Annotated in this window: 210 protein-coding genes, 8 tRNA genes and 1 pseudogene (1 of these 219 cut by a window edge); 70 read left to right on the top strand and 149 right to left on the bottom strand. The window is 27.8% G+C overall.

Going from position 1 to position 230,686, the window contains the following annotated elements; translation table 11 throughout:
• From ACKU4C_RS03085 to ACKU4C_RS03005, 17 genes are all read right to left on the bottom strand, one after another.
• Positions 1-2,004: the 5' portion of a valine--tRNA ligase gene (locus ACKU4C_RS03085; protein ID WP_321314385.1), read on the bottom strand. It extends 612 nt beyond the left edge of the window; 2,004 of the gene's 2,616 nt are visible here — the first part of the coding sequence; its start codon is at positions 2,002-2,004; its stop codon lies off the left edge, out of view.
• A gap of 106 nt (positions 2,005-2,110) precedes the next feature.
• On the bottom strand, positions 2,111-2,854 hold the full coding sequence (locus tag ACKU4C_RS03080) for an SEL1-like repeat protein (protein ID WP_321314384.1): 744 nt from the start codon (positions 2,852-2,854) through the stop codon (positions 2,111-2,113).
• Positions 2,851-3,741, bottom strand: coding sequence for a Hint domain-containing protein (locus ACKU4C_RS03075; RefSeq protein ID WP_321314383.1), 891 nt, complete (start codon positions 3,739-3,741; stop codon positions 2,851-2,853). Before ACKU4C_RS03075 ends, ACKU4C_RS03080 begins: the two co-directional genes overlap by 4 nt.
• Before the next feature lie 83 nt (positions 3,742-3,824).
• On the bottom strand, positions 3,825-5,870 hold the full coding sequence (locus tag ACKU4C_RS03070) for an ATP-dependent helicase (protein ID WP_321314382.1): 2,046 nt from the start codon (positions 5,868-5,870) through the stop codon (positions 3,825-3,827).
• Positions 5,871-6,127: 257 nt separating this feature from the next.
• Complete coding sequence (locus ACKU4C_RS03065) at positions 6,128-8,821, bottom strand: methyl-accepting chemotaxis protein (protein ID WP_321314381.1); 2,694 nt, start codon at positions 8,819-8,821, stop codon at positions 6,128-6,130.
• 100 nt (positions 8,822-8,921) lie between these two features.
• Positions 8,922-9,476: a ferric reductase-like transmembrane domain-containing protein gene (locus ACKU4C_RS03060; RefSeq protein WP_321314380.1), complete on the bottom strand. Its 555-nt coding sequence runs from the start codon at positions 9,474-9,476 to the stop codon at positions 8,922-8,924.
• A gap of 10 nt (positions 9,477-9,486) precedes the next feature.
• Positions 9,487-10,446: a protein-methionine-sulfoxide reductase catalytic subunit MsrP gene (msrP, locus tag ACKU4C_RS03055; RefSeq protein ID WP_321314379.1), complete on the bottom strand. Its 960-nt coding sequence runs from the start codon at positions 10,444-10,446 to the stop codon at positions 9,487-9,489.
• 115 nt (positions 10,447-10,561) lie between these two features.
• Positions 10,562-11,050 (bottom strand): thiol peroxidase, encoded by a 489-nt coding sequence (gene tpx, locus ACKU4C_RS03050; RefSeq protein WP_321314378.1) that lies wholly within the window; start codon positions 11,048-11,050, stop codon positions 10,562-10,564.
• A gap of 144 nt (positions 11,051-11,194) precedes the next feature.
• On the bottom strand, positions 11,195-12,028 hold the full coding sequence (locus ACKU4C_RS03045) for a S1-like domain-containing RNA-binding protein (protein WP_321314377.1): 834 nt from the start codon (positions 12,026-12,028) through the stop codon (positions 11,195-11,197).
• Entirely contained in the window at positions 12,025-12,822 is a 798-nt protein-coding gene (locus tag ACKU4C_RS03040; RefSeq protein WP_321314376.1) for an iron chelate uptake ABC transporter family permease subunit, read from the bottom strand. Before ACKU4C_RS03040 ends, ACKU4C_RS03045 begins: the two co-directional genes overlap by 4 nt.
• A 7-nt stretch (positions 12,823-12,829) precedes the next feature.
• Positions 12,830-13,579 carry an ABC transporter ATP-binding protein gene (locus tag ACKU4C_RS03035; protein ID WP_321314375.1) on the bottom strand — a complete coding sequence of 250 codons (750 nt, stop codon included), beginning with the start codon at positions 13,577-13,579 and terminating at the stop codon, positions 12,830-12,832.
• 47 nt (positions 13,580-13,626) lie between these two features.
• Positions 13,627-14,394, bottom strand: coding sequence for an ElyC/SanA/YdcF family protein (locus ACKU4C_RS03030; RefSeq protein ID WP_321314374.1), 768 nt, complete (start codon positions 14,392-14,394; stop codon positions 13,627-13,629).
• Entirely contained in the window at positions 14,395-15,195 is an 801-nt protein-coding gene (gene amrB, locus ACKU4C_RS03025) for an AmmeMemoRadiSam system protein B (RefSeq protein ID WP_321314373.1), read from the bottom strand.
• Positions 15,196-16,197, bottom strand: coding sequence for an AmmeMemoRadiSam system radical SAM enzyme (amrS, locus tag ACKU4C_RS03020; RefSeq protein ID WP_321314372.1), 1,002 nt, complete (start codon positions 16,195-16,197; stop codon positions 15,196-15,198).
• A gap of 1 nt (position 16,198) precedes the next feature.
• Positions 16,199-16,756 carry an AmmeMemoRadiSam system protein A gene (gene amrA / locus ACKU4C_RS03015; protein WP_321314371.1) on the bottom strand — a complete coding sequence of 186 codons (558 nt, stop codon included), beginning with the start codon at positions 16,754-16,756 and terminating at the stop codon, positions 16,199-16,201.
• Between the two features lie 8 nt (positions 16,757-16,764).
• On the bottom strand, positions 16,765-17,700 hold the full coding sequence (gene hemH / locus ACKU4C_RS03010) for a ferrochelatase (protein WP_321315909.1): 936 nt from the start codon (positions 17,698-17,700) through the stop codon (positions 16,765-16,767).
• A 3-nt stretch (positions 17,701-17,703) separates the two neighbouring features.
• Positions 17,704-18,318, bottom strand: coding sequence for an ATP-binding cassette domain-containing protein (locus ACKU4C_RS03005; RefSeq protein WP_321314370.1), 615 nt, complete (start codon positions 18,316-18,318; stop codon positions 17,704-17,706).
• Between the two features lie 169 nt (positions 18,319-18,487).
• Between ACKU4C_RS03005 and ACKU4C_RS03000 the strand changes: the two genes are divergently transcribed.
• Positions 18,488-18,769: a c-type cytochrome gene (locus ACKU4C_RS03000; RefSeq protein ID WP_321314369.1), complete on the top strand. Its 282-nt coding sequence runs from the start codon at positions 18,488-18,490 to the stop codon at positions 18,767-18,769.
• 27 nt (positions 18,770-18,796) lie between these two features.
• Here the strand turns inward: ACKU4C_RS03000 and ccoS are convergent, their stop codons facing one another.
• Entirely contained in the window at positions 18,797-19,036 is a 240-nt protein-coding gene (gene ccoS, locus ACKU4C_RS02995) for a cbb3-type cytochrome oxidase assembly protein CcoS (protein ID WP_321314368.1), read from the bottom strand.
• 8 nt (positions 19,037-19,044) lie between these two features.
• Complete coding sequence (locus ACKU4C_RS02990; RefSeq protein ID WP_321314367.1) at positions 19,045-21,486, bottom strand: heavy metal translocating P-type ATPase; 2,442 nt, start codon at positions 21,484-21,486, stop codon at positions 19,045-19,047.
• Between the two features lie 116 nt (positions 21,487-21,602).
• Between ACKU4C_RS02990 and ACKU4C_RS02985 the strand changes: the two genes are divergently transcribed.
• Complete coding sequence (locus ACKU4C_RS02985) at positions 21,603-23,225, top strand: EAL domain-containing protein (RefSeq protein ID WP_321314366.1); 1,623 nt, start codon at positions 21,603-21,605, stop codon at positions 23,223-23,225.
• On the opposite strand, the gene gmk is transcribed toward ACKU4C_RS02985, so the two are convergent.
• From gmk to rpsB, 5 genes are read right to left on the bottom strand one after another with little or no spacing between them, the layout of a single operon-like run.
• On the bottom strand, positions 23,218-23,835 hold the full coding sequence (gene gmk / locus ACKU4C_RS02980; protein WP_321314365.1) for a guanylate kinase: 618 nt from the start codon (positions 23,833-23,835) through the stop codon (positions 23,218-23,220). The two genes, ACKU4C_RS02985 and gmk, sit on opposite strands and share 8 nt — an antisense overlap.
• Positions 23,835-24,635, bottom strand: a complete 801-nt coding sequence (locus ACKU4C_RS02975; RefSeq protein ID WP_321314364.1) for a hypothetical protein — start codon at positions 24,633-24,635, stop codon at positions 23,835-23,837. The genes gmk and ACKU4C_RS02975 overlap by 1 nt, the downstream gene beginning before the upstream one ends.
• A complete protein-coding gene (locus ACKU4C_RS02970) occupies positions 24,635-25,324 on the bottom strand; it encodes an ABC transporter ATP-binding protein (protein WP_321314363.1) in 690 nt (229 codons plus the stop codon). Before ACKU4C_RS02970 ends, ACKU4C_RS02975 begins: the two co-directional genes overlap by 1 nt.
• A 25-nt stretch (positions 25,325-25,349) precedes the next feature.
• Complete coding sequence (tsf, locus tag ACKU4C_RS02965; RefSeq protein WP_321314362.1) at positions 25,350-26,393, bottom strand: translation elongation factor Ts; 1,044 nt, start codon at positions 26,391-26,393, stop codon at positions 25,350-25,352.
• Position 26,394: 1 nt separating this feature from the next.
• Positions 26,395-27,195, bottom strand: a complete 801-nt coding sequence (gene rpsB / locus ACKU4C_RS02960) for a 30S ribosomal protein S2 (protein WP_321314361.1) — start codon at positions 27,193-27,195, stop codon at positions 26,395-26,397.
• A 230-nt stretch (positions 27,196-27,425) separates the two neighbouring features.
• On the opposite strand from rpsB, the gene ACKU4C_RS02955 reads away from it, so the two are divergent.
• Complete coding sequence (locus ACKU4C_RS02955; RefSeq protein WP_321314360.1) at positions 27,426-28,310, top strand: alpha/beta hydrolase; 885 nt, start codon at positions 27,426-27,428, stop codon at positions 28,308-28,310.
• Between the two features lie 152 nt (positions 28,311-28,462).
• Here the strand turns inward: ACKU4C_RS02955 and ACKU4C_RS02950 are convergent.
• The 3 genes and pseudogenes from ACKU4C_RS02950 to ACKU4C_RS02940 all read right to left on the bottom strand — a co-directional run.
• Positions 28,463-29,290 (bottom strand): annotated as a pseudogene (locus ACKU4C_RS02950) (methyl-accepting chemotaxis protein); the annotation flags it as partial.
• Between the two features lie 991 nt (positions 29,291-30,281).
• The gene (locus tag ACKU4C_RS02945) at positions 30,282-30,857 is read right to left on the bottom strand and encodes an SCO family protein (RefSeq protein ID WP_321314358.1); all 576 of its coding nucleotides are present in this window, start codon (positions 30,855-30,857) and stop codon (positions 30,282-30,284) included.
• Positions 30,858-31,297: 440 nt separating this feature from the next.
• Positions 31,298-32,272 (bottom strand): NAD(P)-binding domain-containing protein, encoded by a 975-nt coding sequence (locus ACKU4C_RS02940; protein WP_321314357.1) that lies wholly within the window; start codon positions 32,270-32,272, stop codon positions 31,298-31,300.
• 226 nt (positions 32,273-32,498) lie between these two features.
• On the opposite strand from ACKU4C_RS02940, the gene ACKU4C_RS02935 reads away from it, so the two are divergent.
• The 5 genes from ACKU4C_RS02935 to ACKU4C_RS02915 are packed head-to-tail and all read left to right on the top strand — an operon-like array spanning position 32,499 to position 36,307.
• Positions 32,499-33,449 (top strand): AAA family ATPase, encoded by a 951-nt coding sequence (locus ACKU4C_RS02935; RefSeq protein WP_321314356.1) that lies wholly within the window; start codon positions 32,499-32,501, stop codon positions 33,447-33,449.
• A gap of 3 nt (positions 33,450-33,452) precedes the next feature.
• Positions 33,453-34,286 (top strand): DUF58 domain-containing protein, encoded by an 834-nt coding sequence (locus tag ACKU4C_RS02930; protein WP_321314355.1) that lies wholly within the window; start codon positions 33,453-33,455, stop codon positions 34,284-34,286.
• Positions 34,286-34,672 (top strand): hypothetical protein, encoded by a 387-nt coding sequence (locus ACKU4C_RS02925; RefSeq protein ID WP_321314354.1) that lies wholly within the window; start codon positions 34,286-34,288, stop codon positions 34,670-34,672. Before ACKU4C_RS02930 ends, ACKU4C_RS02925 begins: the two co-directional genes overlap by 1 nt.
• On the top strand, positions 34,665-35,579 hold the full coding sequence (locus ACKU4C_RS02920) for a VWA domain-containing protein (protein ID WP_321314353.1): 915 nt from the start codon (positions 34,665-34,667) through the stop codon (positions 35,577-35,579). The genes ACKU4C_RS02925 and ACKU4C_RS02920 overlap by 8 nt, the downstream gene beginning before the upstream one ends.
• A gap of 11 nt (positions 35,580-35,590) precedes the next feature.
• Positions 35,591-36,307, top strand: coding sequence for a hypothetical protein (locus ACKU4C_RS02915; RefSeq protein WP_321314352.1), 717 nt, complete (start codon positions 35,591-35,593; stop codon positions 36,305-36,307).
• Here ACKU4C_RS02915 and ACKU4C_RS02910 read toward each other — a convergent pair.
• Genes ACKU4C_RS02910 through ileS form a run of 5 tightly spaced genes read right to left on the bottom strand, consistent with a single transcriptional unit; the run spans position 36,304 to position 41,286 of the window.
• Positions 36,304-37,587: a UDP-N-acetylmuramoyl-L-alanyl-D-glutamate--2,6-diaminopimelate ligase gene (locus ACKU4C_RS02910; RefSeq protein ID WP_321314351.1), complete on the bottom strand. Its 1,284-nt coding sequence runs from the start codon at positions 37,585-37,587 to the stop codon at positions 36,304-36,306. The two genes, ACKU4C_RS02915 and ACKU4C_RS02910, sit on opposite strands and share 4 nt — an antisense overlap.
• Positions 37,568-38,161 (bottom strand): hypothetical protein, encoded by a 594-nt coding sequence (locus ACKU4C_RS02905; protein ID WP_321314350.1) that lies wholly within the window; start codon positions 38,159-38,161, stop codon positions 37,568-37,570. The genes ACKU4C_RS02910 and ACKU4C_RS02905 overlap by 20 nt, the downstream gene beginning before the upstream one ends.
• Positions 38,161-38,439, bottom strand: coding sequence for a NifU family protein (locus ACKU4C_RS02900; RefSeq protein ID WP_321314349.1), 279 nt, complete (start codon positions 38,437-38,439; stop codon positions 38,161-38,163). The genes ACKU4C_RS02905 and ACKU4C_RS02900 overlap by 1 nt, the downstream gene beginning before the upstream one ends.
• Positions 38,436-38,558: a hypothetical protein gene (locus ACKU4C_RS02895; RefSeq protein ID WP_321314348.1), complete on the bottom strand. Its 123-nt coding sequence runs from the start codon at positions 38,556-38,558 to the stop codon at positions 38,436-38,438. The genes ACKU4C_RS02900 and ACKU4C_RS02895 overlap by 4 nt, the downstream gene beginning before the upstream one ends.
• 1 nt (position 38,559) lies before the next feature.
• Positions 38,560-41,286, bottom strand: coding sequence for an isoleucine--tRNA ligase (gene ileS / locus ACKU4C_RS02890; protein ID WP_321314347.1), 2,727 nt, complete (start codon positions 41,284-41,286; stop codon positions 38,560-38,562).
• A gap of 368 nt (positions 41,287-41,654) precedes the next feature.
• Between ileS and ACKU4C_RS02885 the strand changes: the two genes are divergently transcribed.
• The 23 genes from ACKU4C_RS02885 to ACKU4C_RS02775 all read left to right on the top strand — a co-directional run bounded on the left by ACKU4C_RS02885 (position 41,655) and on the right by ACKU4C_RS02775 (position 59,787).
• Positions 41,655-43,007, top strand: coding sequence for an FAD-dependent oxidoreductase (locus ACKU4C_RS02885; protein ID WP_321314346.1), 1,353 nt, complete (start codon positions 41,655-41,657; stop codon positions 43,005-43,007).
• Between the two features lie 43 nt (positions 43,008-43,050).
• Entirely contained in the window at positions 43,051-43,566 is a 516-nt protein-coding gene (locus ACKU4C_RS02880; RefSeq protein ID WP_321314345.1) for a CinA family protein, read from the top strand.
• Positions 43,567-43,618: 52 nt separating this feature from the next.
• Positions 43,619-43,694, top strand: a tRNA-Lys gene (locus ACKU4C_RS02875).
• A 49-nt stretch (positions 43,695-43,743) separates the two neighbouring features.
• A tRNA-Glu gene (locus ACKU4C_RS02870) sits at positions 43,744-43,818 on the top strand.
• Positions 43,819-43,828: 10 nt separating this feature from the next.
• Positions 43,829-43,904: transfer RNA gene (locus tag ACKU4C_RS02865), tRNA-Val, on the top strand.
• Positions 43,905-43,911: 7 nt separating this feature from the next.
• Positions 43,912-43,986 (top strand) — tRNA-Glu (locus ACKU4C_RS02860).
• 17 nt (positions 43,987-44,003) lie between these two features.
• Positions 44,004-44,080 (top strand) — tRNA-Asp (locus tag ACKU4C_RS02855).
• A gap of 20 nt (positions 44,081-44,100) precedes the next feature.
• Positions 44,101-44,176 (top strand) — tRNA-Lys (locus tag ACKU4C_RS02850).
• 2 nt (positions 44,177-44,178) lie between these two features.
• Positions 44,179-44,254, top strand: a tRNA-Val gene (locus tag ACKU4C_RS02845).
• A 34-nt stretch (positions 44,255-44,288) separates the two neighbouring features.
• Positions 44,289-44,365: transfer RNA gene (locus ACKU4C_RS02840), tRNA-Asp, on the top strand.
• Between the two features lie 85 nt (positions 44,366-44,450).
• On the top strand, positions 44,451-46,034 hold the full coding sequence (locus tag ACKU4C_RS02835) for a cache domain-containing protein (RefSeq protein WP_321314344.1): 1,584 nt from the start codon (positions 44,451-44,453) through the stop codon (positions 46,032-46,034).
• Positions 46,015-46,677, top strand: a complete 663-nt coding sequence (locus ACKU4C_RS02830) for a response regulator transcription factor (protein WP_321314343.1) — start codon at positions 46,015-46,017, stop codon at positions 46,675-46,677. Before ACKU4C_RS02835 ends, ACKU4C_RS02830 begins: the two co-directional genes overlap by 20 nt.
• 163 nt (positions 46,678-46,840) lie before the next feature.
• Positions 46,841-47,095 (top strand): DUF4212 domain-containing protein, encoded by a 255-nt coding sequence (locus ACKU4C_RS02825; protein WP_321314342.1) that lies wholly within the window; start codon positions 46,841-46,843, stop codon positions 47,093-47,095.
• An 11-nt stretch (positions 47,096-47,106) separates the two neighbouring features.
• A complete protein-coding gene (locus ACKU4C_RS02820; protein ID WP_321314341.1) occupies positions 47,107-48,984 on the top strand; it encodes a sodium:solute symporter family protein in 1,878 nt (625 codons plus the stop codon).
• An 84-nt stretch (positions 48,985-49,068) separates the two neighbouring features.
• On the top strand, positions 49,069-50,883 hold the full coding sequence (locus tag ACKU4C_RS02815; RefSeq protein WP_321314340.1) for a DUF294 nucleotidyltransferase-like domain-containing protein: 1,815 nt from the start codon (positions 49,069-49,071) through the stop codon (positions 50,881-50,883).
• The gene (locus tag ACKU4C_RS02810; RefSeq protein WP_321314339.1) at positions 50,883-51,515 is read left to right on the top strand and encodes a 3'-5' exonuclease; all 633 of its coding nucleotides are present in this window, start codon (positions 50,883-50,885) and stop codon (positions 51,513-51,515) included. The genes ACKU4C_RS02815 and ACKU4C_RS02810 overlap by 1 nt, the downstream gene beginning before the upstream one ends.
• A 218-nt stretch (positions 51,516-51,733) precedes the next feature.
• Positions 51,734-52,048, top strand: coding sequence for a DUF485 domain-containing protein (locus ACKU4C_RS02805; RefSeq protein ID WP_320036276.1), 315 nt, complete (start codon positions 51,734-51,736; stop codon positions 52,046-52,048).
• Positions 52,048-53,697: a cation acetate symporter gene (locus ACKU4C_RS02800; protein ID WP_321314338.1), complete on the top strand. Its 1,650-nt coding sequence runs from the start codon at positions 52,048-52,050 to the stop codon at positions 53,695-53,697. The genes ACKU4C_RS02805 and ACKU4C_RS02800 overlap by 1 nt, the downstream gene beginning before the upstream one ends.
• A 295-nt stretch (positions 53,698-53,992) precedes the next feature.
• Positions 53,993-54,307 carry a DUF485 domain-containing protein gene (locus ACKU4C_RS02795; protein ID WP_321314337.1) on the top strand — a complete coding sequence of 105 codons (315 nt, stop codon included), beginning with the start codon at positions 53,993-53,995 and terminating at the stop codon, positions 54,305-54,307.
• Entirely contained in the window at positions 54,307-55,956 is a 1,650-nt protein-coding gene (locus ACKU4C_RS02790) for a cation acetate symporter (RefSeq protein WP_321314336.1), read from the top strand. The genes ACKU4C_RS02795 and ACKU4C_RS02790 overlap by 1 nt, the downstream gene beginning before the upstream one ends.
• Positions 55,957-56,065: 109 nt before the next feature.
• Complete coding sequence (locus ACKU4C_RS02785; protein WP_321314335.1) at positions 56,066-57,907, top strand: putative nucleotidyltransferase substrate binding domain-containing protein; 1,842 nt, start codon at positions 56,066-56,068, stop codon at positions 57,905-57,907.
• Positions 57,900-58,520: a 3'-5' exonuclease gene (locus ACKU4C_RS02780; RefSeq protein ID WP_321314334.1), complete on the top strand. Its 621-nt coding sequence runs from the start codon at positions 57,900-57,902 to the stop codon at positions 58,518-58,520. Before ACKU4C_RS02785 ends, ACKU4C_RS02780 begins: the two co-directional genes overlap by 8 nt.
• A gap of 76 nt (positions 58,521-58,596) precedes the next feature.
• Positions 58,597-59,787, top strand: coding sequence for an acetate kinase (locus ACKU4C_RS02775; RefSeq protein WP_321314333.1), 1,191 nt, complete (start codon positions 58,597-58,599; stop codon positions 59,785-59,787).
• Between the two features lie 9 nt (positions 59,788-59,796).
• On the opposite strand, the gene ACKU4C_RS02770 is transcribed toward ACKU4C_RS02775, so the two are convergent.
• On the bottom strand, positions 59,797-60,789 hold the full coding sequence (locus ACKU4C_RS02770; RefSeq protein ID WP_321314332.1) for an AraC family transcriptional regulator ligand-binding domain-containing protein: 993 nt from the start codon (positions 60,787-60,789) through the stop codon (positions 59,797-59,799).
• Positions 60,790-60,907: 118 nt separating this feature from the next.
• Here ACKU4C_RS02770 and cowN point away from each other — a divergent pair, with 118 nt between their 5' ends.
• The 5 genes from cowN (at position 60,908) to ACKU4C_RS02745 (ending at position 66,011) form a co-directional block, all read left to right on the top strand.
• Positions 60,908-61,222 (top strand): N(2)-fixation sustaining protein CowN, encoded by a 315-nt coding sequence (gene cowN / locus ACKU4C_RS02765; protein ID WP_320036268.1) that lies wholly within the window; start codon positions 60,908-60,910, stop codon positions 61,220-61,222.
• A 162-nt stretch (positions 61,223-61,384) separates the two neighbouring features.
• Complete coding sequence (pta, locus tag ACKU4C_RS02760; RefSeq protein ID WP_321314330.1) at positions 61,385-62,377, top strand: phosphate acetyltransferase; 993 nt, start codon at positions 61,385-61,387, stop codon at positions 62,375-62,377.
• Positions 62,378-62,409: 32 nt separating this feature from the next.
• The gene (locus ACKU4C_RS02755) at positions 62,410-63,603 is read left to right on the top strand and encodes an acetate kinase (RefSeq protein ID WP_321314331.1); all 1,194 of its coding nucleotides are present in this window, start codon (positions 62,410-62,412) and stop codon (positions 63,601-63,603) included.
• Positions 63,604-63,783: 180 nt separating this feature from the next.
• The gene (gene pta, locus ACKU4C_RS02750) at positions 63,784-64,776 is read left to right on the top strand and encodes a phosphate acetyltransferase (RefSeq protein ID WP_321314330.1); all 993 of its coding nucleotides are present in this window, start codon (positions 63,784-63,786) and stop codon (positions 64,774-64,776) included.
• Between the two features lie 32 nt (positions 64,777-64,808).
• Entirely contained in the window at positions 64,809-66,011 is a 1,203-nt protein-coding gene (locus ACKU4C_RS02745) for an acetate kinase (protein WP_321314329.1), read from the top strand.
• 33 nt (positions 66,012-66,044) lie between these two features.
• On the opposite strand, the gene ACKU4C_RS02740 is transcribed toward ACKU4C_RS02745, so the two are convergent.
• From ACKU4C_RS02740 to aroQ, 5 genes are all read right to left on the bottom strand, one after another.
• The gene (locus ACKU4C_RS02740) at positions 66,045-67,328 is read right to left on the bottom strand and encodes a DEAD/DEAH box helicase (RefSeq protein WP_321314328.1); all 1,284 of its coding nucleotides are present in this window, start codon (positions 67,326-67,328) and stop codon (positions 66,045-66,047) included.
• Positions 67,329-67,539: 211 nt separating this feature from the next.
• Positions 67,540-68,214, bottom strand: a complete 675-nt coding sequence (locus tag ACKU4C_RS02735; protein ID WP_321314327.1) for a hypothetical protein — start codon at positions 68,212-68,214, stop codon at positions 67,540-67,542.
• A gap of 123 nt (positions 68,215-68,337) precedes the next feature.
• Positions 68,338-69,228, bottom strand: coding sequence for a signal peptide peptidase SppA (gene sppA, locus ACKU4C_RS02730; RefSeq protein WP_321314326.1), 891 nt, complete (start codon positions 69,226-69,228; stop codon positions 68,338-68,340).
• Complete coding sequence (locus ACKU4C_RS02725; RefSeq protein ID WP_321314325.1) at positions 69,221-70,450, bottom strand: metal-dependent hydrolase; 1,230 nt, start codon at positions 70,448-70,450, stop codon at positions 69,221-69,223. Before ACKU4C_RS02725 ends, sppA begins: the two co-directional genes overlap by 8 nt.
• A 2-nt stretch (positions 70,451-70,452) precedes the next feature.
• Positions 70,453-70,938, bottom strand: coding sequence for a type II 3-dehydroquinate dehydratase (gene aroQ / locus ACKU4C_RS02720; protein ID WP_321314324.1), 486 nt, complete (start codon positions 70,936-70,938; stop codon positions 70,453-70,455).
• A 67-nt stretch (positions 70,939-71,005) separates the two neighbouring features.
• Here aroQ and ACKU4C_RS02715 point away from each other — a divergent pair, with 67 nt between their 5' ends.
• The 7 genes from ACKU4C_RS02715 to lepA all read left to right on the top strand — a co-directional run bounded on the left by ACKU4C_RS02715 (position 71,006) and on the right by lepA (position 79,099).
• Entirely contained in the window at positions 71,006-72,031 is a 1,026-nt protein-coding gene (locus ACKU4C_RS02715; RefSeq protein ID WP_321314323.1) for a M24 family metallopeptidase, read from the top strand.
• A gap of 52 nt (positions 72,032-72,083) precedes the next feature.
• On the top strand, positions 72,084-72,560 hold the full coding sequence (gene folK / locus ACKU4C_RS02710; RefSeq protein WP_321314322.1) for a 2-amino-4-hydroxy-6-hydroxymethyldihydropteridine diphosphokinase: 477 nt from the start codon (positions 72,084-72,086) through the stop codon (positions 72,558-72,560).
• 139 nt (positions 72,561-72,699) lie between these two features.
• Complete coding sequence (gene mnmA / locus ACKU4C_RS02705; protein WP_321314321.1) at positions 72,700-73,797, top strand: tRNA 2-thiouridine(34) synthase MnmA; 1,098 nt, start codon at positions 72,700-72,702, stop codon at positions 73,795-73,797.
• 164 nt (positions 73,798-73,961) lie between these two features.
• Positions 73,962-74,996 (top strand): tRNA 2-thiouridine(34) synthase MnmA, encoded by a 1,035-nt coding sequence (gene mnmA, locus ACKU4C_RS02700; RefSeq protein ID WP_321314320.1) that lies wholly within the window; start codon positions 73,962-73,964, stop codon positions 74,994-74,996.
• A gap of 84 nt (positions 74,997-75,080) precedes the next feature.
• Entirely contained in the window at positions 75,081-76,013 is a 933-nt protein-coding gene (locus ACKU4C_RS02695) for a ribose-phosphate pyrophosphokinase (protein WP_321314319.1), read from the top strand.
• A 73-nt stretch (positions 76,014-76,086) separates the two neighbouring features.
• A complete protein-coding gene (locus ACKU4C_RS02690; protein WP_321314318.1) occupies positions 76,087-77,181 on the top strand; it encodes an OmpA family protein in 1,095 nt (364 codons plus the stop codon).
• A gap of 130 nt (positions 77,182-77,311) precedes the next feature.
• Positions 77,312-79,099, top strand: a complete 1,788-nt coding sequence (gene lepA / locus ACKU4C_RS02685) for a translation elongation factor 4 (protein ID WP_321314317.1) — start codon at positions 77,312-77,314, stop codon at positions 79,097-79,099.
• A 120-nt stretch (positions 79,100-79,219) separates the two neighbouring features.
• On the opposite strand, the gene ACKU4C_RS02680 is transcribed toward lepA, so the two are convergent.
• The 3 genes from ACKU4C_RS02680 to ACKU4C_RS02670 all read right to left on the bottom strand — a co-directional run bounded on the left by ACKU4C_RS02680 (position 79,220) and on the right by ACKU4C_RS02670 (position 82,722).
• Positions 79,220-79,987: an RloB family protein gene (locus tag ACKU4C_RS02680; protein ID WP_321314316.1), complete on the bottom strand. Its 768-nt coding sequence runs from the start codon at positions 79,985-79,987 to the stop codon at positions 79,220-79,222.
• Positions 79,988-79,989: 2 nt separating this feature from the next.
• Positions 79,990-81,264 (bottom strand): ATP-binding protein, encoded by a 1,275-nt coding sequence (locus ACKU4C_RS02675; protein ID WP_321314315.1) that lies wholly within the window; start codon positions 81,262-81,264, stop codon positions 79,990-79,992.
• 129 nt (positions 81,265-81,393) lie between these two features.
• The gene (locus ACKU4C_RS02670; protein ID WP_321314314.1) at positions 81,394-82,722 is read right to left on the bottom strand and encodes an MATE family efflux transporter; all 1,329 of its coding nucleotides are present in this window, start codon (positions 82,720-82,722) and stop codon (positions 81,394-81,396) included.
• 92 nt (positions 82,723-82,814) lie between these two features.
• On the opposite strand from ACKU4C_RS02670, the gene ACKU4C_RS02665 reads away from it, so the two are divergent.
• Both ACKU4C_RS02665 and ACKU4C_RS02660 read left to right on the top strand, forming a co-directional pair.
• Positions 82,815-83,384, top strand: coding sequence for a phosphoribosyltransferase family protein (locus tag ACKU4C_RS02665; protein WP_321314313.1), 570 nt, complete (start codon positions 82,815-82,817; stop codon positions 83,382-83,384).
• 65 nt (positions 83,385-83,449) lie between these two features.
• Positions 83,450-83,698, top strand: a complete 249-nt coding sequence (locus ACKU4C_RS02660; protein ID WP_321314312.1) for a hypothetical protein — start codon at positions 83,450-83,452, stop codon at positions 83,696-83,698.
• Positions 83,699-83,736: 38 nt separating this feature from the next.
• Here ACKU4C_RS02660 and ACKU4C_RS02655 read toward each other — a convergent pair whose 3' ends face one another.
• Genes ACKU4C_RS02655 through ACKU4C_RS02640 form a run of 4 tightly spaced genes read right to left on the bottom strand, consistent with a single transcriptional unit; the run spans position 83,737 to position 86,080 of the window.
• The gene (locus ACKU4C_RS02655) at positions 83,737-84,768 is read right to left on the bottom strand and encodes a HAMP domain-containing sensor histidine kinase (protein ID WP_321314311.1); all 1,032 of its coding nucleotides are present in this window, start codon (positions 84,766-84,768) and stop codon (positions 83,737-83,739) included.
• Positions 84,755-85,399 carry a response regulator transcription factor gene (locus ACKU4C_RS02650; protein WP_321314310.1) on the bottom strand — a complete coding sequence of 215 codons (645 nt, stop codon included), beginning with the start codon at positions 85,397-85,399 and terminating at the stop codon, positions 84,755-84,757. Before ACKU4C_RS02650 ends, ACKU4C_RS02655 begins: the two co-directional genes overlap by 14 nt.
• A gap of 10 nt (positions 85,400-85,409) precedes the next feature.
• Positions 85,410-85,661, bottom strand: coding sequence for a hypothetical protein (locus ACKU4C_RS02645; protein ID WP_321314309.1), 252 nt, complete (start codon positions 85,659-85,661; stop codon positions 85,410-85,412).
• Positions 85,658-86,080 carry a hypothetical protein gene (locus ACKU4C_RS02640; RefSeq protein WP_321314308.1) on the bottom strand — a complete coding sequence of 141 codons (423 nt, stop codon included), beginning with the start codon at positions 86,078-86,080 and terminating at the stop codon, positions 85,658-85,660. The genes ACKU4C_RS02645 and ACKU4C_RS02640 overlap by 4 nt, the downstream gene beginning before the upstream one ends.
• 202 nt (positions 86,081-86,282) lie before the next feature.
• Between ACKU4C_RS02640 and hisH the strand changes: the two genes are divergently transcribed.
• Entirely contained in the window at positions 86,283-86,894 is a 612-nt protein-coding gene (gene hisH, locus ACKU4C_RS02635) for an imidazole glycerol phosphate synthase subunit HisH (protein ID WP_321314307.1), read from the top strand.
• Between the two features lie 2 nt (positions 86,895-86,896).
• On the opposite strand, the gene ACKU4C_RS02630 is transcribed toward hisH, so the two are convergent.
• The 4 genes from ACKU4C_RS02630 to ACKU4C_RS02615 are packed head-to-tail and all read right to left on the bottom strand — an operon-like array spanning position 86,897 to position 92,471.
• Positions 86,897-88,177: a diguanylate cyclase gene (locus ACKU4C_RS02630; protein WP_321314306.1), complete on the bottom strand. Its 1,281-nt coding sequence runs from the start codon at positions 88,175-88,177 to the stop codon at positions 86,897-86,899.
• Between the two features lie 52 nt (positions 88,178-88,229).
• Positions 88,230-90,056 (bottom strand): HD domain-containing phosphohydrolase, encoded by a 1,827-nt coding sequence (locus ACKU4C_RS02625; protein WP_321314305.1) that lies wholly within the window; start codon positions 90,054-90,056, stop codon positions 88,230-88,232.
• 1 nt (position 90,057) lies between these two features.
• On the bottom strand, positions 90,058-91,596 hold the full coding sequence (locus ACKU4C_RS02620; protein WP_321314304.1) for a HAMP domain-containing sensor histidine kinase: 1,539 nt from the start codon (positions 91,594-91,596) through the stop codon (positions 90,058-90,060).
• Positions 91,593-92,471, bottom strand: coding sequence for a PhnD/SsuA/transferrin family substrate-binding protein (locus tag ACKU4C_RS02615; protein ID WP_321314303.1), 879 nt, complete (start codon positions 92,469-92,471; stop codon positions 91,593-91,595). Before ACKU4C_RS02615 ends, ACKU4C_RS02620 begins: the two co-directional genes overlap by 4 nt.
• Before the next feature lie 170 nt (positions 92,472-92,641).
• On the opposite strand from ACKU4C_RS02615, the gene hisA reads away from it, so the two are divergent.
• Together hisA and ACKU4C_RS02605 are read left to right on the top strand one after the other, a co-directional pair.
• Complete coding sequence (gene hisA, locus ACKU4C_RS02610) at positions 92,642-93,349, top strand: 1-(5-phosphoribosyl)-5-[(5-phosphoribosylamino)methylideneamino]imidazole-4-carboxamide isomerase (protein WP_321314302.1); 708 nt, start codon at positions 92,642-92,644, stop codon at positions 93,347-93,349.
• A gap of 41 nt (positions 93,350-93,390) precedes the next feature.
• Positions 93,391-95,247, top strand: a complete 1,857-nt coding sequence (locus ACKU4C_RS02605; RefSeq protein WP_321314301.1) for a GGDEF domain-containing protein — start codon at positions 93,391-93,393, stop codon at positions 95,245-95,247.
• 99 nt (positions 95,248-95,346) lie between these two features.
• Here the strand turns inward: ACKU4C_RS02605 and ACKU4C_RS02600 are convergent, their stop codons facing one another.
• The 9 genes from ACKU4C_RS02600 to ACKU4C_RS02560 all read right to left on the bottom strand — a co-directional run bounded on the left by ACKU4C_RS02600 (position 95,347) and on the right by ACKU4C_RS02560 (position 105,432).
• Positions 95,347-96,573, bottom strand: a complete 1,227-nt coding sequence (locus ACKU4C_RS02600) for an ABC transporter permease (protein WP_321314300.1) — start codon at positions 96,571-96,573, stop codon at positions 95,347-95,349.
• A complete protein-coding gene (locus ACKU4C_RS02595) occupies positions 96,573-97,277 on the bottom strand; it encodes an ABC transporter ATP-binding protein (protein WP_321314299.1) in 705 nt (234 codons plus the stop codon). The genes ACKU4C_RS02600 and ACKU4C_RS02595 overlap by 1 nt, the downstream gene beginning before the upstream one ends.
• Positions 97,270-98,547: an efflux RND transporter periplasmic adaptor subunit gene (locus ACKU4C_RS02590; protein WP_321314298.1), complete on the bottom strand. Its 1,278-nt coding sequence runs from the start codon at positions 98,545-98,547 to the stop codon at positions 97,270-97,272. Before ACKU4C_RS02590 ends, ACKU4C_RS02595 begins: the two co-directional genes overlap by 8 nt.
• Positions 98,547-99,740 (bottom strand): TolC family protein, encoded by a 1,194-nt coding sequence (locus ACKU4C_RS02585; protein ID WP_321314297.1) that lies wholly within the window; start codon positions 99,738-99,740, stop codon positions 98,547-98,549. Before ACKU4C_RS02585 ends, ACKU4C_RS02590 begins: the two co-directional genes overlap by 1 nt.
• 214 nt (positions 99,741-99,954) lie before the next feature.
• Positions 99,955-100,767, bottom strand: coding sequence for a DUF4198 domain-containing protein (locus tag ACKU4C_RS02580; RefSeq protein WP_321314296.1), 813 nt, complete (start codon positions 100,765-100,767; stop codon positions 99,955-99,957).
• 11 nt (positions 100,768-100,778) lie between these two features.
• Positions 100,779-101,102 carry a DUF3325 family protein gene (locus tag ACKU4C_RS02575; RefSeq protein ID WP_321314295.1) on the bottom strand — a complete coding sequence of 108 codons (324 nt, stop codon included), beginning with the start codon at positions 101,100-101,102 and terminating at the stop codon, positions 100,779-100,781.
• Complete coding sequence (locus tag ACKU4C_RS02570) at positions 101,102-103,054, bottom strand: PepSY-associated TM helix domain-containing protein (RefSeq protein ID WP_321314294.1); 1,953 nt, start codon at positions 103,052-103,054, stop codon at positions 101,102-101,104. The genes ACKU4C_RS02575 and ACKU4C_RS02570 overlap by 1 nt, the downstream gene beginning before the upstream one ends.
• Complete coding sequence (locus ACKU4C_RS02565; protein ID WP_321314293.1) at positions 103,054-103,320, bottom strand: hypothetical protein; 267 nt, start codon at positions 103,318-103,320, stop codon at positions 103,054-103,056. The genes ACKU4C_RS02570 and ACKU4C_RS02565 overlap by 1 nt, the downstream gene beginning before the upstream one ends.
• Positions 103,321-103,413: 93 nt before the next feature.
• Complete coding sequence (locus ACKU4C_RS02560; RefSeq protein ID WP_321314292.1) at positions 103,414-105,432, bottom strand: TonB-dependent receptor domain-containing protein; 2,019 nt, start codon at positions 105,430-105,432, stop codon at positions 103,414-103,416.
• A gap of 130 nt (positions 105,433-105,562) precedes the next feature.
• On the opposite strand from ACKU4C_RS02560, the gene ACKU4C_RS02555 reads away from it, so the two are divergent.
• Together ACKU4C_RS02555 and ACKU4C_RS02550 are read left to right on the top strand one after the other, a co-directional pair.
• A complete protein-coding gene (locus ACKU4C_RS02555) occupies positions 105,563-106,306 on the top strand; it encodes a response regulator (protein WP_321314291.1) in 744 nt (247 codons plus the stop codon).
• A complete protein-coding gene (locus ACKU4C_RS02550) occupies positions 106,299-108,113 on the top strand; it encodes a histidine kinase dimerization/phosphoacceptor domain -containing protein (protein WP_321314290.1) in 1,815 nt (604 codons plus the stop codon). Before ACKU4C_RS02555 ends, ACKU4C_RS02550 begins: the two co-directional genes overlap by 8 nt.
• A 4-nt stretch (positions 108,114-108,117) precedes the next feature.
• Here ACKU4C_RS02550 and ACKU4C_RS02545 read toward each other — a convergent pair whose 3' ends face one another.
• From ACKU4C_RS02545 to ACKU4C_RS02460, 18 genes are all read right to left on the bottom strand, one after another.
• Positions 108,118-111,078, bottom strand: a complete 2,961-nt coding sequence (locus tag ACKU4C_RS02545; RefSeq protein WP_321314289.1) for a MutS-related protein — start codon at positions 111,076-111,078, stop codon at positions 108,118-108,120.
• A gap of 2 nt (positions 111,079-111,080) precedes the next feature.
• A complete protein-coding gene (locus tag ACKU4C_RS02540) occupies positions 111,081-111,500 on the bottom strand; it encodes a heme-binding domain-containing protein (RefSeq protein ID WP_321314288.1) in 420 nt (139 codons plus the stop codon).
• A 7-nt stretch (positions 111,501-111,507) separates the two neighbouring features.
• Positions 111,508-111,837, bottom strand: a complete 330-nt coding sequence (locus tag ACKU4C_RS02535) for a thioredoxin family protein (protein WP_321314287.1) — start codon at positions 111,835-111,837, stop codon at positions 111,508-111,510.
• Positions 111,818-113,848, bottom strand: a complete 2,031-nt coding sequence (locus ACKU4C_RS02530) for a DUF1538 family protein (RefSeq protein ID WP_321314286.1) — start codon at positions 113,846-113,848, stop codon at positions 111,818-111,820. Before ACKU4C_RS02530 ends, ACKU4C_RS02535 begins: the two co-directional genes overlap by 20 nt.
• A complete protein-coding gene (locus ACKU4C_RS02525) occupies positions 113,845-114,546 on the bottom strand; it encodes an NAD-binding protein (protein ID WP_321314285.1) in 702 nt (233 codons plus the stop codon). The genes ACKU4C_RS02530 and ACKU4C_RS02525 overlap by 4 nt, the downstream gene beginning before the upstream one ends.
• 10 nt (positions 114,547-114,556) lie before the next feature.
• Entirely contained in the window at positions 114,557-116,113 is a 1,557-nt protein-coding gene (locus ACKU4C_RS02520) for an NAD-binding protein (RefSeq protein WP_321314284.1), read from the bottom strand.
• 32 nt (positions 116,114-116,145) lie between these two features.
• Positions 116,146-117,699, bottom strand: a complete 1,554-nt coding sequence (locus ACKU4C_RS02515) for a 2-isopropylmalate synthase (protein ID WP_321314283.1) — start codon at positions 117,697-117,699, stop codon at positions 116,146-116,148.
• A gap of 233 nt (positions 117,700-117,932) precedes the next feature.
• Positions 117,933-118,535, bottom strand: a complete 603-nt coding sequence (locus ACKU4C_RS02510; protein ID WP_321314282.1) for a phosphatidylserine decarboxylase — start codon at positions 118,533-118,535, stop codon at positions 117,933-117,935.
• A gap of 2 nt (positions 118,536-118,537) precedes the next feature.
• The gene (gene ftsH / locus ACKU4C_RS02505; RefSeq protein ID WP_321314281.1) at positions 118,538-120,616 is read right to left on the bottom strand and encodes an ATP-dependent zinc metalloprotease FtsH; all 2,079 of its coding nucleotides are present in this window, start codon (positions 120,614-120,616) and stop codon (positions 118,538-118,540) included.
• Between the two features lie 16 nt (positions 120,617-120,632).
• Positions 120,633-121,439 carry a 50S ribosomal protein L11 methyltransferase gene (locus ACKU4C_RS02500; protein ID WP_321314280.1) on the bottom strand — a complete coding sequence of 269 codons (807 nt, stop codon included), beginning with the start codon at positions 121,437-121,439 and terminating at the stop codon, positions 120,633-120,635.
• A 44-nt stretch (positions 121,440-121,483) separates the two neighbouring features.
• Positions 121,484-122,416, bottom strand: a complete 933-nt coding sequence (locus ACKU4C_RS02495; protein ID WP_321314279.1) for a tRNA-dihydrouridine synthase — start codon at positions 122,414-122,416, stop codon at positions 121,484-121,486.
• The gene (locus ACKU4C_RS02490) at positions 122,416-123,432 is read right to left on the bottom strand and encodes a hypothetical protein (protein ID WP_321314278.1); all 1,017 of its coding nucleotides are present in this window, start codon (positions 123,430-123,432) and stop codon (positions 122,416-122,418) included. Before ACKU4C_RS02490 ends, ACKU4C_RS02495 begins: the two co-directional genes overlap by 1 nt.
• A 17-nt stretch (positions 123,433-123,449) precedes the next feature.
• Complete coding sequence (gene dksA / locus ACKU4C_RS02485) at positions 123,450-123,803, bottom strand: RNA polymerase-binding protein DksA (RefSeq protein WP_321314277.1); 354 nt, start codon at positions 123,801-123,803, stop codon at positions 123,450-123,452.
• Between the two features lie 49 nt (positions 123,804-123,852).
• On the bottom strand, positions 123,853-124,311 hold the full coding sequence (locus ACKU4C_RS02480; protein WP_321314276.1) for a 23S rRNA (pseudouridine(1915)-N(3))-methyltransferase RlmH: 459 nt from the start codon (positions 124,309-124,311) through the stop codon (positions 123,853-123,855).
• A gap of 35 nt (positions 124,312-124,346) precedes the next feature.
• Positions 124,347-125,216: an acetyl-CoA carboxylase, carboxyltransferase subunit beta gene (gene accD / locus ACKU4C_RS02475; protein ID WP_321314275.1), complete on the bottom strand. Its 870-nt coding sequence runs from the start codon at positions 125,214-125,216 to the stop codon at positions 124,347-124,349.
• 11 nt (positions 125,217-125,227) lie between these two features.
• Positions 125,228-126,439: a methionine adenosyltransferase gene (gene metK / locus ACKU4C_RS02470; protein WP_321314274.1), complete on the bottom strand. Its 1,212-nt coding sequence runs from the start codon at positions 126,437-126,439 to the stop codon at positions 125,228-125,230.
• A 91-nt stretch (positions 126,440-126,530) separates the two neighbouring features.
• Positions 126,531-128,333: a glutamine--fructose-6-phosphate transaminase (isomerizing) gene (gene glmS / locus ACKU4C_RS02465; RefSeq protein ID WP_321314273.1), complete on the bottom strand. Its 1,803-nt coding sequence runs from the start codon at positions 128,331-128,333 to the stop codon at positions 126,531-126,533.
• Between the two features lie 57 nt (positions 128,334-128,390).
• Complete coding sequence (locus ACKU4C_RS02460) at positions 128,391-129,167, bottom strand: inositol monophosphatase family protein (RefSeq protein WP_321314272.1); 777 nt, start codon at positions 129,165-129,167, stop codon at positions 128,391-128,393.
• A 353-nt stretch (positions 129,168-129,520) separates the two neighbouring features.
• Here ACKU4C_RS02460 and ACKU4C_RS02455 point away from each other — a divergent pair, with 353 nt between their 5' ends.
• Positions 129,521-130,108 (top strand): YkgJ family cysteine cluster protein, encoded by a 588-nt coding sequence (locus ACKU4C_RS02455; protein WP_321314271.1) that lies wholly within the window; start codon positions 129,521-129,523, stop codon positions 130,106-130,108.
• 277 nt (positions 130,109-130,385) lie between these two features.
• Here ACKU4C_RS02455 and blaOXA read toward each other — a convergent pair whose 3' ends face one another.
• The 7 genes from blaOXA to ACKU4C_RS02420 form a co-directional block, all read right to left on the bottom strand.
• Entirely contained in the window at positions 130,386-131,150 is a 765-nt protein-coding gene (gene blaOXA / locus ACKU4C_RS02450) for a class D beta-lactamase (protein WP_321314270.1), read from the bottom strand.
• Between the two features lie 184 nt (positions 131,151-131,334).
• Positions 131,335-132,972, bottom strand: a complete 1,638-nt coding sequence (gene groL, locus ACKU4C_RS02445) for a chaperonin GroEL (RefSeq protein WP_321314269.1) — start codon at positions 132,970-132,972, stop codon at positions 131,335-131,337.
• A gap of 1 nt (position 132,973) precedes the next feature.
• Positions 132,974-133,231 carry a co-chaperone GroES gene (groES, locus tag ACKU4C_RS02440; protein ID WP_321314268.1) on the bottom strand — a complete coding sequence of 86 codons (258 nt, stop codon included), beginning with the start codon at positions 133,229-133,231 and terminating at the stop codon, positions 132,974-132,976.
• A 137-nt stretch (positions 133,232-133,368) separates the two neighbouring features.
• The gene (locus ACKU4C_RS02435) at positions 133,369-134,232 is read right to left on the bottom strand and encodes a polyprenyl synthetase family protein (RefSeq protein WP_321314267.1); all 864 of its coding nucleotides are present in this window, start codon (positions 134,230-134,232) and stop codon (positions 133,369-133,371) included.
• A gap of 2 nt (positions 134,233-134,234) precedes the next feature.
• Positions 134,235-134,555 (bottom strand): YbaB/EbfC family nucleoid-associated protein, encoded by a 321-nt coding sequence (locus tag ACKU4C_RS02430; RefSeq protein ID WP_320036206.1) that lies wholly within the window; start codon positions 134,553-134,555, stop codon positions 134,235-134,237.
• Complete coding sequence (gene panD / locus ACKU4C_RS02425) at positions 134,548-134,931, bottom strand: aspartate 1-decarboxylase (RefSeq protein WP_320036205.1); 384 nt, start codon at positions 134,929-134,931, stop codon at positions 134,548-134,550. Before panD ends, ACKU4C_RS02430 begins: the two co-directional genes overlap by 8 nt.
• 15 nt (positions 134,932-134,946) lie before the next feature.
• Positions 134,947-135,306, bottom strand: coding sequence for a (2Fe-2S) ferredoxin domain-containing protein (locus ACKU4C_RS02420; RefSeq protein ID WP_321314266.1), 360 nt, complete (start codon positions 135,304-135,306; stop codon positions 134,947-134,949).
• A gap of 142 nt (positions 135,307-135,448) precedes the next feature.
• Here ACKU4C_RS02420 and ACKU4C_RS02415 point away from each other — a divergent pair, with 142 nt between their 5' ends.
• Complete coding sequence (locus tag ACKU4C_RS02415; RefSeq protein WP_321314265.1) at positions 135,449-135,979, top strand: peptidylprolyl isomerase; 531 nt, start codon at positions 135,449-135,451, stop codon at positions 135,977-135,979.
• Positions 135,980-135,989: 10 nt separating this feature from the next.
• Here ACKU4C_RS02415 and ACKU4C_RS02410 read toward each other — a convergent pair whose 3' ends face one another.
• The 15 genes from ACKU4C_RS02410 to ACKU4C_RS02340 all read right to left on the bottom strand — a co-directional run bounded on the left by ACKU4C_RS02410 (position 135,990) and on the right by ACKU4C_RS02340 (position 151,855).
• Positions 135,990-137,369: a response regulator gene (locus ACKU4C_RS02410; protein ID WP_321314264.1), complete on the bottom strand. Its 1,380-nt coding sequence runs from the start codon at positions 137,367-137,369 to the stop codon at positions 135,990-135,992.
• A gap of 5 nt (positions 137,370-137,374) precedes the next feature.
• Positions 137,375-137,764, bottom strand: a complete 390-nt coding sequence (locus tag ACKU4C_RS02405; protein WP_321314263.1) for a response regulator — start codon at positions 137,762-137,764, stop codon at positions 137,375-137,377.
• Positions 137,765-137,781: 17 nt separating this feature from the next.
• On the bottom strand, positions 137,782-138,270 hold the full coding sequence (locus ACKU4C_RS02400; protein ID WP_321314262.1) for a chemotaxis protein CheW: 489 nt from the start codon (positions 138,268-138,270) through the stop codon (positions 137,782-137,784).
• A complete protein-coding gene (locus ACKU4C_RS02395) occupies positions 138,271-138,675 on the bottom strand; it encodes a PAS domain-containing protein (protein WP_321312484.1) in 405 nt (134 codons plus the stop codon).
• 9 nt (positions 138,676-138,684) lie between these two features.
• Positions 138,685-140,862, bottom strand: a complete 2,178-nt coding sequence (locus ACKU4C_RS02390; protein WP_321314261.1) for a methyl-accepting chemotaxis protein — start codon at positions 140,860-140,862, stop codon at positions 138,685-138,687.
• Between the two features lie 54 nt (positions 140,863-140,916).
• Complete coding sequence (gene xseA, locus ACKU4C_RS02385; RefSeq protein WP_321314260.1) at positions 140,917-142,104, bottom strand: exodeoxyribonuclease VII large subunit; 1,188 nt, start codon at positions 142,102-142,104, stop codon at positions 140,917-140,919.
• 25 nt (positions 142,105-142,129) lie between these two features.
• Positions 142,130-142,840 carry a bifunctional demethylmenaquinone methyltransferase/2-methoxy-6-polyprenyl-1,4-benzoquinol methylase UbiE gene (ubiE, locus tag ACKU4C_RS02380; protein ID WP_321314259.1) on the bottom strand — a complete coding sequence of 237 codons (711 nt, stop codon included), beginning with the start codon at positions 142,838-142,840 and terminating at the stop codon, positions 142,130-142,132.
• 15 nt (positions 142,841-142,855) lie between these two features.
• Positions 142,856-143,095, bottom strand: coding sequence for a hypothetical protein (locus ACKU4C_RS02375; protein WP_320036195.1), 240 nt, complete (start codon positions 143,093-143,095; stop codon positions 142,856-142,858).
• A 5-nt stretch (positions 143,096-143,100) separates the two neighbouring features.
• Complete coding sequence (locus ACKU4C_RS02370) at positions 143,101-143,892, bottom strand: AAA family ATPase (RefSeq protein ID WP_321314258.1); 792 nt, start codon at positions 143,890-143,892, stop codon at positions 143,101-143,103.
• Positions 143,889-144,551 (bottom strand): 3-methyladenine DNA glycosylase, encoded by a 663-nt coding sequence (locus ACKU4C_RS02365; RefSeq protein ID WP_321314257.1) that lies wholly within the window; start codon positions 144,549-144,551, stop codon positions 143,889-143,891. Before ACKU4C_RS02365 ends, ACKU4C_RS02370 begins: the two co-directional genes overlap by 4 nt.
• Positions 144,535-145,347, bottom strand: coding sequence for a TIGR00282 family metallophosphoesterase (locus tag ACKU4C_RS02360; protein WP_321314256.1), 813 nt, complete (start codon positions 145,345-145,347; stop codon positions 144,535-144,537). Before ACKU4C_RS02360 ends, ACKU4C_RS02365 begins: the two co-directional genes overlap by 17 nt.
• A gap of 65 nt (positions 145,348-145,412) precedes the next feature.
• Positions 145,413-147,908, bottom strand: a complete 2,496-nt coding sequence (locus ACKU4C_RS02355; protein ID WP_321314255.1) for a PAS domain-containing sensor histidine kinase — start codon at positions 147,906-147,908, stop codon at positions 145,413-145,415.
• Complete coding sequence (locus ACKU4C_RS02350; protein WP_321314254.1) at positions 147,905-150,058, bottom strand: PAS domain-containing sensor histidine kinase; 2,154 nt, start codon at positions 150,056-150,058, stop codon at positions 147,905-147,907. Before ACKU4C_RS02350 ends, ACKU4C_RS02355 begins: the two co-directional genes overlap by 4 nt.
• Before the next feature lie 4 nt (positions 150,059-150,062).
• Positions 150,063-150,440, bottom strand: a complete 378-nt coding sequence (locus tag ACKU4C_RS02345) for a response regulator (RefSeq protein ID WP_321314253.1) — start codon at positions 150,438-150,440, stop codon at positions 150,063-150,065.
• Positions 150,441-150,451: 11 nt separating this feature from the next.
• Positions 150,452-151,855 (bottom strand): methyl-accepting chemotaxis protein, encoded by a 1,404-nt coding sequence (locus ACKU4C_RS02340; protein WP_321314252.1) that lies wholly within the window; start codon positions 151,853-151,855, stop codon positions 150,452-150,454.
• 262 nt (positions 151,856-152,117) lie between these two features.
• Here ACKU4C_RS02340 and ACKU4C_RS02335 point away from each other — a divergent pair, with 262 nt between their 5' ends.
• Positions 152,118-154,091 carry a choline BCCT transporter BetT gene (locus ACKU4C_RS02335; RefSeq protein ID WP_321314251.1) on the top strand — a complete coding sequence of 658 codons (1,974 nt, stop codon included), beginning with the start codon at positions 152,118-152,120 and terminating at the stop codon, positions 154,089-154,091.
• A gap of 23 nt (positions 154,092-154,114) precedes the next feature.
• Here the strand turns inward: ACKU4C_RS02335 and ACKU4C_RS02330 are convergent, their stop codons facing one another.
• The 7 genes from ACKU4C_RS02330 to rraA form a co-directional block, all read right to left on the bottom strand.
• A complete protein-coding gene (locus ACKU4C_RS02330; protein ID WP_321314250.1) occupies positions 154,115-155,203 on the bottom strand; it encodes an aminoacetone oxidase family FAD-binding enzyme in 1,089 nt (362 codons plus the stop codon).
• A 41-nt stretch (positions 155,204-155,244) separates the two neighbouring features.
• A complete protein-coding gene (locus ACKU4C_RS02325) occupies positions 155,245-156,486 on the bottom strand; it encodes an ArsS family sensor histidine kinase (RefSeq protein ID WP_321314249.1) in 1,242 nt (413 codons plus the stop codon).
• Positions 156,479-157,162, bottom strand: a complete 684-nt coding sequence (locus tag ACKU4C_RS02320; RefSeq protein ID WP_321314248.1) for a response regulator transcription factor — start codon at positions 157,160-157,162, stop codon at positions 156,479-156,481. Before ACKU4C_RS02320 ends, ACKU4C_RS02325 begins: the two co-directional genes overlap by 8 nt.
• Positions 157,159-157,629 (bottom strand): Spy/CpxP family protein refolding chaperone, encoded by a 471-nt coding sequence (locus ACKU4C_RS02315; RefSeq protein WP_321314247.1) that lies wholly within the window; start codon positions 157,627-157,629, stop codon positions 157,159-157,161. Before ACKU4C_RS02315 ends, ACKU4C_RS02320 begins: the two co-directional genes overlap by 4 nt.
• Positions 157,630-157,903: 274 nt before the next feature.
• On the bottom strand, positions 157,904-160,891 hold the full coding sequence (gene mfd / locus ACKU4C_RS02310; RefSeq protein WP_321314246.1) for a transcription-repair coupling factor: 2,988 nt from the start codon (positions 160,889-160,891) through the stop codon (positions 157,904-157,906).
• Positions 160,892-160,893: 2 nt separating this feature from the next.
• Complete coding sequence (locus ACKU4C_RS02305; protein ID WP_321314245.1) at positions 160,894-161,202, bottom strand: hypothetical protein; 309 nt, start codon at positions 161,200-161,202, stop codon at positions 160,894-160,896.
• 156 nt (positions 161,203-161,358) lie between these two features.
• On the bottom strand, positions 161,359-161,844 hold the full coding sequence (gene rraA, locus ACKU4C_RS02300; protein WP_321314244.1) for a ribonuclease E activity regulator RraA: 486 nt from the start codon (positions 161,842-161,844) through the stop codon (positions 161,359-161,361).
• 211 nt (positions 161,845-162,055) lie between these two features.
• Between rraA and ACKU4C_RS02295 the strand changes: the two genes are divergently transcribed.
• The 5 genes from ACKU4C_RS02295 (at position 162,056) to ACKU4C_RS02275 (ending at position 168,131) form a co-directional block, all read left to right on the top strand.
• Positions 162,056-163,165 carry a hypothetical protein gene (locus tag ACKU4C_RS02295; RefSeq protein WP_321314243.1) on the top strand — a complete coding sequence of 370 codons (1,110 nt, stop codon included), beginning with the start codon at positions 162,056-162,058 and terminating at the stop codon, positions 163,163-163,165.
• 179 nt (positions 163,166-163,344) lie between these two features.
• A complete protein-coding gene (locus ACKU4C_RS02290) occupies positions 163,345-165,336 on the top strand; it encodes a tripartite tricarboxylate transporter permease (RefSeq protein ID WP_321314242.1) in 1,992 nt (663 codons plus the stop codon).
• Position 165,337: 1 nt separating this feature from the next.
• The gene (locus tag ACKU4C_RS02285; protein ID WP_321314241.1) at positions 165,338-166,408 is read left to right on the top strand and encodes a PrpF domain-containing protein; all 1,071 of its coding nucleotides are present in this window, start codon (positions 165,338-165,340) and stop codon (positions 166,406-166,408) included.
• A 1-nt stretch (position 166,409) separates the two neighbouring features.
• Positions 166,410-167,159 carry a sulfite exporter TauE/SafE family protein gene (locus ACKU4C_RS02280; protein WP_321314240.1) on the top strand — a complete coding sequence of 250 codons (750 nt, stop codon included), beginning with the start codon at positions 166,410-166,412 and terminating at the stop codon, positions 167,157-167,159.
• A 9-nt stretch (positions 167,160-167,168) separates the two neighbouring features.
• Entirely contained in the window at positions 167,169-168,131 is a 963-nt protein-coding gene (locus ACKU4C_RS02275; protein WP_321314239.1) for a tripartite tricarboxylate transporter substrate-binding protein, read from the top strand.
• Here ACKU4C_RS02275 and ACKU4C_RS02270 read toward each other — a convergent pair.
• From ACKU4C_RS02270 to ACKU4C_RS02210, 13 genes are all read right to left on the bottom strand, one after another.
• Positions 168,128-169,507: a sensor histidine kinase gene (locus ACKU4C_RS02270; RefSeq protein ID WP_321314238.1), complete on the bottom strand. Its 1,380-nt coding sequence runs from the start codon at positions 169,505-169,507 to the stop codon at positions 168,128-168,130. The genes ACKU4C_RS02275 and ACKU4C_RS02270 overlap by 4 nt on opposite strands.
• 1 nt (position 169,508) lies before the next feature.
• On the bottom strand, positions 169,509-170,165 hold the full coding sequence (locus tag ACKU4C_RS02265; protein WP_321314237.1) for a response regulator transcription factor: 657 nt from the start codon (positions 170,163-170,165) through the stop codon (positions 169,509-169,511).
• 19 nt (positions 170,166-170,184) lie between these two features.
• Complete coding sequence (locus ACKU4C_RS02260; RefSeq protein WP_321314236.1) at positions 170,185-171,033, bottom strand: universal stress protein; 849 nt, start codon at positions 171,031-171,033, stop codon at positions 170,185-170,187.
• Between the two features lie 116 nt (positions 171,034-171,149).
• On the bottom strand, positions 171,150-171,854 hold the full coding sequence (locus tag ACKU4C_RS02255; protein WP_321314235.1) for a DUF445 domain-containing protein: 705 nt from the start codon (positions 171,852-171,854) through the stop codon (positions 171,150-171,152).
• 57 nt (positions 171,855-171,911) lie between these two features.
• The gene (locus tag ACKU4C_RS02250) at positions 171,912-172,337 is read right to left on the bottom strand and encodes a hypothetical protein (RefSeq protein ID WP_321314234.1); all 426 of its coding nucleotides are present in this window, start codon (positions 172,335-172,337) and stop codon (positions 171,912-171,914) included.
• Positions 172,338-172,346: 9 nt separating this feature from the next.
• The gene (locus ACKU4C_RS02245; protein ID WP_321314233.1) at positions 172,347-174,398 is read right to left on the bottom strand and encodes a TonB-dependent receptor; all 2,052 of its coding nucleotides are present in this window, start codon (positions 174,396-174,398) and stop codon (positions 172,347-172,349) included.
• 198 nt (positions 174,399-174,596) lie between these two features.
• Complete coding sequence (locus ACKU4C_RS02240) at positions 174,597-175,820, bottom strand: glycerophosphodiester phosphodiesterase family protein (RefSeq protein ID WP_321314232.1); 1,224 nt, start codon at positions 175,818-175,820, stop codon at positions 174,597-174,599.
• Between the two features lie 78 nt (positions 175,821-175,898).
• On the bottom strand, positions 175,899-178,202 hold the full coding sequence (locus ACKU4C_RS02235) for a hypothetical protein (protein WP_321314231.1): 2,304 nt from the start codon (positions 178,200-178,202) through the stop codon (positions 175,899-175,901).
• Positions 178,203-178,269: 67 nt separating this feature from the next.
• Positions 178,270-182,013 (bottom strand): choice-of-anchor I family protein, encoded by a 3,744-nt coding sequence (locus tag ACKU4C_RS02230; RefSeq protein WP_321314230.1) that lies wholly within the window; start codon positions 182,011-182,013, stop codon positions 178,270-178,272.
• 186 nt (positions 182,014-182,199) lie between these two features.
• Entirely contained in the window at positions 182,200-182,517 is a 318-nt protein-coding gene (locus tag ACKU4C_RS02225) for a hypothetical protein (protein ID WP_321314229.1), read from the bottom strand.
• Positions 182,514-182,996, bottom strand: coding sequence for a DUF1007 family protein (locus ACKU4C_RS02220; protein WP_321314228.1), 483 nt, complete (start codon positions 182,994-182,996; stop codon positions 182,514-182,516). The genes ACKU4C_RS02225 and ACKU4C_RS02220 overlap by 4 nt, the downstream gene beginning before the upstream one ends.
• On the bottom strand, positions 182,993-183,724 hold the full coding sequence (locus tag ACKU4C_RS02215) for a hypothetical protein (protein WP_321314227.1): 732 nt from the start codon (positions 183,722-183,724) through the stop codon (positions 182,993-182,995). The genes ACKU4C_RS02220 and ACKU4C_RS02215 overlap by 4 nt, the downstream gene beginning before the upstream one ends.
• The gene (locus tag ACKU4C_RS02210; RefSeq protein WP_321314226.1) at positions 183,721-185,469 is read right to left on the bottom strand and encodes a hypothetical protein; all 1,749 of its coding nucleotides are present in this window, start codon (positions 185,467-185,469) and stop codon (positions 183,721-183,723) included. The genes ACKU4C_RS02215 and ACKU4C_RS02210 overlap by 4 nt, the downstream gene beginning before the upstream one ends.
• Positions 185,470-185,607: 138 nt before the next feature.
• Between ACKU4C_RS02210 and ACKU4C_RS02205 the strand changes: the two genes are divergently transcribed.
• Complete coding sequence (locus ACKU4C_RS02205) at positions 185,608-187,320, top strand: lysophospholipid acyltransferase family protein (protein ID WP_321314225.1); 1,713 nt, start codon at positions 185,608-185,610, stop codon at positions 187,318-187,320.
• Positions 187,321-187,326: 6 nt separating this feature from the next.
• On the opposite strand, the gene ACKU4C_RS02200 is transcribed toward ACKU4C_RS02205, so the two are convergent.
• The 12 genes from ACKU4C_RS02200 to yajC all read right to left on the bottom strand — a co-directional run bounded on the left by ACKU4C_RS02200 (position 187,327) and on the right by yajC (position 200,677).
• Entirely contained in the window at positions 187,327-188,967 is a 1,641-nt protein-coding gene (locus ACKU4C_RS02200) for a cation:proton antiporter (RefSeq protein WP_321314224.1), read from the bottom strand.
• A 14-nt stretch (positions 188,968-188,981) separates the two neighbouring features.
• Positions 188,982-191,105 (bottom strand): TOTE conflict system archaeo-eukaryotic primase domain-containing protein, encoded by a 2,124-nt coding sequence (locus tag ACKU4C_RS02195; RefSeq protein WP_321314223.1) that lies wholly within the window; start codon positions 191,103-191,105, stop codon positions 188,982-188,984.
• Positions 191,086-191,532 (bottom strand): polymer-forming cytoskeletal protein, encoded by a 447-nt coding sequence (locus tag ACKU4C_RS02190; RefSeq protein ID WP_320036152.1) that lies wholly within the window; start codon positions 191,530-191,532, stop codon positions 191,086-191,088. The genes ACKU4C_RS02195 and ACKU4C_RS02190 overlap by 20 nt, the downstream gene beginning before the upstream one ends.
• The gene (locus ACKU4C_RS02185) at positions 191,478-192,404 is read right to left on the bottom strand and encodes a peptidoglycan DD-metalloendopeptidase family protein (RefSeq protein WP_321314222.1); all 927 of its coding nucleotides are present in this window, start codon (positions 192,402-192,404) and stop codon (positions 191,478-191,480) included. The genes ACKU4C_RS02190 and ACKU4C_RS02185 overlap by 55 nt, the downstream gene beginning before the upstream one ends.
• A complete protein-coding gene (locus ACKU4C_RS02180; protein ID WP_321314221.1) occupies positions 192,394-193,557 on the bottom strand; it encodes a Mur ligase family protein in 1,164 nt (387 codons plus the stop codon). The genes ACKU4C_RS02185 and ACKU4C_RS02180 overlap by 11 nt, the downstream gene beginning before the upstream one ends.
• Entirely contained in the window at positions 193,550-194,065 is a 516-nt protein-coding gene (gene lptE, locus ACKU4C_RS02175; RefSeq protein ID WP_321314220.1) for an LPS assembly lipoprotein LptE, read from the bottom strand. Before lptE ends, ACKU4C_RS02180 begins: the two co-directional genes overlap by 8 nt.
• Position 194,066: 1 nt before the next feature.
• Positions 194,067-196,532 carry a leucine--tRNA ligase gene (gene leuS / locus ACKU4C_RS02170; RefSeq protein WP_321314219.1) on the bottom strand — a complete coding sequence of 822 codons (2,466 nt, stop codon included), beginning with the start codon at positions 196,530-196,532 and terminating at the stop codon, positions 194,067-194,069.
• Positions 196,532-196,876, bottom strand: coding sequence for a DUF6394 family protein (locus ACKU4C_RS02165; RefSeq protein ID WP_321314218.1), 345 nt, complete (start codon positions 196,874-196,876; stop codon positions 196,532-196,534). Before ACKU4C_RS02165 ends, leuS begins: the two co-directional genes overlap by 1 nt.
• Before the next feature lie 91 nt (positions 196,877-196,967).
• Complete coding sequence (locus ACKU4C_RS02160) at positions 196,968-197,435, bottom strand: hypothetical protein (protein WP_321314217.1); 468 nt, start codon at positions 197,433-197,435, stop codon at positions 196,968-196,970.
• A 361-nt stretch (positions 197,436-197,796) separates the two neighbouring features.
• Entirely contained in the window at positions 197,797-198,765 is a 969-nt protein-coding gene (gene secF / locus ACKU4C_RS02155; protein WP_321314216.1) for a protein translocase subunit SecF, read from the bottom strand.
• The gene (secD, locus tag ACKU4C_RS02150; RefSeq protein WP_321314215.1) at positions 198,765-200,330 is read right to left on the bottom strand and encodes a protein translocase subunit SecD; all 1,566 of its coding nucleotides are present in this window, start codon (positions 200,328-200,330) and stop codon (positions 198,765-198,767) included. The genes secF and secD overlap by 1 nt, the downstream gene beginning before the upstream one ends.
• Before the next feature lie 74 nt (positions 200,331-200,404).
• Positions 200,405-200,677, bottom strand: a complete 273-nt coding sequence (gene yajC / locus ACKU4C_RS02145; RefSeq protein WP_320036143.1) for a preprotein translocase subunit YajC — start codon at positions 200,675-200,677, stop codon at positions 200,405-200,407.
• Between the two features lie 28 nt (positions 200,678-200,705).
• Here yajC and ACKU4C_RS02140 point away from each other — a divergent pair, with 28 nt between their 5' ends.
• Positions 200,706-201,941, top strand: a complete 1,236-nt coding sequence (locus ACKU4C_RS02140; protein ID WP_321314214.1) for an apolipoprotein N-acyltransferase — start codon at positions 200,706-200,708, stop codon at positions 201,939-201,941.
• Positions 201,942-201,984: 43 nt separating this feature from the next.
• Positions 201,985-202,791, top strand: a complete 807-nt coding sequence (locus ACKU4C_RS02135) for a mechanosensitive ion channel domain-containing protein (protein ID WP_321314213.1) — start codon at positions 201,985-201,987, stop codon at positions 202,789-202,791.
• A gap of 20 nt (positions 202,792-202,811) precedes the next feature.
• Here the strand turns inward: ACKU4C_RS02135 and ACKU4C_RS02130 are convergent, their stop codons facing one another.
• The 10 genes from ACKU4C_RS02130 to ACKU4C_RS02085 form a co-directional block, all read right to left on the bottom strand.
• Positions 202,812-204,125, bottom strand: coding sequence for an HD domain-containing protein (locus tag ACKU4C_RS02130; RefSeq protein ID WP_321314212.1), 1,314 nt, complete (start codon positions 204,123-204,125; stop codon positions 202,812-202,814).
• A 52-nt stretch (positions 204,126-204,177) separates the two neighbouring features.
• Complete coding sequence (locus tag ACKU4C_RS02125) at positions 204,178-204,987, bottom strand: mechanosensitive ion channel domain-containing protein (protein WP_321314211.1); 810 nt, start codon at positions 204,985-204,987, stop codon at positions 204,178-204,180.
• A gap of 59 nt (positions 204,988-205,046) precedes the next feature.
• Positions 205,047-206,750 carry a proline--tRNA ligase gene (locus ACKU4C_RS02120; protein ID WP_321314210.1) on the bottom strand — a complete coding sequence of 568 codons (1,704 nt, stop codon included), beginning with the start codon at positions 206,748-206,750 and terminating at the stop codon, positions 205,047-205,049.
• Between the two features lie 13 nt (positions 206,751-206,763).
• A complete protein-coding gene (hemA, locus tag ACKU4C_RS02115) occupies positions 206,764-208,059 on the bottom strand; it encodes a glutamyl-tRNA reductase (protein ID WP_321314209.1) in 1,296 nt (431 codons plus the stop codon).
• A 32-nt stretch (positions 208,060-208,091) separates the two neighbouring features.
• The gene (locus tag ACKU4C_RS02110) at positions 208,092-208,988 is read right to left on the bottom strand and encodes a polyprenyl synthetase family protein (RefSeq protein ID WP_321314208.1); all 897 of its coding nucleotides are present in this window, start codon (positions 208,986-208,988) and stop codon (positions 208,092-208,094) included.
• Positions 208,989-208,996: 8 nt separating this feature from the next.
• Positions 208,997-209,293, bottom strand: coding sequence for a DUF2018 family protein (locus ACKU4C_RS02105; RefSeq protein ID WP_321314207.1), 297 nt, complete (start codon positions 209,291-209,293; stop codon positions 208,997-208,999).
• 1 nt (position 209,294) lies between these two features.
• Positions 209,295-210,593, bottom strand: a complete 1,299-nt coding sequence (hisD, locus tag ACKU4C_RS02100) for a histidinol dehydrogenase (RefSeq protein WP_321314206.1) — start codon at positions 210,591-210,593, stop codon at positions 209,295-209,297.
• Entirely contained in the window at positions 210,590-211,069 is a 480-nt protein-coding gene (locus ACKU4C_RS02095) for a shikimate kinase (RefSeq protein ID WP_321315907.1), read from the bottom strand. Before ACKU4C_RS02095 ends, hisD begins: the two co-directional genes overlap by 4 nt.
• A gap of 113 nt (positions 211,070-211,182) precedes the next feature.
• Positions 211,183-214,098, bottom strand: a complete 2,916-nt coding sequence (locus ACKU4C_RS02090; RefSeq protein ID WP_321314205.1) for an ABC transporter substrate-binding protein — start codon at positions 214,096-214,098, stop codon at positions 211,183-211,185.
• A gap of 45 nt (positions 214,099-214,143) precedes the next feature.
• Positions 214,144-215,013 (bottom strand): 1-aminocyclopropane-1-carboxylate deaminase/D-cysteine desulfhydrase, encoded by an 870-nt coding sequence (locus ACKU4C_RS02085; protein ID WP_321314204.1) that lies wholly within the window; start codon positions 215,011-215,013, stop codon positions 214,144-214,146.
• A gap of 53 nt (positions 215,014-215,066) precedes the next feature.
• On the opposite strand from ACKU4C_RS02085, the gene ACKU4C_RS02080 reads away from it, so the two are divergent.
• A complete protein-coding gene (locus ACKU4C_RS02080) occupies positions 215,067-215,540 on the top strand; it encodes a MotA/TolQ/ExbB proton channel family protein (protein WP_321314203.1) in 474 nt (157 codons plus the stop codon).
• Entirely contained in the window at positions 215,540-215,926 is a 387-nt protein-coding gene (locus tag ACKU4C_RS02075; RefSeq protein WP_321314202.1) for a biopolymer transporter ExbD, read from the top strand. Before ACKU4C_RS02080 ends, ACKU4C_RS02075 begins: the two co-directional genes overlap by 1 nt.
• Positions 215,927-215,941: 15 nt before the next feature.
• On the opposite strand, the gene fbaA is transcribed toward ACKU4C_RS02075, so the two are convergent.
• Together fbaA and ACKU4C_RS02065 are read right to left on the bottom strand one after the other, a co-directional pair.
• Complete coding sequence (fbaA, locus tag ACKU4C_RS02070; protein ID WP_321314201.1) at positions 215,942-217,009, bottom strand: class II fructose-bisphosphate aldolase; 1,068 nt, start codon at positions 217,007-217,009, stop codon at positions 215,942-215,944.
• A 15-nt stretch (positions 217,010-217,024) separates the two neighbouring features.
• The gene (locus ACKU4C_RS02065) at positions 217,025-217,846 is read right to left on the bottom strand and encodes a peptidyl-prolyl cis-trans isomerase (protein ID WP_321314200.1); all 822 of its coding nucleotides are present in this window, start codon (positions 217,844-217,846) and stop codon (positions 217,025-217,027) included.
• 330 nt (positions 217,847-218,176) lie between these two features.
• Between ACKU4C_RS02065 and hsrA the strand changes: the two genes are divergently transcribed.
• Entirely contained in the window at positions 218,177-218,857 is a 681-nt protein-coding gene (gene hsrA, locus ACKU4C_RS02060; RefSeq protein WP_044416226.1) for a homeostatic response regulator transcription factor HsrA, read from the top strand.
• A 14-nt stretch (positions 218,858-218,871) separates the two neighbouring features.
• Positions 218,872-220,164 (top strand): HAMP domain-containing sensor histidine kinase, encoded by a 1,293-nt coding sequence (locus ACKU4C_RS02055; RefSeq protein ID WP_321314199.1) that lies wholly within the window; start codon positions 218,872-218,874, stop codon positions 220,162-220,164.
• Here ACKU4C_RS02055 and ACKU4C_RS02050 read toward each other — a convergent pair.
• The 4 genes from ACKU4C_RS02050 to ACKU4C_RS02035 all read right to left on the bottom strand — a co-directional run bounded on the left by ACKU4C_RS02050 (position 220,161) and on the right by ACKU4C_RS02035 (position 223,287).
• Complete coding sequence (locus ACKU4C_RS02050) at positions 220,161-220,592, bottom strand: CoA-binding protein (protein WP_321314198.1); 432 nt, start codon at positions 220,590-220,592, stop codon at positions 220,161-220,163. The genes ACKU4C_RS02055 and ACKU4C_RS02050 overlap by 4 nt on opposite strands.
• A gap of 100 nt (positions 220,593-220,692) precedes the next feature.
• A complete protein-coding gene (locus tag ACKU4C_RS02045; RefSeq protein ID WP_321314197.1) occupies positions 220,693-221,028 on the bottom strand; it encodes a cytochrome c in 336 nt (111 codons plus the stop codon).
• Positions 221,021-222,667, bottom strand: a complete 1,647-nt coding sequence (locus tag ACKU4C_RS02040) for an FAD-binding oxidoreductase (RefSeq protein ID WP_321314196.1) — start codon at positions 222,665-222,667, stop codon at positions 221,021-221,023. The genes ACKU4C_RS02045 and ACKU4C_RS02040 overlap by 8 nt, the downstream gene beginning before the upstream one ends.
• 11 nt (positions 222,668-222,678) lie before the next feature.
• Entirely contained in the window at positions 222,679-223,287 is a 609-nt protein-coding gene (locus ACKU4C_RS02035) for a hypothetical protein (RefSeq protein ID WP_321314195.1), read from the bottom strand.
• Between the two features lie 133 nt (positions 223,288-223,420).
• Between ACKU4C_RS02035 and ACKU4C_RS02030 the strand changes: the two genes are divergently transcribed.
• From ACKU4C_RS02030 to ACKU4C_RS02015, 4 genes are all read left to right on the top strand, one after another.
• Entirely contained in the window at positions 223,421-224,701 is a 1,281-nt protein-coding gene (locus ACKU4C_RS02030; protein ID WP_321314194.1) for a histidine kinase dimerization/phosphoacceptor domain -containing protein, read from the top strand.
• Positions 224,701-225,456 (top strand): response regulator, encoded by a 756-nt coding sequence (locus ACKU4C_RS02025; protein WP_321314193.1) that lies wholly within the window; start codon positions 224,701-224,703, stop codon positions 225,454-225,456. Before ACKU4C_RS02030 ends, ACKU4C_RS02025 begins: the two co-directional genes overlap by 1 nt.
• Before the next feature lie 195 nt (positions 225,457-225,651).
• Complete coding sequence (locus ACKU4C_RS02020) at positions 225,652-225,759, top strand: rhodanese-like domain-containing protein (protein WP_321314192.1); 108 nt, start codon at positions 225,652-225,654, stop codon at positions 225,757-225,759.
• A gap of 324 nt (positions 225,760-226,083) precedes the next feature.
• On the top strand, positions 226,084-226,251 hold the full coding sequence (locus ACKU4C_RS02015; protein WP_321314191.1) for a GNAT family N-acetyltransferase: 168 nt from the start codon (positions 226,084-226,086) through the stop codon (positions 226,249-226,251).
• A 5-nt stretch (positions 226,252-226,256) separates the two neighbouring features.
• On the opposite strand, the gene ACKU4C_RS02010 is transcribed toward ACKU4C_RS02015, so the two are convergent.
• Together ACKU4C_RS02010 and ACKU4C_RS02005 are read right to left on the bottom strand one after the other, a co-directional pair.
• A complete protein-coding gene (locus tag ACKU4C_RS02010) occupies positions 226,257-226,952 on the bottom strand; it encodes a response regulator (RefSeq protein WP_321314190.1) in 696 nt (231 codons plus the stop codon).
• Between the two features lies 1 nt (position 226,953).
• A complete protein-coding gene (locus ACKU4C_RS02005; protein WP_321314189.1) occupies positions 226,954-228,789 on the bottom strand; it encodes a 7TM diverse intracellular signaling domain-containing protein in 1,836 nt (611 codons plus the stop codon).
• 124 nt (positions 228,790-228,913) lie between these two features.
• Here ACKU4C_RS02005 and ACKU4C_RS02000 point away from each other — a divergent pair, with 124 nt between their 5' ends.
• The gene (locus ACKU4C_RS02000) at positions 228,914-229,627 is read left to right on the top strand and encodes an N-acyl amino acid synthase FeeM domain-containing protein (protein WP_321314188.1); all 714 of its coding nucleotides are present in this window, start codon (positions 228,914-228,916) and stop codon (positions 229,625-229,627) included.
• Between the two features lie 46 nt (positions 229,628-229,673).
• Here the strand turns inward: ACKU4C_RS02000 and ACKU4C_RS01995 are convergent, their stop codons facing one another.
• Positions 229,674-230,549, bottom strand: coding sequence for an AraC family transcriptional regulator (locus ACKU4C_RS01995; protein WP_321314187.1), 876 nt, complete (start codon positions 230,547-230,549; stop codon positions 229,674-229,676).
• Positions 230,550-230,686: the final 137 nt, after the last annotated feature.

The raw sequence follows: 230,686 nt of genomic DNA, 5'->3' as shown, positions 1-230,686 counted from the left end.
TTCAATAATAGAATCTTTTGATGCTTTAGAATACTCAATACCCCAATCACAAAACTCAGTCCAAACAAATCTGTAAAGAATAGATGCAGCTTCATTAAATTTATATGTTTCTAAAGTTTCTCTAACTTCATCTACAGCTGTAGAAAGCCTACTTTGCATATAAAGTCCAAGTGGAGTTTTAACCTCAATATCTTTTAAATCAGGGAAAACTTCAACATTCATACTTAAAAAGTTTGATGCATTGTAAAGTTTGTTTGTGAAGTTTCTAAATTGCTCTAGATTTTTTGCTCCAAGTTTAATATCTCTTCCTTGAACTGCTAAGAACGCAAGTGTAAATCTAATAATATCAGCACTATGCTCTTCAACCATATCAAGTGGATCGATAACATTACCTTTTGACTTTGACATTTTTGCACCATGTTCATCTCTAACTAACGCATGCATATAAATATCTTTAAATGGTAATTCTCCCATAAAATGTTCACCTAACATCATCATTCTAGCAACCCAGAAAAACATAATATCAAATCCAGTAATAAGTAATGAATTTGGATAGAATTGTTTTAAATCATCTTCATTAAATGTATCTTCCATATTTCCATTGTTTCCCCAACCAAGTGGTGAAAATGCCCAAAGACCAGATGAAAACCAAGTATCTAAAACATCTGGGTCTTGAGTATATTTTTTAGAAGCACATTTTGGACAAGCATCTGGTTTATCAGCTTTATCTGCCCATTGGTGTCCACAATCATCACAAGTAAATACAGGAATTCTATGTCCCCACCAAAGTTGTCTAGAGATACACCAATCTCTTAATTCATCCATCCAAGCTCTATAAGAGTTAATCCAATGTGGTGGATGAAATTTTGACTCACCAGCATATGTTTTTTCAATTGAATTTTTAGCAACTTCACTTCTTACAAACCATTGCTTAGAGATATAAGGTTCCACAATATTTTTACATCTATAACAATGTCCAACTTGATGTACATGATCTTCAATTTTTACAATAAAACCCTCTTCTCTTAACTTATCAACAATAGGTTTTCTAGCTTCAAGTCTTTCTAGTCCTGCAAACTCTCCACAATATTCATTTAAAATACCTTGTTCATCAAAACATGTAATAAACTCTAAATCGTGTCTTTTCCCTACTTCGTAGTCATTTTGGTCGTGAGCTGGAGTTACTTTTACAACACCTGTCCCAAAATCCATATCAACATGCTCATCTGTAATAATTTTGATTTTTCTATCAGTAAGTGGTAAAACAACCTCTTTACCAACAATTGTAGTATATCTTTCATCATCAGGGTGAACCATAATAGCTGTATCCCCAAAATAAGTTTCAGGTCTAGTTGTTGCAACTGTTACATATCCAGAACCATCAGCAAAATGATAATTCATATGGTAAAACTTACCATTTACCTCTTCATGTTCAACTTCGATATCTGAAAGTGCACCATCATGTGTACACCAGTTAACCATATAATTGTTTTGAACAATCATACCTTCATTATATAAATGAACAAAAGCCTCTTTTACAGCCTCTTTTAGTCCATCATCCATAGTAAACCGCTCACGTGACCATGCAGGAGAAACACCTAATTTTCTCATTTGATGAACAATATTTCCACCAGATTGCTCTTTTTGTAACCATGCTCTTTCAAGGAATTTTTCTCTACCTAATTCCTCTTTTGTAGTACCTTCTGCTAATAATTGTTTTTCAACAATATTCTGTGTAGCAATACCTGCATGGTCTGTTCCTGGTTGCCATAAAGTTTTATACCCATCCATTCTTTTAAATCTAGTGATTATATCTTGAAGAGTAAATGTTAAAGCGTGCCCAATATGCAGACTTCCTGTAACATTTGGAGGAGGCATCATAATAGCAAAGTTCTTATCTTCTTCTTGGATAGATTTATTTCCATCTATCTCAAAATAACCTCTGTCTTCCCAAATCTTATAATATTTATCTTCCACTTTTGATGGTTCATACTTATTACTCATTTAAATTCCTATTGATTTTCTTGGTTTTAAAATATCCGCGATTATATCTAAAAGTAGTTTATTTTATAGTTAGTTGATGTTATATGCTAGTTTAACTAGCATATAACTATTTTTGAAGTTCTCTTACTGTTTGGTTTAAAATCTCTTGAGAGACTCTTCCTGAAACTTCATAACCATAATATATCTGGAAATCTGATATTGCTTTTCTAGTCATAGGTCCACTTATACCATCAATTGTAGAGTTATAAAATCCAAGTTTTTTAAGGTTCTTTTGTAACTCAATAATTGTTTCTTTATCAAGGTCAGAATATTTATTAGTAGCCACTAAAGTCAGATTATCTATATTAGGAGTTTTAAGCCCAAAAGAATTAGCTAATCTAAAATACTCTATTGCTTTAACTCTATTGCTAGGAACTCCTAATCCATATAGATATACATAACCTAACTCTAAATATGCGTATGGGTATTCTTTTTTTGCAGAAGATTCCAATAGGTCAATCCCTTTTTGATAATCTGGAGTTACTGAATATAAAAATCTCATTGCATATATATATTCAGCCCTGTAATCTTTCATCTCAACTGCTTTTTTTAACATCCTATCTGCATACTCTTCATTTGGGCTTACACCATTTTTACCATATTTATATATTTCATATAAACTATAATAAGCGTATGAACTTCCATTTTGTGCTGCTTCTTTGTAGTTTTGTGCTGCTTCTTGATAGTTTTTATTTTCATAATAATATCTATCTGCTTCAGCATCATAATACTCTTTTTTTACAGTATCCATACATCCAGTAGAAAATATAGCTATTAATACTGCTATTACTATATATTTTAAAGTTTTCATTTTCCACCTCCACTTCCACTGCTTCCACCACCACTAGTGTTATGAACTAAATAAAAATCTTTTCCATCTTTTGAAACAAAAAAATTATGGCTTGAATCTATATGTAAATTATAAACTTGAAGATCTTTATTTATTTTTGAGATAGTTTCAATTTTAGTGTAACTATTCCCATTAAAAATTGTATCCCCTTTCACTAGTTCTCTTGTAATTTTCCAGCCATCTTGAGTTAAAAATCTTTCAAATGCAGTTGCTTCTACATTTTCATTTATTTTGTAGTAGTGATTGTTTGTATCTATATATTTATCTTTTACTTTTGAAGATACTAATCTATCTTTTGCAATATCATAAACTAACACCTCATCCCCAATTTTGATATCAGATATATCTTTCAAGTGTTTGCTAGAAGTTAAAATTTTTGTATCTTTTGGAAAACAACTTTTTTTATTTTCTTCTTCAAGCTGAGATAATTTATCATAAATTTTATTTAATTTTTTTCTTTGTTTTACTATCTCATTGCAAGTAATATCGTATGTTTGTTGATTGTGTTTTATAGCAGCCTCTGGACTATGATAATTACTCATTGATCCACCTATTGGAGCTCGACCATCTCCTGCACCCATATTATTATCATGCAATGCTGAACCTTTTAGTACATTCATAATCTCATTGTGCGCATCCATTTTTTGCACTTCTAAATCATCAATATACTTTTTAGTACGATCTCTTTCTTTTATTAACTTATCATACTCTTGTTTATGAGTAATCTTTACCTCATCATCTTTTAAGTTCACTTTTGCAGGTGGATTATAAGCCATTGTTGCAGCATATTCAAAACATCCACTAAAAAAAACAACACTTAAAAGAAGAGTTAAAATTAATCGTAACATAACTGCCTCCTTAATTTAATTTTCCCTTAATTTAATTATACAGCTATTAGTTTTAATTTATAATTTAGTAATAAAGAAATTTATTAATTTTCCTCATCTGTTTTAATAAGTCCAGCTTCTTTTAAAAATGGAGAATGGATAAAGTCAATCTTTTTTATTTTGTCAAACTTTGCATAGCTAAGATAGAGTACATCTTTTGCTCTTGTAACAGCAACATAAAAAAGTCTTCTTTCCTCTTCTAAGCTTCCACCTTTGCTCATAAGTTTTCTGTTTGGGAATCTTCCATCCATAAGGTCTATTACAAATACTTCTTTAAACTCTAAACCTTTACTTGCATGAACTGAAAGTAAGTTAACACCCTCCCCTTCACTCATCTCTCCACCACCTAAAATCATAGAGTTTACAAATTTTGAAAGGTCTTGAAAGTTACGTGAAAGATTTCTTAAAAGCATCCCTTTTCTATTTATTTTTGCTAAACCTTTAGCTTTTTGAGTTGGATTGATTGTTCCATCTTTTTGTGTTGCTCTTTTCGTAGCTAAGAAATCTTTTATTTTTGAATACATCATTGAACCAATAATATTAGAAACCATTGTTTCAGGATTTTTGACTCTTCTTAATTGTTTTACTAAAAGATAAAAATCATAAATATATTTTGCTCCATCAACAGACAATTTAGGATGTTTCAATAATGGATTACCTAAAAAACTATCCTCAAAACCACAATCTTTGAATTTAGACACTGAACCCAATTCTAAAAAATCGTCGAAAAGTCCAAGTTGTATGTTTTTTACTTTATTTGTTTCAAAAGGATTATTTATATCTTCCCTTGGATAAAACAAACCTTTAAATAAATCTCCATCTCCAAGTTTAATTAAAGCATCAAAGATATCTTTTGCAATAGCTTTTCCTATCCCTTTACCGTGTTCTAATACGTGTATAAAAGCCATCATATCGTTATGTGATAATTGCATAACTAACATGTCAATTACAAATTTAACCTCAACCGAATCAAAAAATGACATTCCACCTTTTCTTTTTGCAGGAATTCCATACTCTCTTAAGTTTGCTTCTATACCATCTGCACTTGAATTATTTCTAAATATAATTGCAATCTCATTATGTGGTGTTCCACTTTTTGAAATTAAATCTGAGATATGATGATATTGTTGAAACAATTCTGTGAAAGCTAAAAGTTTTGGTGCAATATTTATATCATTACGCATCACTTGAAGTTGTTTTTCATATATTCTTTCATTATGTTCTATTACTTTTGTTGCTAAATCTAAAATAGGTTTGCTTGATCGGTAATTTTTTCTAAGAGTAAAAACTTCAGCATCTTTATATCTTTGTGAAAATGTTGAAATAATACCTATGTCAGAGCCATTAAATGCATAAATACTTTGGTCATAGTCACCTACACAAAAAAGAGATTTTGGTTTAAACCCATCTAATAATCTTCCTTGTAAAGGATTTGTATCTTGATATTCATCAACAAGTATCTCTTTAAAAGCAAATTCATTTTCTTTTAATGTATCAAGCATTATTGTTAATAAATCGTCAAAGTTTGCATAACCATATTTTATTTTTAATTCATTAAATTCTAAAACTACATCTTCATAAATTGCTGTATAAAGTTCATGGTCTGGATTTTTATTTAATACCCACTTCTCAAATGTTTCTCCATCATTTGAGTTTAGATATAAAGAATACATATCATATAAATATCCACCATCATATGGATTTGCATCGTCACTTCTATCATAAAAGACTCTTTTTTCGTATAATGATTTAAAAAGTGTTTTTAATTCATTTGGTTGTTTTAATGTAATATTTATATTTAATTGTTTTAATAATTTATATGAAACAGAGTGAAAAGTGCCAGCCATAATTTTTTGGGCTATCTCTTTTCCAAAAAATTTAGCAACCCTTTGAACCATTTCTGCAGCAGCTTTATTTGTAAAAGTTAATAATAATATCTCTTCAGGTTTTACCCCGTTGTTAATAAGATTTGCAATTCGTCCTACAATTGTAGAAGTTTTTCCAGTTCCAGCACTAGCAATAATAAGATTATATCCCGTAGGACAGGTAGCAGCACTTAGCTGGTCTTCATTTAGATTTGATAATGGCATTAATTGAATATTTCTCTTTGAAAGTTTTTTTGTTGGCGAATAGTAGCAATAAAGTACTTTAATTTGGGTAAAAAAAAAGGCCCCTTTTTCAAGGAGCCTTTTTTACACACAAGGAAACAAATTGGAAAATTTAAAAATTCGCAGTTTTTAAATCTTTGAAGGATTCGCGCACCTTCTTAATCCATATTAAAATTATAATAGATGAGTATTAATACTAAAGTAACGAAAAGTTAATCAATAGTTAATACTATAATTAACTAAAAACTTTCCCATTCATCATCGCTATTTTTCTCTTTTATAACACCCTTTCTATCATATAAAGATTCAACTTTTTTATATTTTTTTACTTTATCGTGATATTTTTGAGGGTCTTTTTCTTCCTTAAAAGAGTCACGAGCTCTTTCTAGTCTCATCTCATCACATTTATGCTCTTTTATTTTATCAATATAATTGAATACTTCTGTTGTATTTTCTTCAATATTTTTTGCGATACCTATTAACTGAGCATCTTTTTTATCTTTTGAATCTACATCTATATATTTTTGTACACAATTATGAACATTTTCATGAGCTTTTAATAAAGCTTCCCAATCTTGGTTTTTAGTAAATCCTTCGTTTGAATGTTCAGCTATCCATTTACCTAAGTCACATTCATTATGATTTTTTACTTTCCAAGTATTTCCTTGTCCTACTTTACTAAAGTTGTTTTCTTTAAATGAAATATGGTCAAGTTTTAATTTAGTTGTATCAAATACAAGATTTACATCACATACTGACTTTTCCCTTGACTTATCAAAACTTGTTCTTTCTATAATAGAAACTAATTGTGAAGATAACTCACTTAATGCCATAGCTTTTTGAGATACTGCTTCTGATGCATTTGCATTCTCCTGAGTAGATTTATCTAATTGATTTATTGCATCATTAATTTGATCCATCCCTTGTCTTTGTTCATTTGATGCAGCAGATACTTCACCAACTAATGTAGCAACTTCTGAAACTTTTGAACTTAAAAAGTTAAAACTTTCTACCATTTTATCAGCTGTACCTTTACCACTTTTTGTTTTTTCTTGGGCATAAATAACTAAATCTTTTATCTCTTTTGCTGCTTCAGCACTTCTACTTGCAAGATTTCTAACCTCTTGAGCAACAACTGCAAAACCTTTACCAGCTTCACCTGCTGTTGCAGCTTCTACTGCTGCATTAAGTGAAAGAATATTTGTTTGGAAAGCAATTTGGTCAATAATAGTAATTGCATCTACTATATCATCTGTTGCTTTATTGATATCTTCCATTGATTTTCCAGTTTCATGAGCTAATCTATCATCCTCTTGACTTGTAGCTTCCATCTCTTTTGAAATCATTAACATTTTTTTAGTTTTTTCATCATTGTGAGTAATAGTTGATGTAATCTCTTCAATAGCTGCAGCTGTTTCTTCTAAAGATGCTGCTTGTTGTAAAGATGATGCTGATAGTTGTTCAGAAGTTGATGCTAATTCTTCGGCATTTGTAGATAATCTTTTACTTGAATTATCAACCATACTTAAAAGTTCTGATACTGATGTTCCTAATGCATTTGTTCCTTTTATTAAAGAGCCAACATTTCCTGAACTTTTTGCATCTATTGAATAATCATAATGAGCATTACCATATTGAATTAAAGCATTAGTTATAATAGATAAATTATCTTTAGTAACTTTTAACATCTCATTTACTTTTTGTTTTAATTCTTCAACTTGTGGAGAGTTTGCAATCTCTTTAATATCATAAGTATAAAATCCCTCTTTAGCTTTATGAACAATATCAATTGCTTCATCTATAACTTTAGCATCTTGTTTTATTCCATTTTCAATTTTTTCTAAATAGGTATTAAAGTTTTTTGCAACTTTTCCAATCTCATCTTCTCTTTTAACATCTACTCTATTTGAAGTGTCTGAGTTTTTATTAATTGAAGTGATAGCATTGTCTAATTCTTTTAGTGGTTTTATAATAATTTTTCTTGAGAAAATAGAGATAATAATACTTATTAAAAGCAAAATTACAACAATAAGTACTAAAGCCATGTATATAATAGATTGTGAATGAGCCACTAACTCTTCTATATGTTTAATCTCTTCACCAACTACATAATAACCAATTTTATCTCCAGAAAAATCTATTATCGGTGCTAATGTAATAAAATATTCATCACCAACATAATAAGTGTTTTTCTCAATATCTTCAAGATTTAAATTAGAAACATAATTTGCAAATTGCTCATCATATGTTTTTTGATTTAAAGAATATTTTCCCACCTCTTTTAATTTTGATAAGATAGAATCACTTTGAACTTTTTCTTTATCTAATAACATTAATACATTAGAATGATAATATTTTTTGACATCTTTTATAATAGAATTGTATCCAGCTTTAAACTCTACACTCCCTACAAATTCACCATTACTAACTATTGGAGCAACTCCTACTAAGTTTACATTTGAAACACCTATTTCTGTTCCAACTACTGCTTTTTTATTTTTCTGTACATTTGAAATTGCTTCTCTGATATCAATAAGTTTATCACCATATTTTTCAGGTTTCCATGATCTTAAAAAAGAGTTTCCTTCATTATCATGAAGATGAATTTTGATATTTTTAAAATTTGTGTTATCTTTAAAATCTTTTGAAAGTTTTTGCATAATAGAAACAAGTTCATCTCTATCTTTATTTTTTAAAGCCTCAACAATTTTTCCATCATTTGCAATTGATACTGCATTTGATATACATATCTCCTCTTTAGCTAAAATTTTTTGTTTAACAATTGAGTTTAAATCATTTGTTGCTTCTTTATAAACTCCAACTTTTACATTTCCTAAGTAAAAAGAAAACATTACAAAAGCAATAACTAACCCAACAACAGAACTTACTAAAATAAGCAGATTTAATTTGCTTCCAATACTCCAACTTTTCATATTAACTCCATTCGCATAATAACGGAATTATAACAAAATGATATGTTAGTTTTTGTTTAAATAACTATATTGTATAACAAAATCTTATTTTCTACTAAGTTCAAAAATTATTTTTTTTAATAATATATTGCAAAAGTTTGAAATATCCAATTATCAGAATAATTATTATAAAAACCAAATCTAATAAAACAAAAGACTTTTGTGCCATTGTAAAATGTATAGTGATAAGAATAAGTGATATATAGACTAATTTATGGTATCTAACATATCTTTTAAATAATTTTTTTGTAGAGGTTAATGCCATAAATAGTATTATCAAAAAAGCTATTATACCAAGGTAAATAAATGGTTTATCAATAATCTCATTTATTATAAATAATATATCCCCCTGTGCATCAAAAATAACGAAATTTAAAAAATGTAAAAAAGCATAAAAGAAGCCCATTAAACCTACTATTCTTCTATATTTAATAAGATTTATCCATTTTTTCAACAAAGATATACTTACTGTAACAAAAAGTAATACTGTTGCACTTATACCTGTATAAGTATATATGTATTTGATGGGATCAATTACATTTTTTATAAAAAATACTTCATATATGATAAAAAAAAATGGAAACAATAATAGAAATATTAGCAAAAATCTTTTCATAATTTTTTTCTTAGAAATATTTTTTTAAATCCATATTTGCATATAATGATGCAACCTCTTTTTGATATCCATTAAACATCAAAGTATCTTGTTTGAAAAATTTTCCCAAGACTCTTTCTTTTTTTTGACTCCATCTTGGATGATCAACATTTGGATTTACATTTGCATAAAAACCATACTCTCTTGGATTTTCTTTTTGCCATGAGTTTAATGGTTCCTCTTCTACAAAACTAACTCTTGCTATAGATTTTATAGATTTAAACCCATATTTCCAAGGAACTATTAGTCGAATAGGAGCTCCATTTTGTTTTGGCATAGATGAACCATAAAGTCCAACTGCTAATATTGTCAAATCATTCATCGCTTCATCTAGACGTAATCCTTCAACATAAGGATAAGATATAGTAGAGAAAAAACCTCTTGCTTGGTCTGGAAACATCTCATCATCAAATAATGTTTCAAATCTAATATATTTTGCTTTTGAAAGAGGTTTTACATATTTAATAAAATCAGATAACTTAAATCCAATCCAAGGTACAACCATGGACCAACCTTCAACACATCTAAACCTATAAATTCTTTCTTCCAATTGAAAGTTTTTTAATAAATCATCAAATCTAATAATCATCTCTTTTTCTACTAAGCCATCTACTATAATATCCCAACTGTTTGTATTCAAAGTTTTAGATAAAGGCTTTACGCCCTCTTTACTTGTTGTAAACTCATAAAAATTGTTATATGAAGTTATTTGTTCATAACTATTCAATTCTAATTTATCTGGATTTTTATCCTCAAGATAATTTAGATTTTTTAAGGGTAGAGATTCTTTTGCAAACAGTTCTATAACTGATGATGTTGCAACTAAAGAAGCAGCACCTAACTTTAAAAAATCTCTTCTTTTATCAAAAATCTCTTTGGGAGTAACTTCGTTTTCACTTATATACCATGAAGGTTTTTTTAATATATTCATATTAACTCCTTTTGTGATACTGAAATTTTAAAATAATAGCGTTTAGTTAATGTGTAGCCATAAAAAAAGGGAAGAAGGATTTTCCCTCTTCCCTTTTTCAAAGATAAATTATAATCTAATTAATAGCAGCTAAAGCAGCCTCATAATTTGGCTCTTCTGTAATCTCTGGGCAAATCTCTTTATATGTTACAACACCTTGTGGATCAGTAACAAAAATTGCTCTACAAGTAACACCTGCAAGTGGTCCATCAGCAATTAATACACCATATGCATTTGCGAAATCTTTATTTCTAAAATCACTTCCAACTTTTAAGTTTTCAATCCCTTCTGTTGTACAGAATCTTCCCATAGCAAATGGTAAGTCCATAGACACAACTACTACTTCAGCGTCAGTTTTTGCTGCTTCTTCGTTGAATTTTCTTGTTTCTGCTGCACAAACAGGAGTATCTAATGACGGAACTACAACTATAATTTGTGCTTTTCCACCAATTTTAATATCAGATAAGTCTTGTCCTACAACACTTGTTTCAGGTGCTTTATCACCTACATTTACTTCTGTACCAGATAGATTTACTGGGTTACCTTTTAGATTAGTTGTTGCCATCTCTTCCCTTTTTATAAAATTTGGCGAAATTATAATTGAAGATTATAAATAAATTCTTAATTATAAGTTCTAATATAAGTTTATCAATATTTATATATTTTTGACTTTAAGTCAATAAAAATAAACTTTTTATTTTTCTAATATTTACTTTAATCGAATAGATGTTTCTAATAGTTCTATTTTATTATCTTCTAAAAGTTTTGTAAGTGAAGCTTTAAATGCTTTTTTACTCATTTCAAACATCTCTTTAATATCTTGGGCATCACTTTTATATGTGAAACTTAACTCTCCATTATTTTCTTTTAGTTTTTCTAATACTTTATTATGATTTTCATCACTTTGTTTTGCACCAATTTTTTGTAAAGATATATCTAATTTTCCATCATCTCTAATATATTTAACAAAAGCTTTTTTTCTATCACCTATATTAACTTTTTCAAAAATCTCATTATGATAAATTAGACCTTCATATTTATTATTTACTATAACTTTAAACCCTAGTGGAGTTTTTATATAAACTAAAATCTCTACCTCATCATTTTTTGTTAAATTATTTGGAGTTTTTTCTAATAAAAATTTTTCTGTTCCTATAAGTCTATGGGTATTCTCATCTTCAACTATTTGAATTACTTTTCTATTTCCTACTTGAAATGTTGATTTTTGTCTATTTTTAGGCACTAATAAATCTTTTGGTAAACCCATATCTAAAAATGCACCAAATTTTGCTATATCAACAACCTCTAAAGAGGAAAAATCATTTTTCATTGCATATGGTTTTAAAGTTGTTGCAACTAATCTATCTTCACTATCAGTATAAATAAACACTTCTAGTTCACTACCAATTTGCATTTGATTTGTAACATAACAATTTGGAAGAAGTACTTCCTCTTCATCTAAAGATATTAAATAAATACCTGGTTCAGATACTCTATTTACTTTTAGGATATTTAAAGTTCCTAATTCTATTTTTTTATTCATTTTCTTCCTAAAAGTTTTGAAATTAATAAACTTATTACACCAACAACAATAATACTTGCACCCGAACTTATATCAAAATAATACGAAATTGCAAGACCAATTAAAGTAAAACATGTAGCTAATAATGCACTTAAAATCATCATTGAAGATAATTTTTTTACAAAAATTTCTGCCATATATGTTGGAATTGTTAATAAGGCTATAACTAAAATAAGTCCTACAACTTTTATAGCCCCAACTACACTTAAACCTGCTAAGATTAAAATTAAAGTATAAAAAAACTTTACATTTATTCCTCTTAACAAAGCAAATTCACTATCATAAGATACTGCCAAAATCTGCTTGTAAAAAAGGATTACTAATCCAATTATAAAAATATCTAATATAGTAAGATATATTATATCATCATTTGAAACAGCAATGATTGAACCAAAGAGATAACTCATCAAATCAACATTATATCCTGGTGTTAAATCTACAAATATAATACCTATAGCCATTCCAAAAGCCCACATAATACCAATAATAGCATCAATTCTATTTCTATTTTTTAATGTAAGTGCAGAAATTATTATAGCAGTAGCAACTGCAAATACTGTAGCTCCAAATAAAATTGGTATTCCTAAAAATATAGCAAGACCTATTCCTCCATAAGAACTATGGGCAATACCCCCTGCCAAAAAAGTAATCTTATTTGCCACAACTAAAGAACCAATTATTCCAGCTGCGATAGATACTAATATCCCTGAGATAAGAGCATTTTGTATAAAATCATATTGTAAAGCTTCAAACATATTTGTCCTAATTGTGTGTATGGTTACAACATATTTCTGTTTTGCCAAGAGCTGAAAGAAGTTCAACTTCACAAAGATGCTCTTTATCTATATCAACAGTGTTGCTAGTGTTATTTTTTAAATGATGATAAACTAATCTTTTATTAATATGGGCAACATTTTTTGCATAATTTAATAAAATTGAAATATCATGACTTACTACAACTATTGATATAGTTTTATTTAACTGTTTAAGTAGTTCATATATCTCTTTTTGTCCTTTTACATCAATACTTGCAGTGGGCTCATCTAAAAGCATTATTTTAGGATTTGTACAAAGTGCACGTGCAATAAAAACTCTTTGTCTTTGACCTCCACTTAAATCTCCTATTTTGCTATTTGCAAAATTTTCCATATCAACTTTTTTTAAAGAATCCATAGCACAAGAGATATCTTCTTTACTGTAACCAAATAATTTTTTCTTTGTAATTTTATGTCCCATTAAAACTACTTCTAAAGCAGTTATAGGAAAATCAGTATTCAAATTTGTATTTTGAGGAACATAACCTATTAGATCATTTTTTAAACCTTTAGTGATAATTCCACTTTTTGTTTTTAATAATCCTAAAATTAGTTTTAACAGTGTTGATTTACCTCCACCATTTGGACCAATAATAGCTAAAAAATCATTTTCTAAAATATCTAAATTTATATTTTCTAAAACACTTGATGTATCATAACTATATGAGATATTTTTAATTTCTATTAATTTATTCATCTAAACTTATAACCTCTTTTCATTCGCGATTATACTATAATCACTTATCAATTTAGATAAAGTCTATATAATCTTACAATCTCAAACCAAAAAGTACCTATATATTCGTGAAAAGCAAGGGTAGTTTTGTTCATATATGTAACTTTAGGGAAAGTTAAATAATCTATATTTTCTTTATAAGAAAATTCAGTTGGTGCAGGAATTGGATTTAAACCTTCTGATTTAAAGATTTTTATTGCTCTTGGCATATGAGAAGCACTTGTAACTAAAATAAATTTTTCATCCCCTATAGATTTTTTTAAATATTCTGCTTCTTCAATTGTATCTTTTGCTTTTTCTTGAGTTAATATATCTTTGATTGGTACGCCTAGAGAAATAGCTGCATTTTTTGCAATTAGTGCATGGGGAGTCAACTTGTCATCTCCAGCATATCCTGAAACAATTAGTTTAGAACTGTTTAACTTTTTATATATTCTAATACCTTCAGATAATCTTTTTAAAGCCGTATTAGAAAGTTGTGATACTTCTGAAATATCAGAATTAGTACTATGTGCATTCCCTAATACCAATACATATTTTATATTTGAATCTATGTTGATATATGATTTATATTTAGTCTCTAAAGGTTTTATTAAACTATTAGCAAAGGGCGCATATGAGATTAAAAGTAGCCAAACAAATCCTATTGAGATAAAGAGTTTTGCTTTTTTATATTTACTGATAAAAAGAAAAAATAGTCCAAAGAAAAACAATATAAGAGAGATAGATAAAGGCATAATAAATAAAGAAACAGCTTTCTTAATAAAAAATAACATTTAAATTTTTTCCCCAATCAAGGCAGAAGCATAACCAACTACGCTTTTATCATCTTTTGTTCTATCATAACTTGTGCAATAATATAAAAGTTTCGTATCTAAATTATATTTAATAGCAGATTTTATCATGGCCTTCACACCCACTTTTCCACATGCTTCACAACCTTTATCAAACATATTTAAATCTTTATTTGCAATTGCATTAAGACATATATTATCTAACTTTTTTGCCTCTTCAAGTGTATAAAAATGACTTAAATCAGTACTAATAACTATAAAATTATCTTTATCAAAAAGTAATTCATCTATTAGTAGTGATAATTGATTAAAATCTAACTTACCATAAACTATCTCTATAACTTTTGCTTCTTTGAAATAGTTTTTTACAAAAGGAGCTTGAGTTTCTGTAGAGTGTTCTTTATGAACCTCTTTATTAAAATCTAAAAAACTAAATTTGTTTTTTAAATTATTTGAATACTCAAAATCTATCTGTAGATCACCTAAAGGTGTTTTGTAATTATCATATAATGCAATAGAAGCACCTTCAAGATAAACTTTGTGTGAGGGTCCAATTATAATCACTCTTTTAATATTATTACTTGATGAAAGATTGTATGCTAAATTGGCAGTAAAACCACTATAAATATATCCTGCATGAGGAGAGATTATAGCTTTAGGATTTATTTTTAGCTTATCTTCTTTAATACTAAAACTTTTATTAAAATGTTCAATAAATCTATTTATCTCTTTATTACTATCTGGATAAAAGCTACCTGCTACGGCCATCTCTCTACTAGTCATCTATTCTCCTTCAAATATTCCATCTATTTTTGTATTACACTCTGGACAAAAACTCGATGTTAATTTATTATCAAGTACATTAAAGTACTCTCTACTAATTAACTTAGTATTACATTTTGGGCAATAAGTGTTATTTGGAAAGCCTATATTACCAATGTACACATATAATAAACCCTCATTTTTTGCAATATCATATGCCATTTTAAGCTTTTCAAAAGAGGTTCTTGGAAGATTTAACTCTTTGTAATCCGGATGAAAAGCTGAAATATGCCAAGGAGTATTAACTCCTAAATTATCTTTTATAAATTTTACAATCTTTCTAATCTCTTCTTCTGAATCATTTTTACTAGGTACCAAAAGTGTTGTGATCTCAAGCCAAATTTTATTCTTTTTCAATCTTATAATATTGGATAAAACTTGATCTAAATTCCCACCTAAGTTTGATTTATAATATTTATGATTAAAAGATTTTAAATCAACATTTATAGCATCAATAACCCCAACCATATCATCTATTATCTCTTTACTTTCAAAGCCATTACTTACAAATACTGACTTTATACCAAACTTTTTTGCTTCAATTGCAATATCTTTTGCAAAGGGGTAAAAAATTGTTGGTTCATTATATGTATAAGATATAGATTTACATAATCTTTGTTTCGCTATTTGTGCAACATCTTTTGCAGATATATAATTTGATTTATCTATCTTTTTCTCTTGGGAAATCCCATGATTTTGACAAAAATTACAATGGAAATTACAACCTACTGTTCCAAGTGATAGTGATTTTGAATTGGGTAAAAAATGATAAAGAGGTTTTTTTTCTATTGGGTCAATATTAAATGCACTAATATGCCCATATACTAAACATTCAATTTTTTCACCAGTATTTTTATTAACTCCGCAAATTCCAATTTGTCCCTCTTTTAAATCACAATAATATGAACATAAAAGACAAGTTTTTTTATCGGGGTTAGTGTTTGAGGTTTTGAAATATTGCATTTTAATCCTCTTTTATTTTTATTGCCTCATAAATAAAAATTTTTGGTAAAGCAGATAAAGAAGAGGGATTTAATCCAGCTTTTCTACATAAATGAACCATAAAGTCATTAAAGTTGGGTAATTGTTCCCAAACTTGTGGTAGAAAAGTTGCCCTTTTCCCATCAAGTTCTAATATCACACCATGTTTGTTGGGAATTAGTTTTTCTTCTAAGTCTTTAAAATCACTATATTTTAAAAGTTCAGGTTTTGTTAAAAGTGAAATCTCAACTTTTATCTGTTTATACTCATCTTTATCTAAAGGGGTAAATCTTGGATCATTAAAAGCTGCAGCTTTTGAATTATGAATAATATCTTCCAATAAGATTCTATGGGCAACTAATGAACCTATACAGCCCCTTAATTGTCCATCTTTTGTTAAAGTAACAAAGGATGCTTCAATCTCTTTTAAAAAGGTAAATTTATTTAATAAAGTATCTTTATCTATTTTAATGTTTTCATCAAAAACTGATTCTATTGATTTTCTTGCAAGTTCTAATAATACTTTATTTTTTTCATCCATTATTTATCCTATTTATCTTTTATAATATCTTTTATCGCTTTAATAAACTTTTCATCACTGTTTAAGCATTTACAAACTTTATAATCTAATACTCCTATCTTATCAGCTTCCTCTTTATATTCAATACTTAATTCAAAATCTGTTTCTGAATTATCTATTAAAAAAGCAATTGGATATATTAATACTTTTTGATTTCTATATTTAGTTAATTCACTATCTAAAGAGGGTTCTAACCACTTCATAGGACCTACTTTAGATTGATAAGCCAAAGATATAGATTTGAAATCAATATTATATTCTTCTAAAATTTTTGACAAAATATCAACATGTTCATTAATTTGTTTTTCATAAGGATCTCCCTTATCTACAATTTTCTGAGGTAAACCATGTGCTGAAAAGATCAAATTATACTCTTTATAGTTTTCTACACTATTTTTAATAGTATCGATAATAGCCTCATTAAATATTCTATTTTTATAAAAAGGCTCTATAACCTCAATATGAAATTTTCTTTTTGAATACTCAATAAAATCTTCAACTGAAGACTTAGTTGTTGTGGTTGAATACTGAGGATACATTGGAAAAAGTATTACCTCTTTTACCTTTTTCTTTTCAAGTTCTTTTACAACTTCACTTGCAAAAGGTGGAGTATATCTCATAACTTGAACTACACATATATCTTCAAATTCATCATTTAATTTAGAAACTAATTTCTCTGTCAGGGGATTAATTGGTGATCTATTTCCAATCTCTTCATAATTTTTCCAAGCTGAATCTTTTCTGCTACTTACAATAAATTTTGCAATTAAAGATCTAAAAAAGTCACTTTTTATAGTTAAGATATTTTTATCATTAAACATATTTGTTAAAAACATCTCTAGCTCATCTTTATTTCGTGCTCCACCCATATTTAATAAAACTAAAGCTTTTTTACACTCTTTAATCATCTATTTCTCCATAATTTTATTTAAATCAATAAGCTCATCACTACACCATTTAGCTAAACTCATATCGTGAGTAATAAGTAAAATTCCACAGTTATTTAGTTGGTTTACAATTAGTTTCATAACATCAACTGCAACTATGTTATCTAATGCTGATGTTGCTTCGTCTACAAGTAATAAATCTGGTTTCATCAAAAGTGCTCTAAGAATAGAACATCTTTGTAGTTGTCCTCCACTTAATTCATGTGGTCTTTTATATAAAAAATTCTTATGTAAATTTAATAATTTAATATTTTTTTCTATCTCATTTTCAATATTTTCTTTATTAAAATTTATTACATCATTTATCTGTTCTATAATTGTAAAAGATGGATGAAAAGAACTATATGGATCTTGATAGATAGAACTTATTTTTTTTACATCAATAGTTCCATTTAATGGCTTTAAATTTTTTGTTATTAATTCAAAAAGAGTACTCTTTCCACTTCCACTGCTACCCACAATGGCAATAAGTTTTCCTCTTTTTAATTCTAAATTAAAATTTTTATAAATTAACTTGTTTTTATCATATCCAAAATTTAAATCTTCTATTTTTAATACTGTATCATTTGTATTCATTTGTTATCCTACATTAGAGTAGTAACTATATAAAAATTTTTATTAAAAGCTGAATAAATCAAAGATAAAATAATTATAATTTATTTTTATTAATATTATCTCTTCTACATAAGCTTAATAAAAGATTAAACTGATAAAATTTAACTTTTCAATTTAAGGAGAGAATGTAATGAAAAAAATTGTTTTAGGAACAATACTTGCTGCTGCATCTTTAATGGCTGCAAATTATGCTACATGTGCTACTTGTCATGGGGCAACTGCTGAAAAACCAGCATTAGGAAAATCTCAAGTAATTAAAGGTTGGCCAGTTGAAAAAACTGTTGCTGCACTTAAAGGTTATAAAGATGGTTCTTATGGTGGAGCTATGAAAGGTGTAATGAAAGGTCAAGTTGCAAGACTTTCAGATGCAGATATTGAAGATTTAGCTAAACAAATTGCTGCATTTAAATAATTAAAAATTTAAATCCTAAAAAGTGAACTACTCTTGTGGTTCACTTTTTTTTAGCTCTTTTTTTACCTCTTTTTTTGCTTCTTTCTTCTTGTCCTCTTTTTTCATAGCATCATTTAGATCCTCTGTACTATCAAAAAGAAGACCACCCATCATCTTTTCACTGTCATCAAATTGACCACCTTTTGCACCCCAAATAAACATACCTAGAACTGCAAAAGATAATATTACCCCAACAACTAACATCATAAATAAAGTATCATTTATCATCGTTTTTCCTAATTTTTTAGTTTAATTCTCATAGAGTTTGCAACAACAAGAAGAGAACTTAAACTCATTGAAAGTGCCGCAACTAATGGTATAACATATCCAGCCATAGCTAAAGGGATTGTAATAGAATTATAAATCAAAGATAATAGCAAGTTTTGTTTTATAAACTTATATGTTCTTTTTGAAATTATAAATGCATATTTTAAACTACTTAATGAACTATTTAATAAAACTATATCTGAAACAGAAATAGTAATATCAGCAGAATTACCCATAGCAATTGATAAATCAGAACTAGCAAGTGCAACTGAATCATTAATACCATCTCCTGCCATTACAACAGTTTTTCCTTCACTTTTTAACTTTTTAATATAATTTGCTTTACCTATTGGGTCTATTCCGGAAATAACACTTTTAATCCCAACTTTTGCTGCAACTTTTTTTGCTACACTTTCGTTGTCACCTGTAAGCATCACAATATTAAGACCACTTTGTTTTATACTATCAATTAAATCTTTAGCATCTTCTCTAATCTCATCTTCTAATTCAAAAGTTGCAATAACCTTTCTATTTATAGCAAAAATATAAACTGAACTTGAACTATCAAAATTATAGTTTATTCTATTCTCTTTTAGTAATTCTATATTCCCACCTAAAAGATGAAAAGTTTTATCTTCAATATTTTTATATTTTCCAACTACACCTTTTGCTTGAACACTTTTTACATCATAGATATTTTTCAATTCAAGATTTGAATATTTATTAGCTAAATATTTTTTCACTGATTTTGAAATTGGATGGGTTGAAGAATCTAATAAAGAATACATAAGATTCAATTTATGAATATTATTATCTAAAATTCTTGCCTTTTTAACTTTTAGTTCACCTTTTGTAATTGTTCCTGTTTTATCCATCACTAAAGTATCTGCTTTAGCCATAGTTTCAATAAACTTAGCCTCTTTAAAAAGTAAACCTTTTTTTGCAAGTTCGGAAATACCAATCAAACTGGCAATTGGTGTAGCAAGAGCTAAAGCACATGGACAAGCAATAACTATTACTGAAATAGCTACAATAAAAGATTTCTCAAAATGGTTTGTATTATCGTAATCAAAACCTAAATCTATACCAAAAAAATACCATACTATAAAAGTTAATATAGATAAAGAGATTATTGTTAAAGTAAATCCTTTTGATATCTCATTTGCTTTATATTCAATCTCAGGTTTTGAACTTAATGAATCTTCTAATAAAGTAACAATTGAATTTAAAGTTGAATCTTTATATGTTTTGGTAACTTCATATCTAATCAAAGAGTCATTGTTTATTGTACCACTATATAAAACATCCCCTTGCTTTTTAAATATTGGTAAGGATTCTCCTGTAAGACTTGATTCATCAAAAGTTCCTTCACCACTAATGATTTTACCATCAATACAAACTTTTTCACCACTTCTAATCTCAACAACATCTCCAACTTTAATATTATCCAGTGCAATAGCTTTTTTTATACCATCCTCAACTACAGTTGCCTCTAAAGGTATTGAGCTTTTTATTTTGTCTAAAGTATCAACTGCACTTTTTTTACCAATGACTTCTAAATATTTTCCAACTAATACAAAGGTAATAATCATTGTTACAGAATCAAAGTAACTCTCCCCTTTTCCACCAAATAGAATAAATAAAGAGTATATATAAGTAAAAGTAGCTCCGGAACTAACTAAAAAGTCCATATTTAAAATACGATTCTTTAAACCAAAATATGCACCACGGAAAAATATCCATCCAGAATAAAATAAAACTGGTGTAGAGAATATAAATTCTCCTAAATGGATATATTCTTTAATCTCATCATCAATTCCTGTAAAAAATCCAGTATATTTTGCAACTCCTAGCATCATAATATTAACACTTGCAAAAACTGCAACCATCATACGGATAAAATAATCCCTTTTAGCTTTTACAGCTTGTTCATCTGCTACAGTTGCATCATATGCATATGCGTTATACCCAATACTTCTAATTTTTAAAATTATTTCAGATAATTTAATTTTTTCTTCATCCCAAATAATTTTTGCTTTATTATTTGTAAAATTTATATCTGCACTTATAATTCCATCTGTTTCAAAAAGCACTTTTTCATTTAACCATACACAAGCAGCACAATGAATTCCTTCAATGATTAAATCAATTTGTCTGTATCCATCGTTGGTAGTTTTAATAAAAGTATCTTCAAAGCTTTTTGTATCAAACCTTTCGATATCATCGTTAGTTTCAATAGGTGGAGCAATAGTTTTATTTCCAAGCTTTTCATAAAAAGAATCAAGCCCATCATCTTTTAAAATATGAAAGACTCCTTGACAACCTTTACAACAAAAGTTTAGATCTCCTTCTTTAATCATCACTTTTTCATCAAACTCTAAATGACAGTGATTGCACTTAACATTAGCCACAAAATTTCCTATAAATTATGAATTAATAACAAAAAATTAAATGCGAACAAAAATAGTTAACATTTATATAATAGATATTATAATATTATATCGTAATAAGTTTGGAGTAAGTCTTAATGATATCAAATGTATCTATTTTAAAAAACATAACAATACTATACGCAGAAGATGAAGAAGCCTTAAGAGAAATAACTCTTAATATACTAAAAGGGTTTACAAAGAAGCAACTTGTTGCACAAAATGGAGCTGAAGGCTTAGAGCTTTTTAAACAAAACGAATCTGAGATTGACTTAATTATTACTGATGTAAATATGCCTATTATGAATGGCTTAGAGATGATTCGAGAGATTAAAAAAATCAACCCTAATATTCCTATTATAGTTGCAACAGCTTTTTCAAATACTGAATATTTACTTGAAGCAATTGATATTGGAGTTGATAAATATGTATTAAAACCAATTGATATGAAAAAGCTTTTACAGCTAATGAGTCAATCACTTTTATACCACGAATTAAAAGATTTATATATTGACAACTTAACCCATTTACCAAATAGAAATAGACTTAAAAAAGATTTAGAAGACTCAAACGAAGATTTAATTGCAATGATTAATATAGATAAGTTTTCAACTATCAATGACCTTTTTGGTGAGCATAATGGAGATAGAGTTTTATTAAAATTTTCTGACACATTACAAAAATATTTTAGTAAAGAAAAATTCTTGATTTATAGAGTTGAAGCTGACAAATTTTTGGTTATTGCTAGAAGCTATGACTTTGATGTACAAGAGTTTTACGACCTATGTAAGAAATTTGAAGATTATATTGAAGAAGACCCAGTTTCAATCGATGAACATGAAATTGACTTAAATATCACTATTGGTATAGCAAAAAGTAGAGATGGGAATGCTTATAAATATGCCCAAAGAGTTATTGCATATGCAAGGAAGAAATTTGAACCAATTTTAATTTATAACGACTCATTTAATATTCAAGAATCATTTGAAGAAAATATTAAATGGATTAAAAAAATTAAAAATGGTGTAAAAAATGGAAACTTTAAAGCATATTTTCAACCCATTGTAGATACCCAAACAAAAGAGATTTACAAATATGAAGCACTTGTAAGATACATAGATGAAGATGGTACTGTTGTATCCCCATTTACTTTTTTAGATATTGCAAAAAAAGCAAAACTTTATCCAAATATCATCAAAATCATGATTAATGAAGCTTTTAACTTAATTAAAACAAAAAACAAAAGAGTAGCTGTTAATATATCATTTGAAGATATTGCCAGTTCTAGTACTATGGAATACGTTTATGGAGTAATTGAAGAAAATAGAGAATATGCAAATAAACTAGAATTTGAAATTTTAGAATCTGAAGAAATTTCAGACTTTTCTGAAGTATTTAAATTTATTAACAATATGAATAACTATGAATGTAATATTGGAGTAGATGACTTTGGTGCTGGGTATTCTAACTTTAATATGCTTGTAAATCTTGATATTAATTATGTAAAAATTGATGGCTCATTAATAAGAGGAATAAATGAATCTAAAAATCAACAAATTATTGTAAAAACTATTGATGAATTTGCTAAAAAATTTGGTTTTAAAACTGTTGCAGAGTTTGTTTCAGAAGAAGAGATTTATACTGTGATAAAAGATATTGGGATTGACTACTGTCAAGGTTATTATTTTGATGCGCCTTTAAGTTATGATGAGATTATTTAGCTAACCACTTAGCTATAATCTCTTCATCATTAAATAATTTTGCTTTTACCCTTGCAATATTTGCAATAGCAACTAAACTTTTTGAAGCTTCTTCTAAATCATCGTTAATTATAAAATAATCATATTTTCTAAAATATTTAATTTCAGTTTTTGCATTTGTTAATCTTTTTTCAATCACTTCATCTGAATCAGTATTTCTACTTTTTAGTCTATTTTCTAAATCCATTAAAGATGGTGTTGTTATAAATACAGAGGTAACTATATTATCTAATTTTTTTCTAACTATAGTATGACCTTGAACATCTATATCAAATATTACAAGTTTACCTTCGTTTACTGCTGAAATTATTGGTTTCAATGATGTACCATAATAATTACCATGTACCTCTGCCCACTCTAAAAAATGTCCTTTTTTTATATCTTCTTCAAACTCTTCTCTTGATACAAAATAATAATCAACTCCATCTACTTCCCCTTCTCTTGGTTCTCTTGTAGTTGTAGAGATAGAAAAATGATAATCACCTATTTGTTTATAAACATTTTTTAATAAAGTTGATTTACCACAGCCACTAGGTCCTGATAAAATTAGAATCGCACCTTTTTTTTCCATTATTTACTAACCTTTAAAGATAATGTAACATCTACATCTTCACCACTTGATAGTTTATCTATAACATTTTGATCAAATTTTTGTAAAAAAGGTTTTAATTCATTAATACTATAGTTATTTAAAATAAGTTTTCTTGGTTTATTTTCATCCTGAGGTTCTAAATCAAACTCATACTCTTTTACTTCACTAAGTGCATCATCTATAATAGCATTGATATCTTTCCAATCGTTTTCATCAACGCTATGTGAGACTTTATCATGTATCTCATCATCATGTAAAATATCACTAATTTTAGTTAATTCATTATTATCTAAAACTCCACCATTGTTTAAAGATGCAATAGTTACAATACTTTCATCACTCTCTTCTTCGATATCCATTGCAACATCTTCGGCAAGAGATTCTACATAATTAGAGATAATATCCTCTTCACTAAATTCTGAATTAAAATCTTCTATAGGTTGATATTCTTTTTTATTAAACTCTTTTTCATCATTTATAAACTCTATTTGTTCTTTTAATAGTACTTCTAATTCAGTAGGTAAAAATGGTCTATTTATAATAAAATCTCTTGATTTATCGAAAGGTAGTTCCTCACTAACTATGGCAGCAAGTTTTTTTGTAAATGTTTTTAAACTATTAAATTCTTCTGTTACAAACTCTTCATCTACAATAATGATATCGACACTATCATCAAAGCTAATATCTGCTTGAACACTTAAATTTAAACCTAATTTTGCACAAACAAGTGTGAATATTTTTTCTATAATTGGTGTTTTTGTTACTAAAATCAAATCCATTACTTCAACTCTTCCAATTGTAAGTTTTCTAGTTTATAGACTTTGTCACACTGCATTGCTAAATCATCTTCATGAGTTACAAGTATCATACCTGCATCATTATCTTTTATATATTTATGAAGCACTTGCATTACAACTTGTGCGGTCTGTTTGTCTAAATTACCTGTAGGTTCATCTGCAAATATAATTTGAGGTTTTTTTGTAAGGACTCTTGCTATAGACAATCTTTGTTGTTGTCCACCACTTAATTCTCCTACACTTTGATTTATTACAAAATCTATATTTAACATTTTTAATAAATCTTTGTCTATACTATTTCCACTTAATAGTGTAGCAATCTCTAAATTATCATTTGCAGAAAAACCTCTAAAAAGGTAATGTGCTTGAAATATTATACCAAAATCTTCTCTTCTTATATTTAAAAGTTTTTTCTTTTTGAGTTTATAGATATCTTTATTTTTAAAAACTATTTCCCCTATTTTAGGTTTTAATAAAGATGAAAGTATATTTAAAAGTGTTGATTTACCACTTCCACTAACACCAATAATTGCAATAGATTCTTTTTTATGTAGAGATAAATTTATATTTTCAAAAAGCTTATAATCAAATTCATGAGTTAAATTTTTTGCTTCAAGCAGTATTTTAGAGTCGTCAGAAATGGGTGCGTTATTTGTATTTGTTTCACCCATTATTCTGACTTCATATGTTAAATTATTATTTACCCATTTGAGCTGCAACTTCAGCTGCGAAATCTTCTTCTTTTTTCTCGATTCCTTCACCAAGTTCAAATCTAACATACTCTACGATTTCAATTGATGCATCAACAGCTTTAATAGCTTCTTCAACAGTCATTGAATCATCCATAACATATGTTTGAGATAATAAAGCATGTGTTTTATCTAATTGAGAGTTATCTTCAATCCATCTAGCAATTTTACCTTTAACAATGTTTCCGATAATTTTCTCTGGTTTACCTTGAGCTAATAACTCTTCTTTCATTTCAGCTTCAGCAGCTGCAATTGCTTCATCAGTTAATTGTTGTTTAGAAACAAACTGAGGAATATTTTTAAGAGGTTTACCAAGTCTTACTAACTCTTCATTCTCTTTTTCAATATCAGCAATAATTGCTTTGTTTTCTGATTCAATAAACTCAGCTGATAAATCTTCATACGAAATAACAGTTGGTTTCATTGAAGCTGCATGCATAGCAACTTTTTTTAATAGATCAACAGTTTTTTCTTTTGCTGCATCATCACATTTAGCAGCTAAAATAACACCTACTTTTCCTAAGTGTACATAACCATTAACTACTGGACCTTCAACATTAACAACTTTTCTAGCAACTAAGTTTTCACCAATTACTGCAATTTTTTCATTTAAGAAAGTTGTAAACTCTTGCCCTTCAATTGAAGAAGAAGCTAATGCTTCTGCATCATTTAAGTTATTAACTTGTGCGTGAGTTGTAATTTGACTTGTTAACTCTAAGAATTGTGCATTTTTAGCAACAAAGTCTGTTTGTGAGTTAATTTCTGTCATAGTAGCTTTAGTATTGTCATCATTAACTAAAATAGTAACAATACCTTCAGCAGCAACATTACCTGATTTTTTAGCAGCTTTTGCAAGACCTTGCTCTCTTAACCAAGTTTGTGCTTCTTCAATGTTTCCATCACACTCATTAAGTGCTTTTTTACAATCAAGCATTCCTGCACCAGATTTCTCTCTTAACTCTTTAATTAATTTTGGAGTTGCTCCTGCCATATTATGCTTCCTCTGTTTTTTCTTCAGTTTCTACAGCTTCAGCTTCACCCTCTGCTACTGCTTCAGCAACTACTTCTTGAGCTTCTTCTTCAGATACAGGAATCTCTTCACCAGCTTCATCAGCTAATGCAGCTTTACCTTCGTTCATAGCTTCAGCCATTTCATTACAAAATAGTTGAATAGATCTAATTGCATCATCATTTCCAGGGATTGGATAATCAACTACATCAGGGTCACAGTTAGTATCTAAAGGAGCTACAACTTTGATTCCTAATCTTCTAGCTTCTTGAATAGCAATTTTTTCTTTTACTGCATCTAAAACGAACATTAAGTCTGGAAGTTTATTCATCTCTTTAATACCACCAAGATAAAGTTCTAATTTTTCTTCTTTTCTTGTAAGCATTAAAGCTTCTTTTTTAGTTAAAAGATCTAATTGACCTTCTTCTCTCATTTTTTTAATTACTTCTAATTTTCTAATTGATTTTTTAATTGTTCCGTAGTTAGTTAACATTCCACCTAGCCATCTGTGGTTTACATAAGGCATTCCACATTTGATTGCTGCATCTTTAACAGCTGAACTAGCTTGTTTCTTTGTACCAACGAAAATCATTGTTTGACCTTCTGCTGCTGCATCTCTAACTACATTATATGTATATCTGAAATATCTTAACGTTTTTTGTAAGTCAATAATATAAATATTTTTTCTTACACCGAAAATGAATTTTTTCATTTTTGGATTCCATCTTCTTGTTTGGTGTCCGAAGTGTACACCACATTCTAATAGGTCTTTCATAGTAACCATAGTTTTTCCTTGTTTTAATTTTTTAGGGTTTAGCCTCTGTGCCCCTTAATGGCAAGTACAATTAACTTGTCACAACCCATACCAGGATTGACACATGTGAGGTTTTCTATTTAAAATAGAGTCGTGATTTTATCTAAGTTAACTTTAATCTTTCTTGAAGTGATTTATATTCATTAATATTTTATAATTTTTAGTTAATTTTTTGATAAAATTTTCAAAAAAGGAGTTTTATGCTTTTCTCAGATATATTTAAAAAAGACAAACTGCGACTAGAAGATATAACAATAAACTATAAACATGGAGGAAAAGGAAAAGCTCTTTTACTAATTCATGGATATCCTCAAACACATACTATGTGGCATAAAGTTGCAAATGAACTTTCAAAATTTTATTATGTAATTTGTCCTGATTTAAGAGGTTATGGAGATAGTTCAAAACCAAAAGGTTTAGAAAACCATCAAAATTATTCAAAAAAAACTATGGCAAAAGATATGATTGAACTGATGAAATATTTAGGTTTCGATGAGTTTTTTGTTGCGGGACACGACAGAGGAGCAAGAGTTACCCATAGACTTTGTTTAGATTATCCTGAAAATATATTAAAAGCATGCGTAATGGATATTGCACCAACTTATCATATGTTTCAAAATACAGACCAAAACTTTGCTACTGGTTATTATCATTGGTTTTTTTTAATACAGCCAGATGAACTTCCAGAAACAATGATTGCTCAAAACCCAACTTATTATTTAAAAGAGAAACTAAAAAGATGGAGTGATAAAGCTATTAGCTTTGAAAATAAATTTGATAAAGAAGCCATAAAAGAATATATAAGATGTTTTGACAAAGATTCTATTCATGCTACTTGCGAAGACTATAGAGCAGCAGCCACAATAGATATGAAAGATGATAAAAAAAACACAGATAAAAAAGTTGAAACTCCACTTTTAATTCTTTGGGGAGAAAAAGGTTTTATAAATAAAACCTATAATGTTTTAAAAGTTTGGGAAGAATATGCTAGTAATGTAAGTGGTAAAACACTTGATTGTGGCCATTTTTTGCCAGAAGAGAAGCCTAAGGAAGTTATAAAAGAATTGAAAATTTTTTTCAAATAAGCCTAACAAAACTTATAATTTTATATCATTTGAGTTTTTAATACTCTCCTGAAAATTTGGAGAAAAGAGCATCATAAAATGCTCTTTTCTTACAAAAGATACCAAAGAATTTTTAATTGGATAATAAATTTTAGCTAGGAGAACTTTTATATTTAAAAGCTTTCCCACTCATCACTATTTGAATCTACTTCAATTTTTGTTTTTACCTCTACTTGCTCTTTTTTCTTTTCAGGTTTAACAACAGAATCTACTTTCTCTACTTTTTCAAGTTTTGTTGCTTGAACAGTATCTTTACCTATAAACTCTTTTTCATCAGCACTTTTTAAAATTATCTCTGCAATTTGTTGAGTTTGAATTGCTATATCATTTGTTTCATTTGCTACTGAAGCATTTTGCTGAGTTTGTTTATCTAAAGAATTGATTGCATCATTAATTTGCACAATTCCTGTTTCTTGCTCTTTACTTGCACTTGTAACATTTGTGATTAATTCAATTGTTTCACTAATTTTGCTAGTTAAATCACTATATCCACCTATCATATCTGATGCAATTGTTTTACCTTCATTTGCTTTTGTTGTGGCATTTTCCACTAAATCTTTTATCTCTTTAGCTGCTTCAGCAGAACGTGAAGCAAGGTTTCTTACCTCTTGTGCAACCACTGCAAACCCTTTACCTGCTTCTCCTGCAGTAGCAGCTTCAACAGCAGCATTTAATGAAAGAATATTTGTTTGGAAAGCTATTTGATCAATTACTGTAATTGATTCATTAATAGCTTGAACTTGTGCATTTATATCTTCCATAGCTGTAGTTGTTTTTGTTGCTAAACTCTCACCCTCTTGTGCAGAACTATTTAAATTATTTGCAAGGGTAAACATTTTATTTATATTTGCATTACTTGATTTGATAATAGATGTTATCTCTTCCACTGCTGCAGCTGTTTCTTCAAGGGAAGCTGCAGCTTGATTTGAAGACTCATTTAATGTTTTTACAGTTGAAGATAATGTCATAGCACTATTTTGAATAACAAGCCCATTTTGTTTATCTTCTGTTAAAATTTTTGTAATACCATCTGCTAATTTATTTAAATTCTCAGCAGTTTCACCTTTAGAATCAACTTTTGTAGTAAAGTCATAATTTGTGAAATTTTCCAATACAATCAAGATTTTATTAATATCATCTGCAATTTTATTTTCTAAATTATCCATCATATTATTGATAATCTCTTTTAAGGACTTAATGTTCTCATCTGTAGTATCTGAGTGAACTCTTTTTGTTAGTTTCCCTTCATTAACACTATTTGCTACTTCAATAGTTTCATCTATAATACTTTTATTTAGTAAAGTTTCTTTTTGTAACTTTTCAAACGAAGCTGTTGCTTCTAATTGAAGTTTTTTAGCTTCAATGAACTGTTTTATTACTGAATAAACAATATAAATAAGAACTATTTCTTCAAAAACAAATACAATAATATGAATAAAAGTAAACAACCAACTACAGTTAGTACTCATCAATATAATTTCATGCCCCATAACAGTAGCACCATTTAATTGTAAATATGTGAATAACAAGTGGTGTACACCTGTTACTACAGTCATTGCTAAAATTGCTGTAAGGTCTTTATATACTACAAGAGCTGCAACATAAACAAAAAAGAAAAAGTGCATCTCTATCATACCAAGCTGTTGAGAAACCATAATAGCTGGATAAACAGTAAATGCTGTACCAAAAATAATACGAGAAAGAACCGTTCCTTTAAACACTTTATAGGCTATGATGGTAGATGCTAAAGCTATACCTCCACCTATAATACCAAGTTTATATGCTTCATTAGAATATGAAGTTATTAGTGCGACAATGAAAAAACTTACTATTGATACTATAAGCATCATTTTATCTGCATTTTCATACTCTTTAACCAAACTTTCTTGAATCTCTTTAGATAAGCTTTTATCTAAAAATGGGAAAAGTACTTTAATCATTGTTAATCCTATTTATTGTATTTAAATCATTTGATATATATTCAATATCAAATGGTCTTGCCGTGTATATGAATTTTTGTTTATATATAGTATTACCACTTTTTTCTAATAGATATAAAAAACCTGTATGATCAATATCAATACTATTTATAGGTGAATATTTTATTTGAAATTTTGTTGTTATATCAATTAGTTTTTTATTGTCTAAATAGATTCCTTTGAAGTCTTTATTAAAAGCCTTAGCAAATGGATCCACACCATCTTTAGATATATTAGGTTGTAAATTAATAAAATAAAAACTGAATTGTTCTTTATCTAACTTATCATATATTTGACTTATCTCATTTAATGCTGGAGGACAGATATTATCACAACCTGCGTAACCGAAAAATAGTAATACATATTTTTTAGTTTCATCTTTTAAAAAATCAAAATGAATATTTTCAATCTCTTTATTTACTTTCCCTGCTTTATCATTAGAATAAAGTATTGGTAAGGCTGTTGAGAAAATAGTTAATATAAGAATAATAATAATTATTAAACCAAAAAACTTCTTTTTCTTTGACATTATCTATTTCCTTAAAACTTCTTAAGTACAACTTTATTAATTAAATTCTTAGAACATTATTAAAAAAATCTAATACAATAAAGTTGTAATATCTTTGTTATATTATAAAGTTATTTGATTTAAAACTTTATAGAGTCAATTAAGCTCTAATTTTTTATCGTTGCTTTTTCTGATTTAACTTGATAAACTAACAAAATAATGGTTGTTTGTAATCCAACTTACTATTAAGGATAAAAACTTCTTTATTAGTTATATAGGGTAAAAAAGTTTTGTGAATAAAGTTTCTGATGTTTTAAAAGTTTGAGAAGAATATGCAGAAATGTTTAGGAGTAAAACTTTAGAATATGGGCATTTTCTAGGTGAAGAAAATCTAAGAAAGAATTTTAGATTTAAAAAATTATTTTTTATAAATAAGATAAAAGGAATTTCCCTTTTATCTTTTATGCACTTTTCTCTTCTAATACCTCATCAACTATACAATCAGTTATTATGTTATATCCATGATTTAAAGCCAAAGCTATTGAACCACCAATTGAACCACAAATATCCCCTGCTAAATATATACCATCACAATTTTGATTTTTATCATCAATAAAAGGTTTCTCTTTTTCATCTAATTTGACACAACAGCTTTTTAAAAACTCTTTTGGAGTTACACCACCTAAAGCGTATATCACTCTATCATATTTTTCTATACTACCATCTGTATAAAACACTTTGAATATTCCATTTTCATCTTCTACTTTTTCAATATCAACTCCAAGTTTTGCTTTTATTTCACCATCTTCTACACAATTCATTAAGTTTTTTATATTTTTAGGATTTGCTTTTGTTATCTCTTCTCTCCTATAATTAAAAGTTACATTATTATCTTGGTGGATAAAATATGCATATTCACAAGCACTATCTCCCCCACCTACTACTAATACATCTTCATTACCTTTACAATCAGATATTGTATGGTTTGCTCGTGATTTTAAAGAGCTTGGAATTTTATAACTTGGTTTATTTGGTTTCCCCATTTTTCCAATTGCTACAACAATCTTTTTTGCAAAATAACTCTCCCCTGTTGTTGTAATAATTTTAAATCTATTTTTAAGTCTACTTACTTTTGATATTTCTGTATTGAACTTTGCATCAATAAGTTTTTTTTCTAAAGATTCTTCAAAAAGATCTAAAGTACTCTCTTTTGTTCCATCAGTAAAATCTATATGACCTTTAAGGTCAACTTTTATCCCTTTCCAGTCTTTATCCACTGGTTTATTATCGTTAAAATATTTTCTTATAGTTTGTGAATGGTTTTCCCCTTTTTCAAACATTAAAATATTTTTAACACCGAAGATGACTGCCTCACATGATGTTGCAATGCCAGCAGGACCAGCACCAATAATTGCTATATCATATACATTTTTCATATCAATCTCCTTTTAGATTTAGTTCTATATTCATTATAATCCATAAAATAATATATTCAAGAATTTATTGTTTACTTTTTATTCAAATTTTTTTGAGTCTGAACTCAGATTTAACTACACTTTATAAACTCATTTTTAAGAAACTTTTAAGAGTTTATTTTAAGCTCTTAAAACCTAACTTTTGATAGAATAACGCAAATTTATACTTACATTGAAGAAGAGCTAAATGTTATATACAAAAATCACAGAAATAAAAAATGAAATATCTAAAGTTGTTATTGGTCAAGATGATATGGTTAATTCTATTTTAATAGGATTACTAACAAATGGACATATACTCTTAGAGGGGGTTCCAGGACTTGCTAAAACCACAACAGTAAAAACTGTAGCAAATGTAATTGACCTAAAATTTAAAAGAGTTCAATTTACACCAGATTTATTACCTAGTGATATAATTGGTGCACAGATTTATGATATGAAAAGTGGTGATTTCAAAATAAAAAGAGGTCCAATCTTTACAAATCTTTTATTAGCAGATGAGATAAATAGAGCTCCTGCAAAGGTTCAATCTGCGCTACTTGAAGTTATGCAAGAAAGACAAGTTACAATTGCCGATGACACTTTTACTGTAGATTCACCATTTTTAGTTTTAGCAACTCAAAATCCAATTGAACAAGAGGGAGCTTATTCTTTACCTGAAGCACAACTTGATAGATTTATGTTTAAAATAGTTGTGGGATATAATACTAAAGAAGAAGAATACGAAATAGCTAAAAAAGTAACTTCAAATGAGATTTTAGAACTAAATAAAATCATAAATAAAGATACTCTTATTACTTTAAAACATGAGGTTCAAAATGTACATATTGATAATGAGTTAGAAAAGTACATTGTTGATATTATATGTGCAACAAGAGAACCAGAAAATTATAATCTTGATGAGATAAAAGATTATATCCAATTTGGAGCAAGCCCAAGAGCTACAATTGATATGTTTAAAGCTGTAAAAGCTATGGCTTTTATTAGAGGCAATAATTATGTTAGTCCTATTGATATAGCTTTAGTTGCAAAAAATGTATTAAGACATAGAATTATACTAACTTATGAAGCAGAAGCTATGGATATAAAAGTTGATGATTTAATCCAAAAAGTATTAGAAAAAATTGATATTCCATAATCTATGAATAAAACTTTAAAAAAAATCATAATCAAAACCAGAAGAAATATATTTTCAGAAATCATAGGAAATAATTCATCTTTATTAAAAGGTGAAGGGTATGATTTTTTAGAGCTAAAAGAGTATGAATATGGAGAAGATGTTAAAAAAATAGATTGGCTAATCTCTGCTAAATTTAAAAAACCTTTTGTAAAAGTGTTTCATGCTCAAAAAGAATTAAATATAAATATTGTACCCATATTAAATGGTTCAATATATTTTGGTTCAAAAAGATTTAAACAAGAATTAGTAACTGAAATTTGTTCTATACTTGGTTACTCTTGTATAAAACAAGGAGATCCTTTCTCATCTTTTATAGCAAATGAATCTTTGGAACTTTGTACGAAAAAATCTAAAAGAAATTTTGCTGTTACAATGATGAGTGAAAAAATATTTAATTATGATTGTATAGGTAAAAGTGTAAATCTAAAAAATTTAAGTAATGAATTATTTAAAAAAATTAGAAAAAAATCAATTATTTTTCTTGTTGGTGATTTTTTTGATATAGAGAATCTCGATTTTAAACTTCTTAGTAGAAAACATGAGATTATTGCAATTATGGTTAGGGATAGATTTGAAGAGGATCCCTTTGAATTAGGAAATGTAAACCTTGTAGATCCAGCTACTAATCAAACATTTGATGGAAATATAGATAAATCAATGATAAGAGAGTATCAAAAAAGAGTAAAAGCAAATGACCATAAACTCTATGAGCATTTTCAAAAATGTGGGATTAAATTTACTAAGATATATACAGAGGAAGAACCTCTTCCAAAACTATTAAGGTTGATGAAATAATGAATGATATAAAGATTAATGATATTAAAGAGTTAGTTGATATTCCTGATTACTCTTTATATATTTATATGTTTTTATGGATTATAGCTTCACTTATAATTTTTATTCTTCTTTTTATACTTATTAGATATTTTTTAACAAGAAAAAAGAATAAGAAAAAAGAGTACTACTCAATACTTAAAAATCTTGACCTAAGTGATTCTAAAAAAGCTGCATATACTATTACTAAGTATGCAAGACTTATTAGTCAAAGCGATAGAGAAAAGAAACTTGCTTATGAGTTAATTGAAGAGTTAGAATTGTATAAATATAAAAAAGATGTAGAGCCTCTTAATGATGATTTTAAAATCCTTTTTGGAAGATTTATGGACAATGTAGATGTTTGATTATTTATTAAGTATAAAATTTGAATACCCATATCTACTTTTATTAATATTGCTTTTTATTTTTTGCTCAATATTTTGTAAAGCAAAAATTCCAACATATATTATTCCCCACTTAAATATTTTTTCACAAAGCAAACATAAATCTATGATTTTAACTTCAATCCTAAAATATCTAGTAATAATTGGTTCAGTAATTGCTTTGTCATCTCCATATAAACAATTAAACACTCAATTAATAAAAAATGATGGAATAGATATTGTTCTTAGCCTTGATACTAGTGGTTCTATGAAAGAAAAAGGATTAAATAGAAACAATGAAAGTGAAGAAAGATTTGATGTAGTAAAAAGTATTGTAAAAGATTTTATTCCTAAAAGAGTAAATGATAATATTGCTATTGTAGTTTTTGGAACATCAGTTATGATGGCAACTCCACTTAGTTTTGATAAAGAAGCACAAAAAGAGATTGTTGATTATTTAGAAGTTGGAATAGTTGGAGATAAAACTGCTATGTTAGATTCTTTAGCTTCATCTGTAAATATTCTAAAAGATTCTAAAGCAAAATCTAAAATAGTAATCTTACTTAGTGATGGGGAAGATAATGCTAGTAATATCCCTCTTGAAATCATATTAAAACTTTTAAAGAAATATTCTATAAAAGTATATACAGTGGGGATCGGAAACTCAAATAAGATTATGTTAAATAAGATTTCAAATGAAACAAATGGAAAATCTTATACCGCATATTCAAAAGATGATTTAAATGAGATTTATAAAAGAATAGATTTACTAGAAAAAAGTAAAATAGAAAACAATAAAATCACTCTAAAAGTGTATTTATTTTTCTATCCACTCTTTTTAGCTATCATTTCATTAATAATCTATATTTATTTAAAAAATAAAGAATAATAAGGTAAATTTTGGAAGATATAAAAAAAAATGAATTAAAAGGTGTTATGGATAAAACATTTAGTCAAGAAGAGATTGAAAATAGATTAAAAGAACAAATAAAAGCTGCATCAAATAATAGAGATAAAATGAGTAAAAGAAAAACTACTCAAACAAAAATGCCTATTAATAAAAAAAATAAATTTTCTTTTAATAATTTAAATTTTAACTCACTTCTTTTAATATTAGTTTCTGTTTTAGCCATATTGATTTTTGTAACAATATATCTTTTTAATCAAGATAAAAAAGATTTAGTTAAACCAAATAAAACAGATGAAGAGAAAAGTTATTTCAATAAATTATATAATTCTAAGAACTATGATACTTTTAAATGTTATTCCTTTAAAAATGGAAAAATTTCACTTCCAATAAAAGAGTGTAAAGAAAACCTTGATAAATTTTTAGATAAAAATAAAACTGCAAATAGGTTTGAGGTTGTACCTCTAATTTCTGAAAATGATTCGATTATTTATAATGATATTGAAAAAAACCTAAGTGATAAAACTAAAGAAGAGAAAGAAAAAATCAAAGAGTACTTAAATATTGGTTTATCTACTGAAAGAATACTTGAAAGTGTTTGGTATATAAAGAAAACCCTTGGGGAATCTACAATTGTTACATCATCACAATATTATGTAAAATCTGACAATGAAAAAGAGAAAGGTGTGATAATTAGAGCATATCATTAGATATGCTTCAACACCTCATCTTTATCCACTAAAGGCATTTTTTTATCATAAATAATTTGATAAGGTTCATCACCTTTTCCTAAAATTAAAACAACGCTACTTGGATTTTTTTTACCAATTTCAATAGCAAGTTTTATTGCTTCTTTTCTATTTATTTCAACAAAAAGATTTTCTTTGTTTTTTATCCCCACACAAATATCTTCAATAATCATATCAGGGTCTTCAAATCTTGGATTATCTGAAGTTACTATTATAGTTTTTGCATAATCAGAAGCTATTTTCCCCATAAGAGGTCTTTTATCTTTATCCCTATCTCCACCTGCTCCAAATACTGTAATAATATCATAGTGATTGAAACTTTCATAAACCTCTTTCATCCCATCTGGGGTATGGGCAAAATCTACAATTACTAAAGGATCACTAGAGATTATCTCCATTCTCCCACTAACTCCTGCAAAATTCTCTGTAACTTCACAAATCTGCTCTAAAGAGTTATCAGTAATCATATCAACACTAGCAACTGCTGCCATTATATTATAAATATTAAATATACCCATCAAACTAGATGTATATGAATATACTTTGTCTATTTTAGTAAACATAACATTTGTACCATTTTTAAATGAATATGCAGATACATTATAAGTTGATGGATTTTCTAAACCATAAGTTAAAGCATTTTTAGTATTAAATTTAGCATTTTTATCATCTTTATTTACAAGCTTTTTACTCTCATCATCAAAAAATGAGTTTTTAACTTTTATATACTCTTCTATAGTTTTGTGATAATCTAAATGATCTCTTGTAATATTTGTAAGAACTTTTAGTTCAAAATCTAAGCCCTCAATCCTTTTTTGCTCAATTGCATGGGAACTTACTTCCATAATAAAATATTGACAACCATTTTCAAGTGCTTTTTGTATATGTGCAAAATTTGCAAGTTGTACAGGAGTTGTTAATGTATAATCTTCAATTTTTTCATCATTTATAAAAAAACCTCTTGTACCTTGTAAAGCAACTTTATATCCTAAATCTAAAAGCATAGAATATATAGCTGCTGCAGTTGTAGTTTTACCATTTGTTCCTGTAATACCAACAACTTTTATTTTCGACATATCAAGATGTTTTTTTAAATCTTTAGCTTCAATGAACTCTTTACATCCATTTTTTTTAGCATCTTCAACAAATTTTTCATTTTGTTTTGAGATAACAAAATATGAGTTTTCATTCGCTTCTTTTGAATTATCAGTATAAACTTTATTATTTATGATTAGTTGCAATTTTTTTATCTTCCAATTTTTTATATAGCTCTTCTATTTTTGAATCATAAGAGAAATAGTCATTAAAACCATCTAAATATGAGTAAGCCGTACTATTAAAATCGTTTTCTATAAGTTTGTCAACAAAATCAAAAAAATCCTCTTTTGTTTCAATTGCTACTTTTGTAGAAAACATAATATCTTCAAATGCAATTCTAAATGAACCTCTTGAGATTATTAATCTTTTGAAATCTTCATATCTAATGGCATCTAAAGAATCAACTGTAGATGATGTTAATTCTTCTAGAATCTGCATCATTTTATCTACATCCCCATCATATGCATTTACTACATCTTCAACATAAGCAATTGCATCATCAATATTTTCATTTTTTGCAACAGCGAAATAATCAAATAAAGATTGAGCCTTCTCTTCATCTTCACTTGCTATATCACAAAACAACGCATATATAGGGTACTCTTTATTTTCAGGGAAAGTTGATGATAGTTGTGAATAAATAAATAAAGCTTTTTCATATTGTTTATCCATAAAATATTTATTTGCTTCATTTAAAAGTCTATTCTCATTTACCATTAAAGCTCCTGTAAGTTATTTTCCATACCTTGAGGTACGTTTACAATTTCCAATTCTGGATGTATTGCAGCTTTTAATTCTTTCTCAACAATAAATTTAAGTGTACTTCCACTTGCACTACATCCAACACAAGCACCTTGAAGTTGAACAAATACTCGCCCATCTTTTATATCAAGTAGTTCTATTGCTCCACCATCTTTTGCCAACATAGGTGCAATTTTATTTTTTATTATAGATTCAACTGGTGGCCTTAAATCTTCATCAGTAAATGGCATCATTGTTCTTTTTTTACCTTCTTACTTTTTTTGTTTACATAAAGTATTCCCATAGCTATTAATACAAGAATAACAGCTATTGTTGAGAATATAAATGTTAATGTAACTTCAGATTCAAACATCTTAGTTTAAAACACTTTCACATCTACTACACAGATGTTCTTCACTATCTGAAGTAAATTTCCAACATCTTGGACACTTCGCTTTTTTTGCTTTAGCAACTGTAAATTTAATATCATCAATTTCAAATGTTGCTAAAACATCAGATTGCTCTTCAGTTGTAATTGAACTAACTAAGAACCAATCTTCCATTTCAACTCTTTCTAAAGCTAAAATATCTTCACAACTTGTAGAGATTTCTAGCTCTAAAGTTGATTTAATAATTTTTTCTTTTTTAAGTGTATCGATAGCTTCACTAAATTTATCTTTAGCAGATAATAAAATCTCTTCATTAAGATTACTTTCAACTTCAGGTAAAACAACTTTTTCAAAATCAAAAATATCTTTAGCCTCACCTTTAATAAATGAAGGTGCGAACTCAAGTAATTCATCCATAGTATAAGTTAATATACAAGCCAATGTTGAGATAAGTTTTCTCAAGATTATAGCCATTGCACTTTGAGATGCAATTCTATGAATATCGTTTTTATCATCACAATATAATCTATCTTTACACACATCTAAATAGATACCTGAAAGATCAACTACTAAGAAGTTGTTTAATTTATTTAATCCTTTAGAATATTCATAAATAGAAAATGCTGCTTCAATCTCATCAAATGTTTTCTTAGCTCTGTTTAAAACCCATTTATCTAAAATCCCCATTTTATCAACTGAAACAATCTCTTCTAAGTCACTAACATTAGCAAGTAAAAATCTTGCTGTATTTCTTATTTTTCTGTATAACTCTGCATTTTGTTTTAAGATATTATCAGATATTTTTTGATCATTTTGATAATCACTCATTGCAACCCAAAGTCTAAGGATCTCAGAACCATACTGTTTCATAACCTTATCAGGGTCTACAACATTTCCTTTAGACTTAGACATTTTTTCACCTTTTTCATCCATAGTGAATCCATGTGTAACTAAGGCTTTGTATGGAGCAATCTCTTGTGAAGCTAAAGTTGTTAATAAAGAAGACTGGAACCAACCTCTATGTTGATCACTTCCTTCTAAATACATATCAGCAGGAAATGTTCCTGCATCATAGTTTCTACTTCTTAAAACTGCATTTTGTGTTGAACCTGAATCAAACCATACATCTAAGATATCCATAGTTTTTTCTAAATCTTCAGGATTTAATCCGCTACCTGGATATAATAACTCTTCAATTGATAAGTCATACCAAGCATCACAACCTTTTTGTTCAAAAATCATAGCTGTATAATTTAAAACTTTTTCATCAAAAATGATTTCATCAGTTTTTTTATTTCTAAAGAATGCAATTGGAACACCCCAGTCTCTTTGTCTAGAGATACACCAATCTGGACGTCCTTCTAACATAGCTTTTAATCTATTTTTACCCCATGTTGGAAAAAATTCAATCTCTTCTAATGCATTTAAAGCATTATCTCTTAAAGTATTATTTTTATTTCCATATTCATCATCAATTGAGATAAACCATTGTTTTGTAGCTCTAAAAATAATAGGTTTATGAGTTCTCCAACAGTGTGGATAAGAGTGTCTGATATCAACATGTTTTAATAAAGCATCACCTAACTCTTCTAAAATCATAGCATTTGCTTTAAATACATGCATCCCAAGATATTTATCTGTATCTTTAAATAGTTTTTCTCTAACTATTGTTTCATCATATTTACCCTCTGCATCAACTGGCATAATAACATCAAGACCATATTGAAGTCCTATTTTGTAGTCATCCTCACCGTGTCCTGGAGCTGTATGAACTGCACCTGTACCTGATTCCATCTCAACGTGATCACCAAGAACAATTTTTGATGTTCTGCCATTTAATGGATTGATTGCATTTGTATTTTCTAAAGTTTTAGGGTCAATTGAATCTACAACTTCACCTTTAATTACCTCTTGTTCAATTAAAGAGTTGTAAAGTTTTTTGGCAACGATAAACTTGTCACTAGTTTTTACATATTCCTCTTCAGCATTTAAAGCAATTCCTGTATTTGCAGGTAGTGTCCAAGGAGTTGTTGTCCAGATTATTACACTTGCATCTAAAGTTTCATGTTTAAATGCAACAAAAATTGATGGTGAAGTTTTATCTTCATACTCAACTTCAGCTTCAGCAAGTGCAGTTTGTGCTGCCCATGACCAGTATACTGGTTTAGATCTTTGTACTAATAAACCTTTAGTTGCAATTGCGCAAAGTTCTCTATAAATATTAGCTTCAAATTTGAAATCCATAGTTAAATATGGTTTATCCCAATCACCTATAACTCCAAGTTTTTTAAACTCGTCTCTTTGAATATCAATAAATCTTGAAGCATGTTCTCTACATAACTCTCTAATTTTTGATTTAGGAAGCTCTTTTTTCTTTGTACTTCCGATTTTTTCTTCAACTTTTTGTTCAATTGGTAGACCATGACAATCCCAACCTGGAACATATCTCACTGATTTCCCATTAAAATAATGGTATTTAACAATAATATCTTTCAATATTTTATTTAATGCGTGTCCAATATGAATATGCCCATTTGCATATGGTGGTCCATCATGTAAAGTAAAAGACTCTCTGTCTTTTCTATTAGTTTTCATTCTTTCATAAACTTTTGTTTCATCCCAAAGTTTATATCTTTTTGGTTCGTTCTGAGGAAGATTTCCCCTCATTGGAAACTTTGTGTTTGGTAGTAGTAAACTCTCTTTGTAATCCATCTTAAATACCTTAATTATCAATTCTTGCGTTATATTCTATAAATCGCAGATTATATCTAATAAAAAGTTAATATTTCATAACACAAATTATGACTCATTCTCACTTTAAAACTTTATTTAATGTACAATTGTATTAATATCAGTACAAAAACTATACATTAATCTTAAATTTGCTCTATTTATTTGGAGTTAGTTAGTTATGTACACATATTGAACACTGCTTTAATTGAGCTAAAATCAATAAAATGTTACCATTAAACATAATTTTAGCAATCTTACTATTTTCAATATAACTTTCAACAAGGAAGTATTTGTTAATATGCTAAAATCTTTTTTAAAATCAAAGAACAACAATAGGACGAAACTAAATGAATACAAAACATTATGATGTAGTAATTGTAGGTGGGGGTATTTCTGGTGCTGCACTTTTCTATGAGATAGCAAGATATACTGATGCAAAAAGCGTATGTATGTTAGAAAAATATGAAGACTTAGCTACTTTAAACTCTAAAGGAACTAGTAACTCTCAAACTATCCATGTTGGAGATATTGAAACTAACTATACATTAGAAAAAGCAAAAATCACAAAAAGAACTGCAAAAATGATTGAAAAGTTCAATCTTATGAGAGGATTACAAGATAAAATCATGTTTGCTCACCAAAAAATGGCTTTAGGTGTAGGTGAAAAAGAAGTAGATTTTATCAAAAACAGATATGAAGAGTTTAAAGAACTTTTCCCTTATTTAGAACTATGGGACAAAGAAAAACTTAGAGAACTTGAACCAAAACTAGTTTATGCAGATAAAGAACAAACTCAAGATAGACCTGAACCAATTTTAGCAATGGGAACACAAAGTGAATACACAACTGTAGATTTTGGAGCAATGACTAAAGAGCTTGCAAAAGCTGCACAAGAAGAAGAAAAAACAACTGATATTTTCTTTAATGCTGAAGTTGATGAGATTGAAAAAGTTGGAGATAAATATAAACTTACTACAACTAGTGGTTCAGTATTTACAGCAAACTTTGTTGTGGTTAATGCTGGTGCTCATTCACTTTATTTAGCACACAAAATGGGTCATGGTAAACATATGGGTTCTTTATCTATGGCAGGTTCATTTTATATTACAAATGGCGAATATTTAAATGGAAAAGTTTATATGGTACAAAATCCAAAACTTCCATTTGCAGCATTACATGGTGATCCTGATATTTTATGTGATGGGAAGACAAGATTTGGTCCAACAGCCTTAGCTTTACTTGTATTAGAAAGATATAAAGGTGGTAAATCATTTTTCCAATGTTTAAAAACTATGAATTTTGATGGTAATATCTTAAAAATATTCTGGGATTTATTAAAAGATTCAGATATTAGAAATTATGTATTTAAAAACTTCCTATTTGAAGTTCCAGGGATAAATAAAGGTCTTTTTGTAAAAGATGCTAGAAAAATTGTACCTTCATTAAGTACAGAAGATATTGAATATGCAAAAGGATTTGGTGGAGTAAGACCACAAGTTCTTAATAAAGAACAACAAAAATTAATGCTTGGAGAAGCTTCAATTAATCCAGGTGATGGAATTATCTTTAATATGACTCCTAGTCCAGGAGCTACATCATGTTTAGGTAATGCAGAAAGAGATATAAAAACTGTTTGTGAATATCTAAATTTATCTTTTGATGAAAAAAGATTTAAAGCTGAATTAACAGACGACGAATAAAAAAGAGAGTTAACCACTCTCTTTTAACCAATAAAGCTTCAAAATGGAAAAATCAACATATATTACAACGGAAGAATTGATTCAATTTCAAAACATTCTTAGAAAATCGAAAAAAACAATTACAACTGCTGAAAGTTGCACAGGTGGATTAATAGCTTCATTAATCACTCAATTATCTGGCTCATCAGATATTTTTAATGGTGCAGTAGTAACCTATTCTAATGAAATAAAAACACAAGAATTAGAAGTTAAAAAATCAACCTTAGAAAAATATGGTGCTGTTAGTAAAGAAGTTGTTGAAGAGATGCTTATAGGTGTTTTAAAAAAATTTGATGCAGATTTTGCAATTGCAGTAAGTGGGATTGCTGGACCAACTGGAGGAACAAAAAATAAACCTGTTGGTACAGTTGTTATAGGTATATCAAGTAAAAATAACGATAAAATCGTGGAGGTTTGCCATTTTGAGGGTAGCAGAATTGAAGTTCAAAATCAAGCTGCAAAATACTCTTTGAAAAAACTTTTTAAATTTTTTCAAAAAACCCTTGACAAAAAAAAATAAATTGACTATAATTCCACTCCATTTTAAGAAGATGTACTTCTAAAATGTGTTTGACCCGTTAGCTCAGCCGGTAGAGCATCTCCCTTTTAAGGAGGTGGCCGAAGGTTCGAATCCTTCACGGGTCACCATTTTAAACACGAAAATGTTTATAAAAGTTCTTTAAATTTTATTATTGTTGGCCCCTTCATCTAGCGGTTAGGATTCATGGTTTTCATCCATGCCACAGGAGTTCGAGTCTCCTAGGGGTCACCAAGTTTATTTTGGTCGATTAGCTCAGTTGGTAGAGCGCTACCCTTACAAGGTAGATGTCATAAGTTCGAGTCTTATATCGACCACCATATAAATGGCCCCTTCATCTAGCGGTTAGGATTCATGGTTTTCATCCATGCCACAGGAGTTCGAGTCTCCTAGGGGTCACCATTTATTTATAATTTAGTGCGGTTGTAGTTTAGTTGGTTAGAATGCCTGCCTGTCACGCAGGAGGTCGCGAGTTCGAGTCTCGTCAACCGCGCCACTTTATAATAAATATCATATGACCCGTTAGCTCAGCCGGTAGAGCATCTCCCTTTTAAGGAGGTGGCCGAAGGTTCGAATCCTTCACGGGTCACCACTGGTCGATTAGCTCAGTTGGTAGAGCGCTACCCTTACAAGGTAGATGTCATAAGTTCGAGTCTTATATCGACCACCATTGCGCGTAAGGCGCTTTTTTTTTGCATTGTTGTGCGGTTGTAGTTTAGTTGGTTAGAATGCCTGCCTGTCACGCAGGAGGTCGCGAGTTCGAGTCTCGTCAACCGCGCCATGTGCTTATATACTTTTCCAGATTATTTTATCTATATTTCAAGATTTTTCAGTTATTCTATTTTACTTAATATTCAGGATAATTAATGGTTAAAGCGAAATCTCTATATCACCTAATTTTATATAGTATCTTTTTTATTGTTTTACTAACCTCCTCTTTTACTTTTATAATTATTGATAATGCTTTTGATGAGTTTCAAGAGAAAATTGAAATAATAAAAAATGACTACACAAATAAACAAAAAGATTTAATAGAAGCGGATATAAAAAAAACTCTAAACTATATTAAATATTATCATGACAAATTTAAAAATATAAAATCTGAAGAAACCATAAAAAAAGATATACTAGAATCACTAGAAATAATGAGAAAACATGGAAATTTAAATCACTATGTATTTATATATGATTTTAATGGTACTTCATTATATTATCCAGTATCAAAAGATTATATAGGTAAAAACCTATATGAATTCAAAGATCCTTCTGGCAAAAAAGTAATTCAAGAACTAATAGAAATATCAAAAAATAAAAATGGGGGCTTTGTACAATATATTTGGTATAAACCTGAAATTAGAAGTGATGCATTAAAAATCTCTTATGCTTTATCATACAAACCATGGAATTGGACTGTAGGAAGAGGAATATATCTTGATGAAATAGATAAGATAGTAAAAGAGAAAAAAAATGAATATGATGAAAAAATCTCTAACTATGTTTTACAAATTATGTCTTTAACTATTATGTTAGTTCTTTATTCAATATTTATATATAAGAATGCAACTATCTTAATTGTAAATGATGTTAAAGAGATTGGTAAATATTTAAAAGAATCTCAAAAAGATGATAATAGAATAAAACAAGATAGGCTTATATTTGGAGAATTTAAAGTTATAGCAAATTTTGCATATGATGCAATGCATAATATAAAAGATAAAAATATAATGCTTCAAGAACTTAATAAACATCTTGAAGATACAGTTAACCATCAAACTAAAGAATTGAAAAATCTAATTGATTCACAAAAAAAATTTTTAAAAAACTCTGTACATGAAATAAATACTCCTTTGTCTATTATACGTACAAATATTGATTTGCTTAAAATGCATTCTCAGGATAATAAATATATTTCAAATATAGAAAGTGGTGCTAAAATTATACAATATATATATGATGACCTTTCATATCTAATAAAAAAAGATAGAGTAGATTATCCTAAAGAATATATTGATTTTTCAGAGTTTTTAAAAGAGAGACTAAATTTTTTTGATGGAATTGCAACCTCAAATGATTTAATGTTTACAACTAATATAGATGAAGATATATATATTAAATTTAACAGATTAGAATTACAAAGAATAGTTGATAACAATATCTCAAATGCTATCAAATATTCATTTGCAAAATCAAACATATATGTAAGGCTTACATATTTTAATGATGAATATGTAGAATTTAGTGTAAAAACTCATTCAGAAAAGATTGAAGATATAAATAAAATTTTTAATGATTTTTATAGGGAAAACAATTCACGAGGAGGCTTTGGCTTAGGCCTTCGTATAGTAAAAGAAATATGTGATAAAAATTTAGTTATAATCAAATTAGAATCAACTGACAATGAAACAAAATTTACTTATAGGTTTAAAATAAATGAAAATACTGCTTCTTGAAGATGAATTAATGCTAAACAATGCAATCTCTGAGTACCTAAAAGGGATTGGGCACATGGTTGAGAGTTTCACCGATGGTGAAGAAGTTGTTAATAATGTTGATGGATCATTTGATTTATTAATTTTAGATATTAACGTACCTAAAAAAGATGGTTTTGAAATTTTACAAGATTTAAACACCAGAAGAGTATATATCCCTACTATATTTATTACTGCTTTAAATGATATCGAAGATATAACTAGAGCATATGATTTAGGTTGTAGAGAATATATTAAAAAACCTTTTCACTTAGAAGAGTTAGGTATAAAAATAAATCAAATACTAAAAAAAGATCAAAAAAGCACTTCTCATGTAAGATTTTCAGAAAACTATTCCTACTCAAAAGAGAAAAAAACTTTATACTTCAATGGAGAACCTCAATCTCTAACAAAAAAACAATTAGATATAATCCACATTTTGGCTCTTAATATAAATATGATTGTAGACTTTGAAAGATTTAGAGTTGACATCTGGGGTGGAGAAAATATTGACAATCCAACAATAAGAGCAGAGATTTCTAGACTAAAAAAAGGTTTAAAAGAGGATTTTATCAAAAATATCAGAGGTCTTGGTTATAAAATTGACAGATTTTATTCTGTTTAAACTCATTCGATAAATAGGCTTCTTTGAAGCTTATTTGCTACACTAATCCTACGTTACAAAAAAACATTTTTTCATTGCTACCCTTTTGCTATATTAAGCTTTTATACTTTCAATGTTGAATTACTAAATATAATTTTAGTAAAAATAAAAAAAGGAGTATGACATGAGTCCAGAGAAAGCAGAAGCTTATTGGAAAGAGAATATATCAACTATTCTTAAACTATTAGTTGTTTGGTTTATTGTCTCTTTCGGATGTGGTATTTTATTTATAAATGAGTTAAATACAATCGAAATTAGTGGGGTTAAACTAGGATTTTGGTTTGCACAACAAGGTGCAATTTACGTATTCGTTGTTCTTATTTTTGTTTATGTAGCGAAGATGAGTGCTATAGACGAAAAATATGGCGTACATGAATAAGGAGTAAGAATATGGAATTACAATCATTAATTTATTTATTCGTTGGTGTATCTTTCGCTCTATATATCGGAATTGCACTTTGGGCTAAAGCTGGATCTACTAAGGATTTCTATGTAGCAGGTGGGGGAGTTCACCCAGTAGCAAATGGTATGGCAACTGCTGCAGACTGGATGTCAGCTGCATCATTTATCTCAATGGCAGGTATTATTGCATTTAAAGGTTCAGATGCAAGTGCTTATTTAATGGGATGGACTGGTGGATATGTTCTACTTGCAATGTTATTGGCACCATACTTAAGAAAATTTGGTAAATTTACTGTTCCAGATTTTGTCGGTGATAGATACTATTCAAATGTAGCAAGAACAGTTGCTGTAATTTGTGTTATTTTTATCTCATTCACTTATGTTGCAGGACAAATGAGAGGGGTGGGGATTGTATTCTCAAGATTCTTACAAGTTGATGTAAATACAGGTGTACTTATTGGTATGGCAATAGTTTTCTTCTACTCAGTATTAGGTGGGATGAAAGGTATTACTTATACTCAAGTTGCTCAATATTGTGTAATGATTATGGCTTACTTAATTCCAGCTATTTTCTTATCACTACAAGTAACTGATACATTTTTTCCTCAATTAGCATTATTTGGTCAAACAACATTTGCTTTTGATGATGGTGTAAAAATAATTCCTGAAGGCACATATTTATTGCATGCCTTGGATAGTGCAATTACTGATTTAGGTTTTAAAGCATATACTGAACCAGGAAGTTTATGGAATATGTTTATGTTAACTACTGCATTAATGCTTGGTACTGCTGGTCTTCCACACGTTATTGTTAGATTCTTTACAGTTCCAACTGTTAGAGATGCTAGAATTTCTGCTGGATGGGCATTATTATTCATTGCGATTATGTATACAACTGCATCTTCAGTTGCTGCTTTCTCAAGAGTTAACTTAATTAAAAATGTTCAAAATGTTGAATATAAAGCATTTGTAAATGGTGAATTATCTCATGCTGATGGTAGTCCAAACAATGGTGGATGGTTCAAAACTTGGGAACAAGGTGGATTATTAGCTTGGACAGATAGAAATGGTGATGGAAAAATCCAATATGGTCCAGATGCTGCATTTGAAGGACCAAAAGGTAAACCACAATTTGATGGAACTAATGTTAGACCTAATGGGGAAAGAGCTACATTAAATGGTAAACCTGCTGCAAACAGTGGCAAAATTGAAAATGAGTTATATGTTGATAGAGATATTATGGTACTTGCTAACCCAGAGATTGCTAACTTACCAAATTGGGTAATTGCATTCATCGCAGCTGGGGGTCTTGCAGCAGCATTATCTACAGCGGCAGGTTTATTACTTGTAATTGCTTCAGCTATTTCACATGACCTTATGGGACAAGTAATATTTAGAGATTCAGAAACAGGAAAATCTAAATTAAATGAAAAAACAGAATTAATGTGGGCAAGAATTTCAGCTGTAGTTGCTATTTGTGTTGCTGGTTACTTAGGAATTAACCCTCCTGGTTTCGTTGCACAAGTTGTTGCATTTGCATTTGGTCTTGCTGCGGCAGCATTCTTCCCAACTATTATCTTAGGAATCTTTGATAAGAGAATGAATAAAGAAGGTGCGATTGCTGGTATTTTAACTGGTCTTATCTTTACTTTCGGATACATTATTTACTTTGTATTCATGGGTGGTGCAAAAGAGGATTACTTCTTAGGAATTGCTCCAACTGGTATTGGTACAATTGGTACAATTTTACACTTAATCGTGGCATTCGTTGTTTCAAGAATGACTCCAGAACCACCACAAGATGTACAAAATCTTGTTGAATCTATTAGATTACCTAATAACGCTGGTGAGGCACACGATCACTAAAATCTAAACCAACCTTCGGGTTGGTTTTTGATATTTTTTTATATTATAATATAATGATATAAAAAAATATCAAAAGGCAAAAAAATGAGTCTTCGAGATCAAAAATCTTTTCTTTCTAATATCCATCCTTTTGAGTTGTTAACAGAAGAACAAATGGATATCTGTATTAGACATATGGATATTGCATATTATGCAAAAGATGAAGTTTTAATAACTCCAGAAAAAATACCTAATCATTTCTTTGTAGTAATAAAAGGTATTGTTCACGAATATAAAGAAGATGAAGTTTTAATGGATTACCATAATCAAGACTCTTTTGATGGAAACTCACTAATTTATGGAAAATCAAAAAATAGTTTTAAAGTGTATGAAGATTTAATCTGTTATGAAATTGAAAAAAAGATTTTTTTACAATTAGTTGAAGAGAATGAAGGCTTTAAAAACTTTTTTTTAACTAACCTTGTTAATAAATTCCAAACCTTAAAACAAAAAGAGTATAAATCTGAATTATCATCATTTATGATTGCAAAAGTGAGTGATACAATTTTACATCCACCCTGTATTGTTGAAGCAGGAACTAAATTAATTGATGCTATTGATAAATCAATGCAATTTAATACCTCGACAATAATAGTAAAAAGAGATGAAGAGTATGGAATAATTACAGATTCACTTTTAAAGGTTAAAGTACTATTAGAAGGTAGAGACTTAAATATATTTGTTGAATCAATTGCTATTTTTCCTATTTTATCAATAAGTAAAGATGATTATTTATTTGATGCTTTAACTCTTTTAATAAAAAGAAATATTAAAAGAGTAGCTGTTACGAATTCAAAAGGTGATTTAGTTGGAATGTTAGAGCAAATTGATGTATTATCTCACTTTGCTAATCATACCTTTGTTGTTGATAGTAAAATTAAAAATGCTCAAAATTTAGAACAATTAAAAGATGCAAGCACTGAATTAATTAGTAGTATCAAAACCTTGCATGCAAAAGGTGTAAAAGTAAATCATATCTCTAGTTTAATTGGTCAATTAAATACAAAAGTTTATAGAAAACTTTATAAACTAATTTTACCTAAAGAGCTACAAAATGATGCTTGTTTTATAGTTATGGGGAGTGAAGGTCGTAATGAACAAATAATGAAGACTGACCAAGATAATGCTTTAGTAATAAAAGATGGTATAGATGTTGAAAAATATAGACCATATATGCAAACAATGACTGAAACACTTATTGATTTTGGTTATCCTCCATGTGAAGGTAATATTATGGTTAATAATCCTTTTTGGTGTAAAACAGTTCAACAATATAAAAATGAAACAGCAAGATGGATAGAAGCTCCAGCTATGCAAAACTATATGGATTTAGCAATATTTTTTGATTCTTTTGCTGTTGCTGGAGATAAAGATTTATTGATTAAATTAAAAGATGATTTATTTCATAAACTACATGATAAAGATGTCTTTATGGCTTATTTTGCAAAAGCAACTTTAACTTTTGATACCCCTAGTACAGTTGCTAACCTTATGACTAAAACATATAATATTGATATTAAAAAAACAGGTATTTTCCCAATTGTTCAAGGAATAAGAAGTTTAGCATTAAGAGAAAAAATTAGAGAAACTACAACTGTAAGAAGAATAAAAATTCTAGAACAAAAAAAAGTTTTAGAGAAACAAATGGCAAATGAATTATTAGAAGCATTTGAAGTATTAAATACCTTAAGACTAAAAGCTCACTTACATAAATTACAAGATGGTAAGAAATTAAACAATGAGATTGATACTCATACTTTAGGAAAGATTGAAAGGGATTTGTTAAAAGATAGTTTTCAAATAGTAATTCACTTTAAAAAATTTATTACTTATATTTTCAGAATAGAAAAGATTCTATGATGTTTAAGAGATTAATAAATAAATTTAGACGTAATAGTCTTAAAGACAAAAATTATGAATATTTATTTAATGAACCACCAAAAGATGAATATGTTTGTTTAGATTGTGAAACTACAGGTCTTAATCCCAAAAAAGATGAGATTCTCTCTATTGGTGCCGTAATTATTAAAAAAAATAAAATTATAATGAGAGATACCTTTAATATATTTGTAAAGCCTGCTAAAGATATAAATAGCGAATCAATTAAAATACATCAAATAAGACCAATAGATTTAGAAAATGCGAAAGATCCAAAAGTTGCAATACTTCAACTTTTAGATTTTATTGGCAGTAGACCTATTATAGGATATTATATAAAATTTGATATTGCTATTATCTCTAAATACACAAAGGATTATATTGGAATCTCACTTCCTAATCATCAAATTGAAGTCTCATCAATGTATTTTAAAACTAAAAAAAGACATAGTGAATATGAATTTGTAGATTTAAAATTTGACACAATAATGAAAGAATTAGATATTCCTGAACTTGGAAAACATGATGCACTAAATGATGCAATTATGACCTCAATGATTTTCTTAAAGCTTAAAGATAAAGCAGCTGCAAATACAACTTTCTATACTGGCTAAAACATTGATTTTATGGGTTTCGTAGCATTAAAATAGCATTTTTTTTTGATATTGTAACTTATTGTTACTAAGATTTTTTCAAGACTTAACCTTCACTTAATATAACCAAATTATTTGTTTTGAAATTATAAATAAATGTATAATTCTTTTTGTCTTAAAGCAATGTTTTTGTTATTTATAACAAAAGATAAATTTATTATGAAGGAGAGGATAATTCTATGAATGAACAATTAGTAGAAAAAATCAAAGCAAATCCTAACTATCAACAATTAGTTAAGAAAAGAACAAGTTTTGCAATAAAACTTGGAATATTTGTTTTAGCAATGTTTTATGCTTATATATTGACTATTGCATTTAACCCATCACTTTTAGGAACAAAAACTGGAGATGGTGTAATGACTATTGGATACCCAATTGGTATTGCAATTATTGTAATTAGTTTTCTTACAACATTAATCTATGTTAGAAGAGCAAATGGAGAATATGAAGAATTAATTGAAAAAGTAAGAGAAGATGTAAAGGATGAATTATAATGTTTAAAATATTTGCTATCTTATCAGTTTTTACAATTGCAATGTTTGCAGCAGGTGATGCTTCATTCGAAGCAACAAAAAGAGAATTAAATATTCCAGCAATTATTATGTTTTTTGTTTTTATTGGTGGTACTTTAGGTATTACATATTGGGCAGCAAGAAGAACAAAATCTGCTAGTGATTTTTATACAGCAGGTGGAGGTATTTCAGGTTTTCAAAACGGAATGGCTATTGCTGGGGATTATATGTCAGCAGCTTCATTTTTAGGTATTTCTGGACTTGTATATTTAAAAGGATATGATGGACTTGTTTATGCTGTTGGATTTTTAGTTGGATGGCCTGTAATATTATTCTTAATGGCTGAAAAATTAAGAAATTTAGGTAAGTTTACCTTTGCAGATATTGCTGCTTATAGACTTGGTCAAAAAGAGATTAGAACTCTTGCGGCATTTGGTTCACTAGCTGTTGTAACTTTATATCTAATTGCACAAATGGTTGGTTCAGGAAAACTTATCCAAGTATTATTTGGACTTGAATATGAATATGCAGTTGTATTAGTTGGTATAATGATGATTATTTATGTAACATTTGGTGGTATGCTTGCAACTACTTGGGTTCAAATTATTAAAGCTGTATTACTATTATCAGGTGTTTCTTTCATGGGATTCATGGTATTAAGTCATTTTGGATTCTCATTTGAAGCATTAGCAACAAAAGCGGTTGAAACACATAAAGATGGACAAGCTATTATGGAGCCAGGGGGATTAGTATCAGATCCTATCTCTGCAATCTCATTAGGTCTTGCACTTATGCTTGGTACTGCAGGTTTACCACATGTACTTATGAGATTCTTTACAGTTGGAAATGCAAAAGAAGCTAGAAAATCTGTTGTTTATGCTACTGGTTTTATTGGTTATTTCTATTTAGTTATTGCTGTAATTGGACTTGGAGCTATAGTTTTCTTAAACTCTCCAGAAGGTTCTCAATATTTTGTAGATGGAAAACTATTTGGTGGAAATAATATGGCAGCAATTCACTTATCACATATTGTAGGTGGAAATGTATTCTTAGGATTTATTTCAGCAGTTGCATTTGCTACAATTTTAGCAGTTGTATCTGGTCTTACACTAGCTGGAGCAAGTGCAATTTCTCATGATATTTACGCATCAGTTATTAATACAAATGCTACAGAAGAGCAAGAGATTAGAATCTCTAAAATTGCTGTTATTATAATTGGTATTATTGGTGTTTTATTAGGTATTGCATTTGAGCAACAAAATATTGCATTTATGGTTGGTCTTGCATTTGCTATTGCAGCATCTGCTAACTTCCCAATTTTATTTTTATCAATTTATTGGTCAAGACTTACAACAAGAGGTGCAGTTATTGGTGGCTTTATTGGTTTATTAACAGCTGTTATTCTTGTAATATTAGGGCCAACAGTTTGGGTTAGTATTTTACATAATGAAGAGGCTATTTTCCCATATAAATACCCTGCATTATTCTCTGTTACTACAGCATTTGTTGCTATTTGGTTCTTCTCTATTACAGATAATTCACAAAGAGCAAAAGATGAAAGAAAAGCTTTTGAAGCTCAAAGTGTTAGAGCTGAAACTGGTTTTGGTGCAGATGGAGCAGTTGACCACTAACAGTACAAAATGTACAATTATTGTACACTAAAGAGAGTAGCTTTACTCTCTTTAGAAAATAAGACAAAAAAACTCTTACATAGCCCCTAAATTAGCATATGTCAACTACTTTACATTTTTGTTACTTTTTTACCTAAATAATACAAGTTTATGACTTTTTGTACATAACTTGTACACAACTACAACTCCTCTATGTATAATTAAATTGCTATATCACTATAGTTACTGTCAAACTTAATTAAAGTTGATAATAGCAAGAGTGAAAACTATAATTAGTTCTTATAAAGGGGAAAAGATGAAGGACGAACTAGTTGATAGGATTGAGAACAATCCTAAATATAAGGAGTTGGTTGCAAAAAAGTCTAGCTTTAGTATTAAGTTAGGAATTTTTGTATTAGTAATGTTTTATGCATATATTTTAACTATAGCATTTAACAAAGAAATATTAGCAACAAAAATAGGTGATGGTTTAACAACAATAGCATTTCCAATTGCCCTTGCAATCTTAGTAATTAGTTTTATTACTACAGTTATTTATGTAAGAAGAGCAAATGGTGAATTTGATGATTTAACAAACGATATAAAAGAAGATGTAAAGGAAATGTTATAATGTTTAAAATTTTAGCACTAATCTCACTAGTATCGCTAAGCTTATTTGCTGCTGGTGATGCAACTTTTGAAGCTACAAAAAGAGAATTAAATATTCCTGCAATTATAATGTTCTTTATTTTTATTGTTGGTACATTAGGTATTACATATTGGGCAGCAAAAAGAACAAAGTCTGCAAGTGACTTCTACACAGCGGGTGGAGGAATTACAGGTTTCCAAAATGGACTTGCAATTGCAGGTGACTATATGTCTGCAGCAGCATTTTTAGGTGTATCTGGGCTTATTTATCTAAAGGGATATGATGGAGTTATCTATGCAGTTTCATTTTTAGTTGGGTGGCCAATTATTCTATTCTTTATGGCAGAAAAATTAAGAAACCTTGGTAAATTTACATTTGCAGATATTGCAGCATATAGATTAGGTCAAAAAGAGATTAGAACTCTTGCTGCATTTGGTTCATTATCAGTTGTAATTTTATATCTAATTGCACAAATGGTTGGGGCTGGTAAACTTATTCAAGTTTTATTTGGTATGGAATATGAGTTTGCTGTTATCCTTGTAGGTGTTATGATGGTTATCTATGTAACATTTGGTGGAATGTTAGCAACAACTTGGGTTCAAATTATCAAAGCTTGTTTACTACTATCTGGTGTTTCTTTCATGGCTATTATGATTATGTATCATTTTGGATTTAATTTTGAAGCTTTAGCTGTTAAAGCAACTGAAAGCCACGCATCTGGAGAATCTATATTAAGTCCTGGAGGATTTATTTCAGATCCAATCTCAGCAATATCTTTAGGGATGGCCTTAATGCTAGGAACTGCAGGTTTACCCCATGTACTTATGAGATTCTTTACAGTTGGAAATGCAAAAGAAGCTAGAAAATCTGTTGTTTATGCTACTGGTTTTGTAGGATACTTCTGGGTTATTATTACAATTGTAGGTTTTGGAGCAATTGCATTTTTAAATTCTGCTGATGGAGCACAATACTTTACAGATGGAAAACTATTTGGTGGAAATAATATGGCATCAATTCACCTTTCACACATGCTTGGTGGTAATGCATTCTTAGGATTTATTTCAGCTGTTGCATTTGCTACAATCTTGGCTGTTGTATCTGGTCTTACACTTGCTGGTGCAAGTGCTATTTCACATGATATTTACGCAAATGTAATTAATCCAAGTGCAAGTGATGAACAAGTTGTTAAAATTTCTAAAATCACTGTAATTGTTGTAGGTATTGTTGGAGTTATCTTAGGAATTGCATTTGAGCAACAAAATATTGCTTATATGGTTGGGCTTGCATTTGGTATTGCAGCATCTGCAAACTTCCCTATCCTTTTCTTATCTATTTATTGGAGAGGGTTAACTACAAGAGGTGCATTTATTGGTGGATTTATTGGTTTAATTACAGCCGTAACATTAGTTATTGTTGGACCAATTGTTTGGGTTCAAATTTTAGGAAATGCTGAAGCTTTATTCCCATATAAACACCCTGCTTTATTCTCTGTTACTGTTGCATTTATTTCTATTTGGTTCTTCTCAAAAACAGATTCTTCAGAAAGAGGAAGATCTGAAAAAGAATTATTTAGAGCACAAAATGTTAGAGCAAATACAGGAATTGGAGCAGCGGGAGCTGTTGATCATTAAAAATTGTCAAAGGAATTTTCCTTTGACAAACAATCTTTTTTTTAAGAAATAAGAGTATTATTTTTTATCTGATAAAATAATCTTAAATCTATTTTTTAAAAGAGAGAATATGAGTATACATGAACAATTAGCTTTTATAAAAGAGATTCATCCTTTCGAGAATCTTACTAAATCTCAACTTGATAGTTTCGTTGATAATCTAGATATTGTTTATCTAAAAAAAGATGTAATTATTCAAGAAGAAGCTAAAGAACCAAAATATCTTTATTTTATAATAAAAGGTATAGTTCAAGAAAAACAAGCTGGCGAAGTTATTTCAATCTATTCAAGTTACGAAATTTTTGATCCAATGTCACTTATAGAGAATCGCTCTAAAAACTCTTTTGTAACAGCACAAGAAACTATTTGTTATATTTTACCAAAAGATATTTTTATAAAAACCATACATGAAAATACAGCTATTGAAAGTTTCTTTTTCCAATCTATTTCTCAAAAATTAAATATGAATATGGATAATGAAAAAAATAAAGAATTAGCAAATCTAATGGTTGCTAAAGTAAAAGATGCAAATCTACATAGAGCTGTAATTGTTCCTTATACTACTTCAATTTTTGAAGCAGTTAAAACTATCAAAAAAGAGAAAGTTCCAACTCTACTTTTAAGGGATGAAAGAGATGAAATACATATAGTTACAGACTCAGATTTTAGAGAAAAAGTTATACTAAATAGAATGGATTTTGATGAACAAGTTGGTAAGATTTCAAACTCTGGCTTAAAATATGTAAATGAAAACGATTTTTTATTTAATGCTCAATTACTTATGACAAAACATGGATTAAAAAGATTAATTGTAAAAAATAACACTAATGAAATTGTTGGGATAATTGATCAAATCTCTCTTTCATCTTTTTTTGCTACTCATACTTTTTCTGTATCAAATGAGATAGATAAAGCAGAAAACCTAGAAGAATTAAAAACAGCAACTCAATCTTTTACCAAAATTATCAAATCTCTTCATGCAAAAGGTGTAAAAGTTGATTTTATATCAAAGCTAATCAATCAATTAAATAGAAAAGTTATGAATAAACTTTTTAATATGCTAGCTCCACAAGAACTTATAGGTAAATGTGCACTTCTAGTTATGGGTAGTGAAGGAAGAGGTGAACAAATTTTAAAAACAGACCAAGACAATGCACTTGTTATTGCAGATGATTGTGAGGTTTCAAAAGAGGAGATTTCTAAATTTGTGCATAACTATACTGAAACATTAGTTGATTTTGGTTTCCCTAGATGTGAAGGTAATATCATGGTTTCAAATCCATATTGGTGTAGAACATTTAGTGATTTTAAATCTTTAATTTATGAATGGATTACTCAACCAAGTGGTGATAACTTTATGAATCTTGCTATTTTTTACGATGCAATGGTTGCATCAGGAGATAGACAACTTTTAACCCAATTAAAAGAATACTTATTTAAAATTGGTTCTACTTCAAAAACATTTTATATGCATTTTGCAAAAATTATAATGGATTTTAATGTACCATTAGGTTTCTTCGATGGTTTTGTTTTTGACTCAAAAGATAAAAACCATAAAAATGAAATAGATATTAAAAAAGGTGGTATCTTTATTATAGTTCAAAGTATAAGAACACTATCTTTAGAACATAAATTAATGCGTGCCAATACTTTAAAAAGAATTCAAGAGCTTCAAAAAGTTGGTGAATTAGAACCTGAATTTGCCCAAGAGATAACTGAAGCATTTAATTTTCTCCTTACAATGAAATTAAAATCAAATCTTGAAAAACTAGACTCTGGAAAAGAAGTTGATAACTACATCAATCCTGAAGATTTAAATACAATGGAAAAAGATCTTTTAAAAGATAGTTTTAAAATTGTAAACAAATTAAAGAAAAAATTAGAACATCATTATAAGTTGAATTATGTTTAATAAAATAAAAAATCATTTTAATAAAAAAAATTTAAAAGATGAAAAATATCTTTATCTATTTGATAAACCTTTAAAAGATGAGTATGTATGTTTTGACTGTGAAACAACAGGTCTTAGTGTAGAAAAGGATGACATTATCTCAATTGGTGCAGTTATCATAAAAGATAGTACTATTATTTCTAGTAAAAAATTTGTTAAATTTATTAAACCAAAAACAAAACTTCAAGAAGAAGCTATCAAAGTTCATCATATTAGGGAGTGTGATTTAGAAGAAGCTGAAGATATAGATACAGTTATAGAAGAGTTTTTAGAATTTATAGGAAATAGGAAACTTGTTGGTTATTTTCTAGAATTTGATATAGCAATGGTCAATAAATATTTAAAACCTAAAATTGGTATAAAACTACCTAATAAAGCTTATGAAGTTTCTGCTATTTATCACGATTGGAAAATAGAAAAAATCCCTCAAAGTAATATTGACCTAAGATTTGATACAATTATGAAAGAATTACAAATTCCTAAGATGGGAAAACATGATGCATATAATGATGCTATCATGACTGCTATGATGTTTATAAAACTGAAAAATCAACCTAAAGTTACTATTAAATAGTTTACTTTTAAATGACACACTATATACATACATCTTAGTTATAATTCAATTTAATTAAAATAAGGGAGAAGAAATAATGTTAATTCTTGTTTTAAATGCAGGTAGTTCATCTTTAAAATATCAACTTATAAATGTAGCAACTGCAGAAGTAAAAGCTTCAGGGCTTTGTGAAAGAATTGGAATAGATGGAGTGATGAAGCATGAAATTGCTGAACATAGAAAATTACAAATCGATCATCCAATGCCAACACATAAAGAAGCTATTGAATTTATGTTAGATATCTTAACACATGATGATACACAAGTTATTGCAAACATTGATGAGATTTCTGCAGTAGGTCATAGAGTTGTTCATGGTGGAGAATATTTTAACAAATCAATATTAATCAATAATAATGTAATAAAGAAAATCGAAGAGTTAGTTCCACTAGCACCACTTCATAATCCAGCTCATATTTTAGGTATTAAAATTTGTCAAGAACTATTACCAGGGAAACCAAATGTTGCAGTATTTGACACAGCTTTTCATCAAACTATGCCTGAAGAAAACTATTTATATGCTGTTCCACATGAAGATTATACAGAACACCATCTAAGAAAATATGGTTTCCATGGAACTAGCCACTATTATGTATCTGACCAAGCTATTCAGATGTTAGATAAAAAAGAATCAAAAGTTATAGTTTGCCACTTAGGTAACGGATCGTCAATTTGTGCAGTAAAAGATGGTAAATCGATTGATACAACTATGGGGTTAACTCCATTAGAAGGTCTTGTAATGGGAACAAGAAGTGGAGATATTGATGCTGGGGTAATTCCATATTTAATGGATAAAAAAGGAATGAATTCCCATGAAATGATTAATTATTTAAATAAAAAATCTGGTATTTTAGGAGTTTCTGGAATCTCATCTGACTTAAGAGAAGTAATTAAAGCAGCAAAAGATGGAGACCATAGGTCAAAAATATGTATTGAGATGATGTGTAATAGAATCAAAAAATATATTTGTTCATATATTGGTATTTTAGGTGGGGTAGATGCTATTTGTTTTACTGCAGGAATTGGAGAAAATGCAGATTTAATTAGAGAAAAAGCTTGTGCAAACTTAGAATTCCTTGGAATCGAAATTGATAAAAAGAAAAATAAAAAAAGAGAGAGTGGGAATAGAGAGATTAATAAAGATAATTCTCCTGTTAAAATTTATGTAATTCCTACAAATGAAGAGTATGTTATTGCTCAAGATACATACAACTTAGTAAAAGGGTAATCTTCCCTTTTACTTACTTTGTGTTGGAGTTTTATTGAAATATTTTTTATAAGCTCTAAAAAATGAACTAGGCTCACTATATCCTAGATAAAATGCTATGCTATTATAATCCATTTTTGTATTTGAGATATAATGCCTTGCTAAATTCATCCTAACAGATAACAATGCATCCCTAAATTTTTTATTCTCTTCTTTTAAATTATATTGTAATATTCTAACACTAGTATTTAATTTTCTTGCTACAAAATCTATAGTTATATCATTTTCTCCAATATTTTTTAAAATCTCTTTTTTCACTTTACTGTAAAATGTACTCTCTTTCATATCATCTAAAATTTTATTGGCTTGCATCTCAAAATAACCTAACATAGCAGGATTAGAATTATTAACCTTTGTTCTTAAAGTCTGATAATTAAAAAATATTGAATTTTCATCTGTTTCAAAAAATATTCTCTCTCCAAATAACTTTTTATACTCATCAAGGTGGGATACCCTATGTCCAGAAAAACAAGTTTTATCAGGGATGATTTTTTTATCTACAATTTGCGAAAGAATAGAAAGTATAGCACTTAAATGTACTTCTGCATGAAAACTAGGTACACTTATAGATGGATTTTCATTTATATAAATAGATAATTTATAATACTCTTTTGTTTTTTCTAAATGAAATTTTATAAATCCACTTATTAGTTTTTGATAATAATTAAATTTTTCAATCATCTCCTTTAGTGAATTAGTATTTAACATCAAGTAACCTAATATTCCTAAAGAATGGTATGTTATTGATTTACCAATTTTCAAAGATAAAGAAAAGTCCCCTGTTTTTTCCATACAATATTTAAAGGCCGTGGATAATTTTATACTATCAATTTGGGAATCAGTACTTGTTAATATATCTTTATCTAAATCTATCACCTCTAACATTTCATCAATAGATACACCACTATTTAATTGTAGTGCTTTTAATACATATTGGAATGTAACAGAGGATACTTTAGTCATTTAAACTCCTATTTTCGTAAAATGTCAATAGATATTTCATATTATAACATATAGTTCCAGCAGTAGTTGTGTATAATATCTACAATTAAATGTATATTTAATAATCGAAGGAGAGATTATGTCAAAGTTAGAAATAAAAGTTGATGAAAGTTATGAAAGTTTCAAAAATATAGATTGCTTTGAAAATGCTTGTGTTGTTATTGATAATATGTTAAGGGTATTAGAAAATCCAAAAAATATGAATATTTATTGGAAAAAAATTGTGCCAATGATTCCTCAAGCATATTATGACAGAGACCCAAAGTCAGATACTAAAGAAGAACTATTATATTTAGTTTGTTCAAATAGTTTTTATCTTGATGAACTTTTTGAAAAAGCTGAAGATGAGCAAGCAATTGATGCATTAAATAAATGTGAACAAGAGTGTTGTTAGTCTTGTGAAAAATAGTAACACTATTTTAATTATGTCAAAATAGTGTACTAATTTTCTACACTTATATAAATTTTAATCAATATTTTCTTTTAAAACTTTTTAAAATGCTATTTTTATGCTACGATTCATATATAAGTAATTATTATATGAAGGACAATTTAAATGGGTTTAATAGAGAGTATTAAAGAGAATGCAAAAAAAGAACTAAGAACTATAGTTCTTCCAGAATCAGAAGATGAAAGAGTGTTAAAAGCAACACAAATGGTTCTGGAAGAAAAAACTGCTAATGTAGTTTTAATTGGGAATGAAGATACAATTAAAGCTGATGCCGCTGCTTGTGGTGCTAATATTGATGGTGCTACAATTATTGATCCAAAATCTTATGATGGCATTGAAAAGTATGTTGACGAGTTAGTTGAGCTTAGAAAGTCAAAAGGTCTTTCTAAAGAGGAAGCTACTGAGATTATGACTACTGAACCTAGATTCTTTGGTTGTATGATGGTTAGACTTGGTGATGCACATGGGCTTGTTGCAGGTTCAAACTCACCTACTGCTGACGTATTAAGAGCTGCTATTCAAGTTATCAAAACTGCTCCTGGTATAAATACTGTTTCTTCAGCATTTATTATGGAAACTGCTGATGGAAAATTTGGAGATAATGGGCTTATATTATTCGCTGACTGTGCGGTAATTCCTGAGCCAAATGCTGAACAACTTGCTGACATTGCTTGTGCTACTGCTGCTACTGCAAAATCTGTTGTTGGAATTGATCCTAGAGTTGCTATGTTATCTTTCTCTACAAAAGGAAGTGCTAATCATCCACTTGTTGACAAAGTTCAATATGCTGTTGATATTTTAACTGAAAGAAATGTTGATTTCGCATTTGATGGTGAGATGCAAGCTGATGCTGCTATTGTTGAAGCTATTGGGGCTAAAAAAGCACCTGATTCAAAAGTAGCTGGTAAAGCAAACGTACTTGTATTTCCTGATTTACAATCTGGAAACATTGGTTATAAACTTGTTCAAAGATTTGCTGGTGCTAATGCACACGGTCCTGTTGTTCAAGGTCTTGCTAAACCTGTTAATGACCTTTCAAGAGGTTGTTCAGTTGAAGACATCGCAAACTTAGTAGCTATTACAGCAACACAAATTTAATTTACAATATAGACTAAAAAAAGGGAAAAGACATGTTAGTATTTATTTTAAACGCAGGAAGTTCATCATTAAAGTATCAGTTAATGAATCCAATTATCAAGAAAGTTTTTGCTTCTGGTATTTGTGAAAGAATTGGTATTGATGGTGTTTTAAAGCACGAGTTTGGTGATGATAAAGAGCTTAAACTTGAAATCGATATGCCAACTCACAAAGAAGCTATTGAGGCTGTTTTATCTATTCTTACTACTGGTGAGGGTAAAGTTATTGATTCTATTAATGACATAGAAGCTATTGGTCACAGAGTTGCACATGGGGGAGAATCATTTAAAAGCTCTGTTTTAGTAACTGATGAAGTTTTAACAGAAATTGAAAGACTTATCCCACTTGCTCCTTTACACAATCCTGCAAATATTCTTGGTATTAAAATCTGCCAAGAGTTAATGCCAGGGAAACCAAATGTTACAGTGTTTGATACAGTATTTCACCAAACAATGCCAGATTATGCATATATGTATGCACTTCCATATGATCAATATACTAAACACGCTATCAGAAAATATGGTTTCCATGGTACATCTCATTATTATGTTTCAAATGAAGCTAGAGGAATGCTTGATAAAAAACACAATACAAGAATTGTAGTTTGTCACTTAGGTAATGGTTCTTCTGTAACTGCTGTATTAAATGGAAAATCTATTGATACATCTATGGGATTAACACCTGTTCAAGGTCTTATGATGGGTACTAGATCTGGTGATGTTGGTGCTGGTGCAATTAGTTATATGATGAAGCAAGAGGGTTTAGATATAGATCAAATAACTGAACTTATGAATAAAAAATCTGGTATCTTAGGAATATCTGGTAAATCTTCTGACTTAAGAGAAGTATTGGCAAATATGGATACAGATGAAAGATGTAGATTAGCTGTAGACATGGTTGCATACAACATCAAAAAATATGTTGGTTCTTATGTTGCTGCTCTTGATGGAATTGATGCTTTATGTTTCACTGGTGGAATTGGGGAAAACTCTGCACTTATTAGAGAAATTGTATGTACAGGACTTGATGGTATGGGATTAGTTCTTGACCCAATAAAAAACAATAAAAAGAGAAGTGATTCAAGAGATATTGCAACAAATAGTTCAAGTGCAAGAATTTTTGTAATACCAACAAATGAGGAATATGTTATTGCTAATGATACATACAAAGTAGTTTCACAATCATAAACATAATAAGAAATATTTCGTATAAAAGTAAGAAAATTATACTTATGTAAGATTGATGTACTACTTTTATACACAAAATTTATTTTTGTATTATTATTAAACCTAATTTTTTTTTAAATGCTATTTTTATGCTACTCTTCAATATTATAATTTATTGAATTTACAAGAAAGGACGCATGAATGGGTTTAATAGAGAGTATTAAAGAGAATGCAAAAAAAGAACTAAGAACTATAGTTCTTCCAGAATCAGAAGATGAAAGAGTGTTAAAAGCAACACAAATGGTTCTGGAAGAAAAAACTGCTAATGTAGTTTTAATTGGGAATGAAGATACAATTAAAGCTGATGCCGCTGCTTGTGGTGCTAATATTGATGGTGCTACAATTATTGATCCAAAATCTTATGATGGCATTGAAAAGTATGTTGACGAGTTAGTTGAGCTTAGAAAGTCAAAAGGTCTTTCTAAAGAGGAAGCTACTGAGATTATGACTACTGAACCTAGATTCTTTGGTTGTATGATGGTTAGACTTGGTGATGCACATGGGCTTGTTGCAGGTTCAAACTCACCTACTGCTGACGTATTAAGAGCTGCTATTCAAGTTATCAAAACTGCTCCTGGTATAAATACTGTTTCTTCAGCATTTATTATGGAAACTGCTGATGGAAAATTTGGAGATAATGGGCTTATATTATTCGCTGACTGTGCGGTAATTCCTGAGCCAAATGCTGAACAACTTGCTGACATTGCTTGTGCTACTGCTGCTACTGCAAAATCTGTTGTTGGAATTGATCCTAGAGTTGCTATGTTATCTTTCTCTACAAAAGGAAGTGCTAATCATCCACTTGTTGACAAAGTTCAATATGCTGTTGATATTTTAACTGAAAGAAATGTTGATTTCGCATTTGATGGTGAGATGCAAGCTGATGCTGCTATTGTTGAAGCTATTGGGGCTAAAAAAGCACCTGATTCAAAAGTAGCTGGTAAAGCAAACGTACTTGTATTTCCTGATTTACAATCTGGAAACATTGGTTATAAACTTGTTCAAAGATTTGCTGGTGCTAATGCACACGGTCCTGTTGTTCAAGGTCTTGCTAAACCTGTTAATGACCTTTCAAGAGGTTGTTCAGTTGAAGACATCGCAAACTTAGTAGCTATTACAGCAACACAAATTTAATTTACAATATAGACTAAAAAAAGGGAAAAGACATGTTAGTATTTATTTTAAACGCAGGAAGTTCATCATTAAAGTATCAGTTAATGAATCCAATTATCAAGAAAGTTTTTGCTTCTGGTATTTGTGAAAGAATTGGTATTGATGGTGTTTTAAAGCACGAGTTTGGTGATGGTAAAGAGCTTAAACTTGAAATCGATATGCCAACTCACAAAGAAGCTATTGAGGCTGTTTTATCTACTCTTACTGCTGGTGAGGGTAAGGTTATTGATTCTATTAATGACATAGAAGCTATTGGGCATAGAGCTGTTCATGGGGGAGAAGAGTTCTCTGGTTCAGTAATGGTTACAAATAAAGTAATTGAAACTATGAAAAGACTTATTCCACTTGCACCTTTACACAATCCTGCAAATATTCTTGGTATGGAGATCTGTCAAGAATTAATGCCAGGGAAACCAAATGTAGCTGTATTTGATACTGCATTCCACCAAACAATGCCAGATTATGCATATATGTATGCATTACCATATGATCAATACACTAAACATGGTATTAGAAAATATGGTTTCCATGGTACATCTCACTACTTCGTTTCAAATGAAGCTAGACAAATGTTAGATAAAAAACACAATACAAGAATTATTGTTTGCCACTTAGGTAATGGTTCTTCTGTTTCAGCTGTACAAGATGGAAAATGTATTGATACATCTATGGGATTAACACCTATTCAAGGTCTTATGATGGGTACTAGATCTGGTGATGTTGGTGCTGGTGCATTACAATATATGATGAGTCAAGAGGGTATGACTATTGATGAAGCATTAAATATTATGAATAAAAAATCTGGTATCTTAGGAATTTCAGGTAAATCTTCTGACTTAAGAGAAGTATTAGAAGGTATGACTAATGGTGAAGAAAGATGTAGATTAGCTGTTGATATGGTTGCATACAACATCAAAAAATATGTTGGTTCTTATGTTGCTGCTCTTGATGGAGTAGATGCATTATGTTTCACTGGTGGTATTGGTGAAAATGCTTCACTTATTAGAGAAAAAGTTTGTGCTGGTCTAGATGCAATGGGATTAGTATTAGACCCAGTTAAAAATAATAAAAGATCTAGTAGTGCAAGAGATATTGCTACTAATGGTTCTGCTTCAAGAATCTTTGTTATTCCTACAAATGAAGAATACGTTATTGCTAATGATACTTATAAAGTTGTTATGGGTGGTAAATGCTAATAAAAAAAGATAAGAGTTAAACTCTTATCTTTTTTAAACTCTTTGTTTTCTTCTTTCTTGACTTGGTCTATCTCTTCTAGTACTTCTAGAGTTATCATTATTTTTACGATTTCTACTATTTGTTCTATTTCTTCTAGAACTATTTGATGAAGTGGATTTTTTGCTTACCCTATTTAATTTTACTACTGTAAACCCTTCAACAGTTTTTATAGGAATATCTGTTTTTGTAAGTTTTTCTATATCTTTTAAAAATTGAAACTCTTCATCACAAACTAAAGATATAGCTTCTCCAATATTTCCTGCCCTACCTGTTCTTCCAATTCTATGAACATAATCTTCAGGAACATTAGGTAACTCAAAATTTATTACATGGGGAAGTTGTTCAATATCAAGCCCCCTAGCTGCAATATCAGTTGCAACTAATACTCTTGTCTTTTTTAGTTTAAAATCTTTTAAGGCGGTTGTTCTTGCACCTTGTGATTTTCCACCATGTATAGCAAGGGAATTTATATTATTTCTATTTAAAAATTCACATAACTTATTTGCACCATGTTTTGTTCTTGTAAAAACAAGAACTTGATTCCAGCTTTGAGATGATAATAAAGAAACTAAAAGGTCTCTTTTTCTATCTTTCTTAACATAATGAACCACTTGGGAAACTTGTTTTGTCAAAGTATTGCTTCTTGCAACCTCTATTAGTTTTGGATTATCTAAAAATGATTGTGATAGTTTTTTTATCTCATTTGAAAATGTTGCAGAAAACAAAAGAGTTTGTCTATGTTTAGGGATATATGTTACAATCTTTTTAATATCGTGAATAAACCCCATATCAAGCATTCTATCCGCTTCATCAAGAACTAAAAAATCTACTTTTGATAAATCTATTGTTTTTTGTGAAATATGATCTAATAATCTTCCTGGTGTTGCTATAACTATATCAACACCTTTTCTTAAAGTTGCTTTTTGAGGATTTATTCCAACCCCACCAAAAACTACTGCTGTTTTATAAGGAAGATATTTACAATATGCATCAATATTTTCTGCAACTTGAGAAGCTAACTCTCTTGTTGGAGTTAAAATAAGAGCTTTTATAGAGTGTTTTTTCTCATTTTTTGTTTTTTTACGATTCATTATCTCTAATAATGGAAGTGTAAATGCAGCTGTTTTACCAGTACCTGTTTGTGCAGCAGCTAAAATATCGTTTTTTTCTAATACGATAGGAATTGCTTGCTTTTGAATAGGAGTAGGTTTTGTATACCCTTGCTCTTTTATTGCTTTTAAAATATTAGGATTTAATCCTAGGTGTGAAAATGACATTAATTACCTTTTTATAATTGTTAGTAATTTAATATGAGAATGTGCTAGGTTAATTAAGAAACTATTTATAATTTAGATAAAACGAAGAAAACTTAGATTATTTACTATTGTTAATGGAAGTATATCATAATATATGAAAAAAGGATAAAATTTAAAAAATTATCCAAATTTCCATAAAATTAAAAGACAAGTTATAAAAAACTTGCCTTTTTTATATCTGATTTTTTATACAAGATGAAGTTGAAGAATCATAAGTATAACCTTCTAAAAACTGTACACCTAAATTTTTCATATCTTTTGTAATAACCTCTTCTGTATCTGATGAACTTGGTACATAATGTAAATATGATTTAAAAGTATTTGATGAAGAATCAGCAGCGTCTGTTGTTTTTGTATATTCCAATATAACTTTTCTGCCACTAATAAAGACTATTCTATTTGCTCCAGCTATATATTCAATTTGTGTAGCATCTAAAATATAATACAATCTATATGGAATAGTAGCTGTTTCTGAAGACAATCCATATGCTTCGACACCTTGCATTTTTGCACTTATTAATGTTTCAACATCAGATGGTGGATTAGAATATTTTGTATAAGTTGGCCATGAGGTAGATGCACTAACAACAGGAATAGTGACTATTTTTCTATAAACTGGTTTTCCCATCCAAACCTTATTTGTCATAACCTCTTCTTCTAAATAAACATCCTTTTGTCCTACACTATTCTTTTTAGCTAAACTCTCTAAATTATTTGAAAAACTATAACTCTTCACACACTCTTGTGTTTGATTTCCATCTTTATCAGTTAAAACCAACATATAATCTGCACTCAATGACATAGTAATGATTGAACTAAAAGCAATACAAGCTAATAACTTTTTCATAATTTATCCTATTATTTAAAATTGCAAAAATTATATATAAAAAGAGTTTAAAATAGTATTAAAAATTATTTTTTAGATTTGGTTCTTTAATCTATTTTGCAAATAGCTAAAGAACCAAATTTTTTAGTAAGCTTTTAAATTAGAGTTAAACATTACTGAAAAATTAGTTACGGCTTCACTTATTACCCTATCTAAAAATTTATCAAATTTATCCTCTTTTTTCCAAATAGGTTCTTTTACTTTTGCTAACTTTATTATCTCATTTTTTGCATATGAGATTGTAGCTACTTTATCAACTAAACCAACAGCTTTAGCTTGAGAAGAAGTGAAAATATGTGCATCAGCAAATTTTGTATGATTTTCTACTTTTAATTTTCTTGCTTTTGCAACATCACTAACAAACATAGAATAAGTATCTTTTATAACTTTTTCAAGCTCCTCTTTTTCATAATTTGTCCATTCTCTAGTTGGAGTACCAGATTCTTTATATCTTCCTGCTTTTATTGTTTGTGTTTTTACTCCAATTTTATCCATTAATTCTTCTAAATTTGTTCCTTGGAAAATAACACCAATTGAACCAACCATACTCCCTGGATTTGCAATAATTTTATCTGCCCAAATTGAAGAATAGTAACTTCCACTAGCCATTATCCCACTTGCATATGCAACAACTGGCTTAACTTCTCTTAACTCTTTTATTGCATATGCAATTTCAACAGATGGTGCTACTGCTCCACCTGGAGAATTAACATCTAGTAAAACACCTTTGATATTCTTATTTTTCTTTGCTTCTTCTATTTGTGCTAAAACTTTATCTGCTGTCATAATTGGCCCATAAAGCTCAATCTTTTGTAAGTTTGCCATTTCAAAACTCTCACCACTTATTGCAGAATCTTCAGAACTAGAAACAAAAAAATAAATTATTGTTAAAAAAACTATTGTTTTAAAATATTTAGTAATAAAATCTAGTATTGCAATTATTGGATAAAATATTTTTCTTAAAATATTAAACATATATACCCCCTATTATTGTATTTTTTACACTCTTAGCATGTAAGATGATATTCATATATAAATCATTTTCATCTTCAATTTCATCAGGTAAAGTTAAAGTAATTATATCTGCATCTTTTTCTTTAAAAAGTATCCCTTTATTTAAACCTAAAGCTTGAGCCCCTCTTTTAGTGGCAGCTTCTAGTAAGGATTTAGAAAAAGTTACAATATTTTGTTCTGTGTGTATCATTAAGGCATTTCTTAACTCATCAAACATTGACAAAGAATTATTTGAACTCAAACCATCTGTTCCTATTGAAAAAGGTATATCTTTATTAAATAATTTTTGAATATCTAATTTTGTATTATTTAAAACTCTATTTGAAGTTGGACAATGATTAATTACCGCCCCAAGTTTTTTTATCTTTTCTAAATCTTCATTGCTAGATTCAACACAATGAGTAAAAGATAACTTATCTATATTCTCAAATTGATTTAAAAATTCCATTGGTTTAGTAACAGCTTTTTCTTGTCCTAAAAAATTTTTAAAGAAGTCTAAAAATCCACCTTCATCTTTATGAAGCCACTGAAACTCTTCAGGTGATTCTAAAAAATGTGAACTAACTGTTAAATTATCCTCTTTTGCTATATTTAATGCCTCTCTTATTAAAAAAGGATGCACTGAATATGGAGAATGTATAGCAACAGCAGGATAAAATCCTTCCCTTTTATTCTTTTTTGAAAGTTCAAGTCTAGATTTAAAATCAGCCAATAAAGTATCAATCATATCAGGTTTACTTCCAATTACTTCATTAAAAAAAACAATATTTAAATTAGATTCAAAACAACTTTCCAAATCAAAAGCGTATGACGAAATAGCACCTATTGTTGTCGTGCCACTATTTTTTATCTCTTCTAATTTTTCTTTTAATAAATCTTTTGTTGCATTTTGTATTAGTTTTTCCCTAGAAGTTATAACTGAATTTAACCATGTCATAAAATTACCATATTTTAAAGTTGTGGCATTTGATGAGAATTCTAAATGGATATGTGAATTGATTAGTCCTGGCATCAAAACTGAATTTTTGCCTAACTCTTCTATTTTTGTATTTGGATATTTCTCTTTTATAAAATCTATTGTTGCAACATCAATAATTTTCTTATCAAAAACAATAGCACCATCTTTTATGATAGTGCTATTATCATCACAAGTTATAACCCACGATGCCTTTAAGATTTTCATTATTAACTATTTTGAGCTTCTGCTTCAGCTTTTTGTTTTGCTTGAACTGCTTTTAGTTCAGAAACAATTTGAGTTAATGAGATTAAACCTAGATGATAACCAAATGGTCCAAATCCAGTAATTACACCAGTTGAAGCACCAGCTGTGATAGATTTTTGTCTATATTCTTCTCTTTTGTAAATATTTGAAATATGTACTTCAACAGTTGGAAGATTAACTGCACTTAAAGCATCTTTAATAGCAATTGAAGAGTGAGAAAATGCTGCTGGATTAATTAAGATTCCATCAACTGTACCTAAACATTCTTGAATTCTATCTACAATTTCACCCTCTAAGTTAGATTGGAAAAATTCTAGTTCAACTCCATTTTGCTCAGCACTTGCTTTCATTTGATCATGAATTTGTTCTAAACTCATTGGACCATAAATATGTTGCTCTCTAATACCTAGCATGTTTAAATTTGGACCTTGAATTACCGCTATTTTCATATTATATTTCCTTTTATAAATTTTGGGTAAGATTATATTCAAATTTTGTTTAATTAAAAGGAAAAATATGAAAAACTATATACTACTTAATGAAAATGCTGTATATTATGAGTGTGGATTCTCATGTGATAATGTAGTTTTTCTAAAATTAGGTTCAATAAAATATTTTATTACAGATGCAAGATATACAGTTGAAGCTAAAGAGTATGCAAAAGATTGTGTAGTTATTGAAAGTTCAGATTTTATAAAAGATGTACAAAAGATATTAAAGAAGTCAAAAATAAAAAAAATCGTTTTTGATCCAAACGATTTTAAACTTAGCTTTTATCAAAAATTAACTAATAATATAAAAATAAAATTTGAAGCAAAAGAAAACTTTTCAAAACTAAAAAGAATAATAAAAAGTGATGAAGAGATTCAATTATTAAAAAAAGCTGCACAAATTGGAAGAGATGGATTTAAAGAATTAGCTAAATTTATAAGAAAAAATGGTTTTAGAGAAAGTGAAAATTTTCTACATTTTAAAGCAATTGAAAAAATGAGTCATATAGGTAAATATGATTTAAGTTTTGATCCTATTGTGGCAATAAATAAAAATGCAGCAAAACCTCATGCACTACCAACTAATACAAAACTTAAGCTTCATGATTTATTACTAGTAGATGCAGGAGTTAAACATAAAAGATATTGTTCAGATAGAACGTGTACTTCATATGTTGATTTTGAAACATTTTCATTTAAAAGAGATCAAAAGTTTAAAAATAAAAAACACCAAAAAATTTATGACTTAGTTTATAAAGCACAGTTAAATGCTATAGAAAAAGCAAGAACAGGAATGAAAGCATCTCAAATCGATAAATTAACTAGGGATGTAATTGAAAAAGCTGGATTTGGTAAATATTTTGTACATAGTACTGGTCATGGAGTTGGACTTGACATTCATGAGTTTCCAAATATCAATTCCCGTTCAGATGTTATAATCGAAGATAATATGGTATTTACTATTGAACCAGGAATTTATTTACCTGAAGAGTTTGGTATAAGAATTGAAGATACTGTTGTAATGAAAAATGGAAAAGCACAAATACTATAAATCAAAAAATAAATCTTAACTAAAAAATTAAGATTTATTTTCAGGACAAATTATGAAAAAAATTTTAAACAAAAATCTAACACTTTTTTATACTTCAAATTTTCCAAAAAAATTATCGTATAATTCAAGTAAAAAACACACTGTAACAATTGGTATTGGGGGAAATATAGGAAATACAAAAACTATTTTTGATAAACTACTCTTATATTTGAGAAATGACACAAGATTTGATCTACTTATAACTTCTCCCCTACTTCTAAATCCCCCTTTTGGATTTTTGGAACAAAATCATTTTTTAAATGGTATAATTGCGCTCAAAACTAATTTAGCACCAAATGATTTTTTAAAAAACATGCAAAGATTAGAGAAAAGATTAGGAAGAAAGCGATCCTTTCAAGATGCGCCTAGAACCTTGGATATTGATATTATATTTTTTGATGACAAAAAAATCAATACCCAAAACCTTATTATTCCTCACAAAGATTGGGCCAATAGAGAATCAGTTATTATTCCTTTAAAACATTTATAGAACAACACGTTGTTCTCTTTAGAGTTTTATTAAAGAGAGTCTAAAGACAAACTAATTTTAATTGGAATTTTATTCCAATGTAAAAAAGTAGACATATATTATAGGTTCCTTTAAAATGGAACTTTTTTAAAGGTAAATTATGAAAAAAAAAGTAGTTGTTGGAATGTCAGGTGGAGTTGATTCATCAGTTACTGCATTACTATTAAAACAACAAGGCTATGATGTAGTTGGCCTATTTATGAGAAATTGGGAGTATGGAATCAAAGGTAGTCAATGCCCAAATCGTATAGAATTTGAAGATGCTAAAAAAGTTGGTGCCTTAATTGGGATTGAAGTAAAAGGTAAAGACTTTGTTGAAGAATACAGAACAAAAGTATTTGATGTATTTTTAGAAGGTCTAAAAAAAGGTCTTACTCCAAATCCAGATATTTTATGTAACCGTGAGATTAAATTTAATGTATTTTTAAATGAAGCAAAAAAAATGGGTGCAGATTATATTGCAACTGGGCATTATGCAAAAATAGCCAAATATCACGACCATTTTGTTTTAGATACTCCAAAAGATGATAGTAAAAACCAAACTTATTTTTTACATGCATTATCTAGTGAACAACTTTCACATGCTATGTTTCCACTAGCAGATTTAACAAAAAAAGAAGTAAGAGAGATAGCAAAAAAGCACAACTTACCTGTAAGTGATAAAAAAGATAGTACAGGTATATGCTTTATAGGTAATCAAAAATTTGATGAATTTATTACTCAACATCTAAAAGCAATTCCAGGTGATATTATAGATGAAAATGGAAAAGTTTTAGGAAAACACAAAGGACTTATTTGCTACACATTAGGGCAAAGAAAAGGTATTGGTCTTGGTGGAATCAAAGGGCTTGAAGGTGAAAATAACACTCACAAATCATGGTATGCTGCTAAAAAGAATATTGAAGATAATACTTTAACAGTTGTTCAAGATACAAACCATCCTTTACTTATGAGCAAAAAAGTTGAAGCTAGTCATATGCATTGGGTACTTGAAGAGCCTGCTAAAGTTGGAGATAAACTAATGGCACAAATTCGTTATCGGCAACAAAAACAAGCTTGTACAGTAACTGAAGTAAATGAAGATAAAGTAATAGTAGAATTTGATAAACCTCAAAGAGCTGTAACTTTAGGACAAAGTCTTGTTTTATATTCTCAAAACTACTGCTTAGGTGGTGGGTTTATTAGTGATTACAATTAATTTGCTATAATCCCATTTTTATTAATCTTTACAAAATTTTGTAAAGATTAAAATCGGAAGAAAGCTATCCTTTCAAGATACGCCTAAACCAAAATAAATATTATAATTGGGCAAATAGAGAGTCAGTGATTATTCCTTTATGAAACTTTTAAAGGATATATAAAATGAAAAAAAAAGTAATGGTAGGTATGAGTGGAGGAATTGATTCTTCAGTTACTGCATACATGTTACAAGAAGATGGTTATGAAGTTGAAGGAGTTTACTTAAAGCTTCACAATAGAACTAATGGTTATCACGAAAAAAATATTGGCTATATCGAAGATGTAGCGAAATTCCTTAATATAAAATACCATATATTAGATTTAGCAGATAAGTTTACACAAGAGGTTTATGATTATTTTGTAGATTCATATTTGGAAGGAACAACACCTAATCCATGTGTAAAATGTAATAGGCAGATTAAATTTGGAGCAATGTTAGATTTTGCAAAAGAGCATGGAGCATCTTATTTAGCAACAGGACATTATGCAAAAACAGATGGGGAATTTTTCTATGAAGCTGATGATAAAACAAAAGATCAAAGTTATTTCTTATCTCAAGTAGAAAAAGAAGCACTCCCATATATGATGTTTCCCCTTAGTAGCTATAAAAAAGAAGATATTATCAAATTTGGTGAAAAACTTGATAAAGCATATAAAAAAATTACAGAAAAAAGTGAATCACAAGAGATTTGTTTTGTTGAAACAGTTTATACTGATGTAGTAAAAAAACATGCAAATATAGATATTCCAGGTAAAGTATTAGATAAAGAGGGAAATATAGTAGGTGAACATAAAGGTTATATGCACTATACAATTGGAAAAAGAAGAGGCTTTACAGTTCATGGCGCTCATGAGCCACACTTTGTAACAAAATTAAATCCCAAAAACAATACAATTGTAGTTGGTAAAAAAGAAGCATTAGAGATAAATGAAGTCAAAATTGAAAATTTGAATATGTATATTAAAGACTTGGAATTTGAATGTACGGTAAAATTAAGATATAGATCAAAATCAATACCTTGTAGTGTAAAAATTGCTGATAATATAGGTGTTATCACCTTAAAAGAAGCAGCCTTTGGAGTTGCAGCAGGACAACTTGCAGTATTTTATCAAAATGAAAAAGTTATTGGTAGCGGATGGATAAAATCAACTAAATAAATTTTTCTAAATTGTGTATAAGTAATAAGAGGGTATAATCCGAAAAATATCTATCTCACATGGAAAATCAAAAAAGGAAAATTTATGGCAAAATTTAAGCTTTTTAGTGGTACTGCAAACCCTGAATTTGCTAAAAAAGTTAGTCAGTATTTAAATATGAATGTTGGTGGAGCAAGTATCCAAAAATTTAGTGATGGAGAGATCTCTGTTCAAATTCATGAAAGTGTTAGAGGACAAGATGTATTTATTGTTCAACCAACATGTGCTCCAACAAATGACCACTTAATGGAGCTACTTATTATGGTTGATGCACTTAAAAGATCAAGTGCAAAATCTATCTCTGCTGTAATGCCATATTTTGGATATGCAAGACAAGATAGAAAAGCGGCTCCAAGAGTTCCAATTTCAGCAAAACTAGTTGCTGATATGTTAGAAACTGCTGGAGTTGATAGAGTTATTACTATAGATTTGCACGCAGCACAAATTCAAGGTTTCTTTAATATCCCTGTTGATAACCTTTATGGTTCTGTTCTTTTTGTAGACTACTTAAGAGCTAAAAACCTTCCAAATCCAATTATTGCAAGTCCAGATATTGGTGGGGTTGCAAGAGCTAGATCTTATGCTAATAAACTAGGATATGACTTAGTAATTGTTGATAAAAGAAGAGAAAAAGCAAATGTAGCTGAAGTTATGAATATCATAGGTGAAGTAGAAGGTAAAGATGTTATTTTAGTTGATGATATGGTTGATACTGCTGGAACACTAGTAAAAGCAGCTGAAGTACTAAAACAAAGAGGTGCAACATCAGTTATGGCTTGCTGTACACATGGTGTATTATCTGGTCCAGCTTTTGATAGAATCAATAGTGGTACATTAGATGAATTAGTTATCACTGATACTATCCCTGCAAAAGAAAAAAGTGATAAGATTACGGTATTAAGTGGTACTAGAATTATTGGTGAAACAATTAGAAGAATAACTAATAATGAATCTGTAAATTCTATCTTTATTGATTAATATAAAGATTAAATAAAGATTTAATTTATTTTTAGTTAATATCTAAAAATACGCAAAAAAACAAGGAAATACAATGAAAAAAATTATATTATCTACTGCACTATGTGCATCGATGATGTTTGCTGCAAATAGTGAATATAAATATGAAGTTACTCCTATGTTAGGTGGAACTTTTACTGAAGGTAATTTAAATTTAGAAAGAAACTATGCTAATGTTGGTTTAAGTTTTGGTTTTAACCTTGATGACTCAATGTTTGATCAATTTGAAGTTGGTTTTTTAAGAACTATTGATGATGTAAAGTACAAAGATACAGTTTTTAATGTAGGTGCTTCTACCTATGTCACTAGAGTTTTTGGTAACTTTATCAAAGAATATGGATTAAATGATGCAACGTCGCTATATGCCTTAGTGGGTGTTGGTATTGAACACTTTGATAATGAATTTTATGGAAATGAAAGTGGACTTTTTGGTAACTATGGTTTTGGTGTAAAATACAAAATCTCTGAAGATGTTTATTTAAAAACAGATTTAAGACATGTTATTGAAACTGATCATGGAGATAATAACCTACTTTATACTGTAGGTATTGCAATTCCATTTGGTAAAAAAGCAGCTCCTGAAGCTCCAAAAGTTGATGAAACTCCTGCACCTAAAGATTCTGATAATGATGGTGTATTTGATATGAATGACCAATGTCCAAATTCAGCTGTTGGTGCAGTTGTTGATAAATTAGGATGTGAAATTGATAGTGACCAAGATGGGGTAGTTGATTCAAAAGATAAATGTCCAGATACTCCAAAAGGAGATATTGTTGATGAAAATGGATGTTCATTAAAAGTAAACCTTAACATCTTATTTGACTTTGATAGTTCAAGAATTAAAAACTCTTATGATTCAAGAATCAAAAAATTTGCTGACTTTATGAAAGCATTCCCATCAGTAAGTGGTAAAATTGAAGCACATACAGATGCAAAAGGTAGTGATGAGTATAATCAAAAACTATCTGAAAGAAGAGCTGCATCAGTTGTTAAAGCTTTAGAAGCTTATGGTGTTGACTCAACAAGATTAAAATCAATTGGTTATGGTGAAACAAGACCAGTAGCTACAAATGAAACAGAAGAAGGTAGAGCATTAAACAGAAGAGTTGAAGGTTCAATTCAAAGATAATCTCTCCAAATTAAAGTGGTTTTAGGTTAATCCTAAAACTACTTTTTCAAATAAATTATAAATTAACTCACTCATAACTAAATTTTAGATATAATCGCCCAATTTAAATAACTCTATTTTAGGATTAAACTTGCAAAAAAACATTAGAAACTTTAGTATTATTGCTCATATTGACCATGGGAAATCTACACTAGCTGATAGAATAATACAAGAGTGTGGAGCTATTACAGATAGAGAGATGTCATCTCAGGTAATGGATACAATGGATATTGAACAAGAGCGTGGTATTACTATTAAAGCTCAAAGCGTTAGATTAAAATATATAAAAGATGGTGAAGAGTATATCTTAAACCTAATTGACACTCCAGGACACGTTGACTTCTCTTATGAAGTAAGTAGAAGTTTAGCTTCATCAGAAGGTGCACTTTTGATTGTAGATTCAACACAAGGTGTTGAAGCACAAACTATTGCCAATGTATATATTGCCTTGGATAATGATTTAGAACTACTTCCAGTTGTTAATAAAATCGACTTACCTAGTGCTGACCCAATGAGAGTTTTAGAAGAAACAGAAGAAGCTATAGGTTTAGATTGTACAGAACATAATCTTATCTCTGCAAAAACAGGTTTAGGTGTAAAAGATTTAATTGATTCTATTGTAGATAGAGTTCCAGCTCCAGAAGGAGATGAGGAAGCTCCTACAAAAGCATTAATTTATGATTCATGGTTTGATAACTATTTAGGTGCACTAGCACTTGTTAGAGTTTATGATGGAAGTATTAAAAAAGGTCAAATGCTTAAGATGATGAATACAAAAGTTCAACATCCAGTATTAGATTTAATGTATCCACACCCAATAAAAAGAGAAAAAACAACTGAAATCAAAACAGGTGAAATTGGAATAGTTATTTTAGGATTAAAAACACTTGATGGAATTGCAGTTGGGGATACAATGACTGATGCAAAAAACCCAACACAAAAAGCAATTGAAGGATTTGAACCTGCTAAACCTTTTGTATTTGCAGGAATCTATCCAATAGAAACAGATAAATTTGAAGATTTAAGAGAGGCTTTAATTAAACTTCAACTAAATGACTCATCAATCTCTTTTGAACCAGAATCTTCAGCAGCACTAGGAAGTGGATTTAGAACAGGTTTTTTAGGAATGCTTCATATGGAAGTTATAAAAGAGAGACTTGAAAGGGAATTTAATCTTGATTTAATTGCAACAGCACCTACTGTTATATATGAAGTGCTTAAAAATGATGGAGAAAGAATAACAATTCAAAATCCAAGTGAATTACCAGAGCCTAACTATATTGATACAATCTTTGAACCATATGTAAAAGCAACTATTTTAGTACCTGATGAATTTTTAGGAAATGTTATTAAACTGCTTAATGATAAAAGAGCTATACAAAATAAAATGGATTATTTAGGTAAAAGGGTTTTATTGGATTATGATATTCCAATGAATGAGATTGTAATGGACTTCTATGATAAACTAAAATCTACAACAAAAGGTTATGCATCTTTTGATTATGAACCAATAGGTTTTAGACCAGGTGTTTTACAAAAACTTGATATAAAAGTTGCAGGTGAAGTTGTAGATGCCTTATCAATAATAGTTCCTGAGAATAAAGCCCTAAGTAAAGGTAGAGAGTTTATAAAAGCCTTAAAAGAGCTAATTCCAAGACAACTATTTGAAGTAGCAATACAAGCAAGTATTGGAAGTAATATTATTGCAAGAGAAACTGTAAAATCTACAGGTAAAAATGTAACTGCAAAATGTTATGGTGGGGATATTACAAGAAAAAGAAAACTACTAGAGAAACAAAAAGCAGGTAAGAAAAGAATGAAAGCGATTGGTAAAGTAAACGTACCACAAGAAGCTTTTATGGCAGTGTTGAAGATTTAATCTTCAGCACATCTTCTACCTTAAAAGAGAAAATTTATATACTTACTTAGTTTAGTAAGCTTTTACATAAATTTTCTCTTCCACCTTGAATCTTCATAAAACATTAGATTTATTAATTATTTATTGATTTAATGTTTTTAAAATTACTACAAGTTTATGGATTGTAGTTGATGGATTATCTTTTTCTGGAGAGTGTTGATTTCCATAACTTTCCAATAATCTTTCTGCATTCTTAATTGCATCTTCTTGAAACTCTAAAAGTTCCTCAAAAATATATTTTACATAGTTATCTTGTTTAATATTTTTTTTATTTAATTTAGAAAATTTATATGGATTTTTTTCTTTCAGCTTTTTAATTAATTTTGTATTAATATCATCTCTTAAAATACCAGTTGTAATATAATTAAAATGTAGGAGATACCATAATTCAAAAGAATCATTTGAATATGCAACTTCAATATTTAAATTTTGTTTAGTACTTTTAGCATTATTAATTGCAACATTAAAATCTTCTGTGGTATGTCCACCGCCATTGACTCTTTCAACATCTCTATCTATTACTATCCATTTATGTTGAAAATCTTTATATGTTTTACCATTCCTATCTTCATATTTTTTTAATCTTTCTAAAACCTTAGAAGGGTTAGTTCCACTTAAAATTTCAGAAGGAACTATCACAAATGAATCTTGCGTAATCTTTTTTTCTTTAATAAGGTTTTTAACAATATTTCTAAAATAAGCTGGGGCAGATACAGAATCTTCACATGAAATGATTATATCTGGAACTTTAGATTTATCTTTCTTTTTAGATTTAAAATCTTGTGCTTTTAGAGCTTGTTTTCTTCTATTATGAAGTTTATCAGAACTATCTTGCCCTCGCCTTGCCATAACTAAAACTCAAACTTTCCAAGATATGGAATAGCTCCATATTTACCTTGAATATAATTTTTTTCAAAGTTCTCTTTTGCTCTTACATCTTTAAACTGAGCCAATGAATAAATATTTGTTGCACCATATTTATCTTTTTCTGTTAACCAAATTTGATCTCTTCTAAATAATGATGGCGTTAATAAGTTGGTATCATGTGTAGCAAAAATCAATTGTGCATTTTTTGTATTAAGTTCCTCATTATGAAACATTTCAATCAATGACTTTGTAAGCATAGGATGTAAACTTGCATCTAGTTCATCTATGATTAAAATTTTTCCTTCTTTTAAAGTATTTAAAATAGGTGCTGTCATTTTAAAAAACTTTCTTGTACCGATTGATTCTTCTTTTTCCAAATTAAATACTACATTTCCAATTTCATTATTATTTTTATCAAATTTTTTATGATATGTATCTAAAGAAATTTCTTTTAAACCACCCTCTTTTAATATTTTCTCTTTCAGTTCCTTAGGGAAAGGTAATTCTTCAACAATATTTGACGGTACTTCTTTCTTTTCTAATAAAATATCTTCAATACCAATATCAGCTGTTTTAATAAGGTTTATCATTTCACATTTAAACTCATGATTTTCCATTTGTTCCATTGTATACTCTATGTATCCATCATGATCAATACCATCAATAAAATTTACATGATTAAACCAATTCAAAATAGATTTTGAAATTTCACCATCATTTTGATCACATTTCCAAATAAAAAGTTGATTTTTAGAAATTCTAATATTTGAATTATTTTTATCAAAAAAGTTATAACCTTCTTTGAATCTATTTGAATTTACATAATCTTCTTCTTCAATATCTCTATAAAAAAGTTTTGCTTCTTTGCCTTTTTCATCTGCATAAAGCCACTCTGAATAAACTGTTGTTTTATCTAGTTCAAATCCATATCTATATTTTATATCATCGATAAAAAATACAACTTCAAACGTACTTGAACTATCTTCTGTCTCTGTATTTAATCTAAATGGAATATGTGCTAATAAATCAGTTGATTGAATTACCTTGTCTTTATTTAAAACAATTCTACCCATAAATGCAAGTGATTTTAAAAAATTACTTTTTCCACTTGCATTTGCACCATAAACAATGGCACTTTTTAATAATTCATATTGTCTAATCTTAAAAGAATTCCCTTTATCTTGTGATTCTTTTAATAGACTAAATTCAATAGTATCTTTAATTGATTTATGATTATTTACACTAAATTGTAATAACACAATATTTTCCTTAATAATCTTTATATTTTAAAATATTAACATAATAAACTTAATTTTTGCAATATTTTTACAAATAGTTGATTTATTAATATCTATAATTAAATATTAATGTAATTTAAAATATAAGTTTTACGTAGAAACTTTTGAAAGAACACTTGGTCTATTTAGCATAAAAAATCTAAATGCAAAAATAAAAGTTAATATCTCAGCACACGATAAGGCTATAAATATTCCTATATCTCCAAAAATAAGAGGCAATATAAAAATAAATATTATTGGGAAGATTAAACTTCTCATGATAGCTATTAGTCCTGAATAAAGTGGCTTTTGTATTGATGTTAAATATGCACTTGCTAACAAATTTAAGCCTGAAAAAATAAATGCAGGCCATACATAAGAGATAAAATCTATAGTTATATGCTTTGTTTTTATATCATTGTCATTGATAAATATATTTATCAATGACTCCGGTGTAATTATTGCAAACAAGGTTAAAATTATCTCTACACATAAAATACTTACTACTCCTAATTTTAAAAAACTTTTCATTCTATTAAAATATTGTGCACCAAAATTTTTACTAATAATAGCTTGTAAAGAATCTGAAACAGCAAAACTTGTCATGATACTAATGGTTATAAAATATCCTATAATAGTAAAAGAAGCAATACCTAAAGGACCAAAAGTTTTTAATAAAATATAATTAAAAACTAAGATAGTTATACCTACAGAAGATTCATTGATAAACTCTGAAGAACCGTTTTTTAAGGCATTAAATATACTTAAAAAACTTCCTCTTGGTTTTACTAGTCTTAGTGTTGACTTTTTTAGAAAAAAATGTGGAAGTAATACCAGTAAGATAAAAACTTGTGAAATACCAGTTGCATATGCAGCACCACTTATACCCCAATCAAATTTTACTATGAAAATATAATCTAAAACTATGTTAATAAGTGAGCTTATAAGTAAGGCTAGAAAAGATAAGTTTGGATTTTCATCTACTTTTACAAAATAATCAACTGTAATTCCTATCATCAAAAATGGTAAAAAATTTAAAATAACAGGAAGATAATTTAGGGTTTCAACTCTTAGTTGATCTTTTACATTTATCAAGTCTAAAACATTGTTTATATTTAGATAAAGCAACAAATTCAAAGAGATTGAAAGTACAACAATAACATATATAGCTTTTGAAAAAACATTAGAGGCTTCTTCTTTATTACCCTCTCCCATTAATTTACCAGTAATAACTGAGCTTCCAACTGCAAACATCAAAGCAAAGCCAAATAAAATATTAAATAAAGGGAAAGAAACAGTAATAGCCGCTAAACTTACTGAGCCAATATAATTACCTACAAAATATCCATCAATAATACTTGCAGATGATATTGCTAAAAAACCCAACATAGAAGGGATTACATATTTGAAAAATAAAATAAAAGGTTTAGAATCAAGCATTTTTCATCTTTAAAAAATTTTATTGGATATTATCATAAATATAATAAATTGTATCACCTAATATTAAAAAAGATGATATAATATTTTTTATTATGAAATGTTTATTATGTGAAAATCTATCTTTATCAATCATTTGCAATAAATGTCAAGCTACTTTACTACAGCCCACTTTTTATAAAAGAGAATTAACTAATGGTTTTTTCAACTACTCTTTTTATTCCTTTAAAGAGATTGAAGAATTACTCAATTCAAAATACTATTTTCATGGGGATAGAATATACTCTATCCTAGCAAAATTATCTTTTAATAAATTTGCACAAAATTTTTCTTTCAATGAAACTGTATATGCAATAGGAATAGATGAACATACTAGGCATGACTATTCACAAACTGCAATATTATCTAAAAATCTAAACTCATCATTTATAAAACCTTTATTTGGACAACTCAAAGCAAAGAATATTGTTAAATATGCAGGGAAAGATTTAGAATTTAGGAAAAAAAATAAAAGAAAATTTGAAACTAATTTGACAAATAAAAATATTATCCTTGTTGATGATTTGATTACAACGGGAACTACAATACTTGAAGCTAAAAAAATTTTAGAAAAAAAAGGTAACAATATACTTTTTTCTTTAACCCTTGCAGATGCAAAATTTTGAACTTATACTTAACTTACACTCATAATATATAATTCTTCTACAAATTTAAAAAGGAGGAATAAAACATGGAATTACTTGGAAAAGGAATTTTAATTTTAGCACTTTTTTTTGTTACTGGACTTTTTGCAGCAAACCTTAACAGTATTGATAAGCTTGTTGAAAAAATCAATAACACAAAAGATGTAAAAGTAAAAACTCAACTTCTAAATGAACTAGATGATGAGATTGCTACTTTAGATAAAGATGCTGTAAAAAAAGCTCAAGACCTTATTGACAAGAAATTAAAAAAACCAATATTCTCAGAAGATAAATAGTTCTCTTAAATGTGAACATAACAACCCACAATCCATATTTAAAGGACAAGCTCTACGCTTGTCCCCTCTTCTATTTTACTTTTAATGGTAATTTTTATATCCAAAGCACTACAAAGTTTTTTTACAATACTCAAGCCAATACCTAAACCTCTATCAGTCTCTTTATAATATCTATCAAATACTCTACTAACATTTTTAATTCCAATACCAGTATCTTTAATAATTATCTTATTTTTTGAAGCAATAATATGTACTATTCCATTTTTTTTATTATATTTACAAGCATTTGTGAGTAAATTATCAAGAATTCTTTCAAGTGCATTTTCATTTGTTTTTATAAAAAAATCTTCAATATCTTTTTTAAATATTATTGTTGGATAAAGTTTATGTAAAACATCTATTTTACTATTTATTACTTGACTAACAGAGATATTTTCATTTTTCTCAATACCTTTTTGAGTAATAAACTCTAAATTTTTATATAAAGAACTAATTGTTTTTGCGCTAAGTTCAATTCTTTCTATCTCTTCAAAATCACCATGCCTTTTTAGAAGTTTTGAATTTAATAAAATTGAGGTTGAGGGGGTATTTAAATCGTGAATAATATCTTTTAAGAAATTTTCTAAAAGATATAAAGCTTCTCTCATTGGTCTTAAAGAATAAAAAGCAAAACCAAAAGATAAAAATAAAAGAATAAACATAACAACAACTGAAAATTTAAATATTTTTACAATAAAATCCTTATAAATCTTTTCATATTTTTCTTGCGGGAAAACAACTTTTAATAAATACAATCCTGAATCAGCAGCTTTAAAATAGGAACAAAGTCCCTCTTTACATTTATATAGTTTAAACAATTCTTTGTTATTGTCGTATTCAACTACATCCAATATAAACTTATCACTTTTGAAATCAAAAGTATAATCTCTCATTTGGTAAAGTATATTTTGTTCTATATCTTTTATCTTATCTTGATGATACATATATAAAACAATACTTGAAAATATTGCTAAAGGGATAAAAAATAAAAAAACAGAAGTTAAAAAAGACTTTTTTTCATATTTTTTCAAGTTTGTATCCTACACCTTTAGTGTTAGAAATATCAACATTTAAAACTCTTTTCAATTTACTAATTAATACTCTAAGAGCTGCATCACTAGGTTTATTCATATAATCAAAAAATATAGATTTATCAATTGTTTTACCTATATTTTTTATAAGCAGAGAAAAAACATCTTTTTCTACACTTCCTAAAGATATCTCTTCTTCATCTAAAAATATCCTATTATCTAATAAATCAAAAGTGATATTTTTATATTTGATTACAGGGTTATTTCTTTTCATAATAGCTTTTATTCTAGCTAATAATTCATCAGAATCAAAAGGTTTTTTTATATAATCATCACAACCACAATCAAAACCATTTAAGATAGAAGCTGTATCTCTAAGAGCTGTAATAAAAAAAGTTGGTGTTGTATCTTGTGCTTCTCTTAAAAGCTTTAAAGTATTTGTCCCATTTAACAAAGGTACATTTATATCAAAAAGATAAAGGTCGTACTTATTTTCATAGGTTTTAGTTAAAACCTCTTCACCATCTTCAACTAAAGTTACATTATAGTTTTCTTGCTCTAACAAAGAAACCATAGTTTGAGCTAAAATAGTATCATCTTCTAAAAGTAAAATATTCTTTTTATTATCCATAAATATCCAACTATTTATTTAAAAAAGTTTCATCATAAACTTTTGAGGGCAATTTTTGTTTTGCTTTTATAATTGCATTAGCTTCTTGTATCTCTTTTTTATTTTTATCAGCAAGTGTTTTTTTAAGCTTTTTAATCAATACTTGTTTTTCTTCTTTATCTTTTGTTGTATTGATTTTTTCAAGTAATTTATCTACAACTAACTCTTGAGCATTTAAAATAGGGATAAAAAATAGTATTAATATAAAAATTGATTTTTTCATTTTATTTTTTTCTTTTCAAGTATTTGTATTTTATTCTTTACTTCTTCAAGAGGAAAAGTTTTAAAATCTTGAGTATTACATCCATTTTTTTTAGCTAAGATATATTGAGCTTTATAAGATTCTCTTGCAGCATTTATATTCTTTGCAAAAACTGTTTGAGTATTATTTTCTATTAAATAAACTTGTGCTTTTGCGCCAACTGTATCTTTAATATTTAAATATGCTTTGTCAAACTCATCTTTTATATATTTTGCAGCAAATTGCATTATAGATTGATGTTTTTTACAATATGTATATTTTTTTATCTTTTTTTCTTGTTTAGGTTTTGAAATGCCTACATTTTTTTCTAAATTTTTTTGGCTACATCCAGTAAATAACAAAAAACTTATAAAAAAACATACTCTCCAAATCTTATACATTATTGGCTTTCCTTTATTTTATAACATAAAAAGTTTACTTTTTATTATTAATTTTATCTGTTTAAAAGTTAGGAATTATATTTAAAACAATATTAAATATCAACAATGAGATTTTATTAAATTACCTATATAATCAAACTCTTTAACCCTAGCTGATGTAATTTTTTTGTATAATGTTTTCTTTTAAAATAAAGGATATTATTTGATTGGAATTATCGATTATAATATGGGAAATCTAGCAAGTGTTTATAATGCCTGTCATCTATTAGATGCAAAAGCCTCTTTTGTAAAAGATCCTAACGAATTGAAAAATTTTGACAAAATTATATTACCTGGAGTTGGTGCTTTTGGTGATGCAATGGAAAATTTAAATTCAACAGGTATGAAAGAAGCAATTTGGGAATACTCTAAAAGTGGTAAAAATATGATTGGTATTTGTTTAGGAATGCAACTTTTATTTGAAAGTTCTGAAGAGTTTGGTGCACATAAAGGTTTAGGACTTATTGACGGAAAAGTTATTAAGTTTGATAAAACAAAAATGCATGAAGATACTAAGATTCCACATATGGGATGGAATACAATAAAAACAAAAGATGATCATACTTTATTTGAAGGATTAGAAAACCCTTACCTTTATTTTGTACACTCATATCATGCTGTAACTGAGGATAAAAATGTTATTGGAAAAACTGAATATGGGTATGAATTTGTAAGTGCCGTTCATAAAGAAAATATTTATGGATTTCAACCTCATCCTGAGAAATCTCACGATAATGGTTTAAAAATCTTAAAAAACTTTATGAATCTTAAATAAACCTATTGGGATTTATCAGAAAGCACAACCTGATTTTTCCCATTCTCTTTTGCTTTATATAACGCTTCATCTGAAAGTTTATACATCTCTTTAAAAGATTCTAAATTTTGAGCTGATTGTACAATTAAACCAGCAGAGATAGTAATAAAATCACATGTTTCACTGTTTTTATGTTTTATTTTTAAATTTTCCACTGCTTTTACAATATCTTTTACAAAATCTAATGATTTTTCTATTGATAAATCACTAAATATTATTCCAAACTCTTCACCACCCATTCTAAATATATAATCAGTTGCTCTTTGGGCATGTTCTTTGAGTACTCTCGCAACTTCTATTAATACAATATCACCTTCTGGATGACCATAAGTATCATTATACTTTTTAAAATAATCTACATCAATAGTAACTAAACTTAGAATAGAATCTTCTCTTTTAATCCTTCTAATCTCTTTTTCAATCACTTCATTAAGATATCTTCTATTGTAAAGTCCTGTCATATCATCATGAATTGCAATCTCTTCAAGTTTCTTTTTATTTGTTGTATCTTGCCTTATTGCTATAAAATTTTCTATTTCACCATCTTGAAATAATGGAGTAATTGTTAGATTTGCCCAACAAATCTCATTTGATTTTTTTCTATTTCTAATTTCAGTTCGAAACACTTCACCTTTTTTAATTGTTTCCCACATATTTTTATAAAAATCACTTGGATTGTCTTCATGTTTTAATATCTTATGAGTATTACCTAATAATTCCTCTTTTGTATATCCAACAAATTCACAAAAAGAACTACTAACATCAATTATAATACCATCTTTGTCAGTAATTGATATTAATACATTTTCATCAATAATTTCTAATAATCTATCGTTTTCAAATAGTTTTTTCTTTAATCTAGATGCTCCAACTAAATCTTGTATATTAGTAATTATTTCAGATAAATCAATTGGTTTAATTATAAATTTATCAATTTTTAGTTCAATTGCATCAAGGAAGAAGTCAATGTCTGAATATGCAGTAGTTATAATAACAGGAATATTTCTATTATTAATCTCTTTTAACATATCTAAACCATTCATTACTGGCATTTGTATGTCTGTAATAATAATATCAGGATTTTTTTCATGGAAAAGTTTTAATCCCTCTTTTCCATTTTTAGCTACAAAAAGATTTTTTACATATCTATTAAGAAAATAGTACATCTCTTCACGAATTAAATCTTCATCTTCTACATAAAGAACTGTTGCACTCTCTAATATTTTTTTATTTAATTTCTTCATAATAATACTTAATAGTTTTATAAATTATACTATAAAATCAATTAATAACATTTTAGAAATCATCTTTATATCTATCTCTTATTTCTAAGAAATCATCTAAATTTTCCATAAATAAATCTATTAACTGAGGATCAAAATGTTTCCCTTTTTGTTCTTCTAGCAATTTTAATATTCTATCCAACTCCCAAGCTTTTTTGTAACATCTGTCACTCCCTAAAGCGTCAAAAACATCAGCTATAGCTGTTATTCTTCCAAATATATGTATTTCATCACCTTTTAATCCTCGGGGATAACCTTTTCCATTCCATTTCTCATGGTGAGTATATGAGATAATAGCTGCTGCTTTTAAGATTGGTCTAGTTGAAGATTTTAATATGTTATAACCAATTTCTGAGTGAGTTTGCATAAAAACCCACTCATCGGGAGTTAATTTACCTGGTTTATTAAGTATTGAATCAGGTATTCCAACTTTTCCTATATCATGCATAGGTGAAGCTGCAAATAATATATCAATATCTTCTTGTTCTAAACCAAGTTTTGTAGCTAGTATCTTAGAATACTCAGCTACTCTTTTTACATGATTTCCTGTTTCTTTACTTCTTGTTTCACCTATTTCACCTAATTTGTATATAACTTCTCTTTGAGTCTCTTCTAACTCACTATGTAATTTTATAATTTGTGTAATATCATGACGAATACTCATATATTCTACAATTTTATCATCTTTATCTTTTATAGGAAAAACTGTATATTTACAATGATAAATAGAGCCATCTTTTGCAGTATTTGATATATTACCATCATACACTTTTCCTTCATCTAATTCATTTTTGAGTTTTTTTACACTCTGTTCATACTCTTCAATATCAATATTTTTGTCTCTTAATATAGAATATGGTTGTCCAATTAATTCATGTTTTGAATAACCACTTATCTTACAAAAAGCATCGTTAACAAATATGATTTTTTTATCAGTTGATACTCTTAGAATAATATTACATTTATCAACTGCATCCTCGTATATTTTTGCAATTCTAATACTCTCTTTTAAATCTAAATTTGTTTTTTCGCTTTGTTTTTTAAAATACTCTTTTGACTCTTCTAAGTCAGTTATATCATTTCTTAAAGCAATAAACTCTTCAATCTCACCATTAATATTTAAAATAGGTTTAATTATTGTATCAACAATATAAGAACTGCCATTTTTCTTTTTATTTTTAATAGTCCCATACCAAGTTTTTTTATTAATAATTGTTTTCCATAAATCCTCAAAAACATATTTTGGTGTCTCTTTATGTCTTATTATACTATGAGGTCTTCCAATTAGTTCCTCTTTTTTGTATCCTGAAATATTTTCAAAAGGTTTATTTACATATGTAATCAATCCATTTATATCAGTTTTTGAAACAATTGAACGTTCATCAACAATATCTTTGTACTGTTCCAATGTATTTTGTATTGATTTATTTATTTTATCTAAATTAATAATCTTTGATATTTCCAAAACTGACTCAAGTAATAAATTATAATCTATAGGCTTAATCACATAATTATCTACATGAAGTTGTATCGCTTTGTACATATAATCTGTATCATTAAAAGCAGTTATTAATATAATTTTTGAATTCTTATCAAACTCTCTTATTAACTTTGCCATCTCTAAGCCATCTAATTTAGGCATTTTAATATCACTTAATACTAAATCAGGTTTATACTCTTTATATAAATCATATCCCTCTTGTCCATCACTTGCTAAATATAATTTTTTTACTTTATTTCTAAAAAAAATTTCTAATTCATCTCTTGCCTCAAGGCTATCTTCAACTAATAAAATATTAATATTCTTTAAATTTTCTAATAATTCTTTTTTATAATCCATTTCAATCCTTATAAAGAGGTAAACTTATAATAAAAATAGTTCCATTTTCAATTGATTCACTTATCAATTTTCCATTCATATTTTGTTCTATAATAATTTTAGACATATATAAACCTATTCCTGTACCTCTACCTTCCTCTTTAGTTGTAAAGTAAGGGTCAAAAATTTTATCTCTAATATCTTTTGGTATTCCACCTGCATTATCACGAATAGTTACATGTGCAAAATCTGTACTTTTATTAACTTTTAAATGTAATTTTCCATTTACAATATTATTTTCAATATAAGCATCTTTTGCATTATTCATGATATTTAACATTGTTTGTAAGAATTCATTTGGAAAACCAAAAACTTTTATATCTTTTTCAATATCTTTTTTTATATCTATATTATGATTTTCAAATGTTGAATCCACTAACTCCAATGTTTCATTAATTATTTTATCAAGATTAAATGCAATTTTTTCTTTATTAGGTTTAAAAAAGTTTCTAAAATCATCAATTGTTTTAGACATATTTTTTGTTAATCTATTTACTTTTTCAATTGAGGTATCCATAAATTGATCATCTAATTCATCAAAATCGTAAGCAAATTTTATATTTTGAACAACAAGTCCTAATGCGTTTAAAGGTTGTCTCCATTGATGGGCAATATTACCTATCATCTCACCCATTGAAGCGAGTTTTGATTGTTGAATTAAAAGTTGTTCTTGCTCTTGTCTTTTTGTTATTTCAGAATTAACTCTTAATTCTAAGGTGTCATTTAATTCTTTCAATTCTTTTGTTCTTTCCTCTACCTCTTTTTCTAAATCAAGTTGATAATTTTTTAATTTATTTTGTGATTTTTCAAGATTTTCAACCATATTATTAAAAGAGTTTGCCAAAGTACCAATCTCATCTTTTCTCTCAATATCAACTCTTTGACTTAAATCACCTTTTGATATTAGATTTGAAATATTATTAAGTTTGATTATTGGTTTAGAAATAATTCTTGCTAAAATATAAGATATAAAAAAGCTACTTATTAACATAATTAAAATAAGAATCGAAAACTGCTTGTTCATTTCCTTTAGTTGTTCATTATATTCATCAACAGAAAGCTCAAAATATAAAAACCCCCATTGGATTCCTGAAAATAGTATAGGATATTTATGTCTATAAACTATCTCTTCTGTGAATATAGATTTTTTTATACTATTATTAAGCCTTTTTTCTTTTAATTTATTTTCAAGTTGAGACCAACTATTAGGTTTAACTAAAAGTTGATAATCATCTTTTTTCGATAATACTAAATTTTTTATATCTTTATTTAAAGTCACATAATTTAATAAAGACTCTAGTATTTTGACCTCATCATCAATAATCATATTATCACTATTTATAAAAGTAATTGTATCACCTAAGCTATTTGCTTTTATCTCAATATTTTTTAAAAGTGAATTTTTTTGCGACTCCCTTAATTCATACATATATATAAATAAAACACTTAAAAATATTACAAATGTAATAATAAAAATTTTACTAAAAAGATTAAGTTTCAATTATACTTTTCCTCTAACTTAAAATACTCGTCATAATATTTAATTAAATCATCTAAATCATTTTTTTCTAATTTGTACATAGAAATATTTTCTAATATATCTATTACGTTTTTATAGCCTTCATCCTCTTTCATCCCAAGCCCAATTTTAAATACTGAGTCAACAATTATTTGTTTAGTATTTTTTGAAAATAGTCCAATAGAGTTTAGTTGACCTATATCAGTTTTTTCTATTATTTTTACCTTTTTTACTATTGAAGGATTTAAAGCAAGCATATCATCCCAAACTCTTTTGTTGATAATGGCATAATCACTTTTGTCAAAATAAACATTCAACACTACGCTACTCTCTTTTTCCTCATATTTTAATTTTTTTAAAATTTTTTCAGCTTTGACTTTGTTTATCTCATAAATGTTTTTATCTAACCAAACTTTTCCAATACTGTCATTAACTTGAATACTTAAAGTTTTGTTTTTTAAGGTTTTAAAACTTCTATATTCTGTGTCATTTTTCCCAATAAGATAATAATAGATATATTTCCCACTTCCAAAGTCTAAACTCCAAAAATCTTTTGAATATTTATAAATATCTTCTTTATTTTTAAAAAAATATGGTGCAGTTAAAACTACCATATCAAGTTTGTTTTTTTTTAGGTCTTTAAAAAGCTTTCTCTCATCTTCATAAAAATTGACAGTAGCTTTACCACCATTTTTTTTTATTAATTCTTCTACCCAAGATTTTAGTGCAATTCTAGATTCTTTAAATTTAGTTAAAAGTGTACCTTGATATAAAAAACCACAAGTTGCTTCATATTTATAATTTTCTGCTTGTGATAAAGTAATTATTAAAAGAATTATTAATATAATCTTTTTCATTGGTTTCCATAATTTTAGTTTAATTATTTATTTTAACAAATAAATTTTATAATTTGGATAAATAACTGTTCACTTTTTTACAATTATTTATCATAAAGACTTAAATTTTAGGGAAAATACTAAAAAGAATTACTATAATTTTAACTTAAAATAATTATAAAGAGAGAATGATGGATATATTACCAGCTATAGATTTAAAAGATGGGAAAGCTGTTAGACTTAGTAAAGGTTTGATGGATAGTGCAAAAATCTATTCAGATGAACCTTGGATGGTAGCAAAAAGATTTGAAGAGTTAGGAAGTAACTGGGTACATATAGTTGATTTAAATGGTGCCTTTGCTGGTAAGCCTGCAAACTTAGAACAAATAAAAAAGATTAGAGAAAATTGTAACTTAAAAGTTGAACTTGGTGGTGGTATTAGAGATGAAGAAACTATTAAAATGTATCTTGAACTTGGAGTTGATAGATTAATTCTTGGTTCAATTGCAGTAAAAGATCCACAGTTCGTTAAAGATATGGCAGCAAAATACCCTATCGCAGTTGGTATAGATGCAATGGATGGAATGGTTGCAGTTGAAGGTTGGGCTGAAGTTAGTTCAATGAAAGCTACTGATTTAGCTCGTGAATTTGCAAATGCAGGTGTTGAAGCTATTATATGTACAGATATTTCAAAAGATGGAATGCTTTGTGGTGTAAATGTAGAATTTACTCAATCTATTGCCGATTCAAGTGGTATTGATACAATCGCAAGTGGTGGAGTAAAAGATATAGAAGATATTAAAAATTGTAAAAAAAATGGAAAAATCTCTGGAGTTATAGTTGGTAAAGCGTTTTATGAAGGTACTATTGATTTGGAAGAGGCTTTCAAAATCTTGTAGCTTTATTAAGTTTTAAACTATAATTTCACAAAAGGTAAAATATGAATTCTAACAAGAAAATTACTCTTATTATATTTTCAATGGTTACTTTATTAACCTTGATTATTGTTGCATTAGTTGCTATAGGTTCAAGAGAAAGTGGTTATAACAGTGCTAAAAAAAGGGCTTACTTAACTGCAGATATTGTAAAAAATGCTTTGACATCCCATATGGTCAATGGAAATATGCATCAAAGAGATACCTTTTTAAATAGTTTAGAAAGATTAAGAGAACTAAATGAGCTTTGGGTTGTAAGGTCTCCTAAAGTTAGTGAACAATTTGGAACTCACAGTACAAATGAAGTTCCAAGAGATGCTGTGGATGAAGAGGTTTTAAAAACGGGAAAAGAGAAGGTAGTTATCAACGAAACTGTTGAGCAAGCTAATCTTAGAATTACTATTCCATATACTGCTTCATCACTTGATAAACCAAATTGCTTAGCCTGTCATGATGCAAAAGAGGGAGAAGTATTAGGTGCTATATCTTTAACTTTTGATATACAAGAGGATAGATTGTCTAGTATAGCAATTCTTTTAAATATTATTGCTATTGTTATTGTATTCTTGATTTTCTTCTTAATTTTTATTAGTAGAAAAATCAAACCTTATACTAGTTCATTTGATTCTATTACAAATATATTAAAACAAGTACATGAAGGTAACTATGCTGTAAGGGCACAAGAGGGTATTTTAAAAGAGGATAAAGAAGCCTTTATGTGGTTAAATGAAATTATTGAAAAACTTGAAACAGTATTAACAGGTATTGAAAGAAATCTAACTGCTTTCGTACATAATAGAGCTTCAAATGTAAATAATGATAAATTGCTTACAGCAAAAGAGATTATAGAAGATATATCAGAAATATATAATTATAAAAAGACTATCGAAACTGATTTAACTAAAGATGATATATATTATAGACTTATTCAAGTTTTCAAAGATAAGTTAAAAATAAAAACATTTTATATTTTTGAAGATGATTTACAAAAAGATGAAAGAAAAATTATCTATGCACCAAAAGATAAAAAAGCTTGTTGTGATGTGAGAAAAGATATAAAAGAGTTTTGTAGGGCGCAAAGAACAAATAACGTAATTACATCTGAAACTTTCCCTGAAGTTTGTAGATTAGCAAATTGTGAATCTTGTGAAGCAGAATATACTTGTATCCCATTTAATATTAATGATCAAAAATCAGTTACTATACATATTTTATGTGAAGACAAAGATTGTATTAAACATAATAAATATCAAATAGGTATTATCAAAAAATATCTTGAGGAAACTAAACCTATTTTAGAGAGTAGAATCTTAATGGATGTTTTAAGAGAAAGAAATCTAGTAGATGGATTAACAGGTTTATACAATAGAAAATATCTAGATGAGTTTGTAGATAGAACTATGCCAAATGAACTTGCTCAAGGTACAACTTATGCTGTTATGTTTTTAGATATTGATTATTTTAAAATGGTAAATGATACTTATGGACATGATGCAGGAGATGCAATATTACAAAGACTTGCAAAAACAATGAAAGAGTTTGTAACAAATGATGAATTTATTGTTAGATTTGGGGGAGAAGAGTTCTTAATTATTATGAAAAACCCTACAGTTGAAACGGCAAAAGAGTTGGCTCAAAGAATAAATGTAGAATTTGGGAAAATCATATTTAATTTTAATAATGAATCATTTAGTAAAACTGTAAGTATTGGATACGCATTCTTCCCAACAGATACAGACCAATTCTGGAAATGTATTAAATATGCTGACCTTTGTTTATATCAAGCAAAAGAAACAGGAAGAAATAAAGTAATTAGATTTACAAAAGATGTTCTTAAAAATGGAGATAAAGAGAAATATTAAAAATCTTTATTCTTTTTTAACTACCTTACATTTTATTTTCTGAAATAAAATGTAAGGAATATTAATTTAGCTTTTTTCCAAACACCCATATAAAATATACTATTCATATCTTAAAGCATCAATTGGATTTAATCTTGCTGCTTTTCTTGCAGGAAAATATCCAAATATTACACCAATTATTGTTGAAAAAATAAATGCAACTAAAATAATCTCATGATTTATAATAAATGGTAACTGAATCATAGTTACAGCTGTAAATCCTAAACCTAAACCTAATGCAATTCCAATAATACCACCTAAAGTTGATAATACTACAGCTTCAACTAAAAATTGTAATAACACCTCACCTTCCATTGCACCTATTGCTAATCTAGTCCCAATCTCTCTTGTTCTTTCAGTTACTGAAACCAGCATAATATTCATAATACCAATTCCACCAACTAAAAGAGAAATTGCAGCAATTGAACCTAAAAGATAAGTTAAAGTTTCAGTAGTAGATGTCATAGTTGAAAGTAAATCTTGCATATCTCTAATATGAAAATTGTCATCTTCATTAATACCAATATTTCTTCTTTCCCTCATAAGTATAGTTATATCATCTTTTGCTTTTTCAATATTTTTACTATCATTTATTGAAGTAATTATAGTTGTAATATTTTTATTTCCTTTTACTTTTCTTTGATACATTCCAAGTGGTGTAACTATAATATCATCTTGATCTCTACCAAATGCAGCTGCACCCTTTGATTTTAATGTTCCAATAACTGTACAAGAAAAGCTTTTTAGTCTAACTTTCTCACCAACAGGATTAATAGTCACACCCTCTTCTACATCAAATAGTTGTTTTATTACAGTTGTACCTATAATACAAACTGCTTTTCCTGCAGATAATTCTGAAACTTCAAATAATCTACCGTTTTCTAATTCCCAATTTTTTATTTCAAAAAAATCATTATTTGTTCCAACAATTTTACTTGAATAACTTTTGTTACCATAAATAACATTTATACTAGAATCATCCTCAGGTGCAACACCTACAACATTTTGAATCTCATATTTTATAGAATCTATATCTGCTTCATTAAAAGATCTAGCACTGTTATCAGTTCTAGGTGGCCCTCTTCTTTCTTGACCAACCCTTAAAGTTAACATATTGGTTCCCAGTTTTTTTATACCCTCAGTTACATTTGCTGTTGTACCATCTCCAATCATAACCATACCTATAACAGAGGCAACTCCAATTACAATTCCAAGAATAGTTAAGATTGATCTTAAAATATTTCTTCTAATCTCTTTTACAGCTATTAAAAAAGCATTTATTAACATTACTTATATCCTTTTTTAAGAGCTTTATCTATATGTCCATCTCTAAAATATATTGTTCTACTTGCATATGTAGCCATATCTTCTTCATGTGTTACCATAATAACAGTAATACCTGATTGCTCATTTAGCTTTTTTAATAAATTCATAATCTCGACACTTTTTATACTATCAAGATTTCCTGTAGGTTCATCTGCTAACAAAATCAAAGGATTTGTAACAATAGCTCTTGCGATTGCTACACGTTGTTGCTGACCCCCAGAAAGTTGCGATGGTGCATGGTAAATAACACTTTCTAAACCAACCTTTTTTAAAGCTTCAAAAGCTAATAATTTTCTTTGTTTGGCAGGTATTTTTCTATAAATTAATGGCAATTCTACATTTTCTAGTGCAGAAGTTCTACCAAGAAGATTAAAATTTTGGAATACAAAACCTATATAATTTCTTCTAATTAATGCCATCTGATTTCTATTTAGTTTTTCTACATGAATATTGTTAAATAAATACTCTCCTGAGCTTGGTTTATCTAAACAACCTATCATATTCATTGAAGTTGATTTTCCACTACCACTTGCTCCCATAATAGCAACAAATTCTCCCTCTTTTATAGAAAAATCTACTCCATTTAAAGCATAGGTTTTAGCTTCACTTTTACCATAGGTTTTAACAATATTTTTAAACTCTATTATTGGTTTTTCATTACTCATTAATGCTACTTTGTGAAATAATAACTTCATCTCCAACACTTAAGTTTCTTGATTTAATAGCAGTAAACTTCCCATCTGTGTCAATTGTTTTCACTTTTACACTTTTTGCTTCTCCATCTTTTAAAACATATACAATTTTCATATTTGTTGATTTTTTTATATTTTTTGAACTTTTATTAGATCTAGAACCTTTAGGTCTTCTTCCTGAACCTGACATAATATCTTTCATACTTTTATTACTTCTTATCTCTTTATTACTAGGTTTAAATCTAAATGCAGCATTGGGAACTATAATTTGGTCTCTTAATTGTTTTGTAAAAATTTGTGCAGTTGCTGTCATCCCTGGTCTTAAAAGCAATTTATCATTATTTAGTAAAACAACTGTTTCATAAGTAATTACTCCACTAGATTCAATTGGGTTATATCGAACTTGCCTAATTTTCCCTTTAAATTTTTCATCTGGATATGCATCAACAGTAAATTCAACATCAAGATTTTCTTTAATATTAGCTACATCAGCTTCATCAATATTTACTATAAGTTCCATTTTTCTTAAATCTTTTGCAACTGTAAAAAGAGTAGGAGTTGTATTTGTAGCAGCAACAGTTTGACCAACTTCAACTACTCTATCTAAAACAATGCCATTTATAGATGATTTAACTACTGCCTTTTCAAGATTTTCTTCATCAGTTTTTAAATCATATTGAGCTTGTAATACTTTTGCTTTCATTGCATCTAAACTAGCTTTAGCACTTTCATAAGAGAACATTGCATCATCTACATCATTTTGAGAAGGGTATTTTCCTCCTGATTCTCTATGCATTTTTAGTATTCTGTCATAATTTACTTTTTTATTTTTTAAACTAACTTCGCTCTCAATAAGATTTGCTTTTGCTATTGTTAAAGAAGCTTTTGAACTATCAACTTTAGCCTGAAGTTTTGCAGTATCAATTTTTGCCAAAACTTGTCCGACTTCTACTCTATCATTAAAATCAACATAAATCTCTTTTAAAGTTCCTGATACTTCAATACCAATATCTACACTATTTGTAGGTTCCAAATTACCCGTTGCTGTTACACTAACTACAACATCACCTTTTTCTACTTTTTTTGTGTTATATCCAACTTGACTAGACTCTATATTCTTATCCATAAGATAATAATAAATACCTGATCCTGCAATTAATAAAATTAAAACTATCCAAATATATTTCTTATTTCCACTATTATTTGAATAAGAGTTAAGTTCATCTTCTAAACTATTTTTCATTAGCTATCAACCTTTGTCATAAAATATAATTTTGAGTATTGTAATTGCATGTCTATATCATTTATCTCTAAATCATATTCATTTATTTTTTTTGTATTTTTAAGTATTTCTAAATCATAATCAGAACTCATTCCAGCCGAATTTGAGACACTATTAATTAAAATTAAATCTTCATATAATTCTAAATTTTCATTTATTATGAGAAAGTATTTTTCATATGTATCGATTTGTGTTAAGATTTGATCATATTTATTTATTAACTCTTTTTTTATATCAGATAAATTAACTTTTTGTTTTAATATTTCTAATCTTGATTTTTCTAATTCATATTTTTTTGTAGCATCAAAAAGTGGTAATGAAAAGTTCAAACCTAATGAACCTGATTTATTTCTGCTATTTGTATCTTCATTTAGTTCATCAGATTCAGAATAAGATAAAGAACTTGAAAAATTAACTTGAAGTCCATATGAACTTTTTAACTCTTTATAACTTGAATCTAATGTATTAATTTTTGCATTTTCATATTTTAAATCTATACTGTTATTTATAAAATCTTCTTTATTAATTGGCTTAAAATCAAGTATCTCTATCTCTTCATATTTTAAATCTGTATATTTAGACAATTCATATAATACATCTTTTAATGAGTTTTTTAAAGCAATATTATTTTTATATTGTGTATTTTTTGCCATAATTGCATCGTTTAGTTCAGTAATATCTACATCTCCAGCTTCATATTGAATTTTCTTAAGTGCTAATTCAATCTCTTTATTTTTATATGTAAATTCATTTTGTTTTATTTGTAGTTTTAATTTTTTTATTGAGAGTAAAGTTTCATAAATTGTTTTTAATATAACTAGATTTTCATTCTCCCATGCAATCAACTGTTCATTTAAAGTGTCTTTTGCATTTTTTATTGAAAATTCAATTCCACCTGATTCATATAAATTTTGTGAAAATCCAATAGAGACACTTTTTGTAAACTTATCACTTCCAGTTGAGGAAGAGTGACTTCTATTTAAGCTTGAACTTAAATCAACTCCACCAATCCAAGAATTATTTGATGATTTATATTGTTCTTGAATTATTCTTTTTTCAACTTCTCTTAACTCTTTTTTATCTTTATTCAATATTTGTAAATCATTTGAATAAACTATTGAATACAATAAAAGAAAAAACAAAACCTTATACAATTAATACTCCTTTTTTTATATATAAAATTTTACTAAAGCACTTTAAACCTCAACTAAACATAAGTTTAACCCAATATTAATGATACCAATTATTATTACTGCTTTAAGTATTAATCTTTGAGTTTGCAATTAAAAAAATAAGTGATTAGTTTGTTTAGTTTTTATAGAATTCTATTTACAAATTTAACAGAAGCCTTTAAAGACTTCCATTAAATTATTTGATATTTAAAGTTGCACTTGCAGTATCAGAAACTACTAAATCATCCTCTTTTGATTTATTATTAATTTCAAATTTCCATTGACCAAAATTTGTTAAAACAAATGAGGCTACACCTTTTCTAATATTTGAGAACAGTGCATTATCACCTTTACTTAAACTATTTGTTGCGGTAACAAATCCACTATTTAAAGGCTTTCCTTTAAATAATACTTTGAATTTTATTTTATCTCCAACATATAACTTTGAGATATCTGTTATAGGGATAAGCTCCAATTTGTGACCAACAGGTTTAGGTTCACTCCATTTTTTATTTACAAAATATGTTTTAGCATAAATTGTATTTTTCAATGAAGATATAATCTTTTTTGGATTTTTTACTTTTTCTGCACTACCTCTAAAAAATCTGTTTTTCCCATTTTTGTCTATATATTTAGTAAAAATATTTGTTTTTGTAGACATCTCTACACTATAAGTACCTGCTTTTGATTTTTTATTTAAACTAATTTTTTGCATTGCTAAATTACTGTCAACAATATTTATTGTATCGCTATCATAAATATCATCTAAACCTTTTAGAGGTTTTTTTAGTTGAATTTTTTCTCCATCTGGAGTTAACAGATTAAATGATTCTAAACTTAGTCTATCTGATATAGAATCCTCAATAGTTAAGTTATGTCCTGTTCCGAAACCAACTGTAACTAAACTACTTCCATGAGATTTTGCTTCAAATGAGTTTAACCAAAATCCATGTGCCAATAAACTTCCTGCTGTAGCAATAGATACTAAAGCTAATTTTAAAATATTCATTTTTTTCCTTTTTATATTAATGTAAAAACTAAAGTTATTATCAAAAGTAGTAATGATAACTTTATAATAAGTTTTGGATAATAGGTATAAATCATTGCAATAAAAACAATGATTATCCCTACTAAACCAAGCCAATATGTAATACCTAAAGATAAACCAAAAATCTGTATTATTGCATATAAAGAGATTACTAAAATTAGATAACCTAGCCAAATACATACAAATTTTATAATTTTATTTGCATCTTTACCTAATACTTCTTTATAGTGTTTATTTAAAACTAAAGAGAGTAAAAATAATCCTAAATAAGTTAAATACAAACTCATCGAAACCATTATTTAACTCCTTTTCTAGATTTTCTAATTAAAATAAATGCAATTAAAACAAATACAAGTGCTGTAAAAATAAAGAAAACATCAAAATATATTAAGATATTGTCTCTTGAGTAGATTTGTGAAAAACTATCAAATGTTGTAATTGCATTTATAATAGGAAGCATTGCATAAAGAACAATAGCTATAATTGTTTGTTCAAACCAAGCTTTATTAGTGTTTCTAACAAAAGCATAAATATAAGATAATCCCCAAGCAATAAAAAATCCACCTATTTCAAGTTCTTCTTTGTTAGATGTCGTAGTAACTCTATTTACTATAAAATAAATGGCTATAGCTATAAATATACCAATAATTGTTCCAACATTTAATTTATCTACTAATTTAAATCCAAAACTATTTCTAGTTAATTCTTTTTTCTTTCTTTTTTGAACCCATAAAATAAGTCCTGTACCACTTAAGACAATACCTATTAATCCACTTATAAAGAAAAGAAATCTAAGAAAAGGATCTGCAAATAAAGCCTGATGTAAAGAGAATAAAGCAATATTTGTATTTGCAGTAATACTATTACCATTAGGAGGGATTGATGTTTTTAATAACTTTCCACTAATACCATCATAAAGTGCCATCTCTCTACTACCTTTAAAACTAAATAATGTTGTAGGATTTTTTGGACTAACTTCAACTACTATGGTATTTTTGTTAGTATCTTTTTTTATAGAAAATCTTCCTACATTATTTGGCCAAATTTTTTGTGCATCATCCAATATATTTATGAGTTTACTTTTTGATAACTCTTTTAAAAGAAAGCTTTGATTTTCTTTTAATTCAGATGCTTTATTATGAATATTAATACTCTTATTCATACTTGCATTTAAAATTCTATGAGCATTTTTATTGTTATATTTTTTAATATATTTTTGAGTATTAGCATTTAAAATTCTATTTGTATTACTCTTTTTACCTATATATTCTTGATTTTTCTTATTAGGATTTTTACCTAAAGTATTTGCTTTAATAGAGTTTTTTATTTCTTCTGATTTTTGAGAAGATTTACCTATTTGACTTCTATCACTTCTATAAGTTAAGAAATCATTTCCATAGTACATTTTCATACCCCAAGGCATTAATGTATTTCCTAAAAGTAAAAGACCAGAATAAGTAATCATTATAAGAAAAGGTATAGAAGCAACTGCAGGCAAAATGTGTGCATCCATCCACCCTCTTGTAGTATGTTTATTTCTAAATGTAAATATATCTTTAAATATTCTTTTATGTATAATTATTCCCGTAAAAATTGCAACTAACATTGCAATAGAAGCAATACCAACAATCCATCGTCCAATTTCTCTTGGAATAGAATATAATTCAAAATGAAATCTATATAAAAAATTTCCACCTGCTGTATTGGTAGTCTCTTTTATAAGTTCACCAGTTGTTGCATCGTAATATTTAGGTGGGATTCTTCTTTTCTTACCTTTTCTTTGTTGAGCAGCTTTTGCTGAACCATTAGCTTTTTGTTCTTTACCACTTCGAATTACTTCCCTTTTATTTTTCAGTAGAGAGGTTTGTTTATCTAGCTTCTGAGGATTATTATCAAAATCTCTATGCCCTTTAATATTTTTATTAGTTTTTCTATTTTTTAAACTATTAGTATTTTTATTGGATATTGCACCATTTTCTCTAATACTTATTAAATTTGTTCTACTGTTAGGTAAAGAAACATTTACATTTGTAAATTTTTTCGAACTTTCTAATGCTTTATCAATAGCCACTTCAAAAGTTTTTTCAGAAACTTGAGATTTGTGTAACTCAGGCTTCATCCATAAAGTTATCTCCCCCCTATAATAAGCACTTGTACCTGTTACAAATATGGCAAAAAGTAGCCACCCAAGAATTAATCCACTCCAAGTATGAAGCCAAGTCATTTTTGATCTAAATCCTGTTGCCATCATACACCTTTAATTGCCATGAAACATGCATTAAATAAATATAAATTAATACATATAAAAGTAAATTGTAAAAATAGATTTTTAACTGAAACACTACTAAATGAATAAATTATTGCAAGAGTCCAAATAATAAAAGAAAACATTGTCGCAAGTAAAATTGCTTCTGCTTTATTATCAAAAGGCAAGGCAAATGTTAATGTAACAGATGCTAATGAAGCAAAAATATAGCTTCCTAGAATAGCGATTAAAATTCTTATAACATTCATATTATTTCCATTATATTTTTTATTTTTCTAAATTTTGTTTAAAACAATGCCAAGTCAAAATTCGCAAAAGACTTGAGCATTGATTTTAAACTATTAAAATCTAATATCTATGGCAAAACTGTATCTTCTACCATCAAGTACATAAGAGTAGCCTTCATCTGAAGTAACTTCTTTATTGGTAATATTATAAACACCTGCTTTTAAAGTTACATCTGACTTTATCCTATAAACTAAACCTACATCAGCAAACATATAAGATGGTGTTTCTTTACTCATGGTTTTACTTCTATAGTTAACTTGTGCCCAAGATAATAGTTTTGGAGTAATATCCCAATCAACTCCAGCATTAAACATATGTTTTGAAATATCATTTAAAGGTTCACCCGCACTTGAACCTGTTTTCTGTTCAGAATCTGTATAAGTATATGAATGTCTATACTTTAAATCTTGAGTAATTTGATAATCTGTAGTTAATTCAATACCTTTAATTTCTGCTTCATCAATATTTATCATCTCTTTAAAACCATAACTATTTGATACTGTGTAAGTTTCACCATTGTAGTTACAAGTGCTCGTTCCACTAGGACAAACATAATAATCTGATCTTGTAATCATATCTTCAAAATCAGTTTTATAAACAGTTAAACTAGCACTTAAGTCATCAGCATTGTCATAAGATATACTTGCTTCATAAGATACACTTGTTTCAGGTTCTAAATCTGGATTACCAAAATAGTTTCCACCTCTTGAGACACCTAAAAAATCTTGGCTTGATTGTTTTAAGTTTGGAGCTTTATATCCAGTTGTTACACCACCTTTTAATGTAATCTCATCAGTTAAATGATAAACAGTATATAATTTTGGACTAATATTTGAACCAAAATCTTCATTATCATCATATCTAGCACTTAAAAATAATGATAAATCATCCGTTAAAGACCATTCATCCTCAGCAAATAGAGAATATTGATATCTATCTACTGTTGTATAACCTGCAGTATTAATAGAGTTAGTAGCTCCATCTTTATAAGTTTCATCTTTATATGTAGCACCTAAAGACAAAACATGATTATCGAAAAATATTGTTCCTTGTGAATTTACAACAAGGGTATCTGACATTATATAATTACCAGTTGTAGTATTCCTTCTTGAAGGATTTTTTGCATCATCATATGTAATATATGACTTAATTAAAAAATTATCATTTTTATATTCGTGACTTATAGAGTAAGTATCTTTATAAGAAACAATTTCACTTAATTCTGTAGCTGAAGTAACACCTCTAATTGTTTGTGTAAGTGGTAAACTTTTCCCTGGCGTATGTGTTCGTTCCTGCTTATTATACATATATTCTAAATCAATAGTATTATTATCATTTGGTGTAATAATAAATTTTGTAGCTAATTTTTTATTTTTATACTCAGGATCACTACCTGTACTCTCAGTACCTCCACCTGCAAAATCACTCTCATCATTGTAATTAAAACTACCACTTAGATTTGCATATAAAAAATCGTCAATTAAGGGACTTCTTAAAGTAAAACTTGTATTTAGACCATCATTATTTACCTTATTGTTTGAATCAGCCATTAAATATTCAAAAGATACACTTCCAGATACTTCTTCTGATTTTTTCTTTGTAATAATATTTACTACACCTCCCATCGCATCCGAACCATAAAGTGAAGATGCAGGTCCTCTAATAATTTCAATACTTTCAATATTATCAACAGAAGGTAAAAAATTCATTTGAACACCAGCTTGACCACCATTTTGTGTAAACACTTGATCATTTTGCATTGGTTTACCATCAATTAAAAACAAGGTATAGTCATCCCCCATACCCCTCATCATGATACTTTGGTTTGAACCCCCATTTGTAATAAATAGACCAGGAACATTTTTTAATACATCACTAATATCTGAATAAGATTTATTTTTAATCTCTTCAGCTGATATCACTGATATAGTAGCTGGAGCATCTTTTATATTTTGCTCAAATCCTGACGCACTTACAACTGTTACTTCACTTAATCTTGTAGATTCATCATCTGCAAATAAAGTAGTACTTAGTATTACAGCTAAAGATAAACTAATTTTTTTTATTTCCATAAACTCTCCTTTTTTTGATGATTTTATTATATCGATGAAAAATGACAGAAAAATAATTTTAATAACTATTATCAAAATTAATATAATATTAAAAAAAATTTCGTTATAATATTTTTTAAATGGAAAATAAATGTCAAATAATTTAGTAATAAAAAAAGATTTAAGTATTTTAATTGTTGAAGATGAGCCAATTATTGCTCTAGCTGTAGAAGCAAACCTAAAAAAAATTGGTTATGAACTTTGTAGTATAGCTACAACCCCAGATAATGCTATACTTAGTGCTCAAAATAATTATCCAGATATTGTTCTGATGGATATAAATTTAAATAATGCAAATAAAAATGGAATTGATGTCGCAAAAATCATCTGGAGAAATCTTAATATCCCTATAATTTTCTTAACTTCATATAGTAATAATAAAATATTGGATGAAGCATTAGAAGCAGAACCCTATGCTTTTTTAGTTAAACCTTGCAAGGAAATAGATTTAAAAGCTGCAATTAATACAGCCATACATAAACATAAATATTTTTTTAATAATAAAAAAAATCTAAATAAACAACTAAAAGAAGATATCTTTATACATATAGATAAAAATATGAAATTTAATAAACTTTCATCAGAATTTTATTTGAATGAAAAATTATTTCCCTTAACTAAAATAGAAACCAAACTTTTTGAAATACTAACAATTAATCCAGGGAAAATTGTTAGTTTTGAAACTATCTTTACATATATTTGGAGAGAAGATATTTGTGAATTGTCAAAATTACGATCACTAATTTATAGACTAAAATCAAGATTAGGGGAAAACCCTTTTGAAAATATTTATGAGATAGGTTATCGAATAAAATTAATAGAATCAGATGATTAATTATTTAAATTTTAAATACTATTCTTTTACTACAAAAATATTGATATCTTTTTTTATTTTTGTAATTGTTTTTATAATTAGTAAAAACTTCCTTACTCTACCAAAAATTGAACAAAAAAATTATAATCAAGAACTTAATTTTATTACAAAAACTTTACTAAATACAAAAAAACAACTTATCGTAATTTCAAATTATATAAAAATTCAGTCAAAACTGAGAAGGGAACTAAGTAAAAGAGAGATACAAGAACAATTAAAACAATTTGATTTATCAATAGAAAATATTAAAAATCCATATAAAATTGTTAATTTATTCAATAAAAATCAGATATCAAACTATTGTTCTTATAATTTTGTTGGTAATAATTTTAGATATGAGAAAATAATAAAAATTAATCCTTTTGAAAAAAATATTAATAAAGAGTTTGAGAAATGGCAAGAGTATAAAACCAATGGAAGAGTTAAATACCTATTTTATAACCACAAATTTAAAAATAAAGATTTAATTTTATCAATTGGATGTTACTTTAAAAAATTAAATAAAAATCGAAAAAATTTAAAATTGAATCTAAAAGAACAAATAAATACATTAACAAATATGAATTTAAAAACTGCCAAAAAAGCTATATTTAAAATAAAACCTAGCATAAACAATGAACAAATAGCTCTTAAAAAAGAATCATATTATATAAGTAGAATTTCTGAGCAAAAAGATATATCTATTGGTGATTTATCTATAAAACAAATACTAAAAGCAAAAGATAAAGGACCAATTGAACACCAAGTAAAAGGTAAAAGTTATTTAACTTGGATTATTGATTTAAATAATACTTGGGTAGGTAAAGGCTCTTTTTTACTTGAATATACTGTTGAAAAAAATGAAATACTTAATAATTCAAAAGCTAATTTAGCTTTTCTAAATGAAACATTAATAGCAATTTTATTAAGTTTTCTAATTTTTATTGTATCTTTTGGAAAGATATTAAAAGATATTAATAAACTTACAAAAACTGCAACTTTAGTAATGAAAGGTAATAGAAATATAAGATCAAATGTAAAAGGTGATAATGATATTGGAATTTTAGGAGAGTCTTTTGATAATATGTTAAATTTTTTTGAAAATAATATTAAAATACTTGATAAAAGAGTAGAAGATAAGACTAATGTTATTTCAAAATCTTTAGAAGAAAAAGAAGTATTATTGAAAGAAATTCATCATAGAGTTAAAAATAATCTTACATTAACAATAAGCTTGATTCAACTTCAAGAATTAAATATGAAAGATAAAGAAACAAAAAAAGCTTTAAAAGATATTCAAGAAAGAATTTTTACTATGGTATTAATTCATCAAAAAATTTATGAATCAAAAGACTTAAATAGAATAAATCTAAAAAATTATGTAATTGATTTAATAAATGCAATAATTAGCTCTTACTCAATAAATGAGAATTTAGATTTAACTATTGATGTTGATGAGTTAGAACTTGATATACAAGCAGTTATGCCTCTTGGTATTATTTTAAATGAACTAATAACAAATGCTTTTAAATATGCTTTTACTAATCAAAAAGAAAATAAGTTGGAACTTATAATTTCGAATCCAAAAGATAAAAAAATTATCATAATAATTAAAGATAATGGGAAAAGAGAGATAAAAGATTTTCTTGAACTATCTAATAAAACTTTAGGTTTAAAATTAGTTAATACAATTGTTAAGTATCAGTTATTTGGTAAATTTACATATAAATATAATAATGGTTCAATTTTTAAAATAGAGGGAAAAATAAATAACTATCAAGAGATTTAACTATCTATTTTCCCTCATCTACCATTGTATAATGCAACTCTAAACCTTTTGAAGTTGATACAAAACCATTTACATTTATAGTTCCATCATGTACCATTTTATGATGCTCTTTACAAAGTGGTATTAGATTATATTTATGATTTGCATTTACGTGACCTATAAAGCCATCTTTATTTGCTCTTGCTTGCTCTTTTATGTGGTGTACATCATCACAAGCTTTACCGCAAATTACGCAAGAACTAACAAATACATCTTTATTGTATTTAGATGACTTTCTTTTTGTAAGTCTTTCAACAGGAGAATAATCATCTGTTAGTTTTTTTCTAATATCATTTGCAACAGATAAAAACTCTCTATCCATATGAAGTGATTTTGCATACTCTAAACCATACATAGATGACCCACTTCCATATTTTAGTTTTCTATCAAAGATAAGTTTATCTTCCTCATCTTTATACATAACAGACAGATGTAAAGAGATGATATTTTTTAGTTTTGCTATCTCTTCAATTTCTGGAAGTTGATGAAGATGTGTTGCAAAAACAAATAAAGATTCTAATTTTGCAAGTTTTAAAATAGCACTTGCAACTATTGATAAGCCACTCATTGTTTCTGTACTATGGGAAATCTCATCACCTAAAACTAAAGATTGTTTTGTTGCCCTATTAAAAATATTTTTAAGCTCAAGCATCTCAACTGCAAAAGATGAAAGTCCCTTTGCTATATTATCAGCTCCACTTATTCTTGTAAATACTGAATCAAAGATAGAAAACCTCATTGATTTACAAGGTACATAAAATCCTGCTTGAGCCAAAATAACTGCTATACCTATTGATTTCATCAATGAGGATTTACCTGAAGAGTTGATACCATAAAGTAAAATACCATGCATTTTATTATCAAACATATTTATAGGGTTTGAGTTTTTAATTATTACATTGTTTTGATATTCCTCTTTAGCTAAAGAGAGTTCACCTAATATAATATCATTTGGTACATAAATACCTTGTTCTTCATTTGCTTCAATAATTGGATGTCTTAAATCTATTATTTCTAAAAAGTTTTCATCATCTTTTGTTTTTACTATTTTAGGCGCAACATAATTGTATTTTTTTGCTGTTTTAATATTTGATACAGTTAAATCAACCTCAGCAATAAATTGAACTAAGTCCTCTAAAAGAGTTGCAAACTTTTTTTCAAATTCTAATAGCTTTTCTTTAAAAACTAATTTGTTTAATTCAATAATTTTTCTTAGATTATGTACGTATTTATCAGATATAGTATCACTTAAACTAGAAGAGATTTTTACATTTGTTGTTTGAACTTTTATATTAAAATCTTTAAATAATAATAATTCATCATCAACAATTAAATGAGAGTTTAAAAGTTCATCTTTTATTGAATTGTATCTATTTTTTGTTAGGCTTAAAAAGAAACCCTCTTTATCTAACCTTTGAATTGAGACATAGTTTCCATCAGTATTTCCTAAAAACGTTAAGATATGATTTTTAAGAATTTCAAGCTTTTTATAAAGCTCTTCATTCTCTTTGTTTAATTCATCTATTTGATGATTTATTCCATTACAAACCATATTACATTCAACATCTTTTAACATAAACTTACCAGATACACTTAAATCAAAAGTAGATTCAATAGAATCAATGAACATCTGAAGTTGAGCTAAAGAACAAGGTGGAGTTATAAATTTGTAGTTTTCCATAAATGTAACTACTTCTTTAATACTTAACAATGAATCATATAAATAGTTTAACTCAAAAGGATGAAGTCTATTTAGTTTTATTCTTCTTGTAAGTCTTTCTATATCATAAATATTTGCTAGTTCATTTTCAATAGGTGCATGATAATCAAACAACTCTTTAGACAAAGCAAACCTTCTTAACAACTCTTTACTCTCTTTAATAGGATGAGTTAACCTCTCTTTTAAAAGTCTTTTCCCCATTGCAGTAGAAGTATTATTTATGAGTTTAATTAAACTTGGATTATGAGTTGTCTCTATTATATTTAATTGCTCTAATGCATTATTTCCTAAATAGATATATTTACTAACATCAAGTTTAACAGGGAAAGACAGCTTTTGAACAATATTTGAATCATGCCCTATTACAAAATCTATTAATATTGCAAGTGATTCTGAGCTTAGAGGAACTCTTTCCATATCAAGATGTTCAATAGCTGTAAGCAAGGATTCTATATTAAATACATTTTTAAACAATTCATTTTGGTAAGTTATTTTTGGAATAAAATTGCCTATATGAAAAGTTTTTAGTTTTAATTCAAGATAATCTATAACCTCTTTTTGATTTATATTTTTATCTTTGAAAGTTACAACTATCTCATTTGTTTTATGCATATTCATATAATTAAATACTTCATCAAGTGCAAAAAACTTATCTTCACTTGTTCCATGTATCTCATTATAAAAACATTTTCCTGTAGTAACATCTATTGCAGAATATCCAACTAGATAAATACCTTTTATCTCATCAATTACAAGTGAAGTAATATTGTTTTCATCTTGGTCAATTACAAAATCAAAGTTTGTTCCGGGACTTACAACTGTATCTAAGTATCTAGTAACTTTAGGTGGTAAACCCTTTTGTCTTATTATTACTACTGTGTATTTTTGTTCAGATATTATCCTTGCTAAATGTTTTTCTAAAGAGATAGCAGGAACTCCTGCCATAATAGGATTCTCTTTTGAGTTTTCCAAGATTGATTTATTTTTTCTTGTTAATTGAATATTTAATAATTCAGCTATCTCTTTTGCTTTTCCTATTTGTTCATCATCATTATTTACTTCATACACCTCAAAAAATGTACCTATTTCCATTAGAACTACAGTATTTTTTCCATATTTCTCTTCAAACATTTTTTGAAGTTTAAAATAAGTAACTGTAAGTAGTGTTTTTTTATCGTCTAATAACTCTTGAACTTCTTCTCTCAAAACTATCTTCTAACTCCTGTCCAATCTCGAATCATCTTTCTTTGCTCCATTGTTAAATCTGCTTCTTTATGAACCCAAAGATAACTTCTTAATGGCATTGCTGCATATGCAGTTCTAAATATCTCTTTTATTTTTTTCTCTTTTTCTTCTTTTGGATAATTTTCCCATTCTGAAAAATTTAAAGCTTTTCTTCCATCTTTTACATGGGTATTTATAGCCCAAGAAAATGGTGCAATATTTGAATACCAAGGCCATTTTACTTCATTTGAATGACAATCATAACATGCTGTTTTAACTAAATTATATATATTTTCAGGCATTTTCATCTCTAACTCTTTAGGTGTAGCCTCATTTGTTTTATCTATTGTAATAAATTGCATTGCTATAAATATAATAAGTAATATAATAATATTTGTTTTCATAATCTTCCTAATCTACAAAAAGTGAATATGGTCTTTTTAACTCATCAACAAAAGCTTGAATAGAGATATTTCTACTCTTTCTAAAAAACTCTTTTGAATCAAAAAAGACTAATATAGTAGGAATAGAAAATACCGAAAAATTGCTTGCTATCTCTTTATAAATATCAGCTTTTACTTCATAATTTTCCATTTGTGAAAAATTTTCTACAATTGCATTTTCAACTTTTGGTTTTAAAGCTTTACAAACAGAACAATTTTCTCCTGAAAAATATATTAATACAGGCTTACCTGTATTAATAATATTTTCAATCTCCTCTTTACTTTTTATCTGCTTCATTTAAAACAGGCTCCACAATTTTTGATGTTAATTTTTCCTCTTCCTCTTTTATCAGTTTCTCTGTATTATTTTCAGGATTTTTATGATCTTTTCTATTTACAAAAATATCATGTCTACTTAAACTAATCCCTTTCATATGTGTTAGAGGGAAAGCAAAAGCAATACCTTTTCCAGTTGTAGTTAAATGAAGAGTATGAATAATAGATTTTATTACTGGATTAACTAAACTTTGAGGTAATAAGAACAATAATACTACTTGATTTGCTTCAAAAGATGGTCTGTAGTAATTATCCATTTGACCAAGTCCAATACCATCTGCCCTAAGAACAGTAACACCAGGTGCACCTGCTTTATTAGCTGCTTGTATTGCATCAACTTTCTTATCATTTGGAACAATAATAACAACTGCTGAAAAATCCATTGGTAATGAGTGTCTTCTATCACTTCCATCAATATTTACAGTAGCTAAATCCATATTTTCTGCATCGATTAAGGCATCTCTTAAAATATTTGCAGCTTCAATCTCTGTATCTGATTTAACACCAAGTTTTTCAGTAATAATACCATATAACATCACTGTTATCATTGGGAAAAGTGAAGCAAATGCTATAAGTCCAAAACCATCAATAAGAGGACTTCTCCCCTCAATATTTGTAGCAAGTCCAATACCAAGTGCTGCTACTAAAGGTACAGTTACAGTTGAAGTTGTAACTCCTCCACTATCATATGCAATTGGGATAATATATTTTGGCGCAATCCATGTTAATGTGATAACTAAAATATATCCAAAAATGATATAGTAGTGAATATGTCCACCATCAACTATTCTAAATGCTCCAAGAGCAATACCTATTGCAACACCAAAAGCAACAAAAATTCTTAAAGCAAAATCGTTGATTTTACCATCACTTATCTCTTTTGCTTTTTTTGCAATAGCCATAAGTGCTGGTTCTGCCATTGTTGTAGAAAAACCAATTGCAAATGCAAAAGCATAAATTACAAATACAGAATCTCTTTTTGTAAGTTGATAAGCCATAGTTTCACCAAGAGTGAATAATCCCATCTCTAGACCAAGGATAAAAGCATATAAACCAACAATTACTAATACAAATCCAAATATTACTGTTTTTAAATTATCAATTCTTTTTTTAATTACTCCATATTGAAAAAATAAAATAATTAATAAAATAGGTGCAACGTCTTTTATAACAGAGCCTAAACCATGAATTACAGATTCAATAGTTATATTTGTCGAAACTGATACATTAGCTTCAACAACAACTTGTGCTACCTCTTTAGCTTCTACAAGATTATAAACAGCAATACCATAAATTTGTACAAATATCATTGGAGTCAAGGAAGCAAAAGCAATTAAACCAAAACCATCAATTACAGGATTTCTTCCTTTAATTGAAGAGGCTAATCCAATTCCAAGGGCCGCAACTAAGGGTACAGTTACTGTTGAAGTAGTTACTCCCCCTAAATCATATGCTAAACCAATAATCTCTTTTGGAGCAAAAAATGTTACTCCTACAACTAAAATATATCCAGCTATAATATAATAGTGTATTCCATGACCTTTATAGATTCTAAATACACCAAGAAGTATTGCAAAACCAACTGAACCTGCAACAACTAATCTTAAAATAGTAGCATCAATTCTACCACTTGATATGGAAGCTGCTTTATCAGCAATTACCGCAAGGGCTGGTTCGGCAATTGTTGTACCAAAACCAATTAAAAATCCAAAAATCAATACCCATAACATTGAGCCATTTTTTGCAAAATCTCTAGCTAATCCTTCTCCAATAGGAAATATCCCTATCTCTAAACCTTGTAAAAAAATCGCAAGTCCTACACCAACTATACCTAAACCAATAGCAGTAGACACCCATCCATCTGGTACTGCTTGAATAATAGCTAATTGAAAAAATAAAATTACTATTATTATTGGTAATAGATCCCTAAACGACTCTTTTAATAACTTTAAAAAAAAGTTAAATTGCATCATACTTCAACTCCCTGTGTAAACTCTCTAAACTTCTCCAACTCAGCACTTTGCCCAACTACAACCAATATATCTCCTTCATCAATTTTATGATTTATCCCTTTTGTATTAAAAATAAATTGTTCCCCTAATTCTTTATCCATTATACCAATAAGTAAAATATTATATTTTTTATGAATAGTTATATCTTTTAAAAATTTTCCATTTAAAATAGATTTTTTTGTTATATATACTTCTGAGATATTTAAATCTGATTTACTAAATAGAATTTCGTCTAAAACCTTTAACATCAAAGGTTTAGTCATATGTCTATATATTCTTTGTGCGGTAAGCTCATTTGGATTTAATACTTTTGTAGCTCCCGCTATAAGTAGCTTTTTTGCTTCGGCTTTTGTCTTTGAAGTTGAAATAATTTTTAAATTTTTATCTAAATTTCTAGCTGATAAAGTAACAAAAAGGTTATTTTTATTACTATTGCTAACACAAAATAAAGAATCAACATCTTTTCCAATTCCAATCTCAATCAATTCATTATCATTTAAAAGTGTTGAACTTATAACTTCATGTCCATCTTTTTTAGCTTTAATTATTTGTTCATCTATAAAACTTATTATAATAACTTTATAAGCCTTTTCTTTTAGTACTTTTGCTATTTTAGAGCCTAATATAGAATATCCATAGATAACAACACTTTTTTTCATTTTACTCTTTTTAAAAATTTTTTGTTAATAAATCACTTCTTAACTCTTTTAATGATTCCTTAAAACCAATTACAATTAATATATCCTTTTGCTTTAATGTATAATTTACATTTACAGGATTAAAGATAAACTCATATTTATTTGAATTATTTATTATACCAATTAGAGTTAAATTATAGTTTTCGAAGTTTATCAAATTTATATTTTTGTCAATAATATTCATCTCATTCACAATCTCTATCTCATCAACTTCTGCAGAAATATCATCATTTAATAAAATTCCATCTACTGCTTCAAAGGCAACAGGTTGCCCAATATATTCCCCTGCAACATATGCACTTATCTCATTTGAATTTATTGTAAAATCAGCTCCAGCAAGTTTTAATTTATTTTCCACCTCTTGGTCATTTACAAGAGTTATAATCTTAATATTATTATCTAAAGCTCTTGCTCCTAAAACAATAGAAAGATTTGTAGCATCATCTTCACTTAGAGTAATAATTGTAGAAGCACCCTCACCTACACCAATTTTTTTCAAAAAATCCATATTAGTAGGATCATCTAAGATAGCTAATAGATTATCATTTTGTGCAAATGCTATATTATTTTCATCATCATCAACTATTAAAACTTTTTTCTTATGTTTTGTAAGTTCCCTTACTAAATTCTTTGCCATAATATCGTAGCCACAGATTATCACAAACTCATCTAATTTGTTAACTTCATTTTCTACTCTATTCTTCTTTATAGTTTCCATTCTTTGAGCTAAAGCTGTTGTCACAATTGAGGTACTAAAAGCAATAACTAAAAAACCATTTATTACAAGTATTAAAGTAACAAATTTTCCTTCAGGGGTAATAGGAACAATATCTCCATAACCAACTGTTGAGATTGTAATTAAAGACCAATAAACTGCATCAAAGAAATGATTTACTTGATCATTTACCCCCTCAGGCCCTTCATAAACAAACATAATTGTTGAACCAAAAAATATTACAATACCACTTAAGATTGCTAATGTATATAATTCAAACTTTCTTTCAACAAAAATATTTAAAAACTCTTTTAAAGAATTGGTATATCTAATAATTTTAAATAATCTAAATAGTAAAAATATTCTTAAAACTCTAAGAGGTCTATATGCTGGTAAAATAGCTAGTAAATCAATAATTGACATAGGGGAGAAGATAAATTCAAGCTTTTCTTTAAAAGCCTTTTTTAAAGATTTTGAGAGTTTATATTTTTTTGCTAAAAAAAGTGATTCTTCATAGTCTAGAATTACTCTTTTTCTTACATCACTATAAACCCAAAGCCTTCCTATCCATTCGAAAAGAAAGATAACTATTGCAAAATATTCATAAGTATTTAAAACATCAACTTTTGTATGATTTACCTCATAGATTAAGATTCCAATAGTACTTAAAACTAAAAAAATCATACAAAAATCGAAATATTTTTTATATTTATAGTGATTGTTTTCAAGTATATTTCTTGTAAATTCTTTAAAAGAAGTATACTTTGTGGAAGAATCTAATTTATAAAAGCCATTTACTATACTATTTTTCATATATTTTTACCAAGGGAGTAAATCCCTTGTGTTTACACTTGATGCTCAGTCTTTTTTGCTAATCTCTCTTTTTGAGAAAGATAAGAATTAACTGCACCAACATAAGCTTTAGCTGTAGCTAACATTGTATCTATACTTAAACCATGCCCAACAAATTCAGGTGATTTTTCATCAAAAGATACTCTTGTTGTAACTTTTGCTAAGGCATCCTTTCCTTCAGTTACAGATAAAACTTTATAATCTTTTAATTGTCCGTCATAACCTGTTAATCTATCAATAGTTTTAAAGATTGCATCCATTGTACCATCACCAATATTTGCATCTTGCATAATTTCATCTTTAAATTTAATAGTTACAGCAGCCATTGGCATACCATTTGAACAGTCTGAAATTTGTAATCCAACTAACTCATAAGTTTTATCTGAGTTCAATGCTTCATCAGTAATTAACATTCTTACATCATCATCTGTAACATCTTTTTTCTTATCTGCCAAAATTTTAAACTTTTCAAATGCAGCGTTTAACTCTTCTTCTGAAACTTTATCAAATCCTAATTGATTGATTTTATCTCTAAAAGCAGCTCTACCACTATGTTTTCCTAAAATCAATGTAGAATCTTTAAATACACCAACATCTTCAGGCTTCATAATCTCATAAGTCTCTTGATGCTTTAATACACCATCTTGATGAATTCCACTTTCGTGTGCAAATGCATTTTTACCAACAATTGCTTTGTTTTGTTGTGGTTCAACTCCTGTTATTGTCGCAACTAATCTTGAAGTTGGATAGATCTCAGGAGTATTAATATCAGTATATAATCCACCAAAAGCATCACGTCTTGTTTTAATAGCCATTACTGCTTCTTCTAAAGATGAGTTTCCTGCTCTTTCCCCTAAACCATTAATTGTAACTTCAATTTGTCTAGCACCATTCATAACAGCTGCCAAAGTATTAGCTGTTGCCAATCCTAAATCGTTGTGATTATGAACAGATATTCTTGCTCTATCTCCTGCAAAATCAGATAGTTCTTTTACCATTGCACCTAATTCTGTTGGTAATCTATATCCAACTGTATCAGGTAAGTTGATAGTTTTAGCTCCTGCACCAATTACAGCATCCATAACCTCTTTCATAAATGAGATTTCAGATCTTCCCGCATCTTCTAAAGAAAACTCAACATCATCAACAAATGTTCTAGCGTATTCTACTGCGTGAATTGCTCTTTTGATAACTTCATCTTCACTCATTTTTAATTTATACTTCATATGAATTGGTGAAGTAGCTATAAATGTGTGAATTCTATGTAATGGTGCTTTTTCTACAGCCAAACCTGATTGCTTAATATCATTTTCAACTGCTCTACTTAAAGAACAAATACTTGAATTTTTAACAACTTCTGCAATTCTACTAACAGCATCAAAGTCACCAGGACTGGCTGCTGCAAAACCTGCTTCTATTATATCTACACCTAATTTTTCTAATTGCAAAGCAACTTTAATCTTCTCTTCTGTGTTCATTGAACAGCCAGGAGATTGTTCTCCATCTCTTAATGTTGTATCAAATACGTATATTTTATTATTATCCATGTTATTACCCTTGTAAAGTGACATATTATACCTTTTTTTTATTGTAAAAAAAGTAAACCTATATTCTTAAGTTGTGATTTTTGTTATTTATTGTTTAAATATTAGAGTGATTTTGTAAGAAGCAGAAGAGTGTTAACACTTTTTATGAAATGGTTGTTGAAAAAATCATATATTTTCATTTATACTCTCCTATTAAATTAAGTGAAGTATTATATATATTTAAAAATTGTTTGTCAAGAGTTTTTTATTTTTTTAGCTATAACTGTTTTTCCAGAAATCACTTTATCATTCATAGAAACATTAATTTCTATATTAGATTCAAAGTTAATAATTACTTGTCCATGGATAAATGTAGTGATTTTTTCACCTTTTTTGTAATTCTCTTTTTTTTGAATATTTAATGAAGGATTAAATAAAGATGAAATAAGTTTCATCTTCATATTTTCATATTTTATCTCAAAAGTTTCATTAAATTTTTTTGCTTTATAGGAATCTAATAATAAATTTGTTCCTTTTTTATGTGAGATTTCTACTTTTGATGAACCTAAACTTCTTAAAATATGGGAATCAAAAATACTAACATCAATAGTAATACTTTTTTTAAATCCATTTGTATCAATTGATATAACTTTTCCATCTATTGGAGAATAAATTTCATCGTTTTTTAATGTAGCTATATCTATAAATTTAAATCTATAGATATATATTGTAAATAGTAATGCTACAAAAGATAATAATGATAAAAAGTCACAATCCATAATATAAAAAAATACTAATAAAAAAAATAGTATTTTTATTTGACTTTTACCCTCTTTTGCAACAAAACTATCATACATAGTTAATCTTTTTTATCTTCTTTTATCTCTTCATCATTTGATGAAGTTTCATTTTCATCAACTTTTATATTTTCTTCATTAGTCTTTGATGAAGATTCTTCATTTTCTTCCTTAGGAGAAGATTTTTCTTCTTCATTTAAAGCTTCAGTATGTAAATCCTCTTCTTCAAATACTTCTCCACCATGGTCTTTAATGATATCTCTTACTCTTTGACCTGAAATAACTTCAACATCTAAAAGCTCTTTTGTCATCTCTTCTATAGCATCTTTATTGTCTTCTAGTGATTGAACTACAGCTTCATATCTTTCATTAAGCATTCTTTTAACATATTCATCAAGATTTTTTGACATATCATCAGAGAAATCTTTTTGTGTTTGTCCACCTAAGAATTGATTACTTCTTTTCTCTAGCACCATTAAACCTGCAATATCACTCATACCATAGATAGTTGCCATTGATTTAATAATATCTGTAGCTCTTTCAAGGTCATTTCCTGCACCAGTAGATATTTCACCAATAAATACTTGCTCAGCTGCTCTACCACCAAGTAAAACATCAACTTCAGCTATAAGTTCATGTTTTTGCATTAAATATTTGTTCTCTTCAGGAGTATTCAATGTATATCCAAGTGCAGCTAGTCCTCTTGGCACAATAGATACTTTATTTACTTTTTTAGCACCTTTTGTAATCTCTGCAATTACTGCATGTCCAGACTCATGATAAGCAACAATTTTTCTCTCTTTAGGAGATATTCTTCTTGATTTCTTTTCAAGTCCAGCAATTTGTCTTTCAACTGCTTCTTTAAAATCTTCATAATTTACTTCTTCTTTTGAAACACGACCTGCTAATAATGCTGCTTCATTTACAATATTTGCTAAATCTGCTCCAGCAAGTCCTGCTGTCATTCTAGCAACCTCTTCTAAATCAACATCTTTACCAAGTTTTACACTTTTGATATGAACATTTAAAATCTCTTTTCTACCTTCAAAATCTGGTTTATCAACTAAAACTTGTCTATCAAATCTTCCTGGTCTTAAAAGTGCTGGATCAAGAACTTCTGGTCTATTTGTTGCAGCTAATACAATAACTGGTGCTGATTCTGTTGAAAATCCATCCATTTCAGCTAATAACTGATTTAATGTTTGTTCTCTTTCATCATTTCCACCCATAGGTCCACCTGAGGCTCTACTTTTACCAATTGCATCAATCTCATCAATAAAGATAATTGCCGGAGCAACTTTTTTTGCTTGTTCAAAAAGATCTCTAACTCTACTTGCTCCAACCCCAACAAACATCTCAATAAAAGCTGAACCTGAAACAGATAAAAATTGTACATCTGCTTCACCTGCAACTGCTTTTGCTAAAAGAGTTTTACCTGTACCTGGAGGTCCAACTAATAAAACACCTTTTGGAATTTGAGCCCCAAGTTTAATATATCTTTCTGGAGAAGAAAGGAAATCAACAACCTCTTGTACTTCCTCTTTTGCTTCATGGTTCCCTGCCATATCATCAAAAGTAACATTTGGTTTTTCAGAATTAATCATCTTTTTAGAACTTCCTATTCCAAGAATTCCTCCTGAACCTCCACCCATTGATTTTGACATTCTTTTTGCTAAGAACATCCAAATAGCAAAGAAGATAAAAATTGGTAAAACCCAACCAAAAAGAATATCTGCAATTAGATTCTCTTCATTTATTCCACCATAAGCGATACCTTTTTCTTCTAAACTTGGAATTAAAGTATCATCTGGCACTACTCTTCTAGCTGTATAAGTAGTAACTTGACCACCTGAAGGTTTACCTACTGCTTTTATTTGAGTATTTCCTATACCCACATACTCAATTCCACCATTACTAATTAATTTTTTCAAATCAGAATATGGTACTGTTTTGTTTTTTGTTTGACCAAAACTTGACATACTTGAATTTTGTCCCATCATTGATTGACCGTTTCCTTCCGGAAATACAGCCTTAAAAACAAAAATTGTAACTATTGAAAAAATTACAAAAACTAAAAGTGGATTATTATTAAAAAAGTTGTTGTTATTATCTCCACCATTTTTATTGTTTTTATCACTCATATAAATCTTGCTCCCTTTATTTTTTTAATACTACAGTTATCCATTCATTCTTATGAATCACTTTTAACTGTTTCACATCTTGAAATTTTCTTAAAACCTTATCAATATGTTTATCCAATATCCCTGATATTATTAATATACCATCATCTTTTAAGCACTTCTTCAAATCAGAAGCTATAAAGACTAATACATCAGCTACAATATTTGCTATAACTATATCATATTTTTTTTCAGCTTTATTAACACTTCCCACCCAAGAGTTGTTAAATATAACATTATTTAAATTATAATTTGTTTTTGTATCTTTTATACAAACTTCATCTGTATCACAAATATCTACTATTGCACCAAGTTTTGATGCACCAATTGCTAAAATACCACTTCCTGTACCAACATCTAGTACTTCATCATCTTTTTTAACAAACTCACTTATAGCTTCTAAACAACTAGAAGTAGTTTCATGATGCCCTGAACCAAATGACAAAGCAGGATCAATTATTATATTAATTTTATCCTCTTTTTCCAAATCCCAAGAGGGTCTAACATAAAATTTTCCAACCTCTACAGCTTTTACTGAGTCTTGATATTGTTTTATCCAATCAATATTTTTCTTTTTTGATAATATTGTTTCACACTCAATACCAACGGCCTTGGAAAACTCGTTTATTCCATATTCTATATCACTTAAGTCTTCTTCACTTCTAGCAATGATTGAATCATCACTCTCTTCAATAGCATCATTAACTAATGAATTTAAAAGATCAAGAAAAACTTCGTAATTTCCTGAAGGTTTAATTATTAATTCGTAATAGTAGTCTGACAAATATTATCCTTTGCAAAAAGTTTAATATTTTATCTAAAAAGTTTTTAAAAAAAGTTTTCTATCATATCTCGCATAACTTCTGCGTCAGATATTCGATTTATAATATCTCTAAATTCAGCTGCACCTTTATACCCTTTAGAGTAAGAATGTAAAAGTTTTCTAAACATTACAGCACCATGTTGACCATGAAACTTTAGTACTGCATCAAAATGTTCTAAAATAATTTCTCTTTTTTTATCTTCGCTGATATTTTCAATTCCATTTTTAAGTTGATAAAAAATCCAAGGTTTCCCAATTGCAGCACGACCAATCATTACTCCATCTGCATTTGTATAATTTAATACCTCTTTTGCCTTATCATAATCTTTGATATCACCATTTGCAATAACTGGAATAGAAACAGCTTCTTTCATCATCCTAATTGCATCATAATCAACTGGCGCTTTATATTTTCCAGCTCTTGTTCTTCCATGAACTGCAATATAGTCAACTCCACAAGCTTCTACAACTTTTGCAATTTCTACTGGTATTTTTTCATTTACTCCAATTCTAACTTTTGCAGTTGTATATTGTTTTTTATTGTATTTTTTTACTGTTAATAAAATCTCTTCAAGTTTTTTTAAATCCCCTAAAAGATTTGAACCTGATCCATGATTAAATACTTTTGGTGCAGGACAACCACAATTTAAATCGATTCCATCAATACCATCAATATCATTTAAAATCTCAACAGCATCCCTTACAAGTTCAGGTTTATTTCCTGCTATTTGGACAATATAAGGGTCTTCACTTGGAGCTTTTTCAATCATTTTTCTAGTTTTTTCTGACTTATAAACTAAAGCATTTGAAGATATCATCTCAGAGATAGTAATATCTGCACCAAATTTTTTAACAACAGAACGAAATGGTAAATCAGTATATCCGGCAAGTGGAGCCAGCACCATAAGTGGCTGGCTAAAATCTATTTTATTTTTCATTAATTATTATATGAGATTTCGTCTAGAGAGTATTGCTTTCCAGCTTCTTTTAAATCTATTAAAGCTCTAAAAGCAACTAATTCATTGTTATCATAACCACTTAAGATTTCTCTTACTTTGTCAATCATTTCTAATTCACATAGAACATATAAGTTAGCATCTACAGCTTCTTCTATTTCATTTGAAATAAATTCAAATAATTCTATTAATTTATCTGGACTTAACACGGCTTTATAAAGTTTTGCTAAATTTATATATTCATTTTTTGAATAATTTAAAGATTTAGTTATCTTTAAAATCTCTTCCTTTGTTAATCCAAACTCAATATTATCAACATCTTTCAAAAAAAGTTTATAAGCCATTTCTCTATCAAGTTTAACACTAGTGTAAACTTTTTTTATTGTTGTCATTGCTTTATTTTCTAATACATTAAAAAATGCTATTTTAATTACATCTTCAGAATATGCATCAACTTTTTTCAAAATATCTAAAGAAAAATCAACTTGCTCATTTATTTTATTAATAAGATTTGTTTTTGCAAGTTCAGAATTACTATCTAATTTAAGATTTTTTTCACTTACATATTTTCCAGCTTTTATATCTTTTATTAAAGATACTGTTTGATTTAACTCTTCATTAGTTGAAGTAAAAGTATTATCTTTTACATCAAGTTTTAATTGATTTAATATCTTAAATATATTTTTATATCCAGATGTTTTTAATTTACATTTTTCATCTTTTTGTAATAAAAAATTCTTCACTGAAGTAACAATTGTTAATTCATCTTTTAGAAAAGCTTTTTGCTTACAGTAGTTAACTGTACTGTAAAAAAGAAGATGTAGAAGGCTTAATACAAAAAGTACAACTACAGGTAATAAAAACCATATCACTATAGGTAAGTTTAATGAAAAGTCAAAAACTTTTAGTTCATAATCCCCTGCTTCCATACTAAAAATAGCTAGTCCTAATATTAATATAAATAATAAAGAAAAACCTATATACGATTTAAGTCCCACATCTAATCCTTTTAATTTTATTGTTCTACTTCGTAAATCTCTCTACAAGGTGTACAAAATTTTGCAAATGGTTTTGCTCTTAATCTTCCAATAGCAATTGATTCATCGCACATTTCACAAATACCATATGTACCTTTTTCTATTCTTTTAAGAGCATCTTCGATCTCTTTAAGTTCTGTAATTTGTTGATTAGCAATTATCCCCTCTTTGAAAGAATCACTAGAAACTTCTGCATAATCATAATCATCTTTGCACTCAGAATCTTTTAAAGAATCTATACTATCTCTACTACCTTGAATGTTTTTAGTAATTTTATCTTTTCTCTCAAGCAAGATATTTTTTAATTCTTCTATCTGTTTAGTGTTAGCCATATTATACCCTATTAAAAAAATTTTGCAATTATACACAAATATTTATAAATTATTTATGATACGGATGGTTATTTTTTATCGCCAAACCTCTAAATATTTGTTCAAGTAATACAAGTGTTACTACTTTATGAGCCATAGTTAATGAACTAAGGCTTATTGAAAGCTCGCATTTATCTAAAAAACTTCTTTCAAAACCATAAGCTCCACCTATAAAAAAATTTATTTCACTATGAGTTGTAATTATTTCTGAAAATTTAAAACTATCAATTTTTTTACCTAACACATCTAAGGCAATACAATACCCCTTCATATGAGGTTCAAATGCTTCTGTATAAGATTTTTGCGCTTCTTTTTCACCTATTGACTGAGCTTTAGCTATATTTTTATTAAATATAGAATGAACTTCAACTTTTGCAAACTTTGAACACATTTTTATAAAATCATTTGATAATTTGTCAAACTCATCTTTTGATGGTTTTACTACTGCATAAATATTAATTTTTGCCATAAATTTAAGTGATGGAGTAAAAACTCCATCTATAATTAACTAGCGTTAGTATCTTTTTGGAACATTGTTAATAAATCAGAAAGAGTTTTTTTCATTTCACTTCTATTTACAACCATATCAATTGAACCTTTTTCAAGTAAAAATTCTGCTCTTTGGAAACCTTCAGGTAGATCAGCACCAATAGTTTGCTTAATAACTCTTTGACCAGCAAACCCTACTAATGCTCCTGGTTCAGCCATAATAATATCACCTAAAAATGCAAATGAAGCAGAAACACCACCCATTGTTGGGTCAGTTAAGACAGAGATAAAAGGAAGTTTTAATTTATCCATTTTTTTAAGTGCTGCTGATGTTTTTGCCATCTGCATTAAAGAAAATGTTGATTCTTGCATTCTAGCACCACCTGAAGCTGAAACAATAATCAGACCTTGATGATTTTGAATTGCTCTATCAACAGCTCTAACTATTTTTTCACCCTCAACAGAACCTAAACTTCCACCCATAAAAGCAAAGTCAAAAACTACAATTTGAACAGGCACTTCATTTATTGTACACTCTCCACTAACAACAGCAGAGTTTCTTCCTGTTTTTTTATAAGCTTCGTCAACTCTTTTTTTATACGATTTTTTATCTACAAATTTTAACGGATCTATAGGTTTTAAATCAGAATCATATTCAACAAAAGAATCGCTGTCTGCTAAAATTTCAATTCTTCTTTTTGCACCAATTCTCATATGAAAATTACATTTTGGACAAATATTGTTTTGGTTTTCAACCTCTTTAAAGAACATTAATGCAGAACACTCTGGACACTTAATCCAGTGTGTAGGTGCATCATTTTTTGTAGGTTGTTCTTTATTACCGCTATCAAATGTAATCTTGCTAAATAAGTTTTTTAAATCCATTATATATACCTCTAAACTAAGCTTTTAAATTTTTCTACTTGATCAAGTTTTTCCCAAGGATAATCACTTTGTCCAACTTGTCCTCTTGCAGCAACATCCGCATAAAGGAATGTTTCTTCAGAAGGTTTATCAAGGTTGAACTGCTCAGTAATCCATCTTGGAGTTAACGGATATTCATCCATTACAAATTGTGATAACTTGTCATCATCAATTTTTGTATATGTACCCATTGTATCAACGGCAACAGAAGTTGGTCTAGCAACACCAATTGCATAAGATATTTGTACAACTGCCTTATTTGCAAGTCCAGCTGCAACAATATTTTTTGCAATCCATCTTGCAGCATAAAGTCCAGATCTATCAACTTTTGTATAATCTTTACTTGATTGTGCTCCACCACCAATTGGTGCATAACCTCCAAATGAATCAACTATCAGTTTTCTTCCTGTTAATCCACTATCATGTAAAGATGAGTGATTTACATATCTTCCCGTTGGATTAATATGAATAATTGTTTCATCCTTTTTATACATCTCTGGTGGTAAACCTGTGTCATCAATAAGTCCTTGAATTAACTCTCTTACCTCTTCAATTGGCATACCTTCAACAGAAGGTGCACTAACAACAATTGTATGAATTTTTTGAGGTTTGCAATTCTCAAAATTCTCTTTTGTACCATAATCAATAGTAACTTGAGTTTTAATATCAACACCAAGTTTATGTTTATGGTTTAATGCATAATTATAAACTTTATCAGCCAACATTCTAGCATAAGTAATAGCAGCTGGCATTAAATCAGCTGTTTCGCTTGAAGCAAAACCAAACATAATACCTTGATCTCCAGCACCTATATCTCCAGTTGTTTGATCAACACCTTGTGAGATATCTGGGCTTTGTTGGTTTAAAAGCACCTGTACTTCTACATCATCAGGATGTAAACATTGTTCTTTTGTAAAACTAGATTTACCATCATAACCAATTTTTGCAAGAGCATCTTTTACAATTTCTTCATACTCTTTTTGTGATAATTGGCATTTAGATTTAACTTCTCCACCAATTACAACATGCTTTCCAGCAACAAAAACTTCCGAAGCAACTCTACTCTCGCTATCTTCTATTATCAATCTATCAACGATTGAATCAGCAATAATATCTGCACACTTATCTGGGTGCCCCGGACTTACAACTTCACTTGTAAATAAGTATTGATTTTTGTTTTCCATTTTTGTTTTCCTCGTAGGTTTTCCATTTTTGTTTTCCATTAAATACACACTTACTTTTTATTTTAAAATTTAAAAAATAAAAAATTAATATTTATTCAACAGTAACGGACTTTGCCAAATTCCTTGGCATGTCAACATCATTCCCTAATCGTATTGAAATCTCCATTGATAGAAGTTGCAATACAACTAACATCTCAAAAAACTCTAACATATAATGCTCTGTTTCTTGAGTTTTAATAAAATCATCACTAAGATCAAAATCAAGAGGAGATATGGCACAAATAGTACTATCTCTTGCACTTAACTCTTCAACATTTGATTTTATTTTATCATATAATAAATTTTGTGGCATCAAAGCAATTGTAAATAACTCAGGATCTGCCAATGCGATTGGACCATGTTTCATTTCACCTGCAGGATATCCTTCTGCGTGCAAATATGAAATTTCTTTTAATTTTAAAGCACCTTCTAATGCTAATGGGAAAAAGACATCACGTCCTATAAAGAAAAAACCATGACCATGAAGATATCTTTTCGATAGTCTTCTACATTTTTCGTGAATTTTATCTTCAACAATTAATGTTTTAGGAACCTCTCTTAAGGCTTTTAATTCACTTTGTAACTTCTCATTTGAAATTGAACCGTTTATTTTAGCAAAATAAAGAGATAACATCCATAAAACTACTGTTTGAGTTGAAAATGCCTTAGTTGAAGCTACACCTTTTTCTATTCCTGCCCTTGTTAAAATAGTATAATCAGCAAGTCTTGTCATAGATGAATTATCAACATTACAAATAACTAAAGATTTAAGTCCAGCATTCTTTGCCATCTTTAAAGCCTCTAAAGTATCAGCTGTTTCTCCACTTTGAGAAATAACTATAAATAATGTATCTTTCGTAAGTAGAGGCTCTTTGTATCTAAACTCACTTGCTACTTCTACATTACATTTTATTTTTGAAAGTCTTTCAAAAAGATATGAAGATGTTAGACCTGCATGGTGCGATGTACCACATGCACATAATTTTATCTCTTTAATTCCTTCAATTAAGCTTGGATTAATTTCATCAAAATATATTCCTTCATCTTGTATTCTTCCAAGCATACAATCACTTACTACATTACTTTGCTCATAAATCTCTTTTTCCATAAAGAATCTAAAACCATCTTTTTGAGCAAATTGTTTTGATGTAGGAAGGGTACTCCAAGTATAATTATCACTTAAAAACTCTATGTTTGAAGCAGAGGCAATTCCTCCCACTCCATCTTCTAAATAAACTACATCTTGTGCAAGACCAATTAAAGGTGCATCTGAAGATGCAAACATAACTTCACCTTCATCATTACCTTTTGCAATTATCAAAGGACTTCCATTTTTAAAGAAAAATATTTTTTCTGGGTCTGCTTTTGAGATTAAAAGGATTGAAAATGCACCTTTTAGCTTTTCTATTGTATTTTCAAATGCTTTTTTTGAATCATTTGATTTATTATAAAAACTTTCAAAAAGATGTACAATTACTTCTGTATCAGTTTGAGAAACAAACTTTACTCCTTGAGCTTGTAACTCTTCTTTTATCTCTTTATAGTTTTCAATTATTCCATTGTGAACAACATAAGAGTATTCACCTAAGTGTGGATGTGCATTTAATTCAGTAGGTTTTCCATGGGTTGCCCACCTTGTATGACCAATGCCTATTGGGTATTCATCTAAAGAAGCATTACTAATTTTATTTACTAGATTAGTTAATTTTCCTAATGCTTTAAAAACATCAATTTTATTATTGTTTAATAAAGCCATTCCAGTTGAGTCATAACCTCTATATTCTAATTCTTTTAAACCGTCTAATAAAAATTTTGTTGTATCTTTTTTACCTATGTACCCTACAATACCGCACATATTTACCCTTTTGAATATTTTTAAAAGTATTTATAATATCTAAAAATTACTAAAAAATTACTTCATAACTAAATTAGATATTAAATGTGAGTGAATAAGACCATTTGAAGCAACTATATATTTGTCTTCAAATAATTTATAATCTTGCAGATATAAATTTGATACTTGTCCACCAGCTTCCAATAAGATTATTATTCCTGCACTTACATCCCATGCTTTTAGATTCATTTCATAATAACCTTCGTATGTACCTTTTGCTATATAACATAAATCTAAAGCTGCAGAACCTAATCTTCTAATATCTTGACACTTTGGCAAAATATTTTTAATCTTTTCTATAACATCTAATAGATCATCTTGATTTGTACCACTACTATATGGAAAACCAGTTGATATTAATGCCTTTTGAAAAACCTTCTCTTTAGAAACTTCAATTTTCTCTCCATTTAAAAAAGCACCACAATTAATCTGTGCTTCATAAAGTTCATCCAAAATAGGATTATATACTATACCTATATAAGGTTTTTTATCTTTATAAACTCCTACAGATATTGCAGTATGGGGAACTTGATTTACAAAATTTGTTGTTCCATCTATTGGGTCTATGATAATAGAATTATTAAACTCAATATTTTCATTATTTGATTCTTCAGCAATTAAGTTAAAATCTTTAAACTCATCTGAAAACTTCTCTTTTAAAAAATTTTCAACTGCAACATCATATTTTGTAACTAAATCTTTTTTTGCTTTAAAATTTACATCTTTTTTAGAAAAATATCCATCTCTTAATATCTTTCCTGCTTCTAATATAATCTCTTTTAATTTATCTTTCATATTAATCCAAATTTTCTTTGAATTTTAACAAAATTAAACTAGATTTAGATTAATTAAATTTATTTTTTCTATATATTTTCATATTAATTTCAAATTTAATTTACTTTTAATAAAAAAAAGGAGTATAATACATTTAACATAAACAATATGGAGGTGTAAATGAGAAAAAAATCACTTTTTGGTATTGTTAAAATTTAATGAAATTTATCAATAAATTTACTATCTAGTAGATTTGTAAATATAGGTTTTATTTACAAAATAATTTAAAAAAGGGAAAAGGTTTGAAATCTTTTCCCTTTTTTTGTTTCTCTCCATCCTATTTATACTCTATCAATTTTAAGGAGACTTATCCATTGTTCACTTTAACAACCAATAAACAACTATATTTTGGAAATTGTAGTAATTGTGAAGCTAACTGCTGTAATGGTAAAAATGGAATAATATTCTCACAAATAATTTTAGAAGATTTTAAAAAAGTTTATGAAAGATTCCCCATAGTTTTTATATTTGGTAACCTAAATTATATCAAACCAGTTATTTTACTTACTAATGGAAAAGATTATTGCCCCTACTTAAAAGATTATAAGTGTACAATTTATGAAAACAGACCTACAGTTTGTAGACTATATCCCCTAAGTCCAAATCTAGATAATCAAATCTATTTTGATTTAAACTGCCCAGAAATTGCCTATAAAAAAAATAACAATAATTTAATATTTAAAAATAATAAGTTAAGTGAGAATTTTCATAATGATATTTTTGAAACATATCAAGATAAATATGTTAAAACCCATTTAGAATTTGAAAAACTAGAAAAAAAAGATTTTAAAAAAATTAAAACAATTAATAATTTAGATTTTTTTCAATATATAGGAAAAGTAGATTCAAAATTTTTCAAATATCATCAAGATTCCTTGAAAAATTTAGATAATTTAAAATAAAGTTGTTTTTAAATAATAAAAAAGAATTACATCATCTTTTGAAGTAAATTAGACTCAACTATCCTCAGATATACATACTTAGCCAGAGAGACTGATTGAGACAAAGTAAAAATCCAACTTAGACTTTTTAAGACACTTTCAAAATTAGAAAAAACTTCCTATTAATAGAGGATAAATTTGGGTTTTAAAATGGGCTAGAAAATTTGTTAAGAAAATATTTTGGGTGAGTTTAGATAGTCATAATTAAACTATCTTGGACATTTTAAGACACCTTATTTTATAAAATATTTTTGGATTTTAATGCTTTATAAACTATTTCTTTTCTTAGCTTCAATTTTTCTCTTTTTATATCACCATTTAAAGAAAAGAAATATACCTTATTATTTGTTTTTACATAACCTACATACCAACCAATAGCTCCATCCCACCCACTTTTTGCTTTTAATTCATATTTATCATTTTTATCTACTGTTATAATAGCTTTAACTATACTAATATTTTTTTTAGAGATTGGGAGATTTTCATTGTAAAGTTTTTTTAAAAAATCTATTTGTTCAAAAGCAGATATCTTCAAATTACCATTTAACCAAAAAGATGATTTATCTTTCCCTACTGTTTTATTTCCATAGTTAAATTTTAAAAGATAATCAGTATATTTTTCTTTTGACATTTTATGTGTAAACTGTTTATAACACCAAACACAACTCACTGAAATCGCTGATTGTAATGTTTGATCCTTATTCCAAAGGTCATATCCTCTTTTTACACCATCCCATTTTATAATATCATTTTTTGATGTAATTAGATTTTCATTTAATACAATTAAAGTATGAGGTATTTTAAAAGTTGAAGCTGAACAAAATCTCTTATCAGCCCTTTTTAAATTATATACATATAACTCATCACTTTTTAGTGTTGTCACTACTAAAGTTCCATTAATATTAAAATCTTTAAATATCTTTTCAAATGATTTGTCATCACCACTCAATAAAGTAAAACATAAAAACAGTAAACTAAAAAATTTGATCATTACTTCGTCCATTTATTTTTTTTCATTTTATCAAAAAGAAACTATTAGGTGGGTGAGAGATAATTTACATTCCTACAACTGATTTAGGCAAAAGTAGACAAATTTAGTCATAGATAGACAATTGTGATTAAGAAATATTTAGGAAAAGTAACATAGTACCCCCAAAAGGGTACTATAAATAGACATAATTGGACAATTACATCATTCCAGGCATACCACCCATTCCACCCATGTCTGGCATAGCTGGACCTGCTGGTTTGTCCTCTTTAATATCTGTAACTGTAGCTTCAGTTGTTAAAAGTAAAGATGCAACTGATACAGCATTTTGCATAGCTACTCTTTCAACTTTTGCTGGGTCAACGATACCAGCTTCAAACATATCTACATATTCACCTGTAGCAGCATTGAAACCAAAGTTATCATTATCTGATTTTTCAACTTCATTTACAACAACACCTGCATCAAAACCTGCATTAATTGCAATTTGTTTCATAGGTGCTTTAATAGCTCTTAATACAATAGCTGCACCAATAGCTTCATCACCAACTAGATCTAAAGATACTTTTGCAGCAGCTCTGATTAATGCAGCTCCACCACCAATAACAATACCTTCTTCAACAGCAGCTCTTGTTGCACTTAAAGCATCATCAACTCTATCTTTTTTCTCTTTCATTTCTGTTTCAGTTGCAGCACCAACTTTAATAACTGCTACACCACCAGAAAGTTTTGCAAGTCTTTCTTGTAATTTCTCTTTATCATAATCAGAAGTTGTGTTTTCAATTTCTGCTCTGATTTGGTTTACTCTTGCAGTAACAGCTTCACTTGAACCTGTTCCATCTACGATTGTTGTATTATCTTTATCAATTACAATTTTAGATGCAGTTCCTAAAACATCAATACCGCAAGTATCTAGTTTCATTCCCATCTCTTCAGATACAACAGTTCCACCAGTTAATACAGCAATATCTTCTAACATTGCTTTTCTTCTATCACCAAAACCTGGAGCTTTAACAGCTGCAATATTTAATGAACCTCTTAATCTATTTACAACTAAAGTTGCTAATGCTTCACCATCAACATCTTCTGCAATAATTAAAAGTGGTCTTCCTGATTGGTTAACTGATTCCAAGATTGGTAACATCTCTTTTAAATTAGAGATTTTTTTATCATATAATAATACATATGGATTTTCTAATTCAGCAATCATTTTTTCTGAATTTGTTACAAAGTATGGTGATAAATAACCTCTATCAAACTGCATACCTTCAACTACTTCTAGTTCATCAGAGATACCTTTTGCTTCCTCAACAGTTATAACCCCATCTTTCCCAACTTTATCCATAGCTTCAGCAATCATTGAACCAATTGCGCTATCTGAGTTAGCTGAGATTGTTGCAACTTGCTCAATTTCAGTTTTATTTGCAACTACTTTTGAAGCAGTTTTTAAATTTTCTAAAATAGATTCGCAAGCTTTATCCATACCTCTTTTTAAAGATATAGGGTTTGCACCTGCTGTTACATTTCTAAGACCCTCTTTATAAATTGAATGTGCTAATACTGTTGCAGTAGTTGTACCATCACCTGCTTCATCAGCAGTTTTAGAAGCTACCTCTTTTACAAGTTGAGCTCCCATATTTTCTAAAGTATCATCTAATTCAATCTCTCTTGCAACAGAAACACCATCTTTAGTAATTGCTGGAGCACCAAATGATTTTTGTAGAAGTACATTTCTTCCTCTAGGTCCCATTGTTACTTTTACAGCATCAGCTAGTTTTTCTACACCTGTGTATAATTGATTTCTTGCACTATCACTAAATTTAATCTCTTTTGCCATATTACATAACTCCTATAATATTTTCTATATCTAATACTAAATAATCTTCACCATTTAAAGTGAACTCTGTTCCTCTAAATTGTTCGAATACAATAGTATCTCCCTCTTTTAGTTCTGTAACTTCAGAACCAACAGCTTTTACAACCGCAGTGTTAGGTTTCTCTTTTGCTGAATCTACAAGGATAATCCCACTTGCAGTCTTTTCTTCTACTTCTGTTCTTTGAACAAGAACTCTTTTACCTAATGGTTTAAAACTCATAATATTTCTCCTGTAAAATCTGTTTTTTAATTTTTGTTATTTTATTAGCACTCAAAAAAATAGAGTGCCAAATTATAAAAAATTTTTTATTAATTGTCAAGTAGTTTGAGTATATTTGACTAAAGTTTTTTAAAAAATTAATTTTTATGTCTATTTATATATTTTAAAAGTAGCTCGTTTAGGGAATCTTTTAAATTATCATCAAGACTGTTTAATTCGTCAATACACTTATTTGCTAATTCATCAGCACTCTTGATTGCTCCGTCTAAACCTAAAAGGTTTACAAATGAATTTTTAGCACTATCGTTTTGTGTAGTTTTCCCTGCTTCCTCTTCACTTTGTGTTTCATCTATAATATCATCTTGAATTTGAAATAATAAACCTAAATCTATACCAAAGTTATATAACTTTTCTTGTGTCATTAAATCATATTCAGAAATTATTGCACCCATTTTCAAACTTGCAGCAATAAGTTTTGCAGTTTTATGAATATGCAAAAATTCTAATTGGTTTAATTCTAATTTTTGATTTTCAAAAAAACAATCTATTGCTTGACCAATAATCATTCCATTAATTCCACCATCAGTGCTTAATGTTTTAATCAATTCTATTTTTATATCATTATGTAATGGTGCATTTACTATTTTGTTAAAACTCTCAGTATTTAAGGCATCACCTACTAATATTGCAGTAACTTCATCATATTTTTTATGAATAGTTTTAAAACCTCTTCTTAAATCTGCATCATCCATTGCTGGTAAATCATCATGTACTAAAGAATAAGTATGTAACATCTCTAATCCAAGTGCTACAGGAAGTGAATTATTTAATAATAAAGGTTTTTTTGATTTTACCACACAAAGTAATAGCATAGGTCTAAATCTTTTTCCCCCAGCTTTTAACATCTCACCTAGAGCTTTTTCAAAGTAAGGATGAAATGTATTTGAAGTGGGAAGATTATCAAATAGATAATCTTCAAATGTTTTTAAAAGTTTTTGCATCTTTAATTTTGACCAAACGAACCAAATCCACCCATCATATTCATGGCCATAGATTTCTTGTTTTCATCAGATTGTTTTATTACATCATTCATTGCAGAAATCAATAATATTTGAAGAGAATCTTTATCATCCATTAAAGAATCATCAATTTGAAGATCAATAACTTCAGAGTTTCCATTTATAGAAAGCTCAACCATTCCTCCACCTGCTTTTGAAGTAAAAATTTTAGAAGCATTTTCCTCTTTGGCTTTATCAGCCATCTCTTGAACCTGCCCCATCACTTCATTTAAATTTATTTTACTTAGATCAATACCATCAAACATGGTCACTTCCTACAAGTTCGTTAGTTATTGAATCAATATTATTTTCATCATCAACGATTACAACTGTTGGTTTATAAGTTTCTAATTCCTCTTCAGAATATGAAGCATATGAAATTACAATAATCTTATCACCTATTTCTACTTTTCTTGCAGCTGCGCCATTTAAACACATATCTTTGCTGCCTGCTTTCCCTTTTATAACGTAAGTTGCAAATCTTTCACCATTGTTTATATTAACAATTTCAACTTTTTGTCCAACCCTTAATTTAGAAGCTTTCATTAAATCTTCATCAATTGTGATTGAACCAACATAATTCAAGTTTGCATCAGTTACAGTTGCTCTATGAATCTTACTATAAAGCATATCAAATGTCATTAATAATATCCTCTTTTAAGATAAACTTATAGGATCTCCCCAGAATTGTTCAGGTATTAAATACTCATGAACAGGAGTTCCACCTATAATGTGTTCTTCGACTATTTTATCTATTTTTTCCTTAGATAACTGGCAGTACATGTGATGACCTGGTTCAACTAACATTACTGGTCCCATTTGACAGCGACCTAAACATGATGTTCTAATTGGCTGAACTGGTCCCATTAATCCTTTTTGCATCATGGTTTGTGCTAAATGATTAAATAAGTCTCTACTTTCCTCTGTTACACATGAAGGTTTTGGCATACCTGGAGGAGCGCTTTGTTCACATTTAAAGATATAAAATGTTGGTTGAGGAATTGCTGGCATTTCCATATTTTGTTTCCTTTATAATTAAGATAAAAAGTATCTTAATTTTAACAGATAATTTTTAAACCCATATAAAAAAGTTATTTTAATAAGATTTTAAAATCTTAAGTAATATACTTGCTCTCAAATTTAGAAATAAAGGTAAAAAATGAAAAAAATATTTTTTCTACTTTTTGGTTTCATGTTACTTTTAGAAGCAGCGAATCCTATTGCAATTATAAAAACAAATCAAGGTGAAATGAAAATTGAATTAAGACCTGATTTAGCACCTAAAGCCGTTGAAAACTTTATTACCCATGCAAAAAATGGTTATTATAATGGTACTGTTTTTCATAGAGTAATTAAAAACTTTATGATACAAGGAGGAGATCCTACAGCTTCTGGTAGAGGTGGAGAATCAATCTGGGGAAAACCTTTTAAAGATGAATTTGCACCTAATATAACTTTTAATAAGCCAGGGATTTTAGCTATGGCAAATGCAGGTCCTAATACAAATGGAAGTCAATTTTTTATAACAACAGTTCCTACACCATGGTTAAATGGAAGACATACTATTTTTGGTTATTTAAAAGATGGAATGAAGACTCTAAGAGCTATAGAAAATGTTCCAACTCTTGGTCAAAGTAATGGAAACAAACCCTTAATGGAACAAAAGATTTTAAATATTGAGATCAAATAATTTTTGGAGGTTATCTTCCTCCGAAAAGTTTAGTCATCAATTTTTTATCACCATAACTTATTATTTCTCTTTCGATCTTTTCATTTTTCTTTGCCTCACTTTTTGCTTTTTCTTTCCAATAAGCTAATTTTTGTGAAACTGCTTCAACATTTTCAACTGCATCTAATTTCTCTTTTACATTTGTTAAAAGTTTATCCATATCATCTAATTTAACTTCATAATAAACTTTTTGTTGTTTTAATTCTTTTTGATGTTCATCTTCAATCATCTCTAATTTTGTTTCTAATCTTTTTATTTCAACTTTTAAATCTGCACTCTCTTTTGACATCTTAATCAATTTTCTTGTTGCATCATGTGAAGTTTCATTGACTTTTCTATATGTAATTATTTCACTTAAAAGTTTTTTATTTTCACTACTGTATCTTTCCAGTGTACTTATATAAGAATCTTTTTCTTGCTTCTCTTTTAATAAATTATTTTTCAAAGATTCAAGCTCATAATTTAAATTATTTATTACTTGATAAAGTTCAGCTGAACTTTTCTTACTTTTTTGAAAAATTTCACTTTTATCTTTTATCAAGGAAGTTTGAATTTCTCTTCTTTTTATAGCTTTTAAAGTTTCATCTTTTTGTATAATCAAACAACCAGTAATCTCCCCTGAATCGTTTAATGTAGATACAATAGAAGTATCAGCATAATAAAAGTTTCCATCTTTTGTTAAGTTTTTTAGTTCACCATTCCATTGTCTATTGTTTAGTATACTATTATAAATTTTTTTATAGATTTCAGAATCAGTATCTTTGTGTCTTAAGATGGTTAATTCTTCTCCTAATAACTCTTTTTTGTCAAATCCAGTAATTTCACAAAAAAGATCATTAACAAAAGTGATTTTCATATTTTTATTAGTTCTTATAACAATATTATTGTTATAAATTATATCTTTATATTTTTTAAGTTCTTTATTTTGTTGATTTATAAGAAAATCATGATAAATATTTTTTGCTATTTCATTTAATGAAGTCATCAGCTTTCTAATATCAATCGGTTTAATTATGTACTCTGAAACTTTTAGTTTAATAGCATCAACTAAAAATTCATTATCAGAATATGCAGTTGCGAATATTGTAGGTATCTCTTTGTCAAACTCTCTTATCTTTTGTAACATTTGAATACCTGTTAAAACTGGCATATTTATATCAGCTACAATTACATCAATTTCATTTTGTTTTTCTTTATATAAAGATAGTCCCTCTTGTCCATCTTTTGCTGTATACACTGTGTCAAAAAAATTTGAGAGTAAAGATGACAAATCTGCTCTTACAGTATCATCATCTTCAACATAAAGTAGTTTAAGTCTTTTTAAAAGTTTTTTATCAATAGTCCCAGACATTTAGGTTATTTTATTTCCATTTCAGTTATTAAATCGATAAATTTAATAAAATCAAAAGGCTTTAATAAATAATTATCAACACCTAACTCTTTTGCCTTATTTATATAATCTGTTTCTGTATGTGCTGACATTATGATAATAGGAATAGAGTTACCCTTGTCTCGCAATTCTTTAATCATAACAAGACCATTCATAACAGGCATATTTATATCTGTGACAATAATATCTATGTCATCATTAGCTTCTATAATATCAAGAGCCTCTTGACCATTTTTTGCTGATAAAAAGTTTGCATTTAACTTTTGTAATGTATCAGTAATAATTTCGACAAGATCTGTCTCGTCTTCTACAAATAGTAGTTTTAATCGCTTTAATTTTTCTATTTTTTCTTGCATGAAATAATTTTATTCTTTTAATTCTTTAATTCATCTTTACTAACAACAGATTCAATGTCCATTATTACAAGCATTTGATTGTTTGCCAATCTTACAAAACCTTTTAAATATTTAGAAGGAATTGCTGACCCCATATCAGATACAGGTGCTAATGTTGAAGTATCAATTCTCTGAACATCATCAACTTTATCAACTACAATTCCAATCATTCTATTATCTTCTGTTATTACAGCAATAACTGCTGTACTTTCATTATAAACAACTTCACCTGTATTAAATTTAACTCTAATATCAAGAATTGGAACAACTTCACCTCTAAGATTAATTAAACCTTTTACCCATTTTGTTGTATTAGGTAATATTGTTATATTCTTAGGATATGTAAGAATTTCTCTAATCTTAGGTAATTCAATCGCATATTTCATTTTACCAAGTTCAAATGTCATAAACTCACTTGAGTTTGCATAATCTATTACTTCTTCATGAGTATTATTAATTGTTTCCATCTATTTCCCCTCTTCTAAATTCCATTGTTTGTAAACTTCCTTAATAGCGTCAATCTCTTCTCTAGAAGGTTTTCTTCTACAAGAAAGATAACCTTTAGAACCATCACAACTTTCAAATGGATATACTGTAGCATATACCCAATAATATCCTCCTGATTTTGTTGCATTTTTTACGTATCCTGTCCAAATCTCACCTTTTTGTACTGTATCCCATAAAGATTTAAAAGCTTTCTTTGGCATCTCAGGATCCCTTACTTTATTATGCGGCTCTCCTATTAACTCTTCTAGGCTATATTCTGCTATCTTACAAAAATCATCATTGGCAAATCTTATTATACCTTTTTCATCTGTCTCACTAACTAAGAATGCATATTCATCTAAAACTGTCTCTTGTCCTGCTGCCATTACTTCTCCTTAGTTAAATCTCTTATTTTTGGCATCTTGCACTAATTCATTTGCCATTGCTGATACTTCTTTTGCTATCTCTTTTACTTGATTAGCTTCATTTGCATTCTCTTGTGTTACTCTATCTAGCATTGTTATTGTATCATTGATTTGTTCTATACCTGTCATCTGTTCTTTTGATGCTACACTTACATCTTCTATGATATGGATTGTTTCACTTATATGTGTATTTAACTCTTTATATCCTTCTATCATATTATCTGATATTACTTTCCCTTCATTTGCTTTTAGGTTTGCATCTTCTACTAATTCTTTTATCTCTTTTGCTGCTTGGGCACTTCTACTTGCTAGGTTTCTTACTTCTTGTGCTACTACTGCAAAACCTTTCCCTGCTTCTCCTGCTGTTGCTGCTTCTACTGCTGCATTTAAAGAAAGTATATTTGTTTGGAAGGCTATTTGATCTATTACATTAATCGCTTCATTTATTGCTGTTACTTTTTCATTTATCTCATCCATTGATAAGGCTGTTTTTGTGGCTAAGTCTTCACCTGTTGTTACTGAATCTCTTACTGTTTGTCCTAGTGTTGCCATTTTTGTAGCATTCTCTGCGTTTCCTCTTGTTATTGAGGTGATCTCTTCTACTGCTGCTGCTGTCTCTTCTAGGCTTGCTGCTTGTTCATTCGCTTTTACTGCTAGGTTTTCCATTGAGTTTGTCATTGTTGTTGAGTTATCCTCTAACGTCTCTCCGTTATGCAGGTTACTTTTTGCGTTCTCTCCTAAGGTCTCTCCTAGTTTATTTATTGAGTTCATTACTGCTAGCATATCTGCTTTCAAATTTTCAGGAATATATGCTTTTTCTCTAAAATCACCCTCTGAATAATGACCTAAAGCTTTCATTAACTCTTTCATATTTGAATCCATAGCATCCAACATTTTATTGATTGTACTTTTTAAAGTCATAATCATAGGGTTATCAGAATTTGAATTAATTCTACATTTATATATACCTTGCTCAACTTTATCAGTAGTTAAAACAATCTCCCCTATAACTCTCATATCATTTTTCAATTTTTTATCAAAAGTTTCAGCTGCTTCATTTAACATTATTAACATCTGACCAATCTCATCATTTGTATAAACTGCTGGTTTATTAAAGGTATTAATTTTAAAAGAAACAAACTCTAAAAAATATGCAAAATTCGATTTAAATTTATTTAATCCACCTGTAACAATTTTCTTAAATAAAACCATTGTAATAATTACAAAAACTACGATTAAAATTGCCATTAGAGTAAGCATTACAAAAACTATTTGTGATGATTTACTAATCAAATCTTCTAACTCTTTGATATTTTTACCTAAAACATAAATACCAATTTGATTCCCTTTTAAATCTTTAATAGGAAAAGCTGTATAAAAATAATTTGAACCTTTTAATAAACCATTTTGTTTTAAACTATTGATATCAATTTTTGAAAAACTATTTACAAAATTTTTATCACTTACATTTTGAGATATATAATATTTTCCAATTTTATTTTGTTCAGATAAAGCATTACCTCTTTTAAATTTTTCATTCATTAAAACAAGGAGGTATTCACCATCTTGTTTAAAATCTTTTACTATAGAATTAAATCCTTGAATATATTCAATTGAACCTAGATATTTATCTTCTATATCAAAAATTGGAGCTAAACCTCTTAAAACTAATCCTGCTCTTCCAACTTCAATTGCATTTAAAGGTTTCTTTGTTTTCTTAACTTCTAAAATTGTTTGTCTAAAAGAGCTTAAATCATCTCCATATTTATCTGGTTTCCAAGCTCTAAAAAAAGATTTTACATTTTTATCATGTATATGGATTTTCACATTTTTTAAAGAAGTTCCAGCTTTCATAGCTTTTGAGATACCATCTAAAGAAAGCTTAGCTGTATCTCTATCGTTATATTCCAAGGCAGCCATAATATCTGTGTTTTTTGAAAGAGTAATAGCATTTGTTAAACCAATATTCATTTTTGATTTAATTCTTTCTTTAATTAAAAGTTCAAAATGTTTTTTTGTATTTATTTGTATCTCTTTATCCATGTTAGAGATCATATAATATGAAACTGCAATTGCAAATAGTATAATAAATATACCTGCTATAATAAGTTTTGTTCGAATTTTATTTGCTATAGATTCTGAATTCATCTCAAACCTTTTTAATATATGAAGCTTTATTCTAGCGATTATAAACTTAATTTATTATTGATTTTTTATATTTAATACCTTACATGAAACTATCGTTTTTGGGGATTGCAAAGCAATAATATCATCTTCTTTTAAATCTTCCAGTTTTATTATTTTATTTTTTAAAGTTATCTGAGCATAGCCATTTAACTCTTTTTTACTTGGATGATTAGATTCTATTGCATTTTTTAATAAATTAATACTATTTTGTTTATTATTTAAAATAGTACTCATATAACTATCATAATTTTTCTTCATTAATTTTATTTGCTCTTCAATAAAATTAAATTTTGATTTTAAAGAGTTTTGTTCAAAAAGAGATTTTATATTATCTAAACTATTTTGTTTTTGTGAAACTAAATTTTTAAATCTAATACTTAGGTCACTCTCTAAATTATCTAAATATATTCTATGTTCATTTATATCAGGAAGTGCAATTTCCATTGCATTTGATGGTGTTGCAGCTCTAATATCAGCTACAAAATCAGAAATTAAAAAATCTATTTCATGACCAACAGCAGAGATAATTGGTTTTGAGCATTCATAAATAGCAGTCGCAACTAACTCCTCATTAAATGCCCATAAATCCTCTAAACTTCCCCCACCTCTTCCAACAATCAAAAGATCAACATCTAAAGTTTGAGCATACTTTATTGATTTTATAATATCATATTTTGCTTCTTCTCCTTGCACTAATGTTGGTATTAATACAAGTTCAACTAAAGGCCATCTATGAGTAGCTACTTTTTTCATATCTGCAATTGCTGCACCCGTTGGAGAGGTGATAAGTGCTATTTTTTTAGGATATTTTGGTAATGCTTTTTTTATTTCAGGATTAAAATACCCTTTTGCTTGAAGTTTTGCTTTTAATTGTTCATAAGCTAGAGCTAATGCCCCTTGTCCAGAAGGTTCAATTTTATTACATAAAAGTTGATAACTTCCCCTTGGTGTATAAACAGTAATAGTCCCTGTAATAGTGATTTTTTGTCCCACTTCCAATTGAAACTTCAAATACTTTGCATTACCTTTAAACATAACGCATGAGATAGTAGAATTTTCATCTTTTATAGAAAAATATATATGTCCAGAATTATGATAAGTTAAATTAGAAATTTCCCCTTCAACATAAACATTTATAAATGTTGTTTCTAATAAAGATTTTATTTGAGTATTTAGTGTGGAAACAGATATTGCAGAATTCAAATTTTTCCTTTATTATCGTAAGAAACTATATTTTTCTTGCGATAATTAAAGTTGAGATTTTCATTGAGAAATCTTTAGTATAAATAGGTTCAAGTCCTGCTTGTTTTAACTCTTTGCAAAGATTTTCAGTTGTTAAAAACTCATCAATTGAGTTTGGAAGATAAGTATATGCAGCTTTATTTTTAGAAATTAGTCCTCCTAATGTAGGCAATACTTTATTCATATAAAAGTCAGTTAAATGATCTAAAACAGAAGTCTTTTCTTTTTTAGTAAACTCAGAGATTACAACAAGACCACCTTTTTTTAGAACTCTTGAGAATTCATCAAAAGCTTCTTGTCTTTGAACAACATTTCTAATTCCATATGAGATTGAGATGATATCAGCACTGTCATTTTCTAAAGGCATTTGTGCAGCACCTGCTTCAATAAATTTTACTTCAGGAAGTTTTTGTTTTGCTACATCCATCATTCCAACACTTGGATCTACACCTACAATATTATCTAACAAAATACCATTATCTTTTGCAATTCTTTGCCAAAACTCTATCATATCACCTGTACCACAAGCAACATCAACAATTCTTTCTATCTCATTTTTATCATAAAGTTCAAAAGCTTTGTTACAAGCTTTGTTTCTCCATGATTTATCAATCCCAAGACTTAATACTCTATTTGCAATATCGTATGTTCCTGCAATTTCATTAAACATAGTTACAATTTTTTCTTGTTTACCCATTCATATTCCTAAATTTTATAATAAATATTTACCTACAAAAAGACCAGCAATAAAGCCAACATTTAACATGATAATAATATATAATATTGAAATCTTTTTATCTTTTTGTGGAATTTGTTTTAATACTTTTTTTTGTTCAATAATTGAATCATCTAATGATCTTCTTGCATAATCTATATTATCAAAAGAGTTTCTAAGGCTAAGCTCTGCTAGTTCAAGTCTTTCAACTATCTCTTTAGCCTGTTTAAATGTCATATCACTCATTTTTTAATATTTAACCAATTATCTAAATCATAAAATATTTTATTAAGTGTTCCTAATACATAATCTTTTGCTTCTGTTTGTATTCTTCTAAAGAAAAGATATTTTCTAGCACTTTCAATATCTCCTAACTCTTTTGCTTTCATAGCTTTAGCAGCAAAATCAGTATTATTGTATGCCATTTCCCATACAGTACTTCCTAAATATCTACTCATGGTAATAACTTTATCATTTTTAACAGGAAAATATTTAGGATCCTTTACAAAATCACAAATAACTGAATTACTATCTAAATATTTATGTCCAAAAAAGTTTATAAATTGCTCTTCAATATAATCTGCATCCATAGAAATCGCTCTATTTAAAGCAAAAAGAATATTGTTATCTAGATTTTGTTCAATTTTTTTAATTTTTTTCAAAGTTGCAATAGCATTTTTACCATCTAATTCCCCATCACCTAGAGGAATAATCCATTTTATATTACCAAACGAACCAACTTTTTTAATCTCTTCTAAAACTAAAGAGGAGGTTTTATTTCCACCTACATCAACAATAATCTCATGATTATCATCCATTAAGATAAGTTCATCTAATTCTGTAAGTTTGTTAGTCCCTAACATTCTTTTATCAACAATTTCAGTTCTTGTAAAAGATTTACTGTCATTATTCTCATCATCAATTTCTATGTAAGTTACTTTTTTGCCATGTTTTTTAAAAAGATACGGTGCAATTACTTGCATTGCAACTGTAGATTTACCAACACCACCTTTTGTTTGTGGAATAATAATCATTCTTCACCCTTACTTAATTTATTAATTTTCATAAATTCAACAATTTTTCCATGGAATCTGCAATATATTTTATTTAGAGGTATATCATAACCATAAAGTTTGACAATTTTATCCAAATTTTCATTAATTCCATATTCACACCAGCTTTGTAAATCTTCATAGTTATCAAATTCAAAACCTACAAATGAGACTAATTTCTGAGTATATTTATCTACAACCATAAACTCTCTATGACAAGCATAACAAAGTATTGCATCAGCTGTTTCAAAGCCTATTCCTTTTTGCTTTAATAACCATTGCCTATCAACTTCTTTTAAAAAAGTTTCGAAATTGACAAACTCATCAATGATATTTTTTGCTAAAAGTTTTAATCTTTGAGATTTTTGATTCTTAAATCCACTAGGAGTTATTGCTTCTATGAGCAACACTAAATCAACATCAATTAAAGCTTCTAAAGAAAGAAGATTTAATTTCTTTAAATTGGAAAGTGATCTCTCTACATTTATCCATTTTGTATTTTGAGTCAATATTGCACCAATTAAAATCTCAAAAGAGTTTTCATTTGGCCACCAATACTCATTATGATTTTCTAAAAGGTTTTTATTTTTTAAAAAAGCTAGCAGTTCAAAACTATTAGAGATTTTAGTTGATAATTGCATCTGTTTTTATTATTTCATCTTTATCGCAATATTTTTTTAGTTTAAAACTGTTAATAGCTTTACCCTCTTCTATATCTATTAGCATCATTTGTAAAATTGATTTACAAGAATTAGGAACTTCAAAATGTCCACCTAATCCAGTAGTTACTTTTTGAATTGGCACATTTTCATTCATTCCTATCACATTATCTCTACAACCTGTTAAACCAATATCTGTAAGGTATGCTGTATTATCTGTGATTTCTAAGTCGTCAGTACCAATATGAGTATGAGTTCCACAAACTGCACTAACTTGACCTTTTAACATCATAAAAATAATTCTTTTTTCACTTGTAGCTTCTGCATGAAAATCTACAAAAATATTTTTAATATTTTGCTGTTTTAAATCTTCCATTATCTTTTTTACCCAATTAAATGGATTTTCAACCATTGGCATACCAAATTGTCCCATTAGGTTTATAACAGCTAGTTTTTCATTATTTACTTCAACAACTTTAATACCAGAACCAGGTACCCCTTCAGGGTAATTATCTGGTCTTAAAACCTGTCCAGTTTCAAGAAGTGCAAACATCTCTTGTTTTTTATCAAAAGAGTGGTTTCCACCTGTAATAATATCTATTCCTGCTTTTAATAACTCATTACAGTTTTTTACAGTAAGTCCAAATCCATGACTTGCATTTTCACCATTTGCTATTACAAAATCAATATTATATTGATCTTTTATTTTAAAAAGATTCTCTTTAATAATTTTTCTGCCTGGACGTCCAACGATATCACCAATAAATGCTATTCTCAAAATCTACCCTATAATATAAATTGTGAAATTGTATCGAGACTAGTATTAGTTTTCACTTTCTTTTATCATTTAGCTTTTTGAAGTTTGATTTCAAATACTGCACCATCATCTTGATTATATGCTTCCATTATACCTTCTTGCTCATCAACTATTTTTTTTGCAATATTAAGTCCTATACCCATTCCACTGTGTTCTTTTGAGCTTATAAAAGGTTCAAATATTTTGGCTAATATTTCTTTTTTTATTCCACCTGCATTATCTATAAATTTAGTGATAATAAAATCATCTTCTTCATATATTCTTATATCTAATCTTCTATTTTCATAACTTTCTATCTTTTTTAATTCATCTAAAGCATTATTTATAATAATAATCCATACTTGTTCAAGTCTTTGTTTTTGAATTTTTGCAAAAAACTGCATCTCATCTTTTTTTATATTTGTAAGTTTAAACTCATTATCATTTAAATATATTCTTGAAATCTGTTTAGAAACATTGTATGCCATAGTTAAAGAAGTAACCAAAGTAGAAAATACATTTGTTTTTTCTTTTATTTCTGAAGAGGTTTGGGACATCTCTCTCATAGATTCAACAATCACTGATATTCTTGATATTGCATCTGAAATTTTTGTACAACTCTCAATCATTTCATTTTTTAAATTCTCATCATCTACATCATCAATATCCATTTGTAACATTTCAAAATTACCTTTTAAATATGTAAGTGGAGTATTTATTTCATGAGTTATACCTGCTGCTAAAGTTCCAATAGAAGTAAGCTTTACATTTTTTAATCTTTCTTCTTGGTGAGCTTTATCTTTTTGAATATTTTTCTTAACTTCCTCATATACTCTTTGCTCAAGATTTTGATTTAACTCTTGAAGCTTTCTTTTATCCTCTAATGAATTAAAAACAACTACTACATTAGATCTATCTGGAAGTATTTTCAAAGAAAGATTTAAATATATTTCACCTTCGTTTTTTGTAATAAATATGAATTCCATATCTGATATAGAACCAAAATCCTTTAAATCTTTTAATATTTTTTCTAATAAATTTTTATTATTAGTATTTATTAAATCAAAAATATTTATTGAAGTGATTTCATCATTTTTATATCCAAGCATATTACAAAATGCCAAATTTGATTTTTTGATATTTCCTTCTAAATCTATTAAACTAATACCACTATATACATTTTGAAATATTACATTCAATTGTTCAATTTGATAATATAAATCTTCATATAGTTTCTCAACTTTTTTATTATCACTAATATCTTTTCTAATAATTGTGTATGATTTAAGTTTTGTTCCTTCATAATCAGTTTTTATATATGATTCAACCCAATACTCTTCCCCATCTTTTTTCTTAGCTAAAACTTCACCTCTCCATTCCTTTGTTTCAGGTAATTTATCAAAAACCTCTTTTTTGATTTGTTTATATCTATCTTTTGAATAAAGGATAGAATAATGTTGACCTAAAAGTTCCTCTTTTTGATACCCATAAATTTCACAAAAATATGAACTAACATCTTCAATTATATGTTTTTTACTCATCTTTAAAAACATTATATGCTTATCAATTATCTCTAAACTCTCATCTAATTCGAGAGTTTTCTTTTTGATTGAATTATATAAAGAATCTTTTTCTATCAGTAGTTTTTCATTTATATTTGAAATAGGAACAGTTAACAGTAAAGATAAAACCAATGATATAATTAGAGTTAATATAGATACAATTAAAATTTCGTATAAGTATAAATCAATAAATTCATTTAGATTTAGATTTTCAAAACTATTTAAAAAAATTAAATAATTATTTTTATCTATATCAACAAATTTATATATATAATTATTTTGAAAAACGAGTTCTTTTTTATAAACTATCTCATTTAGAAATGTAAGATTATCTTTTAAATTTATATTTGGATAATAATACTTAGACCAAGTATATTTATTTGTTTTATCAAAAATGATTTGGTTATTTTTGTCAATAACATATGAAAATTTTTTTAAAGAATTTATTAAATCATTAATATTTATCTCTAAAAATATAATATAACCATCTACCTTTTTTGCAATTTTCAGGCTATGAACTAAGGGATATACAATATCTTTATTGGTAGTTTTTAAATCAATATTACTAAAATAAGTTTCATTTTTATCTATAGAGGATAAATATTTATAGTAATCTTTATCTTCAAACTTATTATCTTTTGTAGCATTTAATAAAACTTTATAGTTTTTATCCAAAATTGAAATCTCTAAGATATTCATGTGAGAATCTATAATAGTTTTTAAGTAATCTAAAAGTTTCGAATTACTCATATTTTCTATTGAATTTAATCTTTCAATCGAGTTTATAATATTTTTATTTTCTTTTTTTATTTTTTTTATTTTTATTTTTATGGCATCAATATTTGAAGAAAAAGTTTTTATACTATTTTCTTTAACTTTTTCTTCTATAATTTTATATTCAAAATATCCTAAAAATAGTAATATTATGGTACCAAACAATAAAAAGGTAAAAAATAGTTTTGTAGAAAATTTTAATTTCATATAAATTCTCTTTTTTCACTTCTTTTATCTTTTATTTTTAACTCTATAAAAAAACAACATCCATTTTCTATATTTTCAACCCACATCTTTCCATCAGATTTTTCTATAATAAGTTTTGCAAGATATAAAGGTAAGCCTTCAACTTTAGTATGATATTTTGTACTAAAGTTATAATCAAATATCTTTGGAAGTATCTCTTTTGGAATTCCACCTGCATTATCTGATATTTTTAGTGTGGCTGTATCTTCCCCTTCTATTAATTGAATAGTTATTTTTTTATCTTCAATCTTTTTACTTTTGAAAGCATCAATTGAGTTTATAACAATTCCCGATACAACTTTTTTTAAATCATAAAAAACACCATAGTTTTCTATAGAATCATCCCCTTTAAATTCAAAAACAATATTTTCATCACTAAAAGAATCTATTGCAGATTTAATAACCTCATATATGTTATATTTATCATTTTTATCACTATCTATAAATAACTTTCTAAACTCATTTAGGTTTATTGATAAATATTTGATCTCTTCTTTTTGATTTAATATAAACTCTTTCAAATCATTTTTTGTATATCTTGCTGTATCAACTCTATTTTCAAACTCCAATAGGTTTGAACTTATATTTGATATAGGTTTTTTCCACTCACTTGAAAAAGTATCTAGTATTTGACTCATCAATTTAATTTTAGATTCATCAACTTTTAATTGGTCAATTGTTTTTATCTCATTTAATTTAAAAAACAACTCTTTTTTTAATAAACTGTTTACTTTTTGTAATTGTTTCTCATCAGTAATATTTACTTTAATTGCTCTATAACCTATAATTTTTTTATTAAAAGAATATATAGGAGAGATAACACCTTTCTCCCAATAAGAATTTCCATTTTTATCTAAATTTTTAATTTCACCTTCCCAAGTTTTGCCCTGAGATATTTTCTCCCACATACTTTCAAAAAACTTCTTTGAGATATCTGGATTTCTAACAATACTCATAGGTCTTCCAATTATTTCATTTTTTTTATATCCACTAATATCACAAAAAGCTTGTGAACAATAAGTAATTATACCTTCTATGTCTGTTTCAACAAAGATTACATACTTATCAATACTTTTTGTTATGCTATTTAGTTTTAATTGTAGTTTATAAAAAAGTTTTTTTCTTCTATTGTATTGATCAAATACAATAAAAATAAATAATAGAGAAAAAATTGTAAATAACATTAATAAATTGTATTTGTATAAGATTTCTGAATAATTAAAAAATTTAGTAGTAAAAACAATATATCCTATTTTTTCATCTGAAAAATATTTAGAGATTGGAATAAAACTATTTAAATATGTTTGATTATTTTTTATTGAAATTAAATTAAATCTAATTTCTTTGTTTAGATTAGCCTCAATTTCACTTTTATCTAAATTATTAGTGTTTCTACTACCAAAAAATGATTTTTTGTAAAGATAGTTTTTATCATAACTATATGGTAAATAATTTTCTAAAAATTTTGCATCTAAATATTTTTCTAAAATAGATTTTTTAAAGATATATTTTACATTTATATCTTCATTTATAAATATTTTATGGGAAAATTTAGATAAATCAATTGAAGTTTCAAAAATACCTCGAAGAGAATGGTTTTCATCAAGTAAGGGTTTAAATATTTTTAATGAAACACTTGCATTTGAAACTACAATAGATGATATATCTTTTTTATTTTTAACAATATCTTTAAAAATTTTTTTATATGAATCTGTTAAATCTATTTTTTCAATCTTATATTTACTACTATAAATAGGTTTAAAATTTTTTGAATAAATAGATATTTCATCAATATTATAAGTTTTAAAAAATCTTGATAAATCATTTAGACTATTTTTAATAAAATTAATATCTTCTAGAGACTTATTATCATCTTTTACTAGTAAATTATTTAACTTACTATTACTAATAATGTGATTAAAAAAGAGTATTTCATTATACTCTTTCATATTTTGTAGGTATTTTTGGTAAATATTATCAAGCTTTAAAGTTGTATTTTTTAAAACTAAATTTTTTTCTTTATTTTCAAAAGTCTTAAAAAATACTACAATAATTACAACTAAAACAACAGCTAAGAGAATATACCAATTTAATAATCTCTTAAAATACATAAGTTTAAGAATCTAATATATTTTTAATCTTTGTTTCTAACGCTTGCAAAGAAGAAAAAGGTTTCATTACATAATTTGTTGCACCCTCTTTATGAGATTTTAAAACTTTATCTAATGTAGAATATGCAGTCATCATACAAACTTTCTGAGAAGGATTTTTTTCAATAATTTTTTCCAAAGCTTCTAATCCAGTCATTTGTGGCATCATAATATCTAAAAGAATTAAATCATATTTACCTTTTTCTACAGAATCAACTGCTACAACAGGGTTTGAAAATGTTGTTACTTTATATTTTCCCACTTTTCCTAAATATTTTTGTATCATACCTAAAATTTCAGTTTCATCATCAACAACTGCTATTTCATAAATTTTATCACTCATTTTTTCTCCATTTATTCATCAAAAAGCTTAGATGCAGCTTCTTTCATAATCAAATTATTTTTCTCTTCTAAAATTCTGTCTAAATAAATAAATACTTGCTCACTTGAATCTTCAACGAACTCTATTTTTGTTTCAATCAATTGTTTAGAGCATGAAACAGAATGTCCAGAACACTCTTTAGCTAATGAATTAGCTTCATCATGTACAATTGAATGGTGTTTTTCAAGATGTTTATATGAAGGAACCATACTAAACTCTTCTTTACCTAATCCAGTTTCATACCATTTACCAAGTCTACAATTATGGTGGTCAACAGGATTAAAGTTATGTTCTCCACCAAATATTAATTGATATAAATTATTTTTATATATTACATGGTCTAATTTAGCTAAGTTTATAAATATTTTATTAGAAATACTTTCAACTTCATAAACAGCTCTGTTAGCATTTCTTTGGAAACTATTCATTAATTCACTTAAAACCAAAACTCTATCTTTAGTTTCATTTACTACAACAGCAACACTTTCAGAACTCTTTTTAATTCTTCCTGTTTCCATTTGGATTGAATCTACTACATTTTTTATTTGAGTTGCAGCTTCTGCTGATCTATTTGCGAGATTTCTCACTTCTTGTGCAACTACTGCAAAACCTTTTCCTGCTTCACCAGCAGTTGCAGCTTCAACTGCTGCATTAAGTGAAAGAATATTTGTTTGAAATGCTATTTCTTGAATAATATTAATAACATCTGAAATATCTTTACTTTTTGAAACTAAAGAACTAACAACTTCATGTTCAGTTTCAATTTCACTGTGTAATTTTTCAGTATCTTGAACAATATTATTAGTAAGATTTAACCCTTTTGTAGAACCATCAGCTGTATCTTTAGATTCTGTCATCATTGATTTCAATTCATCTAATAAACTCAAATATGTATTTTGTGTAGAAGATAAAGAGTTAGTCATATTTTTATTGTGTCTTTCCAATAAACCGCCATCTTTTTTATCATGAATTGAAGTTTGTTTTAACGATACAATTGTGTAGTCATTAAATTGTTTAATTGCTACGGAAGCTTCACAATCATTTAAGATAACTCGATCTGAAGATTCTTTAACTGCATTTAATACAATTTTTTCATCTACCCCATGTTCAATAGTATTTTTATTTCTAAAAAAAACTTCATCATTTTTTCCAAATACTATTAAACCTTCGCTTTGAGAGAAGCCTGCCATTTGAACATAAATATCAAGTTCTTCTTTTATTTTATTTAATTCATCACTTGATATTGAACTTTTTAACTCTTCTTGTAAAGATTCAATCTTTTGATCTTTTTGTTGTAGTTGTTCTTTTAACCTTTCTATCTCATTTTTTAATTGGAGATTCTCTTCCTCTTTTACTTTAGAACCTGAAAAAAACATTAAACTCAGCCTTTAGTTTGTTTTATAATTTAATATTATAACTTTTTTATATTCATTTTGCAATATTATTTTTATAATTTATTAAACATTTATAATATTATTACTTCAACATTTTAGCTTTATATATCCAAAAATAATAAATGATTTTAATTTTTTTTCTAAATAAATATAATCTTAAATATAGCTTTAAAGTAATTTATATTAAGAATAAAACTGTAAAATATAGTTTACTTTTTATTTTTTATTAAACAAAAGGATTTTCTTGAACTCAAAATTAAATAAACATGTTTTTTTTACATCATCTGGAATAATTGCTTTATTAGCATTATTTGCTTCAATTTTTCCAAAATTTGCAGATTCATTTTTCAAAAACTTACAAAATGTAATTGTACAAAATGGAAGTTGGTTTTATGTTCTAACTGTAGCTATTATTTTAATCACTGTATTTTACTTGGCATTATCAAAATACGGTGATATTAAATTAGGTCCTGATCATTCTACAGCAGATTATTCATATCTTTCATGGTTTGCTATGCTTTTTTCAGCAGGGATGGGTATTGGTCTTATGTTTTTTGGTGTTGCTGAACCAGTAATGCATTTTTTAAACCCACCTGTGGGAGAAGGAAGTACAATTGAGGCTGCAAAAGAAGCTTTGAGAATCACATTTTTTCACTGGGGACTTCATGCTTGGGCAATATATGCAATTGTTGCAATTATCTTAGCATTTTTTAGTTATAGACATAACTTACCTTTAACATTAAGATCGGCACTTTATCCTTTAATTGGAGATAAAATATATGGACCTATTGGACATGCTGTTGATATTTTTGCAGTTATTGGTACTTTATTTGGGGTTGCCACATCTTTAGGTTATGGTGTTCTTCAAGTAAATACAGGACTTAACTATTTATGGGATATACCAGTAAGTCCCACTTCACAAGTTATTTTGATTATTGGAATAACTGCTCTAGCTACACTTTCAGTAACAACAGGACTTGATAAAGGTATCAAAATTTTATCAGAGATAAATCTTGTATTGGCCGTGTTACTTTTACTTTTTGTTTTAGTTGCAGGAAATACTATTTTCTTACTTCAAGCATATGTACAAAATGTTGGGGATTATGCTTCAAACTTATTAAAAAGTACCTTTAATCTTTTTGCTTATCAAAAAACAGATTGGATAGGTGGTTGGACTATTCTCTATTGGGCATGGTGGATATCTTGGTCACCATTTGTTGGTTTATTTATTGCAAGAATTTCTAGGGGTAGAACAATTAGAGAATTCACACTTGGTGTTCTTCTTGTTCCAACAGGATTTACTTTGATGTGGATGACTTTTTTTGGTAACTCAGCTATTAGTCTAATTTTAGATGACGGATTCGTTGCCTTTGGAGAAATTGTTAAAAATAATGTACCTGTAGCAATATTTGCATTTTTAGAGCACTTTAGTTTTAGTGGTTTAACTTCAATTGTGGCAACAGTTATGGTAATTGTATTTTTCGTAACATCATCAGACTCAGGTTCTATGGTTATTGATATGCTTTGTTCAAATGGAAATGATAAGACACCTATTTGGCAAAGGGTTTATTGGGCTGTAGGAGAAGGGGTAATTGCCTCTATATTAATTTTAGTTGGTGGATTAAGTGCTTTACAAACAATGACTATTGCTAGTGCCCTGCCCTTTTCCATTGTCTTATTAATTGCCTGCTATGGTTTAATGAAAGCCTTAAGAGTAGATATAGCAAAAAAAGAGAGTTTATTATATAGTCCAACTCAAATCACAACTACAAGTAATACTGCTGATTGGGATGCAAGGTTAAGTAATATAATTGATTTCCCATCTAAAAACAATGTAAAAAGGTTTATTCAAAAAATTGCATCTCCTGCTATTACTGATGTTGCTGAAGAGTTAAAAAAACATGAATTAGATGTTTCTATAAATGAAAGTGATGAGGGGATATCTCTAACTGTCTTTCTTGGAGAAGAAGGAAACTTTGGAGAAAACAAAAACTTTATTTATAAAGTTAAACTTGTACCTAGAGTTAAACCAAGTTTTGCAGTTGATGAAAAAGATGATAATGAAAGAAGCGAAGAAGAACTATATTATTGTGCAGTTGTACACCTAATTGAAGGTGGACAAGATTACGATATTATGGGATGGTCAAAAGATGGAATTAGAAATGATATAGTTGACCATTATCAAAAACATATGCACTTTATCCATTTATTAAGTTAGTAACAAAAAGTTACTAACTTATATTAAATTCTATTTGCACAAGATACAGCACTAGAAAAAGCAAACTGAAAGTTATAACCTCCAAGTTCACCTGTAACATCTAAACATTCACCTAAAAAATATAAATCTTTTTGTTTTAAACTTTCCATAGATTGAAAATCTATTTCATCAGTAGATATCCCACCTTTTGTAACTTCGGCTTTTGTATAACCAAAATTACCCGCAGGGGAAAACTCATAGTTATGTATTGTCTCAAGGCTTTTTAACTCTTCAATATTTAACTTATTACAAGGTTTATCCTCAACTTTAATTGAGTTTAAAAACTCTTGCATAAATCTTTTAGGAAGTGGAATTCTTGAACTTATCAAGGCATTTCCAGTTAAAAGTTTTTTTATTTTTTTATTTGGTAAAAAATCAAAACTCATTTTTCCTTTTTTCCAATATAAGGAACTATTTAAAATTATTGGACCAGAACACCCTTTATGTGCAAAAAGTAAAGAACCATAAAAAGATTTATTTTCAACTTTTGCTTTTGCCATAATAGATAAACCACTTAATTTTTTAAACCAAAATTGCTCTTTTTGTACTGTAAATCCTACAAGTGCAGGATTTAATTTTGTAACTGTATGTCCAAACTTTTTTGCTATATCAAAAGCAATACTTGATGCACCTAAACCTTCATAGGATAAACCACCACTTGCAACTACAAGTTTTTTTGCTTTTATATTTTGACTATCTGTCTTAATAGTAAATATTTCATTAAAATCTACATCAACAACTTTTGTATTTAAAAATTTTTTCACATGGCTAGTTGTTTTTGAAAACATATTTATCACATCTTGAGAGGATTGACAAAAATATGTACCTTTTACTATTTTTGGATTTATTTTGGGATATACACCGTTGTTATTTAGAAAATTCAATAGATCTTTATTTGAAAACTCTTTCAAAACAAAAGAGCTAAGTTTCCTATCCCCTAAATAGTTATCACTACTTACTTTTTCATTTGTAATATTGCATTTAGCTCCACCGCTAACTTTTATTTTTTGTCCTATTTTAGAGTTGCTTTCTATTAAACAAATATTTCTATTTTTTATTTGTGAGGCAAACATTAAACCACTTGCACCAGCTCCTATAATAGCTATGTCGTAAACTATTTCTCTTCCTTTTTACAAATAAAAATATTTTTATTGTCTTTGTATTCATACTCTAAAATATAGTTATTCGCTTTTAAAATATTATTAACAATATATAAACCTAATCCAAATGAATTTTTAATTTTTTCTTCATTGGCAAAAAATGGTTCATAATACTTTTCTAAATCAAATTCTAACTCTTTTCCACTATTTTCAAAAATTATATCTTCATTGCTATTTTTTATAATAACTTTTCTATCATCTGAATATTTAATTGCATTGTCAATTAAATTTTTAATAGCTATAGAAAAAAGTTTAAAATTGATATCAAGCTTTACATTCTCAAAATCTTCTATTACTAATTCATCATCTAACATCAAAATATCTTTTGCATTATCAATAATATCATCTAAAAAATAATGTTTTTTTTCAATATTTTTTGAAGAAGATATTAATTCCTCAATTGAAGCAAATTCATTAATTAAGGATTCTAACCTATTAAATACCTCTTTTAGTTTCTCATAGTTTTCTTCATTTCTTTCCAATTCTGTAAGAAACTTCCCTTTTGTGATTGGAGTTTTTAATTCATGCATTATATTTCTAATAAATACATTTCTAGCTTCTTTTAATTTTTTTAATTTTTTAGCACTAAGTTTAAACTCTTTTGCTAATAAAGACACCTCATCTTTTCTATTTGTATCACAACATTCAAAGTCAAAATTTTCTTCCCCTAAGGTACTAACCTTATCTTTTAGTATTTTTATTGGCATAAGTTTTCTTAGGGTTACAAGAAAAGATAAAATCAAGGTGATTAATATTATTGCAAAACCTAAAATTATATATATTTTAGAATCTACAGTTAAATCATTTTTATCTTCAATTAAAAATGTATTATTTCGTTTTTTAAGATATAAATATTGCTTATTATTTAATTGTAAAACTCTAAAAAGTATATCTTTGTATCTTCTCTGCACTAAAATTTTTGTTTTTGGATTGTATGTTACACCATTTATCGAAGGCATTTCTGAAATCATATTAAAATTAAGTGATTTTAAACTTTCATAAAATCTTTCATCAAAACTGCCATTTCGAAAATGATGTTTAAAAATCATTTGTGATACTGGTCGATATTTTTCAAATAAATAATGTTCTACTCTTTTTTGATTTCCAATCATTAAAATACCAAAACTAACTATAACTAGTAATATGGAAATGAAAAAACTTATTGTTATTGTAAAAAATATTGATTCTCTATTCATTTGTAAACTTGTACCCCATTCCTCTAATTGTATGTAAATATTGCGGTTCTTTTGGACTCTCTTCTATTTTATGTCTTATTCTATTTATAATAACAGCTAATGAACCTGAACTTTCATAATCTGAATTCATTAAATCTGAATTTTCAAAAATATCTTCTCTACTTATTACAAAACCTTCCCTTTTTATCATCAATGACAAAACCTCATATTCAGCAGCAGTCAATTTTATATATTTACCATCTTTTGTAATCTCTTTTTTTTCTAAATCAAGATTGAAAAGTTTAGATTTTTTCTCTTTTACATCCTCATTATTATGATTAAATCTTCTTAAGATTGTTTTTATTCTAACTTCTAGTTCCCTTGGATCATAGGGTTTTGGTAAATAATCATCAGCACCTAATTGTAAAGCAGTTACTTTGTCAGTTATATCACTTCTAGCACTTGATATTATAATCGGTATATCAAAATTTTTTACAACCTCTTTACAAACATCCAAACCATCCATTCCTGGAAGAGTTAAATCTAAAATTATTAGATCGAATTTATTTATTCTTAGACTACTTAGAGCCAAATATGGCTCCTCATAGTTTGTAACTTCAATATTATACTGCTTTAAGTATTGGGTTAGAACTTCTGCTAATTCTAAATCATCTTCTACCATAGCAATTTTTATCAAAATCTCATCCTTTTATTCATCATTGTACTCATTCTTTCTGCTCTTAAATCCATAAGAACTTTTAATTGTTCTTTTTGTTCAGAAGTTAAGACTTTATACACTTTATCAATCATTTCAGCTTTTGATTCTAGCATATTATCTCTTTTTTGTTTCATTATTTGAATATATTTCTCTTTATCAAAGCCTTCTTTTGTAAAAGCAACTGTAGGTCTTGTTCTTTTTTTCATTAACTCTTGTTTGATACTTTGAATATCTTTCATTTGTTCAGAAGTTAAATTTAAATCTCTTAAAAGACTCATTACTCCATGACTTCTCATTTTTTTTTGTTTTTTCATCATCATAGAATTGTTCATTCCACTAGGACAACTCATACCTTTTTGCATACTTTGCATATTTCCACCATATGCATAAAGACCAGTTCCTAATAATCCAGTAAGTGCTACTGCCATTAATACTTTTGTTTTCATCTCAAATCCTTTTGTCAATTTAAGTAACTTTTCATTTGCTACATTGAAATTATGACATCAAGTATTTAACTCATTTTTAATTATTTATTAACGTCAACTTAACAAGAATTTCTCAATTTTTTTTAATTTGTTTAAAATGCACACTTTTTCACTACTTTTTTTCATTATAATTTCATCAGTAAGTGAATCTATAAGCTTTTAGTTTGTAGACATTTAGTACTTTATACTCCTTGTAAAAGGAAAGAATTCATTCCCTCCCCCCTATTCTTTCCTTTTATTTTCTTAAATATTTCAAAGTTGTATCAATAATATCATCGTCATCTTTACTAGGACTTTTGATTGTTTCTTTAGTATCATCACTTTTTGTAAATGTTACATTCATCTCATATGAACTAATTGTTTTAATAGATTTTGATAAGGCAAGAATTTTTATAATAATAAGTTCTAAGAATTGTTTTGTTGGAGTATCAGGTTTTCCAAATCTATCCTCCATCTCTTCTTCTATTATATAAACTTCATCTCTATTTTGACATTTTGATAATCTTCTATATAATTCAAGTCTAACTCTATCTTCAACTATATAATCACTACTAATATATGCTGAAATTGCAAGTTTAATATCAACGGTTTTAGCTTCCTCTTTTGTATCTCCACTAAGAGTTGCAAGTGCATCTTCTAACATCTTAAGATATAAGCCATAACCAATTTGTTTGATATGACCACTTTGGGCTTCACCAATAATATTTCCCCCACCTCTAATCTCTAAATCTTGATGGGCTAAAGCTGTACCACTTCCTAAATATGAGTTTGATTCCAAAGCTACAAGTCTTTTTATAGCATCATTTGTAATTTTCTTTTTATCTTCAACTACATAATAACAAAAGCCCTCTTTATCACTTCTTCCAACTCTTCCTCTTAATTGGTGTAGATCTGCAATACCAAATCTATCTGCTCCATCAATTATTATTGAGTTTGCATTTGGAAGGTGAAGACCAGACTCTACAATGGAAGTAGCTAGAAGAATATCAAACTCTTTATTATCAAATCTTTCAACAATTTTTTCAGCATCTGCTGGTTTTATTTTTGAGTGAATTACTTCAATTTTGATATTTGGTACAACCTCTTCTATATCTGCTTTTTTTGCATCTATTGAAGCTATATTATTATGTACATAAAAAAGTTGTCCACCTCTTCTTTTTTCCCTTAAAATAATCTCTTTTATAAGTTTATCACTATACTCTTTTACATAGGTTCTAACCCCTAGTCTTTCTTGTGGGGGAGTTAAAAGCGAACTCATCCCTTTTAATTTACTAAGAGCTAGATTTAAAGTTCTTGGAATTGGTGTCGCACTCATAGAGAAGATATGAACATCATCCCTTAAAGCTTTTAATTTCTCTTTTTGTTTTACTCCAAATTTATGTTCTTCATCTATTATTACAAGTGCTAAATTGTTAGTTTTTACACTAAGTAAAGAGTGGGTTCCTATAACTAGTTGTAATTTTCCACTTGCTAAATCTTTTTTGATTTGGGTTTTCTCTTTTGCTGTACTTTTACCATCAAGTTTAGCCATTTTGATTCCATAGTTTTCAAATCTTTTTTGAATCCCATGAAAATGTTGAGAACAAAGTAGTGTTGTGGGACATACAAAAATAGCTTGGTATCCATCTAAAACAGTTGCTAATAAAGCATTCATAGCAACTTCTGTTTTACCAAATCCAACATCTCCACTTAAAAGTCTATCCATAACTCTACCAGAACTTAAGTCTTCAAAGATTTCATTTACACTTCTTTTTTGATCTTTGGTATATTCAAAGCCAGCTGTATATACAAAATCTGTCAATAGCTTTTTGTCGGTATTTATCTTTATACCATTTACAAGTTCCCTTGCAGCTGCTATTTTTATAATATCATTTGCAATGGCAAATAACTTATCTTTTACCTTCTCTTTTAGTTTTGCAAAGCTACCTTTCCCAAGCTTATCAACAACAGCATAGGAGCTTCCATCTGCAACATATCTATCAATAGTATCTATATTTTCTACTGGAAGTAAAAGCTTGTCATCACCAGCATAAGTTACAACTACAAAATCTCTTTTTGCTCCCATTACAACAACAGGTTCAATTCCTTGATATTGACCAATACCATGTTTTTCATGAACAACAAAATCTCCATTTTGTAGCTCATCAAGTACAAGTTTTATTTTCTTTTTTCTTCTTTTTTTAATCTCTTTATTTAGTGAAATAATAACTTCATCATCACTAACAAGATTTAAAATATATGAATCAAAAACATAATTTATATCTTTGTTTGAAAGATCCAAATCAAAAGCTTTAACTTTTGCTTCTGTTGAAGAGATTATAGTTACTTTTTTATTTTCATGGAAAGTCAAGAACTCTTTTACATTTGCAGGTGCTATCTCTTGATAATTTTTAGCTTTAAAGATTTGAGGAAGAGTTAAAAACTTGTCTTTGTTTATTCTTTTATCTTCAAAAACATATACCTCTTCAAGTTCCTCTAAAGCCTCTTGAGTAATATATGAGTTTAATTTTTGTGGTAAATATTCACCCAATTCATCAAGATACCAAAACCCAAGGGAGTGGATATCTTTTATAAAAGCATCCGATTCCACTTTTTCAATTTGTTCATTTATCTCATCAAGTTTTTTTTCATCTAAGGCCAAAAAAGCTGGTGTTATTTTAAAAGTTTCAATCTCTTCTTTAAATGACTTCTGATCTTCTATATCAAACTTCCTAATACTCTCAACTTCATCATCAAATAAGGATACTCTATATCCAGTTTCACTTCCTAAAGGACAAATATCAATTATATCTCCTCTAATAGAAACCTCTGATTCAGATGTAACTATATCAACAAAATAGTATCCCCAGTTATAAAGTTTTGTTTTTAACTCTTCAATATTTAAAGTATCAGCAAAAGAGATTTCAAAAGAATCAAAACAATTCTCTTTTGGCATAGGAAATGATATTGTTCTAATGGGTGAAATTAATATTTTATTCTCTTTTTTATAAGAGTAATACTCGTTTAAAACTTTTGTTATATCTTGAAGTTCAGTTGAAAAAGATAATAAGTCATCTCCAAAATTTGCTCTAAAATCGGATAATACAAAAGATTCAAACCCTAAAAAAGAAACTATATCATTGGCAACTTGTGCTTGTTTGTCATCATTTACAACTAAAAGTTGGCAGTTTTTTAACTCTTTATTATCTTTTAAATTCTTTAGAAATTCATAAATATTTTTCAATACTACTCTTTTACTAGTTCAAACTCATTTGTATTTGTATCAAAATAATAAGCTGGATATGGTGTTTCATTAAGTAAGAATACCATATTTGCATCACCTTTAAACTCTTGTTTTTTAAGACCCTCTTTAAACACTTCTAGAATATACGCCTTTGTTGAGAAAAGTGTAGTTGAAGATTTTGCTGTATAAACAAACTCTTCCCCTTCTACTGTTTTAAACCCTTCTCTTTTTAAGTATTTTTCAAATCTCTGTTTATCTTCTAAACCTGAAATATCCAATAAAACAAGTAATTCTATTCCATTATCTTCCATAATCTATTTTTTCCTTAAGTAATAACTATACTAACAATCTAATATTAACAATTTATTAAAAACGTATTGTATTTAAATAAGGTTTAATTTGGGATTTAGAAGACTAAGTGCAAAAAAGAATCCATAGATTTAATAAAGTAAAAAAGAGAGTATATTTTACATAAGCTTTTCATTTGAAATAATAATCCCATCTTCATCACAATATATGTAATCATCTTCTTTAAAAGAGACATTTCCAAAATATAAATCAATACCCAATTGTGATGGTGTTTTATCAAAATTCCTTAAAGGACAAGTTCCTAATGCAAAAAGTCCAATATTAAACTTTCTTGTTTCCATTGTATCTCTAACAAATCCATTTATAATCAATGCCTCATAATGGTTCTTTTCTGCAAGAGTAGATAGTTTATCTCCAACAATACCATAATATGCCTCTTCTACATCAATAACTAGAATCTTATTTTTACCTGATACATTTTTTAGTATATCAATTACTGCCCAATTACTTTTTTCAATTTTAATAGTTTTTATTCTACCTTTAAATCTTTTTTTCCCTCCATAGTTTTTAAATTTGTGGGATAATACTTGAATTTTTTTATCTTGATTTTCATCACAAAGATCAGCTGTTCTATATTGTCTCATGTTATTCCTTTTTTATGTAAATTTTTATCTACTACTAAATAAAATCAATGTGTGATATTAACATTAAAGTCTGTCAATAATCTTGCAAAAAAGCCCTAAACATAGCAATAAAATAGCATTTCAAATCTCAATATAAAACTTACAATTCTGCAAGGTTCATGCCAGAATCCAATGTTAATCTTCCAGCATAAAACCAAAAAAAGGATTTAACATGATGACTAGTAAAAGAATTCTGTTTACAGATAAAATGGCAAAGACAATTTTAGCTTCAACTTTAGCACTAGGGATGCTAGTAAATGTTGCAACGGCAAAAGAGGTAAGTTTTAAAGGAAAAACTATTGAGTGGATAGTTCCTTATAAAGCTGGTGGAGGAACTGATAAATGGAGTAGATTTTATGCTCCTTTAATTTCTAAAAACCTTCCTGGACAACCAACAGTTGTAATTAAAAATATGCCAGGTGGTGGTTCAACTAAAGGTGCAAACTTCTTTGCAAAAAGAGCTTCAAAAGATGGGTTAACAATTTTTGCTTCATCTGCTTCAACTCAAATTCCATTTCTACTTGGAGATAAAAGAGTAAGATATGATTATAAAAATTGGAAAGCAGTAATCTCTTCACCAACTGGTGGAGTTGTTTATGTATCATCTAAACTTGGAGTTAATAGTATTGATGATTTAGATAAGCTTAAATCTCAAGAACTAAAGTTTGGATCTCAAGGTGCAACTTCTATGGATTTAATTGCATTACTTGCATTTGATTTATTAGATATCAAAACTCAACCAGTATTTGGTATGAAAGGTAAAAAATCAACAAGACTTGCATTTTTAAGAGGAGAAACAAATATTGATTTCCAAACTACATCTTCTTATATCAAAAATGTATTACCTGCACAAAAAGATGGTAGAGCTGTTCCTTTATTTGCATGGGGAACATTAGATGACAATGGTGATTTCCAAAGAGACCCAACTTTCCCAAATTTACCACATTTTGGTGAGGTTTATGAAAAGGTACATGGTAAAAAACCATCAGGTGCTGCATTTAAAGCATGGAAAACATTCTTTACAGCTTCATTCCCATCTCAAAAGATGATTATGTTACCAAAAGATGTATCAAATGATGTTGTTGAAACTTATCAAAATGCGATGAAAAAGATTGTTTCAGATCCAAAATTTAAAGCAATGAGTGAACAACAACTTGGTATTTATCCTCAAACAGTTGGAGAGAAAGCAGACAAACTTAAATCAACTGCAACTAATGTAAATGATGAAGATAGAAAGTGGATTCAAAATTGGTTATCTACTAACTATAGAGTTAGATTCTAATCACTAAATTAAGCCTTCCTTTTAAAAGCCACTATCTCTTTGAAGATGGTGGCTTTTTTTATTTTCACAGATTTTTAATATTACTTTTCTTACAAAAAATTGCAAGTTTCATGACAGAGTAGAATGTTAATCTTCTTTCATAAAATGAGAAGTAGTAGTACTTCGAGAAAGGATTTAAGATGGCTTTTGAAACACTTATGAGTGCATTTTCTGAATTAATGCAAGTTCACCATATGCTTTATCTACTTGGTGGAGTGTTTTTAGGAATTTTAGTTGGTATTTTACCAGGATTAGGAGGTATTGTAGGTTTTTCTATAATGTTACCTTTTCTTTATGGTATGGATCAAACCTCAGCACTAGCAATGTTAATTGGTATGGTTGCAGTTATTCCAACTTCAGATACTTTTACTTCAGTTCTTATGGGAATACCAGGTTCTTCTGCTTCTCAAGCAACAGTTCTTGATGGATATCCTATGTCAAAAAAAGGTGAGGCAGCAAGGGCTCTTGGAGCTGCATTTTCTGCTTCATTAGTAGGAGGACTTTTAGGTGCTTTAATTTTATCTATATTTATAATCTTTGCAAGAGATTTAATTTTAAAACTTGGGTCTGCTGAACTATTTATTTTAGGTATTTTTGGACTTAGTATGGTTGGAGTTTTAAGTGGTAAATCTCTATATAAAGGATTTATAGCTGCTGCGATTGGACTTCTTTTAGGATCTGTTGGGGCAGCACCAGCAACTGGTGAATTTAGAATGACAATGGATAGCTACTATTTATATGATGGAATTAAACTTGTAATTTTAGGACTTGGTGTTTATGCAGTTCCTGAAATCATCTCTTTATTAGTTGAGAATAAAAAGATTTCAAAAGCTGAAAAGCTTGGAGGAAGTTTTGTTCAAGGTATTAAAGATATGTGGATTTCAAGATGGATAGTAGCACGTTGTGCTCCAATTGGTGCTATGATTGGTGCTATTCCAGGTCTTGGGGGAAGTGTTGTTGACTGGATTGCTTATGGGCATGTTGTACAAACTTCAAAAGATAAATCACAGTTTGGTAAAGGTGATGTAAGAGGAGTTATCGCTCCTGAATCAGCAAATAATGCTAAAGAGGGGGGTGGATTAGTTCCAACACTTCTATTTGGTATCCCTGGAAGTGGTTCTATGGCTGTATTCTTAGGTGGACTTGTAATTCTTGGGATTGAACCTGGACCTGGAATGGTTAATGAAAACTTAGAAGTTTCATATATTATTATCTGGTCTTTAGCAATTGCAAATGTTGTTGGTACTGGAACTTGTATGCTTTTATCAAATAAGATTTCAAAAATCACAACTATTCCTTATGGATATGTTGCTCCATTTATGTTAATGATTATCTTCTTTGCTGCACTTCAAGCAACAAGATCTTTAGAGGATTTAATGCTTTTAATTGCAATTGGTGCATTAGGGACACTATTTAAATACTTTGATTGGCCAAGACCTGCCCTACTTATTGGTTTTGTTTTAGCTGGTACTATTGAAACATATTATTATCAAGCAGTTCAGTTTTATTCTTGGGAAATGATGGAAAGACCAGGTGTAATTATTTTAATAATATTTATGGTTGCTTCAGTTTTAATTAGTGTTTATTTTAAAAATAGAGACTCTAAAAAAGAGAAAGAATTAAATATACAAAAGGAAGAAGAAACTACAAATTATCCATACTCATTTTTTACTGGAGAATTACTATTTATTTGGTTTCTTATGGCATTTGGTCTATTTGCATTAATTGACTCTTTTTATCTTCAGTTTTTAGGTGGAATTTTCCCTATGGTAGTTAGTTCATTACTTTTACTTTTTGGAGTTATCTTGTCAATTCAAATTACATCTAAAAAGAGACAAAAAGATATTTTATCAGTTGCAATTACTGAAAATGGACAGCTTTCATCTGCATGGGTTGATATTTGGAAAAACTTTTTAATCCTTCCTATATTCCTATTAGGAACTTGGATTTTAGGTTTTGTTCCTTCATTAGCAATTCTTTTTGTGATAATTATTAGAACAAAGATGAAATCTTCTTGGTTGAAAATATTCATTATTACTGGTGTGGCAATAGGACTTCTACTATTTATAAGCCATATTATGACACTTCACCTTCCAACAGGTTTAATTTACGATGCAATAACAGGAGCATAAAATGATGAATGATTTAACAAGAATTAGCTGTATTTTATATAGATCAGGAACTTCTAAAGGTGCGTATTTTTTAGATAATGATTTACCTAAAGATAAAGATGAAAGACATAATTTAATTTTGAAGATTATGGGAAGCCCTGATATTAGACAAATTGATGGCATAGGTGGAGCAACAACAGTCACTACAAAAGTTGCTATTATATCAGTATCAAAAAGGGAAGGGATAGATTTAGAGTATAAATTTATCCAACCAAGTATAGATGAAGCAATAGCAGATGATAAACCAACTTGCGGTAATATTCTCACAGCTGTTGGGGCATTTGGGATTGAAAGAGGTTTGGTATCAGTAGAAGATGGCGAGACAACAGTAAATGTATATGATGTAAATACTGGTGCAACTATTACTCAAGTAATCAAAACTCCAAATAGAACAGTTCAATACCATGGTGACTTTGAGATAGCTGGAGTTCCTGGTACAGCTTCTCCTATAAAAATGTTTTTTAAAAATATAACTGGTGGGAAAACAGGACATTATCTTCCTACTGGAAATAAATATGATATTTTTGATGGGGTTAAGGCAACTTGTTTAGATATCTCTATGCCAGTTGTTTTTGTAAAAGCTAAGGATATGGGGTTAACAGGATATGAAACTCCAGCTGAACTTGATGCAAAAAAAGAGCTTTTTAAAAAAATAGAGTCAATTAGAGAACAAGCTTCACAAAAGATGGGCTTAGGTAGTGCAAAAGGAAATGTAATTCCAAAATTTGCAGTTGTCTCAGAGGCAAAAAATGGTGGGGATATAAACATTCGATACTTTACCCCTACATCTGCTCATCCAGCTCTTGCAGTTAGTGCAGGTTTTTGTGTAGCAACTGGTTCTTTTATAAAAGGAACTATTTTATATGAACTAAACTCTAAAAAGTTAGAAATAGGAGAACATACTGTGAAAATAGAAACACCTTCAGGAACAATCGATGTTGGAGTAAATTTTCCTACAACAAAGATAAAAGATGTAGAAGGGAAAACAACAAGAACGGCTAGACTGCTAATGGCCGGAGAGGTTTTTGTATAAAATGGACTTTTTTCATCTTCCATTAGAGCTTTTTGATATAGTTATATTAATATTCTGTTGTTTTATTGGAGCGGCAATCTCAACAACAGTTGGTTCTGGTGGAGGACTTTTAGTAATAGGAGGAATGAGTATGGTTCTTCCTCCTACCGCACTTCTTTCAATTCATGCACTTACACAATCAGGTTCAGGACTTTTACGTGCTTTTCTTTTTAGAAAATCTTTTTTTGTAAGATTTTTTGTTCTTTTTATGATTGGAAGCTTTATAGGATATATTTTAAGTATCTACTTTTTGATATCTTTACCTGAATATATAATGAAACTTTCTTTGGGAGTTGGAATTATTGTATTAAACTTACTTCCTAATTTAAAATTTGAGAAAGTCTCTAATCTTCTAATTGTAGTTTTTGGTGTAATAACAGGTTTTTTAACAATGTTTGTAGGTGTTATGGGACCTTTAATTGCAATTTTTTTATCTTCAATTTTAACAAAAAGACATCTAATAGTTGGAACTCTTGCTTGGTGTGTATCTTTTCAAAATTTTGGGAAGGCTATTATTTTTGGTGGTTTAGGATTTGATTATACCCCTTGGATATTTTTGATTCTTCTGTTAATCCTATTTTCATATTTAGGAACACTTACAGGTAAAAAACTTCTTGATAAAAGTAGCAATGAGCTATTTAAAAAAATTTTAAAAGTTGTTATACTTATATTAGGAAGTAAATTAATTTATGATGGAATTGTTTTAATGTAAGGTTTTAGTATGAGATATATCTTTTTATTTTTTATTTTGTTAAAAAGCTTGCTTTTTTCATTTGATTATCCAAATAAATCAATTGAGTTTGTAGTTGGTCTTGGTGAAGGGGGAAGTGCTGATAGAATGACAAGAAATATGGCAGCACTTCTTCAAAAAGAATTAGGTGTACATATAAATGTAAAAACTATCAAAACTAATGGTTCCTTAGATGCTGCTAATTATGTTTTAAAAGAACCCCATGATGGGTATAAAGTATTTTGTTCCACTTTTTCTCCATATCTATTAAATCTAATAATAAGTAAAAAAGCAGATTTTTCATTAAATGATTTTGAAATAATAAACCTTCAGTGGTTTGAACAAGATTTTATTGCAGTGGGAAAAGACTCAGAATTTAACTCTATAGTTGAAATATTAAACTATATAAAAAAGAATCCAAAAGAGTTAAAAGTAGCCCTAATAAATAAATCAAGTGGACATATCCTTTTTAAACTATTACTAGAAAAGTTTAATATACCTTTTAAAGATGTTGATATAAAACTTTATAATGGAGGTGGAAGTGCAAGAAAAGCATTACTTGAATCAAAAGTTGATCTTCTTATTATTGCAGCTCAAGGAAGTGAAAAGTATAGAGAATATATTAAACCACTTGCCATTGTATCAAATAAACCATCTAAAAGATGGGATGCTCCAACCTTAAATGATACAATAAAAGATACAGGTATAACAATGCCTATTATACATGGTCCAATAAGAGGAATAGCCGTTTCAAAAAAATTTAAAGAAGATTTTCCCCATAGATTTAGAATTCTAGAAAATGCAATTAAAAAGACATTAGCAAAAAAATCTGTACATAGATATTTAAAAAGAAAAAATATTGGCTATACTTGGATAGGTTCACAAAATTCTAAAAAAATTTTACAAAACTCTTATGAAGATTTTAAAAAATTCAACTATTTAATAGAAGACTAGTTCTTAATTTTTGGAAAATCAAAGATCAATGATATTTTTAATCCATTTTCATTTATTGCTTGAACCTTTGCATTATGAAGTGTAGCTATTTGTTTTACAATACTAAGTCCTAATCCTGAACCACTTTTTTTAGAGTCAACTCTATAGTATCTCTCAAAAATAGTTTTTAAAAACTTCTTGTCAACACCATTTCCTTCATCTTTTACATTTAACCAAATAGTATTATTGTGTCTTTCTAAAGATAAAGTAATTGTTCCCATAGGATTTCCATTTTCATCAACTGCATAGTGTAAAGCATTATTTATTATATTATCTAACATACTCTCAAGAAGAATTTGGTCACACTTTATAAAAACCTCTTCTTCCATATTTTCAAAAGCAAACTCAAAACCTTTTTCATATATTCTTGGAGCAGTTTTTAAACTATACTCTTTGCATATTTTATTTAAACTTTGTTTTTTAAATCGTTTTAAATTTATAGTATTTGGATTTGTTTTTGCATATAAAAGAAGCTGTTCTGTTATATGTGACATATTATTTAAAAGAGAATTTAAAGTGATATAATTTTTATCATCTTTATCATATAAAAACTCTAATTTTACTTTCATCTCTGCAAGAGGAGTTCTTAATTGATGGGATACATCAGAGTTGAATTGTTCTATATAATCAATAGTATCTCTGCTTCTTTCTAATAAGATATTAATACTTTTTACAATATCTTCAACCTCTTTAGGTGCATTAAAAACAAGGGGTTCTAAATCCCTTTCATCTCTTTTTTTTATAATTCTCTTTAGCTTATTTAGTGGCTTTAAGCCCTCAGAAACTGCAACAAGGGTTATTAAGACAGTAGAAACTATTACAATTACCATTATAATTAGAAGTAGGCTCAATACGTAGTTTATATTTTCATCTCTTTCTTCTGTGGTTTCTCCTAAAGTAATATAAGCATTGTAAACTTTTCCTGCACTATAGAGGGAAGTTTTATAAGACACAATTCTTAAATTAGAGTCATTGTATTTTGTATTATAAAATACAGCTTCTTCGTCAACTAATCTACTTTTATTTAATAAAGATTCATACCCCACAAGAAGACTATTCTCTTCATCCACCACAGAGTAAAAGATTAAACCCTTATCATTTGAAGAGAGTAACTCAATTGAAAAGCTAGGTATATCAACAAAAAGTTTTGAGTTCTTTATTCCAATACTATATTCAATACTTTTAGCACTAGCTTTTAATCTATTATCAAAAAAATCTGTAACTTTTTTTTCTAATATAAAATATATATAAATAAAAAGAATCATTGTAAAAATAACTAGTGGGAAAGTTAACCAAGCAATAAGGCTTGATTTAATAGATGTAGTGTTTGTATCCATGTTAACTCATCATATAACCTAAACCTCTAACTGTTTTTAAATTTATGGAATCTCCTAATTTTTTTCTGAGTCTTGAGACATAAGTTTCAACAGCAGTTGGGTTAAATTCATCATCAATAGAAGTTATATGTTCTACTATATTCTCTTTACTTACTATTGCATTTAGATTTTGAAGTAGATATTCAAATATAGTTAATTCCCTTTTACTTAATTCAATTTTTTCTTCATCTCTTGTTAAAGCTAAAGTTTGAGAGTTAAATTCCAAGTCATTGTATTTTATGATATTTGAAGTTTGATTATTACTTCTTCTAAGAAGGGCTTGTACTCTTGCTACAACTTCATCTAACTCAAAAGGTTTACATATATAATCATCCGCACCGGTATCTAAACCTAAAATTCTTTGATCCAATCTATCTCTTGCAGATATAACTAAAATAGGAAGGTTTTTTTGAGAACTACGTAGCTTTTTTATAATATCGATTCCATCAATTCCTGGAAGACCTAAGTCCAAAATAAGAAGGTCATATGTAGATGTTTCTAAAGCGAAAAGTCCCTCTTCCCCTTCATAGAAAACATCTGCAATAAAACCTATCTCTTTTAGTTTTTTATAAATACCATCTGCTAAAGTTTCATTGTCTTCAAGGATTAATAGTTTCATAAGTAAATTCTACCATAAATTAGTGAGACATAAAAATAGGAAGCGTTGATTTTTCCAATAAATATCTTGTAGCTCCACCAAACATAAGCTCTTTTAAGCCCTTATGTCCATAGGAACCTGCAACAATTAAATCAAAATTTCCATCAAGAGCTGCATTTAAAAGAGCTTGTCCTGGTATCCTAGTTGTTTTAACAATCTCATAACTTGCATCAATTCCATGATGAAAAAGGTATTCTCTTAATCTATTCATTTTTTCTAAATCATCTGTATACTCTTCTGAAGAGACTATGTGTACTCTTTGAGCTTGTTTTAAAATATCAATTGATGAAGTAACTGCACGTGATGCTTCAGGGGAATTGTTCCATCCAATAATAATAGAATCTGTTTTAAAATTTTTCATTACTCTAGGAAACATAAGTACACATTTACCACTTTTTAACACAGCTGTTTCAAAAGTTGCAGTTGTAACACCAGAAGGAGGAGCTGCTGCTATAACCAAATCACAAAATTTTGACTCTTGTTCAACTAGGGAGCTTCGCAAACCTTCTTTTATATTTAAAAAAGTATTTGCTTCATTTTCAAGAGCTTTTTGTGAAACCTTAATACCAACCTCAGCTGCTATTTTCTCAAATAGTTCTTGTATCTGATGATTTTCATCATCTAGTTTCGTATCAACTACTTCATCAATCTTTTTCATAATATCTTTAGGTATTGATAGTGATTTATATATACTCATATTCGTTTTTAGTCCACATTTCAAAACTTCAAGACTGACATTAAAATATTTTGCAATCAAGAAAGCTGCAAAAAGTCTCTCTTCTAATTCATCTCCACCACCAATAGGGAAAAATAGTTTTTTGTATTTCATAAATAATCCTTTCTAAAGATATTATGAAATTATAAAAAATAAGTCTGTCATGAAACTTGCATAAACTTAAAAAGATAAATCAATCAAAGATTTATATGAAGTGAAAAGCTAAATATTTAAAAAAGTGTTGAAAGAAATCCAATCAGTCCACCAAATACTGCACCCCAAATAACTAACCATCCAAGATACTCTTTTATTATATTTTGAACCATCTCTTTTACCATTTTTGGTGTTAGTTCATCTAATCTATTATTTACAACTAAAGAGATTTTTTCGTGAATATCTTCATTTAAATCTTTTGATTTTAGAGTTTCATTTAAAATTTTTTGAAAAGAATCACTGTTTGAGATATCTATAATTGATTTTTTCAGTTTCTCTACAAATGGTTCTTTTAAAGGTTCTAAGGCAGACTCGCCACCGAACATCCCTAACATTCCACCAAAACTTGATTGCATTACTGCTTCTTTTAAAGAATCATAAGCAGGAGTAAAATCTGTTTTATTTAATATTTTTTCAAAATCAATAGTTTTTTTTGCACTATTAAACTCTACTTCATAAAATTTATTTAGATTTTCTTTTGAAAAAAATTGATTCATTATAAGGTTATGAATAGAATCTTTAAAAGCTTCAAATTTTTTTTCAATAATCCCCGAGCCATATAAAAAAGGAACTTTCTCAAAAAGCATATGTATAGCTAAAGTATTTGTTATAGCACCACTAAAAGCAAATAATCCAATTGTATAAACCAAATCGTTACCATTTGCATAACCAAAAGCTAAAAGAAGTATTGTAATAATATTTGTAATATCAGACTTATTCATTTTGATAAAACCCCTTTTCAAATAAAAAAGGATTTTATCATAAGTTAAGTAATTAATCTATTTAGAAAGCTTAATTATTTTTTTCCATTGTTCAGCTGTAAGTATTTTTCTAAATGCATTTAAAGCTTCAATTTTTATGTTTATTGCTTCTCTTTTTAGTTTTGCAATTTCATCTAAATATTCTTTCACCTCTAAATGGGTTGCCCCTTTTAAGACTTTTCTTTGAACTTTTTTTTCTATAGGGAAAGCTTTTCTAATCAAATTTTGAAACTTTGGAGGATAAACTTGCTTTACCTCTTTTGAGAATCTTTCCATTTGTTCGGCACTAATATTTAACTCTTTTTTATGATTCTTAATCACTTTTCCAATATGTGGAAGAATTATCAACTCATTTATTTTAAACTTGTTAGATTTATTCACTTCCTTTGCATTTAAACCAAGTGTTAAAAACACTAAACTAATTACTACTAAAATTTTTTTCATTTTTTTCTCCTAAAATCTATATTTTATACCAGCATAAATACTTGATTGGGGTATATATCCTAAGTATTCATCCATTTGTTTATTAAAAATATTATCTACACCTACAAAAAAATCTGTATTTTCAACTATGTCTGTTATATTTGCTTTAAGATTTGTTATTGTGTAGCCACCTAACTTTTCATACTCATCACTATATTGGGAACCAACATATTTTGTTATGGATTTCAATTCTATATTTTCAGTTGGATAATAACTTAATACAAAGTCTGCAGTTTTTTCTGGAATTTCAATTAGATTTATATTTTCTGTTTCATTATTTCCATCAGTATAAGTGAAATTTAGTTTTACAAAAAACTTTTCTATTAATGAAAAAGAGATTGAAGATTCGAAACCTTTTATTTCACTATCACTAATATTTTCAAAGGTACTATAGTTTCCATAAGAAACTTCCGATATTCTGTCATCAACATCTGTTTTATAAGCTGTAAGTTCAAAATCGAAAATATCATAATTCCCAATAAGTCCTAACTCAAATGTTTTACTTTTTTCTGATTTTAATTCATTTGAAAGTTTTTTATATGTGGTTTCAACTACTGATGCACCCAATTTTCTTTTTCCAGTTGGTGTTGTTTGGTCAACATACAACTCTCTATCATCAGGACTTCTAAATCCTTCTGAATAATTCCCACGAATAGATAAATTATCATTTATTTTATATATAGTTCCAAAACTTAAAGATATTTCATTTTCATCTATAGATGTTTTATCATATCTTGCACCATATATAAATTTTAAATCTTCTAAAACAGTATACTCATGCTGTGCAAAATATGAAGTATATGTTCTATTGTTTACATTAAAAGCAGTTGAATCAGTATCGTTAATTCTATGTTCTGCTCCAAGAATATACCTATTATATTTATTTAGAGTATGGGTAAATAAAATATCATTATTTAAATATTTTAAAACAGATTGATTTACACTAAAAGCAGAACTTCCTATTGAGGTGTAACCAAGTCCTTTATACAAAGGGGTATAAGTTTTTCTATCCTTTTCATATTTTGAATAAGCGATATTATATTTTAAATTCATCTGATTTGAAATATTGTAATCTAAAGATGCTGCTAAATTTAATCTTTCATTATCATTATATTGTTTAGCAGGGATATTTCTTGCCATTATATATGTATTTTTAGGAGTTAAATAAGCTGATGGATAACTATCACTAACATAACTATTCTCTTTTGTTTCATCTAGATGAGAGAAGTCAAAAGATAGTTTTATATCATCATTAAAATCATAAGATACGCTACCACCTATATTTTTAAGTTCTAAATCAGATAAATAATCATTGTCAATAATATAATTATCACTTAAACTATTAGACATAGCCTTGTATGCACCAGATTTTGGTAAAGTTTTATCTGACGGAGATTTTGCACTACCTGAATGCATCAACTTAATATTTGCCAATTTTCTTTCAGAATACCCTCTTCTATCTAAGTAATTTGAATAAAAAGTAAAAGATGTATCTCCTATCTTATTTGATACAAAAAAATCTGTAGCTTTTTTCTGTTGGGAAGCTAGAAATTGAATACTTCCAGATAAATCTTTAGAAGATTTTTTTGTTATAATATTAACTACACCTCCCATTGCATCGCTTCCATATAATAAGCTTGAATTACCTTTTAGAATCTCTATTCTTTTAACCATATCTGCAGGGATTCTTTCAAGTTCAAATATTTTAGAAAACTCTCCATTAACCCGCTTTCCATCTATAAGGATAAGAGTGTCTGAATGATTCATCCCTCTTATACTAAATCTATTTCCAGAGGGGGACAAATATATTCCAGCAGTTGAAGACAAAATTTCTGATATATTTGAAGCTCCACTATTTTCTATATCTATATCTTCAACAATCTGTACCGTTGAAGTTAAACTTTTTAAACTATTTTCAGTCTTAGTAGCTGTAATTATTAACTCATCTAATCTATTTACATCTTGGGAGTATAAAAAGATAGAACTACTAAGAGATAAAAAAACAAACTTTCTTAAATCCATCGCTTCTCCTATTATGATTATTATTATCATTATAATAATATAGATTAGTTAAATCTATTCTTAATATAACTATTATTTATAATATTTTCATAATTTTAGATTATAGATAAGAGAATAGTGATTAAATTTGCAGTTATGTATAAAAAAGAGAAATATCTTTTTTATACATGATTATTTACATTTATATTTAAATGCTTTTTAAAGACCTTTACAATTGGCATAGTAAGTAATAGTTGCAGGCCAATCGGAGAAAATAGCTTTTACTTTTACTTTTTGAGCTAAAACATCAATCAATTCATACATATCTCCATCATTATTAATTGCATCTTTGATTGAAGAATAATACCAACCTCCACCGTTTTTAAGTGGTCCTGATCTTTCTATACTCCAAGTTATAATTCCTATATTTTGTTTTTGAGCCTCTAAGGCATACTTTGATGGAACTATTTTTTTATTTTTATCAAGTGTAACTAAGATTTGTAAAGGTGGTGCAATATACTTTATACCCATTTTTGAAAACTCTTTCATCTTTGCAATCTGCTTTTGCATCCCATCTTTTTCGTTATAAACATCATCATCTAAATATACTGCTTGTAATCCAAATTTTGGTTCATTTTTTATCCAGTATTTAATATCCTTAATATTAAAAGATTGGACAAAAACATCACTTGGTTTTACACCTGCTTGTTTATATTCATTTATCATTTGTTGTGCATAATCTTCTTGTGTGTAATCTTTATTAAAAGGCATTTTTACACTTGGAGTTTTTAACTCTGGTGTCATTTTTACACCTAATTGTTTAAATAATTCAATACTCTCTTTATGGCTTACTAATGTTCCATTTTGACTATATAAATCTGTTCTAAAAGAAGCAGTTGCATCCATATACTCTTCTAAAGTTGTAGCAGTTTTATTTGATGCATCCATTTTCCCTTTTAATGATTTAAACTCAGCTAAAGTAATATCTGAGGTACAACACATTGCACTTGCTTCTTTTATTAACTTTCCATTTTTATCATAAACAGCAGGAGTAAACTCTTTTGTACATTTTGAAGCTAAAGGTGTAGCTAAAATATTTGTTGTTGTGTGTAAATCACATTGAGAGTGTCTACAAACCAACTCTTTATCTTTTGTAAAAGCCACATCACACTCAATAATTCCAGCTCCCATTTTTGCTGCGGCTACATATGATTCTCTTGTGTGTTCAGGGAATTGAAGTGGTGCACCTCTGTGACCAATTGAAAAAAATGTTCGTGAGGGAGTTTTATCAACACATGATTGAAGCTCTTTTTTTAAACTGCTTTCATCCATATCATTTACTAAATAATATGGTCTTACTCCTAATTGAATATTCTCTTGTGCATTTGCAAAAGAGATAAAAGCCAAAACTAAACCAAAAGTAACTTTTAAAAGTTTTACCATTTTTCATCCTTCATTATCTAAGATTGAAGTCATTATAATAATGAAGGATTACAGAACAATAACAAAAAGTATTATAAGTTAATATTTTATAGCACTTATACCTGTTGATTTATCTATTATTACTTCATCAAATACTGTATCATTTAAAGGTTCAATATGGGCATCTTTTCCATATATATAACTTTGTTCATCCACAATAACCTTATAAGCTTTATTAAGCATAATCGCCCTTTGAACACTAGGATAAATAAGGTAACTTATATCATCTTTTATTTTATCAACTTCACTTTGAATTAAATCTCCATTTGAATCAAAAAATTTGTCCTTTATCTCTTGATTTCCTCTAAACTCATCACCCGCTTTATTTTGTTCTAAATAAAAAGCATATTCACCTTTTCCATTAGAAAGTATTCTATCTTTTAATCCAACTAAATCTTTTTGTGACCAATGATACCAACCATTTTTATAACTATTATCTTTTCTTGGAAAGGCAAATGTTGTATCTGTTATTGCTCCTATTCCAGAGTGGCATCCAATACATGAAAGAGTCTCTTCATAACTTTGTGGTCTTAGATTTCCATTTATATCTTCAATAAACCCTTGATATCTCCACCCTAAACCAGTTTGAAGTCCTGCTTCAATATTTCCATTTATTGTTTTTAATCTATCTGGAAAATCATGCTTCTCTTTTATCTCAGATAATGCAGCATTATAAAGTTGAGAATAAGTATTCCAAGATGTTTTTTTACCATATCTTAATTCTTTCATCCTTTTAGCAAGTTTTATTCCACTCTTATCATCATTTATCCCTATATATCTAACTGAATGTAAAAATTCTGTTCCCTTTGGATATAAACCAGGAGCAATATGCAATTCCTTTGCCTCTAATTTATCTTTAGCAAGTCCCACATAATAATCTTTTTTTACTATATTAGAGGTATCCCATTTATAAATTATTACAGATGTTGAATCAAAAATACCATTATGATTTAAGTCTACTTCATATTTAGATTCATCAACCTGAAAGTCTAAAGCAACATCATCTTTTTTTATCATTGATTCTACAATTGCAAGATTTATTTTATAAACCTCTTTTGAAAAGTTTCCATTACTATCTTCTCTCATAAATTTAGGTAGTCTAATCAATACATCATCTGTACTACCATTAGTTGGCCAAAATGTACCTAGAAATGGTGAATAAGCAAAAGCTCTCCATCCTGTATAACTTCCATTATTATCTAAATCAAATCCTTCAGAATCAAAATTAAAAAAACAATCTGGTACATACCCACTCCAAACGCCATCTTTTATCCCATCTTGAGAAAAATCCCACTTTGAAGGTAAATCATATTTTAGTTTTGAAGCTAAAATTATATCTCCTTGATTATTTTTATAATTATCTACATTGATATATTCTAAAATATCTTCATCACTTATAGCATCAACCAAGCTTGTCCTATCTTTAAAACTATTTGTAAAAGGGTTTTGATAACTATTTGCATTAAAAGCATAACTTTCTTGTAAATCCCAATCATCTATATAGTTTGGCTCTTGGGAATTTATATGACATGAAAAACAGGGATTATATATTTTACCAGCTGCATCTTCTGTTTTTGTATAACATTGAGGTGAGATATATGCTGATTGTTTATTGATTATTGTAGTTGAAGTTATATCATCTCCTGAATAGTTTGGTAAATTAGATTTAGATGCTTTTATTTTTTCAATATCTTTTATCATCTTTTTCTCATTCTCTTCTAAAAATTCTGATGGTGAAAGATTTGAATAATCATTTAAATTAGTATTCTCATATTCAGTTTTAATATCAAGTTTACCTGAACTAATCAAAGTCATAATATTATCTAAATTCAATGTAGAATTAAGTTCTAAATTTTTGTAGATTATATTTGATAACAAAGCAAGTCTTTTTTTTGAAGATGGTAGTTTTAATATATCATCTTCATCTAATAAAAACTCATTGATGAAATACTCTTTATTACTTTTTTCTATGTTTTCATCTTCATCAAAAACTACAGTAGTTAACAAAGTTATATTTTTCCCATTTGAAGACTTAAGTTCAATATCTAAATCAAAATCAGAATTATTTTTTATACCATCATTATCTATATCTACAAAACCACCTGTTACTTTTATTGGATAGGTAATTGCCTTTTCAAAAGTATAAGTGTTTGTTCCTTTATTCCAAATAGCTTTTTGTCCCAAACTATCTGTAACTATTCCATTTAAAACAGAACCTCTTTCTACTGTTACTAGGGTTGATTGCTCTGAGTTAGAAGAGATAAATCCTCCTGAACCACCTCCCCCACCACAACCTATTATGGCAAAAGCAGTTAAACTACTTAATAAAATTTTTCTAAACATTTTCTTCTCCTTAAAATATTTAAAAAAACTTTTTATATATAAAAGAGGGGAACCCCTCTTTTATAAGTTATTTAATTTCATAAATTGAAGTAGAACCACTCATTTCATAAGAAACAAATAGTAATGCACTTCCTGTAGGACTATTCTCTTTTGATACAAACTTCATACCTTCAGGAGAGATGTCACCATCCTTTTCAGTGATAATATATTTAACAAACTTAGCTTTTTCTGGAGTTGAAATATCATATACAACTATTGCATTTTGTCTTTCTAAGCCAACAAAAGCATAAGTTCTATCTTTTAATTCTCCAACTGCTAGTGCTTCAGGTTCAACACCTTTATTTCCACTTCTTCCATCTATTTCACCATCATCTTGATTAAATAGTTCAGGCATAAATTTACTTGTTAATTTTGATAATTCATTAGCACTATCAAAAACTAAAGTACCTTCTTGATTCCAAATTGAGAAACTTCTAGCACCAAATGCATACAATTTTTCATATTTACCTTCAGAATTTTTACCTAATTCAGAATGAACTTTTAAATCATTTTCATCAGCATAAACACTTACTAAAGAATCTACTAAATCTAATTTCTTGATTTTTTTCTCATTTGTATAATAAGTATCATCATTTTCATCTCCATATTCTCTACCATCACCCTCATTTGCAGTTACTAAATAAGTTTTAGAACCAATTTTATAAGAAGCGATTGAATCTGGCATATACATACCATATAATGAATCATAAGTTTTTAATAATGCTTGACCTTCTTCTTCAATATCAATTGCATTTTTTTCTAAAGAATAATCTTTAAACCCTAAAGATACAACTGAATCAATTGATTTCTTTTCAATATCAACAATAGCTATTGCATTGTTTTCTTGTAATGTTACATAAGCTTTGTTTCCAGATACTGTAATATATTCAGGTTCTATATCTTGTGCAGCTTCAGCTGAATCTTTAATAATCACCTCATCAGGGATAGTAACATTTGAGAATGTTATATCAGTATATGCATAGTTATCAGCAACATCAATAATACCAATAGACCCTATAGGATCATTTTCATATGTACTATTTGGTTCACCTTCATTTGCAACTAAAATTTTAGTTCCATCCTCATTGAAAGTAACCATATCTGGTAAATATCCAGCTTCAATTGTTTTAAGGTGTGTTCCAACTATATCAAAAACTACAACTGAACCTTTTACAGTAGCTTTACTTTCACTTCCAACTGCAACTGCAATTTTTCCATTACTTACTGCAACACTTTGAACACCTGCTCCATAACTTGATAAATCTATAGAAGATGCTTTTTCCATTGAAGTGGTTTTTGTCTCACTATTATATGTAACTGATAATACATCAATTGCATTAGTTGCTCCATTTGTTACAAATGCTTTATTTGAATCTTTATCAAATGCAACAATTTCCGCTGCTGCTTCTGTTTGAGTTGAATAAGTAGCAATTTTTTCAATTGAACTTAATGCATCAGTAGTATCAACTTTTTCTGTTAGATTTTTAAATGGTCCAACATATCCAAATGCTGATTCTCCACCATCAGTTGATTCTTTACTTGGGTGTTGAGTAACTACACCTAAGTAACCAAATCCATTTTTAAGTTCAGGATACCAAAAAGGAGAAGTTGTTTCAGCACCAAGTGGTGTTGTAAAAGTTCTTGTTAACTCTTTTGTTTTTGTATTATAAGCCCACACAACATTGTTTTTATGATGTGAAGTATCTTCTCCAATCATTAAGGTATTTGAATCTTCTAAAAATGTAACATTATCAGGACTTGCGATACCATTTACATCACATCTATTACCTGCATAAGCTGAATCACTAGCATAAGCTAAAGGGGTACCATCTAAATAAGTACCTTCAAGAATTGAGTACATATTTTTTACAACATATGAAGAGTTTATTACTGTATTATTTGTATCTTTTACACTATTAACATCTACATCTAAAGCATAAACTGCACCACATTTATTCTCTTTTACTCTAATATGATTAATTGATGAACTGTCATATGAACTATCATTATCAAGCATACCTTTTCTAACTTCACTCATTGAAACATAAAGTCTTCCAGAGTTTTTATCAAAAGTTATACCCTCTTCTTTTCTAAATTCTGTTGTTGCTCCAAGCATCGCTGCATATCTTCTTGTTTCTAATCTTGATGCTGCTAATTCCATACCCTCTTTTAATTGTAAACACTCTTCAGTAGAACCATTAGCTTTAATTAAAGTAAAGTTTGAAGAACAAGTTCCATTTGAAGGAGATGAAACATTAAATATATCAGAAAATTTTGGTGCATCATTTGTTGTAATATCATTATCAGGGTCTAAGATTGCTTTAATCTGACTGTCAGTTGCATGACCTAAACTAATCCATGACAAATCTGCAGCACCTGCATCTGCACCATTTGCTGAAGTTTGATTCCATTTTGCTGCATATAAAGTACCTGAAGTTAAATCCTCAGCAGTATCTGCTACAAACATAAAGAAACCTACATTTGTACCATCATCACTCATATATACAGTTTTACTATCTGGCATTACATAAGATAATTCATGAGAAAATCTACCCATTGAATAATGTTTAGAATATTCAGCTTGTCCATTTTTGATTTTAATTTCAGGTGTCCATCCATAATAATATGAAGACATTTGTGAAGTATTTCCCCAGAATTTTGATGCAACACTATCATAATAGCTATCACCAACTAAACCAGTTTGAGAATCAATGTTAGCTTCTACTGCTCTAGTATCAGGTTCATATTCTTCTGAACTTAGATGTGAATTCCAAGGTGTTCTTTGTCCTGCACAATGTACCCAACCACCAAAATCATCTTTTTGTGAGATAAATTGTAAGGTATTTTTTTTAGGACTTAAAGCACCTGTTGTTTCATCTTGTTCAACCTCTAACATATAATATGAACCTAAAGCACATTCAAATTGTGATATTACATATAATTTACCATCAACATTATGTAGTGAAGTAAAATCCATACCTGAACCAGCTCCACCATTTGTACCATTACAGATATAATTACTACCATCACTAAATTTTATATCATTATCTAAGTAGTCTTTAGATTTTCCTAATATTTCATTGTTATCATTATAACCTGTACTAACTAATGTAGAATATCCAATAGATTGTTCTTTCCCATTTACAAAAGCTTTTTTAGAAGCTTGTTGAGTAAGCTTAGTTTCATCTGTAGTTGGAACAGCTATTTCCTCAAAAGATAAAGATACTCTTTTTGCAAATCTATTAGAAACTTTATATTTAATCTTATTTACTCTATTTTTTATATCTGAATCACTAATACTTTCCATTAAACTTTCAATAGATTTAAAATTTACTGGATTATTTGTATCACCACTAACATTTTGTGGTAATTCAAAATTGTCAGGTAAATTATTTATATCATAATCAATACCAGTTTTTTCTGACATAACTGCAATAATATATGATGTTAAAGCTGTTTCATCAACTCCATCATTTTGTTCAGCTAAAGCTTCAATTGTTAAATTTGAATTAGGAGTCCCTTTTAAAGTTACCCCACCTATAGTAAAAGCACAAGTATCCCCTGTTGAATATTTATATTCACCATTACTATCTGTTAGTCCTGAATGTGTACCACATGTATACTCAACATTAGCAAGAAGTGGATTAAGTTGTAAAGCACCTGTATTTGATGTAGCGAAGTATGCACCAGAATCACCTGATGAACCACAACCTACAAATGTAAATGCTGCCAATATTGCGCAAGCACTTAGACTCAAATGAGATTTTTTCATTTATTTTCCTTTTTTATTATTAACTAACGCCCTTTAGCGACAGGCAATTATAAAAATGAAAAATTACATTATGATAACAATTTTAATAATGGTTACTTTAAAAATATCTATAAATACTAATATATGGGAAGCTATATACATAAAAATATAATTTAAATAATCAAAAGGTAACTATATTATTAATTTTTACTGAAATATCATCAAGTATTTGTGTTCTGGTACCTTTCTTAAATAAAACTCTAATTCATAAGGTTTTTTAGCAACTTTTACAGTAGTTGAATCTTTTAAAAAAGGAAATCTTTTATTTGCAAGTTCCTTTTTATCTTTTGATAACAATTTGATATTATATAAACCACATTTATTTCTACTGTTACTTTTACAAACAATTGAAGCTAATCCATTTTTTTCATCATAGTTTACTTCTAAATCTATTGTATAACTCACTGGATGGGCAAATAGATTTATCCCTAAAAAAGCTAACCCTATAATACTTTTTTTAATCATTTAAAAACTCCTATACAAAAATCATATTCACTTTTTTGAACTTCTTTATCATAGTTCGTTATCAACTTTTCTAACTTATAAGCAAGATAGATTTTTTCATCCATTGTGCAAAATGTGTTTTCATTTGCTAAGTTATAAGGGATATCAAAAACTATAACTAAACGTTTTTTATCAATTATTAAATCAACATTCTTAGGTTTAACTTTTATCTCTTCATTTTCATTAGCTAAAAAAATGTTAAAATTGTTATCTTCTAATTTATAAAAATTTGCCAATAAAAACTCTTTTTTCTCATTTAAATCCAATATTTTATTTTTGTTTTTATCATAATCAAACATTAAAATCTTGGAATTTAATCTATCAAATTTCCAATGGTTTTTTATTACATTTTCTTTAATTTCTAAAGCTGTATCTAAAAAATAGTGAGGATGAGCAAAAGCAACAAGATGGGTAAAAATAAATAATAAAACTTTTTTCATACTAAAAGTACAATCCCCATAAAAAGTAAGATTGCAATACCTATATAAGATATATAATTTATAAAATATTGTATTGTTTTGCTATTATTATTTTTAATTTGTGTTGTTAATACAGCTGCTAAAGATATTGTAATACCCATGCCAATACTCATTACAATAGCACTTAAAATACCTAATTTTATATATCCTAAGATTAATGAAAAAAGTACAATAGACATAACTCCTGGGCATGGAACAATCCCTATTGACATAGTAACTGCAAATAAAGATTTATTTCCAATTTTTTGCTCTTTTTCTTCTATATTTCTATCTTTATATACTTCATATAGTAAGAATAAAGCTATTGCTATTATAAATATGGCAGATACTTTATACATATTTGTATTGATATCTGAAAAATATTTTGTTATTGTTGATTCAAAGAAAATATACAAAGTAAATGTTATTACCAGTGCTGATATTGTATGAATTATTGAAGTTAAAAAACCTGCTTTAAATGCTTCTTTAACTTTTGCACCTTTTACTAAAAAATAGCTTGCAATTATCATTTTTCCATGTCCTGGACCTAAAGCATGAATCAAGCCATACAAAAATGATACAGCAAGAATATAAATAAACATATTCGAATCACCTGCATCTAATCTATCAAAATAATTGCTTATTAATAAATTAATTTTTTGCTGACTACTAATAACAAAATTTAAAAAATCTTCATATAAACCAATCATTGTGAAATCTTTTGTAGGTGAGTCATTTGACCTTTATCTATCTTTTGATAAACATTTGTTGCAGGTTTAATATGTGGATCTCTCCCATAGATATAACTTTGTTCATCAACTATTACTTTATAGGCTTTATTTAAATTTAAAGCTCTTTGCTTGGATGGTAGTATTAAATAAGATATATCATTTTTGACTTTTTCTAACTCTTTATTTTTAAATTTCCAATCTTGAGATAAAGGGATTTCGGGATTCTCTAATTTTGCTATTAAATCTTTTTCAATATTCTGTTTATCATCTTTCCAATTTGAGATAAAAAACTTATTTTCAATCTCTTCATTTGCTCTAAATTCATCCCCTGCACTATTCTCTTTTATATATCTTACATATTCAGTTTGACCATTTTTTAACTTTTTATCTGGTATTCCTTTTAAACCTTTTTGAGTCCAATGGTACCATCCCTTAGCAAAAGAGTTTTTTTCTAATTTTCTTTGAAAAACAAAAGTAGAGTCTGCTGTTGAACCTAAATTACTATGACATCCCATACAAAAAAGAGTTTCTTCGTAAGTTTGAGGTCTTAATTCACCTTTTTTATCTTCAATAAACCCTTGATAATACCATCCTCTTTTATTACTTAATCCAACTTCAATATTTCCTAAATATACATCAACTCTATCTGGGAAATCATGTTTTTCTTTGATTTCACTAAGACCTAAATTGTGTAATTGAGAATAAGTATTCCAAAGCTTCTTTTTCCCATACCTAAACTCTTTAATCCTTGAAGCTATTTTTATCTCATTATTATCAACATCAATATATCTTACTGTATGAGCAAACTCAGTACCCACAGGATAAAGTCCTGGTGCGATGTGTCTTTTTCCTTCTAACAATTCCTTTTTTGCTAATCCAACATAATTCATTGAATAACCATAAATCTTTTTTGTTTTATTATCATATTTTGGAATTTTCCAATTAAATACAATTGTTGAAGTTTTATCAAGTTTTCCATTTTGATTTAAATCTACACCAAAAGAGTTTTCATCAAGCTCATCAATCTCAATCGATTTTTGTTTGATTAAGCTTTCAATTATTAAAAGATTTAATTTATATATATCTAAATTAAAATTGCCATTTTCATCACTTTGAAAACTTTTTGGTAATCTAATTAATACATCATCTGTACTTCCATTTGTTGGCCAAAATGTTCCTAAAAAGGGCTGATAAGCAAATGCCCTCCACCCTGTATAGTTTCCAGAAGAATCTTTATCAAAGCCCTCTTTATCAAAACTAAAATTTATATCAGGGATATATCCATCCCACTTTCCATTTTCATTAAAATCCCATTCTTTATTTAAGTTTTCCAATTTTGATTTTAAAATTATATCCCCATCTTTACTCTTATAATTATCTTCTTTTATATACGTTAAAATCTCTTCATCTGATATCTTCTCTACTTGAGATGTTCTATCTTTGAATAGATTAATCCAAGGATTTTTTAATGCTGCTTCAGGAAAATCATAAGCCTCCTGCAAATCATCATCACTTAAAGTAAAATTCGGTTCTTTATTTTTTGTATGACAACTAAAACATGGGTTATGCAATATATTTTCATCTGCATCATTTACAGTTTTTGTATAACACTGACTTGAGATATAAGCAGTGGTATTATAAAGGTTTTTTGTTTTTAAATCTTGTGCAGATAAACTACAACAGGCATACAACAATATTGAAATATTTATATATTTTTTATTCATTTTTTACTCTTTAATCTTTATTAAATTTGCATTTTACTTTTTGATTATTACAAATTGATAACAACATTTATTTTTTGTAAATATGTAACTTTTTTGTAATGGATTTTTTTTAAAATTTCAATATCTTAAGGAGAAAATATGATAGATGTGCAAAAAGAGATTGAAAAAAAGTTTCCAAAGGTTGCAAAAAAACCTAACTTTTTAAGCAAATCCTTAATAAAGATTGCAAAAAAAGTAATTCATGAAAACTCAATAAATGAATTTTTAGAAAAAAATTCCCATTTAAAAGGGTTTGAGTTTGTTGATGCAGTATTAGACTACTTTGAGTTTGATTACACAGTTTCAAGTAATGATATACAAAATATACCAGCTAGTGGTAAAGTTGTTATTATTGCTAACCATCCATTAGGTGCATTGGATGCCCTTTCACTTTTAAAACTTATAAGTACAGTTAGAACTGATGTTAAGATTGTTGCCAATGATTTTCTTATTGGAATAGATGCTTTAAAAACTCTTTTTATACCAATTGATAACTATAAAATGAGACAATCAAAAAAAGATATTCAAAAAGTTTATGAAGCACTAAATGATGAGAGTGCAATTATAATCTTTCCAGCAGGAGAAGTTAGTCGAGCAAGTGCAAATGGTGTTAAAGATCCTTCTTGGAATAAGGGATTTATTAACTTTGCAATGAATTCAAATGCCCCAATATTACCAATTTTTATTGGTGGTAAAAACTCTAAATCCTTTTATACTATGTCTTTGATTAATAAAACATTTTCAACTCTTTTATTATCAAATGAGATGTTTAGAAAGAAGTCAACAAATATTAATATAAAAATTGGGGAAATAATTCCAAATGAAAATATTAAACCAAGAGGTTTAGATAAGAAAGTTGTTGTAAGCCTTTATAAAAAACATGTTTATGCTTTAAAAAAAGGTAAAAAATCTTATTTTGTAACTCAAAAAGCGATAGCTCACCCACAAAAGAAAAATGATATTTTAAAAGAGTTAAAAAAGTCTAAACTTTTAGGAGAAACTTCTGATGGTAAAAAAATCTATCTTTATGATTATGAAGATGATTCTGTTGTATTAAAAGAGTTAGGAAGGCTAAGAGAACTAAGTTTTAGGAAAGTTGGTGAAGGTATAAATCAAAAAAGAGATACAGATAAATATGATATATATTATCAACATATAGTTCTTTGGGATGAAAATGATTTAGAAATTGTAGGCTCATATAGGATAGGTAATGGAAACTTTATAAATGAAAATATTGGTAAAAAAGGGTTTTATTCTAATACTTTATTTAAATATAATCCAAACTTTGATCCATATTTAAAAGACTCTATAGAATTGGGACGAAGTTTTGTTCAACCAAAATATTGGGGAACAAGAGCGCTAGATTATTTATGGTATGGAATAGGTGCTTATTTAAAGGCTCACCCACATATTAAATATATGTTTGGTCCAGTTTCAATATCTGGAACCTTTCCATCTCTTGCAAAAGATATGATGATATATCACTATAGCCATTACTTTTCAAGTAAAAAAATACTAATTGAAGCAAAGTTACCATATCAGTACTCTTGTCATACAAAAGATTTAAAAGATGTATTTTCTCTTGATGATAAAAAGAAAGATTTTAAAACTTTAAAATCAACTTTAAATAGTATGGGGGTAACTGTACCAACCCTTTTCAAACAATATTCAGATATATGTGAAGAGGATGGAGTTAAATTTTTAGCTTTTAATGTGGATCCAGATTTTTCAAATTGTGTTGATGGATTTATTTTAGTTGAAATAGAAAAGATAAAAAATAGTGCAAGAAAAAGATATATAGATAAAGAGTAAAACTCTTTATCTTTTTATTATTTGATCCTCAATTAAATCTAATTTACACTCTTTTGTTTCTTCAACAAGTGCTCTTGCTACAATATCATCTTCAACAATTATATGTTCTAAATGTAAGTTTTCAAGCTCTTTTTTCTCACTAAATCTTGTAACTTTTACAATTGTTTTTGTACTTTGAGTCAAATCATTTATTACTTCACACACTAAATGTACTTTTTCTGGGTTATCAATTGCGACAATAACTGCACATGCTTGTTTGATATTTACTGATTCCAAGATATGTTTATGGGCAGCATTACCAAATATAATTGGTTCATCATCTAAATATCCCATTTCAAAATATTTAAGATTGTGTTCAACAATTACATATTCATGTCCATCAAGTCTTAAATTACTTGCTATCTCTTGCCCTAAATGTCCATAACCAATAACAACAATATGACCTTTTGTATCTTTATCTATATTATATGTATTTGTAATAGTTAGAGTATCATCTGGTACTAATTTAGATGCTAAACCAGACATATTTTTTAGAACAATTGGCGTTAATATCATTGAGATTACAATTGTTACTATTAAAATTTGTGAATAAGTTGGATCCAATAAACTTGAACTTCTTGCCAATTCTAAAATAGCTAAAGAAAACTCTCCAATTTGAACTAATGATAAAGCAGTTTTAAAAGCTACTCTTTTTGTATCATCAATTCTAACAATAAGATAAATAATTGCATATTTTAATAATAATAAAACAGGAAGTAGTATTAAGATGATTAATATATTATCTGCTATTACAGAAAAATTGATTTGCATCCCAACTGTTATAAAGAAAACCCCTAAAAGTAAGTTTCTAAAAGGTGTAAGGTCAGCTTCAACCTGATGTTTAAATTTTGTTTCACTAATCATCATACCTGCTACAAAAGCCCCTAATGAGTAAGTAAATCCAAAATGATGGGCTAAAAATGAAGCACCAATAGCTATAAGTAGTACAGAAGCAACAAAAAGTTCATCTGATTCTGCTTTTGTTACATGTTCAAAAAATGGTTCAAGAAGATATTTCCCCACTACATATAAAAGTGCTATTAATATAAATGCGGCAACAGTAGTATTAAAAATAAGTCTAACTACATCTTGTTCATCTCCTGAGGTAAAGAAAGATATCATAAGTAAGATAGGGATTACTGCAATATCTTGCATAATTAAAATCCCTAAAACTCTTTGACCATGTCTCTTTTTTATCTCATTAGTTTCATTATATGTTTTTAATACAATTGCTGTTGAAGATAAAGATAAAGCAGCACCTATTACAAGTGAAGTTTTAAAATCAAAACCTAAAATAACCATACATAAAAATACAACAAATGAGGTTGTTACAAGTATTTGTAAACTCCCTGTAAAGAACACCTCTTTTTTCATCTTTTTTAAGTGTTCAATTGAAAACTCTAAACCAATAGTAAACATTAGAAATACAACACCAAACTCTGCAATCTCTTTTAAATCGTGATTATTTACTGCATTATGTAAATCAAATACATAAGCAATAATTGTACCTGTAACAATATATCCTATAATTGTAGGTAAATGAACTTTTTTTAATATTATATTAACTATTATTGCAATAAATAGTGTCCAAACTATAATTCCTAACATCTTAATCCTCTAATCTAAATATAGTGCATCTGCTTATATCCAGGGATACGTTTTTTATATGCTGAATTAAGCATTGCATTTTTATAATCTAATAAATCAATAGCTAAACACTCTTGATTGCCTCTTCCAATTCTACCTAAATATTGAACTAGCCTACCAAAATATGATATTGGTGTTGCAAAAATAATGGTATTTAAATGGGGAAAATCTATCCCTTCTCCAAAATATGATGTAGTAGCTAAAATAAGATTTTTTTCTTCAACTAACTTCATCTTTTCTTCTTGCTCTTTTTTACTAAGACTTCCATGAATCGAAACAAAATCAAAATCTATATTAAGAAGTTTCTCTTCTAAAATATTTATATGCTCTATTCTATCAGTTAAAAGTAAAATTTTTCTTTTTTTATTTAAAACGATTTGTTCTATTATTAGATTATTTCTCTTTTCATCTCTTGATATCTCATTTATTAACTCTGCATATGTATCACATGTACTAGTAAATTCTGTTTTAATCACTTTTAAATGATTTTTTACAGATTTTTTATTCTTATATTCATAGGCTAAATTTCCTAATTGTTGAAACAATATTGGCTCTAAACCATCTTTTCTATTTGGAGTTGCACTAAGTCCTAAAATATATCTTCCAAAAAAGTTTTTAACAATTTGTTCAAAGGTAACTGCTGGTATATGATGACACTCATCAACTATCACAAAAGAATAATTGTTGATAACATCAGGAGTATTTTTTAAACTTTGCATTGTTGCTACATCTATTTGTCCATTTAATTTATTTTTACTTTTTCCTAAAAATCCAATATCTTTTTTTTCATATCCAAAATACTCTACAAATCTATCAATCCATTGAGACAAAAGCATATTTTTATTTACTATTATCAATGTTGTACAAGCTCTTTGTTCAAACATTTTAGCACCTATTAAAGTTTTTCCAAATCCTGGAGGAGCAACACATATTGAAAAATCTTTTTTTAATATAGAATCAATTGCTTCTTCTTGCTCATCTCTTAAATCAAATTTTACTTTCTTTGTTTCTATCTTTTCTAAGTAAGTTTTATTATCTATCTCATAATCTACATTATATTCATTAAAAAACTCTTCAATTTTATATATTAATCCCCTTGGAAGTTTTAAATAAACTTCATCTTCTTCAAAGTTTTTTATCACTTTTGGTGTATTAAATAAAGGTTTTCTTAATTTCAATAATATTTTTATTTGAGGATTATCAAAAGTAGCAAAACTTTTTAATTTATTAATAAAACTTTTTGACAAATCTTTTGTTGGGATATAAACAAAATCATATAGTTTTAAATCTAATTTAAAAGGTGGTATTTGTATATCTTCTAAAATAAACGAAGAGTTTGTTACAGTTTCAAAGTTTATATACTTTTCTATAGTATTTGAAGATATTTTCTTAATATTTTGTAAAATTGTCCATTGATTTTTATAAATAGTTTTATCAATTGGATTAAAAAATACAGTTGTATTATTATCTCTAAATTTTAAATGTAAAGGTAATTCCAAAGGTTCTTCCAAAGAAGCAAATGTTGAAAAATCTTTATTTGGATATATTTTAGCATTTATATTTGCTTTTCTAAGTATATATTGCGCAAATTTTCTTGAATCTTTCGCACTTATTTTTGTTTCAAAAAACAACCAAACAAAAACAGAATTATATGAGCTATACTCAAATAAGAAATTGGCTTTTAAAAGAGAAAAACTATTTAAAAGTTTAGCTATATCAGAAGAAAGAATCTCTAATACAACAAATTTTACTTTATTCTCTTTATCTATTACATATGAAGCAATTTGAACCTGACCTCTTAAGTGTGCTTCTAAATCTTTGTGAGTCAAAGGAAGAAAATCTCTACCTTTAAAAGTTTGAGTTACCGGATAAAAGCTTTGTTTTAAACCATCTTTACTTATCCATTTTTTTGCATAAATATCATTTCTATTTACAAATAAACTTTCAAACAGATTGATTTTATCACTTTTTGAAAGTTTTATATTTAAATTTGCTCTTGAACTATTTTTTAACTCATTCTCAAGTTTTGCAATCTCTTTTTCAATAAATTGCTTTTGAGAATAAAGCTCTTCTAGACGTTCATGAATTTTTTGGGCCATGTTCTATTTGTTGTGCAGGACTAAGTATAATATTATTGATTTTGTTTTCAACTTCATCATATTTACTCGTTAGATTAGAACCTTTTCTAATCCCTTGCCCTTCAAATTTTCCATCCTCTTCAATAACCAACTCGTTATATTTCATATTCCCTATTACCTTACCTTCAGATAATATTTGTACTTGATTACAATCTATTTTCCCATCAAGTAGACCACTTACAATCAAGTTATTTGCTTTTATATCACCAATAACTTCTCCTGTTTTACCAATAGAAATCATATCAGCTTCTAATATAACACCTTCAAATTTACCATCAATATGTACACTTCCCTCTGTAGTTATACCACCAATAATACAAGTTCCATGTGCTATTACTGTTGCACCATTTTGGACTGTTCGTTTATTAGCCTTACCAAAGATTCCCATTGAACTCTCCTCTCCTTATTAAAAATACCATAATAGTTCCCAAGTTGCCATTTTATAAACTCCCTAGGATTTAGAATTTTCTCACCATATTTTACTTCATAATGTAAATGTGGTGCTGTACTTCTTCCACTATTTCCACTTAAACCTATAACTTGGTTTTTTCTTATAATATCACCTGTTTTTACAAGTGTCTTATTTAAATGTGCATACACAGTTTCAAACCCAAAATTATGTCGAATCTTAATTACTCTACCAAAATCTCCATAATTTGATGCTCTTGCAAAACTAACAACCCCATCAGCTGTAGCAAAAACCTCAGTTTTTCTTTTTGCTCTTAAATCAATCCCTCTATGAAATTTTTTCTTTTTAGTTACAGGGTGTATTCTGTAACCAAACCTAGAAGTAATTGTTGTATCTTTAAGAGGAGAACCACTAGGTATTGTGGTTAACATAAACATTTTAATTTTATCATTAATTGATTTTAATGTTTCTTGTGTAATCTGCTCTTTTTTCTCATTATCATTTCTTAGACCGATCATCTCTTCAATATGATCTAACTTTGAACTTAATGCTTCTATATCTCTTACTTTACCTTTAATTTGTAAAGAATAAAATTGATTTTGAGCTTGTAACTTCTTTTCTTTTTCTACAAGTACCGAGATCTCTTTTTCTTTTAAATCAATCTCTTTTTCTTTTTGCTCTTTTAAATTATCCATTCTATGATTAAGTTCAGTAATAAACCAAAATGCACCACCCATAATAAGTAAGACAATTAAAACAATTATTAAAATCACTTGTTTAATAATTTGATGTACATTAAAAGCTTTAGTACTATGCACATCTGAGATGGTTATTATCAATCTATCTTTCATCAATTTCCAAACTTTTTAAAAATTTTTCTACAACCAAGAAAGAACCAAAAACTAAATATTTTTCATCTTTTCTTATTTTTGAATTAGTATTAATTATTATATTCAATTTTTCACAAATTTCTAATAAATCATTTTTATTTACTATTCTTTTATCATCAATATCTAAAATTATTATCTCTTTTATGATAGGTTTTAAAATATTTAATACTGTTTTATAATCTTTATCTTTGTAAGAATTATAAATCAATACAATTTTTTTATTTTTAAACTCTTCTAATAAAGATTTAGCTGCTAAAGGGTTATGTCCAACATCAACTGTAATATTATCTGATATTTTTTGACATCTTCCCAAAAGCTTAACATCATCAAATAACCTAAAATCTATAGCTATAGATAATTCCTCTAATGCTTTTATTACTAAGCAAAGATTTCTTTGAAGAAATAATGGATATTTTGTTAAAGCTGATAAATCAAATTTTTCAACTTTATTGATTTTAATATCTCTTCCAAACTCTTCTTTTAGCTCCTTTTTAACAACTAAAGCTATATCATAAACTTCTTGATGGATTTGATAACCGATTAACATTTTGTTATCAGCTGAACGCATTTTAGTCTTAGCTATCTCTTCTATAGTGTTACCTAAAAAACTTTGATGATCTATATCAATTGTTGTAACTAATGACAAATCACTAGGTACAACATTTGTTGCATCAAATTCACCACCTAAACCTGCTTCAAAAACCAAATAATCAACTCCATCACTTAGAATCAATGCTAATAAAGTTGTATATTCAAAATATGTAAGTTTTTCTAATAGATTTAATGGTAAATAATCTTGCAATTTTTTATTGGCAAAATTTAAATCAAAATCTGTACTGTCTTTGCCATTTATCCAAATTCTTTCATTGAATTTTAAAATATGTGGAGAACTATAATGTACAGTTTTATAAGATTTTTTTTGTAAATAATGAGCTAAAAATCTTCCTGTTGAACCTTTACCATTAGTTCCTATGATATGAATTATATATGGAAGCTTTAAATATTTTGACAAAATTTGCCATGATTTACTTACAATAGAATAATCTATTTTTTCATAATACATAGTCTTATGACTTAAAACCTCATTTAAAGAGGCAAATTTAAAATTAATCATTTTCTTTAAATGAATTGATTGCTAATTTTGATACAACTTCATCTAATGCTTTATTAGCTGCTGCTCTAATACCTTGGAATCTATTTGTGTCAGTAATTATAGCTCCTGAATCAATATTTATGTCATTGTGTCCATTAACTGTAAAACTTCTCTTTTGTCCATTCTTATCATATATAACTCCAATTTTAACTGTAGCTCTATATACGTTACTATAACCATCAGCATCTGTCTGAACTAAAGCCATTGATACAGAATCAAGAGTTAAAGTTAAAATTGTATCAGCAATACTTGGATCATCAACAATCTTTAGGTCAAGTCTATGAACTAATATTTCATTCATTGTATCTTTTATAATAACTATGTTTCGTGGGTCTTCTAAATTAATATTAAGGTTTACAAAAATATTACCAGATAACTCTTTTTTTGTATAATAAGTAGCTGGTTTATATCCACACCCTGTAATTATAAAAATAAATAAACAAAATAATAGTATTCGACTTGATTTCATATTATCCCTTTACAACCAAGTTAACTAGCTTATTAGGAACAACAATCTCTTTGATTAGTTCTTTACCTTCAATCCATTTAGATGAGCTCTCTTTTGCTAAAGCTAAAATCTCATCTTTTGATGCGCTAGGATTTACTTCAATTTCACATCTTTTTTTACCATTAATTGTAACTGCTAGTGTTACTGAATCTAATGCGAAAACTTCCTCTTTAACTTCAATTTTATCATTAAAGTTTTCTCTTTTGAAAAGATTTTCAGATAATTCCCAAGATAAATGAGGAATTATTGGCTCTAAAATATTTGTAAGAATATAATAACCCTCTGCCCATACAAGCTCATTATCCTGTACTTGTAAAGCATTCATTGCTTCCATTGCAGATGCTATTAAAGTATTAAATGCATAAGTTTTATTAAATACATCATTAGATTTTTCTAAAGCTTCATAAACTTTTCTTCTAGCTTCTTTCTCATCTTTTGATAAAGATGAATGTTCTATATTTTTAAAATTTGCTATACCATTTTCAGTTATATGTTCACTTCTTTGTGCAAACTTTTTAATAAATCTAAATGCGCCATCAACTGCACTATCATTCCACTCTAACTCTTTTGTTGGTGGTGCAGCAAAAAGGATAAATAATCTAGCAGTATCAGCTCCATATTTTTCTACAATCAAGTCTGGATCTACAACATTTCCCTTTGATTTTGACATCTTTGCACCATCTTTTAAAACCATACCTTGAGTAAGAAGTTTTTTAAATGGTTCTCTAGAGTTTGTATATCCTAAGTCATTTAATACTTTAGTAAAAAATCTTGCATACAATAGATGTAAAATAGCATGTTCAATCCCACCAATATATTGGTCAACATCCATCCAATAATCACTATCAGATTTAGATACACCCTCTTTTGTCCATTTTTGTGGATTTGTTGCATATCTTAAAAAGTACCAAGATGACTGAACAAATGTATCAAGAGTATCAGTTTCTCTTGTAGCTTCTTTTCCACATTTTGGACATTTACATTTTTTCCATGTAGGATGAGTATCTAATGGATTCCCTTCACCTGTAATCTCTACATCTTCTGGAAGAGCAATTGGTAAGTTTTCAGTTTTTTCAGGAACTAATCCACAATCATCACAATGTACAAAAGGGATTGGTGCACCCCAATATCTTTGTCTTGATACACCCCAATCTCTTAATTTATAATTGATTTGTTTTGTACCAAAAGAGTTTTGCTCGAAATGGTAAATAATTGATTTTTTAGCTTTATTATTTTTTAATCCACTAAAACCTTCAGAGTTTACTAATTCACCTTCACCTGTATAAGCTTCAGTCATTTTATCAAATAAACCATCAGGTCCAACAATAACTTGTTTTATTGGTAAACTATATTCTCTTGCAAACTCAAAATCTCTTTGGTCATGTGCTGGAACTGCCATAACTGCTCCACCACCATATGAACTCAATACAAAATTAGCAACCCATACAGGAATTCTTTCTGCTGTAAGTGGATGAATTACATCAATCTCTAAAGAAACACCCTCTTTAGGCATTGTTGCTCTATCTCTTTCACTCACTTTTTGCATAGCTTTAATAGCTTCTAATTTATCGTCATCTAATAATTTATTATCTACTAGATATTTTACAATTGGATGCTCAGGAGCTAAAGCTGAGTATGATACACCATAAATTGTATCAGGTCTAGTTGTAAATACTTTATAAGAAGAGAATTGTTTATCTAATTTATACCTAGATTCTTTTGATAATTCAAAAGTGAATTCTAAACCTTCACTTCTTCCTATCCAATTCTCTTGCATAGTTAAAACTTGTGATGGCCACTCACCCTCTAATGTTTTTAAATCATCTAGTAATTCTTGAGCATATTTTGTAATAGCTACATAATATCCTGGCATCTCTTTTTGCTCTACAGGAGTTCCACATCTCCAACAACACCCCTCTTCTAATTGTTCATTAGCTAAAACAGTTAAATCATGTGGACACCAGTTTACTGTTGTTGATTTTCTATAAAGAAGACCCTCTTCATACATTTTGATAATAAACTCTTGTTCCCACTTTGTATATAATTCATCAGAAGTTGCGAACTCTCTAGTTTTAGAAAAAGATAAACCTAAAGCTTTTAGTTCATCTCTCATATAATCAATATTTTCATAAGTCCATTTTTTTGGATGAAGTTTATGTTTAATAGCTGCATTTTCTGCTGGCATACCAAAACTATCCCAACCAATTGGGTGAAGTACATTAAAATCTGCTTTTCTATAATATCTTGCAAAAGCATCACCTAAGCAATAGTTTCTAACGTGTCCCATATGGATTCTACCACTTGGGTATGGGAACATACTTAAAATATATTTTTTATCTTTTTTATAATCATTTAGTGGCTCAAAACTTCCATTTTCATTCCAATAATTTTGCCACTTTGCCTCAATTTCTTGTGGATTATACTCCATTAATACTCTTCCTTATCTTGACTTTTTGCGCTCTCAATTAAAGCTAAAGCTATTGAGAATAAATTTGCTACAACTGCTCCAATTGCAAGAGATGTAGACATTGGTTCATCTCCGATAAATGTTAATACCATAAATGCAGGAATAAGATGTAAGTCTGCAACTAATGAACTAGCTAATAACTCTGCTGCTAGTAGGTTTTTAACACCGATTTTTAATATTGTTGATATAACATTAACACCTGCCGCTAAAAAAAGTGCAACTGCATTTGGTTCATATAAAAAACCTGCTGTAGTAGTTAAAGACATGAGCGAAAAGAATATATAAGTTACCTTACCCCAATCCATGATAATCCTTTATCAGTTTTCTTAAAAAAAATATTTTATCTAAAATATGATAAAAGATGACTTTTTGGACTATTTCAATTATTTTTATAACTTATTTTTTCTTTGTAGAAACAATAAGTTGATATATTAAATAAAGGATAATAAGTTTAAGTAAAAGTTCTAAAATAAGTACTCCACCAAAATCTAATTCAAGAAAATGCAATGGATTTAGATTATTTAATAAAAACTGTAATGAAAAGTCATTTGTAACAATAAAATATAACCCAACTAGAGTTAATATAAGTAGTCTAAATTTACTTTTTGGATCATCAAAAATAATATTGTAAATACAATACCATACAAATGCGGTTACTATTAGACCAACTAGGATTTCTGTAGTAAGAGTATGTGGTATAGAAACAGAATATTCAACATATTTATCTACAAATATAAACTCAAAGATTGCAGCTATTACTTCAAAGAAAAATATCCAGAATAATACCAACTTCCAATTTGTAAAGTTATTAGATGTTATTTTATCAAAACCTAGTTTTACTTTTTTTAATTTATCTCTATCCATTTGGTATACTCACCTTTAAATACAGTAATATTTTTTTATTATTTTTACAATTATATCATTAAAGTATGTTGAAGATATGTTAAAAAGTGTTATTTTTTTATCTAATATCTTTATTTTCTTTTAATTTGAGGAGTTAAGCACTCCTCTTAGTCTTGTATTCACGTGGTATCTGAACAGAAAGATTGCCTTTTCTTTGTTTTTTTACTTAGAATAATTGAAGATAAGACTGTTATTGTATTAGATTTTAAAGAGTTCAAGGCAAGAAATTAAATTTGTAAAGGAGCTTACAGCAGTAAGTGACTGAGTAAATTTTGTTTTTTAACGCAGAAATATTTTAAAAGATGATGCAAGAACAGTCTTATCAGACTGTTCCTTTTTCATACATTGCTCTAATCTTCTCTTTCTCTTTCTGTCTCTTAACTTTCTCAGCTTCTTTTTCTCTAAAGTTAGCAATTGAGAATTTTAATTGAACTAAGAATGATGCAGCGATGAAAATAGATGAATATGTACCAACTATAATACCTACAAGCATTGTAAATGCAAATCCATGGATAATCTCTCCACCAAATGCAAATAGTGTTGCAACAACAAAAAATGTTGTTAAAGATGTAAGTGTAGTTCTTGATAAAGTTCTACTTACTGACTCATTTACAACTGAATTCAATATATTCTCTTTTGATGTTGAAATCCCTTCTCTAATTCTATCAAATACAATAATTGTATCGTTTAGAGAGTATCCTAAGATAGTTAGAATTGCAGCTAGAATATCTAAGTTTACTTCAACATTGAAAAGAGATATCGCACCTAAAGCGATTGTAATATCATGAGCTAAAGCTAATATTGATGCAATGGCAAATCTCCATTCAAATCTAAATGAAACATAAATTAAGATTATGATTAATGATAATCCTAAAGCCATTAAACCTTTTTCTCTAAGCTCTCCACCAACCTTTGGCCCAACCATATCAACTCTTCTTACTTCAAAGTTACCTGTTGAATCAAGAATTTTATGCATCTCATCACCAATATCATTTGCTAAATTTGAAGATGAACCTGTAATTCTAATAACAACCTCTTCAGGTGAACCAAATTCTGTAATTGATGAACCTTTATAGTTTGTATTATTTAATACATCTCTAATCTTATCTATTGGGGCTGGTTTTTCGTATTTAACTTGTACAATAGTTCCACCGGCAAAATCAATACCGAAATTTACCCCTTTTGTAATTAATAATACAATTGAAGCTATAATTAATAAACTTGATAAGCCAAGAAATGGGATTCTCTTACCCATAAAATCATAAATTTTTCCACTTTTAAAAATTTCCATTATTTAATCCCAAACCATTTTTTTAAGTTTTTGTCTTTTGTCATTTTTGGCAATAAGGCTTCATAAATTCCATGTGTACCTAAAATTGCTGTTAACATAGATGCTAAGATACCAATTGAAATTGTTACAGCAAACCCTTTAATAGGTCCTGTACCATAAGCATAAAGAATTACTGCAACTAAAAGTGTAGTAATATTAGCATCAAGAATTGCACTCATTGCATTTGAATATCCATCTTCAACAGCTTTTGGAATAGACATGCCTGCTTTTAAAAGTTCTCTAATTCTTTCACCAATAATTACATTGGCATCAACTGCCATACCAACTGTTAAAACTATACCCGCCATACCAGGAAGTGTTAATGTAGCACCAAACATAGCCATAACTGAAATAATAATAAATATATTTGAGATAAGAGCAACATTTGCAATAATTCCTGCATTTCTATAGTAGATAATCATAAATAAAAATACTATTACAAATCCTGAGATTAAGGCTATCATTGATGCTTGAATAGAATCAGCACCAAGACTTGGTCCAACACTTCTTTTTTCTAGTAACTCAACTGATGCAGGTAATGCACCTGATCTTAAAGCAATTGCAACATTTCCCGCTTCAACTGTTGAAAAACCACCTGAGATTTGACCTGAACCTCCACCAATTCTTTCTCTAATATTTGGTGCAGAGTAAACTTTTCCATCTAAAACAACAGCAAGTCTTTTCCCTACATTTTTCCCTGTAAAGTCACCAAATATTCTTGCACCACTACTATTTAGAGTAAAATTAATAATTGGTTGATTTCCTTGGTCAAAAGCAACCTTTGCATCAATTACTTGACTTCCATTTAAAATAGGAATCTCTTTTACTAAATATTTGATTTGAGGGTTATCAGTATCTTCTAAAATAATATCCCCATATTGAGCAGCTTGATATTTTGTCAAAGAGTATACTTGATCAGCTCTTTCTTCATCTACTGCCATAAGTTCAAGATTTGCTGGTTTTGAAATCAACTCTCTAGCTGCTTTTTCATCTTCAGCTGTTTTGATACCTGGTAACTCAACAACAATATCAGTTTCACCTTGTCTAACTACATTTGGTTCAGCCAAACCAAATTGATCAAGTCTGTTTCTTATTGTTTCAACTGCTTGAGCAACAGCTAAGTCTTTTGTTCTTAGTTGTTCTTTATTTGTAAGAGCAATTTTATAGTTGATATCCTCTTTTGTGATATCTAAACCTTTGATAGTATCTAGCATTTTATTAACTTTTGGAAGTTCATCTTTATCAAGTACTGTAAACTGTACAGTATCGTCTTTTATAGATAAATCCTCTATTAGCACCTCTTCATCATCTGCAAAATATTTAATTGAAGTTGCAATTGATTTAATTTTAGAAGTTACTGCTTCATCTGTTTTAACTCCAAGAAGCATATGTAAACCACCTTGTAAATCAAGTCCCAAAGAGATTTTTTTGCCACTATCAGTTTGTAAAAAAGAAGGGATAGAGAATGCAACTCCAAAAATTATACTTAAAATAAAAATAATTAGTCTGTAATTAAAGATTTTCAATCTTAGTCCTTAAGTGTGTAAGTGTAAAACATAGAAAATTAAAACATGTAAAAAATACATGTTTTAAAATTTCATTAGTCTAAAAGTTTTGCAACAAACTCTTTTGCAAGTTTCATTTCAGTGTTATCATGATTTTTAACTACAAAAAAATCTTCCTCTGCTTTTGTAATTTCTACCATTAAGCCACCATTTGTTACAATCTTATCACCTTTTTTAAGACCAGCAATCATTTCTTTATGCTGTTTAGCCTGTTTTTGTTGCGGTCTGATAATTAAAAAATAAAAAATAGCAAACAATGCAACAAGAGGTAATAATGAGCTTAATAAATCTGCACTTTGACCTTCCATACAATTTCCTTTTAAAAAAGTTTTTTCTATGTTTTTAGTAAAACGCGACAATTTTAACAAAACTTATATAATAAAAGGCTTGATAACAGCCTTATTTTTTAGTGCTTTTATTTACCTTGCATATTTTAATATTGAATATAAAATTTTAAACACTATATTAGGGTTAGTTTCTCTATATTTAGTTCTAAAAATTGATAGGAAATCTCTTTTTACAAGTGGATTTTTTATTGGAATATTTTGGTTTTATTGGGTAGGTAATTCTTTTGAATATTATGGATTAAATTCAATCTCAATTTTGGCACCTTTAGGTTTTGCTTTTGGTTATGCTATTCTTTTTTTACTTATTGGTGTTTTTGAATTTACTATTTATAGAGCTTTTATACTTTTTATTTTGTCATTTATTCACCCTTTAGGTTTTAATTGGTTTATTCCTGAATTGATTTTTATTGATAGTTATTTAGAAACATCAAAAATTGCTTTTGTACTGATTCTTTTAGCTTTAATTATATTTATTGAAATGCCTAAATATATAAAATTATTAGCTATTATTCCACTATTCTTTACATACACTAATGTTGGAGAATATATAGACAACCCTCCAAATATACAAATTTCAATGCCACAATTAAATACACCCCAAGATCAAAAATGGGTAAAAGATAAAATCCCTTATTTGATAGAAAAGAATCTATTCTTAATCGACAAAGCTATAGAAGAGAAAAAAGATTTGATTATTCTTCCTGAAACTGTATTTCCAATAGTCCTTAATAACGAAGATCTCTTACTTAATGAATTAATCCAAAAATCATACTATATAAATATTATCGCAGGAGCTTTATATAAAGAGGAAAATAGTTTTTACAATGCAACATATCACATTGCAAATGGAAAAGTAGAAATTGCAAAAAAAGTTGTACTTGTACCTTTTGGAGAAGAGATACCTTTTCCAAAAGTAATTACAGATTTGATTAATGATATATTCTATGATGGGGCGGAAGATTATAAAAAAGCAGATACTCCAACAAATTTTGTAATAGATGGTGTAAAATTTAGAAATGCAATTTGCTATGAAGCAACTAGTGATAATATTTTTCAAAATTTAGATGATGTAAAATATATGATTGCATTATCAAATAATGCTTGGTTTACTCCATCAACTGAACCTATTTTACAAAATTTATTGCTTAAATACTATGCTAAAAAATATAATATAACAATATTTCATTCTGTAAATGGTAGTAAAAACAACATCATAAGACCTTAAATTATTTTTTGATATTATAAATAATTATAAAAAAAGGTTTATTATGGAAGAATATATATCTAAGTTTTTAAATCTTGCTATTGAATACACACCAAAGTTAGCTTTAGCAATTATAACTCTTATCTTAGGACTTTGGATTATTTCAATTATTATCAATATATTTGAAAAAACTCTTATTGCATCAAAAGCAGATAAAACACTCATACCTTTTCTAAAAAGTTTATGCTCTTGGGTTCTTAAGATTTTACTTTTTATCTCAGTTGCCTCAATGGTAGGTATTGCTACAACTTCATTTGTTGCAGTTTTAGGTGCAGCTGGTTTAGCTATTGGATTAGCTTTACAAGGCTCATTATCAAATTTTGCAGGTGGAGTGTTACTTCTAATTTTCAAACCTTACAAAGTGGGTGATATTATTGAATCACAAGGTTATGTAGGAAAAGTAAAAGAGATTCAAATATTTAATACTATTTTAACTACATATCAAAATAGAACAATAATTATTCCAAACTCTGTTATCTCATCTAATTCAATAGTAAATATAACTAGTAACGGTATAATAAGAGTTGATATGGAGATTGGTATCTCATATGATAGCGACATTGATAAAGCAAAAAAAGTTATATATAAAGCTATAAATAAAAATGAAAAAGTTTTAAAAGATCCTGAGTGTAACATTGGAGTAAATGCATTAGCAGATAGCTCTGTAAACTTACTTGTTATGCCTTGGTGTGAGTCAAAAGATTACTGGGATGTATATTTTGGTGTTAGAGAGGATATAAAAAAAGCTCTTGATAAAAATAATATTACAATCCCATTTCCTCAAAGAGATGTTCATATTATAAACTCGTAAAATAAAGTAGTTTTTCTACTTTATTTTACATATTCTTCTTTTATCTTTTCTAAAATATTTTCTTTATCTAAATTATAATCAATTTGAAGATTTAAAGCAAAATCTAAAATATCTTTAAACTCTTTTGAAGGCTTTAAACCTAAATTTATTAAATCTCTTCCTTGAATAAGAGGCTTTAATCCTTCTTCTGAGATATTCATCTCTCTTGCTTTTTCTAAAACCCAAGATATAGCATCATCACATTTTTTCTTATCAGGGATTGTTCGTCCCTTGCAATCAGCCAAACAAACTATACATAAATCTTCAATATTGCATCTTAAAGATAATCTTTTTACTGCTTTTGTTGAGGATTCTGCTTTATATAATTGAAATGGTGCCAAGTGATTTTTAACCAAAGGGATAACTTTTTCTATAAATCTTTTTTCATTTGTTATTCTATTTAAAAAAGTTTGTGTAGGTTCAACTCCTAAAGCTTCATGTTTATGAGATGTGATTTTTCCATCTATCTCTTTTGTACAAAATGGTTTTCCCAAATCATGACAAAGCAAGGCATAAAACAGATATAAATCTCTATATTCATCACCTGTTTTAAGTTTAACCATTTCATCAAGAGTCATTAAGGTATGTACCCAAACATCCCCTTCAGGATGATATTCTTCGTCTTGTATACACCCTACTAAAACCTCTAATTCAGGAAAATATTTAAGTATCCCAAACTCTTTTAAAATACTCATCCCTTTTGAAGGTTTTGAAGATTTTAAAAAAAGTTTTTTTAACTCTTCAAAAACTCTCTCTTTTGGCAAAGTTTTAAATTCTTCTGTTTTAGCCATATTTTTACAAAGTTTTTTTGTATTTGGATCAATCTCAAAATCAAATCTAGAAGCAAATTGTATAGCTCTGTAAACTCTTAAGGCATCTTCAACAAAAGTTTCATCTTTTATGTGTTTAATAATCTTATTTTTCAGATCAGCTATTCCCCTATATGGATCTAAAAATTCTTTTTCAAAAAAATTATATCCAATAGAATTAATAGTAAAATCTCTTCTTAAAGCAGCTTCTTCATAAGTTAATGAAGAGGAAGTAATTACTTCAAAACCTTTATGTCCATCTTCAATTTTGTTCTCTTTTCTAGCTAATGCAAAATCAAAACTATATTGAGGTGTTGATAGAAGTAATACTCCAAAAGATTTTCCAACCTCTTTTACATTTCCATATTTTTTAAGACAGTTCTCTACACTAGTTAAAGAAGTGGTATTATAAAGCTCAATATCAAAATCTTTTGATGGTATATTTAATAAGTGGTCTCTAACACAACCACCTACAAGTATTGGCAAAATGCCAATACTTTTTAAGTCGGTTAGAATATCCTCTAAAATTTTAGGGATATTAATCGTTGTTGTAGTGATGAACATCCTGTTGTGGATAAGGAATAGTGATTCCCTCTTTATCAAAAGTAGTTTTTACATTTTCTGTTAAATCAAATTTTACACCCCAATAATCTGGAGTTTTAACCCAAGCTCTAACAACAAAATTTACAGATGAATCTGCTAATTCAGAAACTGCAACTGTAATACCTTTATCTTGAAGTACTCTTTCATCAGCTTCTACAATTCCCTTTAATAAATCTTTAGCTTTTTTAATATCATCATCATAAGAGATACCTACAACCAAATCAACTCTTCTTTCAGGTTTTGCATTTACATTTGTAATAGAACCACCTGTTATAGCTCCATTTGGTACAATAATCTTTTGATTATCTGGTGTAATTATAATAGTATTAAAAATTGATACCTCTTCAACTGTACCTGATACACCACCAGCATTTACAAAATCTCCAACTTTAAAAGGTCTAAACATAATAATCATTACACCTGATGCAAAGTTTCCTAAAGAATCTTTTAGGGCTAAACCAATAGCTAAACCAGCTGCACCTAAAATTGCAAAAAATGAAGTAGTATCTACACCTAATTGTTTTAAAGCTGTTAAGATTACAATAACCATTAAAATATAGTAAATAATATCATCTAAAAAATTAGCTAATGTTTTATCTACTTTTTCATTTCTTAACATCATTTTTTTAGCAAAATCAGCAACTTTTTTTGCTACCCACTTACCTATTATAAATATAACAATAGCAATTGCAATATTTAATGCATAAAGACCAATCATATCAGAAACTGTTTGTACACTGTCCATCTTTTCTCCTAAATTTTTTTAAAATTATATCATACTAAAATTACAAATAAGCTATTGAATTATTTAATTTTGTTTATTAAATATTCAACTACTTCTTCAACTTTTACTTCTGTTTTTTCTAAAGTTTTTCTATCAACAACTTCAACTAAACCATCTTGAAGTTTTTTACCAACAACAACTGCATAAGGGAATCCAATAAGCTCAAAATCACCCATTTTAAAACCAAATCTTTGTTGTTTTCTATCATCAATTATAGTTTCTATTCCTGCTTGCTTTAATGAATTATAAATATTCATACCAGCTTCAAGCTCATTCTCTTTTTTACCATTTGACACAATAACATCAACCATAAAAGGTGCTGTTTGTTTTGTCCAGATACACCCTTTTTCATCATGGTGTTGTTCAATAACTGCCGCAACTAATCTACTCACACCTATCCCATAACATCCCATAACAAAAGGTTGCGCTTTTCCATTTGCATCTAAAAATTTAGCATCCATTGCTTCTGAATATTTTGTACCCAATTGGAAGATATGCCCCGCTTCAATCCCTTTTGTATATGATAATTTTCCATCACAACAAGGACATGAATCACCCTCTTGAACAGCAACTAAGTCTGCATATTGAAGTTCCATAGATGTCAAATCTACACCTGTAAAGTGATAGTTTTCTTCATTTGCTCCACAAACTAAGTTATTGTCTTCTTTTAATTCTATATCAACATAAACTTTTATATCTTTAGGTAAATCAACAATTCCACAGAATCCTGGAACTAAACCAGCAGCTATAACCTCTTCTTCACTTGCATCTTCTAAATCAAGTGCATCAGCTGCATTACATGCTTTTGTTTCTTCTAGTTCATCTGTCCCTCTTACAAAAAATAAAACAACTTCTGATGATTCTTCATAAATTGCTTTTTTCATAACCGCTTTCATTGAATAGAAAGAATCAGCGTTTAAGAATTCACTAACCTCAGCAATTGTTTTACAATTTGGTGTTTCAACTTTTTCTAAAGCTTTAGTTTCTAATTTTTCTTTTTTATTTGGTTTTCTTTTTGCTGCTTCAATATTTGCACCATAAGCACAAGAATCACATACAACAATTGTATCTTCACCTGAATTTGCAAGAATCATAAACTCTTTAGAACCACTTCCACCAATAGCTCCACTATCTGCTTCAACAACTCTAAACTCTAATCCTAATCTTTCATAAACTTTTTTATATGCTTCTTCCATCACATTAAATTCTCTAACTAAATCTTCATGTGAATCATGGAAAGAATATGCATCTTTCATTAGAAATTCTCTACCTCTCATAAGCCCAAATCTAGGTCTTGCTTCATCTCTAAATTTTGTATTAATATGATATAAATTTATTGGTAAATCTTTATAAGAAGTTATTCTATTTTTAACAATATCAACTACAGTTTCTTCATTTGTTGGAGATAAAACAAAACCTGCATTTTTTCTATCTTTAAATTTTAGTAACTCAGGTCCCATAGCAACTGAACGACCTGATTGTTCCCAAAGTTCAAGAGGTGTAACAAAACTCATTAAAACTTCATTTGCACCTGCATTATCCATCTCTTCTTTAACTACAGCTCTAATTTTGTCTAAAACTATTTTTCCTAAAGGCATAAAATTATAAATTCCTGCGCCAGTTTGATTTATAAATCCACCTCTTAATAAAAATTGATGAGATGGTAGTGTTGCATCGTTTGGTGTCTCTTTAGTTGTTGGTATAAACATTTGAGAAAATTTCATTTATTATATCCTATTAATTTATTTTAAATTTATCGCAATTATGAATATTTAACATATTTGCATCTGAACTTAGTCCAAATATTGATTGTACTGTTCCTACTACAATATCACATTGATTATCTTTTGATAGAGTTTTAATCTGCTTTTGGGGAAGATGTAGATATTCATTTATTACAGTTTGACAAAGTTTTCTAATATTCTCTTCATCATCTCTGTTTATAAAACCTTTTTTCATAGCATTATTAAGTTTTTTTTCTATAATCTCATCCGCTTTAGTATACATATGTTTTACAACTGGTTCAATCTCTAAAGATTTCAACCATTCAAAAAACTCTAATGACATTTTATTTACAATTGAATAAGCTGTTTTAGCCTGTTCTGCTCTTAAACTCATATTGCTATTTACTATATCTTGTAAATCGTCAACTGAGTATATCATTAAATTAGAAGATTCAATATCATCAATATCCCTTGGAACTGCAATATCAAACCAATATCTTTCAAAACTACATTCATGTGTCATATTTTGAGTTATAATTGGATAAGGTGCAGATGTTGCAGTAATCATAACTGGTGTTTCGTTTAATAACTCTTCTAATTTAGAATATTCTTCAACTTTTATATGTTCTTCAAAAGTATCTGCTAAAATTTGTGCTTTTTTAATATCCCTACTTGTTAGGATAACATCAAAGCCTGCACTTAAAAGGTGTTTTATAGTAAGTTCACTCATCTCACCCGCACCAATTACTAATGCTTTTACTCCAGCAGTATTTTTTATAATCTCTTTTGCTTTTGCTACAGCTGTACTTGCAACAGAAACAGAACCTGTTCCTAAACTTGTCGCATTTCTAACTGCAGCTGCACATTTAAAAGAGTAATGCAAAGCTCTAGGTAATTTTTGCTCACAGTAATTTTTTGCCAAAGAAAATCTAAATGCATCTTTTAACTGTCCAACAATTTGTGTTTCACCTATAACTAAAGAATCAAGAGCAGAAGCTACTGAAAAAAGATGGTGAATAGCTCCATCATTTTCATAAATATCTGCTCTATCATATAAATCTTCAAAATCTATTTTTGAATAATTACTTAATTTTTTTATTATTGATTTTGAAGCTTTACTTGTATTATTAACTGCTGTTATAATCTCAACTCTATTACAGGTTGATAAAAGTATAGCTTCTCTTATATTTTCATCATCTATTAATTGTTTTAAAAATCTATCTTTATTTTCTTCATTTGGAAATGCAAGTTTCTCTCTGGTTTGAATATCTGTATTTTTGTGAGAAAAACTAATACTTAAATAACTCATAATCTCAACTCTCTTTACCTATCTTAAATAATTTAAAATTCTCTATTTATCATTGCACTCATAATTTGTATTAAAGATTCATTATCTTCACTTTTAACTGCTTCAATAGCTTCTAATCCTAGTTTTTTTGCTTCATTAATTGAATCTTCAAGTGCTTTTGTATCATTCATTTGTTGTTTAATCCATAATGTATCTTCTTGGCTTAAACTTTTTTTATAAAGACTCTCTAATCTATTTTTATCTTCAATTCTTTGGTGTAATAAAAGATATGGAATAGTAACTTTACCCTCTACAAAATCTAACATTGCAGGTTTTCCCAAGGTTTGGCTATCTTGTGTAATATCTAAAATATCATCAATCATTTGGAAAGCTAAACCAAGATTTTTACCATATAATGCAAATTTTTCTTTATCTTTGTTTGCTAATATTGCAGCTGATTTTGCTGATGCTTCTATTAATGAGGCAGTTTTTTTATAAATCATATCTATATATTTGTCATAAGAAGTATTAAACTCATTTGTCAAATCAACATCTAACATCTCACCTATACTTAAAAGTGTAACAGCACTTGATACAGTATAAGCAACTTCCCTGTTCATTTGAGATAATTCAGTAAAGGCTTTTGAATATAAAATATCTCCAAACATAATAGAAGTTTTATTATCAAAAAGTGCATTTATAGAAGGTTTTCCTCTTCTTGTATCAGCTTCATCAATAACATCATCATGCAATAAAGATGCTGCATGAATCATCTCTACTATTGCACAAAGTTTTATTGATTCTTCATTAATACCTGCAATTTTAAGTATTAATTTACTTCTTAACATCTTACCTGTTGCTAATAAATCAAGCAACTCTAAACTTTTTTTGTCATTACACTCTTTAACAAAATCTTTTATTTTATCTTTTACTTTTTGTAACTCTTCCACTTTTAACCTTACGAATCTAATCTACAAACTATATCACCAGCAAGTTCAACATATAAACCTTTTTTCATCTGTTCAACTTCATCTAAATTTTGAAGAACATATTGTTTTATAATTTCATTTACATCAAACTCTTCATCTTTGTCTTTTGATAATAATATCTCCATAACTGCTAGTTTTTCTAATAATTTATCAAACTCATCTTCAACAATCTCTTTATTAGCTTGATTTGCAATATCAAAATATTTTGACTTGGCAGAACCTACAAATAAATCATCCTCATCTTCGATTAACCAATTATTTGCCATCTTATTTATCCTCTTTTAATCTAACTCTTACAGATTCAGCATGGGCAGTTAAACCTTCAGTATCAGCTAAAAGTGCGCAAGCTTCTCCTAATTCATCAATTGCATTTTTAGAGAAGTTTATAATTGAGCTTTTCTTTAAAAAGTTTTCAACATTTAAAGGGCTATAAAACTTAGCTGTACTTCCAGTTGGTAATGTATGATTTGGTCCAGCTATATAATCTCCAATTGGTTCAGGGGTATTTTCACCTAAGAAAATAGCTCCTGCATGTTTTATTTTTGGTAATAGTTCAAATGGATTAACTGTCATTACTTCTAAGTGTTCAGGAGCAATTTCGTTCATTAATTCTAAGGCTTCATCCATATCTTGTGCAATAATAATAGCACCTCTTTCTTCAATAGATTTTCTAGCGATTGCTTCTCTACTTAAACTTTTTAAATAGTTCTCAACCTCATCTGATGTTTTATTTGCAACATCTTCATCAATAGTAATCATAATTGAACTTGCCATCTCATCGTGTTCTGCTTGTGATAAAAGATCAATTGCCAAATATTTTGGTTTAGCACTACTATCACTTAAGATACCTATTTCAGAAGGTCCTGCAATCATATCAATATTTACTTCACCAAATACTAGTTTTTTTGCTGTTGCAACAAAGATATTTCCTGGACCAGTTATAACATCAACTTTAGGAATTGTTTGTGTACCATAAGCCATTGCTGCAATAGCACTAGCTCCACCAACTTTATAAGCTTTATTTATTTTACAAATGTGACATGCCGCAAGAAGTAACTCATTTACTTCATTATTCGGAGTTGGAGTACAAACAACAATCTCTTCAACACCTGCAACAATTGCTGGAATAGCATTCATTAAAAGAGAACTTGGATATGCAGCTTTTCCACCAGGAATATAAAGTCCAGCCCTATCAACAGGAGTTACTTTTTGTCCTAAAATTGTTCCATTTTTTTCAAAATCTACCCATGATTTTGGAAGTTGTTTTTCATGGTAAGTTTTAATTCTATCATAAGCAGTATGTAATGCTTTTTTTAGATTTTCGTCAATATTATCATATGCTTTTTTCATATCTTCTTGAGATATCATAAGTTCATCATCACTTTTTACTTCCCACTTATCAAACTTCTCAATATGTGCTTTTAAAGCTTCATTACCATCTTGAACAATCTCATCAATTATTCCTGTAACAATCGCTGATACACCTTTGATATCAGTTTTTGCTCTACTTAAGATATTTTCAAACTCTTTACTAAAACTTGCATCTTTTGTATTAATTATCTTCATTGTATATTTCCTAATATATCTTTTATAATATCATCTATATCTCTATTTTCTACATCTACTGTAATATCAGCTACTTTTTCATAATCTTCAATTCTTTGTTCATATATAGTTTTTGCTTCTTCTAAATTTGATAAAAGAGGTCTTTTTTTTAATTTTACTTTTGCATTTGGTGAAGAGTGTATTCTATTTAATATGCCCTCAAAACTTGATTCTAAATATATCACTTTTCCTATACTGTGGATATTTTCTTGTCTAAAGAAACCTCCACCTGTAGAAATAATAGTATTATCTACATTTTTTTCAAGCCATAAAGCACATTTTTTTTCTAAACTTCTAAAATAAGGTTCACCCTCTTCTTTAAAAATCTTTTTAATTTTTTTATTTTCAACACTTTCAATTAAATCATCAGTATCTATTGCAAAATAATCTGTTGCTTTAACTAAAGCTCTAGCTATTGTACCTTTTCCAACACCCATAAAACCTATTAAAATTATATTATTCTTTTTATCCAATTAGAATTTCCTAGTTTATAAAATCGTAAGATTATATCTAAATTTAAGTAAAAGGTAAATGACATGTCAAATATGGTTTAAACAGGTAGTTTAAAAGTAAATTGTGCTCCGGAGTATTTTTTGTTTTTATATGTATAACTTATATTCTCTACTTCTATTTTTCCTCTCATATGTTTTTCAACAATCATTTGAGTCATATAAAGACCTATTCCAGTGCCTTGTGACTGATGTTTTGTAGTAAAGTATGGTTCAAAAATATTTTTAATTATTGATTCTTCTATCCCTTTAGCATTGTCTTTTATTTTTAATATAAATATATCTTTTTCTTTTTGTAAATCAATAAAAATATATCTTTCTTTTTCTTGTTTTTCAAAGGCATCTTTTGCATTGTAAAATATATTTACTAATGCCTGAGTAAATTCATTTTCATAACTTTTTATCATTGCATCATCAACGTTTTCAAATACTACAGTAATTGAATTGTTTTTAAGTATACCTTCAACCAACTCTAATGATTTATCAATCGATTTTAAAATAGAAAATTCAACTTTTTTCTTATCAGATTTAAAGAAGTTTCTAAAATCCTCAATAGTTTCAGAAAGGTGTTGTGCAGTTGAATTGATTTTTTTAAGTTCTTTTCTCTCATCTTCAATAGTTGAAATATCTAAATCTTTTTTTAACTCAATAGCAGTTGATATTGAACTTATTAAGCTTAATGGTTGTCTCCATTGGTGAGCAATATTTTCTAGCATTTGTCCCATAGAAGCCATTTTTGATTGTTGAAATAATAATTGCTCTTTTTGTTTAGTTTCTGAAATATCTACAATAGCAGATATTCTTACTTTTTTTGAATTGATCATGGCATTTGTACCTTTTGATAAAACATCGATTATTGTTCCATCTTTTTTTATACCTTTTGATTCATAAATATTTGAATCATCTTCACGTTTTCTTTCTTTTATTTTTTTATATGTCTCTTTAGGGACAAAATCTTTTATATTTTTTCCTATAATTTCATCTTTTGAATTATATCCATACATTTTGTGTGCGATATCATTTGCATCTATACATACATCATTTTCAAAAATAAAAATTGCTTCTGTTACTGAGTTTATAAGTATTTCAAAATCTTTTATAGAAGCTTCTAATTTCTTTTTAGTTTTTGTTAACTCTTCATTTGATTTATTTAATTGATTTTGTTGTTTCTTCAGTACTCTATTATGTTTTGAAACTTGAAAATGTCTATAAAAAAGAAATAAACTTATAATAAAAAGAATAATACCAACTTGATAAAAAAGTGTATAATCAAAACCTGATTCTACATTTACAGAGATATAACTATTGATAATTCTTTGTTTCTCTTTTTCATCTATAGCTTGAACAGCTTTTTGGAACAATTCAAATAAAATAATATCATCATTTCTTACACCAATACCTAACTCAAAATTATAATTAAATTTTCCACTAATTTTAAGTTCGCCAATATAATTGTGTTGTAAAGTATATGCTATAGTTGGTAAGGCATCTACAAACCCAAAAAGTTCACCTCTTGCTACTTTCTCCATTCCATCATTTACATTCTTCACAGAAACAATTTTATTATCAGGATGGATTCTTTTTAGAATCTCTTCTATAGAATAATTTTTAACAACCCCAATCTTTTTTTCATTAATAAGACTATCAGGATCAGATATAAATACTTCATCATTTCTTGTGGCAATAACTAAAGGAAAAGAAACATATGGGCTAGTGAAATTCATATAAGATAATCTAGATGGTGAAACTGAAGCTAATGAAAAAATATCACACTTTCTTGTTTTTGCGAACTCTATAGATTCACTCCAGTTTTTAGTAGGAACTAACTCAATAGGTATACCTATTTTCTTAGATAAAATAGGTATATATTCAGAAGTCATACCGATATGTTTGCCATCTACAAGTTTTTCATATGGCATCCAATCAGGATCGATACACATTGTAATTTTATCTTTTTTTAAAATATAATCTTTTTGCTCTTTTGTAAAATTTAACTGCGTTTTTTTCTTTTCATTTATATCAAAAATTATATCTTCAACATTAAATTTATTTTTTATTAAACCATCATTTATAAATTCATTTATATTTTTTTGAAATAACTGTTTATCTATTTTTCCTATATCATAGATTTTAGGCATTATAAGCTTTTCTATTTGATTAGCTTCAAATAATAAAGCATCTTTTGTTTTTGTTTTTGAATATTTATCATAAATAATATCGACAATCTCTTTTTTATTTGCTAATGAATATATCCACCCTTTGTTTGTAGCTTCAATAAATTTTTTTACGAGTTGAGGGTTTTCTTCTGTCAATTTTTTTGTTGTAAATAAATTTACTCCTGAACCATAAATGCCATAAGTTTGGGGATCAATAATATTAAAAGGAACTTTTGATTTTTTAATTTCATATATTTCATTTGATAAATATGCACTCATTGCATCAACTTCACCATCTATAAAATTTTTAGGATTAAAAGTGTGTTGTTTAAATTTAAAATCTTTTTTTGAAATATTAAACTTTTTGAATAGTGCATTTAGTGTAGATAAATCTAATTGCTCTTCCTCTATCATAATTGTTTTATTTTTTAAATCAAATGGAGTTACTATGTTTTGCTTAGTTACAAATACTAAAGCAGAACGTTTAAAATAGTTTGCAACAAGTTTTAAAGAGTCTTTTTGTTCTTCTAGATTTAATACTGAAAAGTCATAAACTGAAAAAGTTGTTTTTTCACTTTTTAAATCTTCTACAATATTAACACCAGGTACAAATTCTTTAATATCAACAGCTAAGCCTTGTTCTTTATAAAAGCCTTTCTCTTTTGCAGCAATAAATCCTGCAAATTCAAATTGATATTTCCAATTTAATTGAACAGATACCTCTTTTAACTCTCTTGTTTGAGAAGCATGTGTTACAACAATAAATGTAATAATTAATAAAAAGTATCTGAGTATATTCAAAAAAAATCCTATCATTTTTTTTATATTATCTAAAAAATTATTAAATTACTCAAACTTTCTTTTATAACGTTTTAACATTGTTTCATTTCCTAAAATTCCACCTTGATGTATATATAAGTATACAAAATTAGTATCATATACTTTCTGTAAAGCTAAAAAACCTAAAGGATCATACAATAAGTCAAACTCTATGTTAGAATCATTTTTTACTTTTATCCACATCTCATAAAACTCTTTATATAGTTTTCCGAAGTGATATTTTTTTTGCATCTCTATAATTGTAGGGTGAAATTTTTCATCTTGCTCTAAATGAAAAAATTGTTTTTTCAAATAATCACTACCCCCAACGCATGCTACAGTTAAAACTTCAAAAGAGAGGTTTTTTTGTAAAAAAAGTGCAGTTGTTCCTGTACCACTAGGAAGAACTATTTTTAGATTTTTTATACTATTTTCTAATGCCCAATCATTTATCTCTTTTGCTAAGATTTGTATTCCATATTCTGCTTCTTTTACTCTTCCACCCTCTTCAATAAAAAGCATTTTTTCATCAAGTATATTATTTATATATTGATCTATATCATCACAATTTTTTTCTATAATATTTGCACCATTTTCTAGAGCAAATTTATAATTACCATCTGGATTCTCTTTTAAAAAAGAACTTATATGATTTACATAAAAATCTAATTTTACTTCTTTTAATTTTGCTAATACAGATAAAGAGTATAAAGAGTTTGCTTGAGCTGAACCGTAGCTAATTATTTTTTCTATATTTTTAATATCGCTTTCTAAAAAATAGTAAAATTTTCTAGCTTTATTACCTGAAAATTGCTTATCTAGTAAATCATCTCTTTTTACAAAAAGCTCTTTTTTATTAAATTTAATTTTTTCTATTGGTGAGTTTATATAATTCATTAAGATTATTATACTAAAATTACACGAAACATAAAGAATAAAGAGAGTTATACATGGATTTATTAGATTATATCGAAAAAGGTGGAGTGATTGTTTATATCTTAATATTTTTAAATTTTATTGGATTTACAATTATTCTTTGGAAATTTTTTACAATACCTAGAAAAAATTCTATGCTAAAAAAAATAAAAAATAAAATAGATTTAACACATTTAAAAACTTTAGAGATTCAAATAGAATATGAAGTAAAAAAACTAGAATCTGGTTTAACATATATAAAAAATATTGCTTCTGTAGCGCCTTTACTGGGTCTTTTGGGGACAGTTTATGGTGTATATAAAGCTTTTGAAGAAATTACACAAAAAGGTTTAGGAGACCCTACAATATTTTCAGGAGGTATCTCTATAGCACTTATTACTACAATTGCAGGATTAATTGTTGCCATTCCACATCTAATTGCATACAACTATTTTATCTCTGTAATTGACTCAATAGAATTAAAAGCAAAAAAAGAGTTTTTAAACTAATGAAACGAAGAGACTATATAGGGTTAGATTTAACTCCCATTATTGATGTTGTATTTATTTTACTAATATTTTTTATTGTAACTTCAGTATTTAAAAAAGATGAGCTGGCTTTAATGCTAAATCTACCGGAAGCAGATGCAAAAGCTATAGAGATAAAAGATGAACAAGTTTATATTGAACTAAATGAAAATAAAATTGCGATAAAAGGATTAGAAGTTAATTTTATTTCATTAGAAGAAAATTTAAAATTAGTAAAAAATAAAAAAAGTGCAATAATAGTAAAAATAGATAAAGATACTAAATATGAGAGAATTACAAAAGTTTTAGATTTACTTCAAAAATATAATCTAAATAATCTAGCTTTAGTAACTAGTGAAAAGAAATAAAAACTAAGCAAAAGCCTAGTTTTTATTTAAAGAACAAAGATCAGAATAAGCTATCTCAAGTCTTGCTATCATAGACTCTTGACCAGCTCTTAACCATTTTCTTGGATCATAATAAGATTTATTAGGTTTATCTTCACCCTCTGGGTTTCCAATTTGACTTTGTAGGTAATCATAATTTTTAGATACAAAACCTCTAACACCATCCCAAAATGCCCATTGAGTATCTGTATCAATATTCATTTTAACTACACCATAAGTTAAAGCTTCTCTAATCTCTTCTAGTGCAGACCCTGAACCACCATGGAAAACAAAGCTAACTGGTTTATCAATAGTTTTATGTTTTTCTTCAATATATTTTTGAGAATTATTTAAAATCACAGGACTTAGTACAACATTACCTGGTTTATATACACCATGCACATTTCCAAATGAAGCTGCAATAGTAAAATTAGGACCAACTTCATTTAATTTTTCAAAAGCATAACAAACTTCTTCAGGTTGAGTATATAATAAAGAGTTATCAACATCTGTATTGTCAACACCATCTTCTTCTCCACCTGTAATACCAAGTTCAATCTCAATTAACATATCGATTTCATTCATAGTTTTAAAATATTCAACACAAGTTGCAACATTTTCTTCTAAAGACTCTTCTGATAAATCTAACATATGAGAAGTAAATAAAGGTTTCCCAGTTTTTTCAAAGTGTTTTTTTCCAGCATCAATTAGTCCATCAATCCATGGAAGTAATTTTCTTGCAGCATGATCAGTATGTAAAATAACTGGTACACCATAAGCTTCAGCCATAGTATGTACATGTTGCGCACCGCTAATTCCACCTAAAACTGCTGCATCATCAGTTTTTAATCCTTTACCTGCAAAAAACTGAGCTCCACCATTTGAAAATTGAATTATAATTGGTGATTTAACTTTTGCAGCTACTTCTAAAACAGCATTAACAGAATCAGAACCAACAACATTAACTGCTGGTATTGCAAAATTATTCTCTTTTGCATAATCAAAAACTTTTTTTGCTTCACTACCACTTAAAACACCTGGTTTTACTATATCTAATATAGACATATAAATACTCCTAATTTATTTAATTACAATTTTTGCTTTACTTTTTAATTTATCAACTTCAGATTTGATTATATTTTGAAATTTCTCTTGAAATACCATTTGTTTAATCTTATCTTTTACTTTATCAAAAGTTAAAGTTTTAGGTGCCTCTTTACCTTCAAGATAAATTACATGATAACCGTATTGAGTTTTAACTGGTGATTTTGTATAAGTATTTACTTTTAAAGCTTTTGCAGCTTTTGAGAATTCAGGAACCATTTGATTCTCAGGGAATTTACCAAGGTATCCACCCTTTGGACCACTTGGACCAACTGATTTTTCTTTAGCAAGTTTTACAAACTCATCTTTTTTGTTTGATGCTTTATCTAAAGCTTTAATAATACTTTTTGCATCATTTTCAGTTTTTGTTAAAATATGTCTAGCTTCTAAAGTTGCAGGAACTTTAAATTTATCTTTATTTTTGTTATAAAAATCTTTTGCTTCATTATCAGAGATTTTTATTTTTTTCGATTCATTTTGCATCCAAATCTCTAAAGCCAATTCTTTTTCAACTTTTGCTAAAGCTTCTTTATATTTTGAATCAGATTTAACACCACTTTTTAAAGCTTTTTCTGTTAAAAGTTTTTTTTCTACAATTTGCTCTAAAACTTTATTTTTAGTCTTTTTTGGTAACTTATCAAAATCAACTTTTGCATTTCTAATAACTGAATTTATGTCATCACTTGTGATTTTTTCACCATTTACTGAACCATAATCAGCAGCATTCAAAGACAACGTCGAAAGCGCTAATGTTGCTATTAAACTTGTAACAATTTTTTTACTTTTAGTCATATTCATTATATTCCTTAAATTTTTAGTAGTTTCTATTTTATCTTTTTTTTACTAATAGAAAGTTAACTAGTGATTATTTTTTATATTTTTATTGTCCATATTAAGATTTTTTTAACATAGATAAAATAAAGTTTTAATTTAAAAATTAATTTTATTCTGAAAAACAGCTAAAATTTGGAGATTTTAAATGAATTCTTTTACAATTTTGTACAAAAAATTGCTAAATTTTAAAATTTAGCTTAAAAAACCTTTAATTTTTACTATATTTATGATATAATTCCGTCAAAAATTAAACTTAACTTAAAATTAAGCTAACGTAAAATAAGGGAAATCTATATGAGAATATTAATTATTGAAGATGAAATTACACTAAATAGAACTTTACAAGAAGGTCTAACAGACTTTGGTTACCAAGTTGATGCGGCTGAAAATTATAAAGATGCAGAATATTTCATCGATATTAGAAATTATGATTTAGTATTAACAGATTGGATGTTACCAGATGGTGATGGGATTGAACTTTGTAAAATTGTAAAAAATAGAAGTTCAAGAACTGCTGTAGTTATTCTATCAGCTAGAGATGATAAAGATTCTGAAATTGAAGCACTTAAAGCTGGTGCAGATGATTATATTAAAAAACCATTTGATTTTGATATTCTATTAGCAAGAATTGAAGCTAGATTAAGATTTGGTGGGACAAACGTAATTGAAATCGAGCAATTATCAATTAATCCAGATGAGGAAAAAATTGAATTCAATGGTGAAGAAATTGAGTTAAAAGGTAAACCTTTTGAAGTATTAACTCACCTTGCTAGACACAGAGATCAAATTGTTTCTAAAGAACAATTATTAGACGCTATCTGGGAAGAACCAGAATTAGTAACTCCAAATGTAATTGAAGTTGCTATTAACCAAATTAGACAAAAAATGGATAAACCATTAAATATCTCTACAATTGAGACTATTAGAAGAAGAGGATACAGATTCTGTTATCCTGATTCAAATGAAGAAGCATAATTAAAAGATAATTGATGCGTGTGAAGAGCATATACAAACAGTTTCATCAAAAGCTTGTACTTGCTACTTCACTTCTGATTTTAATACTTTCAGCTATTTTTTATGGCTATACCAAATCAACTATTTTTGATGAAATTCAAGATTCATTATACAAAGATGCACAATTAATTTATAAGATTAGTAAATCAACAAATGTAGATACAAAAAATTTTAATATTATAACCCATAGTGGAATCAATGTTGATATTGTAAAACTTGAACATGTACCACAAACTGCATATACTACATTTAAAGTAAAGAACAATCACTATATGCAAATTTTATATCTATTTGACCCTAAAAAAAGGGAATATATTAAGATAATAAAAAATATAAACTCATCACTTGATATGTTAAATAAAATATTTAACAACCTACTGTTAATATCTTTAGGTGGATTACTAATGGTTGTATTTTATGCATTTACTGTATCAAAAACTTTACTAAAACCAATTATTCAAATAACAAATAAACTATCAAATATGGATGAAAACTATCTAACCCAGATAAAAAAAGACAATCTTCCTATTGAGTTTCATCCTTTGGCAAATTCTATTAATTCACTTACATCTAGAATTGAAACAAATATTAGATTTAAAAAAGAACTTTTCATAGGTGTTGCCCATGAATTAAAAACTCCTCTTGCAGTTATGAAATTAAAAAATGAAGTAACATTAATGAAACCAAGAGAACCAGAAAAATATCAAGAGACTATGAAACTTACTGTTGAACAAATAAATGATATGAATAAAATGATTAGTTCAATCCTTGATATAGGTAGAGCAGAAGGTGCACAATTTGAAAAACCAGAAGAGATTGATTTAGTTCAATATCTTCAAAGAAAAACTAATGATTATAGAATGCTAAGTGCAAAAAAACAAATAATTTTAACATTTTTTTCAAATGTAAATCATCATGAAGTTTATTTACAACCAACACTAATAAATCAAATAATCCAAAACTTTGTTCAAAATGCTATAAAATTTACTCCAGATGATAAATCTATTGCAATAAGATTAAATAAAACAAAAAAAGAAACAACTATTAGTATTACAGATGATGGGGAAGGGATTGATGAATCAATAGACCTTTTTGCTCCATTTAAAAGAATGGGAAAAGAGAGTGGTGCTGGATTAGGATTATTCCTTGCTAAAAATGCAGCTGATGCTTTAGGTGCTACAATCTCACTAAAAAATAGAACTGATGGGAAATCAGGTTGTGTGGCAACAATCGTATTGCCAAACAAACCTCACACTAAAAAAGACTAAGAATAAATCTCTCTATGTTCAATCTTTGTACATTTGTTTTGTACAACTTTCATACCAGCCTCTTTTGCTTTTTGAGCTGCTTCATTATTTACTAAACCTAATTGAGTCCAAACTGTATCGACATCACCTCTTTCAATAGCAGCATCTACAACTAAACCAATCACATCAGGTTTTCTAAAAATATCAACCATATCAACTTTAAAAGGTATCTCTTTCAAACTTCTATATACTTTCTCTCCTAAGATTTCATCCTCTTTAGGATAAACAGGAACAATTTTAAATCCAGCATTTTTAAGATATTTTCCCACCATATTACTAGCTTTGCTTTCATTTGGAGAAAGTCCAATAATAGCTATAGTTTTAGTGTTGTCAAATATCTCTTTTATATCATCTTTATTACTGTTTATAGATGGAAATTCACACTCCATATATTTCTCCTTAGTACTTTTACAATGATTATAACAAATTAGAATAAAAAGTTTGTCAAAGAGTGGTAACTTCTCAAATATCTTTTGAGAAGTTACTATTTTATTTATTTTTTGTAGAAAGATAAAAAGATAAACTTTCTAATTGTTTATCATTAATTTCAGTTTTTCTAAAAAATGGCATACTAAATCTTCCATTTCTAACTACATAATCTACAAACCCTGCATCTAAATTTTTTCTTTGCGCTAAGACAGGGGAGATACCTGTATCTTTATATACAATCCCTAAGGCATTAGTTGCAGGCATACCTATGCCGTGACAATGAACACACCATTTATCAAATACTTGTTTCCCTTCTTTAAATTTTGAAGAATCATTTGCAAATAATGAACTTGCTAAAACAGCTGTTAATAATAAAATCTTCATATTTTTAAGCATTTTTATCTCCTCTTAATCTCTTAGGCCAAATTCCCCCTCTACCCGGAGCTAATATTCCATTTGGATCAATAGTATCTTTTAACTCTTCTGCAAATCTTTTTAATATATTATTATTAAAACTGTAAACACTAGATACTGCATCTTGGAAAGGTGGTGCTGCTCTATAATCTCCCCATCCATGCTTTGCTGCAACTTTAACCATAGTATTATAGACTTTTCTCATTTGTGCATTTTTCTCTTTATCTTCCCTTGAATTAGCAAATCCAATCATAAAACAAAATGCTCTATACATCCATGTTCTTGGGTGTGAAAATGGTGTAATCATAGATTCCATTCCTAACTCATGGAAAGTATCAATATAAATCTCTTGGCATTTTAATAACTCTGCCCCATCCCTTGGAATAATAGGAGAAAACCATACATGACCATCTTTTGGTCCAAAATTTTCACCTCTAGTACTTAACCAAAAAATTTCAAGGTTTGGAATACCAAGTGTAACTTTATGTTTAACAGCTTTTTTTTGCTCATCAGATAAAGGTAAAGAATAATTTTCTTCAACTTCAACTTTTGCACCTTCAATTGCACTTGAGAATCTATCTCTTATATATCTAATATTTGCTTCTACAGCTTCTTTATTTCCATATAAAGGAATATCTATTTTCCAGTATGGAATTTTATTTCTAAGTGCATAATCTTGAATCTTATCAATATCTGGTTTCCCATTTTTTGATGTTAAATATGATTTTAACTCAGGATTCATTGGTTTTCCATATTCAGGATTTAACGGACTCCTATATAAAGGCCAACCAATAATTGATGAATCTTCTAAATAGTTCATAATTTCAACTAAAGGAATTAAATCATCTCTTCTTGGAACTGTTAACACAGCTAATGAATAATGCTCAGGTTTTGGCATCATCCAAAATCCCATTTTTGTTACAATCCCAAAATTTGATTGAGAGAAAAGACCATCAACATATGGTCCATAACCGTATTTGTTTTCTGCAAAAGTTTTTGCTCCAGGAAGTGCTCCCATACCAGTTCTCATCAGTTCACCATTTGCTAAAACAACTTCCATCCCACAGTGTGCACCAAAGTGGTCTCTATATTGTCCATGCATATAACCCCAGCCATGGTCAAGTGAATTTCCAACAGGACTTCCCCAACCTGGATCTGGCATATCCATCATTACATTTAAATTGTTTTTTTCACAATATTCATAAAGGTCAAAATATGATACACCTGGCTCTAAAATACAGTAGTTTCTTTTATCATTTACTTCAATAATTTTATTCATTCTTTTTAAATCAACTACTACATCACCTCTGTTGTTTGGGGCAGAAGATCCATAACCTAGATTTTTACCTGTAGAGATAGGGAAAAGTGGTAATCCATACTTATTTGCAATTTTTACAATTTCTTGTACCTCATCAACTTCTTTTGGTGCAATTGCTAAAGAGGGAATAGGCTCTTCTGGTTCATCCCAATATGGAGAATAAGCATCTCGATATAAGTGCAAATCATCTTTAGTTTTAAAAACCCATTGTTTACCTGTAACTTTTTCAAGCTCTTTTACTGCTTGTAAAAAATCCTCTTGGCTAACACCATTTGGTAATATTATCTCTTCATTTTTAGACATACAAATCTCCTTTAACTAACTTTTCTTGGAGCAATAATCCAAGAATATAATATTTGATTTTTTTCATTTTTATTATTGATTGTAGATATTTTAGTTTTAGAATCAATTCTTTCATACTCATAATTATTGATTTTTAAAGCTAAAGCATCTGTCCAATCATATTTATCTAGATTTTTTTTGATTCTTTCAAGTTCAACTTTTGATGCTTGTAATTTATGGCTAATATTACTATTAGCTATATTATGTTCTGCATTGAAATACATTAACATACCTTTATCAAAGGCAAGTCTTTCTAATACAAACATTGTTTCATAAGAAGTTAATCCTGCAATAGCTGTATTTTTATTTTTACCCCATGTTGGACTGATTATCTCACTCCACATTTGAGAAATATCTTTATTTACTTCATATATTTTAGTTCCCAAAGCTTTCATTTTTTTTGCGAACTCTTCACTTTTTTCTATGCCTTTATCAAAAATAACATAGTCTAAATTAATATTGTTTTGTTTTTTATCTGACAAAATTAGACTAGATAAAGGGTTACCATAGGCACCTGATGCCAAAATAGTTGCTCCTAAACTTGTACTTTTTAAAAAAGAGCGTCTAGAAAATCTTTCCATTTTTTTCTCCTTTCATACTTATCTTAAAAGAATTGTAGATAAAAAAAATCTCAAAAAAATCTCATATGTTTTTTTAGTATCTAAATAAAAAAAGTATATAATGATTTTCTGGAATAATAATATTGAGGAAACAATGTTTAATGACATTTTAAAAGTAATTGCGAAGATACCTAACGAAAAAAAAGCTAAACTATACTCATTTACATTTTTAATTATTGGAATTATTGGAATTGTTCTTGTAAATAAAGTTTCAATGTTTATTATTCAACATACAGATAATAATCAGGATACAAAACTACCTTTATTTATAGGAATAACTTTTTTTATTGTTACAAGTGTTTTTTTATATTTCTTTTTAAGAAGTATTGCAAAAATAGAAAAAGAGGCAAAAGAGAAGTTAATACTTTTTCAAAAAAAAGAGAGTGAAAATCTTAAACTTATTAATTTTGTACTTGATAATACAGCAGATGCTATCTATTGGTTTAAATTTGATGGGAAAATTGTATATGTAAATAATAGATTATGTAAAGTTTTGGGATATACAAAAGAAGAGTTACTAAATGAGCATATCATAAAAATTGATAAAAAATTCCATGAAGTTGAAAAAATTATTATACAAAAGAAAAAGCAATTTAACTACTTTGAATCAGAACTAACAACAAAAGATGGGAAATCATTTCCTTGTTTAATAGCTGCAAATTATTTTTCTGCAAATGGGGAAGAAGAGTTTATTTGTGCTTTTGCAAGGGATATTACAGAACAAAAGAAAAAAGAACAAATAATAAAAAGTTCTTTAGAGGAAAAAGAGATTTTAATAAAAGAGATTCATCATAGAGTTAAAAACAATTTACAAGTTTTATCATCTTTACTTTCTATGCAAAAAAGAAGAGAAAAAAATGATGTAATTAATACTCAATTAGATAAAACAAGAAGTAGAATTTATGCAATTGCACTTGTTCATGAAATAATCTACCAAGATAATGATTTAAGATTTATAAATATGAAACAATATTTAGAAAAACTAACTTTTGCTATTAAAGATATTTATAATTTAAAAAATACTTTAAATATAAATATATCTGTGAAAGAGAATATTAACTTATCTATAAATAATTCAGTACTTGTAGCATTAGTGATTCATGAACTACTTTTAAATAGTATTAAACATGCATTTAAAGATAGGAACAATGGTAATATTGATATTTTTATCTATCAAAATAATAAGCAAATTTTATTTGGGGTAAAAGATAATGGTATTGGATATAATATACAAAAATTAAAAAATAATAACTCTTTAGGTTGGCAACTTATAGAGTCAATTGTCGAATTTCAACTTAATGGTGAATTAGAAATTATAAATGAAAATGGACTTTCATGTAGCATTTCATATGAAATATCAGAAGAAGAGGATTAATGAAAAAAAATATATTAGTTGTTGAAGATGAAATAGTAACTGCAATGGATATAAAAGAAGCCCTTTTAGAGTTTGGATTCAATGTTATTGGAGTTGCAACAAATATAAAAAAAGCTTTAAAACTGTTGGAAGAAAACAGCTGTGATTTAGCCCTTTTAGATATTACTTTAAAAAACGGTGATGATGGGATTTCACTAAGTGAAGAGATTATAAAAAGATATGATATACCTTTTGTTTTTTTAACAGCAAATGATAAATATACAACAATTGAGCGAGCAATTAAAAATGAACCTTATGGATATATAATTAAACCTTTTAAAGATGCAGAATTAAAAGCAACAGTAGAATTAGCCTTAAAAAAATTTTCAGATAAAAAAGAATTAACTATAAAACTTGAAGATAGTAAAAAACATTATGTAGCACTTGAAAAAATAAAAGAGAATAGTGAAAATTCACAGAAAAGATTTAAAACACTAAAGTTTGGTTATATTTTTGATAAAGATTTGAGAAAATTGTTTTTAGAAGATAAAGAGATAAATCTAAATCAAAAAGAGATAAAACTTTTTGAAATCCTAATAAAAAATGAAAATTGTATTGTTGCAAATGAGGCTATTGAAGATTTTTTATATGATGGAGAATTGGTTGGAGAAGGTGCATTAAGAGGAGTTTTATTTAGATTAAGACAAAAAGTTAATAAAAACTTAATAAGCAGTCACTCTAAAATGGGATATAAAATAGAAACAAAGGCAGTTTAACAATATAAATACTGTTTAAAATTATATAGCTTGAACAGGAATATATAAATTTTACTAAAAGTATAATCATCATATATAATATAAGTAAGTATAGTGATTTTTTCATATCCACTATTTGGTAACCACTCATAATAAACCCATTTAATAAACATTAAAATATCATTATTTCCTTCAATTTCAAATGTAATAAAAATTATGGTTATTGATGTTAGATTAAACGAAGTATATAAGATTTCTCATATTCCAAATTCTATTAATATTCCACATAGGACTATGAATGAACAAACTACAATAGATTTATAAATCAAATTTATATGTAACATATTGTGATGGAATTGCTTATAATACTTCAATGAAAGGGATTGAAGGAGAAAAAATGAAATAGACCAACTATTAATTTTATGTGAGAAACATACACTATATAAAAAATCAGATTTTATACTTTTAAATCAAAAAGAAAATTTAGAGAAACATCTATTTCAAACTGTACCCACTTTATACTGTTTAGTAGTTCAATATGAAAATAAATTAATTGGTTATGCAATATATATGAAACAGTTTTCAACATGAGATGCAGAATTTTATTTATATCTAGATTGTATTTTTATTGATGAAAAATATAGATCAATGGGATTAGGAAAAGAACTTCTTGAAAAAATAAAAAAAGAGGCTAAAAAATTAGAGTGTAATCTTATACAATGGCAAACACCAACACAAAATGAAAGAGCCATAACTTTTTATAAAAGAAATAATGCTATCACCAAAAAGAAAGAAAGATTTTTTTTAAATATTTAATTAGATTACTTATGTGTATTTATAACTAATTTAATCCCTTCATATGGAACTGTTTCAATAATTTTATATTCAAACTTAGTTCTTAATCTCCAAATAAGTGTTCTTATTGAACTATCTGAGATAACATTGCCCTCCCATATTTCATTCTCTATTTGTTTATACGAAACAATTTGGCCCTTTGACTTAATTAACATAGATAAAAGTTCTGTTTCTTGATGTCCTAATTTTATAAAAGTACTATTAAAATATAACTTTTTTGTATCTTGATTAAAAGAATACCCATATCCTAAATCAATATTTGAAATAGGTCTTTCAGTAATATCTTTATTTAATTTAGTCATTACTATTTTTATAGTTGATTGTAAACTTGCTTTATTAAACGGTTTTATTTCATAAGCTAAGGGATAAGTTTCAATGGCTCTATCAATTGTTTTATCATCATTAAAAGCTGTAAGATAAATTACACTAGTTTTACTTATTTCATAGATATCTTTTACCGTTGATATTCCATCTCTATCACCTTCTAAGTTTATATCCATAATAACAATATCAGGTAGATTCTCTTCAAACTTTTCAACTGCTTCTTGGTTTGATTTAGCGATTCCTACAACATCTAGTCCCAATCCTAAAACGATATGTTTTATCTCCATTGCTGTAATCGCTTGGTCTTCAACTATTAGTATTTTATACTTTTTGTTCATTTTAATTCCAGGTTATTGTTATATGAGTACCATTTTTATTTTTGATTTCAATATTACCTTTTAAGTAAATTTCAATTAATGAACGAATTAAATCCATCCCAAAAGATTCTTTTGCATACTTAGGAAAGCCTATTCCATTATCTATAACTTCTAATATTTTTTTATCTTTATCTTCATAAAATTTAATAAATATTTGACCTTCATCTAAAGAAAAAGCATGTTTAATACAATTTGTAACCAATTCATTTATTATAAGACCACAATAAAGAACCTCTTCTGTTCTTAAATAAGATTTAATATCATACTTTACAATAATATCTTCACTATATGTTGTCTCTTTAATTCCATTTACAATAGAAATAAAATATTCTGTGGGGCTGATAAAAGACAAATCTTCATTACTACTATATAATAATTGATGAACTTCACTCATAGCATTTAATCTATTTTGTATACTAATAAGCATCTCTGACATCTTAGGGTCTTTTATACTATCTTTTTGTAATCTTATAAGAGAAATAATCGTTTGCATATTATTTTTAACTCTATGGTTAAGCTCTTTAAGTAAAAACTCTTTGTCTTGGAGTGCTGATTGTAATTTTTCAGTTTTTTCATCTACCATTGATTTTAATCTTATAGTTTCATTTTCTTGATATTTAATTAATGAAAGTTGAACTTTATTTTTTTCAAGTTCTAATATTTTGATTCTATCAGCTAGTGCAATTGAGAAAATCAATCCTTCTAAAACTAAAAATAATTCTACTAAATAAGGTATATCATTGTAAATATTATATAACCCTGCACTTGCAAGATACATACTTATCATTGAGCCAAAAAAGATAATCCAACCTAGCAGTAAAAAGTAACTTTGTCTATTTTTTTTAGCAACACTATATAAAGTTAAAAATAATACTAACATAAGCAATATAGCTGAAAAAATATTTCTAATCCATCCTTGCTCTTGTAAGTAGACAATTATACCTATAATAAAAGGATAAAGGAAAAGATAAATCCTCAAATATTTATACAATTTAGGATGATTCTCTTTTGTATTAGTAAATGAGATAGTAAATATAGAAAAGAAAAAGATAGGTATTGCAACGATTAGTGAAGCTGCTTTTATAATAAATTCAACAGTACTGGGATCTTGAATAAAAAGTGTTGAATATCCGGTATAAAAAAACTGATGTAAAGAGATACCCAAAATATAAAATACATAAAAAAGATAACTTTCAGACTTAACAATAAAATAGATAACTAAATTATAGGCTGCTAATATAAACATAGCCGTAAAGAAAAAGACTAAAATATTTTGTCTACGAACCTCTTGCTCATAAAATTTTTTTAAATCATACAATTTTAAATCAACAATCAAGGTTGTTATTTTAGAAGATAATTGAAAGTAATATGTTTTGTGTTCCTTTGCACGTAAATTAATTTCAAATATTGGTTCCAATGTTTTTCTATCTGAACTAATTTGAAATAAACCTTCATGAATCACTTTATCATCATAATACAGATTAATATGAGTTGTTAAAGAATTTTCATATTGTAATATTTTTTTCTGAACTTCATCTGATGTATTTATAAATGCAATTTTTATCCAAACTGTAAAATTTGGTGAATACCCAAAAGATTTAGGTTTTGAGATATCAATTCTTTTAAACTCTTTATTTTTAATAGTATCAATTGTTTCATTATTCGTATTATCTATATAAATATAACTTGAAGAGATTAAATCATTAGTTGTTTTATTAATATCTATTAATTTATCTGCAAATATGGAGGATGAAAGAGTTAATATAAAGATAAGAATATATTTTATTTTTTTATGCAAAATTATAATCACTTTCTAAAAATTGTAATTATTTTATTATATCACTGCTTAAATTAAAAGATTTGACTTTTTTTTTGACACCTTTTTTTGATAATTGGGAACATTTCAAAATAAAGGGGAAAAAATGGTATACGTAAACAAAAACATAACAGTACAAAGATTAGAGGAGTTGTATAAACAACAAAACGATTTTACGAATTTTGATAAAACTTTTTTATTTGAAAAGTTTATTGATATTATTTTATCTTTTAATAAAAAGATAAATTTTGAATCAAACTATCCAAACTTAAAAAAAGTGAATAGTGCAGAAGAGTTAGTTAAAATTTTTCAATTAAGAAGTGAAATATATGGAAACTTAGGTTATCAAAATGAGTTTCCAAATTATCTTCCAAATATGAATTTTGATTTTTATGATGAAAATTCAGCAATCATATATACAGAAGATAATAAAGAGATTACATCAACTTGTAGATTAATTTTTGATTCAAGTAAAAAATTACCAATAGAGGAAAAGTTAGACTTATCTGATATAAGAATTAAATTTCCAAAATTGAGTGAAATCTCAAGACTTATGGTAAAAAAAGAGAGTAAAGGTTTAAGTTTAGATTTCAAATATTTAATGGCAGGGATGTATCATCTAAAAACACAAAATGGTTTAGATGCATCAACATCAGTGTTTCTAAAAGATCACTTTAAACTTTATGAAAAACTTGGTGGATTTAGTATTGAAAGAAGTTTAGACTCATATGGTCATCTTGATAAACCTTTTGTTATCTCTTCTTGGAATCCTGTAAATGTTTCAAGATTTTTCAAAAAAGCATTTTTGAAAATAAGTTAAAATATATAAAGGGCATATTTATAAATATGCCCTTTTACTTTTTAAACTAATAATTTATAGATACATAAAAACTCATATCAAACTCATTATCTTCACTTAAAAAATTGTTTTTGTGATAAATTATATAAGAAGGTTTTGTAGTAGTTTCATATTCACTATTTAAAAGCCACTCATGGTAAACCCAATTCATAAACTTTAAAATATCTCCTTGATGACCTTGCACATCAAACTTTGCATAAACTCCGCTAGAGATTTTAAATTTTGGGATTCTTTGAGATAAAATCTCCTCTTTTTCATCAGTTTGAATACAAGCAATATATTGGCACTCATTTAATGGTGTAATTACAGGATTATCATGTAACAGGGCAATTTGTTTATACTCTTTTATATCATTATTTAAAATCAAAGTTTGTAATTTTTGCCAAGTCTGCCTAATATTTATGTTATAACCTTTATTTCTAATATAATAACTTTTTATCTCTGGCATTTTTACAATTGTAGGAACAAGTCTTGAAAAGTTAGCTTTAGAATTCATAGCTTTTTTTGACTGCTTCATAATCTCATTTGAATAGCTTTTATAACCACCTTTTCTCCATTGTTTTGGAGACATCTCAAATCTTTTATTAAAGGCTTTAATAAAAGATGAATGGGAACTATACCCACAAAGATTTGCAATATTTGAGATAGTTGAATATCTATTTGTTAAAAGTAAATTTGCAGCTTTTTGCAATCTAATAGATTTAATACTTTCATAAATATTTTTTCCAAAAGCTTCTTTGAATACTCTATGCATATGAAACTTACTTATATCTAAATCATAACTTAACTCTTCAAGGTCTATATGAGTATCTATATGAGTGTATACATAGTACATTATTGCATTTGCAATCTTATCTCTTTTTTCTAAGGTTTCTTTTTTCATTCTATAGTTTATCAAAAATAGAATAAATTTTGAGCACTAATCAACAATTATCTAAACATAAAAGAACAAAAAATTTAGCAAAAAAGATAAAGAATTTTTCTTTTTTAAATTCTACAATAGAGAAAACAAAAAAGGTT

Source organism: Halarcobacter sp. (assembly GCF_963676935.1).
GTDB lineage: Bacteria > Campylobacterota > Campylobacteria > Campylobacterales > Arcobacteraceae > Halarcobacter.
The sequence above is the reverse complement of the archived record's forward strand: the minus strand, read 5'-3'. Positions and strand labels throughout refer to the sequence as shown.

Excerpts from the sequence above, each read along its gene's own strand:
- ACKU4C_RS02065 (WP_321314200.1), bottom strand. The coding sequence starts at position 217,846 with ATGAATATGACTAAAAGTAAAAAAATTGTTACAAGTTTAATAGCAACA.
- ACKU4C_RS02715 (WP_321314323.1), top strand. The coding sequence starts at position 71,006 with ATGAAAAACTATATACTACTTAATGAAAATGCTGTATATTATGAGTGT.
- ACKU4C_RS02520 (WP_321314284.1), bottom strand. The coding sequence starts at position 116,113 with ATGAAAAATAGTATAGTAAATGGCTTTTATAAATTAGATTCTTCCACA.
- ACKU4C_RS02330 (WP_321314250.1), bottom strand. The coding sequence starts at position 155,203 with ATGTTTGCCTCACAAATAAAAAATAGAAATATTTGTTTAATAGAAAGC.
- ACKU4C_RS02790 (WP_321314336.1), top strand. The coding sequence starts at position 54,307 with ATGTTTAAAATTTTAGCACTAATCTCACTAGTATCGCTAAGCTTATTT.
- ACKU4C_RS02140 (WP_321314214.1), top strand. The coding sequence starts at position 200,706 with ATGTTTTTAGTAAAACGCGACAATTTTAACAAAACTTATATAATAAAA.
- ACKU4C_RS02645 (WP_321314309.1), bottom strand. The coding sequence starts at position 85,661 with ATGAAAAAATCAATTTTTATATTAATACTATTTTTTATCCCTATTTTA.
- ACKU4C_RS02660 (WP_321314312.1), top strand. The coding sequence starts at position 83,450 with ATGGAATTACTTGGAAAAGGAATTTTAATTTTAGCACTTTTTTTTGTT.
- ACKU4C_RS02185 (WP_321314222.1), bottom strand. The coding sequence starts at position 192,404 with ATGAAAGATAGATTGATAATAACCATCTCAGATGTGCATAGTACTAAA.
- ACKU4C_RS02540 (WP_321314288.1), bottom strand. The coding sequence starts at position 111,500 with ATGAAAACAAATATTATTATATTACTTATTATATTTATAGCAATGCAA.
- ACKU4C_RS02390 (WP_321314261.1), bottom strand. The coding sequence starts at position 140,862 with ATGAATTCAGAATCTATAGCAAATAAAATTCGAACAAAACTTATTATA.
- ccoS (WP_321314368.1), bottom strand. The coding sequence starts at position 19,036 with ATGATAAATGATACTTTATTTATGATGTTAGTTGTTGGGGTAATATTA.
- ACKU4C_RS02615 (WP_321314303.1), bottom strand. The coding sequence starts at position 92,471 with ATGAAAAAGATTATATTAATAATTCTTTTAATAATTACTTTATCACAA.
- ACKU4C_RS02160 (WP_321314217.1), bottom strand. The coding sequence starts at position 197,435 with ATGGATAGAGATAAATTAAAAAAAGTAAAACTAGGTTTTGATAAAATA.
- ACKU4C_RS02080 (WP_321314203.1), top strand. The coding sequence starts at position 215,067 with ATGGATTTATTAGATTATATCGAAAAAGGTGGAGTGATTGTTTATATC.
- ACKU4C_RS02400 (WP_321314262.1), bottom strand. The coding sequence starts at position 138,270 with ATGGAAACAATTAATAATACTCATGAAGAAGTAATAGATTATGCAAAC.
- groES (WP_321314268.1), bottom strand. The coding sequence starts at position 133,231 with ATGAGTTTTAAACCATTAGGTAAAAGAGTTCTTGTTCAAAGAACAGAA.
- msrP (WP_321314379.1), bottom strand. The coding sequence starts at position 10,446 with ATGAATATATTAAAAAAACCTTCATGGTATATAAGTGAAAACGAAGTT.
- ACKU4C_RS02050 (WP_321314198.1), bottom strand. The coding sequence starts at position 220,592 with ATGGAGTGTGAATTTCCATCTATAAACAGTAATAAAGATGATATAAAA.
- ACKU4C_RS02530 (WP_321314286.1), bottom strand. The coding sequence starts at position 113,848 with ATGATGCAATTTAACTTTTTTTTAAAGTTATTAAAAGAGTCGTTTAGG.
- ACKU4C_RS02355 (WP_321314255.1), bottom strand. The coding sequence starts at position 147,908 with ATGAAATTAAAATTTTCTACAAAACTATTTTTTACCTTTTTATTGTTT.
- ftsH (WP_321314281.1), bottom strand. The coding sequence starts at position 120,616 with ATGAGTGATAAAAACAATAAAAATGGTGGAGATAATAACAACAACTTT.
- ACKU4C_RS02035 (WP_321314195.1), bottom strand. The coding sequence starts at position 223,287 with ATGGAAAGATTTTCTAGACGCTCTTTTTTAAAAAGTACAAGTTTAGGA.
- ACKU4C_RS02410 (WP_321314264.1), bottom strand. The coding sequence starts at position 137,369 with ATGTCTGGGACTATTGATAAAAAACTTTTAAAAAGACTTAAACTACTT.
- ACKU4C_RS03035 (WP_321314375.1), bottom strand. The coding sequence starts at position 13,579 with ATGAATAAATTAATAGAAATTAAAAATATCTCATATAGTTATGATACA.
- ACKU4C_RS02165 (WP_321314218.1), bottom strand. The coding sequence starts at position 196,876 with ATGGATTGGGGTAAGGTAACTTATATATTCTTTTCGCTCATGTCTTTA.
- ACKU4C_RS02260 (WP_321314236.1), bottom strand. The coding sequence starts at position 171,033 with ATGAAATACAAAAAACTATTTTTCCCTATTGGTGGTGGAGATGAATTA.
- blaOXA (WP_321314270.1), bottom strand. The coding sequence starts at position 131,150 with ATGGACGAAGTAATGATCAAATTTTTTAGTTTACTGTTTTTATGTTTT.
- ACKU4C_RS02895 (WP_321314348.1), bottom strand. The coding sequence starts at position 38,558 with ATGTTTGAATCTGAAGTTACATTAACATTTATATTCTCAACAATAGCT.
- ACKU4C_RS02225 (WP_321314229.1), bottom strand. The coding sequence starts at position 182,517 with ATGATTAAAAAAAGTATTATAGGGTTAGCTTTTTTAGGGATAAATCTA.
- ACKU4C_RS02230 (WP_321314230.1), bottom strand. The coding sequence starts at position 182,013 with ATGAAAAAATCTCATTTGAGTCTAAGTGCTTGCGCAATATTGGCAGCA.
- ACKU4C_RS02340 (WP_321314252.1), bottom strand. The coding sequence starts at position 151,855 with ATGTTTTTTTCAGGTTCTAAAGTAAAAGAGGAAGAGAATCTCCAATTA.
- ACKU4C_RS02810 (WP_321314339.1), top strand. The coding sequence starts at position 50,883 with ATGTTTAAGAGATTAATAAATAAATTTAGACGTAATAGTCTTAAAGAC.
- amrB (WP_321314373.1), bottom strand. The coding sequence starts at position 15,195 with ATGACTAGTAGAGAGATGGCCGTAGCAGGTAGCTTTTATCCAGATAGT.
- ACKU4C_RS02535 (WP_321314287.1), bottom strand. The coding sequence starts at position 111,837 with ATGAAGCAGATAAAAAGTAAAGAGGAGATTGAAAATATTATTAATACA.
- accD (WP_321314275.1), bottom strand. The coding sequence starts at position 125,216 with ATGGATTTAAAAAACTTATTTAGCAAGATTACATTTGATAGCGGTAAT.
- ACKU4C_RS02210 (WP_321314226.1), bottom strand. The coding sequence starts at position 185,469 with ATGAATAAAAAATATATAAATATTTCAATATTGTTGTATGCCTGTTGT.
- ACKU4C_RS02625 (WP_321314305.1), bottom strand. The coding sequence starts at position 90,056 with ATGGATTATAAAAAAGAATTATTAGAAAATTTAAAGAATATTAATATT.
- ACKU4C_RS02930 (WP_321314355.1), top strand. The coding sequence starts at position 33,453 with ATGAATAAAACTTTAAAAAAAATCATAATCAAAACCAGAAGAAATATA.
- ACKU4C_RS03030 (WP_321314374.1), bottom strand. The coding sequence starts at position 14,394 with ATGTTATTTTTTATTAAGAAAGCTGTTTCTTTATTTATTATGCCTTTA.
- hisA (WP_321314302.1), top strand. The coding sequence starts at position 92,642 with ATGGATATATTACCAGCTATAGATTTAAAAGATGGGAAAGCTGTTAGA.
- ACKU4C_RS02665 (WP_321314313.1), top strand. The coding sequence starts at position 82,815 with ATGAAATGTTTATTATGTGAAAATCTATCTTTATCAATCATTTGCAAT.
- rpsB (WP_321314361.1), bottom strand. The coding sequence starts at position 27,195 with ATGGTTACTATGAAAGACCTATTAGAATGTGGTGTACACTTCGGACAC.
- ACKU4C_RS01995 (WP_321314187.1), bottom strand. The coding sequence starts at position 230,549 with ATGAAAAAAGAAACCTTAGAAAAAAGAGATAAGATTGCAAATGCAATA.
- aroQ (WP_321314324.1), bottom strand. The coding sequence starts at position 70,938 with ATGAAAATAGCGGTAATTCAAGGTCCAAATTTAAACATGCTAGGTATT.
- glmS (WP_321314273.1), bottom strand. The coding sequence starts at position 128,333 with ATGTGCGGTATTGTAGGGTACATAGGTAAAAAAGATACAACAAAATTT.
- panD (WP_320036205.1), bottom strand. The coding sequence starts at position 134,931 with ATGACATTTGATATGCTTTATAGTAAGATTCATAGAGCAACTGTAACT.
- ACKU4C_RS02120 (WP_321314210.1), bottom strand. The coding sequence starts at position 206,750 with ATGAAATTTTCTCAAATGTTTATACCAACAACTAAAGAGACACCAAAC.
- ACKU4C_RS02570 (WP_321314294.1), bottom strand. The coding sequence starts at position 103,054 with ATGGCAACAGGATTTAGATCAAAAATGACTTGGCTTCATACTTGGAGT.
- ACKU4C_RS02495 (WP_321314279.1), bottom strand. The coding sequence starts at position 122,416 with ATGAAAAATAAAATAGATTTTAGCCAGCCACTTATGGTGCTGGCTCCA.
- ACKU4C_RS02250 (WP_321314234.1), bottom strand. The coding sequence starts at position 172,337 with ATGAAAAAAATTTTAGTAGTAATTAGTTTAGTGTTTTTAACACTTGGT.
- ACKU4C_RS02075 (WP_321314202.1), top strand. The coding sequence starts at position 215,540 with ATGAAACGAAGAGACTATATAGGGTTAGATTTAACTCCCATTATTGAT.
- ACKU4C_RS02925 (WP_321314354.1), top strand. The coding sequence starts at position 34,286 with ATGAATGATATAAAGATTAATGATATTAAAGAGTTAGTTGATATTCCT.
- ACKU4C_RS02880 (WP_321314345.1), top strand. The coding sequence starts at position 43,051 with ATGGAAAAATCAACATATATTACAACGGAAGAATTGATTCAATTTCAA.
- ACKU4C_RS03000 (WP_321314369.1), top strand. The coding sequence starts at position 18,488 with ATGAAAAAAATTGTTTTAGGAACAATACTTGCTGCTGCATCTTTAATG.
- ACKU4C_RS02220 (WP_321314228.1), bottom strand. The coding sequence starts at position 182,996 with ATGAAAAAAGTTTTATTATTTATTTTTACCCATCTTGTTGCTTTTGCT.
- ACKU4C_RS02595 (WP_321314299.1), bottom strand. The coding sequence starts at position 97,277 with ATGAGTAATGAAAAACCAATAATAGAGTTTAAAAATATTGTTAAAACC.
- ileS (WP_321314347.1), bottom strand. The coding sequence starts at position 41,286 with ATGGATTACAAAGAGAGTTTACTACTACCAAACACAAAGTTTCCAATG.
- ACKU4C_RS02630 (WP_321314306.1), bottom strand. The coding sequence starts at position 88,177 with ATGAAGAAATTAAATAAAAAAATATTAGAGAGTGCAACAGTTCTTTAT.
- ACKU4C_RS02680 (WP_321314316.1), bottom strand. The coding sequence starts at position 79,987 with ATGGCAAGGCGAGGGCAAGATAGTTCTGATAAACTTCATAATAGAAGA.
- ACKU4C_RS02795 (WP_321314337.1), top strand. The coding sequence starts at position 53,993 with ATGAAGGACGAACTAGTTGATAGGATTGAGAACAATCCTAAATATAAG.
- ACKU4C_RS02415 (WP_321314265.1), top strand. The coding sequence starts at position 135,449 with ATGAAAAAAATATTTTTTCTACTTTTTGGTTTCATGTTACTTTTAGAA.
- gmk (WP_321314365.1), bottom strand. The coding sequence starts at position 23,835 with ATGGAAAAAAAAGGTGCGATTCTAATTTTATCAGGACCTAGTGGCTGT.
- ACKU4C_RS02125 (WP_321314211.1), bottom strand. The coding sequence starts at position 204,987 with ATGGACAGTGTACAAACAGTTTCTGATATGATTGGTCTTTATGCATTA.
- ACKU4C_RS02325 (WP_321314249.1), bottom strand. The coding sequence starts at position 156,486 with ATGAATAGAGAATCAATATTTTTTACAATAACAATAAGTTTTTTCATT.
- ACKU4C_RS02735 (WP_321314327.1), bottom strand. The coding sequence starts at position 68,214 with ATGAAAAAGTTATTAGCTTGTATTGCTTTTAGTTCAATCATTACTATG.
- ACKU4C_RS02755 (WP_321314331.1), top strand. The coding sequence starts at position 62,410 with ATGTTAGTATTTATTTTAAACGCAGGAAGTTCATCATTAAAGTATCAG.
- ACKU4C_RS02375 (WP_320036195.1), bottom strand. The coding sequence starts at position 143,095 with ATGACATTTAAACAGGCTAAAGAGATAGTTGAAAGACTTGAACTAGCA.
- metK (WP_321314274.1), bottom strand. The coding sequence starts at position 126,439 with ATGGAAAACAAAAATCAATACTTATTTACAAGTGAAGTTGTAAGTCCG.
- fbaA (WP_321314201.1), bottom strand. The coding sequence starts at position 217,009 with ATGTCTATATTAGATATAGTAAAACCAGGTGTTTTAAGTGGTAGTGAA.
- hsrA (WP_044416226.1), top strand. The coding sequence starts at position 218,177 with ATGAGAATATTAATTATTGAAGATGAAATTACACTAAATAGAACTTTA.
- ACKU4C_RS02560 (WP_321314292.1), bottom strand. The coding sequence starts at position 105,432 with ATGGAAATAAAAAAAATTAGTTTATCTTTAGCTGTAATACTAAGTACT.
- groL (WP_321314269.1), bottom strand. The coding sequence starts at position 132,972 with ATGGCAAAAGAGATTAAATTTAGTGATAGTGCAAGAAATCAATTATAC.
- ACKU4C_RS02235 (WP_321314231.1), bottom strand. The coding sequence starts at position 178,202 with ATGTTTAGAAAAATTTTATTAAGTAGTTTAACTGCTTTTGCCATAATA.
- ACKU4C_RS02370 (WP_321314258.1), bottom strand. The coding sequence starts at position 143,892 with ATGATTATTATTCCACAAACAAAAGGTGGTGTTGGTAAATCTACAGTT.
- ACKU4C_RS02395 (WP_321312484.1), bottom strand. The coding sequence starts at position 138,675 with ATGGCAGCAGGACAAGAGACAGTTTTAGATGAATATGCATTCTTAGTT.
- mnmA (WP_321314321.1), top strand. The coding sequence starts at position 72,700 with ATGAAAAAAAAAGTAGTTGTTGGAATGTCAGGTGGAGTTGATTCATCA.
- ACKU4C_RS02830 (WP_321314343.1), top strand. The coding sequence starts at position 46,015 with ATGAAAATACTGCTTCTTGAAGATGAATTAATGCTAAACAATGCAATC.
- ACKU4C_RS02550 (WP_321314290.1), top strand. The coding sequence starts at position 106,299 with ATGATTAATTATTTAAATTTTAAATACTATTCTTTTACTACAAAAATA.
- ACKU4C_RS02945 (WP_321314358.1), bottom strand. The coding sequence starts at position 30,857 with ATGTCAAAGAAAAAGAAGTTTTTTGGTTTAATAATTATTATTATTCTT.
- ACKU4C_RS02800 (WP_321314338.1), top strand. The coding sequence starts at position 52,048 with ATGTTTAAAATATTTGCTATCTTATCAGTTTTTACAATTGCAATGTTT.
- ACKU4C_RS02885 (WP_321314346.1), top strand. The coding sequence starts at position 41,655 with ATGAATACAAAACATTATGATGTAGTAATTGTAGGTGGGGGTATTTCT.
- ACKU4C_RS02205 (WP_321314225.1), top strand. The coding sequence starts at position 185,608 with ATGATAGATGTGCAAAAAGAGATTGAAAAAAAGTTTCCAAAGGTTGCA.
- ACKU4C_RS02510 (WP_321314282.1), bottom strand. The coding sequence starts at position 118,535 with ATGTATGATAGTTTTGTTGCAAAAGAGGGTAAAAGTCAAATAAAAATA.
- ACKU4C_RS02820 (WP_321314341.1), top strand. The coding sequence starts at position 47,107 with ATGGAATTACAATCATTAATTTATTTATTCGTTGGTGTATCTTTCGCT.
- ACKU4C_RS02055 (WP_321314199.1), top strand. The coding sequence starts at position 218,872 with ATGCGTGTGAAGAGCATATACAAACAGTTTCATCAAAAGCTTGTACTT.
- ACKU4C_RS02255 (WP_321314235.1), bottom strand. The coding sequence starts at position 171,854 with ATGAATAAGTCTGATATTACAAATATTATTACAATACTTCTTTTAGCT.
- ACKU4C_RS02955 (WP_321314360.1), top strand. The coding sequence starts at position 27,426 with ATGCTTTTCTCAGATATATTTAAAAAAGACAAACTGCGACTAGAAGAT.
- ACKU4C_RS02515 (WP_321314283.1), bottom strand. The coding sequence starts at position 117,699 with ATGGATAATAATAAAATATACGTATTTGATACAACATTAAGAGATGGA.
- ACKU4C_RS02745 (WP_321314329.1), top strand. The coding sequence starts at position 64,809 with ATGTTAGTATTTATTTTAAACGCAGGAAGTTCATCATTAAAGTATCAG.
- ACKU4C_RS02180 (WP_321314221.1), bottom strand. The coding sequence starts at position 193,557 with ATGATTAATTTTAAATTTGCCTCTTTAAATGAGGTTTTAAGTCATAAG.
- ACKU4C_RS02135 (WP_321314213.1), top strand. The coding sequence starts at position 201,985 with ATGGAAGAATATATATCTAAGTTTTTAAATCTTGCTATTGAATACACA.
- ACKU4C_RS02010 (WP_321314190.1), bottom strand. The coding sequence starts at position 226,952 with ATGAACAAAAAGTATAAAATACTAATAGTTGAAGACCAAGCGATTACA.
- ACKU4C_RS02975 (WP_321314364.1), bottom strand. The coding sequence starts at position 24,635 with ATGGATTTGATTTTAGTAACAAAAACACCAATTATAGAAAAAATATTC.
- ACKU4C_RS03040 (WP_321314376.1), bottom strand. The coding sequence starts at position 12,822 with ATGTTTGAAGCTTTACAATATGATTTTATACAAAATGCTCTTATCTCA.
- ACKU4C_RS03045 (WP_321314377.1), bottom strand. The coding sequence starts at position 12,028 with ATGAATAAAAAAATAGAATTAGGAACTTTAAATATCCTAAAAGTAAAT.
- ACKU4C_RS02305 (WP_321314245.1), bottom strand. The coding sequence starts at position 161,202 with ATGGAAGATAATGGAATAGAATTACTTGTTTTATTGGATATTTCAGGT.
- ACKU4C_RS02200 (WP_321314224.1), bottom strand. The coding sequence starts at position 188,967 with ATGTTAGGAATTATAGTTTGGACACTATTTATTGCAATAATAGTTAAT.
- ACKU4C_RS02780 (WP_321314334.1), top strand. The coding sequence starts at position 57,900 with ATGTTTAATAAAATAAAAAATCATTTTAATAAAAAAAATTTAAAAGAT.
- ACKU4C_RS02295 (WP_321314243.1), top strand. The coding sequence starts at position 162,056 with ATGATGACTAGTAAAAGAATTCTGTTTACAGATAAAATGGCAAAGACA.
- sppA (WP_321314326.1), bottom strand. The coding sequence starts at position 69,228 with ATGTTTAATATTTTAAGAAAAATATTTTATCCAATAATTGCAATACTA.
- ACKU4C_RS02240 (WP_321314232.1), bottom strand. The coding sequence starts at position 175,820 with ATGGTAAAACTTTTAAAAGTTACTTTTGGTTTAGTTTTGGCTTTTATC.
- ACKU4C_RS02025 (WP_321314193.1), top strand. The coding sequence starts at position 224,701 with ATGAAAAAAAATATATTAGTTGTTGAAGATGAAATAGTAACTGCAATG.
- ACKU4C_RS02420 (WP_321314266.1), bottom strand. The coding sequence starts at position 135,306 with ATGGAAATGCCAGCAATTCCTCAACCAACATTTTATATCTTTAAATGT.
- cowN (WP_320036268.1), top strand. The coding sequence starts at position 60,908 with ATGTCAAAGTTAGAAATAAAAGTTGATGAAAGTTATGAAAGTTTCAAA.
- ACKU4C_RS03065 (WP_321314381.1), bottom strand. The coding sequence starts at position 8,821 with ATGAAAAGTTGGAGTATTGGAAGCAAATTAAATCTGCTTATTTTAGTA.
- ACKU4C_RS02970 (WP_321314363.1), bottom strand. The coding sequence starts at position 25,324 with ATGGGTGAAACAAATACAAATAACGCACCCATTTCTGACGACTCTAAA.
- ACKU4C_RS02365 (WP_321314257.1), bottom strand. The coding sequence starts at position 144,551 with ATGCAATTATCAACTAAAATCTCTAATAGTTTTGAACTGCTAGCTTTT.
- ACKU4C_RS02900 (WP_321314349.1), bottom strand. The coding sequence starts at position 38,439 with ATGATGCCATTTACTGATGAAGATTTAAGGCCACCAGTTGAATCTATA.
- ACKU4C_RS02195 (WP_321314223.1), bottom strand. The coding sequence starts at position 191,105 with ATGGCCCAAAAAATTCATGAACGTCTAGAAGAGCTTTATTCTCAAAAG.
- ACKU4C_RS02215 (WP_321314227.1), bottom strand. The coding sequence starts at position 183,724 with ATGATTGGTTTATATGAAGATTTTTTAAATTTTGTTATTAGTAGTCAG.
- ACKU4C_RS02190 (WP_320036152.1), bottom strand. The coding sequence starts at position 191,532 with ATGGGAATCTTTGGTAAGGCTAATAAACGAACAGTCCAAAATGGTGCA.
- ACKU4C_RS02695 (WP_321314319.1), top strand. The coding sequence starts at position 75,081 with ATGGCAAAATTTAAGCTTTTTAGTGGTACTGCAAACCCTGAATTTGCT.
- ACKU4C_RS02935 (WP_321314356.1), top strand. The coding sequence starts at position 32,499 with ATGTTATATACAAAAATCACAGAAATAAAAAATGAAATATCTAAAGTT.
- hisD (WP_321314206.1), bottom strand. The coding sequence starts at position 210,593 with ATGAAGATAATTAATACAAAAGATGCAAGTTTTAGTAAAGAGTTTGAA.
- secF (WP_321314216.1), bottom strand. The coding sequence starts at position 198,765 with ATGGAAATTTTTAAAAGTGGAAAAATTTATGATTTTATGGGTAAGAGA.
- ACKU4C_RS02480 (WP_321314276.1), bottom strand. The coding sequence starts at position 124,311 with ATGGCAAAAATTAATATTTATGCAGTAGTAAAACCATCAAAAGATGAG.
- ACKU4C_RS03060 (WP_321314380.1), bottom strand. The coding sequence starts at position 9,476 with ATGAAAAGATTTTTGCTAATATTTCTATTATTGTTTCCATTTTTTTTT.
- amrS (WP_321314372.1), bottom strand. The coding sequence starts at position 16,197 with ATGCAATATTTCAAAACCTCAAACACTAACCCCGATAAAAAAACTTGT.
- ACKU4C_RS02815 (WP_321314340.1), top strand. The coding sequence starts at position 49,069 with ATGAGTCTTCGAGATCAAAAATCTTTTCTTTCTAATATCCATCCTTTT.
- ACKU4C_RS02245 (WP_321314233.1), bottom strand. The coding sequence starts at position 174,398 with ATGGATTTAAGAAAGTTTGTTTTTTTATCTCTTAGTAGTTCTATCTTT.
- rraA (WP_321314244.1), bottom strand. The coding sequence starts at position 161,844 with ATGAGACAATATAGAACAGCTGATCTTTGTGATGAAAATCAAGATAAA.
- ACKU4C_RS02575 (WP_321314295.1), bottom strand. The coding sequence starts at position 101,102 with ATGGTTTCGATGAGTTTGTATTTAACTTATTTAGGATTATTTTTACTC.
- leuS (WP_321314219.1), bottom strand. The coding sequence starts at position 196,532 with ATGGAGTATAATCCACAAGAAATTGAGGCAAAGTGGCAAAATTATTGG.
- ACKU4C_RS02085 (WP_321314204.1), bottom strand. The coding sequence starts at position 215,013 with ATGAATTATATAAACTCACCAATAGAAAAAATTAAATTTAATAAAAAA.
- ACKU4C_RS02640 (WP_321314308.1), bottom strand. The coding sequence starts at position 86,080 with ATGTATAAGATTTGGAGAGTATGTTTTTTTATAAGTTTTTTGTTATTT.
- ACKU4C_RS02805 (WP_320036276.1), top strand. The coding sequence starts at position 51,734 with ATGAATGAACAATTAGTAGAAAAAATCAAAGCAAATCCTAACTATCAA.
- ACKU4C_RS02525 (WP_321314285.1), bottom strand. The coding sequence starts at position 114,546 with ATGAAAAAAAGTGTTGTTATCTATGGATATTCTATATTAGGCTCTAAA.
- tpx (WP_321314378.1), bottom strand. The coding sequence starts at position 11,050 with ATGGCAACAACTAATCTAAAAGGTAACCCAGTAAATCTATCTGGTACA.
- ACKU4C_RS02405 (WP_321314263.1), bottom strand. The coding sequence starts at position 137,764 with ATGCAAGAAAAAATAGAAAAATTAAAGCGATTAAAACTACTATTTGTA.
- ACKU4C_RS02905 (WP_321314350.1), bottom strand. The coding sequence starts at position 38,161 with ATGGTAAATGAGAATAGACTTTTAAATGAAGCAAATAAATATTTTATG.
- ACKU4C_RS02290 (WP_321314242.1), top strand. The coding sequence starts at position 163,345 with ATGGCTTTTGAAACACTTATGAGTGCATTTTCTGAATTAATGCAAGTT.
- ACKU4C_RS02775 (WP_321314333.1), top strand. The coding sequence starts at position 58,597 with ATGTTAATTCTTGTTTTAAATGCAGGTAGTTCATCTTTAAAATATCAA.
- ACKU4C_RS02650 (WP_321314310.1), bottom strand. The coding sequence starts at position 85,399 with ATGGATAATAAAAAGAATATTTTACTTTTAGAAGATGATACTATTTTA.
- ACKU4C_RS02265 (WP_321314237.1), bottom strand. The coding sequence starts at position 170,165 with ATGAAACTATTAATCCTTGAAGACAATGAAACTTTAGCAGATGGTATT.
- ACKU4C_RS02835 (WP_321314344.1), top strand. The coding sequence starts at position 44,451 with ATGGTTAAAGCGAAATCTCTATATCACCTAATTTTATATAGTATCTTT.
- tsf (WP_321314362.1), bottom strand. The coding sequence starts at position 26,393 with ATGGCAGGAGCAACTCCAAAATTAATTAAAGAGTTAAGAGAGAAATCT.
- pta (WP_321314330.1), top strand. The coding sequence starts at position 63,784 with ATGGGTTTAATAGAGAGTATTAAAGAGAATGCAAAAAAAGAACTAAGA.
- ACKU4C_RS02565 (WP_321314293.1), bottom strand. The coding sequence starts at position 103,320 with ATGAATGTTATAAGAATTTTAATCGCTATTCTAGGAAGCTATATTTTT.
- folK (WP_321314322.1), top strand. The coding sequence starts at position 72,084 with ATGAAAAAAATTTTAAACAAAAATCTAACACTTTTTTATACTTCAAAT.
- ACKU4C_RS02940 (WP_321314357.1), bottom strand. The coding sequence starts at position 32,272 with ATGAAAAATGTATATGATATAGCAATTATTGGTGCTGGTCCTGCTGGC.
- mnmA (WP_321314320.1), top strand. The coding sequence starts at position 73,962 with ATGAAAAAAAAAGTAATGGTAGGTATGAGTGGAGGAATTGATTCTTCA.
- ACKU4C_RS02275 (WP_321314239.1), top strand. The coding sequence starts at position 167,169 with ATGAGATATATCTTTTTATTTTTTATTTTGTTAAAAAGCTTGCTTTTT.
- ACKU4C_RS02000 (WP_321314188.1), top strand. The coding sequence starts at position 228,914 with ATGGTATACGTAAACAAAAACATAACAGTACAAAGATTAGAGGAGTTG.
- ACKU4C_RS02605 (WP_321314301.1), top strand. The coding sequence starts at position 93,391 with ATGAATTCTAACAAGAAAATTACTCTTATTATATTTTCAATGGTTACT.
- dksA (WP_321314277.1), bottom strand. The coding sequence starts at position 123,803 with ATGGCTAACACTAAACAGATAGAAGAATTAAAAAATATCTTGCTTGAG.
- ACKU4C_RS02670 (WP_321314314.1), bottom strand. The coding sequence starts at position 82,722 with ATGCTTGATTCTAAACCTTTTATTTTATTTTTCAAATATGTAATCCCT.
- ACKU4C_RS02430 (WP_320036206.1), bottom strand. The coding sequence starts at position 134,555 with ATGTTTGATGGTATTGATCTAAGTAAAATAAATTTAAATGAAGTGATG.
- ACKU4C_RS02690 (WP_321314318.1), top strand. The coding sequence starts at position 76,087 with ATGAAAAAAATTATATTATCTACTGCACTATGTGCATCGATGATGTTT.
- ACKU4C_RS02825 (WP_321314342.1), top strand. The coding sequence starts at position 46,841 with ATGAGTCCAGAGAAAGCAGAAGCTTATTGGAAAGAGAATATATCAACT.
- ACKU4C_RS02350 (WP_321314254.1), bottom strand. The coding sequence starts at position 150,058 with ATGTATTTTAAGAGATTATTAAATTGGTATATTCTCTTAGCTGTTGTT.
- ACKU4C_RS02740 (WP_321314328.1), bottom strand. The coding sequence starts at position 67,328 with ATGTCATTTTCACACCTAGGATTAAATCCTAATATTTTAAAAGCAATA.
- ACKU4C_RS02270 (WP_321314238.1), bottom strand. The coding sequence starts at position 169,507 with ATGGATACAAACACTACATCTATTAAATCAAGCCTTATTGCTTGGTTA.
- ACKU4C_RS02555 (WP_321314291.1), top strand. The coding sequence starts at position 105,563 with ATGTCAAATAATTTAGTAATAAAAAAAGATTTAAGTATTTTAATTGTT.
- ACKU4C_RS02460 (WP_321314272.1), bottom strand. The coding sequence starts at position 129,167 with ATGAAAGATAAATTAAAAGAGATTATATTAGAAGCAGGAAAGATATTA.
- hemA (WP_321314209.1), bottom strand. The coding sequence starts at position 208,059 with ATGAGTTATTTAAGTATTAGTTTTTCTCACAAAAATACAGATATTCAA.
- ACKU4C_RS02040 (WP_321314196.1), bottom strand. The coding sequence starts at position 222,667 with ATGTCTAAAAATGAAGAGATAATATTACCAAATGGTGTTAGCCAAGAG.
- ACKU4C_RS02030 (WP_321314194.1), top strand. The coding sequence starts at position 223,421 with ATGTTTAATGACATTTTAAAAGTAATTGCGAAGATACCTAACGAAAAA.
- ACKU4C_RS03005 (WP_321314370.1), bottom strand. The coding sequence starts at position 18,318 with ATGAATACAAATGATACAGTATTAAAAATAGAAGATTTAAATTTTGGA.
- yajC (WP_320036143.1), bottom strand. The coding sequence starts at position 200,677 with ATGGAAGGTCAAAGTGCAGATTTATTAAGCTCATTATTACCTCTTGTT.
- ACKU4C_RS02315 (WP_321314247.1), bottom strand. The coding sequence starts at position 157,629 with ATGAAAACAAAAGTATTAATGGCAGTAGCACTTACTGGATTATTAGGA.
- amrA (WP_321314371.1), bottom strand. The coding sequence starts at position 16,756 with ATGGATGAAAAAAATAAAGTATTATTAGAACTTGCAAGAAAATCAATA.
- ACKU4C_RS03075 (WP_321314383.1), bottom strand. The coding sequence starts at position 3,741 with ATGTTACGATTAATTTTAACTCTTCTTTTAAGTGTTGTTTTTTTTAGT.
- ACKU4C_RS02280 (WP_321314240.1), top strand. The coding sequence starts at position 166,410 with ATGGACTTTTTTCATCTTCCATTAGAGCTTTTTGATATAGTTATATTA.
- ACKU4C_RS02985 (WP_321314366.1), top strand. The coding sequence starts at position 21,603 with ATGATATCAAATGTATCTATTTTAAAAAACATAACAATACTATACGCA.
- ACKU4C_RS02045 (WP_321314197.1), bottom strand. The coding sequence starts at position 221,028 with ATGCTTAAAAATATGAAGATTTTATTATTAACAGCTGTTTTAGCAAGT.
- ACKU4C_RS02920 (WP_321314353.1), top strand. The coding sequence starts at position 34,665 with ATGTTTGATTATTTATTAAGTATAAAATTTGAATACCCATATCTACTT.
- ACKU4C_RS02725 (WP_321314325.1), bottom strand. The coding sequence starts at position 70,450 with ATGAAAATCTTAAAGGCATCGTGGGTTATAACTTGTGATGATAATAGC.
- pta (WP_321314330.1), top strand. The coding sequence starts at position 61,385 with ATGGGTTTAATAGAGAGTATTAAAGAGAATGCAAAAAAAGAACTAAGA.
- ACKU4C_RS02785 (WP_321314335.1), top strand. The coding sequence starts at position 56,066 with ATGAGTATACATGAACAATTAGCTTTTATAAAAGAGATTCATCCTTTC.
- ACKU4C_RS02590 (WP_321314298.1), bottom strand. The coding sequence starts at position 98,547 with ATGAAAAATAGTTTAGAAGATGAACTTAACTCTTATTCAAATAATAGT.
- ACKU4C_RS02580 (WP_321314296.1), bottom strand. The coding sequence starts at position 100,767 with ATGAATATTTTAAAATTAGCTTTAGTATCTATTGCTACAGCAGGAAGT.
- ACKU4C_RS03070 (WP_321314382.1), bottom strand. The coding sequence starts at position 5,870 with ATGCCATTATCAAATCTAAATGAAGACCAGCTAAGTGCTGCTACCTGT.
- ACKU4C_RS02105 (WP_321314207.1), bottom strand. The coding sequence starts at position 209,293 with ATGGCAAATAATTGGTTAATCGAAGATGAGGATGATTTATTTGTAGGT.
- ACKU4C_RS02285 (WP_321314241.1), top strand. The coding sequence starts at position 165,338 with ATGATGAATGATTTAACAAGAATTAGCTGTATTTTATATAGATCAGGA.
- ACKU4C_RS02095 (WP_321315907.1), bottom strand. The coding sequence starts at position 211,069 with ATGGGTGTTGGAAAAGGTACAATAGCTAGAGCTTTAGTTAAAGCAACA.
- ACKU4C_RS02345 (WP_321314253.1), bottom strand. The coding sequence starts at position 150,440 with ATGAGTGATAAAATTTATGAAATAGCAGTTGTTGATGATGAAACTGAA.
- ubiE (WP_321314259.1), bottom strand. The coding sequence starts at position 142,840 with ATGGGTAAACAAGAAAAAATTGTAACTATGTTTAATGAAATTGCAGGA.
- ACKU4C_RS02015 (WP_321314191.1), top strand. The coding sequence starts at position 226,084 with ATGGGATTAGGAAAAGAACTTCTTGAAAAAATAAAAAAAGAGGCTAAA.
- ACKU4C_RS02435 (WP_321314267.1), bottom strand. The coding sequence starts at position 134,232 with ATGCAAAAACTTTTAAAAACATTTGAAGATTATCTATTTGATAATCTT.
- ACKU4C_RS02600 (WP_321314300.1), bottom strand. The coding sequence starts at position 96,573 with ATGTTAATAAATGCTTTTTTAATAGCTGTAAAAGAGATTAGAAGAAAT.
- ACKU4C_RS03080 (WP_321314384.1), bottom strand. The coding sequence starts at position 2,854 with ATGAAAACTTTAAAATATATAGTAATAGCAGTATTAATAGCTATATTT.
- ACKU4C_RS02770 (WP_321314332.1), bottom strand. The coding sequence starts at position 60,789 with ATGACTAAAGTATCCTCTGTTACATTCCAATATGTATTAAAAGCACTA.
- lptE (WP_321314220.1), bottom strand. The coding sequence starts at position 194,065 with ATGAAATCAAGTCGAATACTATTATTTTGTTTATTTATTTTTATAATT.
- ACKU4C_RS02020 (WP_321314192.1), top strand. The coding sequence starts at position 225,652 with ATGGTTATTGATGTTAGATTAAACGAAGTATATAAGATTTCTCATATT.